The sequence below is a fragment of the Rhodococcus aetherivorans genome (assembly GCF_025722975.1).
Lineage (GTDB): Bacteria > Actinomycetota > Actinomycetes > Mycobacteriales > Mycobacteriaceae > Rhodococcus > Rhodococcus aetherivorans.
Genome location: NZ_CP106984.1, coordinates 1 through 230,686, shown reverse-complemented (window position 1 = coordinate 230,686; position 230,686 = coordinate 1). Strand labels below are relative to the sequence as shown.

The following is a 230,686-nucleotide window of genomic DNA, read 5'->3' as shown; positions in this document are numbered from 1 at the left end:
TGTCGCTGAGCATGTTCACCGTCGCTCTGCTCGCAGGGAACAAGGCGGGTAACCGCCGCCCCGCAGTCATCATCCGGTGGGGGTTCGTGCTCGTCACCGTCGGCGTCGCCGTGCTCCTCCCGCTGGTACCCCGCGCGGACTTCGGATGGGCGCTGCTGGCACCGCTCGTCGTCGCCGGCGCCGGACTGGGGCTGCTCGTTTCGCAACTGAACAACTACACCCTCGCCCCGATATCGGAAGAGCGGGTCAGCGAGGCTGCGGGCACCAATTCCGCGGCCGGGTCGTTCGGACTGTCGTTCGGACTGGCCTTCGCCGGGGCCGTCATGCTGGCCACCTTGTCACTCACGTTCACCGCCATGACGCAGTCGAGCACCGTCCTGCCACCCGAGGACCAGCAACACATCGCACAGGTCCTCGAGGAGGACGCCGAAGTCATGAGCAATACCCAACTCGAGGCACTGCTCACCGATCAGCCACCCGAGATCCGCGACGAGATCATCCGCATCAACACAGACGCCCGGCCTATCGCGCTGCAGGCCGCGCTGCTCGTGCCCATCCTCGCCGGACTGCTCGGCCTGCTCAACTCCTTCCGGATGATGCGTCAACCCGACGCTCCACCCGCGGCGCCGGGAGCCGCGGCCGGACTGCTCTGACACCGCTTCCGAACTGCACCCGGCGCTGGCGTGGAAGGAAACTCGTGCGCGAGGCGTGGACATGCGACACCGAGTCACGCTCCCGAACCGCGGCTCGTGTCCGGGCAGAGCAACGTCTGAATACGGTGCGTTGCCACGATCGATACGTTGTGCAACAAGATCTTCAGCATTCCGGTGTCGAGTCACAGTCACGAGCGGCGACAGGTACATCGCACGCGACAGATTGCGGTGGGGCCGGGATGATCCCGTCGGCGACGCTCACCACCGCGACCCCGAGATAGACACGAAGGTCAGTGCCCCGCGTCACGACATCCGCCACCGGCGGACAGGTGGATGGACCGGGCAAGGCAGGGCCCGCGACGCAGCCAGCAGCAGGCGAGACCATCGTGTGGTCCGGTACCCCTCAATCATGCTCAGGCCCCCGGGCCGTCGCTGAATCGGAGAGGCAAATTTATCGAATATGTTGCGGTGTCCGACTGAGCAGGCGCACAATTCGGCAACAGAGGGCGATAAGCGCCCGGTGTGGGAAGTTGACCGTGTCGATGACATCGATGCTGGGGGACCGATCGAGCGGCGGACCTTGTGCGACGCCCCTCGCAGGATAGTGATCACAGCGGAGTCGGCAGAGTTGTTACACCGATTCGGGCACGAACAAGTCGATTCACCGCCATCGGGCCCGGACCAACAGCGCTGATCCGCGCCCCGAGACCGGTGACGGGGCGATCGAACACGGTCACACCGTCTTCCTCGATTTCGGCGACCAGAGAACGCAGAACACGAGATGAGCACTGTGCGCGCCACACCCGACAACGAGATCGCCGCTCGGCTTGCCGCCGAGTTCGAGGGCCACATCCCGAAGTATCGGATCGAAGCGGTGATTGCAGGCTGCTTTGCGGACCTGCGAGGAATTCCGGCGCCGGATCTGCCTGAGCTGGGCGAACGCCTCGCCCGGCAGCGACTGCTCGACCTGATCGTGCGTGGACAGGACATGGCCATCCGGGCCCGAGAGGCTCAACTCGCCGCCCAGCACGCCACCGACCAGTACATCCGGCAGGTGACCGGCGGATCCGCCGACGATCAGATCGCCGACGCGAAGGCGCTGCACGAGTCCGGGGCGATCACCGCAGCCGAATTCGAGCAGCTCGAGGCCCGCGCCCTGGAACAGAAGACCCTGAGGCGCGGCGAGATACCGAGCCGATGATGACCACCGGGCCGTCGTTCTCCGTGAGATTGTGGCGGCGCGCACCCTGGCACCGGAGCCCACTGTTGCGCCGTCGCGACCGGCTCGAGTCGGCGGTAGCTCTCGGGGTGATCATCTTCGTGGTGATGATGGTGCCTTTGGCGGCCACAGTCGGCACTGTCACCTACGGCACGCTGGTCGAGCAGGCCCGGCAGGACATCCGCACCCACCGCCAGGTCGAAGCAACCGTCCTGGACACCGCCCCCGTCGATGCCGTAGCGCCGGAGCCCGACCAGTTGCTCCCGCCTGCCGTTGACCAGATCGAACTCCGGTGGGTGCGGTGGAATGTGGACGGGCATACCCAGATCGGTCGGTTGAGCCGTCCTGTCGATGCGCAGCCCGGCGCGACGATCAACCTGTGGGTGGACCGCAGCGGCGTTCCGGTCGATGCTCCCCACAGCGGGAGAGACAGCGCAACTACGGCCGTGCTCACGGCGCTGACCGTGTGGGCAGCCGCGTTGGTCGGCGGGGTCGGGTTCTGGTACTGCACGCATCGGTACAACGAGTATCACCGGTTGCAGGAATGGGAACGTGAATGGAGGCGGGCGCACCGTACCCCCGGGTGGCCCGTCGGGTAACCGACCGACGGTGATACCGCCAACGACCGAGGTGTACACCGCATCGGGGTCTGCCCCAGCCGCCACCGAGTCGACGGATCGGTGATGCGTACCGCGGGATCACTTCGTCTGCTCTCGTTCGAGCGCGAGACCGCGGTCGCAGTACACACCGGTCGCAGTACACACCGCCTGACGTCCCTCGCCGCAGGTTGGTTACATCAGCCCAGCGGAGGGTGATCACCGCGTCAAGATCGCATCGATTTCGGCGGACAGGTGCGAGTCGATCCATCTCATAAATCCCCGTGGATCGGACACGTCGTAAACAGGCGCATCGGCATAGAGACAGTCGTCCGGGCTGTCGACCGACCTCAACTGCGCCGACGATGTGGTCCTGCCGTCCTGGTGACAGATCTGCTGTCCCAGAAACTCGCCGCTGTCGATGTCGTAGAACACGCACTCGCGCCGGCCGTCACTTCGGCCGGCGTAGACCTGGCCGCCGGTTGCCCGCACCGCCTCCCGAACTGCCGCCTCGGCTACGTCGACACGATCGAGCCACTGCAGATAACGTTCGACGAACACCACGAACTCCGCGACAACTGCACTGGCGGGTACCGCATCAACCGACATCGACGGGGCCGAATCTGGCAACGCGTGAAAGAACCCGGACACAGAAAGATCAACGGCAACACCTATTGGCGCACTCCTATCCCGCGGACGAGGATGATCAATGTCCGAATACCGGTCGTCTCCGTCCGGTCGTAGTCGTCGGCTCACGACGGGTACATCGTCACGTTCATCCCGGGCGTAACACCCCTCATGTGACGTCGTCTTCATCGGATCTGTCAGCACGAGCACACAAGATCGGCTCCTCCTCACCGGACGAGACTGAGGCCGCGCACTGTGCCGCACCGCGACAAGCGAGCCACGCATCCGCCCTTGTTCGGCCTCATCCACATGGGCAAGGTATGTTGCGTCGAAGAGTTTTCGACCGCAGGAGCGGTCCAACTTATGGGCAGGTAGTCCGACGTCGAGCGTCTACCCCTGTACACCCGGCAGCGGGGAACCCACCGTGAACTTCGCACCGAACGGATCGGTGACCTCCGCGGTCCGCCCGTACGGCATATCCGTCGGATCGTCCGCGCTACCCCCACCGGCCCGGACCGCGGCGACCACCGCGTCGGTATCGACGACCTGGAAGAGCGTGCCCCAGGAGGACGCCGCAGCGGACGGGTCACCCACGATGCCGCCGATCTCGTGCCCATCCGGTCTGCGCAGAAAGGTGAAGTCCACGCCGGGCAGGTCGTCGTTCCCGTCCAGGGTGAAGTCGAACACCGCCGCGTAGAACTCCCGCGCCGGACCGGGCGCCGGAGTCACCAAGTCGTTGCGTAACAACGTGTTCGGCTCGTTCACGAGCTCGCAGCCGACGCGTGCCCGGCCCTGCCACAGGCCGAACTGCGCACCGGACGGATCCCGCACCATCGCCATCCGACCCTGGTCGGCGATGTCCGTGGGCTCCATCAGCAGCGTGCCGCCTGCGTCCACGGACCGAGCGACCGTCGCATCGACATCGTCAGTCGCCAGGTAGACGTTCCACCAGAACTCCGTCGCGTTCTCGTCCAGATTCGGCATCAGCGCGGCGACCTTTTTGCCGCCGAGCAGACACATCGTGTACCTGCCGTACTCCTCCGGACCGATGTCGAACTCCCAACCCAAGACCGACCCGTAGAAAGCCATCGCCCGGTCGAGATCCGGGATGCCCAGGTCGATCCAGGTGGGGGTGCCGAGAGGTTGATTCGTGGTGACCGCGCTCATCGCTGCTCCTCCGCCGGGTGGATACACTCGACGCTAGCCCGCGGCACCGACATTCGACGGCAGAGCCAGAGATTTATTGTCGCGCTTCGCGAACCGTCGGTACCGCCCGTTCGGTCCGCATTTCACCACAAGCACACCACTGGATGGCGCACTGCGCCCATGACCACCGGACCACGGTCGAGGCATGACCGTCCGAGCCCGATCCCACGGGATCGAAGCGGCGCCGCCCGGCCGAGGCTACGGCTCGCTACGGCTTGAGAACCACCTTGATGCAGCCGTCTTCCTTCTTCTGGAACTTCTCGTACATCGCCGGCGCCTCATCCAGCGGCGCGGTGTGCGTCTTGAGATCGAGCACGCCCAGCGGATCCGAGGGATCGTCGACCAGCGGCAGCAAATCCTCGGTCCACCGCCGCACATTGCACTGACCCATACGCAGCTGCAGCTGCTTGTCGAACATCGTCATCATCGGCAGCGGATCCTTCATGCCGCCGTAGACCCCGCTGATCGAGATCGTCCCGCCGCGCCGCACGGCGTCGATCGCGGTATACAGCGCATCGAGCCGATCCACCCCGGCCAGCTCCATCGCCTTACGCCCCAGCGGGGACGGCAGCGCACCCACCACCTGGTGGGTCGCCCACGCGATGGGGGAACTGTGGGCTTCCATCCCGACCGCATCGATCACAGCATTCGGGCCACGGCCGCCGGTGAGATCCTTCAACTGCTCGGCCACCTCGCCCGTGGAGTCCACGGTATGGATGCCATGGCGTTCGGCCATCGTCCGACGCTCGGGAACCGGGTCCACCGCGAACACGGGCGTTCCCCCGGAGATATGGACACCAGTTCCTATGCGGCAGCGGCCAGCGTAGCCGATCGCTTCTCGAATTCGATCGGACAGCTCTGACCGAGAGCGGAATGTCTTCTTCTCGTGTTGTAGCGCGTGACCCAGCGGAACACGTCGACACGCGCTTCACCTGCACTGTTCCAACGCTTCCGACCCTGCAGCGTCTCCCGTTTCAACGTCGCGTTGAACGACTCCGCCGCGGCATTGTCCGCCGACGTTCCGACCGCACCTCGCGAGCGGGTCACCCCCAATTCACGACACACGTCGGCGAAGTCGGTCGAGGCGTATTGGCTCCCGTTGTCGCTGTGAAAAATTGCGCCGTCCAACCCACCGGCACCGCGCACCGACGCGGCCGCCCGCAGCGCATCGGTGACCAGCTCGGTGCGCATATGATCGGCGATCGACCACCCCGCCAAACGCTTGGAGTGTAGATCCAATACCGTTGCCAGATAAAGGAATTTGCCGTCACCTACCGGGAGGTACGTAATGTCCCCGACGTAGCGGGTGTTCGGTGTGCTCGCGGTGAAGTCCCGCTGAATCAAATCCGGGACCGCAGCCGCGTCCGGGTCGGGCACAGTGGTGCGCACCGGTTTGCGCAGGTGGACCCCAACGATCCCGTGCTCGCGCATCACCCGCTCGACCCGCTTGCGATTGACTTCGAGCCCGGCATCGCGCAGCTCGGCGGTCACCCGTGGGGACCCGTAGGTGCTGTCGGAGTCGGCGTGGATAACGCGAATCTGCTCGGCCAACTCCTGATCGGCGCGGGCGCGTTCGGCCCGGGCCGACGCTGCGGCCCGCCACCGGTAGAACCCGGAGCGGGACACCTCGAGGATCTGGCACAGCCACTTCACCGGGAAGGTGTTGCGGTGGTCGTCGACGAATTGGAAGCGGCTCACCAGTTCGTCTCGCCCGCGAAATATTTCGCGGCCCTGCGCAGGATCTCCCGTTCGGTCTCGAGCTTGCGGATCTGGGCTCTGAGCTGCTTGTTCTCTTCTTCCAACACGGACTCGGACGATACCTCGCGCTCCGACCTCAACGTCCGGGGCGCACGTGTGGCCTCGGATGTACCGGTTCGTTTACGTTCGGCGCGTACCCAGTTACGCAGGGTTTCTCGGCTGATCCCCAGGTCCTTGCCGATGCCCTCGTAGGTGTGGTTCGGGTCGGACAGGTACAGCGCGACGGCATCGGCCTTGAACTCTGCCGAGTATGCCTTCATCGCCATCAGTGACATCTCTTCCTCTGGATCCTCACGATCCAGTGTTCATGATGTCCTCACTTCAGGGGGAACCCCCCACCTCGTAGCCCAGATGGCGGCCGATCCGGGCAGACATCTGCCCGACCGGTCCCAGGCCCAGCACCGCCAGCGATCCACCCTGCGGCGGCGCGGCGTACTGCACCGCCTGCCAGGCGGTCGGCAGCACATCCGAAAGGTACAGGTAGCGTTCGTCCTCCCCGATCTGCGGGACCTTGATCGGCCCGTAGTCCGCGTGCGGCACACGCAGGTACTCGGCCTGCCCGCCGGGCACCGAGCCGTACAGGCGGGAGTACCCGAGGAACTGGGCATTGTTGTTGTACTCGCGCACCTGGGTGATCTCGCACTGGGACTGCAGACCCTGGGCGCACATCAAACAGTGGCCGCAGGACACGTTGAAGGGGATCACCACCCGGTCCCCCGCCTTGATGTGGGTGACGGCCGAACCCACCTCCTCCACGATGCCCATCGGCTCGTGGCCGATGATGTCGCCCTTGTCCATGAAGGGAGTGAGCACTTCGTACAGGTGCAGATCCGAACCGCAGATGGCGCTCGAGGTGATCCGCACGATCGCATCCGTAGGCTCCTGGATCTGCGGATCCGGGACATTCTCCACGCTCACCGCGCGTTTTCCCTGCCATGTCAGAGCCTTCATGGTCCTCCTTCACAGGGCTGCCGCCCCACAAGAACGGCAGCGTGTTGATCTGAATGAGTTCCCACGACGCTACGAGCCGAAACGGACGTCGACCGGTTGTCGCCGTCTCGCGCAGAGACGTCCGCAGCACCTACTGGTGACGATCGGTCCGGTCGTCGACCGGGTCTGGCCCGCCCCCTGCCGGGGACATCGGCCTCGACCTCGCCGAGCTAGTCGATACCTGGATCACCTTGCGAGTGACCGCCGACGAGCGTCCCGGCGCGTACCACGGCCGACTACGCGTAGCCCCCGGGGGAGAGATGCTGCGTGTGGTCGGAGAGGCAAACGCAGTCGACAGGTTCGCTGGTACACCCGCGGGCTTATCAGCCGGGAAACAACACAGCGTCGCGCGTCAAGGCGGGCCGGATGCCTGTCAGCAGTTACAGGTCGAATCTCCTCATACAGGACGGCCGCACAACCCTGGAGCGCGGGATGGCCCTCGATCACCAGAACGTGAGGATCGTCGAGATGGGCGATGCCGATTGGCGATTTCGGTCGGCGGCGTCTGAGGTGGGCGCACCTTGTAGCGGCGCTCCGCGCTTGCACTTACATGCCTCGGTTGGCGTGTGTCGCGACCGTTCACCGTCGTTGTCCTGGTCAAGTGGCGGTATTTCACGTTGATCGCGGGCGCGGCTGACACGACCGAAGACAGCAACAAAGGTCACCGATACGACGAACCACGTGACAATCAGCCAGAAAACCCGGTTCACATACCGGACACCCGATCCCTGCGGCCCATTTATTACCGACGAGTAGGTAATTCACCGTGAGATCACCCGCTCGCATGCAACCCTCTATCTCGCGACCGATTCGAGCCGTGACCCGATGAGCTGCTCTTGCCGGGCCACCCCCCGGCGCTCCCACCCTTCGCCTCTGCAGGAACGAGTGCGGCCGGCTACATGCACGGTTCGTCACCCTCCGCAGTGGTATCCGAGGCCGGGGCGATCCATCTCCGCCCGGAAAGCCTTGAACGAGCGGATCCCTCCGATGATGAACAGCATCGACGCGCCACCGTTCACATCGCGAGCGGACCCCTGCGCGTGACTTCGCTGCGGATAGCGGTCTCGGTGATCGAATTGCCCGGCCGCCGGGACACACAGGACCTCAGGGGGATTCGACCGCGTCGACCGGTCGGCGCTGCGTGCGGTGGTGATGATATGCCGCCAAGTCCGATCCCCATGCTCGCTCGGCGAGTCGGTGCAGGCCATAGACAGGATACAACCGGTCACGTCAGTATCAACTGACATGTTTATCCCTCAATCTTCGGGGAAGTCGAGATCATGAGCGCCCCTCAGGACCCGGCCCGGTCCGACAGACAGACCGGGACTCACCTGACCCGAACCCGCACCCACTGCGATCGATGCGCTGATCTGACCGGCGTCGACGGCGCAGCCGTGGCAATCTTCGCCAGTGACACCACCCGAGACCTGGTCTACGCCACCGATACCATCGCTGAGCAGGTCGACGAACTCCAATTCACCCTGCGCGAAGGCCCCTGCCTGACCGCCTACCGCACATCCGTCCCCGAGATACACCCCGACCTCGCAGACCCCACCGCCACCCGCTGGCCGATGTTCACCCCCGAGGTACTCGACCTGGGCGTCCGCGCCCTCTTCGCCTTCCCCCTCGCGGTGGGCAATGCCACCAATATCGGCGTCCTCGAGCTCTACCGGACCAGACCCGGCCCCCTCGAAACCGAGCACTACCGCATCGCCACCGGCTACGCCGCCGCCCTCGGCCCCACCCTCGTCGATGAACTCGACCCCGCACGCACCTCTTCCCCCATGATGGATCCCGCACTGTTCCCCCGCGGCAACGTCCACATCGCCGCAGGAATGCTCGCCGTCCAACTCTAGATCTCTGCCGCCGATGCCCTCGCCCGATTACAAGCAATGGCATATACCCAACGCCGCAGGATCACCCACATTGCCCACGACATCATCACCCACCACCTCACACTCGACCCCGACACCGACAATTCATAGACAACACCGATAGGCCAACGCACCGGACCGCATGCAGATGCCACAGCTGGGATCGTCGAGACCAACGGCATTGCACCTGGCGACTACGACGGACACTGCTCAACGGGCGACCGATCTCCGTGTAGGGCTATCGGCATCTCCGACCAGCGACCGCGACGGTGCAGACGCCTGCTGCCGCCGTTTCGCGTGCAGCCGCCAAGACCTTCGCGCAATGGCCGAGGAGAACGTCGATGCTTTCCGGTGATGTGCCGGCGGCACGGAAAGTGATCGGCGCACTCCTGCCAGCCCGACGGTATCGCGGTGTCAGCTCTATTTGGCGCGAGTGCATACCTCACAGAACACCCCACGGAGGCGCTCACCGGGACCGCACAAGCACATACCGTCGAAGTTCCTTCGGCCATGTGCCGGGCGAGGCGGGCGTCGCAAATGGTGGCCTTCATATACGAACTGCTGATGTAGACGGTTTTTTGGTCTGAGATCAGCAATGTGAGGGCGGATAGGCATCGACGCGCGGGACTGTAAGAACAACGGTGTAACTCTGAAAGGAGATGCACCACCATGACCGATGTGATTGATCGTGAGGACGAATCGAACTCGGCACCTGTGGGTGTCAGCGATGCCCGGCTGCAGGAACTGGTGGATCAGGCGCGGGCCGAAGGCCTCCAGCTCACCGGCGAGGGCGGGTTGTTGGCGAAGTTGACCAAGCTGGTGGTGGAGTCCGCCCTCGAGGGCGAGATGGACGACCACCTCGGCTACGGCAAGAATGACCCGGCCGGCAGGGGCAGCGGCAACTCCCGCAACGGCAGACGCGCCAAGACCGTGCTGACCGAGGCCGGCCCGGTCGAGCTCGACGTACCCCGGGACCGGGAGTCCTCGTTCGAGCCGAAGATCGTGGCCAAGCGGCAGCGGCGGCTGACCGGGGTGCAGGACATGGTGATCTCGCTGTCGGCCAAGGGACTGACCACCGGTGAGATCTCTGCGCACCTGGCCGAGGTCTACGGCGCCGAGGTGTCCAAGCAGACGATCTCGACGATCACCGAACGGGTGATGGACGGCATGGCCGAGTGGCAGAACCGGCCGCTGGACCCGGTGTATCCGGTGCTGTTCATCGACTGCATCCACGTCAAGATCCGCGACGGCAACGTGGCCAACCGGCCGATCTACGTCGTGATGGGGGTGACTGTGGACGGCACCCGCGACATCCTCGGATTATGGGCCGGCGAGCACGGCGACGGGGAGGGGGCGAAGTATTGGCTTCGGGTGTTGTCGGAGCTGAAGAATCGTGGTGTGCAGGATGTGCTGATCGTCGTGTGCGACGGTCTGAAGCATCTGCCCGACTCGATCGGGCAGGTGTGGCCGCAGACCATCGTGCAAACCTGCGTGGTCCACCTCCTCTGCAATACCTACGCCTACGCCTCCCGCAAGGACTGGGCCGAGATCGCCAAGGACCTCAAACCGGTGTACACCGCGCCGTCGGAGCAGGCCGCGCTGGACCGGTTCGCCGAGTTCAGCGACAAATGGGAGAAACGCTATCCCGCGATCATCCGGCTCTGGACCAACACCTGGGCCGAGTTCGTGCCGTTCCTGCAGTTCGACAACGCCATCAGACAGGTCATCTACACGACCAACGCCATCGAGAGTGTCAACGCCCGAATCCGCAGGGCCGTTAAGGCCCGCGGTCATTTCCCGACCGAGGCCGCGGCCCTGAAATGCGTGTACCTGGCCATCATGAGCCTCGATCCCAAAGGCACCGCCCGCCAACGCTGGTCCAACCGCTGGAAGGCAGCACTGAACGCCTTCGAGATCACCTTCGACGGACGCCTGTCCGCTGGACGAAAGTAGCTACAGTTCAACCAGTTACACCGTTAACTTGACGGACCCCGACGCGCTGTGCCCGAGAACTGGCTGTCGGCGGTCAAACCGGGGTGCCGGTGATCGTCGTAGCCAAAGCAGCGCGGACTTCGTCGACGGTGCTGATCTCGGCCAGTAGCGCGAGCGAGTCGATGCTGGCTTGATGCGCTGCGAGAGTGGCCGCAGAGCATGCATCCTCGACGATCACCACTCGGTATCCGAGATCGCCTGCGACCCTAGCTGTTCCCTCGACGGAGGCGTTCGTGGCCACACCGACGAAGAGGAGGGTGGTGATGCCTTTGCTGCGTAGGATGGTGTCGAGGTCGGTACGGGCGAAGGCTCCGATGCGCTGGTGAGTGAGCACGATGTCCTCATCATGCGGCGTCAGGGGTTCGATGATCTCGGCGAGTTCGCTGCCTTCCTTGAGGCAACCGGATTGGGCGACCATGCCGAGTAGGGGCGAGTTGGCGTCGAGATCGGACAAGTCCGGCTTCCATGCGACCCGGGTGTAGACGATCGTGGTGTGGGTGGTACGGGCGGCGGTGATGAGAGTGGCGATGCGGTCGATGACCTTGCGCTCGGTCACCTGCTGGTAGAAGAAGTCGGCGAAGGCGCCGGTAGGTTCGACGACGTCGCCTTGACAGTGGACAGCCACGAGCGCAGTGGTACGCGGGTCGAGTTCCATCAGTATCTCCTGGGCAGAACGGGGAAGGATCAGGCGTGGGCGAGGATCGAATGCCCGATGTTGTCGATGTCTCGGGCGGCTGTGCGTGGGTTGGACAGGAAGACTTGGAGGATGTCGACGCCGGCCTCGCGCATCAGGGCTGTTTTTTCTCGTAGCTCGGAAGGAGAGCCGTACAGGCACCAGTAGTCGACGAGTTCCTTGGTGATGATCGGACGGTGCCGAGGGTCGAGGCCGCGCAGGTACTTCGCCCAGACGTCGAGGTAGTGCGGTTGGTCCGCGGCTTTCGGGTCGCCGAGGTATTGCTGGGCGGCGGTGAGTGAGGCGTCGACGATCGAGTCGCCGAGTTCGTCGCGGTGTTGGTCCATCAGTCCGGCGTTGGTGATGCATGAGCTGATCGGGCCGGAGCCGAAGCCGTTGGTGACGCCGTCTTCCCAGGTTTCTCCGTTGCCGAGTTGGTAGAACCAGGACAACGAGACGAGCTTGACCGAGCCTGGCGCTCGTCCGGCATCGGCGACGGCTTTGTCCAGGAGCCTGCGAATCATCTGGATCATGTCGATGTTCGGTCCGAGGCAGTAGACGACGGCGTCGGCGTACTTCGCTGCTTCGGCGAGACCGCGGGGCCCGCCGGCAGCAACCCAGATCGGGATGTGGTTGGTGACGTTGTAGAAACCGCTTTCTTTGTCGAGGAACTCCACTTCCCGGGACTGTCCGAGCCAAGTGTGGTTGACCCGGCGGCCTGCCATCAGTTCACGGGAGACCTCGATGGCGTGGGACAGTTCGGAGATCTTCGCGGTGCGGTTGCCCATGGAACGCAGCGCATTGTTGGCGGTACCGATACCGAGGAAGGTTCGGCCTGGCGCCAGGGCGTTGAGCGTGGCCATGGAGTTCGCGGTGACCGGGGCGATGCGGGTCAGCGGGTTGGTGACCATGGTGCCCAGGTGGATGTCGGTGGTCTGCTGCGAAGCCAGTGCGAGGAACTGGTACGGATCGGAGAACAGCAACGGGCCTTCCCCGACGCCGAAGTGAGTGACCCCGAGGTCCTCGGCCTGCTTCACCATCGCGACCTGATCGATCTTGGCGCAGGTGCCGATACAGAATTCCATAAGTTTTCTCCTTGCACGGGGCCCGGTGGTGTGCACTCGGCTCGTCCTACCCGTCGTAGCGGGGATGTGTCCGACGGCCTCACTGCGGGTGTGCATGCCTCCGGAGTGGATTCCGCGATCGGGGATGCTGCCTGCTGATCGCGAACTGGAATGCTAGCGTTCCAGATGAACGTAGCTCACAGTGACTCACACCACAAGTACTAGAATGCAAGTCGCTGCCTTCAACTCCCAGCACCACCCGATAACCGACGGAAAGCCTGAGCCGATGACCTCGACCGATCCCGGCCCTACGGCTAGCACCGAGGCTGCCGCCCTCCTTGCGCACGTCCGCACCTCCGGGGCACGCCTGTCCTCCGCGCTCTACGACATCTTGAAGACCCGATTGCTCGAAGGCCGCTATACCGCTGGCGAGAAGATCGTCGTCGAGTCGATTCGGCAGGAATTCGGGGTGAGCAAACAGCCGGTCATGGATGCCCTACGTCGCCTCTCGAGCGACAAACTGGTCTACATCGTCCCCCAGGTCGGATGCGAGGTCGTTTCCTACACCCCGCGTGAGGTCGAGGACTTCTTCACCCTGTTCGGTGGTTTCGAAGGAGCCATTGCTGCGGTGGCGGCCACGCGGCGAACCGAAACCCAGGTGCGGGAACTGGATCTGATCTCTGCACGCGTCGACGCGCTGATCGCCTCCGACGACCCCGAGGTCCGCGCCCACGGATACCGAGTTCACAACAGGGAATTCCATGCCGCCATCCATGCGATGGCGCATTCACGGATCATGGAGGAGACCAGTCAGCGGATGTGGGATCTGTCGGATTTCCTGATCAACACCGCCGGCATCACCAACCCGCTCGCGAGCGCGCTCCCCGACCGCCAGCACGACCATCACGAGATCGCCGAGGCGATCCGAAATCGCGATGCCGCTGCGGCGCGTGAGGCGATGGAGCGCCATATCGTCGGCACGATCGCGGTCATCCGCGACGAATCGAGTGCTCAGCCATCGCGCTGATGGTGAGCCCGCTCCCTATAACGGATTCTGCACGACCGGGCAGGCCTACAGGCTTCCGCCCCGCCTGCGGCGCTGAATCTTCAGGCAGCGCCGCATCACATTGATCGCCACAGAGCGATCCAGCCTCCTCCGACAGAGACTTGCGTCACCATTCGCGCTGGAGTAGCTTCGCAGCTAGACGTCTAGCATTCCAGTTGCTCGGCCCCTTTCTGCGGCGGCCCTCTTCGACATCCCGACGAATCTCAGACGAAAGGCGCGGCCATGACGACCGCCTCGCACCCAGCATTGTTCGCAGTGCCAGCCTGCTCCGACACTCGCAGCGGGGGAACCACACCGTGACCACCGCGCCGACTTCCGCAACGAAGACCTCCCCGATGCGGGTCGCCCTGGCCAGCTTCGTAGGGACCACCGTCGAGTACTACGACTTCTTCATCTACGGCACTGCGGCCGCACTGGTCTTCCCCACCTTGTTCTTCCCCGATGTCTCACCTGCTATCGGAATCCTGTTGTCCTTCGCTACTTTCGGCGTCGGATTCCTCGCCCGACCCCTCGGAGGCATCGTCTTCGGCCACTTCGGTGACCGGGTCGGCCGCAAACAGATGCTCGTCATCTCTCTCGTCGGTATGGGTGCCGCCACAGTACTGATGGGACTGCTACCCGGTTACGCCCAGATCGGCATCGCCGCTCCGATCCTGCTCACTTTGCTGCGCCTTGTTCAAGGCTTCGCCGTAGGCGGTGAATGGGGTGGCGCCACCTTGATGGCCGTCGAGCATGCCCCCACCGCGAAGAAAGGATTCTTCGGCTCCTTCTCACAAATGGGTGCTCCCGCCGGGACGAGCATTGCGACCCTGGCGTTCTTCGCCGCTTCTCAACTTCCGGACGAGCAGTTCCTCAGTTGGGGCTGGCGGCTACCGTTCCTGTTCAGCGCGGTCCTGATCGTAATCGGCCTGTTCATCCGCCTGTCCCTGACCGAAAGCCCCGACTTCGCCGAGATCAAAGCCAACAGTGCTGTAGTGCGGGTGCCGATCGCCGTCGCATTCCGCAAGCACTGGAAAGAAATCTTCCTCATTGCCGGCACCTACCTGTCCCAGGGAGTGTTCGCCTACATCTGCATGGCGTATCTCGTCTCCTACGGCACCACCGTCGCCGGAATCAGCCGCACCTTCGCGCTGGCCGGCGTGTTCGTCGCCGGCCTCGTCGCCGTCCTCCTCTATCCCGTCTTCGGCGCCCTGTCGGACACCTTCGGCCGCAAGACCATGTACCTGCTCGGCGCCGTCACCATGGGGGTGGCGATCGGCCCGGCCTTCGCACTGATCAACACCGGAAACCCCTGGCTTTTCATGACCGCGCAGGTACTGGTCTTCGGCATCTCCATGGCCCCCGCCGCCGGAGTAACCGGATCGCTGTTCACCATGATCTTCGATGCGGATGTGCGCTACAGCGGCGTCTCGATCGGCTACACGATCTCCCAGGTCGCGGGCTCGGCGTTCGCCCCGACCATTGCGACCGCCCTGTACGCCTCCACCAACACCAGCAACTCGATAGTGCTCTACCTACTGATCGTCTCGGCCATCTCGGTGGTCTCGGTGATCCTGCTGCCCGGCGGCTGGGGACGCAAGGGCGCGACACGCCAACTGGTTGCCGACCAGCGCACCTCGACACCGAATGCAACTGCCACCGCATCCTTTTCGACTCCGCCCACCACCGACGCCGCACAGTCCCTGCGGACCTTGGACAAGTGAAGTGACCACCATGAACGACCACGACTCCACGTACGACACCGACGTCATCATCGTCGGACTCGGTCCCGCCGGCGGCACAGCCGCTCTCGCCCTGGCCACCTACGGTGTACGCGTCCACGCCGTCTCGATGTTCCCCTGGGTCGCAAACTCACCCCGCGCGCACATCACCAACCAACGCGCCGTCGAAGTACTCCGCGACCTGGGCGTCGAAGACGAAGCCCGCACATACGCCACCCCGTGGGACCAGATGGGCGACACCCTGTTCACCACCAGTCTGGCCGGTGAAGAAATCGTCCGGATGCAAACATGGGGCACCGGCGCCCGGTACGGCGACTATCTCGCCGGCAGTCCGTGCGCGATGCTCGACATCCCTCAGCCCCTGATGGAACCGGTACTGATCAAGAACGCGGCCGAACGCGGTGCGTTGATCAGTTTCAACACCGAATACCTCGATCACAGCCAGGACGAGGACGGTGTCACGGTGAGATTCCGGGATGTGCGCTCGGGCACCGAGTTCACCCAGCGAGCGCGCTTCCTGCTCGGCTTCGACGGTGCCCGCTCGAAGATCGCCGAACAGATCGGACTGCCCTTCGAAGGCGAGCTCGCCCGTGCCGGCACCGCCTACATCCTGTTCAACGCGGATCTGAGCAAGTACGTCGCTCACCGGCCAAGCATTCTGCATTGGATCTTCAACTCCAAGGCCGGTTTCGGTGAGATCGGCATGGGTCTGCTGCGGGCGATCAGACCTTGGGGCCAGTGGATCGCCGGATGGGGCTTCGACATGTCCCAGGGCGAACCCGACATATCCGATGACGTTGTGCTCGAACAGATCCGTACCCTTGTCGGCGACCCTGAGCTGACCATCGACATCGTGTCGCGCTCGTTCTGGTACGTCAATCAGCAGTGGGCCGAGCATTATCAATCCGGCCGGGTGTTCTGTGGCGGCGACGCCGTACATCGGCATCCGCCGAGCAGCGGCCTGGGCTCGAACACCTCCATGCAGGACGCATTCAACCTTGCCTGGAAGATCGCCTACGCCGTCAAGGGATACGCGGGACCGGGACTGCTCGAGTCCTACTCCCCCGAGCGGGTCCCGGTCGGCAGGCAGATCGTCGCGCGCGCCAACCAGTCCCGCAAGGACTACGCCGGTCTGCGCGAGTGGTTCGATCCCACCAGCGACGACCCGGTCACCGCCGGCCTGATCACGCTCAAAGACCCCTCCCCCGAAGGCGCGGCCCTGCGCGAGCGCCTGTACGAGGCACTCGAGGTCAAGAACACCGAGTTCAATGCCCACGGCGTCGAACTCAACCAGCGTTACGCCTCGTCTGCGGTGGTCCCCGACCTTGAAGCCGGTGAGGAGGTATGGGGACGCGACCGGGAACTGTACCTGCAGGCCACCACTCGTCCTGGCGCCAAGCTGCCACACGCCTGGTTGGTGGGCCCGGACGGTACCCGGGTCTCGACCCTCGACGTCACCGGCAAGGGACAGATGACCCTGCTCACCGGTATCGGCGGCCAGGCATGGAAACGTGCCGCTGCCAGATTGGACCTACCGTTCCTGCGCACCATAGTCATCGGTGAAGCGGGCATCAACGACTCGTACGGGTACTGGCGGCAGATCCGTGAAATCCATGAGGCCGGGGCTCTTCTCGTGCGCCCCGACGGCTACGTCGCCTGGCGGTACAGCGCTCCGGTATGGGACGACAGCGAAGCACTCACCCACCTCGAGAACGCGCTCACCATCGTCCTCGACCGCGCCCCGCACGAGACCCCAAGCGCCAGGAACGGCGGTACGCCCCAGTACAGCACCCACGCCGTACCGATTGTCGTCCCGCACGTCACCGCCGACGACGCAACACCAGCCTCCACAGCCAGCATCACACCAATCGAGGGAGCACACGCATGACCCGCCCGTACACCAGCGTCTGGGACGATCTGAACCAGGTCGAGTTCAGCCAGGGGTTCATCCAGGCCGGCCCATACCGCACCCGCTATCTGCACGCCGGGGACGACTCCAAGCCCACACTCATTCTCCTACATGGCATCACCGGCCACGCCGAAGCATATGTCCGCAATCTGCGTTCACACGCCGAGCATTTCAATGTCTGGGCCATCGACTTCATCGGCCATGGCTACTCCGCCAAACCCGATCACCCGCTCGAGATCAAGCACTACATCGACCACGTGCTGCACCTCATGGATGCCATCGGCGTCGAGAAGGCATCCTTCTCAGGCGAGTCACTGGGCGGATGGGTCACCGCCCAGTTCGCTCACGACCACCCGGACAAAGTCGAGAGGATCGTGCTCAACACCATGGGCGGCACCATGGCCAACCCACAGGTAATGGAACGGCTCTACACCCTGTCGATGGAAGCCGCCAAAGACCCGAGCTGGGAACGCGTCAAAGCACGCCTCGAATGGCTCATGGCCGACCCGAACATGGTCACCGACGACCTCATCCGCACCCGCCAGGCCATCTTCCAACAACCGGACTGGCTCAAGGCATGCGAAATGAACATGGCCTTGCAGGACCTCGAAACCCGCAAACGGAACATGATCACCGATGCCACCCTCCACGGCATCACCGTGCCAACGATGGTTCTGTGGACCACCAAAGATCCCTCCGGTCCGGTCGACGAAGCAGAGCGCATCGCCTCCCACATCCCCGGCGCCAAGCTGGCGGTCATGGAGAACTGCGGACACTGGCCCCAGTACGAAGACCCCGACACCTTCAACAAACTGCACCTGGATTTTCTCCTCGATCGCAGTTGACAGATGCAGTCGGTGCCGCCCTCCCCTGAACCCCCTGGCGGCACCGGCAGGACCCACCCATCCGACGAACCTCATCCGCTCTCGCTCGAACCATCCGGGCAGAGGCCGTGAAGTACCAGCAAGGAGACTCCGCGATGCCTGTGGCGCTGTGCGCGATGTCGCACTCCCCCCTGATGGGACGCAACGACCCCGATCAAGAAGTCATCGACGCCGTCGACGCCGCCTTCGACCACGCGCGCCGGTTCATCGCCGATTTCGCCCCAGATCTGATCGTCATCTTCGCCCCCGACCACTACAACGGGGTCTTCTACGACCTGTTGCCACCGTTCTGCATCGGAGCCGCTGCGCAGTCCGTCGGCGACTACGGCACCGAAGCTGGCCCCCTCGACGTCGACCGCGACGCCGCTCACACTATTATGCGCGAAGTACTCGACAGCGGCATCGACGCGGCGTTCTCCGAACGCATGCACGTCGACCACGGTTTCGCCCAGGCACTACAACTACTCGTCGGATCTATCACCGCAGTACCGACTGTGCCGATCTTCATCAACTCCGTCGCAGAACCCCTCGGCCCCATCAGCCGAGTTCGGCTGCTCGGCGGAGCTGTCGGACGAGCAGCCAACAAACTGGGCAGACGCGTCCTGTTCGTCGGATCCGGAGGACTCTCCCACGACCCACCGATTCCGCAGTTCACCACCTCGCCTGAGCAAGTGCGCGAACGGTTGATCGACGGCCGCAATCCGAGCGACGCCGAACGCGAAGTCCGCGAACGACGCGTCATCGCCGCCGGGCGAGACTTCGCTGCCGGTACCGCCACCATTCAGCCGTTGAACCCCCACTGGGACCAGCATCTTCTCGAAATTCTGGCATCCGGCGAACTCGAACAAATCGACACGTGGACCAATGACTGGTTCGTCGAGCAGGCCGGCCACTCGTCCCATGAGGTGCGCACCTGGATCGCCGCCTACGCCGCGCTCCACGCAAACGGCCCCTACCAGGTCACGTCGAGCTTCTACCGCGAAATACCTGAGTGGATAGCAGGATTCGGAATCACGACAGCCCTCACTCGATCCTCGAACCACATGAAGTGACCGGCAGCTGCACCCCAAGAAAAGGTCTGTCGTCTTCGACAAGTCCAACTGAGCGCGACCATAACCGCACCGCCGCGGTTATCAAGCAATGCACTACTACAGGCCCACTAGTCACTCTTCCAAGCCGGGCCCATATTCCAAGTACATCACTACGCAAGGCTGAGCAGTGGAAACCACTGTGAAGCAACGCTATCGGCTTTGGATCGCCGTTACCGGAGCTCGAGTGCATCGATGAGCTTGCGGCGCTCGTCGTCGGTGAAGTGCTTCCGCACCGCCGCGGCCAGCACATCCGGATCCGCTCCCAGACGCTTGAGTGCCTGAGCCACCTTGTCCACCGGCTCGAGCTTGCTCGCAGGTTCTTTCGGCTGCGGCGCGTCGGGCTCGGCAGTCTCTGCGTCGGCTTCGGGTTCCGGCTCAGGGTTCTGGGCTGCTTCCCATGCCGCGACCTGTTCCTCGAGCGGAACCCGGGCCAGCGAGCGGGCCTGGCGCACAGCGAGATCACCGGCCCGCAGGGCGGCTTGCAACTCGGGGGCGAGTTTGAGCAGAGCGCGACGCTGGGACACCCAGCCTTTGGAGCGGCCGAGCTTCTTCGCCGCCGCATCTGCGCTCCCGAACTCGGAGACCATCAACTCCACAGCCTTGGCTTCCTCAAGGACGTCGAAGTCGCGGCGGTCGATGTTCTCACTCGTTGCCGCCCACAGAATTTCGCCCTTGTCGACGGCGATGCTGTCGCGCAGCACCACATCGAGGCCGGGGCGGCCGTACTTCTGGGCAGCAGCGAGCCGACGGTTGCCGTTGACGACGATGTACTGCGCTGCACCGAGGTCGTCTTCGTCTTCGGGCCACAGTTTCAGCCAGGCGGTGCGGCTGACCACGGTGCCCGGTTGCAGCTGCCGGTCGGCGATGGTCGCCAGATCCGACAGGTCCCCGAGTTCGTCACGCGGGTTGCGGGGGTTGGCGATGAGCTGATCGACCGGAACATCGGCGAGCAGTTGACCTTCGAGCGGCTCGATCGTCGTCTTCGTCTTCGTGGGTGCGGGGGTGCGCTTACGGTCGACCGGAGAATTGTCGCCGACTGCTCCGACGAGGGAGGCGAAGTTCGCGCGCCCACCCTTGGGCGGCATCAGCGACCACCGTCCGCGAGCTCGAGGCTGAGCTTGTAGAAATCCTCCCGTGCCTGCAACGAGACGCGGTTGGCTTCGTACTCGGTGACCACGCGGCCTTCGGCAGCGGCGCGGGTGTGGACCTTGTAGTGCCTCACCACCGTTCGCGCCAGGGGCCAGCCGTTGGCCTGGACGAATTCGCGGGTCTGCTCGAGGTCGACCTTGCCGTCGCGGGGATCCCAATTGTTCACCACGACAATGAATTTCTTGCCGAGAGGTTCGATGACCTGCTTGATGGTGCGCGCGGTGGGATCGAAGCACAGCGGTTCGGGTTCGATCGGGACGATGACCAGATCGGCGACTTCGAGCACTGCGCGCAGGGCGTCGGTGGAGCTGCCGGTGCCGAGCACATCGGTGCCGTCGTCGGCGCCGGACAGGTCGATCCAGCCGGGGGTGTCGACGTAGACGTGCTTGATGCCGGGCAACTTGTCGAGATTACGTAGCACGTCGAGGTTGTCGTGGACCTGGTCGATCAGAAACGGCAACTCCTCGACCCGCGAAGCCCACCAGACTGCGGAGCCCTGCGGGTCGACCGAGATCGCGGCGACCGGGGACTGAACATCGTCATCGGCGCCGGCGGTCACGGCGGTGAGGACATCCGCTTTGACGGCGGCGAGGTTCATGGTGAGCGTCGATTTTCCGACGCCACCTTTTTGGTTGAGCATGACATGAACAGCCACAGGTTACCTCCGTATGCTTCACCCCAGGTTGGGGCTACTTCGGACTCGCGTCGTCATCTCTTGACGGAGATGATGATTGCGCCTGCACCACGGTTATCTCCGCGAGACGCGCAACACGTACGATAGACCCTTACAGGTCTACCGAACAAGCTTTCGCCGAATCATCTCAGATGCCTTGCGTTCTCACCCTCACGTGAGAGCGCCGACCGAGTCGACGCCACCTCCAGCGGCACCGAACATCTTCTCTTCAAAGATATTCTGCACCAAGTGAATACATGGTAACTATCTCAATCCTGCTATCTCCCTGACACTGTCGATGCGGAAACGGTCCCACACGGCTCCGCAAACATACGGGTTCCCCATACCGCGCCGAACTCGGCCCGATCGGTGGCGTGCCAGGGTTCAAGAATGCAGATTGACGAGATGATGCGGGCAAGCCCTGACGGTCGAGCGCTGATCGCGCTACCTTGAACCGCCCATCACTTTCGTCACTGTGACAGCGAACCGGCGACCAAGTCACACGACTCGGCAACCCATCGCGCTACTGAGGACCGCCATGAACCCCACTGCGGTTTACCGCGGTAAACCAGAGATCACCTCGAACCGTCGGCAGGGACGCATTGCCACGATCAGAATTCACGGGTGCACCCAAGGCCGCACCGCTAGCTACCGAGATCCCGTTGGCCGAGAACCCCAGCGCCGAAGGCTTATCCACACCCTCAGACACGCGGGAGCAGCGGAACCCGAACTTCCACCCCGAATCGAATTATTACTTTTGCAAAGCACCTACATCGCCTACAGTCGACCACATGACCTGACCGTCTCGGAAGTCGCTGTCCAACAAGTAATGTGGTGCATCGACAGCATGCTACCACCGCCTTCGCGGAGTGCAATCACGCCCTTACTCTCACAGAGAGCACGCAATTGCGGCGTGGACACATTCCTGCCGAACGACTACCACAAACCCATCGATCCCCCGCTACTCGACGATCGAACCAGCAACGGGGACGCACAGTCGACGTAGACCTCGACCTATCCGCCGTTCCGCAGAAGGACACCGACCACCACCACTTCAACATCCTTCAACGTGCCCGGCCAGTCCTTCGACGAATCGAAACGGCGAAGAGCCGCCTCGGACCCCCCGGCCGAACCGCTCGATGAACTCCCCTACACGGGTGGCGCAGAATGCCAGGACCCGTGTCATTCCACGTCAATTCACGCGCCTTTTCACCTCGTACTGTCCTGCCAAACACAAGCAACGGAGGTACGGACATGGTCGAATACACAAACACATTCAAAGTTGCTGCGGTGCAGGCACAGCCTGTGTGGTTCGACGCGGCCAAAACGGTCGACAAGACCGTGTCCATCATCGCGGAAGCAGCCCGGAACGGGTGCGAGCTCGTTGCGTTTCCCGAGGTATTCATCCCGGGGTACCCGTACCACATCTGGGTCGACAGCCCGCTCGCCGGAATGGCGAAGTTCGCCGTGCGCTACCACGAGAATTCCCTGACGATGGACAGCCCGCACGTACAGCGGTTGCTCGATGCCGCCCGCGACCACAACATCGCCGTAGTGGTGGGAATCAGCGAGCGGGATGGCGGCAGCTTGTACATGACCCAGCTCATCATCGACGCCGATGGGCAACTGGTCGCCCGACGCCGCAAGCTCAAGCCCACCCACGTCGAGCGTTCGGTATACGGAGAAGGAAACGGCTCGGATATCTCCGTGTACGACATGCCTTTCGCACGGCTTGGCGCGCTCAACTGCTGGGAGCATTTCCAGACGCTCACCAAGTACGCAATGTACTCGATGCACGAGCAGGTGCACGTCGCGAGCTGGCCTGGCATGTCGCTGTACCAGCCGGAGGTCCCCGCATTCGGTGTCGATGCCCAGCTCACGGCCACGCGTATGTACGCACTCGAGGGACAAACCTTCGTGGTCTGCACCACCCAGGTGGTCACACCGGAGGCCCACGAGTTCTTCTGCGAGAACGAGGAACAGCGAAAGTTGATCGGCCGAGGCGGAGGTTTCGCGCGCATCATCGGGCCCGACGGCCGCGATCTCGCAACTCCTCTCGCCGAAGATGAGGAGGGGATCCTCTACGCCGACATCGATCTGTCTGCGATCACCTTGGCGAAGCAGGCCGCTGACCCCGTGGGCCACTACTCACGGCCGGATGTGCTGTCGCTGAACTTCAACCAGCGCCGCACCACGCCCGTCAACACCCCACTTTCCACCATCCATGCCACGCACACGTTCGTGCCGCAGTTCGGGGCACTCGACGGCGTCCGTGAGCTCAACGGAGCGGACGAACAGCGCGCATTGCCCTCCACACATTCCGACGAGACGGACCGGGCGACAGCCACCCTCTGACTCGGGCGCACCCGTGGCGCCTCCGAAGCGCCACGGGTGTGTGAAGGGGCGAGACAGGGGAATCGGAGGATCACCGAGTACAACGCATCGTCGATCGCAGCGAGTCAGCCCGCCCGTAACCCCCGATAGGTCCACCCCACGTATCCCCGCCGGTCACGCCTTCTCGACATGGGGTAATCGAGGTCGTCGTGGCCTGTATCGACATCCAGAGTCCCTGAGCTGAAGGCGCCCACCACCCTATGTCGCGATGACCTTCTCGCCGCACCGCAGAGAGCCGACATCGAGACCGAGCCCGGCATCGCGATTACGGCTACCCTGAAAAGAACAATGAACGGGGTTAGCACCAGGTAGGTCGATGAACACTTTCTTCTCCTCTGACCAGGTCTCGGCACCCGATCGCGTCGCGCTCTGGCACGATGTCATCTGCCGCAGCTATGTCCCGCTCAACATCACCCTCACGAGCGAGCAACCCTTCATCGGTACGGTCTCGACGGGCAACTTGGGCACGGTACGTATCGCGACGTCCTCGTCACTGCCCCAGCAGATCACCCGCACTCGTCGCTTGATCAGCCAGGACGAGCGTGAGTACCTCATGGTCGGGGTGCAGTCCGCCGGCCATGCACTCGTGCAGCAGCACGGCAGAACTGCACGAGTCGGTCGCGGTGGACTGGTTTTCTGGGACACTCGCCATCCCTACGACATCCTGTTCCCGACAGACTGGAGAATGAGCGTATTCCAGTTCCCGCGATACTCTTTCGGCTTCACCGAAGATTTCATCGGCAGGATGACCGCGGTGAATGTCGGGGGCGATCGCGGTATCGGACGAGTGGTGTCATCCTTCATGACAAGCATCAACGATGCGACCGATGCAGGAGACTTGGCGGAGGTAGCTTCACTCCACAACAGTGCTGTCGATCTTTTGTCAGCGGCGATACGGACCGAGCTTGCCGATCAAGCCGCCGCCTCCGACGGCCTACTCGAGTGCGTGCTTGCGTATATCCGACAGAACCTGGCCGACCCGAACCTGTGTGCCTCACAGATCGCGGCGGAGCACAACGTCTCTGTGCGGACCCTCCACCGACTGTTCTCGGCCACGGGACAGGGCGTGGCCGAACACATCCGTACCCTCCGACTCGAGCGCATCAAGACTGAGCTGGCAGACCCAACGAGTCGGCGATATACGATCAGCGCGTTGGCGAGAAAATGGGGGTTCCTCGATCCCTCAACGTTTTCACGCGCGTTCAAAGACGCCTACGGCATCACTGCCCGAGAGTGGGCGGCTTCTGCATCAGCACCACCGACGGAGGCTTCGTAGAAAGAGCCCGGTATCCGGCCTGCCCTTGTTCGCTTGCACACCGTTCGGTCCGTCACTTCCGATGAAGCCGGAGCCAGCAGGTTGGCTTCCTTCCGCAATTCGATCGCTCGGGGATTGTCCGGGGGCACCGCTGGTGACCTCCAGGACCATTCCGGCCTGGTGTCCGCGATCGGTATGCACCTGCCCCGATGCATCCGGGCCGCGATGCCAGTGCTCGGCAGGACCCACCGGCGACGACGGCCAGCGTGACCCCTGGACCGGTCGGTCGAATTCGCGCCTGCCGACCGAGAGTCGGGACCCGGTGTGCCGCCGCAACGCTCCCGGCCGGTGACCGGATCGGCGGACGAGCACGCTAGGTGTCCATCGTCCTGTCCGTACATCAGCCACACCGAGTGTTCGCGTGCCGGTACGTAACCAGTCCCCCGGCTGGGTCAAGAGCCTTGCGATTCGCCGAGCCGGCCCTCCATCGGTGAAGCCGATCCGATCGGTGAAGTGCTGACCACCGGATGAGTAGCACCCGTTCCGACAGGTGTCAGCGCGGGGTCGCCGCGGTACTCGAGCCGAGTGGGAACATCGCACGTGCGTCGAGCACGGGGACCGGGGCCACCGTCGCCGCTGTGATCGCAGCCGTGGTCTCGGTGGTATCGAACGGCTATGGAGCCGACCTCGCGTCGTCTCCCCTGCGTACCGATGCTGACAGCTGCCGGCATATATCCGCAGATGTCGCTGCGGGCGTTCGGTGGACAGGCGCTGCGAGCAGCAGTGCAGCGCACTGTAGTCGGTGGCTCGACGGCGATCTCGTCCACCGCCAGAACGTGGTGCCGGCTGTCACCGACGTCGGAGTCCTACCGGAATCGATCACCCGGTTCGGTCACCAGCTGACCGAACCGGACCACCCCTTCGACCACACCACCCTTCCCTCCCTCAGGTCGAACAGAGTGACGACACAGAACGACCGAGGATCGCCCGGAAGGAGACGGCACAGACGGCTGCCGAGCCACCCCATTGCCGACCGGACCGCACCGTGCACCCAGCTGAGGGTCACATCAACGGAAAAGTTCGAGCCGCCTACACACCGGGGCTTGGCGCCGAGCAGGTGGACTCGGATCCGGAAGCCGCGAGCAGGCGCTGGTGCATCTCCGACGACCGGATCGGAGTGTGCAGCCCGCAGCGTCGGGCCGTGCCATGACGCCGTCGGTCACCAGCGCCTGCAGCATGTCCTGCTACTGCGGCGGGCAGCGAGAAAATCGCCTGTTCAGCATGCCGTCGGGCATCGCTGAGGTTGCCATGAGCATCATGTGAACCATCGATGGTGGGTGCATCCGTGTGGACGCAGAGCGTGAGTGGTCGACGGTGCACGAGCTTGTCGACTGTGGGGCCGTCCTCACCTCGGCCGACCGAGTACACCGGGTCTCGTTCAGACGCCGGATCCACGCGCTCGGTCGCTCGGTATCGGCGACGGCTGGGACGCAGGCCTGATGCCGGTACCACTCAGAACAACCCCGACAGTGGGTCCGGCAAGCTGGAACCGTTGACGCCCCTCACAGAAGAGAACTACAGTTAAGGAAACTGAACGCTGTTATGGAAAATGACATGTCGATCAATGCTCAGAACACGGTCCGCGAATCCGGGTCACGGCGCGGTGCCGTGCGGGAGTTCAAGAAAGGACTGATACGCGATGCCGCGAAGCGCATCTTCGCCGAACGCGGCATCGACGCCGCCTCGATGCGCGAGATCGCCCAGGCCGCGGGCTACACAACGGGAGCCATCTACACCTACTTCGACACCAAGGAAGAGCTCTACGCCGAAGTGCTGCGAGACTCCCTGCACGCCCTGCAGTCCGAAGTGGCCACCACCGTCGAAACCTCACCCGACAGGCCGGCATCGGCCGCGGCACTGCACGGCTTGTGGTCCTTCTACGACACCCATCCCGCCGACTTCGAACTCGGTTTCTACCTGTACGGCGGAGTCCGCCCTGCAGGCCTCAACAAGAAGCTCGACGAGGAACTGAACACCCTGTTCGACCAAGTGATGACGTTGATCGCGAATGGTCTGATCACCGACGGACTGGCAACCGAGCAGACTGCACACCACCTCGCGGTGGTCCATGCCACCTGGGTCTTCGGATTGCTCCTCATGACAAAAACCGGTCGCGTGAAATCGGTCCGCGACGACGCCGAAGCCATGCTCGACAGCTACCTGAAGATGGTGGCTACGCACCAAATGTTATGACCTGAAAAAGAATCGAGAGACGATGACCGAACACTCCATGTCGATCGCTCCTACCGCCCGGGCGCAGGAGTACACCGACCGTTTTCGCCGGTTCCTCGACGAGGACGTCCGTCCACTCGAAGAGGAACTCGCGAAGCACAACGTCGGCACTGCCGGACAACCGAAGCTCGACAGTGAAGGCCGAATGCACCCGATCGTGTGGGAGGCTCGCCGTGAGGTGCAACGGCGCGCCGGCGCCCTGAACCTGTACGCCCCACACATCAGTGCCGAACTCGGCGGCGGTGGATTCAACCGCGTGGAGATGCACCACGTCGAGGAATTCGTCTACCGCCATTCCGGTCTCGGGCTCGGTTTGGCCGCCCTCGCATGGACAGAGGGCCCGAACCCCGCGAGCGAGCACATGTCGGAAGCGATGCGGGAGCGGTATCTCACGCCGTTGATCAAAGGTCAGATCACTGCTGCGTTCGCCAACACCGAACCCAATGTCGGCACCGATGTCCTGGGTATGGAGACCTGGGCGAAACAAGACGGCAGCGACTGGATCCTCAACGGCCGCAAAGCATGGATCACCAATTACCATTTCGCCGACGTATACCAGGTCGTCGCCGTCACCGAACCCGGCGCCGGAACCCGGTCGCTAACGATGTTCCTCGTCGATGCCGACACCCCCGGTCTCGAGCGCGGCCCCGACCTGCCGACCATGATGGACGACGGACTCACCGGCGAACTCGAATTCCGTGACGTGCGGGTGCCTGCGGAGAACATCGTCCGTGAGGTGGGCGACGGCTTCGCCCTGGCCATGTCCTGGATCAACTGGCGGCGATTGTGCCGCGGTGGCATGTGTTCCGGATGGGGCCAATGGCTCATCACACGAGCGATCTCCCGATCGCAGGAACGCAAATCCGGTGGCCGCCCCATCGGTGATCTGCAATCGATCCAGCACCTGATCGCCCGCATGGCTCTCGAGTTCTACCAAGCACGCTCGACCTCCCTGGTCGCACAAGCCGAACTCGACCAGTGGGGCGCGTTCGAGATCCCCCTGCACAAGGAAGCACCGCGCCTGATCAGCCTCCTCAAGATCATCAATGACGAGGCGTTCTACCGCCTGGCCGACAGTGCAATCCAGGTCCACGGCGCCAACGGTTTGCTGCGTGGCTCCCCGGAAGAAAAACTCTTCCGAGTGGCCCGCAACCTGCGGATCCCCGCCGGCACCTCCGAAGTGCAGCTCAACGCCATCGCACGTGGCCTACTCCGCGAAGCAGCAGTGTCATGACCACCACGACGCGCCGCCTGACCGAGTATTCCCACGGCGGAGGATGCGCCTGCAAACTCCCACAGTCGATGCTCGACGACGTAGTCACCATGATGCGACAGACCGGAGTTCCCCAGTCGGACGAGTCCGGACTGCTGATCGGACTCGACACTCCCGACGACGCCGCCGTCTACGCCATCGACGACACGAAGGCATGGATCGTCACCACCGACTTCCTCACCCCCCTCGTCGACGACCCCCGCGACTGGGGCCGGATCGCCGCCACCAACGCCCTGTCCGATGTGTACGCGATGGGCGGCCGCCCCCTGATCGCCCTCAACATCCTTGCCTGGCCCACCGGCCTCGGCGCGGACATGTTGAACAAGGTTCTCCACGGCGGCGCGGATGCTGTCTCTGCCGCCGGCGCTCTGGTCGTCGGCGGCCACAGCATCACCGACCCCATCCCCAAATACGGCCTCGTCGCGATCGGTGAGGTCGAGCGCGACAAGATCCTCACCAAAGGTGGCGCTCGCCCCGGCGATCTACTGGTGCTGACCAAACCCATCGGGGTCGGCATCATCAGTACCGCAATCAAACGTGGTCAAGCCCCGCAGAACTCACGTACCGCTGCAGTCGCGAGCATGACCAGGTTGAACTCCTCGGCCAGCCGGATCGCCAGTCAGGCCGGGCTGAAAGGAGCGACCGACATCACCGGCTACGGATTGATCGGCCACCTGCACGAGATGGCGGCCGCGGCCGGCCTCGGAGCTCGCATCGACATCGACCGAGTTCCTCTTCTGCCCGGAGTGACGGCGCTGATCGCCGACGGCTGTGCTCCCGACGGAAGCCGCAGGACATTGGTCAATGCACTGCGGAAAGGGTGGTTCGAGCCTTCTTCGATCCCGCAGGAGCAGCAGCTCCTACTGGCCGACGCCCAAACCTCCGGGGGGCTGCTTCTGGCCGTTCCACCCCACGATGCCGCCTCGGTCGTTGCCGCTCTGCGCGCCGGCGGTGATGCCCATGCCTGCGTGATCGGTGAATTCGTCGACGACGGCCGTCCCGGCGTCGTCACTGCTGAAACGAGCACACGATGACCGAATTCGGTTGTGTCACCGGCCGATTCCAGCCTGTGCACAATCAGCACATGGAACTGTTCGAGATCGCCCTGAACGAGTGCGATCACCTGGTGGTGGCGATCACCAACCCGGATCCGAGCGCACACCACGAAGAAGCAAGTTCGGCGCACCGACACACCCGGGCGGCCAATCCGTTCACCTACTTCGAGCGGGCTCGCCTGCTCGACGCTGCCCTGACCGACCACGTCCGGGCCGGGCGAGTGACCATCGTGCCGTTCGACCTGACCCAACCGCAGCTCTGGCCGCAGTATGTACCCCACTCGGCACGGCATTTCGTGCGGGTTTTCAGCGACTGGGAACACGACAAAGCCAGATGGCTCGCGCAGGCCGGCTACGCGGTAACCGTCGTCGACGGCGACCCGGTAACCAAGCTGAACGCGACCGACATCCGCCAGGCGATGCTGGCCGGTGACGACAGCTGGCGACACCACGTGCCCGCAGCCACCGTAGCGTTGCTCAGCGAGCTCATCGCCACGAGCGTGCTGGAGGAACAGCCATGAGGATGCCCGGCTACGGCGAAACCCAGCCCCGCCTCGACGACGATCGGATGCCCGTCATCCTGGTCACTCTCGACGGGCTCGGGGACCGGCCCGTCCCGGAGTTGTCGGGCCGGACCCCCGCTGAGGCGGCACGCACCCCCGTCCTCGACCGATTGACCGCCCGCGGGAGCAGCGGGTGGCACATACCGTTCGGATGGGGACGCGCCCCCGCCTCCGAACTCGCCCATTGGGCCATGTTCGGATACTCCGACATACCGTTTCCCGGACGTGCCGTCCTCGAAGGAGTCGGCGCGGGCATCGACCTACCGCTCGACGCCGCGACCACTTTTGCCGCACTACGCACGTCCCGCGTCCAGAACGGACAGGTATGGATCACCGGGCGCGTAGGTAAGGACGACGCTGCCGACGCCGATCGATTATTCGAGGAACTGGCACCGCTGTTCGACAAGGCCGACGCGCAGCTTCATCCGGTTGGTCGAGGGGAAGCGGTGCTCGTCCTCCCGCACCACACCCGCGGCGACGTCACCGACTCGGACCCCTTCTTCGAAGACTTCCACCCTTGGTTGCAGGTCACATCGGCCGGTCCGGAGGCGACAGATCTGGCCGAACACCTCAACGAACTGCTGCTGACCGCCCGGCGTCATCTCCTCACGAGTCCGGTCAACGCAGTACGCGCCGCCGACGGACGCCCCGCTCTCGACGTCATGACCACCAAATGGTCGGGCAGCCGGCGACCCGTGCCGGATTTCCTCACCCACGCCGGCGTGGCAGGAGCTGCCGTCACCAGCACCCGCCTCTATCGGGGCATCGCTGGGCTCCTCGGGATGCGGCACCATCACCTGCCTCCCGCCACCGATCACGGTGTGGATATGACCACACGTATCGAGGCGGCCGAGCAGTTGATCGACGAGGGTGCACGCTTCGTCCACATCCACACCAAGGCCACCGACGAGGCCGGGCACACCAAACAGCCACGCGCCAAGCTGGACGTCCTCGAAGCGCTCGACCCGGCGTTCGAACGCTTCGAGTCCTTGTCGGATCGCGCCGTTATCGCGATCACCGGCGATCACGCCACTCCCTCGGTCGACGGCGTCCTGCACACCGCCGACCCCACCCCGCTCCTCGTCGTCGGCCCCACCGTGCGGCCCGACGCAGTCACTCGATTCGGGGAATCGTTCGCGCACCGCGGCTGGTACGGAACCGTCGCTGCCCGCGACCTGCTTCCCCTGTTGTTCGGTCACGCGAATCGGCCGGTGTTCCTCGGCCACCGAGCAACTCCGCGACAGACCCTTGCGTTGCCTGATAGCCCTGCCGCGATGCCGGCGGGCTGACCTTCCTTTCCCGGTCTGCACAGCACCGCTACGCCGAACGACGAGTGTCGCCGCCATGTGCACCACTCACTCACCGGTTACACGAGGACGCCCCTCGTGCACCGTGTGCGGTACCGAAATCGGCCGTAGACCGTGCGGTCGTGCCTCGATGCCGGGGCATCCCACCACCGCCGCAAGAGCCGGGCAGGGGCCCTGCCGCCCGGCAACCCGCCGACATGGGTGAGATAGGCGCCGGTCCGCAACCCTGACTCCGCGTCAGAGTTGCGCACATTGTCTAGGCTGCGCGACCGAACCGACGTTCGTAGTCCTCGCGTTCACGCGAGGCGCGCGCCTGTGCCTTCGCACTGAGCAGATCCGGATCGAGACCGTGTTGCTGGAGTCGATGACGTTGCCAGATGCTCATCAACGCCACAGAAAAGTACATCCAGGGCAAGAGCAGCAACATCATCATCGAGACGGGAATCCATACCGGTCCCGGGATCAGCAGGAACAACAGCAGCAGCGGGATGACCGGCACATTCCACCGAAGAAGATATCGGCGCACGCCACCCGGCCCCAGGATGTCGTTACGGACCCAGTCCTGCATCTGCGGAGGCAAGGGGCGGCCAACCACATAGGCCAGGCGCTGAATCACGGTAGGTCGTGTGCGAAGTGGGGTCGTCACAGCGTTCCCTTCGTTGTATCCGGTGGCTCGGATGGATCTCGGGACGGACGTCGATCCGAACTGGTTGTTGCATGTGCTGCAGCATCATTGAGACGGGTCAGTGCCCGATGCAGCTCCTGGAGCTCCGCGGGCGAGACACCGAGCTTCTCGACTACGGCGACCGGGACTTTCTCGGCTTCGTTCCGCAGGGCGCGACCTCGGGCAGTGAGATCGACGACCAGTTGACGTTCGTCTACACGACTGCGCGAACGAGTGATCAGCTGCGAGGCTTCGAGGCGCTTCAACAAAGGTGAGAGCGTGGGCGAGTCCAGCGCCAACGCTTCGCCGATCGCCTTGACCGACATCGGAGCTTTCTCCCACAGCGCCAACATCACCAGGTATTGCGGGTGAGTGAGCCCCAGCGGCTCGAGGATGGGCCGGTAGACAGCCAGGACGGCCCGGTTGGCAACGGCAAGCGCGAAGCAGACCTGTCGGTCCAACGCCAAGAGGTCGTCGTTCCCCAGCCCGATCGAAGCGAGGTCACCTGTGGTCACAGGACGAGCGTACCGGAATCGATCGTGCACGAACGAATCGTGTACGAGGAATTTTCGAGATGTGCATCACCGGCACGGCCTGCGATGCAGTTCGACATCCGAACAAGTGCGACTCGCACCTGCGCACCCACTCCGATCGCTCGAAGTGTCGCGAATACCGAACCCAGTGGCGCCACGCGCTTCACCGGCCAGATACTTCACCAGTTCCCCATCGGGCCGAGCGGCGACGAACTCTGCCCGGGCCGGCGGTTCGGCACGATGCAGCGCCTCACGATCGACGGCCGGCATTCCGGACGGCAACGGGCCGGGAAACGGTGAGTCCCGTCCGCGGGCAAACCACCACCACCGGCGGTGCATCGATCCGGTACATCGACGGTGCGCACGTCACTGGCCCTCGGGCACATCTCGCACGTAGGTTCCGCCACTGCGCAGGAGGCCGATGCGCCTTACTTACAAGGTTGTTCGTCGATCCACTTCTGCAGGCTGTGCCCCAGCGAAGCCAACGACCTATCGAGTATGGTCAACACCTCACTGGGGGATGCGGGAGACCTCACTCCCTCGCGCAGGACGGCGAGCACCACGGACTGCACCGCACCCCCGACAGCAGCCGGCACCACCGCCGCCGGACGCGTACCGACACGGGACGCAACGAACGTCGAGACGACCTCGGACCACACCAACCACCGTTGCGCACCCTCGGCCTGGAGTTCCGGTGAGGCGTCGAGGATCCGAATCTGGGCGGTCCAGACACCCTCGTCGTCGAGTCGGGCCGCCACCGTATCGATCACCCCGGCCCGGATCGCCTCCATGACCGGCACCTCATCGCCGACCGTGTCGAAGGCGCTCTGCAGATCGCGGGTGCTTTCCTCGAAAGGAAACCACACGAGTGCCGCTTTGCTGGAGAAGTACCGGAAGAAGGTGGTCTTGCTGATCCCTGCGGCCGCAACGATGTCCATGATCGATGTCTCCGCATAGCCCCGTTCGAGAAACAACTCGAACGCGGCGGCCTCGACCTGCGCACGAGACGACACCTGTGGACGTCCACGTCTGCCGGTAGCCATCGCGTTCCCCCCTTTTTCCGACCCGAGACTTGATTTTGGGTACCCGGTACCGTAAAGATAGGCGACGCGCGAAGCGACCGACAACATGATCTTGCGACACCCACCACGACCCGTCACCCCCTGTCGGCGGACCGTGGATCCCGGTCGGTGAACCGACCCCGTCCCGGATGCCCTGCCTGTCCCCCCTCCTCCAACGGGCAGGGCATCCGGGCCCTCCATACCGAGCGGCGCAGGGCGGGGTAGTGTGCCATCCGTTCGGTCGATGGGCTCGCCATGGCCCGCCGGTGCCGTTCGCCGGTATTTACCTGCGGGACAGTCGGTATGCCGATCGCTCCCACCGCCGAATCCCGCCCCCTTGTCGGAATCCTCTTTACGTTCACCTGCGAACATGGACGGTACCGCTCATGCAGAAGAGATTCGGACGTCCGATCGGAGGGTGCACCATCGATGTCGGCTGCTCGTTCGGCTCCGCGGCATGATCGACTTGATTTTCGGAACCGAGTAGCATAATTATGGTTGAACAATCGACTACCGCTGCTGTCGTCCGAGCCGATCCGCCCGGACGATCAACTCCGGCACGTAGATGGCAGGTCCGACCACGATCGGCAGACCCGTTCTCCCGACGGGACGCCCCGGCTCCACCGGACGACACACGACCAAGGAAGACCGTTTTCTGATGATTTCCAGCCTCGTAATCCAGCCTCTGGCTCGCGCAGTCGCAGTCGTGCTGATCGTCGCCGATACCGCCCTCGCCACCCGAGTGCCGGCCCTACCCGACTGGGATGAAGACGGCTCCGCCGCCCGGAGCTGACGTCGCAGGGACATCACCCGCACAACGATGTGCCACTTCCGGCGATCACCGACACGCCAACGCGCCGAACCGGCACAGAGATGACCGAGACCACATCGTGAAGCGTTGACGGCCTCATACCGTCGCGGGACGAGCAGGACCGAGCACGGCGACATTGCCGGGTGCCGCAGCCGCCGGCAGGTCGAGGACCGTCGACGTACGCAAGCGATGCAGCAGGAACGCTGCCCCGAGCCGGCTGCGCCCGAATCCCTCGAACGGGTTGAAACCGAGTGTCGCAGTGATGGTATCGATCCTGCTCTGAAGCGTGCTGTGGTGGATATTGAGCAGTCGCGCCGCTTCCCGAACGGACTGCGCAGCGACGACGGCATCGATCGTCTCCATCCCCCAGGCGTAGTGTGCGATGGCCTCGACACGGTCGGCGTCGCTGTGCGGAGCGTGCTCATCGGCGTCGGCAAGCAGCTCGATCAGACCCCCGTAGGAGTCGGCAACGACCTGGGGCTCCTTCGGAGCTCGGCACAGGCGCAGAGCGACCATCGCGGTCCGGAACGACCGATCCAACGAGTCCGGCGGCGTGGCTGTTCCGATACCGCACGGCGAAGCGCCGAACCGCGGGTACCGCTCCGGCACAACGATGGCGTGGACCGGACCGAACGGGGTGGCAATCACGTCCTCCGGACCGGCGGGATGATTGCGCCACACCGCGAACAGCGGGGCCACCACGAGGCGATACATGCCCGTTGCCGACAAGCCGAGCGCGCTCGCCGCGGTCAACCGCTCGTCGGGAGTGCTCTCGCGACCGGTGAGTATGCCGAGGTGGCGGCGATTGTCGATCTCCCGGGCTCCACGCCCGTTCCGGATCCGCGCGGCCAGTGCCAAGCGCTCGAGGATGAGTGCGTCGTTCGGCCCAGCAGCACCGTCGCGTTCGAGCCAGACGTCGATGCCGTCCTCCGACGCCACGTGCAGATTCGAACGATCTGTCGGCGATTCACCCTGCACTGCTTCTCCTTTCGGAGTGACTCGTAGAGTCCGCGGCGGGACGCTCTGCCGGAACCCTGCAGTACAACCGGCCAGCGCGGCAGCGGTCGCCAGCAGGGCACGGGTGTTGACGTTGCCGACGATCAACTCGTCGAAGCACGCGATGACACGCAGACCCAAACTGGCGCTGGGATCGAGGCGGGCGATCCGTCCGAGTAGCTCTTGCATGTTCGTTCCTGCCCTCAGTCCGCAAGGATTTTCTCGACCCAGGTGTTGCGGGTCCGAATCATGGACCGGCCCACGCTGGTGTGCGGGGCGAAAATGTCGCACGCGTGAAAGGCGCCGGACCATACGTGCAACTCGGCATCGCCACCGGCTTGCCAGATCCTGTTGGCATAGTCGATCGCCTCGTCCCGGAAGATCTCGGCCGCACCGACGTCGATGAAGGCCGGCGGCAATCCGCTCAGATTCTGCGCGCGGGCCGGGGCTGCATACGGCGAGACAAGGTCGGTGCCCCGCTGCTCACCCAGCAGGGCGGTCCAGCCGGTTTCGTTGCTGATCCGGTCCCACACACCGATACCGTCGAACTGCTCGATCGAAGCGGTCATGCACCGGTCGTCGAGCATCGGATAGTCGAGCACCTGCCCACACAACCGGGGACCACCGCGGTCCCGCGCAGCCAGCGCGAGACCGGCTGCCAGTCCGCCACCGGAGCTGGCACCGGCGACCAGGATCCGGTCCGCCCGCACGTTCAGATCGGTGAGATGCGCAGCCAACCACTCCAGGGCGGCATACATATCCTCACGCGGGTAGGGGTCGGGATACTCAGGGGCCAAACGATAATCGACCGTGACAAGAACCGCCCCCAGTTCGGTCACCCAGTCCAGCACCAGGTCCAGGCCGCTGAACATGTCTCCGAACATCAATCCTCCGGAGTGCGCGTACAGCACCGCAGGACGGGGCCCGCTGAAGTCCCGGGAACGAAGCACCGCAGCGTTGACGGCAGCGCCATCACCCCCGGGAAAGGTCACGTCGTTCGCCGCGATCCGTCGGCGGTCGAATTCCTCGTCCATCGGAGGGGACGCATAGGACGTACGCATGAACTCGATCAGGTCCGCAGTGATGGTCGGAGGGAACATACCGCCTACCACAGCCAATCCCGCCTTGAGTTCGGCATCGAATGGTGGATGGGGCACGGCTCGGGCCATCGTCACGTCACCTCCTCGAAGACTCGGATCGAGAATACGGCGGCCGCTCGACCGAGGGACCCGCCATTCGGCGGGGAAACAGAGCGAAACTGCGCCGCCGCGTCGGTTGAGACACCCATCACACGTTCGTGAAACTTGGAGCAGCGTCACTGTCGACCGAACGAGAGGAACAACCTCCCATGTCCGATACCCAGCGCGTCGTCGACTCAGCCCGCGAAGTCATCCACACCACGGTGAACAGCGGTGCCGTGCCCGGAGTAGTAGCGGGCATGACGAACGACCAGGAAACCCTGTTCATCGAGTCCGCCGGGGTGCGGTCTGTCGACAACGATCAACCGATGACCGATGACACCGTCTTCAGCATCTTCTCGACCACCAAAGCCCTCACCGGCACCGTGGCGCTGCAACTCGTGGAATCCGGTGATCTCGACCTGGATTCCCCGGCCGAGGAGTACGCGCCCGCGATCGGCGAACTCCAGGTCATCGAGGGCTTCGACTCGAACGGTGAGCCGCTGCTGCGAGCACCGAAGACCGACATCACGACCCGCCAACTACTGCTGCACACCGCCGGCTTCGGATACGACTTCTTCAACGAGACGTACAACCGCCTCGCCGAGAACCATGGTCAGCCCAGCATCGTCACCGCCACCAAGGACGCGCTCAAGACACCGCTGCTGTTCGATCCCGGCACCCAGTGGGAGTACGGCTCGAATATCGACTGGGCAGGCCAGGTGGTCGAAGGCATCGTCGGCACCCGCCTCGGCGAGGCGCTGAAGACACGAGTCCTCGACCCACTCGGCATGACATCGACGTCCTTCACTCCGTCCGACGACATGCGCGCGCGTCTGGCGACCATGCACCAGCGCACCGACGACGGGCTCCAGGCCACCGATTTCGTCATCCCCACCCCGCCCGAGGTCGACATGGGTGGGCACGGACTGTTCTCCACCGTCGGTGACTACCTCGCCTTCATCCGGATGTGGCTCAACGACGGCAAGGCAGACGACGGCACCGTCATCCTCCGCCCCGACACCGTCGAGTGGGCGACCAGAAACGACCTCGGCGACCTGACCGTGAAGATGCTTCCGGGTGTCATCGGGTCGCTGTCGAACGACGCCGAGTTCTTCCCTGGCCAGCGCAAGGGCTGGTGCTACACGTTCATGACCAACGAAACCGAAGCACCCACGGGCCGTCCCGCAGGCTCTCTCGCCTGGGCAGGCCTGGCCAACCTCTACTACTGGATCGACCGGCACAACAAGATCGGGGGCTACTGGGCGACGCAGATCTTCCCGTTCGCCGACCCCGGCTCGCTCGGTGGTTACCTCGACATGGAGACCGCCGTCTATCGAGCCCTTTCCTGACCCGGTTCCATCCCAGGCCGCGGCATCGGACATCGACCTCGATCCGTTGACCGCTCGCGTAACCGGCGCGCTCGCCGAACAGCCACACGACGACATCAACGAGATCGGGTGAAATCCCCCACCCGACGCACGGAAACCACACCGCTGCGGGTGTCGAAACACCCGCAGCGGTGTGGTGTTGCCACGCCGTTCGAGGTCTGGGTGCAACAGGTCGAGCGCGAACACCATCTCCCACGGGCTTGCCGCGAGGGCGATCGATTTCCCGAGGTCGCCCGGAGACGAACCATCCTGCACCCTGATACTCGGCCATGAGTCCGGTCGGGCTGTGCTGCATACCGATTGCGAGAGAGCAGCCCACCTGCCCTGGAAGCGCGCGCCACCGCCACGCTTGCCCAGGGCGTAGGCAGCTCGACACCACAAACAGATACAACAACGACATCGTGTGTGTTCAACTGTGCCCCGGCACCGCGGTCGGCCTCCGGCATGATCGACCACCACGCGATCGTGCGTGAATTCGATGGTCAGGACTACACATTCAGTCACACCTCCCCGGGCAGATTGAACTACCCGAGCACCTGCGATCAGACCTGGTGCGCCGGAAACCTGCTCTCCGGCATGAAATCAACTGCACCTTCCGACAGTCACCGCTACCGGACGCAAGGCCATAGGACGACTCTCGGATCACCGCCCTCTTACGCGGATCACACGTGGATGCCGAACGTGTCGATCTTGCGGTAGAGAGATGACCGCGCGATCCCCAGTAACTTCGCGGCGGCGACGCGATTGCCACCGCTGTCCCGTAGCGCAGCCACTATGGCATCGCGCTCGACTCTTTCCATTGCCGTCATCGTCCGGCGAGGTGCGGAGCTGAGCGCTGAAGGCAGATCAGCTACTGCGATCGTTCCCGCGGGCTTGGCGCGAAGTACGTGCTTGAGAGTGTCGACCAGTTCACGGACGTTGCCGGGCCAGTGGTACTTCTTCAGGGTTCGCATCGTGTCGTCGCTCAAAGCGGTTTCGCGGTGAGGTGCAGGGTGCATTCGGATGATGTCCGGGATGTCATCGGGGTGATGACGCAATGCGGGGACCTCGACGGTGGCGATGAAATGCTCGGCGAGAGCAGAATTCTGAAGTGCGTCCCCATCAGTGGATGTGGTCGCGACGATCCACCGAGCCGGGTATCGGTGTTGGTCGGCGGACATGAGGACGGCGAAGAGCTCATCGGTGCTCGCGTCGAGTTGGTCGATATGACGAAGGACGATCGTGGTCGCCGCGGAGTCGAGCGCAGTTCGCAATTCCTCGTGAGCGGACTTTCCAGCAGAGCAATCCACGACGACAATCGGGGCTTGCGGATTCTTGTACAGGTGCATGCCCCGAACGAGAGTGAGTTTGCCGCTTCCGGTTTCACCTTTGAGGATCACGTTGGCATCTGTCGCGGCGAGGGACGTCAACTCCCCTCGACACCGGTTCCATTGGAGCGAAGACCCCGCCACCCCCGGAAACACGGGAACCGTGTGCGGGGGTTGCATGGTCTTCGTGGGACGCGATGTCGCCTCGACTTCGAGGAGGATGCCGGCGATGTCGCCGCCATGTTCGACGAGGGTGCGCTTGACGGTGATGCTACCTCCGGACGGAAGGCGCAGGTCGAACTGGGCAACTCGTGACGGATCGAGCATCGACTGTGCTTCCTCGCGGAGAAAAGCCTCGTCGATCGGGTCGAGAAGGCGCGAGCCGATCTCGTTCGACATGAAAACACCGCAACTGAGTGAGTACACCGCCGTCTGCCGGCGCCGACAGGCGACGAGGAACTCGCCGAGCACGAGCTGTTGCTTGATCGATCCCGTGGCGCGAAGAGCCGACTCGATATCACGAGCCGCTCCAAGGGCGAGCTGGCGCATCAACGGGTTCGATGTGTGGGTCAAGCCTGTGATGTCGATCAGTCCTTCGACACGGCCGGTGGTGGGGTTGTGAATGGGCGCGCCGGCACAGGTGAAGTACTGGATCGATTCGTGATAGTGCTGAGCGCCGTCGACGTAGACGGCCATCCCGGTCTCGAGGGCTGTGCCCACTCCATTGGTACCGACGAGCTCTTCGGCGTAGGTGAACCCGGGAGCGAAGTACACCTTGTCCAGCTTCGCGGCGAGGACGGGATCATTGTCCCGCCGGACCAGCACACGCGCATGCTCGTCACTCAACGCGACACTGAGGGACATATCGGACAGGTCGTCATGGAGCCGATCGAGGATCGGCAGGGCGCATCGCACCAGTCGTCGGCGAAGATCGAGGTCTTCGACGTACTGCAGCTGTGGAAGGTGCGAGCCGTCCGGGATGACACCCGCCTGACGTGAGCGTCGCCATGACTGTGCGATGAGGGGCGAGACGTCCTCGGAGGGGGAACCGGCGAGGTCATGGAGGTGCCGGGCGGTGGTCACGCGGCGTCGGCGGTTGTCACTGTCCATCACATTTCCTTGCAGGTCGCAGTACTGCCATCCCCCTCAATGTGCCGCACATCACATTCTATGGATGTCCCAGAATAGGACATCAACCTGCCGTCTCCAACGGCAGTAGCGGGGGGCGGGTACGACCACCCCGCCGGCCGGAGGTCGGCACTCGCGGTCCGCACCGCGCCTACTCCGAGGACCACCGACTGCCGGGATCCGGGGTGCACACCACCATCAGGAGACTGACGTCAGGTCGTCGGCGGCGACCGGATCACCGGGCTCGGCTTCACCCCCAGGGGAAGCCGAGCCCGTTCCATCACCTGCCCCGCCCTACGCATAGAGGTCGACATCGCCGGCAACCGCGCGAAAATCTCGATGTTCTCTGCCGCCACGACCGCCGGCGGGCACACTCACTACCGTCCCGCCCACGTGGACCGTTGTCGTGGCGGCACCGCTTCAGACCTCGATCGCGAGAAGGTCTGCAAGGTGGCGGTCGATCTGCGGCATGTAGGTCGGTGCGACAGCGAACAGGCCCAGATGCCCGAGCACATCTTCGACCACGCGCAGTTCACTGCCCTTGATCAGTTCCTGCTCGGCAGCACAGTCGCGGACCGGGAACAGCTGGTCTTCGTCGATGGGAATCACGAAGGTCTTGGCGGTGATCCGTCCGAGTGCAGCGGCCAGGTCTCCCCCGGTGTGCCGAGAGACGTCGCCGCGTTGCCAGGCCCAGGATTGAGTGAGGAGTGCGTTGGGATCCATCGCCGTGAAGTAGGGTTCGAGGAATCCGGTCAGGAACGCGTCCAGGGATTCGAACTCCATTGATCGCCATACTTCTTGCTTCCAGAACTCGGTCGAGAATCCGAGCACTCCCCAAATGTGGGCCTGCCTGGTGAGGCCGTCGACGACCTGCGTATGGGAAGTGTATTCGCCGCCGTTCCAGCCCGGATCCGACAGGATCGCTTCGCGCATGATCTCCGCGATCAGGAAATCACCGGGAGTGTTGCGTGCCGTACCGGCAATCGGTGCGGCGCGCAGAACCTTGTCGGGGAACCTCACCGCCCATTCGTAGGTCTGCTGAGCTCCCATGGAGCCTCCCGTCACCAACGCGAGGCGTTCGATACCGAAATGCTCCCGGAGCAGCCGCTCCTGGGCCACGACATTGTCCCCGATCCGAACACGAGGGAACTTCGACATGGCGATCTCTGCGTTGACGCCGGTGGCGTTGTGGGGAGACGTCGACAGACCGTTGCCGATCTGATCCACGCAGACGATGAAATACTTGTTCGGGTCGAGAGCATGGTCAGGACCGATGTATGCGTCGCGCCAGATCTGGTGGGTCCCCGAGTACCAGGTGGGGATGAGGATTGCGTTGTCCTTGGCTTCGTTCAGCGTTCCGAAGGTCGCCACCGCGAGCCGGCAGTCCGGGATCGAGCCACCCTCCTCGAGGTCGAGGGCTCCGATGCCGATCAGGTCGTAATCACCGTGGAAGTCGTGCGTGTAGTACGGGTTGTCGATCATCGAGATCGTCCTCCTGAGCTATGAGAAAGCGGTAGCAGCGCATGCTCACCCAATGGATATGTGCCTACGCCGCCGTGAGACGAGCAGTGGTCGACCGCAGGGGTCGGATATCCGAGAAGGTCAGCTCAGCTGGAATCCCTTGTAGCCGGCCGCGGCGGCCGCAAGAGTGAGTTCTCGGTAGGTGCCGACCCCACCGGTGTAGGACAGCACGCGGCGAGGTTTTCCGGGAACGTTCGCGCCGTTGTACCAGGAATTGGTCTTCGAGATCAGTGTGGCATTCGCGGTTTCGTCGTGGTGGGCGACCCATTCGTCCTCACCCTCGACGGTCGGTTCGATGACGGTGTACCCGTGCTCACGCATGTGCCGGATGCATTCGGTGATCCATTCCGTCTGTTGCTGCAGACAGGTGGTCATGTTGCACAGTGCCGCGGAGGGGGCGAGCGGGGCGCCGGTGGTCAGCATGTTGGGATAGCCGTGCACCATCAGGCCCATCGCCGTGCGGATGTCACGCGCCCAGTCGCTCGCGAGCGATCGGTCCTCACGTCCACGGAAATCGATTCGTGTCAGCGCGCCGGATCCCGCATCGAATCCCGTGGCCAGAATGATGACGTCGACTTCGTGCAGCGTGCCGTCCTCCAACAGGATCCCTTCCGGGACGATTCGGCTGATCGGATTGGTGCGCACCCCCACTGCTTCGACATTCGGACGGTGGTAGACCTCGAGATAGTTGGTTTCCAGCGGTACCCGGTGTGTACCGAAGCCGTAGTCGGTCGGAATCAACAGTTCACACAGCTTCGGATCCTTCAGTCGCGCACGCATCTTCTCTCGCACGAACTCGGACACCTGCTCACTGACCTCGTCATCGGAGAACACCTCCGCGAAAGAAGCGAGCCAGAGCTTGAGTGAACCGTTGTCATAGATCTCTTCGAGCCTTTCCCGCCGTTGCTCGGGAGTCAGGTCGACCCATGCATGCTCGAAGTCGTACTCGAAGCCACTGAACGTATGCGGCAACGTCGCGCGAAGTTCCTCGAAGCGCTCCTTGTACGCGGCAACATCCCGGTCGTCGTAGGACGGATTCTTCATCGGCAGGGCGTACTGCGGTGTACGGATGAACACCTTCAGATGTTCGACTTTGTCGGCGATGGTCTGGATGACCTGGATCCCGGTGGCGCCGACACCGATCACTGCGACCCTCTTGCCCGCGACATCGGCACCTTCCTTCGGCCATCGAGAGGTGTGGAAGATCGGGCCGGCGAAGCTTTCCTGGCCCTCGAACACTGACGACATCGGTGCCGACAGCATGCCGGCGCAGGTGATCAGGAACTGGGTGGCAATCGTGTCCCCGCGATCGGTGCGTACGATCCATCGCTTCGAGTCCTCGACGTAGTGCGCGCTGGTGATCGTCGTCGAGAATTGGATGTCGCGACGCAGGTCGAGACTGTCGGTCACATAATGCAACCACTGCTCGATTTCGGGTTGGCCGGGGAAACGCTGACTCCAGCTCCAGTTCTTGTACAGCTCATCGGAGAACAGGTACTGGTAGATGTAGGCCTCCGAATCGAATCGGGCACCCGGATAGCGATTCCAGTACCAGGTGCCGCCGACGTCGGAGGCGGTATCGAAGGCGCGCACCCGCAGCCCCAGCTCGCGAAGCTGATGCAGCTGATACAGGCCGGCGACTCCCGCACCGATGATCAACGCATCCAGCTCGAGTGACACCTCGGTATCAGCAAGTCCGACCGCAGAGGAAGAGTGAAGCGACATGTCCTAGCCTTTCTGTAGTGCAGGTCACGTGGAAGTCATCATGGTGATGTGCGCCTCACTCAGCTGTCCCATCTTCGGACACTTTCCGGCTTCGCAGACACGGATATCACCGAGTCCGGCGCCTCTCGCACCGCCAGCACCCCAGCAGAACCGATCTACAACTCGGGGATGTTTTCGACGACGCGGTGGGCAACCTTCGGCACAGAGTCCTGTAGTACATCCGAAATATAATGTCGCGCAATGATTCCTACCACCAGTCCAGTTCCGGACCCATCTTGCCGCATGCTCGACACCGCCGCGATCGCGATCTCGATTCGGGTCGCTGCCGCATCGATATGAGCACACAGTCGGCGATCCGACACATTCCGGCCTTCCAACCGCGACCGTTGGATGCCACAGAATCCGAACCGTGTTCCGGTAGCTGCAATTCGAATTGCCATCGACTGATCCCTTGCGGCCGGGATCCGCCACGAAGACGGGACGAATCACAGCTTCCCGACGACCCGAACGAAGGGGACATTCGCCGAAACATGGACACCAGACCGACCGGGCCTGTTCAAAATACGCATGATCTTGCAGAAAACGAATAATCTGCACGAGCACCGCCTGATCTTCTCGCCGGCGATCTTCTGCTGACGAGGAGAGCCGACGGGGCACGACACTTCGGCGCAGGGGGTCGGAGTCGTCGACTGCCCCGTCGGCGGTCAGGCGACCGGCCGCGCCACCGGTCGCGATCGAACTCAACGCGGTGACGGAAGGAAACGAGCGGGAATCCGATACCGACGGACAGCGTGGCGTCCGCCACCGCCACGGCCGGCGTCCGCCGAAGGAGAGGCCAATCGTTTTTGCTAAGGCCTCAGCCTTAATCCGTACATGGACGCAGACTCGTCCATACATCGTGCAGCCGACGAACTCGACCTTTGACTGCCTGAGGGAGATCGGGCATACAGCCCTTCACGGTGCACCACGTCGAGTCGGCAACCATTCAGCGAAGGAACCGCCGCGACCGAGGAGGCGAGGCTGTCCGGGTCGCCCCGTTGCGTTGGTCTGGTTTGAAACATAAGTCGCGTTAGGTACGCTGCTGTCGCTGCTCGGGGGCCGAGATCGCAGTCCTGCCCGGACGGTTCGGCACGCGACCGCCGGCGCAGGTGCTTGAGCGTGCCTTGGTAAGGAACACTGATGTCACACGAAATGCACCATTTCGATCTGGGACTGTGGGTGCTCTTTCTCGCCTACGGCACCTCGATCGCCGGGTCCTTCGTCGGCCTGTCCTGCGCTCGCCGAGCCGCTACCACCCCACTCGGTCCGACGCGCTGGCGCTGGTTGGTGATGGCAGCCCTGTCCATCGGCGGTGTCGGGATCTGGATGACCCACTTCATCGCCATGATGGGCTTCGCGGTGCCCGGCACCATCATCCGCTACGACCCGATGCTGACGATCCTCTCGGCGGTCATCGCTATCGGCGCGACCCTGTTCGGGCTGTGGCTGGTCGATCTACGGGCTTTGGCCGGGCGTCCGATCCTGGACAGGTCGGCGTTACTGATCGGCGGCGCCGTGATGGGCGTCGCGGTGAGCCTGATGCACTACTGCGGCATGGCCGCTATCCGCATTCGCGGCGAACTGTCCCACGACCCGGTACTCACCGCCGCCTCGGTGGCTATCGGGATCGGGGCGTCCATCGCCGCGTTGTGGTTGGTACGAACGGCATTCATCCGAGCCACGCGTCTGCTCGGCGCGCTGGTGATGGGTTGTGCAGTGGCGGCATTGCACTACACGGGCATGGCTGGAGTTCACGCGTCCTTGGACCCGACGGCCACCATGCCGGAGGGCGCGACGCTCCTCGATTTGATGCTTCCGGCATACATTTTCGGCACGATCATACTGGCCGCGCCGCTCGTCGCATTGGTGCTCGCTCGCCAGAGTGCCGACACCGAGGTCGACGAAGCGATCGCCACGTGGAGCGCGGAGATCAATGATGCTGTCCCCTACCCCGGTGACCGGGGGCAGGAGGCCACAGCTGAACTCGACACTCGTCGGGACGTTCCGCGTCGACCTGCCGATCCCCTTCGCAAGGGTGATGTGCAGGTAGTGCCACACGAACGAGTGCGGTAACCACCTCTCTGGTGAAGGACCCACCGTTCGGCGGGTCCTTCACCAGCCCCGGCGCACGAGTGTTTGTTGAGGGCAGGGGCATTCGCCGGTCTGGATGCTGCCACTGGTGATCAGTGTGCGATGTACTTGGTGGCGAGATACTCGTCGATACCTTCGACCGATCCTTCGCGGCCGAAGCCGGACTCCTTCACCCCTCCGAAGGGTGCGGCCGCGTCGGCGATGATGCCTCGGTTGATTCCGACCATGCCGGTCTCGAGTGCGTTGGCGACTCGGGACGCTCGGTCGAGATTCTGGGTGTAGAAGTACGCAGCGAGGCCGTATTCGGTGTTGTTCGCCGCCGCGATCGCTTCGTCCTCCGTATCGAAGGTGGTGATCGCGGCTACCGGGCCGAAAATCTCCTCACGCAGCAGACGCGCGTCGGGACTCACACCGTCGAGAACGGTCGGGGAATAGAACGTTCCCGGCCCGTCAGGACGGCCACCGCCGATGCGGATACGTGCACCCTTCGCGACGGCGTCTTCGACCAGAGCATCGACGGTGGCGCACTGCTTCGCGGTGATCAGCGGTCCGATGTCGGTTCCTGCTTCGAGACCGTGTCCGGTGCGCAAGGCACCGATGCGTGCGGTGAACTTCTCGCTGAACTCTTCTGCGACGCTACGTGCGACGTGGAATCGGTTGGCTGCTGTACATGCTTGGCCGCCGTTGCGGAATTTTGCTGCCATCGCGCCGTCGACCGCTGCATCGACATCAGCGTCGTCGAACACGAGGAAGGGGGCATTGCCTCCGAGTTCCATCGACATTCGCAGGAGCCGATCCGCTGATTGGCGAACCAGCAGCTTGCCGACACCGGTGGATCCGGTGAACGTGATCTTGCGCAGCTCAGCGCTGTCGATCAGTGGTGCGGTCAGCGCTGCAGCATCGGAGGTCGGCAGAATCGACAGCACACCCTCGGGCAGACCCGCATCGGCGAAAATCTGACCGACCAGCAGCATCGTCAAGGGCGTTTCGGCCGCTGGTTTGACGATGATCGAACATCCGGCCGCCAGTGCTGGACCGATCTTGCGCGTGGCCATGGCCAGCGGAAAGTTCCAGGGGGTGATGGCCAGTACCGGCCCGACCGGTTCTCTGGTGACGACGATGGTGCCGGTTCCCGACGGGGACGGCGAGACTCGCCCGCTGATTCGGTTCGCTTCCTCGGCAAACCAGTGCAGGAATGATGCGCCGTATTCGATCTCCGCATACGCCTCGTGGAGCGGTTTACCCATCTCGAGAGTGATGGTGCGCGCGAGGTCGTCTGCCCGCTGGTGGATGAGTTCGAATGCGGTGCGCAGTATTTCGCCACGTCGACGCGAGGGGGTCCGCGCCCAGTCCCCTTGCACGGTAGTGGCGTGTTCGAGAGCTCGGCGTCCGTCCTCGGGCGCGGCGTCGGCGACATGCGCAATCACGGCACCGGTCGCGGGGTCCTCTACGGGGAAAGTGGTGCCGGTAGACGAATCGACGAGTTTTCCACCGATCCAGAGTTGGGTGGGGACGCCCGCGGGGAGAGTGTGGGTCATAGCTCCTGCCGAGTGTGTGAAGGTTCATCGTCACGCCCGGCCAGTCGGCATCCGAAGCGGGAGCCGAGGCCGATGCAGGTCGCTCGGGTGTGGCCACCCGCGTTCGGTGGCCACACCCGAGCGGGCGAGCGGGTACTAGCTGGTGGTGACGGACTTGCGTGCCTTGTCCTGGAGGATTTCGAGTGCCCGGATGAGGTATCCACGGAAGACCGTGTGGTTTTCGCTCATCGGGAAGTGGCCGATCTCCTTCATCTCGATGAACTCGGCGTTCGGGATCTGCGCCGCGGTCCGGGCGCTGTCCTCGGGGGTGGTGAGGTAGTCGTAGTCACCGGTCAGCATCACAACCGGGCACCGGTCACCGTCGATGTCCGCGAGCTTTCCGCGCAGGTCGTGATCGACCGAGTAGAAGTGCAGGTCACCGCGGAAGGACTCGGAACCCTGGCTGTAGTAGAACCAGGTCTTCCAGCGGTCCGCCTCGGGCGACTGAGGTGCCATCAGGTCCCACACGCCGCTCGCGCAGACCTGTGCCGCGTTGGCGTGGGGGTGCTGCCACCAGTCGAGGTAGAAGCCGGGCGAATAGTCCGCACCCTCGACAGGGATGACGCCGGCGAAGCGGTCAGGGTGCCGAAGCGCAAGCTGCAGGGCGATGTTCCCACCGAACGAGGAGCCCATGAAGATCGGGTTCTCGAGTTCGAGCGCGTCGCACAGCGCCACGATGAAATTGGCGAAGTGGTCCGCGGAAAGCTGGTATTCCTCGGTCCACCATTCGGTGTTCTCCGGCGGATCCGACTTGCCGTGCCGCGGCAGGTCGTAGGCGATGACACGGTAGTTGGCGGTGATCTCCTCGTCTTCGAGCAGACCGCGCCATTGGTGGTTGTGGCAGCCGGCGGTGTGTTGGCACACCAGCGGCTGGCCGGTGCCGTTCTCGAGGTAGAAGACCTTGTACAGCAGTCCGTCGACGTCGACGTCGACGTAGTGGCCGGTGACCGGGGAAATCTTGCTCATCAGTGTTCCTTACGGCTCAAAGGGGGTGGGAGGATCAGACCGGGACGCCGACGGTGCGCAGGAGTTCGATCTGGCGGGTGATGCACCGCAGGTTCTGCATCAGCACCAGGATGTCGCCTTCGAGCTTCATGTCGCGCTGGAAGCTCGCGGCCCAGATGCCGTGGTACATCGGGGCGGGAACCGGGACGCCGAAGTTACGCCAGGTGTCCGCGCTGGCACGCAGCGCGAACTGGTACGGCACATCCAGCGGACCGGGGTCGATCGCGATGTCCACCACGTTGCCGCGGCTCATCTGGATGACGAACGTGTGGTCGGTCATGTCGAGCAGGTACGAGCAGGTGAAGTACTTGCCGTGTGCCTGGATCTCGGGGTCGGTGTTGTTCGCCTCGGTGAACGAGGCAGCCCAGTCGGCCGTGTCGAGGGCACGCGTAGTGACGGTCATGTGGGATTCCTTCGATGAGGGAGACAGCGAGGCCGAGTGCGAGCACTCGCTCCGGTATGCCGGCCCGAATCCGGAAAGTGCTGGCCTCCCGGATGCCGTGCCGGCCATGACAGCCATCACACCTCGTGTCCGCTGGGTGCGTCCAATACCTATCCGGCCCGGATCGATAGGCAATGACTACTGGTCTCCTCCGGCGGCATTGTCTATCTTCGGAAATATGCAACCCCAGCTCGACCTGCGACTTCTGTCCTATTTCGTGGCAGTTGCCGAAGAGCTGCACTTCGGGCGCGCAGCCGCCCGTCTGCACATCGCTCAGCCCTCACTGAGCGTGCAGATCCGCAAACTCGAGCAGAACCTCGGCGCAGTGCTGCTGCTGCGCAGCAGCAGGCATGTCGAACTGACCCCTGCCGGCCAGATCCTGCTCGACGAAAGCCGCCGGTTGCTGGCGAACGCCGAACGTGCAGTCAACCTCACCCGCGAGGCCGCCCACGGCGTCAGTACCCGCAAGCTGGTCATCGGCTTCCAAGGCAACGCAGCTGCAGAGCTGACACCGCACATTCTCAGTACGTTCCAGTCGCTGCATCCGGGCATCCAGGTGCAGATGCATTCCTACGACTTCTCCGACCCGTATGTCGGGTTGGCCGACGGATCCTCCGATGTCGCCTTCGTCCGGCCCCCACTGTTGATGCAGGACTGGCTGGGCATGGAAACCCTGTTCGTCGAACCCCGCGTGATGGTCGTGTCTGCGAATCATCCGCTCGCCCAGTTGCCCGAGGTGAGCGTCGAACAGGTCACCAACGAGTTCTTCGTCGCACGTAAAGCCCCCGAGAACTGGCGAAACTACTGGCTGGCCACAGAATCGCGCCAAGGCGAACCGGTGCGGGTCGGCGCAGACGTCGCCACCGTCGACGAATGCTTCGAAGCGATCCTTGCCGAGCGCGGCGTGGCATTCTCACAAGCCTCGACGCAACGCTTCTACAGCAGACCGAGCCTGGCATTCGTGCCGGTGACCGACATCCCGCCCACGGCGCTGTCCATCGCCTGGCGCACGGATGTCGCGTCCAAACCCGTACAGGATTTCATCGACACAGCACGCGCTGTGGCCTCGCTCCACACCGTGCCCGGAGCATGGTCCACCCGGCCTCACAACTCGATCACCGAAGGTGCCCACCGCACGACAGGCTGACTTCTCCTGGCCCCTCGAATCGGCATTCCGATCACTGGTGCCTGCTTACCGAACTCATTGCTCAGCGTGCGAGACCTGACCCCGCTATCTCACCGGTCTTCCCCTTCGATGCTCCTGCGCCGGAGGCGCCGAGGGCAACGAGCCCGCGTCCTTCGACACCTGGCTCGTCTCGTTCTTTCATGCGTTGCCGCCGCGGGACCCCGTACCGCCTTTGGGACGGCATCGTCCTCGACGACCCGACCCGGCCCGAGGGTCACCGTGTCACAGAGAACGACAACAGCTTTCAAGATAGAATCGTTTCTATGGGAGAAAATTCAATCAGTGGGGACCCCGTCTTCTACGTCGATTGTGATCCGGGAATCGATGATGCACTGGCGTTGATATACCTCATCAAATGCCACGCCGATCTGCGTGGCATCGGAGCAGTTGCCGGCAATGTCGCTGTGGACCAGGCCGCAGAGAACGCGCGTCGCTGGCTCGCGCTGACCGGCCGCCCCGATATCCCGGTCGCAGTAGGAAGACAGGAACCGATGACCGGGGAATTTTGGGGAGGTGCTCAATGGATCCACGGACCCAACGGGTTCGCCGGCCTGGACTTACCTCCGTCCCAAACGCCCACGGACCATATGGCCGCCGCAGAACGGCTGGTCGCAACGGCTCACGAGATCGGGTCCCGCCTTCACATCATCGCTCTCGGCCCACTGACGAACATCGCGGTCGCACTGGCGATCGACGAAACCCTCCCAGAAACTGCCGGTGCCATCACCATCATGGGCGGCGCTCACCTCGTTCCCGGCAATGTCTCCCCCCACGCCGAGGCCAACATCTTCGCCGACCCCGTGGCCGCATCGCAAGTGTTCTCTGCCCCCTGGCGGAATCTCACGCTGGTACCGCTCGACATCACGAACAATCACAGTCTTTCCCGAACCGACGTGGACCTGCTGCAGACCGCATCCACCGATCCGGCAGTCCAACTCGCTGCAACGATGCTCGCCTACTATCTCGACCGACACCCGGAGTTCGACCACTCCAAATGCCTGTTGCACGACCCCCTTGCCGCAGCGATTGCCCTCGGTTCGGTCAGCTTGAACGAGTCCCCCTCGTGCACGATTTCGGTAGAAACCGACGGAGAGCATCGTGGCCGCACGCTCGTGACCTTCGACGAGGACGCATCACCGGACACGTCGGCATCGCGGCACCGCATCGCCTTGTCCGCGACTGCCGATTTCGGCCCCCTTCTCATGAGCGCCCTGCTCCCGAATGCCCAGACACTTCGGGAGCCTGACGCACAGATCATCTCTTTGCCCAGTTGCCCACAATGAGCGCCGACCAGGTCACCGACAAGGCCCCCATTGCACGGACACCACCCGAAAACCGACGAAAGCATTGGCTGGTTCAGACGAATCACGACAACTCGGTCACCGATCACCCCACCACAGGCCGGCTCTCACCTACGACGTCGAGACTGCGTTCTTGTCACAATGGCCCCGTCTCACCGAACCCCGGTCAAGGTGCGAAACCTGACCACAATCATCTCGATTGATCCGTCTTTGATGTTCCCGCCACCGGATGCCCCGAGGACACCTACCCCGTCTCGTTCGACGCCTCGCTCATCTTCTCCATGCGTTGCCGTTGCCGGACCCCGTATGCCGCCTCTCGGACGGCGGCGTCGTCCTCGAGCCCCGACCCGAGCGCCCCGCCGATGGTCGCAATGGACGTCAGCAACCAGGTGAGCGTCAGATAGTCGGAGAAGCTCACCCCGTGCCCGAGAACACGGGACAACAGTTCCGGGGGAAGAGTCAAACTCGCAGTAGCCAACAGCAGACAAAACAGAGCCACGTGCAGCACGACGACACCGACGGTCAAGGTCACCACGGTCGCGGTGTTGTACAGCACCGAACGGTCACGCTCCTCCGGCGATTTCGGACGCTCCCACAGTTCATGGTCGAGGATCAGCCAGAGAATCATCGCCATGATCGACAGGACCGTCACCGCACTCATACGCCACGGTCCCATCGTGTCGGCGAACAACCAGATCGTATTGGTGGCCAAGGCGATCGCCCCCGTGGCGAACGCGCCCACGAGAACCTTCGACAGTCCGGTCACCAGCCGCCACGGCCGGTTGGCACGCACCATCCCCGACAACAACCGCAGTCGCCGCAGTCCCGAAGGCGCAAAATACCGGATGCCGTCCTCGATCTGCGTAGACGGAAACTGCCGCGCGGCCCCGGGCGGGAGTTCCGGCTCACCGAGTATGTAGGTGATCGCAAGTTCGGTGACCGTGCGAACGCGACGCTCGATGTCGAAACCACCCACTCCCGCGACCGAGACGAGCGCGAATTTGTGGTCGGCGCTGACGTCGGCCACCACAGGCAAGGTGTTATCGCGGCGCGGCAGATCGGTGAGGTAGACGACGATGTCTTCGTGTTCGGAAGACGGATCGACCGTGTCGATGACCTCCGCGAACTCCGCTTGCTCGTCGGGAAGATACGGTTCGTTGCGCACACACATCGTCCACCGGCGCTCGACCCGAGCAGAGCTGCGCAGGCGTTCCGGCAGGTACTCCGCAATGCGTTCGGCCAGTGCCGCCGGCTCGCCCGGATCGGCGATCAACAACACCGAGACCTGCTCACCGCCGGCACCGGAACGCGATCCTTGCAGATGCTCGTTCGCCGACACCGTCTTCGCGTACCCGCTCGGTACCCCTGCAAACTCCATGCAGTCGCACACACATTGCCGTGCAGCGCGACGTCGGCTGTCACCCGACGAACTCGCGAGCTTCCGCGATTCGCGATCTCCATCAACAACCCTGGGCACGGGCCGCCCTTCGGTTCGTCGACCTGACGAAAAGCGAACCGAAGGACGGCCCATGCCGTGGAGACGCATTACGGCAGCGCTCACCGAACACCGACAGAGACGGCTACCCGGACCGACCCGCAAGCGGGTACGCGGACATCCGTTCGCGGAGCAGCCCCGGCTCCGACTCCTCGGCATGTCGCCGACTCGTACTACTTGTGCGCCAGTGACTGACCTTCCGCCACCGCACGGTCGGGGTGTTTGTCGCTCCGGACCCATCGACCCAGGAGCAGTACCGCCACGCCGGCCACGAGCATGGGAATCGACATCGCATAGAACACTGCACTGGCGGACCACCCCATCCCGAGAGCCGCTCCGACCACGATCGGCCCGACGATTCCACCGATGCGGCCCACACCCAATGCCCAACCGACACCGGTCGAACGCATCGACGTCGGATAGAACACCGCAGACAAGGCGATCAAGCTCTTCTGCCCACCGCTGATACACACACCAGCAAAGAAGTTGGCAGTCAGCAGGACCCACAACGGCGCACTCAAAGCAAGACCGGTCAACGCGACGAACGCGAATCCGACGATGTACACCGTTCCGAGGGTGAGATACGCACCGAGTCGGTCCATACACGGCCCGGTGACAAACGCCGCAGCGATGCCGCCGACAGTCGTCAGGGTCGTAGCGGTGACCACCGTACCCATGTCGTAGTCCAGGCTCGTCATGATCGACGGTAGCCAACTCTGCAGTGCGTAGAACTCACCGAGATTGATGACGAAGACCAACCACAGCAGCAGCGTGCCCAACACCCGGTCACGGGTGAACAGGTTCCCCAGTGCAGTGCGCTGTTCGTCAGGCTGCTTCTCTGCCTCGTAGGTGAAGTCGGAGCCGGCGGCGAGACCGGGATCGATCCTGCGCAGGATCGACCTGACCCGCTTGGGTTCGGCACCTTTGTTGATCATCAAGGTGAGCGAGTCCGGCAGAAAGCGCAGCAATGCCGGGAGCAGCAGAAGCGGTGCTACTGCGCCGACGACCAGCACCGACCGCCAGCCGAAGATCGGGATCAGCCAACCGGAGACCAACCCTGCCGCGACGAAACCGAGGGAGAAACCGCAGTAGATCGCCAGGACGAAGGTCGCTCGAAGACGCTTGGGGCTGTATTCGCCCGTCAGCGCGATGGCACTGGGCGCAGCAGCACCGAGTCCCATTCCGGTGATGAAACGCAACGCCATCAGCTCGGTGACGTTCTGCGACCAGGCCGCGGCCAACGTGCCGAGCGCGAAGAGGACTGTGCTCGCAATAATCATCCGGCGGTGACCGAACCGCTCGGACAGCGGCGAGAGCGCCAGATAGCCGACCATCAGACCGGCGAGAGCGGCAGAGAAGATGGGCCCGAGCACTTGTTTCGACAGACCCCACTCCTCGGCGATGTGGGGCGCCATGTAGCTGATGCTCTGGGTGTCGAAGCCGTCGATGAACATGACCAACCCACACAGGCCGATCACGATGTACTGGTATCGACTCACCGGCCGCGAATCGATGAAATCCGGCAGTGTCACGCGCGATGGTGCGATGGACATGAGTGCCTCACAGTGTCTGGTACCGGGATTCCCGGATGTGGTGGTGGTAGCGGATCACGCGGTGACAACAAGATCGCCCGACGGTACGAAGGCGTCGCAGTAGAAGTTGTCCGGTGCCAAACCGGCCTCGTGGACGAAATCCTCGCGTGCCGCAGAGGTCATTGCGGGACTTCCGCATGCATAGACCTCGTGGCCGCTGAGGTCCGCATAATCCTCGAGCACAGCTCGATGAACGAGACCCGTGCGACCGGTCCAGTCCTCGGCGGGATGCGACAGGACCGGAGTGAAGCAAACCCGATCCGAAACCGAGGCCCACTTCTCGGGCAACTCGGGCAGGTAGATGTCCTCTTGCCGTCGTGCACCCCAGTAGAGATGCAACGACCGCTCTCCCCCGCGTTTGAGGTGGTCCTCGACGATCGACTTCACCGGGGCGAAGCCGGTGCCGCTGGCGACGAAGATGACGGGCCTGTCCGAGTCGGGGTTCAACGAGAACTCGCCGTAGGGCAGCTCGATTCTCAGTTTGCTTCCCTTCTCGAGCGTGCGAAGCACCTCCTCGGAGAATCGTCCACCCTGCACGTGACGAATGTGCAATTGCACTCCGTCGTTCTCGTGCGGCGGATTCGCCATCGAATAGTTCCGGCTGTCCCCGTCGTCGAGAAAAACCTTGAGGTACTGACCCGCGGCGAACTTCGCACGCACTCCGGTGGGCAGACGCAGCTGCACGACCGCAACATCGGGTGTCGGGCGAGTGATTCGGTGGACCTTCGCAGTGAGTTGCTTACGTACCACCTTGTCTCGTTCGGTGATCCGCTTCGGTGTGATGTCGACGTCCGTGGTGGGCTGCGCCTGACAGAACAGCACTCCGTTTTCGGGGCCTTGCGCCGTTCCCCGGCCGCGCACCGCGAGGCTGCCGGAATCGAGCGCACCTTCACAACTCGAACACACGCCTTTGCGGCACGAGTACGGGATCGCGTATCCCGCGCGTTCCGCCGCGTCGAGCACACTCTCGTCGGGCTCGCACGGAAAATTGATGTCCGATCCCGTGACGGTTACCTGGTAGGTCATGACGTGACTCCTGCGGTTACGTGTGATGAGGCGCCGACCAGCCGCACCGCCGCGACAACGGCGTCCGCATCGGCTGTTCCCTTGCCGGCGATGTCGAACCCGGCGCCGTGCCCGACACTGGAGAACCGCACGCCGGCGCCGATCGTCATCGCGGCTGCGGTGCGTCCGGCGAGGAGTTTGACGGGAATATGGCCCTGGTCGTGGTACATGGCGACGAACGCGTCGAAGCTGGTATCGCCGAGCATGAGGTCGGCTCCGACCGGTCCGCAGGCGTCGATCCCTGCGGCGCGCAGCCGCTCGACCGCAGGCGCTGTCACCCGCAGATCGTCGTCGCCGAACAGGCCGCCTTCTCCGGCATGCGGATTGATACCGAACACGCCGATACGCGGGGACGCGATGCCCTGGTCCTGAAGAGTCTGCACCACAGCGTGCGCTGCCCTGTACACCAGCTCCGGTGTGAGGCGCCCGAGCGCATCTTTCAATGATTCGTGCAAGGTGGCGTGCACGATGCGCAGGCCGGCACCGACGAGCATCAGGAAAACCTCGTCCCGTCGCGCGCCGACGAGTTCGGCCAGCATGCCTGGATATCCGTTGAAAGAGATACCGGCGGCGTTGATCGCGGTTTCCGAGTGCGGGCACGCGACGATGCCGCGGGCTCCACCGCCCTGCAGGCAGCGCACCGCGCGTTCGAGGTACGCCACGGTCGCCGTCCCAGCTTCTGCGCTCACCCGGCCCGGAGCGAACGCTCCGGGGGGCAACGAGTCGACGGGGAGCATGTCGACCACACCGGCGAGGGGTGCGCGGTGGCCGTCGACCGTCTCGCGGAGCGTCATGCCGGCCTGGTGGGCGAGCGATTCGATGACATGTCGATCGCCCACCAGGACCGGATTGAATGCGGGATGTTCCTGTGCTGCCACGACGGCTTTCACCGCGATTTCGGGGCCGATTCCGTTCGGGTCGCCGATTGTGAGCAGGACCCGCGGCGGGGACCCGTTCATAGTGGGAGCGCCAGCAAGGTATCGATGTTGGTGCTGTCGCACACCACGACCCGTTCGGCAATCTTCAACTGGCCGTCGACCTCCACGTACCGGTCGACATATCGCCCGCTGGTGAAGATGTCGGATTGGCCGTCACGCATCACCCGCACCACCAGGAAACTGGTTTCGGCATGGATACCGTCGCCGTTCTCGTCCAGCACCAGGGGCTGGCCCAGGATATGACGGTAGGTGTGTCGCTCGTAGATGTTGGCTTCGCGCAGTGCCGATACGCGGTCGACGAGCATGCGGCGAGTGTTGGCCCATACCAGTCCTGCGGGCAGGCCCTCGCTGTAGTTCTGCGCGGTGGTGATCCGGTACATGCAGTCCTCGACGAAAAAGTCCGGCCAACGCTCGAGCGGGCCCTCGTCGATGCAACGGGAGTAGTCGGCCTGCACACGGCCGATTCGCTGGAAGTCGTTCATGCTCATGCCTCTTCTTGTCGGTTCATCGCGGTCCGGTATGCCTTCCAGAAGCCGCGTACCGATGCTTCGGTGACACGGCTCTCGCTGGATTCGGCCAGACTTCCTCCCATTTCGAGCACTGCAGACTCGCTTGCTGCACCTGCGATTCCGCGTTGCACGAAACCTCCGACGCAGCCGTCCTCCATCGAGATGTAACCTGCGGGGCCCACCAGGTTGGACTGCTTGAGACGGATCTCCCGCTGCTCGGGCGTGTCTTCTTCGAATCCGAGATATGTCCAGTTCAAGCGGGTTTGCTCGACTCCGGTCGGGAGGATCTGGCGCACGGCCACGGAGTTCTGGATCTGTTGCAGCACGAAACCCGGGAAGACGGAGAGGATCTGCAGCGTCGTATCGTCGCCGACCTCGCTGAACCCCTGGAGCAGCGACGGATCGGCCAGTTTGTAGGCGCTTTCGGATCGGATGTTCTGGTCGGCGTAGGCGACGTCCTTCTCGGCGTCTCGGTCGATCGCCGAGTAACTGACGTGGTGGCCGCCGCTCTCGTCGACGATGATCCCGCCGCGCTGCGACAGGCGGTTGAGTTCGAAGGTGGTGAAGAACAGGTGCAGGATGCTGGCGTGGTAGGAGTCCTTGACGTTCTCTACGTACAGCTTCCAGTTGTTGGGAAGCACCTGCGTGAAGCGTCCGATGATCTCGGGCGTACGGCCACTGAGGACCCGGGCGATCCGGCTCGTGATCTCTTCGCCGAGATACTCTTCGATGTCCGGCACGTCATCGGAAAAGCTTCCGAAGACCAGGCCGTGGAGGACGGCGATGCGCATCTTGCGCGGGCCGTGATCCTCCATGCAGAACGAATCAGGCATTCCCCCTTTGCCTTTGATTCCGTCTTTGAAGGCGACGCCGGTCAGATCGCCCTGCAGGTTGTAGCTCCAGGCGTGGTAGACGCAGGTGAAATCCTTCGTGTTCCCGCGGTCGTCCAGTGCCAGGAGGGCACCTCGGTGGGCACAGCGGTTCTCGAATCCGTAGAGCTCCCCGTCGCGATCACGTGCCACGATCACCGGCGTCTCGCCGACGAAGGTCGAGCAGTAGTCTCCCGGGCCGGCCACCTCTGCCTCGAGGCACAGGTAGCTCCAATACGGCCCCTGGAACAGCTTGGTCTGCTCGGCGGCGTAGACATCCTGGTCCTGGAACACCCGATACGGCACTCGGGTGAGGTCGTCGGTCCACTCCACCGGGGTCTCGCGGCCTGTGTCGACAACGCTGCTTTCCATTATTTCTCCTCAGTCTGGACAACCAGTCGGGACATCAGAGAACTCGCTCGCTTGGGCTTGACACACCCCGCGCTTGTTCGTATAACGAACAGATGAGCAATTCTCGAACAATTAAGCAGGACGCCCAAGAAAGTGTCAAGAGTTCTTCCCGCGCCCCCGAAGGAATGGCCGGATTGGCGAAGGGTCTGGCGGTCATCGAAGCCTTCGACATCCGCCACCCACAACTGACCGTCACCGATGCCGCACAGCGGACCAACACCTCTCGCGCCGCGGCACGGCGCTGCCTGCTCACCCTCGTCGAGCTCGGCTACCTGACCCACGACAACGGAAACTTCCGCCCGACACCGAGAATGCTCCGTCTCAGCGGCGCCTATCTGGACACCGCGCCGCTCCCGCAACTCGCCCAGCCGCAATTGACCGAGGCTCGCGATGCGTTGGACGAATCGGTATCGCTCGCTGTTCTCGAAGACGGGTGGGCCCTGTTCGTCGCCCGCGCCGAGGCCACCCGGATCGTGTCGACCGGAGTCCGGGTCGGCGCCAAACTGCCCGCCCACAACTCGGCAACCGGTCGAGTACTGCTGGCAGGACTGACCGATACGCAACTGGACGACTATCTCCGACAGTGCAACCTCCAGACACGCACACCCCAGACGCTGACCGATATCGATGCCGTCAGGGAACGGATTCTGGCAGCAAGGGAGAGCGGCATGGCGTATACCGACGAAGAAATCGAACGCGGCATGCTGTCGATAGCCGTACCGGTCCGAACCGCCCGCGGTGAAACCGTGGCGGCCATGAGTGTCAGTGCATCCACTGCCAGAACCACCCTCCACGACCTCCAGAAAGCGGCCGTGCCCGTACTGAACGAGTACGCCGGAAGGCTCGGCCGGCTTCTGTGAGATCCCTCGAAGGGTGCACCCGGGCGCGACATCCGTGCGCGAACCGAGCGCGAAACGATCACTGCACCCTGCAGGCGTGCCTCCGGAAGAACACCGACATCAAGGATGCGACGACCGATCCATGGAATCAGGTCTTGATGCGGTCCTGAACACCTCAAGAAGACATGCGCGAGGGCGGTTCGCAGGGCCCTCAAAGGGTGCGAGGTCGACAAGTATGAGAACTTCTACCCGCGAACAACAGTGCCCACGTGCACGGACAGCTGGTCGCACTATCGGCGCTTCGGCGCTGGCGACAGGTCTCCAGGACCGGCAGGCCGGACGTCATCGACGTCCGGCCTGACAGTCCTGCGAGGGCAACGAGGCACTCGCGGGGATAGCCGATCTCGCCGCGGTGATTGGTACGGAATCCGAGTGCACGGTCGACGATTCCGCTCCGCACGCGGTAGTCGGCGCCCGCGGGGTCAGCACATCGGCTGGTGGAACGATTCGATCGATCATCGCTGCAGCGACCATCCGGTCGCCGCAGCTTCCACCCCGCCCGAAGAATGGACGAGCGCTCGTCAGGGCCGCCGAGGTGTGTTCGCGGCCGGAAGAAAGGCGCTGGAAGTCTCACCGATCGCGTCGTCCAGGAAGTTAGATCCGATACCGGAATCGAGGGACGCGATAGCCCCTGCCGATGCGGCACCGTCGACGCATGGTTCGAGAAGTTCTTCGGCAACGAGCATGCCCGGTTGCAGCAACCGCAGGCCCTGCAATGGATAGTGCGAGTGCGGGTGGTCCGTCCCGTGATCTGAAAACGTGGGAAGGCGGACACCCGACTCCTCGCAGCATCCCGCTACGTCAAGCGTCGAGGACCAGCGTGGGTGTGCGAGAACGTCCGACACAGATCATCATCGTCTGGCCCTTGTCTCGGTCTGCCTGAGAGAGGATCGAATCGTGATGTTCGGGAACTCCGTCGAGCACGCGGGTTTCGCAGGACCCGCAGAATCCGTCCTCGCAGGAGTACAGGATGTTCGGGTTCGCTTCGAGAACGACTTCGAGCAGGGTGCGGTCTGCAGGCACCTTCAACGTGCACCCGGTCCGGCGCAGTTCGACCTCGAATTCGGTGGGCGACTGCCCCTCCGATGCGTCGGCAGCCTCGGAGGAATCGACCTCCACGACAGGGGCACCGAACCGCTCGAAATGAATTGCTTCGTCACCGAGCGCCGGACCACACACCGATTTCACCGCCTGCAGTAGACCTTCGGGGCCACAGCAGTACACGGCGGTGCCGGCCGGAACGTCGGCCACGGCGCCTGCCAGGTCGAGGTTTCCGAATTCGTCTGCAGGACAGACGTCTACTTCGCCGAGTCCGCAAATCTCTTCCACGAATGCCATCGTGGCGCGGCTGCGGCCGCCGTAGAGCGCGGACCAGCTGGCGTTCTCCCGTGACAGTTTCCGTGCCATCGAAAGAATGGGAGTGATTCCGATTCCTCCGGCGATCAGGAGGTAGTGAGGTGCAGGCTCGAGGGCGAAGTGGTTGCGGGGTCCCCGCACCGCGAGGAGGTCCCCCACCCGGACACTGTCGTGGATTTCCTTCGACCCGCCGTGTCCTTGCTCTTCTTTGAGAACGGCGATCCGGTAGGCAGTCTTGTCCTCGGGGTCACCACACAGGCTGTACTGCCGAACGGTCCCGGAGGGCAGCACGAGGTCGATATGTGCTCCGGGCTCCCATTCGTCGAGGGCGGCCCCCTCCGGGTGCTCGAGGGTCAGCGACAACACGCCGTCGGATTCGAGTCGTTGTTGCCGGACCACGAGGCGGCTGGTCTCTTGTGTCATTGTCAGATCCTTGGGGTCGAGAGAACTGGCGCGTAAGCACCCGGGGTGCGGTATCCCCCTTTGAGAACGTCGACGAAGGCGGTGGCGAGAGAGACCTGGGTGAGGGACACCAGCATGTCGAGTTCCATCCGCAGTACTGCCATCGCTTCGGCGCCTTGCGGGCTGTCCCAGTCCTGTTGGTCGATCAGGACACCGGCGAGCAGGTTGCCCGATTCGCGGGCTGCTTCGGCCATGGCGGTGGCGAAGCCGATGGGGACCTGGGGCAGTACCGAACCGATGAGAATGACCATGTCCGATTCGGTGACCAATTCGTCGATACGACGCACCACCGTGGCCTCGGCGTTGATGTCGCGTACGGCCGCCTCGGCGGGCGAGTGCGCGGTGACGACGTCGACATCGGTCAACCCCGCCCGAGCCATCTGCTCGACCAGGTCGTCACCGGACTTCCCCAGTGGCACCAGCAGTATTCGAGCTACGTAGGACAGCCGGCGGGGTGTCGTCTCGCTCATGACAGCGTTCCTCGTTTCTGAGTGTTCGGGCGGCGCAACTGTGGACGGATCACGACGTGAGGACTCACCGGCCCCTGTCCGGTGGCCATCCGCCCCAACATGTCGTCGACCTCGTCGAGGCCGACGTCGACGGAGGGCACGATCTCCAATCCGGATCGGCCGCCGGCGAGAAGTTCGATGCTGCGTGTGACTGCGTCAGGAGAGCGGCCTCGGACACCGACGATGGTGTTGGCGCCGCGCACCAGAGATTTGAGATCGAGTTCGCAGACCGGCGTCGACCCCAGTCCGCCGATGACCAGCCGGCCCCGCTTGCGCAACGCACGGGCGGCGGCGGCCACGGCCTGTCCTCCGAGTCCTACGGTGTCGAGGAGTACATCGGCTCCCTCACCGCCGGTGGCTCGCAGGATCAGTTCGGCAAGGTCGTCGTTGTCGTTGATCACCGGCACCGCACCGAGCGATTCGGCGATCTCGAGGCGCCCGGCCGACTCCGGTACCCCGATCACGACGATGCGGGCGGCACCGACAGCCCGGGCTGCGGCTACTGCGGAGATACCGTGGTAGCCGGGGCCGATGATCACGACCGTCGACCCCTCCTCGGCGCCGCCGGCATCGACCGTCCAATCCAGCGCGTTGGCGAAGGGTTGTGTCCACGCTGCGAGGTCCGCATCGAGTTCCGCCGGTAGGCGGTACACGAGGCTGTTTGCGCTGAGCTGCATGTATTCGGCGTTGCCGCCGTGCAGACCGGACCCGTCGTTCGCCGGGACCAGACCTACTCGCCGCTTTCCTACGAACAGATCGGTCTGGGGGCACATGCGGTGATCACCGATGCGGCACGCCGGGCAGTCCTGCTGCATACACGGCAGGTACTCCTCCAGCGCGACCCGGTCGCCGGGCCGCACGTCCCATGCGGCGGACTGGGTCCGATCCACCGAGACGACGGTCCCGACGACGTGATGGCCGAGCACTGTGGGCGAGTCCAGTCCGGCCCGATAGAGACCGACATCGGTTCCGCACACCGCGGAGGATTCGACTTCGAGCCAGCCCACGGCACCGACGGCTGCGCTGGTGTCGAGGTGGCGGATGGTCGTGGTTGTGTCGGGCATCGACACCGCGGCGCGGACCATCGTCGGCGGGCCGGCTAACGAGGGTGTCGATGCGGTGTCGATGTCGGCTCTATTGGTCACGACGGATTCCTTGTTTCTTGTTGCCGGAGTGGTCAGATGGAGACGAAGTCTTCGCCTTCGACCATGCGGAGTGCGTCCTCTGCACCTTCCTGGAAGGGCGTTGCCTTCGGCAGCAGGACCGAGGTCGACCGCACACGCTGGTGTTCGGGCTGCAGGCCGGGCAGGGTTTCCGCTTCGAGTTCCTCGAGGGCGGCGAGCAGTCGGCGGCGGGCCAAGATGATGCCGGCGTCGGAAGTTCCGAGGCGTTCCTTGGTGCGATCGCAGATTGCTCCCATCGATTCCTGCAGGGAGAAGTCCTGGGCGGCGATGCCCTCGATGCCGGAGAACGTCTTCTTCTGCTTCTGGGCCTCGCGGTCCATCAGATAGTCGTTGTCCTTGTTCGCCAGCGTCCGGTAGGTCCCGGGGATGTACTTGGCGTGGATTCCGTCTCCGTTGCGCATCGACGCGAGTTCGTCCTCGCGCAGCTCCCGGGTGGGGTGGTAGTTGATGCTCCACGCCCAGCACGTCTCGTCGTCGATGGGCACCCAGGCGTGCCCGCCGAGCGGATTGTGGGTGCCGAACGGGGGAATGATGGTGTACCAGGGCATGATCCACTGGGTGATCCGCCAGTAGTACTCGTCGTCGTTGGCGTTGCGGCGAGCACCGATGACCAGACCGCCGTCGCTCTCGGCGACCTCGAACTTGGGGCGGGTGTCGGCCTTGAGGTACTTGTTGCCCTCGGTCCCCGAGTGCATCGGGTCGTCGTCGAGGTTGAATCGGTGGGCGAACGAGACGTGGCTCGAGTCGATGCCGCCCTCCATTGCCTGCAGGTAGTTCGTCTCCTGCAGTCGCTTCGAGACGAATCGGTGGCCGTCGCCGAGCATGGCCCATTCGAGTTCGGGGAGTTCGGGCTTGAGCTCGGGCGGACCCATGTACGTCCAGATCACGCCGCCGCGCTCGACACACGGGTATGCCTTCTGCTTGATCCGGGACTTGAACTTCGAGTCCTCCGGTTCGGACGGCATGTCGACGCAGTTGCCCTCGACGTCGTACTTCCAGCCGTGGTATGCGCAGCGCAGGCCGCAGTCCTCGTTGCGGCCGAAGTACAGCGAGGCGGTGCGGTGACTGCAGAACTCGTCGAGCAGTCCGAGCCTGCCCTGGGTGTCGCGGAATGCGATCAGTTGCTCGCCGAGCAGCTTGACCCGGACCGGGGCGCAGTCCGGCTCCGGCAACTCCTCCGCCAGCAACGCCGGGATCCAGTACCGGCGGAAAAGCCGGCCCATGGGCGTATCGGGGCCCGTCTGAACCAGCAGAGTGTTCTGGTCTTGCGTCAGCATGGCAGTCCTTTCGACCTTCAACGACTGATTGCGTCCGAATAGCGCGCACGTGCGCGGAAATTGATCGGTGGGAGCACTGTGGCACACGTCGCTTCGCACCGTCAACCATGGGCGGCCTTACTTTTCGCCCTAAGACCCCTGGTACTCGCTGTTTCTGTCGCCGGGACACGCGATGGATCACCACCGGCGAAGGTGCGCACGCCACCGTGGAAGGTCCGAAAAGAACGCGCATATGCGCGCACATCGGACTCCACTACACTCGCGGTCGTGGGATCGAAGAAGCCCACTCAGTGAGGGCACCGGAGAGGGAACAGATGACGCGAGCCAATAGCGCGGTGGACGCCATGCCGACGTCGACCCCCGTGCGGCCGGCCCGCCCGAAGGACGCGGTCCAATCACTCGAACGCGCCATCGCAGTGCTGACCACCTTCGACCGCGAGCATCGCCACCTCACACTGACCGAGGTGGCAGAGCGGTGCCGACTCCCTCGCTCGGCGGCGCGCCGATTCCTGCACACCCTCGTCGAACTCGGATTCGTCGAGGTCTCCGGCCGCAAGTTCACCCTGACACCGCAGGTACTCGAGCTGGGCTATGCCAACCTGTCGAGGTTCACCCTCGCCGACGTGTGCCAGCCACACCTCGAGGCACTTGCGCGAAACCTGCGTCTCTCCGCGTCCGTCACAGTGCTCGACGGTCCGGACATCCGGTACGTCAGCAGAGTGGAGGTTGCGTCCGGCATGTCGGTGTCCTTGAAGGCGGGCAGCCGATTGCCCGCCCATCGGACAGCGACCGGACGGGTGCTGCTGGCCGCACTTCCCGAAGCCGAACTGAACCGGCATCTCGACTTCTCGGCTCCCCAGGACCCGCACCCGGCGCCCGCCCACGACGAGCGCAGTCGACTCGAGCGCGAATTGGACATCATCCGCCGCCAGGGCTGGGCCTTCGCCGACCAGGTTCTCGATGTCGGAGTGCAAGCGTTGGCCGTGCCGCTGCGCTCCCGAACCGGCCGCGTCGTCGGCGCACTCACCGTGTCGATGTACCAAACGCACGAATCCGCGCGCACCCTGGTTCCGCGGTACCTTCCCCCACTCCTCGAAACCGCCGGTCGAATCTCCCTGGAACTGCGCGCCGGAATCGACGTCTGAGCGCATCCCATGCCGCGAGGACGCGCACGTCCACCCGTCGCCGAACACCCACGGCGTGCTCCGCGGCCTCCCGTCACATGTCGCCACGCTTCGATGGCCCACGAGAGTCGGGGACGCGGCGAGGTAGGTGCCACACCCTAGGACGTGCGACACTTGCGTCCGAAGATAGGTTTCTTGAACGCTATGCGGACGCTTTGCGCTGAGATCGTGCGCACCGTCGCGCAGCGATAGGACTGTCGATGGAGTGCCTGTAGTGAACAACCGCAATTCCCGAGCACTACTGCCGTTGCTGACGGCAGCCATGGCGATCGGCCCACTGCTGACCTACGGCCTGAGCGCGACGAGCGCGCTGGTCATCGACTCGCTCGGCATCACCGCGGCGCAGTTCGGAATGCTCGCCACGCTCAGCTTCCTGGCGGCGGCTGCCCTGTCCCTGACCTTCGGGCGATTCAGCGACCGCTTCCCCGCTCGCGCACTGCTCGTCACGATCTTCGCGGGCGCCGCACTCTCGTTCGTCATCGCGGCGCTGTCGACGAACTACCTGTGGCTACTCGCAGCCATGGCCTTGTCCGGGGCTGCACAGGCCCTGTCGAATCCCGTCACCAACCGCGTGATCAGCGATAATGCCCCACCGGCCAAACGCTCTCCCTGGATCGGAGTGAAGCAGTCCGGGGTGCAGGTCAGCCAACTCGCCGCCGGAGTCGGATGCCCCACCCTGGCACTTGCCTGGGGATGGCGAGGCCCACTATGGGTCGGCGCGGCCATCGCGGGCATCTCGGCCCTCTGGGCCTGGCGTTGCGCACCGTCCCGGAACCGTTCCCAACGGCCGGCGAGCGCCCCCGAGCGTGCCGCACCCTCCTCCGACCGCACCGAGCGCCGCACCCTGCCTCCGGCCGTCTGGCTGTTCGCCGCCTACGCCTTGTTCTCCGGCGCCGCCCTTCAGGCCACCAACGTCTATCTTCCGTTGTTCGCGCACGACGAAATGGGATTGAACCTGACCGTGGCCGGGCTGACCGCCGCGATCGCCGGCCTGATCGGTGTCACCGCGCGAATCGGCTGGGGCCGCGCGCTTTCCGGAAGAACCGGCCCCTTCACCCTGCTACTGGTCCTCGCATCGGGCTCCCTGCTCGGCGCACTCGCCCTGCTCGGTGCCGAACTCTGGGGATGGCTTGCCCTCCTGTGGATCGGCGTCGGCGTGCACGGTGCGACCGCCCTCGCAGCCAATGTGGTGTTGATGGCCGGTGCGCTCCGCGTGGTTCGGACCAGCACCGTAGGCCGCGCCTCGAGCGCCATCGCAGTCGGGATGTATCTCGGATTCGCCGGCGGGCCCGCTCTGATGGGCCTGCTGACCGATCACACCGGCGGATTCGCGACCGGCTGGTCTGCGGCGGCAGCGCTGTACGCAGTATGCGTCGCGCTCGGCCTCTGGGGGATCCGCACTTCTCACGCCCCCACTCGATCGGCAGCATCACACGAAGTAGATAGGTTGAGCCTGTGAGCGAGAACGAAGCAACCACGACGACCCCGGAGCAGAACCGCGATCACGTTCAAGCTCTCGGCCGGGGGCTCGAGGTACTCAAACTGTTCGGGCGAGAACGTCGCCCCCTGTCGGTCACCGAAGTCGCGACCCTCGCCGGTATCACCCGCACCGCGGCCCGGCGCTTCGTGCTGACACTCGAGTACATGGGCTATCTGTCCTACGACGGCACCGCCTACACCGCCCGCCCCGCGATACTCGAGATCGGCGACGCCTACGTCCTGAGCAGCGGACTTCCCGAGATCGTCCGGCCCCACCTCGAACGCCTGGCCGAGCAGACGCAGGAGACGGCCTCGCTCACCGTGCTGCATCACGACAGGATCTTCTATGTCGACCGGGTCCAGGCCGACCGGGTCCTCACGGTCGAAATCGTGGTCGGGACGAGTCTGCCGGCCTACGCCGTCGCCACCGGTCGTGTACTCCTGGCCGACCGCACCGATGCCGAACTCGACGCCTATCTGGCTAGCGTGGACACCCACAGTTACACCGCGGCCACCACGATCGACACCGACGAACTACGCGAGAAGATTCTCGCCGCACGCAACGAGGGATGGTCGCTGGCGGATGAGGAACTCACCGAGGGAGTGCGGTCGATCGCCGTGCCCGTTCGCGACGCCGAAGGCTACGCAGTCGCTGCTCTCAACGTCTCCGCCCAGTCCTCGCGGGTATCACTCGATCACATGCGGGGATCGATCCTCACCGCTCTGCGCACTGCGGCCGAGCAGATCCGCGAGGAGCTCGCAGCCGTGTGAGGGCCCTGTCCGGTGATCGCGGTCGTCATCGGGACAGCGCCCTGCGCGCCGCGTGATCGACGGATCGAGCGGCGATCACACGATCCGGCCGGTGGGAGCCTCTGCAGACCGGGCCAGCGAGCTAAATGCGTCCGAATAGCGCGCAATTGCTCCACAAACGGACGCAAACATTGTGTGAACGCGATCACCTTGATAAAACAGGTGCAGCGCTCGACCGGTCGAAGGTGACCCACCCTGAACTTTCCGCGACATACCCCCTCGTGACGTTCACAGTCCCTTCCACACCTCGACTGCACCAACGCTATTCGACCGACGGCAGCGATCCTCTCCCCCGAGAACCCGGGTAGCAGCAACCCAACCCGAGACCCCCTTATCGCGCCGAGACCAGACAGGAAACCCCTCGTGCAGACGATTTCCACATCACCTGATCAACAGGCACGCAACCGATATCGGTGGGTCGTGCTCGTGCTCTGCTGGCTCGCCTTCACCATGACCTCCGTCGATCGCTCCACCTGGGGCCCGGCATCGGTGTTCGTCGGCGAGGACCTCGGCGTACCACTGGCCAGCCTCGGCGTGTTCGCCACCGCGTACTACATCGGCTACGTCTGCTCCAACGCCCTCACCGGGGTGCTCTCCGACCGGTTCGGTGGCCGCGAGGTGGTCACCGTCTCACTCGCCGGCGCAGGCGTGTTCATGATGATCTTCGGATCGACCACCTCCGCGGTCATCGGCATCGGCGTGCAAGCAGTCGTCGGCTTCTTCGCCGGCGCGGATTACGCCGCAGGCGTCAAGCTCCTGGCAAGCTGGTTCCAGCCCAAGGAACTCGGCAAGGTCATGGGACTGTTCACCTCCGCGACCTCGCTCGGCACCGTCATCGCCAACACCGCCGTCCCGTGGATGATCAACCACTACAGCTGGCACGCCTCCTACCACCTTTTCGGTGCCATCTCGATCGTCACGGCGGTCATCTGTTACGTGATCATCCGGCCGGGACCGGTCACCAACACGATCGCTACCGCAGGCGACGGCAAGCGCCCCTCCGCCTGGAAGACCCTGACCACCAACCGCGATCTCATGCTGCTCTCCCTCGCCGGATTCGGCGGGTTCTGGGGCACATACGGATTCGTCACCTGGTCCAACGCCCTGCTCATCAAGGGACACGGCGTTTCCGGCACCACCGCCGGGTTCATCGTGGCGATCTTCGCGGGCGTGGCGGTCGTCAGTAAACCCCTCACCGGAATACTCGGCGACCGGATAGGCAGCGCCCGAAAGCCCGCGATCGTCATTCTCGCGCTGTTCTCCGTCATCCTGATCTTCTTCGGAACGCTGGACAACGTCCCTGCGCTCCTCATCGCAGCACCCATCCTCGGTCTGGTCGGTTACGGATACCTGCCCCTGATCGTCGCAATGATCCCCCGCCTGGTCTCGAGCGAGGTCACCGGCACAGCCGCCGGCGCATCCAACGCCTTCTGGCAGATCGCCAGCACCCTCGTCCCCCTCGCCATCGGCGCGGTCTTCTCCGCCACCGGCTCGTTCCTGGCAGCGTTCGCAGCCCTCGCCGTCGGACCGATGATCGGCGCAGTGATCCTGTACTTCGTCGACGAGAACGGCGGAAAGACCACCGTCGCCGACACAGAACCGGTCACTCCCGACACCATCACCTCCTGAGACCCACAACCAACGACACGGCGGCCTCCCTCCGGAGACCGCCGTGTCGTTGGTTGTGCAGCACACCTGGGCGCAACTACCCGCGCCGGTCCGGAAGGTCTTGTGACACAACGCCACATACAAACCCGGTCCGGAGCCACGCAACAGACGTAGTCCTCTGCGCACCCAGTCCGAACCGAGGCGACATCGCGAGCACCGGTGGCCCTACGACAGCCGGCCGTTCACCCGGCGGGGGATACCCCACGGGTTCGCATCGACGAGAGCGGACGGCAGGTTCGCTTCGGGCACCGACTGGTAGGCGACCGGACGCAGGAACCGCCGAATCGCGGTCGCTCCGACGGAGGTGTGTACCGAGTTGGTGGCCGGGTAGGGACCACCGTGGTGCTGAGCCCAACCCACGGCCACACCGGTGGGCCATCCATTCCAGATGACGCGCCCCGCACGGCGCGCAAGCGCACCGAGCAGTCCCGCAGCATCGGGATCGTCATCGGTTCCGTGGACGGTCGCTGTCAACGTGCCCGGCAGGACAGCCATCGCCGCGTACAACTCCTCGATCGATGTGTAGGTCACGATCAGCCCGAACGGACCGAAGCATTCTTCGAGCAGGTCCTGAGGGTTTCGACACAGTGCCCGAGCGTCGGTCACGCCGATGACCGGGCGCACCGACAGATCGTCCAGACCACTTTGCTCGGGCACTGCCACCGGCCGGACCTCGGGATGGTCGAGGATCTGCTGGGACACCTCGAGAAACGACTGCCGGATCCCTGCGTGCAGCAGACGGAACGAATCCTCGGCGACCGCGGTTCGAACGAGCCACTCGATCGAACTCTGCTCGGGAACGAACAGCAGCCCCGGCTTGGTGCAGAACTGACCCGCGCCGAGCAGCAACGATTCGAGGAACTCGCCGGCGATCTTGCCCGACCGGTCCTCGGCGGCCGCAGGTGTCACGAACACCGGATTGGTGCTGCCGAGCTCACCGTAGAACGGGATGGGATCCGGTCTGCCGGCTGCCAGATCGGCCAGCGCACGGCCACCCGATGTCGAGCCGGTGAACCCGACGGCGGTGATACGCCGATCCTGGACGAGCTGACGTCCGATCTCGGCGCCCTGCACAACCCCGAAGGTGCCGTCCGGGGCGCCGCCCGCCCGCAGTCCCTCGGAGATCGCCCGCGCATAAGCGGCGGTCAATCGCGGCTGAGCGGGGTGGGCTTTGGCCACGACGGGGCAGCCGGCAGCCAATGCCGAAGCGGTGTCTCCGCCGCCGAGTCCGAATGCGAACGGAAAGTTGCTCGCACCGAACACTGCGACAGGTCCGGTGGGCACGAGCATCCGACGCAGATCGGGACGCGGAGCAGGGTGCGCATCCGGATCGGCCGTGTCGATGATCGCTTCCAGCCAGGAGCCCTCCTCGACGACCTCGGCGAACATCCGCAGCTGCGTCGTCGTCCGCGTGACTTCGCCGCGCAGGCGCGGCTCGGGCAGTGAACTGTCGGCGGCCGCCAGCGGCACCAGTTCCGACGCTGTGGCGTCGAGCGCATCGGCCACCGACCGCAGAAGGTGCGCTCGCTCGTGCAGATCCGTACGAGCAAGAGGCGCCGCGGCGGCCTCGGCGGCGTCGAGAATCCCCTCGTAATCCTGCGCGGTGGTGTCGAGGAGAGTGTCTGTCGCAGTGGTTTCCATTGCTGTCCTGTCGAATTCGGAGCGTCCCGTGCTGAGTGTGTGGATCTCAGTGTGCGGGAGAACCGATGTGATGCGACATCTCCACATGGAGATGGTGTGAGTGCAGTCACCGCCTCCAGGATGGGCATCACACGAGATACCGCATGACTTTGGAGGACGACGATGACCGCAACGACAGGACCACTCGCGGGGGTTCGGGTACTGGATATGACACGTCTGGCGCCCGGACCGTACGCGAGCATGCTGCTCGCGGACCTCGGCGCAGAAGTGATCGCAATCGGTGGTGGTCGTTCCGGGCTCCCTGTGCCCGCGCTGTCGCGAGGCAAGGAATTCATCTCGCTCGATCTCAAGACCGCCGACGGCCTCGACGCCCTGCACACCCTCGTTTCGGAAGCCGACGTCTTCATGGAAGGATTCCGCCCCGGGGTGGCAGACAAGCTGGGCGCCGGCTACGCGGAACTGTCGGCCCTCAATCCCGGACTCGTCTACTGCAGCGTGACGGGCTACGGCCAGAACGGGCCCATGGCGCAGCGCGCCGGGCACGACATCAACTACCTGGCCATCGCCGGTGCCCTCGGGACCTTCGGCCCCTCGGATCACCCGCCGACACTGCCGCTGAACCTGGTCGCCGACTTCGCAGGCGGCGGATTGCTGTCGGCATTCGGCATCATGTCCGCCCTCTACGACCGCACGCGTACAGGCAAAGGCCGGTACATCGATGCCGCCATGGTCGACGGCGTGCTGTCGATGATGGGAATGAACTTCGTCGATTGGCAGACGCCGACGCTGCCCGGACGTGGACACGGCGTACTGACCGGATCGATGCCGTTCTATCGGTGCTACCGCTGCTCCGACGATCGCTACGTCGCAGTCGGGGCCCTCGAGACCGCCTTCTTCGAACGGTTGTGGACCACCCTCGACCTCGGTGCCGTTCCGAACCATTTCGACGAGTCCACCTGGGACCACATCGAAAAGTCACTGACCACAGCATTCGAGACGAAGACGATGGCGGAGTGGACCACAGTGTTCGCCGAGGTCGATGCCTGCGTGACACCGGTACTCGAACCGCACGAACTGGCCACCTTCGATCAGATCGTGGCCCGGGACCCGGACTTCACACTTCATTCGGTCCCCGTGGTCCCGGTGTTCTCCGACGGCCCGACACGGCGCGCCACCGACACCCACGTCAAGACCGAGGACGTGCTGCGCCGTGCCGGTGTCGCCGAAGACCTCGCCCAACGGGCGGCCGCAGCCGGTATCCCCTCGTCCGTGACGGGTCTGAGCTGGCCCCCACTGTGACCGTCGAACTTCCGAATCATCACCTTCCCCACACAGACCAGGAGTAATTCATGAGTATCGAATATCGCGAATTCCGCGAGAGCGTCCGCAAACTCGCGCAGACCAAGATCGCACCGCACGCCGCCGATGTGGACGACAAGGAACGATTCCCCGCGGAATCCTGGGCAGCCCTGCGCAGCAACGACCTGCCCGGACTCGCCTACCCCGAGAGCCTCGGCGGCAGTGGAGCCGACCTGCTCGCCCAGGTCATCGCTGTAGAAGAAGTCGCAGCGTCCTGTGCAAGCACGGCACTGGTCATGCTGGTCAACTGGGCCGGCACCTCCACCGTGCTCCGCCAAGGCTCCGACGAACTCAAGCAACTGGTGGTACCGAACGTCGCATCGGGCGCCGCCGGCGCCGCATGGTGCATGACCGAGCCGCGCGTGGGCTCGGACCTGTCGGCGATCGCAACGACCGCAACCCAGGATGGGTCCGACTGGATCCTCAACGGTCAGAAGCGGTTCATCAGCAATGCGCCGTGGGCCGACTGGTACGCCGTGCTGGCGAAGACCGGCGAGAAGTCACTCGGCATCTTCATGGTGCACAAGGACGACGCCGGCGTCAGTTTCGGCGCTCCCGAAAAGAAGATGGGTATGCGCGGCAGCCCCACGACCGACGTGAACTTCGACGAGTGCCGACTCCCCGCCGTCCGGGTCGTCAACGACCCCTACCAGGGGTTCGCGTACATCTCCGAGGAACTGAACGTCAGCCGGGCACTCATCGCCGCGCAGGCCCTCGGCATCGCACAGGGCGCATTCGATGCCGCCGTGTCGTACACGACCGACCGCGAGCAGTTCGGCCAGTCCATCTCCCGCTTCCAGCTTCTGCGCGGCATGGTCGCCGATATGGCCGTCAAGATCGAGTCGGCCCGCACGCTGCTGTACGACGCAGCCCGTCTCATCGACGACGGGGAACCGGCGGGACGGACGAAGGCGGCCATGGCGAAGCTGCTGTGCAGCGACACCGCCATGTCGGTGACCACCGATGCGCTCCAACTGCACGGCGGATACGGCTATGTCCGTGACTATCCGGTCGAGCGGATGATGCGCGACGCCAAGATCACCCAGATCTACGAGGGCACCAACCAGATCCAGCGACTCATCATCGCCAAGTCGGTATACGGAAAGTAGGCGCACCGTGCACCACCCCCAGCAACAACAAGCGCTGAGCGGCATCCGGGTCCTCGACCTCGGCGAGATCATGCAGGCGCCCGTGGCCGCACAGGTTCTCGGCGACCTCGGCGCCGAAGTGATCAAGGTCGAGCGCGGTGTCAACGGAGACATGCTGCGAGGCCTCGATCGCGAGTCACTCGACGAAGGTCGCCCCAGTGCCTACTTCGCCGCGGTCAACCGCAACAAGCGCAGCATCGCACTGAACCTGAAAACCCCTGAGGGGCAGGACATTCTCCATCAGCTCCTCGCGGAGGCGGATGTTCTCATCCACAGCTACCGGACCGCGGCAGTCGAACGACTGGGCTTGACCTACGACGATCTGCACGAGCGCTATCCTCGGCTCGTCTACGGCACTGCGACCGGATTCGGCGAGACCGGACCGTACGCCCACAAAGCAGGCCAGGACATGCTCGCGCAGGCACTGAGCGGAATGGCACGCGCGTGCGGCGACCCGTCGATCTCGGCATACGTACATCCGGTACCGACCGTGGACTACGCCTCGGGTATGGCCCTCGCCCAGGGAATCTTGGCAGCACTGTTCGAACGCGAGCGCTCCGGCCGCGGCCAGAAGGTCAGCGTCAACCTCTTCGATACAGCACTGGCCCTGCAGACTCTCGAAAGCTCCACACTGCTGGCGTACCAGCGTGAGACCAACTGGGTCAGCGACTGGTACAGCGGCATCTTCGAAACGACCGACGGTCTGCTCTTGGTACTCGGCCTGTTCCGCGAGAACGCTCTGGGTCTGGCATGCAAAGCTCTCGGCATCGACGATCTGTCCGTCCAGCCGACGTTCGCCACACCACAGCTCCAGGCAGAGAACAAAGAGGCCGCCAACGCGGTTCTGCGTCCGCTGGTCGCACAGTTGAGCACCGCCGAGGCGGCAGAGTTGTTCGACGGGGTCGATCTGCTGTGCGCACCGCTGCTCACCCTGCAAGAAGCGCTCGATCATCCCCAGACGCGGCACAACGGCACGCTCGTCGACGTCGAGATCGAGGGTGTGCGCACCACCCGGTTGATGGGCAACCCTGTCACGTTGTCCCGCACCCCCGCCCAGGTGCGCCGTGGGGTGCCGGCGGTCAGTGAACATGCCGACGAAATCCTCCATGAGCTCGGTATCTCCGAGTCCGATGTCCAGACCTTGCGCAGTAAGGGAGTGATCCGATGAGTAATACGATGCAGACGGACCCGACGAGCCCGACCACCGGCACCGCCACGGCGATGGTGCTCGAAGGCTTCGGACAGACCATGACCGCGACGACGTTTCCGCGCGTGACCCCCGACGCCGGCGCGGTCGTCGTCGACGTCACGCACGCGGGAATCTGTGGAACCGACATCCACCTGCAGCAAGGTCGCCTGCCCATTCCGGTACCGCTCATCCTCGGACACGAGGCGGTCGGTCGCGTACACGCCCTCGGCGAGGGAGTCACCACCGATGCCCGGGGCGAGCAACTGCACGTCGGGGACGCGATCTCATGGGCGTCCAACATCCCGTGCGGGCACTGCTACTACTGCCAGGACCAGCACGAACCGTCGCTGTGCGAGACCCGCAAGGTGTACGGCATCAACCAGTCATCGGCCGACTGGCCCCATCTGTCGGGTGGGTGGTCCGAACAGATCTACCTCCAGCCCGGCTCGACGATCATCCGCATCCCGTCCTCGGTGACCCCGCAGCAGGTAATCGCACTCGGCTGCGCCGGCCCGACGGCCGTGCACGCCGTGAACGATATCGCCAAGCCGCAGACAGGTGATGTCGTCGTGGTCCAGGGCAGCGGACCGGTCGGTCTGGCCTGCGCCATGTACGCCACACTCGCCGGCGCGGCGAAAGTGATCATCGTCGGCGGGCCGGCCAACCGTCTCGAGGTCGCGCAGGCCGCCGGCATCGGCGACATCCACATCGACATCTTCACCGAGACCGATCAAGAGGCCCGCCTGGAACGGATCCTCGCGCACACACCGGACGGGCGCGGCGCCGACGTCGTCATCGAGGCCACCGGAGTCCCGACCGCCGTGGCCGAAGGCATCGACCTCACCCGCCGCGGCGGCAAGTACCTCGTCGTCGGGCAGTACACCGACCACGGCACCACCCCGATCAACCCCCACTACATCACCAAGAAGCAGTTGCAGGTGCTGGGAAGCTGGGCGTTCTCGCCGCAGAACCACCTCGAATACGTCGAATCCCTCCCCCGGCTGACCGCCCACTTCGATCTCGCGTCGATGGTCACCGAATACCCGCTCACCGAGGCGGACGACGCCATGGCCGATATGCGGGACGGGCGCACGCTCAAGTCGGTCCTCACCACCGGAGGCCGGTCGTGACCAACTCCCGGTACACCGCGGCGATCGAGGCGATGCTCGAGCGGATCGACTCGACCGCCAAGCAGACCGACGGCACCTTCCCGCACTACGGCGACATCGAATCCGGCGAATGGACCACCACCGCCGACGGAAACTGGACCGGAGGATTCTGGGGTGGCCTGGCCGCACTCGGCTTCGCCGCCTCGGGTGACAAGCGCCTGGCACACCTCGCCGACGACATCACCGCGCAGATCCTGCCCCGGCAGAATTCCGACACCGCCTTCCGCGGCTTCCTCTTCTGGTACGGGGCGGCAGTCAACCACCTCGTCACCGGAAGCGACGACGCGGCGCAGACCGCTCTGGCAGGTGCCCACGGACTGCTCACCAGCTTCAACGATCGCGCCGGCATCATCCCACTCGGAGCAGAAGCAGAAGAAGCAGAAGCGGTCGGAGAAGGCGCCGCGAACATCGACGCCGTCCCGGGCACCGTCGCGCTGCTCTCGTGGGCCTCGGCACATACCGGCGACCCACGCTTCCACGACGCCGCGATCCGCCACGCGCAGCGGCACATCGAACTGTGCATCCGCACCGATGGCTCGGTCTGTCAGTCGGCACGATTCGACACAGCCAATGGTGCACTGCTGGACCGCTACACCCACAAGGGCATGAACGCCGACAGCACCTGGGGCCGGGCACAGGCGTGGGCGATGGTGGCATACGCCCAGGCCGCACAGTGGTCATCGCCGTCCTTCCTGCCGACCGCCGTGCGCCTGGCCGAGTGGTGGCTCGACCGCACACCGACCGGCGCCGTCGTGTCCTGGGACTTCGACGCCGGCACCGGTCCGGACGTTCCGATCGACACCTCCGCCACGGCCATCGCCGCTGCCGCGCTGCTCAAGCTCGACCGGCTCGTCCCTGAGCGGACCGACTTCCGGGACCGGGCCGTCGCCCACGTCGAGGCACTCCTCGATCACCTCACCCCCACCGGACCGCACGACAGCAGACCGGCAGGGATCCTGATGGACGGTTGCTTCGACAAGCGCCGCGACTTCGCGACCCGAAACGAACTGATCTGGGGCGACTACTTCCTGCTCGAGTGCCTGATCAACCTGAACAACCGGTCCGATACGCTGAAGTTGTGACCGAGCCACCATGACGGGTCACCCGAGACCCCGGAAAGAAGATCGAGGAAAGCCGGTGTCGGAAAATACACCTACTGCAGCTCACGAGTTCACCCACTCGGACCTCAAACCGTCGATCCTCGACAATCTCGCACTTTCGCGCGCCGAGCTGCTGGTTCTGACCGACGAAGCGTCGGCGATGACCACGGCCGGCCAGCGGATCCGGGAGATCGGCGACTTCGACATGTCGCTCATCGGGCGCGTCGAGGTCGATGGGGTGATGGTTCACCGCAGTTGGCAGGGCACGAAGAGCAACGCTCTGCACCGACTGGTGGTGCCGGAAGGGATCGGGCTCGGCGGCAAGAGCATCATGCTCCAACAACCCGTCTGGGTACGGGATTATCTGTCCGACCCCGGAATCACCCACGACTTCGACGCGCTCGTCGAACAGGAGTCACTGCGAGGAATGCTCGCCGTGCCCATGGCCTATGAAGGTCATGTTCTTGGCGCCATGTACGTCGGCACCCGCGAATATTCGTCCTTCGGTGATCGAGTCATCGCAGAGATCCAATCGATCGCCGAAACGGCCGCCGTCACTCTCCTCAGCGCCCAAAGGGCCGCCACCCAGACAGAACTCGCCCTCGAGGCCGAACGGAAACGGCTCGCCGAATCCCTACACGATTCCGTGAGCCCGGTCCTTTTCCGGATCGGCGCCGAACTGCAGAGCCTGCGCGCCCTCGCTGACGCGCAGGCGATCCACGATCGCCTGCAGGAGATCACCGAACAGGTACACGCCGTCAATGCTTCCATCCGCCGATCGCTGACCGACCTCACCGCGCGGCCTCCCGAACGAAATCTTCCGGTCGGCATCGAGGAGGACTGCCAGGCATTCACGCTCCGGACCGGTATCCCGGCTCGTTTCGTGCCCCTGACCGAATCTCCCGACCTCGATGCCAGCCGCGTCGAGGCCCTCCAACGCCTTGTTCGCGAGGCGCTGGTCAACGTGGAAAAGCACGCCGACGCGTCCACCGTGGTGGTCAGCTTGTCGGTGCGGTCAGGCAGGGTGACGGTCGTCATCAGCGACGACGGCCGGGGCGTCGACGGCACCGACGATCCGATGCGAGGAAGCCAGCTGGGGCTCGGATTGGCTGCAGGGCGCCTCGAGCGGCTCGGGGGTGGCATGTCGGTCGTCAGTGACGACGAAAGCGGCACCACCGTGCGCGGCTGGGTAGACGCTCTGGAGGGACCGAGCACATGACCGCGCCACCGAAGACCATCCGCATCCTCGTCGTCGACGATCATCCGATCGTGCGTGGCGGCGTGGAACTGCTCGCCCGCGAGGACACCGACCTCGAAGTCGTGGGAGGGGCACTGACCGGCGCGGCCGCGGTCGAATTGGCCCGCACCCTGCCCGTCGACGTCATCCTTCTCGATCTTCGGCTCCCCGATATCCCTGCACCGGAGCTCATTCCGCGTCTTCGGCGAGCCGCGCCGCACGCGCGGATACTGCTGTTCACCGCGTTCGCCGATCACGGTGCCATCGATCTGCTGATGGAAGCAGGCGCCGACGGCTGCCTCGTCAAGGACATCAGCGGACAGGACTTCGCCACGGCCATTCATCGCGTGTCCAGCGGAATTCGGGTGGTCGACCCGAGGTTGACGGGGCCACGAAAAGTCGTGACCTCCGAGGCGCTGTACCGGGCCGGCCTGACTCGGCGCGAGTACGAAGTGCTGCGTTTTGCGGCCATGGGTCACAGCAATCCCGAAATCGCTCAGGAACTGTCTCTCACCCGCAACACCGTGAAGACCTATCTGCAGAGTGCCATGCAGAAACTGAACGCGCGCAATCGTGTCGAAGCCATTGCACGCGCGCATGAACTTCGCTTGCTCTGAATCGAATTCGCTTTCCCCGGAGTGCACTCCACCTCTCCACATGGAGATGTTGTGTGTTCTGGGTCACCCATATATTCGAGCCGCAGAAATCATCTCGCGCTCGCGGCAACGGAGGCCCCACATGCCAAAAATGTCCCAAACATCGAAAGTAGGATTTGCCAGCGGTGTCGGCACAACGGTCGAATGGTACGACTTCTTCATCTACGGCACCGCAGCCGGACTCGTCTTCAACAAGATCTTCTTCCCCGAGTTCGACTCTCTGATCGGCACTCTGCTCGCCTTCGCCACGTTCTCCGCCGCCTTCGTGGCGCGCCCGCTCGGCGGAGTGGTGTTCGGTCACTTCGGTGACCGGATCGGACGCAAGTCCATGCTCGTGATCACCTTGACCATCATGGGCTTGACCACTCTCGGAGTCGGGCTACTCCCGAGCTACGAGACCATCGGCGTCGCCGCACCGATCATCCTCGTCACCTTGCGTTTCGTGCAGGGTCTCGCACTCGGTGGTGAGATCGGCGGGGCGATCCTCATGGCCGTCGAACACGCTCCCGCCGACAAACGCGGCTACTACGGCAGCTGGGTGCAGATGGGCGTGCCGGCAGGATTGATGCTCGGTAACACGGTCTTCCTGTTGATGGCCGGACTGTCGCCCGAAGCGTTCGAATCCTGGGGATGGCGAATTCCCTTCCTGATCGGCGGCGCATTCGTCGCGATCGGCCTGTTCGTCCGACTGCATGTCGGCGAAAGCCCGAACTTCGACCGCGTCAAGAAGAACGCACAGCTGGAGAAGCTGCCCATCGGGGTGGTCCTTCGCCACTACCCCAAGCAGGTCCTCCTGACCTGCGGCGCCTACTTCGCCATCGGCGTCACCTTCTACGGCACTACGGTATTCGGCCTCAGCTACGGCGTCACGCAGGTCGGCTACACCCGAAACCAGATGCTGACACTCGTCCTCGTCGCCATGGCGGTCACGTTCGTCGCACTACCGTTGTTCGGCAAGCTGTCGGACGCCTACGGTCGAAAGCCGGTCTTCCTCGCCGGGGTTCTCGCCATGCTGCTGTTCACCTTCCCCTGGTTCTGGCTGGTCAACTCCGGATCCTTCGTGCTGGCGATGATCGGGTTCGTGGTGTTCTGCCTCGCCTTCGCCACCTCCTACGGTCCCCTCGCAGCCTTCTTCGCCGAAGCCTTCGACACCCGCATCCGCTACACCGGAATCTCCTTCGGCTACACGATCGGTACCCTCGCCTCGAGCGCTCCCGCACCGATCGTCGCCACCTACCTGCTCGATCGCACCGGCTCGTACGTCGCCGTGGCGCTGTTCATGGTCGCAATGTGCGCCGTCTCCGTCGTCTGCGTGATCGCCATGCGCGAGACCTACCGGCAGGACCTGTCCGACAACGACGAAACCTCCGGACAGGAACAGCTGTCACCGACCTCTCACTGAGCACGCTCACGCACCGGTCCCCGGTCCCCGGTCGCCGACGCCCCGCCCCCTTCGGCAAGCCGCCGATTCGTCCGCGCAGGATCCCACGGCCGTGGACCTCGACAGACATCCATCCCACCCCGATTCCCGGGGGCGCGGAACTCCTCCCCCCCGCGCCCCCGGCACCCTCGAAACGAGTCCAGATGAGCATCGCCGAACCGTCGCTGCACCCGTTGGCTCTACCCACCACCTCACTGCGTGTCCTGGTCACCGGCGTCGAACAGAACGAAGGTGCCCACGTGGCCCGAACGTTGGCAGCAGCCGGACACCACGTGTTCACGCACAGCTTCACCCTCGATGCTGCCGAGCACCTCGCCGGCCGAGTCGCCGATGACGACGGGATCGCTCATCCGGTCGCGGCCGATCTGACCCTCGAATCCGACGTCGACAACATGTTCACCCACCTCGAGCGACGACATGGCGGCATCGACGCGCTCGTGCACACCGCATGGCTACCCGGCCCGGAAACCGCATGCCACTCGCTGAGCAAGATCCGCCCCGCCGACTGGGGCCGGTTCACCTACGACCACATGGCGTTGTTGTTCCACACGACCAGACGTGCTGCAGTATCCCTCCACCGCACCGGCGGCATCGGATCGATCGTCACCGTAACCGGCCTGGACACGCTCCGCAGAATCACCGACACCGATCGAGGACCGGCGCGAGACTCCATGGACGGCGCAATCGAATCCTTCGCTCTCGCCGCCGGACGTGAACTCGGCAGTAACCTCTTGCGGATCAACAATATTCGTCTGGTACCCACCCCGAATCCGGAGACAAGTGTCACCGCTGCTGCCCCGATACGCCTCGAAGCGGTGCTGCCGGAGCTGATCGACCCAACATCCGATATCAGCTCCGGTGGCATCTTCACTGCCTACACCTCGTTCCCTGCACCTGTGCGGTGATCGGCGTCGGCCCGATGTCCCCCTTCGTTGTCATCGGCGCGTCGAATGTTGCCCGGCTCGTGTGCGCGTCACTCACCCAACGCCACTTCGATGTTCTCCACCTCGATGCACCCGACGACCCGGAACTTCTGCAGATCACCCAGCACGACCCGGCCGGGGTCGCCGTCGTCACCCACGACGACGCGGTCGCCGTCCGTTATGCCCTCGCCATCGCCCACATCAGTCCCCACACACCGATGGTCGTGACCGTCTTCGATCGCACCATCGCCAACCAACTCACCCAATTGATTCCCCACTGTCAGGTCACCTCCCCCGCAGACCTCGCGACACCGTCCCTGGCCGGCCCGTGCATCGCTGCCACGATCGACGCCGCGCACACCGCGCCCGATGGCACCACACGCGTCCTCCGGCAATCGGCCCACGGTGACCAACCGACCTGGCAGCCGCTACCCCACAGCCGCACCAGCAGAATTCGCCGCCGATTCGTCCACTCCGTAGGCACACTGCGATCCCACGAGGCCGGCACCCGCATGCTGCTCACCGGCCTTATCGGACTGCTCGCCATCCTCCTGATCGATTGGATATGGCTCACTGTCGGCAAAGGCCACCACTGGGTCGAGTCCCTCAAAGAAGCAGTCCAGGTCGTCGCCACCGTCGGTCCCGCACCGGCCTCACACGGCGACCACACCTATGACGTGTTCGCGGCTCTGGCGATGTTGGCGGCGATCGTGTTCACCGCCATGTTCACCGCCGGGATAATCGAACGTCTGCTCGGAACCAGCCTCATCGGCTTGATCGGTCAACGGGTTCTCCCCCGCCGCAACCACGTCATCGTCGTCGGATTGGGACAGGTCGGTCTCCGGTTGTGCCTCGAACTCCGCAAACTCGGCATCCCCGTCGTCGCCATCGAACGCGACGATCGAGCCCGCAATCTGCGCCTGGCCCGAGCGCTGAACATTCCCACCATCGTCGGGCACGGTACCGACAGAACCCTCCTCGAACGCGCCCGCCTCGACCGGGCCCGATGCCTTGCCGCCGTGGGCTCCGACGACCGTGACAACATCGCCGTGTCCGTGGCAGCCCACGGAGTGCACCCCGACGCCAGACTCGTCCTCAGAGCCGGCGAACACGAAGCCCTCACCGACACCGGATCCCTCCTCCCACTCGGGATCACCAGAAACGTCGCAACCTTGAGCGCAACCTTCGTCGTCGCCCGACTGCTCGGTCTCGACGCCCACCGCGTCGTAATCGCGAACAACGCAATCCACCTCGAACTCGACGACGCCTTCGAGCAGTTCACCCTCACCGCACCGCACCATTGCCCGCACCTGACCACACAAACATGCCCACCTCTCGCTCACCGCGCGTATCCGGAAAAGACCTCAACGAAGCGATGAATATTCATCCGAGGAGTCCTCTCCGATGGCGACGCTGCAGGCCGGCGCGGGCACGGCCTTATCAACCCTCGCCGAACTCGAAGAATTCGATGTGCTCACCTACGTGTCGGACTGCTCGTCCGTCGTCGTTGTAGCAATCACACGTATCGACATCGAGGTCTCACTTCAGCCGCCGGCGAACGGTGGTAGCACGTCGACTACAGGACCCACAGCACGAGCGGGGTCACGGGTGAGCTCATCCCCGACCAAGAACATCGCCACCGACAGCACACGAGCCATATCGGGGCCGTGTCGGTCGATCAGCACCGTCTTCAACGTCCCGAGGTCGGTGGTAGGCGGCAATGCCACCGTTTCCTTCTCCGTCCCTGCGGTCTCTGCCGCTGCGGCGAAGTAGCGCACCTCGATAGCCACTGTCCTATCCATCAAAAGCTCCGGTAGAAGTGCTCGCAGAGTCGAGACCTGCGTTCCCCGTACCAACCCGTTCGGCGCGGGTATAGACGTTCATGGTGTCCCCGCGCAGGAACCCGACAAGAGTCAAACCGGCGTCATGAGCAAGGTCGATGGCCAGCGACGACGGCGCGGAAACGGCCGCCAGAACAGGAATGCCGGCCATGACCGCTTTCTGGGTCAGCTCGAAGGAGGCACGTCCGCTCACCAGCAGCACGGTATGGCGCAGCGGTAATCGTCGGTGCTCGACCGCCCAGCCGATGATCTTGTCGACGGCATTGTGGCGTCCGACATCCTCGCGCAGTGCGAGGAGTTCCCCTGCAGCGGTGAACAATCCGGCAGCATGCAATCCGCCGGTGCGGTCGAAGGTCTCCTGCGCCTGTCGCAGCGCGGAGGGCATCACCGCCAGCACTTCCGGATCGACCACGACCGGGTCGTGAGCCGGTGAGTGGCGGGAGCGTTGGCGGATCGCATCGAGGGAGGCCTTCCCGCACACCCCGCACGAGGAGGTGGTGTAGAAGTTGCGTTCGATGCCGGTCTCGGGCAGAGCCACTCCGGGTGCGAGATCGATATCGAGGACGTTGTAGGTGTTGCGCCCGTCGTCGCCCGTGCTGTTGCAGTAACGGATTGCAGCAATATCGTCGCGGCCGGTGACGATCCCTTCAGTGAGCAAGAACCCCTGGGCAAGTTCGATGTCGGAACCGGGAGTGCGCATCGTCACCGCCAGTGCAGTGCCATCGACGCGCAGTTCGAGTGGTTCTTCGACAACGACCGTGTCCGGACGCACCACCCGCTGCGTTCCCTGCAGTCGGGTGATGCGGGCACGGGTGGTCACTCGCCCCATGATTCGAACCCATCGTCGAAACTGTCGCACCGGCCGGCGAGCACACGCTGTTCCGACCGGGGCGCAGATAACGCCGAGGACATGCCCACACAACGCAGCAGCAGCTGGACGACAGCAATGAACACATGAGCGAACAGAACAGGCATCGAGATTCTCCTACGCAGACTTCGGATCGAGCTCGATACCCGGCCCGTCCGGCCGCTTCCCAGGCGCCCGACGAGGCACAAGGCGGACGGTGACCGCCTTCGAAGCAGGAGTGTTGGACTTGAGTGCCACATGGTCGAGAGGCACGAGCGGGTTCGTTTCGGGATAGTAGGCCGCAACATTGCCCATCGGGGTCGAATAGGGCACGAGCCTGAAGTCCTCGGCCCGGCGCTCCTCGACGGTGCCGTCGGGACGGGTCCACTCCGACACCAGATCCACCCGGTCGCCGGGAGCGTATCCGGACGCTTCGATGTCGTCGGGATGGATGAACAGGACCCGCCGGCCCGCCTTGATGCCGCGATAACGGTCGTCGAGGCCGTAGACGGTGGTGTTGTACTGATCGTGGCTGCGCAACGTCTGCAGGATCAGCCGACCCTCGGGGACAGGAAGCCAGTGCAGGTCGTTGACGACGAAGGTCGCCTTGCCGGTGTCGGTGGTGAAGCGGCGTTCGTCCCGCGGCGGGTGGGGCAGGACGAACCCGTCCGGCCGCCGTACCCGGGTGTTGAAGTCCTCGAATCCGGGGATCACCCGCGAAATCGCATCGCGAATGCAGTCGTAGTCGTCGGCGAACCGCGCCCACGGCACCCGATGGCCGGAACCGAACAGGTGCTGGGCGAGCTCGCACACGATGGCGACCTCACTACGCAGATGCGAACTGGCGGGTGTGAGCCCTCCACGCGACAGGTGCACCACCGACATCGAATCCTCCACCGACACCATCTGTTTGCGTCCGCCGCGGATGTCCTTGTCGGTCCGCCCCAGGGTGGGCAGGATGATCCCGGTCGCTCCGTGCGCGAGATGACTGCGATTGAGTTTGGTGGAGACCTGCACCGTCAGCGCGCAACTGCGCAGCGCGGCGGCGGTCACCTCGGTGTCGGGGGTGGCAGACAGGAAGTTACCGCCCATGGCCATGAACACCGACGCCTTGCCGTCGCGCATGGCGCGGATCGCGTCGACCGCGTCGTAACCGTGCTGGCGGGGACAGCGAATCCCGAACTCGGTATCGAGGGCCTGCAGGAACGACTCGGGGGCTTTCTCCCATATGCCCATGGTGCGATCACCTTGAACGTTGGAGTGTCCCCGCACCGGGCACACCCCCGCCCCACGCGTGCCGATCATCCCGCGCATCAGCAGCAGCGCTACCGCGTCTTCGATGGTGGCCACGGCGTGGGGATGCTGGGTCAACCCCATCGCCCAGCAGATGATCGTCGCTCTCGAGGCGACCAACGCTGCTGCAGTGTCCTCGAGCTGAGATCGGCTCAGACCCGTCGCAGTCGACACGGTGTCCAGATCCACGGCGCGGATATGGGTGGCCCACTGCTCGAAACCGGCACAATGCCGGTCGAGGAAGTCGCGGTCGAGGACCGTGCCGGGAGCACGGTCCTCGGCGGCGAGCAGCAGTTTCGCCAGACCTTGGAACAGGGCCTGGTCACCGCCGAGGCGGATCTGCAAGAACTCGTCGGCGATCGCCACTCCCTCGCCGAGCACGCCACGCGCCTTCTGAGGATCTTTGAAACGCAACAACCCGGCTTCGGGCAGCGGGTTGATCGCGATGACTTTCGCGCCGCGGGCCTTGGCTTTCTCGAGTACCGACAGCATGCGGGGATGGTTGGTCCCGGGGTTCTGGCCTGCGATGAGGATCAGGTCGGCGTGTTCGAGGTCGGTCACCGACACCGAACCCTTGCCGATGCCGATGGTCTCCGACAGGGCCGTACCGGAAGACTCGTGGCACATGTTCGAGCAGTCCGGCATGTTGTTGGTGCCGAACGACCGAATCATCAACTGGTACAAGAACGCGGCCTCGTTGGAGGTCCGCCCCGAGGTGTAGAAGATCGCCTCATTCGGGTCCGGCAGCGCCCGCAGATGCTCGGCGATCACCGCGTAGGCATCGTCCCAGTCGATCGGCTCGTAGTGGAGGCTGCCAGGCCGGATGATCATCGGGTGCGTCAGCCGGCCCTGGCGACCGAGCCAGTAGTCGGTGCGTGCGAGCAGTTCCGGTACAGAATGGCGGGCGAAGAAACCGGGGTCGACGGTGCGAGTGGTGGCTTCCTCGGCGACAGCCTTGGCGCCGTTCTCGCAGAATTCGGCACGTTTCCGGTGACCTGGTGTTTCCGGCCACGCGCAGCCCGGGCAGTCGAAGCCATGCTGTTGGTTCAGCTTCGTCAAGGTGCGGGCGGTGCGCACCGGACCCATCTGCTCGAATCCGTGCCGCAGCGAGACCAACACCGCCGGTACCCCGGCGGCATAGGATTTGCGCTCGCTGACTTCGATGTCGTTCTCGTCGTGAACGAGCGGATCGCTGATATCGGTCATACGCTGTGTCGTACCCATCGATCGGTCGGCGAGCACACCCCACCGAGAGAAAGTCGGTTTCGACGCCGAGAAGACGAGACCCCCTGTCGCGGCAGTTGATAACCGTGCCCTCTCGGAGGTTCCGTTGGTTGTTTCCTGACTGCATCCGAACCTATCGAGCGTGGCGGCGTCTCCACGATTCGGAGGTGATGTACAGAATCCGGATTACTGATCATCCAGTAATATATGCTGGCGGCGCGCAGCCGAAAGCTGCGCGCCGCCAGCATGTATCGGAGCGGCAGAGGTGGTTCGCCGAACCACGGTGGTACCGGTGAGTTGCCGAATGCGCACCTTTGCCGGCGGGGTCTGCTCAGCTGCTCTTTTCCATGGTCCGGCCTCCATGTCCCCACCGCTCACGCGGTACACCATGCAGCACGACCGTTGTTTCCGATCCGATCTCTTCTCCCAGGATCGAGGACACCGCTTCGGTCAGCGCTGCCACCATCTCGCCGGAGAACTTCGTCTCGGAGAACCTTTCTTCGAAGAAGCTTGCTTCGATGTACGGCATTTCCTTCTCGCTTTCTCGTCAATTCAATTCGTGCAACTACTATCGGCCGAGGCCGGAGTCGTTGATGTTCGGCCCCGGTTTTCAGATTTCCGGTACCGATATCTGCTTCCCGACGGAGACGACTCTCAGAGCGAGAGCAACGCGGCCGATTCCTCCAGATAGCTGGTGACGTCACGGCCCGATCGGACGACCGCTTTGATTCCCTGTCGCAGGCGAGTTATGTCCGAAAGGATGGTCCCATCGACCACCAGCGCATCTCCGATCGAGCCGGGTCGCAGCGAGCCGATGTCCGGGCGGTCGAGAAGTTCCGAAGCCACGACGGTGGCTGACGCCAACGCTTCATTCACCGACATCCCGTGTTCGACATACAGTTCGAGTTCTCGGTAATGGGCACCGAACGGGCACAGGGACCCGGATGAGTCCGTTCCCATCGCGATCTTGACTCCAGCCGAACGGGCGATATCGAACGATTCCAGAGCCCGATCGTGCGCCTCGCGCAGGCTTTCGACTCCGGCTTCGGTCAGGCCTCGGGCCGTCCCTTCGCGTTGGCACCAGTCGTTGAACGCGAGGGTCGGGACCAAGAATATTCCCTTTTGCGCCATTTCCGAAGCGCATTCTTCGTCGAGGAACGAGCCGTGCTCGATGCTGTCCACGCCGGCTTCGATACTGCGTCGAATCCCTTCCAACGACAGGGCATGCGCGGCGACGCGCAGATCCATGTCGTGCGCCTCTTCGACGATCGCCGTGAGTTCCTCGACACTGTAATTGGGCCAGTGCGGTTTCTCTCCTTTCGACATACCACCGCTGGCCATGACCTTGATGAAGTCCGCACCGCTTCGGGCCTGCAACCGGACCATTTGCCGGCAGGCATCGACACCGTCTGCGGTATCCCATTCGCGGCGTGGCGTGTAAGGAGGGTAGAACAGGTCACCGTGGCCGTTCGTCATGGTTATCCACCACGGCGCGACCAGAAGGTTCGGAGCGACGATCAGGTCGTCGGCGACCATGTCACGCAGTTCGACTTCGCCCACTCCCCGATGCCCCATGCATCGGAGCGTGGTGAACCCTGATCGTAGGGCACGGAGCGAGTTGCGATAGCCATGAAGCAGCTTTTCCGGACCGCTTTTTTGACCCCGGAACACATCGCTGGGAAGGATCCGCTCGTGATCCGAGTTCGTTGTCAGGTGCACATGACAATCCACCAGACCCGGCAGAACGACACATCCCGATGCATCGAGCCGCGCGACGCCGGGCCGGACCACCTCTGCCTTGTATTCGCCCGCATAGCTGACCCTGCCGTCTTCGATGTAGAGCAGTCCCTCCGAATAGGATTCGTCCGGGCCTACCCACACCAAGCCGTGTTCTATGGCAATCTCAGTCACATGATCCTCTTACGGTCGGCTTCGGTCGTCTGACCCGGCCGTGGTCTCTGCACCGCTCCGGGCACGGGTCTACTCGGGAGGTGCGTCCAGGACAACAGTCTTGTTCTCCAGGTACGCCTGCAGTCCTGCTACCCCGCCTTCGCGTCCGATACCGGATCTCTTGAATCCTCCGAACCCGATACCGAAGTCCACACGATTGCCGTTCTGCCCCACGGTGCCGGAGTGAAGCCTACGGGCAATGTCGAAAACCTTCTTCGAGTCATGGGTGAACACTGCAGCATTCAGACCGAACTCCGTTGCGTTCGCAATCCGAACGGCGTCCGTGAGATCCCGGGCCGGGGTCACGGCCAGCACCGGACCGAATATCTCTTCCTGAGCGATCCGCGACGTCTCCGACACATTTCCGAAGACGGTGGGCTCGACGAACCAGCCGCGATCGAGGTGGGACGGGCGTCCGCCGCCGTAAGCCAGTGTCGCCCCTTCCCTGATCCCGATCTGGATATAGTTCTCGACACGGTCCCGCTGCCGATCGCTGGCCAAAGGTCCCAGCGTGACCTGAGGATCGTACGGGTCGCCGATTACCACCCGGTCGAATTCGTCTGCCAACGCCTTGACCATCTCATCGTGACGTTCCTCCGAAACGATGATCCTGGTGAGCGATGCGCAGATCTGACCCGAGAGGAAGCACTCCGCAGAAGCGATGGTGTGTGCCGCCTCGGCAATGTCGAAGTCGTCCAGGACAATGGCAGGAGACTTGCCGCCGAGCTCCAGCGAAGACCGTGCAATTCGACCACCGAGGATGCTCCCGATTCGTTTGCCGACTTCCGTTGATCCGGTGAACGAGATCTTGTCGACCCGAGGGTCGGAGACCAACCGCTCGGAGGCAGCACGATCAGCGGTCACCACGTTCAGGACACCCGCCGGAATGCCGAGCTGATCAGCAATTTCCGCCATGATGTATCCAGCCCCCGGAGCTTCCGGGGACGACTTGATGACGACGGTGCATCCCGCCAGCAGTGCCGGCGCCACCTTGAACGCGATCAGTCCCATCGGCGCGTTCCATGGAATGATCGCTCCCACGACGCCTACAGGCTCTTTCACGATCATGCCGAAGCGTGCGCCGTTGGTGGGTGTGACTTCTTCCTGGAACGGGAAGCTCTTCGCCAGACCTGCGTAGTACCGGTACGCGTCGATTACCTCGCGCATGACACCGGGGACCGACGATGCCAGAATCCCGGTCTCTCGCGGCCAGATCTCCACGATGTCATCGATCCGCGCTTCGACGGCATCAGCGATATCGAGCAGCACCTGAGCCCGCTCGGCGTGCGACAACCGCGGCCAGGGTCCCTCGTCGAATGCCTGCCGGGCCGCTGTAATCGCGCGATCGATATCGTCGACATCGGCGTCCGGCACCGAGTAGTAGACCAATTCGTTTGTCGAGTCGACTACATCGATCAGAGCAGACGAGTGCGGGGGAACCCACTTCCCGTCGATGTACAAGCAATCTGTATTGGCAAGTGGCACACTCGGCAACTTTGTCATCATGGATCCCTAGTTATCTGTTCAACAGTTGTTGTGGTCAGGCAGGCACCGCGGCGCTGTCCTGCGCACGCATCTGTTCGATGACGGGGTAGTAGTACTCCTCGGGGACCTCCGCCTCGCTCCGCTCGATCAGCTCGGAGAAATCCCACTTCTTCAGGAGCTTGCCGTTGCGGTACACCGGCTGAAGGAGGTTCTCCTCGGGAGAAACCGAGTCGCGTCGCACCGTGCGGTACTCACCATCCCGCTTGACGAGGGCGAGACGGCCGGCCTTGGACACCTTGAAGCTCGCCCCGGTCGGCTGCTTGGCCACATCGCGCCATTCACCGTTTACTCGCACAGCGTTGCACTTCTGCCCGAAGTTCAACGTGTCTCGGTTGAAGTGCTGGAGCAGACCGCCGCCCATACCGAAAATCGCGTTCTCTGCCGCCATGCCCCGGCGTTCGAGTTCCATGTAGATCTCCGACAGGGTATCGAGCGTGATGCCGTCGCCCTGGACGACCCGCAGATACCGGGGCAGAACCTTGAATCCCTTGGAATTGACCTCATAGCCGAAGGCATCCATGAGCCACTCAGCGGTATCCGCGGTCACCTGCACAGGGTCGCCCGAGTCCGGACGAGCACAGACCACGCCCGGGAAGTTCTCGATCTCGGCCTTCAGTTCTTTGCCGAGGATGTTCTTCACAGCGTTCTCATGGTCGTACGAGTCGGTCAGCAACAGCACCACACCGGCATCGCGGTAGGTGTTCATCATGTTGCGAAGAGCGTCGACTTCCTGATCCCGACCCCATGCCGTGAAACCTGCATGCTCGCTGTTCGGGCCCGAGTTCGCCGGACACACCGCGTTGTAGTATTTCATCGCAGCCAGGATGCCCGGCACCGTGTCACTCTGGTTGAAGTTGACCAGGTGTGCCAGACCACCCAATGCAGCAGATTCCTGGGAGCTCACGCCGCGAGCGCCGTAATCGTGCAGCTGGAAGCGCAGCAGATCCGGATTGTCCGAGGTGCGAGCGAACGCTTCCTTGATGATCTGCTTGCACATCCAACTGACCGTTCCGATCGTGGTCGGGTACCACACCGCTCGCAGCAACGCGGTCTCGAAGAAGCTGGTCACCCAGTGGTACTTCGGATCGGTGTTGATAACCTGCACAAGGACATTGCGGGTGGGCAGCACAGTCCCCTCGGGGACTGCCTCGATCTCTACAGGAAGGAATCCGCCGTGGTCGTTGAGGATGCCCATCCAGTTCTCCCTGCAGAAGGGCATCCCCTGCGCCCTGGTCACCGCTTCGGCCTCATCGATGTCGGCGAGGGTGATCGGCCGGAGCAAGCGCTCCTGGATGTAGGCCTGCAGTCCGACGAACATCGTCGCCGGGAAGATGCCACCACGCGATTCGACGTAGCTGGAGACGTACTCGGTTCCCTGAGGATAGAGAGTGTGGTGGCAATGCTTGTAGGTATCGGTGTTGAGGATCAGATTGTCGAATCCCGAGATAGTGGGCATGGACGTTTCCCTTCGTTCGTGTGATGCGAAGACAGTTGTTGAAACGTTTCTACTGCTGCACGAAAACTGGGCCAGAAAGCCTGGGGACATACCGCGAGTCGCAGCATTTGAATTCGTGCGGCCGTGTCGGCGGTTGCTAGAGATCATGGTCGAGCCCACACCTCAGGTCAAGCGTTGACGCGTAAAATCTTCCGGCAATATTCGCGCAACACAGTCGATACCTCCGGCAGCACCCAGGTCTGTCTACAGACCGCCACAACCGGGATGCAGCCCGTCACCGAACGATCGATAGTGCTCTGCGCCCTCGGAGCTGTGTTGCGAACAGAAAGCGTGTTGTAGGAACACTCCCCGGAGCAGGGATGACAGAACCGTCTGCACAATCACGCAGCAACCGACACCCGCCGGCACGTCTCCCCTGTGCACCACCACCCGACCGCGGCCGACCACGCCTCTACCGACTGCCGGACGAATCCTGCCGAGCACCCGGGTTGAATCGCTTCTACATCTGCGTCGCTCATTGCCTTCGTGATTCGCGGATCTTGGAGGTTGATCCAAACACCGGAACACCCGGCCTTACGTCTCTCACCAGCGTGAACAACGTTTATCGAGTTTCTCGAAAGAAAACGAGTTCGGCACTATGCACAGGGCGCCGGACCGTTGTATGCTCCGGATGTACGCGATAGAACCGTTTCTACATCGCCCCACAGTCCGAGTTCGGCAGGGACCCACGCACCGGGTCTGGCCCGGAACTGCACGAGCAGCGTCCGCTCTGCAGCCGGAACTCGGCACGCCTCCAGCAATACAGGAACTGCCCAACCTCGTAGAAAGACAGCTTCCATGAAGATCTGGGTCACCACTCCATTCTTCTACCGCGACATGAGCCGTCCGTGGTCCGAACTCCTCAACGACATGCTCAGCATCGTCGATGCCGCAGAGGACCTCGGCTTCGAGGGCGTCACAGTCAACGAAAATCACTTTCAGAACTACGTCAGCAATCCTTCATCGCTGATGTTCAGCGCTTTGGCCGCAGCGCGCACCGAGCGCTTGCGAATCATGCCCGGCATCGTGGTCCTTCCGTACTACAACCCGTTGCTCATCGCGTCGGAGATGAGTTTCCTCGACCAGATGGCACCGGGGCGCATCGGCATCGGCGTGGCGCGGGGTGGCAGTCGCTACCCGCTCGACCGACTCGGCATCAACCCCAAAGAAGCACGCGACATCTACGAAGAATCCCTCGAGATCATCAAGCGGGTGTGGGTCGAGGACGATGTGTCGTTCGACGGCAAGTACTTTTCGTTCCCGCCGACGACTCTTGTGCCCAAGCCGGCATCCAAGCCGCACCCGGAGGTATGGGCGGCCTCGCAGAGCATCGACGGCGTACGCCGCGTGGCACGACAGGGAAACAACCTGATCACTGCTCCGAACTACGGCAACTTCGAGCCCTACGGCGATCTCGAAGCGTTGCTCGCCGCGTACAACGACGAGATCGAGACGAGCGGGATGCCTCGAAAGCAGGTGATGGCCCTTCGCCACACCTGGCTCGGCAACACCGAAGAAGAGGCGACCGAGTACTTCGACGACGTGCTCAGTGAGTACAACTACTATCTCACCCTGGTGCATGCCTCCAGCTCCGGCCAACAGTCCCAAGAGGAGCGTCTGGCAGCACGCGCCGAGGGAAAGAAGGACGACTCGGTGGTCCAGGGCGGAGCGATGAGGCCCGCCCAGGAGTCGTTCTCCAAGGAAGGGCTCCTCGAAAAGTACGCCGATCCCATCCTCACCACCCCCGACAAGATGATCGAACGATTCAAGTCCTACGAGGCATTGGGCGTCGATCACATGGCGTGCCTGATCGCCGTGGGACAGCCGATCGAGGCGATCATCAAGAACATGCAGTTCATGGCCAAGGAAGTGCTCCCGGAGTTCTCCTGAGACCCGGCCCGACGACTTCCACAGAAAGCAACACATGCCCACCCGACTGCACGTATTCGATATGGACGGCACGCTGCTCAACGGAGCAGCCGCCCTGGAACTGTCGACATTCTTCGGCCGCCGCGACGTTGGACTCGAAATCGAACAGCTCTGGCACGCTGGACAAATCACCGACTTCGACTTCTGGTCAACCCTGCTCGAGGTCTGTGCGCACGCGACGGAGGACGACCTCGACGCCGCGTTCGAACAAGCGGCCTGGCTCGATGGCATCACCGATACCTTCGACGATATCCGCAGGCGCGGTGAGATTGCCATCGTGATCTCGCAATCGCCGGCGTTCTTCGTTCAGAGACTTAGAAACTGGGGCGCTCACGAGGCCTACGGATCCGATGTGGTGATCGGACAGACGCTCTCCGAAGAGGCAACACTGTCACCGCAAGCCAAGGTCCACATCACGCGAGATGCACTGGAGCGCTACCACATCGAACCAGCCGACTGCGTCGCCTACGGTGACTCGTCCTCCGATGTGGATCTGTTCGGATGGCTACCGAACACCGTCGCTGTCAACGCCAGCCCGTTGGTGTCCGAGCTTGCCGCAGTCCAGTACCAAGGTAACGACCTTCGCCAGGCGTACGCATTGGGACGGAAGTTACTCAGCGCGAGCACCCCGTCCTGAACACGCGCCGGGCCACCGACGAACACTCCGCTACCGACACCCACCTCCCATTCCCAGGCACCACAGGAGACCTTATGGAACCGCTCAAGATCCTCTTCACCGGCGAATCCTGGATCAAGCACGTTATTCACATGAAAGGCTTCGATCAGTTCCACACCACTGAGTACGAGGAAGGCGCAAGCGTATTCCTCGAAAATCTCACCCGCGAAGGGCACGACGTCAACTACGTGCGCGGCCACGAGATTTCTTCACGTTTCCCCAAGACGGCACAGGAAATCGACGAGTACGACGTAGTTGTCATCTCCGATATCGGATCGAATTCCTTCCAGCTCCCCGACGAGACGTTCCTACGTTCGGAAGCATCGCCCAACCGTCTGGGAGTAGTCGCTGAATACGTCCGCCGGGGCGGCGGATTGGTCAAGGTCGGTGGCTATATGTCGTTCACCGGAATCGACGGCAAGGCCCGCTTCGGCATGACCCCCCTCGCCGACGTGTTGCCTGTGACCATGCTCCCCTACGATGACCGCATCGAGGTCCCGGAGGGCTGCAAGGTCGAGGTATGCCGACCGGAACATCCCGTCCTGGGTGACACCTCCAGCGACTGGCCTCCCCTGCTCGGCTACAACCGAGTGGTGGCCCGCGACGACGCCGAGGTCGTCGCCCGCACCGGAGACGACCCCATCCTGGTCACAGGACATCATGGCGACGGCCGAGTGGTCGCGTTCACCTCGGATCTCGCTCCCCACTGGGCCCCGCCGGAGTTCGTCGAGTGGTCGAACTACGCGCTGCTGTGGTCTTCGATACTGTCGTGGGCTAGTGGACGATCCTAATTCCGCAGAGAGGGATTGCTGTGGCGTCATCTGAGCACAGACGCACGCGCAAGCGCACGACCATCAAGGACGTCGCGGAACACGCTGGAGTCTCCATGAGCACGGTGAGCTACGTACTCAACGACTCCGGCCCGGTTGCGCCCGACCGCCGTACCCGTGTGCTCGACGCCGTGCGAGTTCTGGAATACTCGCCGAACGAGTCTGCGCGTAATCTCAAACGCCGCAGCGCTTCCCGTATTGGCATGGTCGTACCCGACCTGACCAATCAGTTCTTCGCCATGATCACCGAAGGGGTCCATCAAGCCGCATCGGCACGTGATGTCCTGGTGGTCCTGGTGGTCCCGGGCAGCTCGGAACAATCCGAGGAAGCCCAGACCAGATTGCTGCGCAGCCAACGCGTGGACGGAGTCATCTACCTGACCAGCACCGGGTCCATGCCCGAAGCTTGCTACGAACTGGCTCGCTCTGGTCCGGTGGTGCTCGTCGACGAGCAGATCCCGGGCATCGACCTGCCCGCCGTGGTCTGCGACTCCCGCAGGGGAGCTCGCCAGGTCGCGCAACACGTCCTCGACAAGGGCCACCGGGACGTTGCGATCATCGGCGGTCCGGAGGGTCTGTGGACGGCTCAACAACGACTGGCCGGCTACCGCGAGGCACTTGCCGGGGCAGGCATCGACCCGGACACGGTCCCGGTGTACTACGGCGACTACCAGCAATCGTCCGGCCGGGACCTGGCCCAACGCGCGTTGGCGGCGCAGACTCGGCCCACTGCCCTGATCTGCGCCAACGACCTCATGGCTGTGGGCGCGATGGAGTATTGCCGCGCACAAGGGCTCCGTATGCCCGAGGACGTCAGCATCGTGGGCTTCGACGACCTTCCTCTGTCGTCGCTTCTCACGCCGCGGCTCACCACCGTGCGCCAGCCGGCGCGAGACATGGGCTACCGCGCAGCGACAGTCCTTTTCGATTTGATTGAGAACCGCACACCGGAACCCATGGATCCGTTACCGACGACACTCCAGGATCGGTCATCGGTGTGCACTATCAGCGGGAGCGTCAATGAGTAACGGGGTTCTAGTGGTCGGCGCCCTCAACGTCGATCTGGTCGTGGCCGTCGATCGGTTACCCGGTCCGGGTGAGACCGTCGTCGGTCCACACCTGGACAAGTTCGGCGGCGGCAAGGGCGCGAACGCGGCTATCGCAGCCGCCCGCATGAACGTGCCGGTGCGCTATTGCGGAGCGATCGGCGATGATGAACTCGGACGCGAGGCATTGGTCGAGCTCCGCGCCTCCGGTGTCGACGTCACCGACGTCGCCGTCCTCGACGACACCGCCACCGGCACTGCCCTGATCGTGGTCGACGCGGTGGGGGAAAACCAGATCGCCGTTGCCGCCGGGGCCAACGCTGCCCTTACGCCGGCACTCGTTCGCCGGGCCGTCGAGCGTGCATCGGGGTGGGCCGGATGTGTACTCGTCAGCACCGAAATCCTCCCGGCAGCGGTCGAAGCTGCCGTGTCGACAGCCTCCGACATGGGACTGCGCTGTGTGCTGAATCCGGCCCCTGTGCGCAACGAGTTCATCGCCAGCGCCCACGCAGCGTCGGTTCTGACACCCAATAGTTCAGAGCTTCGTGACCTGTGCGCTGCACTGTCCATCCCGTTCACCGACGTCGGTGACGCCTCGGCGAACGTCGCTCGGGCCACGGGAGCGTGCCTCGTCGTGACCAGAGGGGACAAGGGGGCGATCGTGGCCTATCCCGACGGAACCATCGAACCCGTCCCGGCCCTGCAGGTATCGGACGTGCGTGACACAACCGGTGCGGGCGACACGTTCAACGGTGTGCTCGCAGCGTCGCTTTCCTCCGGGATGCCGCTCGGAGCCGCAAGTGCGCTTGCAGTAACGGCAGCGTCACTGTCGGTCAGACATGTCGGTGCCCGCACAGGGATGCCGATCGCCGACGAGGTCAACGCCGCACACGTATAACCGATCACCGTGTGATCATGCTGGGCGCCGTATCCGCCCACCCTCCATAGAAACGTTTCTATCGCCGATACGGGAATCTCCACCTTCGAACCCACCGCTACATCCCCACGATGCTCTCGTCCTTTCGCGCCACACTCCCCGCACATGCCCGATTCCCCGGCATCTACCTGGAAGGCCACCAATGACGACCTCCATTCCGTTCGGATCCCAGAAACAATTGATGTTGTTCTCGGGCCGCGCCAATCCGGCGCTCGCCTCGTCGATCGCCTCCAACCTGCAGGTCGATCTGGGTCGGGTCGCTCTGAAGACATTCTCCAACGGAGAGGTGTACTGCAGATTCGACGAATCCATTCGAGGCGCAGACGTCTTCCTGATCCAACCGATGTGCGCAAACCCCATCGAAGGCCTCAGCGCCAACGACGCACTGGTCGAACTGCTCGTGATGATCGATGCAGCCATCGGCGCCAGTGCACGCCGAGTAGTCGCGGTCACCCCCTGGTTCGGCTACTCCCGTCAGGACAAGAAATCCTCACCCCGCGAACCCATCTCGGCTCGTATGGTGGCACGAATCCTCGAGGCAGCCGGTGTCGACCGGGTACTCACGATGGACCTACACGCGGGACAGCTTCAGGGCTTCTTCAGCGTTCCGGTCGACCACATGACCGCGCTGATGGCACTCGCGGACCACTTCGCCGCGCTGGACGACGACCTGGTGGTCGTCGCACCGGACGCCGGTCGCGTAAAGCTCAATAAGCAATTCGCCACTCGCATCGGTGCCGGCCTGGCCATCCTGGACAAGGAACGTCCTCAGCAGCAGGTCGCGGAGATCACCACCGTCATTGGAGATGTACGAGGTAAAACCGCGATCATCGTCGACGACATGATCGACACCGCGGGAACCCTACGCGCAGCAGGCGAGGCGGTCGTCCGCGCCGGATGCTCGCGAGTCTTCGCCGCCGCTACCCACGCAGTGTTCAGCGGCTCTGCGCACGAGAACCTCGCCAACTCTCCGTTCGAGCGCATCGTCGTGACAGACACCATCCCCCTCGGGCCCGGAGCCCCGTCGACCGTCGACGTCGTATCGTGCGCACCGATGCTCGCCAACTCGATCCGGTGCATCTTCACCGACGACTCCGTCAGCGAGGTATTCGGGGGGAAGAACCATGTGTTCTGACAAAGCCCTACACGCCGAAGGCCAGATCATGACGGCCATAAACCTCAGAGGTGTCCACGACGACATCGGTACGGTCGACACAGCGGCGTTGCGCGCAACGTTCGGCCGCTTCCCGAGCGGGGTCACCGCGCTGTGCGCGACCGACGTGACCGGTGAGCCGATCGGTATGGCCGTCAGTGCGTTCGTCAACGTGTCATTGGAGCCTCCGTTGGTGGGCGTGTTCGTTCAGACGTCCTCGACCACCTGGCCCAAGCTACGAGAACGACCACGGATCGGACTGTCGGTCCTGGGAGCAGGACAGCAGACACCGTGCCGGCAACTCGCCGCCCGCCAGGTCGACCGGTTCGCCAACGTGAGCTGGGAGAGCGGGCCCGACGGATCAGTCTTCCTGCACGGTGCAGCAGCCTGGTTCGACTGCGAAATCGAATCGGAAACCACGACGGGCGATCATCGATTCGTGCTTCTCCGCATCATCGGACACGACTTCGAAGCCGAGCAGGACCCACTCGTATTTTACGCCAGCAAGTTTCACGAATTGCCCAACGGCATTTCGGATAACTGACAGAAAGGACAGCTGTGATCTACGAGATCAGGGAGTACGTCGCGGTACCGGGCAAACTGTCGGCGATAATCGACCTCTTCACCAACCACACGGCCCGCATGTTCAAGCGATACGACATGGAGCTGATCAGCGCCGGCCACACACTGATCGGAGAACACTCCTTCGGCGAATTGGTGTACACCGTTCGATTCGCAAACCTGGCCGAGCTCGAAAACAAGTGGTCCCAGATGCTCGCGGATCCTGAATGGCAGCAAGCGTTCGCTGCTGCCGAATCAGACGGACCACTGATTCGGACAATGCGCCGTCGGGTCATCGACGGATCATCGATCGAAGAAGCGCCATGATAGTCCAGATCAATGGGTGTCACGACATTCAACTCATCCCTACCGAGGACGATGACGTCCGGGTAGTAACACACGAGATCTTGCTCCCCTATCTACCGGGCATCGTGAAACTGACCGGATTGGGACGCGTCAACGGCCGCTCCGTGGAGCTCGACGAGAACTGGTCCGGATGGCCTTCTCATTGCTGTTCCTTGCCCAAAACCGCGACCATCGTCACTCGTTCCCTCTGAGCGGAAGTCGATGATCCGGCTCTTCGCAGAGCTTCACTTTTCACGAGTCAGGCTCGCACCCGCTATTGCCACGGTTGGCACCATCCGAAAGGACTCTCAATGATCCTGTCAAGCCGCCACCGCGGTGACCGGCACAGTCGGTTGCCAGGTGCGGTTGTCGCGGAGCAGAGCGTAGAGAACGTCCACGCGCCGCCGAGCCAGGCAGATCGTGGCCTGGACGGGTCGCTTACCTTCGGCACGTTTGCGCTGATAGTAGGCGCGGGATCGGGGATCGCAACGGACCGCGGTCAACGCCGACATGTACATCACCCGGCGCAGGCGCCTGCTGTAGCGCTGAGGGGTGTGCAGACGCCCGGTGCGTTTACCCGAATCCTTGGGTCTCGGCGCCAACCCGGTCCAGGCAGCGAGTTGGTCGGCCGAGCCGATCAGGGCGGGGTCACCTACTGCGGCAAGGAATTCGGCTCCGAGCCGGAATCCCATACCCGGCAAGCTCAGGATCACTTCGGCCAGAGGGTGACGGCGAAATCGGGCCTCGATCTCCGCGTCCACGGCGTTGATACGTGTGTCGAGGTCGATCACCGCCTGCGCCAATTCGGCGACCAGTTCGGCAGCGACATCTTCCCCCGGCAACCGCACGGTCTGCGCCTTCGCGGCGGTGACTGCGGCCCGGGCGATCGATTCGGCGTGGCGCACCCCGGCCCCGGTGAGCATTGCGGCCAGTCGGGCCGCCCCGACGCGGCGGATCGCTTTCGGTCGCTGGTAGCGGGCCAGCAGCACCACCCAGCCCCGGTCCGAGGAGATCTGCGCGACGCGTTCGAGTCCGGGGCAGATCGCGACGAGTTGCTGACGCAGCCGGTTGATGGTCCGGGTACGGTCGGCGACCAGATCGGTGCGGTGGCCGGTGAGCATCTGCAGCTCACGGATCAACTCGTCGTCGGGACGCAGAACGGGCAGGTCCGACCGCATCCGGGACTGATCGGCGATCACCCGGGCGTCGCGGGCGTCGGTCTTGGCTTCGCCGCCGCGGTAGACCGACGATGCCTGCCACACCGAACGTCCGGACAGGTAGCGCACCGGTTTCCCGGCGTCGGCCAGCACAGTCAGCAACAAGGTGACGTAGGCGGTGGTCAGATCCACCGTCCACGACACCGTCTCGGCGAGTGCGTCGATCTCGGTGATCACCGCACGGATCGTTGCTTCGTCGTTGTCGCATCGCCGCGACAGCACCACCGTCCCGGAGGTGTCGAGTACGCATATCCAGTGGTGTTCTTTGCCGACGTCGACTCCTGCCCACAGTTGCGAACCGGTCATCGGATTTCCTCGTTTTCGCTTGTGTTCCGGCCTGGCCCCGATGGACGCCTCCGCCGGCATTTCCTTAAACAAGCGATCATGCGCAGATCTCAATCAGCGGTCCGAGGTGTCCAGACAGGTCGGGTGGCCAGTCCTTTCAAGCCCCACTCGAGAGTGGGCAAACCTTATGCAGCCTCGCCCGGCCTGCCCGGGTTACAGCTCAACGTAACTCTCACGAAGTAACTGCACCTACGAACTTAAGGAACCTCGATGACCGGCTTCAGCTCCCTACTGGCTGCCGTCCCGACCGGCCTCTGGATCGACGGCACTACTCGCGAGTCCTGTTCCGGTAGACGTTTCGACATTGTGAATCCTGCGACTGGCACCGTCTTGACGACCGTAGCCAACGGCAGCGTCGCCGACGCAAGACACGCGCTCGCATCGGCTGCCGAGGTTCAGCCGGCATGGGCTGCGACCGCCCCTCGCGAACGGTCGGAGATCCTTCGCAGAGCCTGGGAACTCGTCATGGAGCGGTCCGAAGAGTTCGCCCGGCTGATCACACTCGAAATGGGCAAACCGTTGGCGGAGAGTCGCGGCGAGGTGGTGTACGGAGCAGAGTTCCTCCGGTGGTTCGCAGAGGAAGCTGTTCGAATCGGCGGTCGTACCGCGACCGCACCGTCTGGAAACGGCCACATCGCGGTGATCAAGGAACCTGCGGGTCCAGCCCTGGCCATCACGCCCTGGAACTTTCCGCTCGCGATGGGGACACGCAAGATCGGCCCGGCGCTCGCGGCTGGATGCACCATCATCGTCAAACCGGCCGAGGACACTCCCCTCACCATGTTGCTGCTCGCACACGTCTTTGCTGAAGCCGGTCTTCCTCGTGGTGTTCTGTCTGTACTACCGACTCTCGATGCCCCAGACGTCGTCGGCACTCTGATGAAGGACCGTCGACTGCGAAAGGTCTCCTTCACCGGATCCACCGCCGTCGGGAAGAAGATCATCGAACAATCCGCAGATCAGATACTGAAGAGCTCCATGGAACTTGGCGGCAATGCCCCGTTCATCGTCTTCGATGACGCCGACATCGACGCCGCAGTCGACGGTGCGATGGCCGCCAAGATGCGTAACGGTGGTGAAGCCTGTACTGCCGCCAATCGACTGCTCGTACACAATTCGATCCGGGAAGAGTTCACTCGTGCTCTGTGCGATCGGATCGCCGCGACAACAGTGGGTCCCGGTTACGAAGACGACGTCACGCTTGGTCCGTTGATCAATGCCAAGCAACGCAACGCGGTTGCAGCACTGGTCGATGAAGCCGTTGCTGCCGGAGCACGCGTGCGCACGGGCGGGACACCCATCGACGGTCCCGGCTACTTCTACCAACCGACCGTCATCGACAATGTACCTGCCGGTGCACGCATCCTCAGTGAAGAGATCTTCGGTCCGGTTGCGGTCATCACAGGCTTCGACACCGAGGCCGAAGTAGTCGCGAGCGCAAACGACACCGACTACGGATTGGCTGCCTACTTCTACACGCAGAACCTCGATCGAGCGTCCCGAGTCGCTCGCGCCCTCGAATTCGGGATGGTCGGCGTGAACCGGGGCATTATTTCCGATCCAGCGGCTCCCTTCGGCGGCATCAAGCAGTCCGGGTTGGGCAGCGAGGGCGGCAGCGAAGGAATCGAAGAGTACCTCAACACCAAGTACATCGCTCTGACCCCCTGACAGTTGTTCATGGCAACTGTCCTGCAGAAATCGGAGATTCCAGGACTCGTCCGCACAGCATCGATAATCCACAACATCCACTGATTCGAATAAATACTGGAGATCGACAACAACGATGTCATTCGACTTCGAGGAACCCGATGCAGCCCGGGAAGCGCGAACCGAGCTGGCACGCCTTGCCCGATCATGGCTACTCGTCCCCCCTACCGATCTCGCGCGGTTGCATACCGCGGTCGCTACCAGTCCGGACTGCCTTGTCCTCGATCTCGAGGATGGAGTGCCCTACAGGGAGAAAACATCTGCACGGACAGTTGCGGCGCAGTGGCTTCGCGACAGAGTCGGTTGGGTACGAGTCAACGACGCTTCGACCCGTGAACTTGCACTCGACCTGGAAATACTCCGCGATTCGCCGGGCCTTACCGGAATTGTTCTTGCAAAAACCGAGAGTCCGCAAGACATCGACATCGTGTCTGCCGCACTCCCCCATGTCCCGATCGTCGCTATGGTCGAGACTGCTTCCTCGCTTCGTCAGGCCGACCGTATCGCTGAATGCTCACCGGTCGTGCGCTTGGCCTTCGGCATCAGAGACTTCTGCAGCGACCTCGACATCGATGGGACACCAGAAGGCCTGGCGTATGCACGCTCGACCCTCGTCATCGCCAGCAAGACGGCGGAAATCGCAGCGCCTATCGACGGCCCGAGCGCTGCGGATGATCGGGATATCGTCGCAGCCGACATCGACACAGCCATAAAGTTCGGCATGACCGGAAAATTGTCGGTTCGGGCGCGTCACGTCGACACGATCAACGAGAGATTCTCCCCGTCGGCCGATTCAGTCTCACAAGCGCATGCCACTATCGCCGAACTCGGCCCCTGCGGGGAGAACATCGAGACGGGAGCCGATCGGCCGCGCTTCATCTCAGCCACTGCCGTGCTTTCCAGATCTCGGTACTTCGGCCGCTTGGAGGCGACCAAATCCGCCTCTCTTGCCCAGTAGTCGGCGCGTTCACGCTGCTCTGATCAGCACCGTCAACGCTGCAAGGGTCTCGGGTGCGGTGTACCTGCCCGGGTCAAGAACCCGCAAGGCATCATCGAGAAGACTGATTACCGCGCGGAGATGGTGGACAACACCGCCGCGCGAGGTCGACGCCGAGCGAATGCGGGATGGTCCGGACGCGTTCCAGCGCGTGTGCAGCGACCGCCGATCCCGGAAGCAGAATCGACCGGGGCGACGATCACGACCGCTCTTCCGAGACGGCCGCCTGCCGTGACACGGTGAGGGGAACGGCAACCCGCACCGTGTCACGGCAGGCGTCGAGACCACCCGGCAACTACTCCTCGGTGCCTCGAAGCTGAGCGAGTCACAAGTGCAGGTCACCCCCGATTCGGCAGCGAGGTGGGCGATGTCGTCACCGCCTCGCCCGCCGGCACCCGATCACTGCTACAGCGAACCCCGCTCACACATGGGCACTTTCGTTGAGCACGAGTGGGTACCGCCGCTGAATCTCATTCCCCTCGTACTCGAACCCGGACGGTCGCCGGCACCGCGAAACCGCACATCGATGCCGACTCCGTCCTCGACCACCTTCATCATCGCTACACAACGCCACCCGGCAGAGCAAGTGCGGGCGTGCGTCACGCCGCTGAGGGCGTTGCGTCCGTGTCCTCCCGTCACCTGGACTCAACGCCCCTGCGACCTCAGTTGTCCTGTGTCACACGCTTACTTTCGGAGGACAGGACAGTAGGGGTATCCAAATACACCGTGCTGCCGGCGGCCCTGAACTGGTCGGACATATGTTGCATCCCGGCGACGGCGGCCTGGTCGGCGGCGTCACCGAACCTGGTCCGGATGTCTTGGGAGATACGCATCGAGCAGAACTTCGGCCCACACATCGAGCAGAAGTGCGCCGTCTTGGCCGGTTCAGCCGGAAGCGTCTCGTCATGGAACTGCTCGGCCGTATCCGGATCCAGCGACAGAGCGAACTGATCCCGCCACCGAAACTCGAAACGCGCCTTCGACAACGCGTCGTCACGCTCGACGGCACCGGGATGGCCCTTGGCGATGTCGGCGGCATGAGCGGCGATCTTGTACGTGATGACCCCGGTCTTCACGTCGTCCCGATTCGGCAGTCCCAGATGCTCCTTCGGGGTGACGTAACACAGCATCGCGGTGCCATGGCGGGCGATCTCGGTGGCCCCGATCGCGGAGGTGATGTGGTCGTAGCCCGGAGCAATGTCGGTCACCAGCGGCCCCAGGGTGTAGAAAGGCGCTCCATGACATAACTTCTGCTGACGCTCCACATTTTCCCGCACCCGATGGATCGGGATGTGGCCAGGGCCTTCGACCATCACCTGAACGTCGTGAGCCCAGGCACGGGTGGTCAGTTCGGCAAGGGTGTCCAGTTCGGCGTACTGCGCGGCGTCGTTGGCGTCGGCGATCGACCCCGGTCGCAGCCCGTCCCCGAGGGAAAATGCCACGTCGTAGCGGGCGAAGATCTCACACAGTTCGTCGAAGTGGGTGTAGAGAAAATTTTCCTCGTGATGGGCAAGGCACCAACCGGCCATGATCGACCCACCTCGGGAGACGATGCCGGTGAGCCGCTCGGCCGTGAGCGGTACGTAGCGCAGCAGCACTCCGGCGTGGATGGTCATGTAGTCCACACCCTGCTCACACTGCTCGATCACGGTGTCGCGAAAGATCTCCCACGTCAGCGCATCGGCCTGGCCGGCGACCTTCTCCAGAGCCTGGTAGATCGGCACCGTGCCGATCGGCACCGGGGAGTTGCGAATGATCCACTCTCGGGTGGTGTGGATATCTTCACCGGTGGACAGGTCCATCACAGTGTCCGCGCCCCAACGGGTGGCCCAGCGCATCTTGTCGACTTCGTCGACGATGGAGCTGGTCACCGCTGAGTTACCGATGTTGGCATTGATCTTCACCAGGAAGGACTTGCCGATGATCATCGGCTCGGACTCGGGGTGGTTGACGTTGGCGGGGATGATCGCCCGACCCGCCGCCACCTCCGAGCGCACCAGTTCCACGTCGCAGTTCTCCCGCAGCGCCACGAACCGCATTTCCTGGGTGATGATCCCCGCCCGGGCATAGTGCATCTGCGTGACCGTCCGGCCTGTCCTCGCTCGCACCGGGACAGGTCGGGGCCCCTTCCACTCCCGGGACGCCTCTCCACGCCGCACCGCCGAGCGGCCATCGTCGAGCAGATCCCGTTCTCGCCCCGGGTAGTGCTCGACGTCGCCGCGAGCAGCAATCCAGTCGGCGCGCGTCGGCGGGAGCCCGATCAGCGGATCGCTACCGGGACCTGCAGTGCGGTAGACCTGCAGCGACGGGTTCGGCACCCCGCCGGGAGAGTCGCCCAAGCGGATCTCTGTGACAGGTACACGCAGGTCGTGTTCCTCGTCGTGGACATAGCACAGGGCATGCGAATTGGATGCACTCATCGGAATCGTTCCTACTTCCTTCGCCGGCATTACCCGGGCAGGTTCGACGGTCGCAGGCTGCCTCAGCCCGATCTCAGCCCCTGCAATAGGGCTCCCGTGGGGACGGCACAGACCCTAACACCCGGCTTCTCCCGCTGCAGATGTAGCTGGTCCGGTCGTCGGAGCGGTGCGAAGTCGGCCCGTCCTGTACGAGCTACGAGGAGGTACTCTTCTATACGTCATTGACTGTTGACTCGAGGAGATCGGGACCTTGTCCGCACAGCTGGCCTTCGATGCCCTCGCCGACCCTGTACGGCGAGCCATTCTCACTGTGCTGGCAGAGCGTGACGAGTGCAGCGTCAACGAACTGGTCGACCAGATCGACAGCGTGGGACGCACCGGCGTCTCGAACCACCTCCGGATCCTGCGGCACGCGGGCTTGGTCACCGAACGTAAGGCCGGACGCTTCCGTTTCTACTCGATCGACCCGGCCGGTCCCGCACGCGATGTCATTGCAATGTTGCAGGAATTGTTCCGAGGAGCCCTGTCAGATGCCGTCGAGGCCGCAGACCGCACCGCTGCCACCGACACAACCTTGCGACGTGCATAGCTTCCAGGAAACACGGTGACCCAGCTCGTACTGCACGCCGAAGAGTGGACCGCATCCCCACCCTCGGTGGCTTACAGCCTTTTCGGAGCAGGCGACGAGGCGGGATGGCTCTTCGGTGCGGTATGCGATCGAGTCGAACCCGGCGCTGCCGTGCGTATGGCGGTCCACCTCAGCGGTTCCGGCGCAGAACCGGTCGAAATCCTCGGCCGTATTGCTGCCGCACGTCCGCATGCGTACCTCGATATCGTGCACGACCAGCCCTGGCGAGGGCGTATCAAACTCCGTTTCGAAGCCGCAAACGGTGGTACGAGAGTTCGGCTCATCGCCGAACTCGACCAGCCCGGATTGGAATGGTTGATGCGGCGTCGAGGGTTCCCTACCTCTCGAAACGCCTCTTCCCATCCCCGTCTGGGATTGTTGACGTCGAAATCCGGACCCGGCAGCCTCTTCGCCACCTCGATTGACAACGCCGCCATGCTGGCACTGGAGGAAATCAATGCCGAGGGCGGTATCCACGGCAGTCCAGTCGAGTTGATCGTGGGTGATGACGCCACAGACCCGCAGACCGGCGTCATGGAAGCGCGACGACTCGTCCAGGCAGGCTGCCGGACCATTCTGGTCGCCGCCACATCGGCTACCTACACCGCCGTTGCCGAGGCGCTCAGTGATGCACCCGTGCTGCTGGTACAGCCGGTCATGAACGAAGGAGGGCGCGGCGATCGTCTCCGCCTCCAGCTCGGCGAGCGGCCGGGCGACCAGTTGGCAGCAGCCGTGAAACCACTCATGCGGATGGAGGGGGTGCGACGATGGTTTCTGGCCGGCGACGACTATTGTTGGCCCCGTACGACACACGGCCTGGCACGCCAACTGTTGCCTCGGTACTGCGCCAGAGTCGTCGGGGAAAAGTTCGCGTCTCTGGGAACTCGTGACTTCGCCCCGATCATCGAATCGATCCAGAAATCGGGTGCCGACATCGTACTGTCGACCTTCGTCGGAGCTGATGCTGTTGCGTTCGAGCGGCAATGTTATGCAATGGGATTGCGGGATCAGTGCATCACTCTGGCGCCCGCCTTGGAAGAGTCCACGCTGACGTACATCGGCGACGAAGCGGCCCGTGGCCTCTACTCCGTCTCGGGGTACTTCCAAGGATTACAAACGGAAGGTAACGCCTCGCTTCTGAAGAGGTACCGGGCGCAATTCGGTCCTTGGGCACCGCCGCTGTCGACGTTGAGCGAGTCTGTGTTCGAGGCAGTTCACATATGGTGGCAAGCGGCCCGGAAAGCCGAGGATAGCGAGCGGATCGCCGCGGCAATGCGTCACGGCGAGTTTCAGCTACCGCGGGGCACCGTCACCTTGAGTGAGGACCGACTCAGGCAGCAGCTCCATTTGACGAAAGCGACCGGCACAGAACTGTATCCTGCCCTCGGATGAGTTGAGACCTCGCTTGCTAGTACCGAACACCAGGGCATATGTCTGGTCATATCGACGTGCTCGCTCCGTCTACAGTTTCGTTCCCGGCCGGACGGATGTGCAACCACCGAGCGCAACTCGGGGTCGTCTGTGCATCAGCGTCGCCAGGATTGCTTCCGGCTACGCTCGGGTCCCGCGTTACCGCCATTCGACGCGATGTCGATCCCGGTCAAGGCGACAATGACAGCTGCCAGATCCTCCTCTGTGGGATCGGGACCGGTCGCGGAGGTCGAGGCTTTCTGCGAGATCTGCTTCCCTCTCGGGGGTCGTTCTGACTTCATTCTTCGCCTTCCTTTGTGAACGTCTCTCTGCGGCACTTCCGGCCACAGTCAGCATCTTGAGATAGCTCCGAATGCAGACGGTTCACGATTCGTTCCGGGGGCTCGACGGGCGTCTTCCAGTCTCCGAAATAAACAGCAGCGTGGTCGAATTTGTGGCCGTCAGCGCGGTTGAGCCGCAGAGTGAATGCGCGGCAATCGAACTCAGATTATCGGGCCATTGCCCCACTGTCCACAGCGCGTGAGCGCGATACACGTGGCAATAAAGAATGACTGCCAGAACGCTCGTGCCGACACAGGCGAGTGCGGCGCTCTATTGCAGGCAACCCACACACCGGATAGGTCTCCACGATCGTACCTCCAGACGGATGGTGGGGATGTTCACTTTCTCTCTGGAGCTCCCTGGAGCCACTCGCGCCGACGCATCCACGCTCGGACAGCCCACGGTGCGGATCACCCCTGTTCGTCGGTAACAGAACAGTAACATGTCATCAGGTCATGACGTGTTGACGCATTAGACGAGGGCACATAGGGTTGGTGACTCACGGCACAAGGAGAGCATTTCATGGATGGAATCCACGACCTCGGTGGCCGCGCCGGCCTGGGTCCGATCAAGCCCGAATCCGATGAACCTGTTTTCCATTCCGATTGGGAGCGGTCGGTTTTGACGATGTTCCCGGCGATGGCCCTGGCCGGCGCGTTCAATCTCGACCAGTTCCGGGGCGCGATGGAGCAGATCCCCCCGCACGACTACCTGACCTCGCAATACTACGAGCACTGGATGCACGCGATGATCCACCACGGCATCGAGGCGGGCATCTTCGATTCCGACGAACTCGACCGCCGCACCCAGTACTACATGGACCATCCGGACGAAACGACCCCCACGCGGCAGGATCCGCAACTGGTGGAGACGATCTCGCAACTGATCACCCACGGAGCCGATTACCGACGCCCGACCGACACCGAGGCCGCATTCGCCGTAGGCGACAAAGTCATCGTGCGGTCGGACGCCTCACCGAACACCCACACCCGCCGCGCCGGGTACGTCCGCGGTCGTGTCGGCGAAGTCGTGGCGACCCACGGCGCGTATGTCTTTCCGGACACCAACGCACTCGGCGCCGGCGAAAGCCCCGAACACCTGTACACCGTGCGGTTCTCGGCGACCGAGTTGTGGGGTGAACCTGCCGCCCCGAACGTCGTCAATCACATCGACGTGTTCGAACCGTATCTGCTACCGGCCTGACCAGGTCATCCGGTCCACCCAGCGAGACGTCCCTTCACCACAGACAGAAACGAGCCCACCCCGATGACCGCCCATAATCCCGTCCAGGGCACGTTGCCACGATCGAACGAGGAGATCGCCGCACGCGTGAAGGCCATGGAGGCCATCCTCGTCGACAAGGGCCTGATCTCCACCGACGCCATCGACCACATGTCCTCGGTCTACGAGAACGAGGTCGGTCCTCAACTCGGCGCCAAGATCGTCGCCCGCGCCTGGGTCGATCCCGAGTTCAAGCAGCGCCTGCTCACCGACGCCACCGGCGCCTGCCGTGAAATGGGCGTCGGCGGCATGCAGGGCGAAGAAATGGTCGTGCTGGAAAACACCGACACGGTCCACAACATGGTCGTATGTACCTTGTGCTCGTGCTATCCGTGGCCGGTTCTCGGCCTGCCACCCAACTGGTACAAGTACCCCGCCTACCGCGCCCGCGCTGTCCGCGACCCCCGAGGTGTGCTGGCCGAATTCGGATATACCCCCGACCCTGACGTCGAGATCCGGATATGGGACTCGAGTGCCGAACTTCGCTACTGGGTCCTGCCGCAACGCCCAACCGGCACCGAGAACTTCACCGAAGAACAACTCGCCGACCTCGTCACCCGCGACTCGCTCATCGGCGTATCCGTCCCCACCACACCTAGCAAGGCCTGACATGCCCCGACTCAACGAACAACCCCACCCGGATCTCGAAGACAACCTCGGCGACCTGGTACAGAATCTGCCGTTCAACGAACGAATCCCCCGCCGCTCCGGCGAGGTCGCCTTCGATCAGGCCTGGGAGATCCGCGCCTTCAGCATTGCCACCGCATTGCATGGCCAGGGCCGATTCGAATGGGACGAATTCCAGTCCCGCCTGATCGAGTCGATCAAACAGTGGGAAGCCGAACACGCCACCACCGAGCAGTGGAGTTACTACGAGCGTTGGATGCTCGCACTCGAAGAGTTGCTGCACGACACGGGATTTGTCGCAGGCGAGGAGCTCACGCACCGTACCGAGCAGGTGCTGGCAACGCCCGCCGGCGCCCATCACCAGCACGCCGTGCGTGATCCCATCGCCGTGCACGCCATCGGCACGCCCACCACTGACTCCGACGGGTAGCCGGAACCTCGTCGCCGCGAACCCAGCGGGTTCACCGACGTCGAGTCGCTCCCGGAAGCGCGCCCCGTGTAACGACGACTGTTGGTGCGAACCCCGAACGCCGCGACATCAGTATCTTCCCGGTCTTCAGACCTGGCTCCACCGCGGACCTACGGAGCGTCACCGGTACCGCGGCTCGAATCGGGCCGGTTCATGCCCGCACCCGCGGCACCCCGAACATTTCAGTCTCAGGCGTATCCGAAAAACGCTGCGAATCATCTGAAGGACAAGCGTTTGACCAGCACCACCATTACACCGCACCACATAGGTGGTGCCTGGACTCGAACCGAGCGTCGACGGTTGGCGTCCGTTGTCGGTGCCATCGTGATCCTGCACGTCTTGGGCGTGGCGCTGTACTTGGGATACTCGGGCAACCCGGCAGCGGCCGGGGGCCTCGCCGGATCCGGTGTGCTCGCCTACGTGCTCGGCGTTCGTCACGCATTCGACGCCGACCACATCGCGGCAATCGACGACACGACACGCCTGATGCTGCTACGGGGACGCCGTCCCGTCGGAGTCGGATTCTTCTTCGCGATGGGACACTCGACCGTCGTCGTTGTCCTTGCCCTCGTCGTGGCACTGGGCGCGAGCGCCCTAACCACGACCGAACTCGAAGGAGTACAGGAAATCGGCGGGTTGGTCGCCACCGTCGTCGCCGTCACCTTCCTGTTGATCGTTGCAGGACTCAACAGTGTGGTCCTGCGCAATCTGCTTTGCCTGTCCCGACAGGTACGCGCCGGATCGGACATCACCGGCGACCTCGAGAGCAGACTCAGTGAGCGCGGGCTGTTCACCCGCCTATTGGGCAACCGCTGGCGCGGACTGGTTCGATCGTCCTGGCACATGTACCCCGTCGGCCTGTTGATGGGACTGGGGCTCGAGACCGCCTCCGAGGTCACCTTGCTCACCCTCACCGCCTCGGCAGCCACCGGGGGCACGTTGTCGATAGCCGCTGTGCTCAGCCTCCCGTTGCTCTTCGCCGCGGGGATGAGCACGTTCGACACAGCGGACTCCTTGTTCATGACCCGCGCATACTCGTGGTCGTACCAGGACCCCCAGCGTCGACTGAACTTCAACATTGCGACGACCGGCGCCACCGTGGTCATCGGCCTCTTCGTAGCCGGCATCTACGTATGTGCACTACTGGCACACCTGCCCATGTTCGCTGCGCTGTCCCCGATCGGTGACATCTCCGAAAACTTCGAATTCCTCGGCTACGCCGTCGCAGCCGCCTTCATCCTCACCTGGACAGGCGCGTTGCTGTTCAATCACCTGAAACCTCAACGGAACTGAAGGCGCCCACGATCACATCAGCCACCGAGATACCCATAACGCTGACGGACACTTACGACACAGCGCACCGAGCGATCCCTCCCTCCCCCACTCGATGATGCTGTTCACATATTCGAAGGGACTCTCAATGATCCTGTCAAGCCGCCACCGCGGTGACCGGCACAGTCGGTTGCCAGGTGCGGTTGTCGCGGAGCAGAGCGTAGAGAACGTCCACGCGCCGCCGAGCCAGGCAGATCGTGGCCTGGACGGGTCGCTTACCTTCGGCACGTTTGCGCTGATAGTAGGCGCGGGATCGGGGATCGCAACGGACCGCGGTCAACGCCGACATGTACATCACCCGGCGCAGGCGCCTGCTGTAGCGCTGAGGGGTGTGCAGACGCCCGGTGCGTTTACCCGAATCCTTGGGTCTCGGCGCCAACCCGGTCCAGGCAGCGAGTTGGTCGGCCGAGCCGATCAGGGCGGGGTCACCTACTGCGGCAAGGAATTCGGCTCCGAGCCGGAATCCCATACCCGGCAAGCTCAGGATCACTTCGGCCAGAGGGTGACGGCGAAATCGGGCCTCGATCTCCGCGTCCACGGCGTTGATACGTGTGTCGAGGTCGATCACCGCCTGCGCCAATTCGGCGACCAGTTCGGCAGCGACATCTTCCCCCGGCAACCGCACGGTCTGCGCCTTCGCGGCGGTGACTGCGGCCCGGGCGATCGATTCGGCGTGGCGCACCCCGGCCCCGGTGAGCATTGCGGCCAGTCGGGCCGCCCCGACGCGGCGGATCGCTTTCGGTCGCTGGTAGCGGGCCAGCAGCACCACCCAGCCCCGGTCCGAGGAGATCTGCGCGACGCGTTCGAGTCCGGGGCAGATCGCGACGAGTTGCTGACGCAGCCGGTTGATGGTCCGGGTACGGTCGGCGACCAGATCGGTGCGGTGGCCGGTGAGCATCTGCAGCTCACGGATCAACTCGTCGTCGGGACGCAGAACGGGCAGGTCCGACCGCATCCGGGACTGATCGGCGATCACCCGGGCGTCGCGGGCGTCGGTCTTGGCTTCGCCGCCGCGGTAGACCGACGATGCCTGCCACACCGAACGTCCGGACAGGTAGCGCACCGGTTTCCCGGCGTCGGCCAGCACAGTCAGCAACAAGGTGACGTAGGCGGTGGTCAGATCCACCGTCCACGACACCGTCTCGGCGAGTGCGTCGATCTCGGTGATCACCGCACGGATCGTTGCTTCGTCGTTGTCGCATCGCCGCGACAGCACCACCGTCCCGGAGGTGTCGAGTACGCATATCCAGTGGTGTTCTTTGCCGACGTCGACTCCTGCCCACAGTTGCGAACCGGTCATCGGATTTCCTCGTTTTCGCTTGTGTTCCGGCCTGGCCCCGATGGACGCCTCCGCCGGCATTTCCTTAAACAAGCGATCATGCGCAGATCTCAATCAGCGGTCCGAGGTGTCCAGACAGGTCGGGTGGCCAGTCCTTTCAAGCCCCACTCGAGAGTGGGCAAACCTTATGCAGCCTCGCCCGGCCTGCCCGGGTTACAGCTCAACGTAACTCTCACGAAGTAACTGCACCTACGAACTTAAGGAACCTCATGTCTTCGTTGACTCCCCCCAATTCCAACCAAATGTCGGCCCTGAACAACCACTTCCGATTCGGACTGACGACGCCGGAACTCGAAGAGTTCGCACCGGCCCTCGAAGCGACGCTCGCGTCCTCCGAAACCGTCGAACGCCTCTACGAGCGCACCGCGCCCGAGCCGCCTCAGCGGTCATGGACCTCACCCACGGCGGACGAGAACCCGCTGAGCGCCTGGTACGTCACCACCTCGATCAGCGAAACCGACGAAGGCCCCCTCGCCGGGCGAACGGTCGCCGTGAAAGACAACGTCGCAGTCGCCGGCGTGCCGATGATGAACGGCTCCCGAACCGTCGAGGGCTTCACCCCCCGCTACGACGCCACCGTCGTACGCCGACTGCTCGACGCCGGCGCAACCATCACCGGCAAAGCGGTGTGCGAAGATCTCTGCTTCTCCGGCGCCAGCTTCACTTCCCACCCCCAGCCGGTCCGCAACCCCTGGGACGAAAGCCGCATCACCGGCGGCTCGTCCAGCGGCAGCGGCGCCCTGGTCGCCAGCGGCCAGGTGGATATGGCAGTCGGCGGCGACCAGGGCGGTTCGATCCGCATCCCCGCCGCGTTCTGCGGCATCGTCGGACACAAACCCACCCACGGACTGGTCCCCTATACGGGAGCATTTCCCATCGAACGAACCATCGACCACCTCGGTCCGATGACGCGCACGGTCAGCGACGCCGCCGCAATGCTCACCGTCCTCGCCGGCACCGACGGCCTCGATCCCCGACAGACCCACCGGATCGAACCGGTGGACTACCTCGCGGCGCTGGCCGAACCCGCATCGGGTCTGCGCGTGGGTGTGGTCACCGAAGGCTTCGACACCCCTGTCTCCGACGCTGCCGTCGACAATGCCGTGCGCACCGCCATCGGCGTACTGCGCTCGGCCGGACTTACCGTCGAAGAGGTCTCGATCCCCTGGCACCTCGATGCGATGGCCGTCTGGAACGTGATCGCCACCGAGGGAGCGGCCTACCAGATGCTCGACGGCAATGCCTACGGCATGAACACTGATGGCTTCTACGATCCCGAACTGATCGCCCACTTCTCCCGTCAACGACTCGAGCACGGTCACCAACTGTCGAAGACGGTCAAACTCGTCGGGATGTCCGGGCGCTACACATTGGAGGTAGGCGGCGGCAAGTACTACGCCATGGCCCGCCAACTCGTCCCCGAAGTCCGCGCCGCCTACGACGCCGCCTTGGCTCGGTACGACGTGCTGGTGATGCCCACCCTCCCCTACACCGCCACCAAGATCCCGACCACGGACATTCCGTTGGCCGACTATCTGGACACCGCACTGTCGATGATCATCAACACCGCACCATTCGACGTCACCGGTCACCCCGCCTGCAGTGTCCCCGCTGACCTGGTCCACGGGCTTCCCACCGGAATGATGATCATCGGCAAGCATTTCGACGACGCGACAGTGCTGCGCGTCGCCCAGCTCTACGAACATGCAGTGGGCAACTATCCTGTCCCGCCGGCTGCAGCCGGCACCCTGACATAACCCATTCGCCCGACCGTACGAGACCACACGCTGCGAACTCGTACGGTCGGGCGGAACCGGTGACTGTCGGACACCTTCCTCCTCGACCCGGACGCGCATTCGGGGAGTGAGGACACCCATGTCACCGTACGCCCTTGCTCTGGACGGACTTTCCCGAGAAAGGGCGCCATTGCCGAACGAAGGACTCCGCATGCAATCTTGCGAAGAACGCGTAGAGAACAGCATCCTGATGCTGCGCCCGATAGGCGTGCTGCGCGGCGCCTCGTCCGCTCGGCTGCGGCAGCGCCTGGACCGAGCCCTGGCTGACAATACCGATGTCGTCGTCGATCTCGGGAGCGTGCCCAGTGTAGATTCCACCGGTCTCGGTGTGATGATCCATGCCACCAAGACGGCACGGACGCACTGTCGTTCCCTGACATTCGCCGCGCCCAGCGCCCGGGTGAAGGCGATGATCGAACGGACCCGCTTACAGTCGGTAATCACACTGTCGTCGTCGGTCGAGGCTGCTATGGAACGCATCCGATGATCCGCCACGCTCGAGCAGACACAGACACAGACACACACCGCTGCAGATCCGCCGGATCACGGCCACCTCTGCACTCCATCCAAATCATGGGCCCCAAAGCGAAACCCATGTTCTCGAAAGACGCCTCTGGACAGTTCACGTCGACAACTGTCACCGGTGCACCCGCGTCGACGCAGCTCGCCGATCGCGCGCGTTCGGTCGGCGCATCTGTCGTTACACCGACGCTCACTCGTCGAGTCCGCAAACCTGGAAACCTGGGACAGGCACCGATATGACCTGGATACGACTCGTCTGCATGTCGGCGATACTCCTGGTCGTCACCCTCGCAAGCGTGTGCACCATCCCCGGACCCGGTGCAGCATCGCCAGGTGAGGACACAGGTGCGCCGACCTCCACCCCGTGGGTCTCGTATGCTCATCCGCTGCGGGTGACCACCACCGGCGGTATTTTGCACCTCGACGGTCAACCCTGGTGGCCCACCGGCTTCAATGCCTATCAACTGGCTACGGATTGGACGGTCAACGCCGGTTGCGGAGCGATGGTGGATCTGGACTCCTACTTCTCGTCTCGCCAACCGGGGACAGTGACCCGATTCAACGCCTTTCAGAATCTGGCCGTGGACAAGCGCAACGGCAAGCTGAACTTCGAACCGATCGATGCGGTGTTCGCGGCTGCCGAACGGCACCGACAGTTACTCATCCCGGTGCTCGCCGCCCAGGACGGCGCCTGTGAGGACGAGCAATACAAAACGCGCGAGTGGTATCTCGGCGGATGGAAAGAACCCACCGACATGCCGCTGAGCTACAGCGAGTGGGTTGCTGCCGCCGTCGATCGCTGGGCCGGATCACCTTCGATCGCTGCATGGGAACTACTCGGCGAACCCGAGGTCGGCGTCTGCACCACCCCCGACTGCGACCTGCACCAACGTCGGTGCCCGGAAGACTCGTCGCAGGTGCTGCGCGACTGGGTCGATGCGGCCGGGGCGGTGGCTCGTGCGCACGATCAGCGACACCTGCTCACGCTCGGTCTACTCGGGGGCGAGCAGTGCGGTCTCGCCGACGGTGGTTATGCCCTGGTCGCTGCCTCGCCCTATCTGGACGTGGTTCAGTACCACGACTACGACGATGCGTCATTCCTCCCACTGCGACTCGAACAAACCGAAAAACCTGTGCTCGTTGCCGAGTTCGGGATCCGCGCTGGAAGCTGCCTACCCCTGACCGAACGCGCCACCCGCGTCGGTGCCCAGATCGACCGGTATCACACGATGGGCACTGCCGGGGCGCTGTTGTGGGCCTTCGTACCGGATCCTCGACCACAGGAATGCACGTACGACATCGGACCCTTCGACCCCATCCACGGCTTGCCCCAGATGAGATAGGGACGCGCCCCGGGCCGGCGCGTCGGGGCGACAGTCGTCTCGGAGGCCACGGAACCGATTGCTCAGGCCGGCTTCCGCCACACTCACCCATGGTGAAGGTGATGAGTACCCGGCAGCCGCGGATGCCGGTATTCTGTGTCCGGGCTCGACGCCCCACCGCGTGACGTTGTCTTCCCTCATTGCACGAATCGAACGCGATTCCGAAATTGTTTGTGCACTAGTACTTCTGATTGAAGTCGATTAGGTCGTATCGGGAGGCACCGTCGGTGCCCGCTTAGATTGTCGAGGCGGACACCGACGGCTCCCGTACCTGTCGCCGACAGGGGGCGGCGACGGTTCGTCGCAGAGCGACGAAACGGGGTTCTCGTTCTCGGTACTGCGCAGCGACTCGGACATAGTCGCGTAGCAACTCGGAACAGCAGGGGCGAGGTTCCAAGCACGGAGAACAGAATGTTGAAACAAGGCCCCGTCCTCCCCGATAGGGCGACTCGCTCCAACACCAAAAGACTAGCGAAAAACTCGTCGTAACAGCAAATTACATGGCTTTTCATCCGTCCCGACACTGCATCGTCGGAGCACCCGCCCACGAGCACCGGTGACATCCTGTCCCCTTCCCATCTCCCGACAGACCGGATCTTCTTGCCAACACCGCCGACGAACGACTCCACCCCCCTGAGTCCGGCGCCGAGCACACTCCCACAACCGTGGGTTCCGGTCGGACAGATACGGACGAGTTCCGAACGCCCGGATCAATGCCACACAGCCGACCCCACTGTCCCCGAACCCTGCCCGGCCACGAAACCCACTGGTAGCTACGCAACTCGTGGTCACGCGCAGGAACCCTGTGATATACACATACAGTTCACGGAGCATTGATGGTCGACAGCAGGGGCCGCACTGCCAACCAACAGCTTTCGTGACGCCCCAGCGTCGTTCCAGGGGAACACGGCGCGAACGGACGCGCGCAGACGCACGGCCTCGACGACAATGCCAACGCACACCTCCCCACTGTTCACTTCCGCCGACTCCGCCGGACCGATCGACTGGAATGGCATCGGCCGAAACGGCCCTGGTCCTGCAGAGGAGATGGAACGCTGCACGATGAATAGCATCGTGTTCCGCCACCGTGCGGATCGACAGGCCCTCAAGACGCCGGTGAACACACTGGACAAGGTGCGCCCGCACCGAAGACAAGTCCAGAAGTTCCCGGTGTAGCGTTCTGGGACACTCCGAACCGGTGTCACCTCGTTTGCATAGAGTCCGTTCTCGCCGTGAGGTCTTCGGAGGTGGATGTGTGGTAACCGACCGGTTCCGTGAGCAAGCAGAAGAACACGGTTCCGATAGATGTGAGAATCTCATACCGAAAATGCGACCGGAGATCGAACAGTCCTGGCGCCGCTGCCTCGCAATGGGAGTGACACCCGACAGTTCTCCACTGCGCTATATCGACGACGCACCCACCGATCCGAAGCTTGTGCGTGCGGCGCGGCCGGTCCTGGATCGGTTGGCCGATCAACTCGCCGATGCACCGGTGACGATCCTGCTCGCCTCGCAGGATGCGACCATCGTCGACCGGCGGGCCGGGCAGCGGTCGCTGCTCGGTCGTCTCGACCGTGCCCAGGTCGCCCCGGGGTTCATCTTCGCCGAGGAATGCGCCGGAACCAACGGGATCGGCACCGCACTCGAAGAACGCAAAGCGTTCCGGGTCCGCGGTGAAGAGCACCTGCTCGAGTCGCTGCATCCGCTGGCCTGTGTCGGCTCCCCGATCGTCGATCCGGTTTCACGCGCGGTGACCGGCATCGTCGACATCACCTGCCAGGTCGACGATGTCAACGAGCTGATGGCACCGCTGGTGCTCTCGGCGGTGCGCGACATCGAAGAGCGACTGTTCGCCCTGTCCGCCCGCAGCGAGCAGAACCTGCTGCGCGAATACATGCGCAGCAAACGCCGCGGCCACGCGGCGGTGGTGGCGATGAGCCGGGACACGGTGATCGCGACCCCGACGGTGTCACGGTTGATGGACTCGACCGATCAGATGATGATCTGGGACTGGATCAGCACCCATCTGGCCGCCAAGGACGAATGGGAAGGACCGCTGCGTTTCGCCGAGGGGATCGACGTGCGGGTCCATGCCCGCCGGGTCGGTGAGTCCACCGATCCGCTCAGCGCGATCATCGAACTGCGCCCGCTGGCCTCCCCGGCTCCGCCGCGTCCGCGCGCCCGCCTGGCCCCCGCCGCGCCCGCCGGTGCGGCGCCGGCGACGCGTATCGCCGGCCGCAGCCTGGCCGCGCACCGACTCCAGGACCGGGTCGACGAGATCGCCGCGACCGTCGCGCCGGTGCTGATCATCGGCGAGTCCGGTGTCGGCAAAACGCATCTGGCGCGGCAGATCCAGCACCGCTGGGGACCGAACGCCCCGGTCCCGAGCGTCGATGCGTCGACGTTGACCCCCTCGGCGGTGGCCGAGTTGCGGGCGCGTCTGTCCGGCAGTTTCGCGTGCATCCTCGAGCACCTCGACGAGGTCCCCGACGACGCTGTCGCTCCTACCCGGCGGTTGCTCGACGCCGCCGTCGAGCTCGGTGCACCGGTGATCGCCACCGCCACCTCGAGCACCCCCGACGATCTGCGCCATCAGGTGCAGACCCATGTGCGGCGCAGTGTGTGCATCCCGCCGCTGCGTCAGCGCATCGAAGATCTCACCGATCTCGCGCGGGAGTTGCTCGCCGCCGAATTCCCCGACCGTCCGACCCCGCAACTGCAACCGGCCGCGCATCGGGCGTTGATCGACCATCACTGGCCCGGCAACCTGCGCGAACTCGCCTCGGTGCTCAGTACCGCGGCGGCACGGTCGATGGGATTCGACATCAAACTCGAACATCTGCCCGCCGACTACCGCACCCTCGGTGCCGGCCGCCGGTTGACCTCGCTCGAACGCACCGAACGCGAAGCGATCGTCCGCGCCCTCGACGAGTCCGACGGCAACAAATCCCTCGCCGCCCACCGGCTCGGTGTGGCCCGCTCGACCCTCTACCGCAAGATCCGCGCACTGGGCCTGGAAAACGAAACGTTCGGATCCTGACCCCTGAAACACTCTGTCGCATAACGAGACATCCTCGCCATTGACCCTGCGGGGACACCCTCTTCCTCACACCGAGCGGACGTCTCCCCACCTCTGTTCGGGACAGCAATGATACCGTTTGCACCTCGTCGTCGTGCACGGACGGTGTTGCAAAATAGGACACTCGCTGCGGCAAACGACGCCCTACCGTTCTCGAGTACGTATTCCATGAGGAGTACGCGCGTCGTTTCATGACCGTATCCCCCGAGGAGTGACCATGGCCCTGTTCGCTGTTATCTGGTCGTACACCACTGACGCATCCGTCAAAGAGGCCGCCCATGCCGACCACCTGGTCTTCGTCAAGGACGCGGCCGCCAAAGGCGTGCTACAGGAAGCGGGCGCCTGGGCCGACGGAGCCGGCGCCCTGCTCGTGTTCAAGGCGGACAGCGAAGACGACCTGCAGGCCCTGCTCGCCAAGGACCCCTATGTCACGCAGGGTGTTGTCGTCGACCAGAGCATCTACCAGTGGAAGCCCGTCATCGGACCCCTCGTGGGAATCTGACGACGAAGCGGCATGCCTAGCTTCTGTTGGTCACAGCATGCAGCATTTTTGCAGTTGACCAGACGATGGGACGCACAGTGTGTGCATTCGACGAAGGCGCGGATCGTATGTGGGGCCAGGAACTGCGTCACGTGACGTCCTGAGGCCCCCGTCGATACATGGTGGAGTGAACGCGCAGACGGAGATGCAGCCAGCCGATCGAGTGCTCGCCTGATCGGGTCCAACCAGATCCACGGGTTCGAGAGACAATCAGCGCAGGGTGCGACTGTCGATTGACACAACCGACGCGTCAACGGAAACCGGTGTGACACGGCAATCTTGGAACAGATCTCTCTATCTTTGACGTGGACGCTACGCCGGAAGTCAGCCACGGCTGTTCCCGCGCCCTCACACTCGGTTTCTATGCCACCACCGCCCTTCAGAATGTCGCGCCCAGCGATCGCCGGGTCCTCGAAACCTTCGGGATACCTGGGCGGGAGATCCGGGAGGCTCTGGCCAACGGAAACTGGACGTGTTCAGTAGATGTGCGCGGATGGTGCACGGCGAAGCCTTGGCCACCGAGCACATGGTCGAGACTCGGGTAGGAACTGTGCTCCACGCTCCGAAGCCACTGAACGAGCATCCAGAAATGATGGGGTGGCAAAGTCACGCAGTAGTGAACAGTACTGTTACATATATTGATTGAGCAGGTATCTTCCGTCGACAGTCATGCGGTCCAGAAGCAGCGAACTACCTGTTGACGGTTCGTCTCATGAGCATCCACCGAGAGCCACGTGTCGGCCGATGGTGCGTATGCGGCATGGGCGAGGCGGCGTGCCTCCGCCACTGGGCACGGGCAGATCCCACCTGCTGCCTGCGCTCGGGCTGCTGGGACCCTGCTTCGGTGATCAAAGGCGATGATCGAAGCAGGGTTCTCCGTCCTCGATAGAACACCCCCTTCGCCGGCGAGCTGTTCGCAGCATGTCGACGTAGCGACGGATCGCCGCAGTGCGCGCTGTGGTGTTCGTACTGGCCCATCCACGACCTGAATCGCTGACGCCGGTCAGAGTCGTCCTACCGATACCCATCGAGGTGTACGTTGCTGTCGTCGGCTCCGTATCGATGTGCTTACCCGAATCCGGCTTCATATCTCCAGTTAGAGAACGTATTCGCGCCGATACCAAGCAGACCGGACACAAAGTGATTCGAGCTCGCCGGCCCGTCGCCGGAGATGGCGCTGAGTCAGTAACGACAGGAGGTCGTCCACACGATCATATGACAGGGGTCGTAGTGAAGGAGCAGATGCACGATGACCTTGTCCGGTCCGCACCTCGGGGTAATGCCCTCGGTTTGTCGTTCTCAACCTGAGTCCGGTTCCGACACCGCACCTGTCCATACGGCGGCGTCCCAGCGGAGCAGGACGGACGCTGCGGACCCGCGCGCAATTGCGTCCAACATCAATCCGGGAGAAGCTGAGTCGAATTCGGATATTCGGCGAGAGTCGGAGTTCGATGCTGCAGGGTTTGTCGAGTTCGCCGAACGTCACCTCGAGTGGCCCGATCGGGTCGACAGTGCCGAAGCCGTCGCGTGGCACGAGGTGAGGTCCCGGGGTGGTCGGATATACACGTGTGTGCCTATGAACCCTGATGCCGAAGTCACCGAGCCGATCTGTATCGACCTTTTCAATGGGGACTTGTTGACATCACCGGCGCGTGAACACACTCAGGTTGCCACTTCTTCGCCGGCGATCAGGAAAACCTACGATCGCTGTGTCGCCACGATCGAGGCCGAACTTCCAGCCTATGACGTGCCCGATGCACTCGGGTTCTCCACGATACTGAACACCTATTTCGAGTATGCCTGTCAGACCGACCTGATTTCCCTCCTCGCGCGTATCCCACCTGCAGTGCGCCCGAATCCCGCGTAAGCACCGGGTCGACCTGGCCGAAATCAGCCGTCGGACCGATACATCTGTGGCAGTCCTACTCACATTGCCGGGCTGCCCTTGTAACCGACGTTCGCAGTCGCGACTACCGAAGTCGACTTGCCGTCGTGAAACTCCTCGAGCGTGGTCACATTGCACGCCATGTACAGGGTGCGGAGATCGTCACCGCCGAATGCACAGGTGACCGACCAGGCCCTATCGATCGCGACCCCGTCGGTGATCTCTCCTCCCTCGACAACTCGGTAGAAGCCACTGTCCGACTCGAGAGTCAGCGCGTTGCCGAACCACACACCGCCGTCGGCGTCGAGTGCGATGCCATCCGGATGAACGGAATCGTCGAGCTGGGCCCAGATTCGTTCGTTGGCCAGGCTTCCGTCTTCCTGGATGTCGAACGCCGTGATGCAGTGCCGCCATGTCTGGGCGGTGAGAAGAACTCTGTCCGGGGTGATCGCCATGCCGTTCGGGAACAGAACTTCACCACCGACGGGGTTGATGGAGCCGTCTGCGGACACATGGACCAAGCGTGTTGTCTTCGGGTCTTCCTCCCCGAGAGCGAAACCGAAGTTTCCGACGTACGCATCACCTTTGCCTGTGACGATCATGTCGTTGCCGATGCCACCGGCGTACTGGCTGAAGTCAGCGTGCACCGACTGTGTACCGTCGGGTTCGATCCGCACGACGGTTCGATCCATCTGTGACACGACGAGGACCGAACCGTCATCCAGGAAGCCCAGTCCCGATGGCGAGCCTTCGACCTCGGCGACGTCGATGTACGAACCGTCGGCGTTGAACGTCTTCACCGTCTTGCTGAAGAAATCACTGGCCCAGAGCTTGCCATGGTGCCAACGAAGACCTTCGAGGAACTGGTGACCGGTCGAGAAAACGGCCGAGCGGTGCTCTCTCATGATGTTCTCCATCCCGCCGCGAGGGATTCGCGGCGATGGTCATTGCTCGAGGAATGAAGGGTGCTTGTGTCCGGTGTGTCGGGTCCACTCAACGGTGGACTGCGCCTTTGGCGCGGTCCGCCGCGAGCTCCCGCAATTTGAACTTCTGGATCTTCCCGCTTGCCGTCCGCGGCAACTCGTCGACGACAATCAGGCTTTCCGGGAGCTTCTGCCGTGCGATGTTGCGTTCGATCAACCATCCGGTGAGATGCTCGAGCTCGATCTCGACTTCGGGCTCCGGTACAACGATCGCGCAGACTCGTTCTCCGAGGACGGGATCCGGCGATCCGACGACCGCGACGTCGGCAATCATCGGATGGGCGAACAGGTGGTCCTCTACCTCTTTGGCACTGAGATTCTCGCCGCCGCGGATGATGATGTCCTTCTTGCGGCCGACGATCTCGAGGTAGCCCTCGGTGTCGAGACGTCCGAGGTCACCGCTGCGGAACCAACCGTCCGCGGTGAACGCACTGTCGTTGAGTCGGTTGTCGAGATATCCGAGGAACATCTCCGGCCCGCGCAGCAGAATCTCACCGGGAACCCCTGGGGTCACGTCCTGCATGTCGTCGTCGACGATTCGGATCTCCGCAGACTTGATTGCTCGGCCATCTGTCGTTGCTCGTTTGGTCAAGGGATCGTTGCGCTTGCCGGCCGATGCCGTCGGAAACTCCGTCGATCCGTAGACACGCGCAACCAGAGCATCAAGGGTGTCGGTGGCCTCGATGACCAGGTCAGGGGGAACATCGGCGCCACCACAAAGGAAGTTCCTCATCGAGGAGAGGTCATGTGACGAGCCGGACGGGTCGTGGACGATCCCGTGCAGGAACGGAGTCGCAGCGACCGTCGTGGTGCAGCGGTGCTCGTCGATCAGACGCATGCCCGCCTGCGGACTCCAGACATCGAGCAGCGCCACGCCGCTGCGCAGCATCGGTGGTAGCTGGATCCCGTACAGGATTCCGGTGATGTGTCCGACCGGCGACGGCATGAAGATTACATCGGATTCGCTCAGTTCGAGAAGGTCGGCGATGCTGCGGTTCTCGTAGTTGAGAGTGTTGTGGCTGTGCATCGCGCCCTTGGGATCGGATGTGGTTCCCGAGGTGTACAGCAGTAGCACCACATCGTCCGGTGAGCGGTCGACACGGTTCGGCTTTTCCGCGCCTTCGACGAAGGCGTCGTACCGGATGCCGCCGGCTGGGCTCCCCTCACCGACTACTACGACGGTGGGTGGCTCGTCCAGTTCACGAGCGATCTCGCAGGCCATCGCCGCGTAGTCGAAGTTCCGGAAGACCGACGGGACAAAGACGATTTTCGAAGCAGACTGTCGCAGAATGAACGCGGTCTCGGTATGCCGGTAGATCGGGATGATCGGGTTGCTCACAGCACCGATACGTATGGCAGCCAGATGGACCACGCACGCTTCGATCCAGTTCGGTAACTGCCACGAGACGACATCGCCAGGCGCAATGCCATGCGCTTGCATGGCGCTTGCCAACGCGTTCACTGCTGCGTCGAACTCGGCGAAGGTCAACGATCGGGTCGGCTCGGCCAGTGCCATCCGGCCCGGTACCGCGGCGGCTGCGGTCGCCAGATAGTCGTCGATGAAGGCGCCGTCCCAATCCCCGGACGCCACGTAGTCGCGAGTGGGAGCGACATTTCCACCTCGTGGGATCATCAGACCGCCTTCGCCGTGCTTGCGTGTTCTGTGGTCTGCGCCAATGCTGCCGCACCGACCATCTCTTCCAATGTCCGGGTATCGCCGTACCAGGGCCGTAGGGCGAGCGCTCGTTTGTAGAACCAGTGCAGATCGACCTCGGCGGTGAATCCGATTCCGCCGTGCACCTGGATCGCGTCCTGGCAGACCTCGACGGCCACCTTGGAAGCGTGCGCCTTCAGCACAGCTGCGTCGACCGCTGTCGGCGCCCCGCTGTTCACCGTGTCCGCGAGTACGGAATCACAGAGATTCCGAACCGAGGCGGCATGTACATGCATATCGGCGATGATGTGCTTGATCGCCTGGTAAGACCCGATCGGCCGACCGAATTGCTCACGCTCCTTCGCGTAATCGATCGTGGTGCGTACGCAATGGGCGGCGATTCCACTCAACTCACATGCGACGAGCGTTCTGACCCACGAACGGATCTCGTCGATCAGCCTCGGCGCTGCAGACGCATCAGCGAGCGGCGTGCCTGCGACGCCGTCCAGACCAACCGAGGCGAAAGACGAGAGCGGATCTGCGTTGGCATCGGTCTGGATCATCTCAAGGCCTCCCACATGGGGATCGACGAGCCATAACTGCTGATCATCCGAAACGACGACCAGCTGCGTAGCATCACCACCGAACCGAACGAGGTGACAGCGTCCGAAGAGTCTGCCGTTGCGGACGGTGATCGATCCGCCGTCCCAGTCTCCGGCGGCGTGCGGATCGACGAGGGCCAACTGTCCGTCACCGCTCATCGCTGCCTTGAACACTGCGCGGGCGGTCTCCGGTGCATCAGCGGCCAGAACAGCAGGAAGTAGCGAGTTCTCCAGCAACGGCCCCGGTACCAGGTACCTGCCGTACAGGGTGAACAACGGTCCGAGCGACGCCATTGGAAGCCCCAGCCCGCCGAACACCTCGGGTACAGAGGTAGCGAACACTCCCATCTCGCCGAGAACACCACCGAGCTCGGTGACCCTCCTCTCCGAGAGCACTGCGCGTCGGGTGGCGGAATCGTAACTGCGAGCGAGGAAGTCTTCCAGGCTGTTGGCCAGTTCTGCAGTAGTGGTGTCGTCATCCACGAGGGAGTCCTAGCAGTCGTTCCGAGATGATATTTCGCTGAATCTGAGAGGTGCCGCCATAGATGGAGGTCGCCCGCGAATAGAGGTGGTCATGTGCCCACCGATCTGATGCCAGCCCCAACGGCCGACTTTCCTCGACGGCCCGGTATGGACCGAGAAGCTCGGCGATCTCCCCGAAAATTATCTGCTCGACCTCGTTGAGCAGAAGCTTGTCGACGGAATCCTCCGGAGTCGGGACCTCTCCCGCAGCGAGTCGCGCGACCGTTTTCTGCGTTTGCGCGCCCAGGACTTTCAATGCAACGTGTGCCTTGCCGATCGCTATGCGTACACGGCGTCCGAGCCCGGTTTCCGGCGCGGGAAGCCCATGATCTCGAAGCGCAGCGACGGCGTCTTCGAACGCGACCTCGTAATCGACTCGCCGGCGCAACGTGTAGGCGGCGCGCTCGATGCCGAGAGTGTGCGTCGCAACAGCCCAACCGCCGTTGAGCTCTCCGACAAGATTCCGCCGCGGAACGCGCACTTCGTCGAAGAAGACCTCACAGAATTCGCGGTCGCCCGTCATCTGCTCCAGTGGCTTCGGCGTGATTCCCGGCGTGGACATATCTACGAGCAGGTAGCTGATTCCGGCGTGCTTGTGTGCAGCAGGGTCGGTACGAACGAGCAGCGCACACCATTGCGCCTTGTGCGCCCAGCTGGTCCATACCTTCTGGCCGGAGATGACGAACTCGTCACCGTCGAGCACGGCCCGGGTGCGCAACGAGGCAAGGTCCGACCCGGCCCCGGGTTCGGAGAAGCCCTGGCACCAGATGTGCTCACCGGAGAGCAGCTTCGGTAGGAGTTCTTCTCTCTGCCACTGCTGGCCGAACTCGTCGATCGACGGTCCGACGACGTCGAGGCCGATCAGACCGATAGGCATCGGCGCCCGGGCATAGGCCAATTCTTCAGCGAACGCCAGTTGGTGCAGATGGGACAGCCCTTGGCCACCGGCCTCCTTGCTCCAGCTGATGCCCAGCCCTCCGGCTTCGAACAGCACTCGCTGCCAGTCGCGCAGAACATCGAATCGCTCGTCGAGATCGAGGGGAACGGTGGGAATGTCCGCGTCGGCCAACCACGCGCGGACCCCGGACCGATACTCGGCCAGATCCGTCGTCATCCAGGTCACCTGCCCGTGTAGTGGGGAGTACGACGTTCGAGGAAGGCGTTGACTGCTTCCTTGGAGTCCTCGTAACCGGACAGTTCACCGGTGAGCGACTGCTCGTACTCGTAGCCGGACTTGAGGTCCATGTACTCGATGGTGTTCATACTCAGCTTCGCGAAGCGCAGTGCGGCCGGGCTGTGCCGGGCAAGTGAATCGGCGAGAGCCTGGGCACGAGTCATCAGCTGGTCGTTCGGAACGACCTCGACGATCCCACCGAACTTGTAAATGTCTGCGGCCGGCACCATGTCACCGCTCAGATGCATCAAGCGGACCATGCCTTGTGGGACGAGACGCGAGAGATGCTTGGCGCCACCCATAACCCCCACGTTCACTTCCGGCAATGAAAATCGCGCGTTCTCCGCAGCCACGACCAGGTCACACGAGGCTGCAATACACAGGCCCGTACCGACAGCCGCACCCTGCACCGCTGCCACCGTCGGCTTCGCACTGTCCCGGATCGAGAAGAACGCCTCGCGCACCTGCTTCATGCGTGCGGGCGAGTTCTCCGGCGACAGGGTCTTGAATTCTTCCAGGTCGTTGCCACCGCAGAAATGCTTGCCGCGGCCTGCGACGACGACGACACGCGCGTCGGGAAGGTACTTGTCGACATTGTCGAAGAACTGCTTCAGTTCGACGTACATGTCCTGGCTGACTGCGTTGGCCGGCGGGCGGTTGAGCCAGACCGTCGCAGTCGCTCCCGACTCCTCGAACTCGATAAACTCGAACGTTTCCATGCTGGTCCATCCTGTTCTGAACACCGTGAGCAAGCCTGCAGCGTCCGACATTAAGTCTATGAATGCTAATCTCTAGCCGGATGCTTGCCTCGTGAGATGAGAGCACATTAGGGACCTTATCCGTATTTTGTCAACGGCTACTAATTTCTCACCCCGCGCGGAGCACAGATGCAGTCTGCGTAGCCGCGCATCTCGCTCCGGATCGGAATGCCCGCTCGTGCACCACCTTTCGTCCACAAGTCGCAATACGCACTACGGAGCCGCAGTGCGGCACAGTAGGCAGCGCGGCAATACATGCAGCCACCGGTCGGGTCGGCCGCTCCTTGCTCGACCGACCCGCTTCACCACCACAACTTCCCCACACAGCGTCATCCACGTCACAGCATGATGTCAAGGGGTACTAACTTCAGGCCCCTCTCCCAGTACCACGCAATGGATCCACATACGTCGACGCAGACATCCCGAGCGGCCGGCAAAGCCTCAGCGGCGCCCAACAATCGTCGAGGACTTCTCCCCTAGCAGCGATGATTCGCGAAGAAACTCCCCCCACCGGTGACAACAAGTCATCAAATGCTAAGAAGATCTCCTAAACCGACTCGAACCCCACTCCTCGATCCCGAGAAGTAGACTGCTCACCGCTCACGCAACGGCACACGTTCAGCATCGAGGAGAGGCGTGTCCGGAGATCGACGCTGGCGGTCTTTACGCGGCAGCCTGGACGATCCGGTTCTCCGCACGCCCACGAGACCGTCGTCCTCGACCCGTCGAGATTTCGGGCGCCTCGTCGTGAACCAAGAATCACTTGTCGGACGCTGCGAACCGATCAGCTTCCATGCGCTCCGAACGATATTGGGAGGCTATGTAAGGTCTCGATGAGGCCGGTCGGTGGGAGACCAACCCTTGACGCATCCGCGATACGCGGCGGGTGCGAAGAAGTTCGGGGCCGGTCGACGCATTCCACCCGGCACCATTACGGGTCGACTCGGCACACCGTATGCGGGTCTCGGGCCATCCCGGTGGACACCGGTCGCCACCTCGAGATCCCCGAGCCGCCTATGAGCTCAATTAAGTTAGCGATGGTTACCATTAGCGAAACGCTGCACCGTCCATACTTCGAGTCCGAGGCCGGCGGCTCCCCGACCACCGTGACCAACGACCGTGCAGAACACCTACATTCACTACAGTCGCATGGACGCGTCGGGAAGGCGCGGGTACCAGATCATCGCGAACACGAATTAGTGATTCTTGACATATTTTGACGACGGGGGCACCATCGTCCCATTCGGAGAGTGCGCGTTAGCGCTCGATGACATTCGTGAACTCGGGACATCGAAGGGTGCCCGCTGCGGCGTCCGACATCGACTTTGTCCAGAGCTGCGATCGATCAGATGAATCGAACAGCCCGAGGCTTCAGATCCAAGGTGCGAAAGGAATACACAATGGTCTCCCTACTCGAGGACACTCGTCCCGTAACCGAGGAGCTCGACGTGCTGGTAGTCGGCGGCGGGTTCGCCGGCGTCTACGCGCTCGAACGCCTGCGCGCGTTGGGGTTCACGGTGAAGCTGTACGAAGCAGGCTCCGAGGCCGGCGGTGTCTGGCACTGGAATCAGTACCCCGGCGCCCGGGTCGATACCGAGGCCACGGCGTACCAGTTTTCCGACGAGCGCATCTGGAAGGAGTGGGACTGGTCGGAGATGTTCCCCGGTCAGGAGGAACTGCAGGAGTACTTCCGCTTCGTGGTCGACAAGCTCGAACTCGGTCCGGAGATCCACTACAGCACTCGCGTGCTCGCAGCCCGATTCGACACCAGTCGCGATCAGTGGGTTGTCGAGTCCCGCAACGAGAATACCGGTGAGACCTTTCTGACCCGGGCACGGTTCTTCCTTCCGATGCTCGGTACGGGTTCCAAGAAGCTCATCCCGAACATCGCGGGGCGCGACACCTTCGAGGGCGACATCTTCCACACCGCCGAGTGGCCCACGGGCTACGATATGCGCGGCAAGCGCGTCGCGGTGATCGGCACCGGCGCCAGCGGTGTACAGGTCATCCAATCGATCGCCCCTCAGGTGGAGTCGATGACGGTCTTCCAACGCACGCCGTCGATGACGCTACCGATGTATTCGGCCAAGCTCGATCATGCCGCGAACGAGGAGCTACGCAAGAGCTACCCGAAGTTCTTCGAGTTCCGCAACCAGACGTTCGGTGGTCTCGCCTACGACCTGGTCTACAAACCGACAGCCGAGATGACCGACGAGGAGTTCACCGAAGGACTCGAGAAGCTGTACGCCGAAGGAGGCCTACAGATCTGGCTGGGCGGTTACGCCGATCTGTTCTTCGACGTCGAGGTCAGTAACCGAATCTACCGTTTCTGGCGCGACAAGACCCGCGGCCGGATCAAGGATCCCGTCCTCGCCGAGAAGTTGGTTCCGACCGAGCCTCCGTATCCCTTCGGCTCCAAGCGATGCCCGCTGGAATACACCTACTACGAAGCCTTCAACCAAGACAACGTCGAACTCGTGGACGTCAACGACAACCGCATCGATCACATCTACGAGAACGGCATCGTCACCGCTGATGGTGTCGAGCGCGAATTCGACGTCATCGTCCTGGCGACCGGATTCGACTCGTTCACCGGTGGCCTCTGCGACATCGACATCGTAGGCACGAACGGTGAGACCTTCGGCGAGACCTACGCGAACGGTGTTCACACCCTCCTCGGTCGTGCCACCTCGGGTTTTCCGAACATCCTCTTCGTCTACGGACCGCAGAGCCCGTCGGCCTTCTGCAACGGACCGACCTGTGCAGAGCTCGAAGGAGACTGGGTGATCGACTGCCTGGTCAGTATGCGTGAGCGGGGCCTGACCCGGATCGAAGCGACGCCGGAGGGCGAGAAGGAGTGGCAGCAGCACTTCGAGGAAGTCACCGCCGCCACGATCTTCCCGCTCGCGGACTCCTGGTACATGAATGCCAATGTGCCCGGGAAGAAGCGTGAACTGCTGGCCTACCCCGGTGGTCTGGCCCAGTACCTGAAGAAGAACCAGGAGTCGGCAGAAAACGATTACGCCGGCTTCGTCCGCACCTGAACACAGTGATGTGACGGCACGGGTGCTAGGGTCGGACAACCCCAGCACCCGTGCCGTCACTGTTGAAGTAGATGGATGCGCCGCTCCACTGTGTGAGCTCGACGTTCGAGCCCGAGGTCACCGAATACTCGCTCACGGCGATGAACACTGCGCTCGAGCAGTTTTCGGAACCTCGGCAGGTCCTTCGATCCGAACGACACGGTCGGGACCTGGCCGGCATCCGCCCGACGTCGACTACGCCCTCAGGTCCGAACGCACCAATATGGACGACGTCGACGCCGATCTGTCACGTACGGCCCACCAGGCGGTCGTCTCCAACTCCGGTGCTCCGACCGGTCGAGAGCGGGAGAAGGGTCCGGTTCGAAAACCGACCTACAGATCGGAAGGCAGAGGCGTGCCTGACCCACGCGTCCCAGCACGCCGGTCGACATCAGTCTGCAAACAGGGCATGCACTACCCGATCGAGCTCGGATTCGAAGTCCGGGGAGCGGAGGAAATGGGGAATCCGAACCAAGTCGTGCACCACGGTGACCGCGATGCTCACGAGCGACTGCGCGGCCGCCGGGTCGACATCCGGCCGGACCGAGGAGTACCACCGGCGCAGCTCGGAGACAAAATCGTCATTGATCCGCTCGAAGCGCTCACGATCCTCGTCTGGAAGGTAATGCCCTTCGGTCAGTGCCACGGCGAGGAGATCCACGGCCTCGATTCCGAGACGCACGTACCCGGAAATCAACGCGGACAACACTTCGGCCGGATCAATGGAGGTGCGCAGCGCTCGAACGACCTCCAATGCTCGCCACTCGGCGAATCGCTCCATCAATGCGACGAGGATGCTCGACTTGGTCTTGAAATACCGGTAGATCGCCGGACCGGCGAACCCGACATCCGCTCCGATATCGTCGATGCTGACGCCGGCATATCCACTGCGACGAAAGGCTGCCGCCGCGGCCGCAAGCAACTGCTCGCGCCGCGCCATCGGCACGTTCTCGACAGTCGGCGTCTGCCGGCGACGCACAGGCTCGACTGTCGGCGCAGCGATGATCCGTTCGCATGCCGTTGCCATCACGGTAGCGAGACGAGACCGCGAAAGCGCGCTGTCGTAGAACGCCGGGCTGGTCAAGACGCTGACAACCGCCCAACTGCGAACATCGGTTGCGAACGCGCCGAGGCCGGGGTGGCACGGACGGATCAGTCGACCGGCAACGTTGTCCGAGATCCACACTGCCCTGCTTCGTACGGTTCGGAAATCATCCTCGTCGAGATGGCGTGCTTCACGCTGCCACAGCACCGACAGCCGGCGACTTTCGATACCGACACGCGCCAGGTAGTCGAGATGCCGGGCCAGCTCCTCATCCGACTCGACCTCTGAGATCGAATCCAGAGCGTCGATCCAACGCTGTTGATCCTCATCGATGATGCGGGCGAGGAGTTCCTGCTTGTTCTTGTAGTGCCGATACACCGCACGCGCGGTGACTCCACTCGCCTCGGCGATATGGTCTACGCGAACGGCGTGAAAGCCCCTGAGTGCGAACAGCTCACGTGCATTGTTCGCAATCTGCACATTGCGGTCCTTCGGCCGACGTGACGTCGGTGCAACTCGGGCTTCAGCCCCCATGGGTCTCTCCGTTCATGACGGGCTCAGCTCCGGACCTCGCCTCCGGTAGACACGTCGCGTCGCTGTTGAGCATGTCGGTCCAACTACGCCCCAGCCAGGGCGCTCCCCCGTCGGGTCGTGCGAGACTGCTACGTCGCTCCGGTTGAACGAGCACAGACCTCCTCCAATCTTCCGGAGACACTTCGCAGCCACACACCGACCACGACAAGTTGTTACCTCAGGTTACCTAATTTGCGCCTGCGACCCGACATGAACCACCCGCAAGCACATATCATGCAGGTTGTTTATCTCAGATGAGAGGTCAAACCACCATCTGGTGACGACCACTGACAGTTATGGACCATTGACTTACTATCCTATCGGTCGATAGGATCGTCCGAATGGACGTCCGAAGACCGAAGGCTGAAAAGTGAAGAGCTGCTCGGCATTCCCACACCGTCATGGTCTGTCCGTTCCCGAGACAGACAAGATGCCGGAGGCGTCCTTCCACCGCCACAGCCATCCGAGCGGCACGCGAATCAGCGTGAATCACCGCCCTGACCCGGCGCCCTCAGATCCGGATTCTCGCTGACGATGTCGAGAAGAACCTCGATGACGGCCTGCACCCGTGCCAGGCGAGCCAGTTCTCGCGGAACAACCAACCAATAGGTTCTCTCGGCCACGAACTTGTCCGGGAGTACGGGCACGAGATCGGGATCGGCATTACCGATGTAGGTCGGGAGCGGCGCGATACCCACCCCGTACCTGACAGCCTGATAGTGGCCGGTGATGTTGTTCGTCTGGACATGCGCGCGATCTTTGGGCAGGAGACGCTCGAGTCGACGTAGCGGCTCGACGTCCAAGATGGCGTTCACGTACCACACCAACGTGTGGTACTCGAGGTCGTCGAGGGCCTCGATGGCACTGTGCGTGTCGAGGTAGCGACGTGATGCATAAAGACGCAGGTCGTAGTTGGCCAGCTTGCTGACGGACACCGATCGTGGTGACGGCCGTTCGAGAGTGACTGCGAGGTCGAAGTCGCGACCGGTCACCAGATCGTGTGTGGTCGACGTACGCAGCTCGGTGAACAGGTCAGGGTGTCTGTCGCGCACCATGCCCAGTCCCGGAACCAACACATAGGCGCCGAAGCCGTCCGGGGTGAGAATCCGGACAGTGCCGTGAAGACTGCCGGATCCAGCGGACGATGTCGCGTCGAGTGCAGCCAACAGAGTCGATTCGACCGCTTCTGCGTACGGCACCAGACGCCGGCCGGCCTCGGTCAGTTGCCATCCCGACGATCCCCGGTCGAACAGTCGCGCTCCCATGTCTTTTTCGAGTCGGGTGATCCTGCGCGACACCGTGGTCTGATCGACGTCCAGACGTTTGGCCGCGTCCGCGATCCGCCCGGTCCGTGACAACTCCAGCAGAAAACGCATGTTATCGGCGGTGAACATCCCACTCCCTCGCTGCTGCAAAATTGCAGTTCTCACTGCGAAGATACTCGTTGACCGCGGCACATATGCACCGACAGACTCGAGAAAACCACAGAGTCACAGGAGCACATAACCATGACCGTCATCCCACACTGGTTGGACAACAAGCCCTTCACCGGCACCAACGGCACATCGGCCCCGGTCACCAACCCCGCCACCGGCGCAGTGACTGCAGAAGTTGCACTTGCGAGCACAGACGACGCCCGCACGGTGATCGAGGCAGCCGCGGCGGCGTTCCCCGCATGGCGAGATACCTCGATCGCCAAGCGCACACAGATTCTGTTCGCATTCCGTGAACTGCTCAACGCCCGCAAGCAGGAATTGGCTGCGATCATCACCTCCGAGCACGGCAAGGTGCTCTCCGACGCGCTCGGTGAGGTCTCCCGCGGCCAGGAGGTCGTCGAATTTGCCTGCGGCATCGCCCACCTTCTCAAGGGTGGGATGACCGAGAACGCGTCGACCAAGGTCGACATGGCGTCGATCCGCCAGCCCATCGGGCCGGTCGGCATCATCTCCCCGTTCAACTTTCCCGCCATGGTTCCGATGTGGTTCTTCCCCATCGCGATTGCCGCCGGGAACACCGTGGTCCTCAAGCCGTCGGAAAAGGTTCCCACGGCAGCGCTGTGGATCGCCGAACTGTGGTCCGAGGCGGGCCTGCCTGCCGGCGTGTTCAACGTCCTGCAGGGTGACAAGACAGCCGTCGACGAACTACTCACCAATCCGGCGATCAAGGCCATCTCCTTCGTCGGGTCGACCCCCATCGCGAAGTACGTCTACGAAACCGCAACCGCCCACAGCAAGCGCGTCCAGGCACTCGGCGGCGCGAAGAACCACGCCGTTGTTCTGCCGGACGCCGACCTCGATCTGGCCGCCGACGCGATGGTGAACGCGGGCTTCGGCTCCGCCGGTGAGCGCTGCATGGCGATCTCCGCACTGGTCGCGGTCGGGGACATCGCCGATGAGCTGGTTGCAAAGATCAAGGATCGCACCCTGAGCCTGAAAACCGGCGACGGCACAAAGGACTCGGATATGGGTCCATTGGTGAGCAAAGCACATCGTGACAAAGTGTCTTCCTATATCGACGCCGGCGAAGCTGCCGGCGCCACCGTCGTAGTCGACGGCCGGGCCGTGCAGGCCGATGGCGGAAGCGACGGATTCTGGCTCGGACCGACCCTTCTGGATCACGTCACCACCGATATGAGCGTCTACACCGACGAGATCTTCGGCCCCGTCCTGTCCGTCGTACGGGTCGAGACCTATGACGAAGCCCTCGAATTGATCAACTCGAACCCCTACGGCAACGGCACCGCCATCTTCACCAACGACGGCGGCGCAGCCCGCCGCTTCCAGAACGAAGTCGAGGTCGGTATGGTCGGCGTCAACGTCCCCATCCCCGTCCCCACCGCGTACTACAGCTTCGGCGGCTGGAAGAACTCCCTCTTCGGTGACACACACGCCCACGGCACCGAAGGTGTGCACTTCTTCACCCGCGGCAAGGTCGTCACCACCCGCTGGCTCGACCCCAACCACGGCGGCATCAACCTCGGCTTCCCTCAGAACGACTAAGGACGGCACCATGAGTATCCAGATCGCCTTCCCACGGTTCCTGCGAATCGGCGGGGGCACCGTCGACGACATCGGGGACGTGATCCGTCAACTCGGATTGCGGCGCCCGGTAATGGTGACCGACAAGTTCCTCACCTCGACAGGCACGTCCGAACGGATCTTGACTCTCCTGCGCGAAGCACGCATCACACCAGCCCTGTTCGACGACACCGTTCCCGACCCCACCACCGACTCCCTCGAAACAGGGCTCGCCCTGCTCGCCGATCACAACGCCGACTCGGTGATCGGCTTCGGTGGCGGCAGCCCGATGGATACTGCGAAGGCGCTGGCCGTCCTCGGGGTCCGCGGGGGCCGGATGCGGGACTACAAGGTCCCGCACGTCTACACCGGACCAGCGCTTCCCGTCGTCGCGATCCCGACCACCGCCGGCAGCGGCTCGGAGGCTACGCAGTTCACCATCATCAGCGACAGCGTCACGGACGAGAAGATGCTCTGTCCAGGCCTGTCCTTCCTGCCCATCGCAGCAATCGTGGACTTCGAACTGACAATGTCCATGCCCCCTCGCCTGACTGCCGATACCGGAGTCGATGCACTTACCCATGCGATCGAGGCGTATGTGAGCCGAAAAGCCAACCCTGTCTCCGACGGCCTCGCACTCGCAGCCATGCGCACCATCGGCCAGAATCTGCGCGCCGCGTATGAAGACGGCGAGAACAAGCAGGCACGAGAAGCCATGATGCTCGCCGCTACCCAGGCCGGCATGGCGTTCTCGAACGCGAGCGTGGCCCTCGTTCACGGAATGAGCCGACCCATCGGCGCGCACTTCCATGTCGCGCACGGGCTGTCCAACGCCATGCTGCTCCCGGCGATCACCGCATTCTCCGTCAAAGGCGCCGAGTCACGATACGCAGACTGCGCCAGGGCCCTCGGTGTGGCCACCGAAGCCACCGGTGACGGTATCGCCGCGCAGTCCCTCGTCGACTCCCTGGCCGAACTATGTCATGACCTGGCTGTTCCCACTCCCCGCGACCACGGTATCGACCGAGCTCGCTGGAACGATCTGATCCCACTGATGGCGCAACAGGCGCTCGATTCGGGTTCGCCGGGCAACAACCCGGTTGTGCCCACTGTCGACGAAATCGCCGAACTGTACGTCGAGGTCTACGACTAGCGTGGATGCGATCCGCGCCCCGCGCTGTCCGACGAGTCAGGGTGAGAGCTCGAGCGGCAGGACCCTTTCGGTCCTGCCGCTCAGCCGCCCCCATCGCCGGGGAGCTCGCTCCGCAACGATGTCACCGTCGTCATGAACTCATGCACTCAGTCAGGACGTGAACGTCCGGATACAGCATCGAGATAGGCAGAAGCTGTACCCGTGATCCGCGTACCCTCGACGATCATCGGCCAGGTCCCGTCCATACCGGCGTCGACGGCGGCACGGCTGAGCTGACGCTCCCAGAACGCAGCGGACCCGAATTCCGAACGCCACTGCAACGCAGGCAGGGTGAGCCGGTGGAGGGTGTGCTCATGGGTGGTGCCGATTGCGCCGTGCACTTGGTGAGTGTTGCGCACCGCCACGGCCAGCGCTGGTGAGACCACACTGCGGGCCACCGCGACACGAAAGGCCGAGAAGTCGCCGGCAAGGTCGTCGGTAACAGCGTCTGCGAGAGCGGTGTCGACGGCGGCACGGGCAAGGACGGACTCGGCTGCAGTGTCGACCACGAGATTCTGCACGGACTGGAACCGCGCCAGAGGGCGCCCGAACTGAGCGCGGTCGGTGGTGTGTGCAACCGCCGAAGCCAGCATGCCCTCCATAGCGCCGACGCACTGGATCGCACGGATGAGAGCGCCGCGCAGGACGTAATCCTCGACGGCACGGGTGTCCACCGGTGTCCAGGTGACGTCACCGTCGACCCGGACCGACCCGAGGGGCACCTCGGAGATCCCCTCGACCGCCTCGACGGTCAGCCGATCGGTGGGCACGTCCGCGATCTCGTAGCCCGCATCGACCCGACGCACGCAGACAACGGACCCGGTGGCGCCAGCCCACGGCACACGTTGCGCGAGGCCGTCCGCCCTCAGGACGGCGACGGTCGCTGTGTCCGACGACGAGTCGTCGAGGCCGGCCGCGCGCCTCAAGGGACCTGCCAACAGATCGGTCTCGGCGAAGGGCACGGCCACGCCGCCAGCGGCGGTCGTGCGTAACAGAGCAGCGGCCTCGACCCAACCCGCGCCGCTGCCCCCGGTCTCCTCGGGTGCGGTCAGCCTGGCCAGTCCGACCGCACCCAAGGTGGCCCACACAGCGGCCGGATCCGGCTCGATGTCCGGCCCCGAGTGCCCAGCGACAAGATCGTCCATGAGGTCCTGGAGATCCCCGTCTACGGCAAGATCGATTGTGCTCGCGGTCGTGGTCATCAGCGCATCCCCAGCCCCCGCGCGATCACGCCGCGCAGGATTTCGTTGGTACCGCCGCGAAGTGTGAACCCCGGACGCTGGTGTAGTCCGGCCCTGCACAGAGCCTCGATTTCCGCTTGCCCGTCCATGGTCTCGTCACCCAGCCGATCAGAGACGTACTCGACGAGGTCGCCTTCCATGCTGGTACCGAGGAGTTTGACCAGGGCGGCGGCGGTGTCGGCCTTCTCGCCCCGTTGAAGGGCTCCGGCGATGTTCTGGCTCAGTGCGTGCAGTCCGACCATCCGGGCCACAGAACGTCCCAGGTCGGTGCGCTCGGGCAGCAGTCCCTTTCGGACCGCGCCGATCTCGGCAGCCAGGAGCCGGAAGGTCGAAAGGAAACGCTCGGGTCCACTGCGTTCGAAGGAAAGCTCCGAGTTGACCTGTTCCCATCCGTTGCCCAACGTGCCGAAGACCCTGGCGTCGGGAACGAATACCTCGTCCAGAACGACCTCGTTGAAGTGGTGGTCGCCGGAGAGGGAAATGATCGGCCGGATCGTCACGCCTCGGGAACGGAGGTCGACGATGAACTGGCTCAGGCCCGCGTGGCGGTGTGCCGTGTCGAGTGGTTCCGTGCGGGCCAGCACGATGAACGCCTCAGCGTGGTGGGCGCCCGAGGTCCACACTTTGGTGCCGGTGACGGTCCAACCGCCCTCCACTCGGGTGCCGCGGGTCCGGACACTGGCCAGGTCCGATCCTGAGTCGGGCTCACTCATTCCTATGCCGAAGAAGCACTCACCCGCAGCAATTCGGGGAAGGTACTTGTGCTTCTGCTCTTCGGTGCCGTATCTCAGCAGCGATGGTGCAATCTGGCGGTCTGCCACCCACTGCGCTGCAACCGGAGCGCCTACCGCGAGCAGTTCCTCGGTGACAACGAAACGCTCGAGATGGGTCCGGCCGTGCCCGCCGTACTCGGTCGGGATGGTCATTCCTACCCAACCGTGCTCGGCGAGGCGGCGGGTGAAGTCCTCGTCCCACCGGGTGAGCCAGGTGTCGATGCCCGGTGTCAGTGTCCCTGCCGCGGTCTCCTTCTCGAGAAAGGTGCGTACCTCGGCGCGTAGAGCATCCATTTCATCAGTGGTCACCGTCGTCGGCGGCGCGACGGAGGGGTTCATAGTGCCTCCATAGGAAGTTCCGGCTGGGGCGAGGCCCGACATGCTCGCGTGAATTTCGCCGCCGAGTAAGCGGCGGCCGGTCGGATCGGGGGGGCGAACGCCGGCCCCATCTCGGATGGACACTATCCAGTCCTCGACATCTACGCAATAGCGCATTATCTTACGTAATTATGTATCGGTTGGAGGAGTTCTCCCTGTTGATAGGCTCACGAAATGGCTGACACTCCTGGGTCCCCCGGAGCCGTGCCGGTCGAGAAGGTTCCCGGCCGTCCCCGGCACCGCATGGTCGATCGGGTGGCGTCGATCCTCGAACTCGTAGCCCGGTCCGAAAACGGCCTCACCCTCACCGCTATCGCACGGGCACTCTCCGCGCCCGTCAGTTCGGTCCAGGGCTTGATCAACGGTCTCGTCGCCGTCGGCTACCTCGACGAGCGCGACCGGATCTACACCCTCGGCACCGCGCCCTATCTTCTCAACGTCATCGCAGGCCGACCTCCGGTCACCTCGATCAGCCATGATCAGCTCGAGCAGGTCCATGCCGAGACCGGGTTGACCATCACACTGTCCACATCTGTCGGCGACGACCTGTTCTACGTCGATCACGTCTCTTCCGACCCGCATTACGCATACCTGGCAGAAAACCGGGTGCGCCGATCTCTCCTGCGTACCTCTGCAGGATGGCTCTTGCTGGCCGATCGCGATCAACGTGACATCTGGGCGTACCTCAACTCTCGACCATCCTCCGATGCCGACTTCGTAGAGCGCTTCCTGCACTCACTCGATGAGCTCGAGAACACCGGCGTATGCGTGGCACCCGGTGTGGCCGTTGAACATGCAGACGGGGTATCGGTCGCCCTCCGAGAACGCGGCCGGACCATCGCCACCCTCGGCGTGGTCGGGATACGGGAGACCATCGTCGAACGGCAGGACGAACTCGTCGAGATCTGCCTGCGATACGCCACCAAGTGGGGCTTTCGCTAGCCTGCAACACGGACACTGATTCCTCGATGAGTCGCTCGACCCGGCTCGACGACCGTGTCGACCGACGCCACACCCCGCCTGACACAGAAACGGACCAGGGTTGATGCGGTCACTCGCGGTAAGCGACCGCATCCGTGAGCAACACGCGACGGCCAGGCCGCCGCCTCTCGAGCGAGCGTGACCCTCACATCGCGATCGGACCCGCCTGCTCGATCTCTCGACCTTCACCTAACAGATGATCGATTCCCGGTGCACCGCTCGACCACCGGATATATCGGAGGGTGCGCCTCCACGCGGCGCGACTTCCGGATCGAACGCCGCAGACCGTAACGGTCGGCAGGGTCCGGCAGACGCCCTCGATCACAGCGGAGGAACGTGCGCCCGAACATGTCTCGCACCCTGTAGCCACCATTCACATCGTTGATCTGCTTCTGATCTCCGGCCGGCCGCAGGGGAGCGTCGCGCAAGCACTCCACAACAGCGAGTTCGCTTCGCCCACGTCGTCGCCGTAGCACCCGTCCGCGACATCGGGCGGAACCGAGGGTCCCGCACTCGTCGATGTGCCGTCGACACCAAGCAACTCGGCCTGCACGCGCCCGAGTGTCAAACTCCCCCGCCGACAACAAACACCCCTTGTCCTGACATGGTCCCCCCTCGCCTTCAGAAGACGCGCAAACCTTGCCGCAGAGCGCCTATCTACTTATTTACGTATTTTTATTTCTAGTTGCGGATTTTTTGGTGGGTCGCTATTGTCGATTCATTCCATCTCCGTGACCCATGCCACACCCCATACGCAACGAGGTCGCAACTCCGACAGGCCGTTTGACTTTCGGAAAGCAAAGCCAGACACAACGCCCCGGAACTCTGCCCGCACGTCAGCCTCGGAAAGGTCTAGGCCCATGACATCAACCCATCTCCCTGAGCACGCCACGACGGAAACGCAGGATTACGACGTCATCGTGGTCGGCGGCGGTTTCGGCGGGATCTATCAGCTGCGCCACCTTCGGGACAAAGGGTTCTCCGTAATCCTGCTCGAAGCCAGTGGAGGCTTCGGTGGGGCCTGGAGCCTCAACCGCTACCCAGGCGCACGCGTCGACAGCCACGCACCCGTCTACCAGTTCACCGATGAATACCTTTGGAAGGACTGGAACTTCTCACAGATGTTCCCGGACCACGAAGAGATGCGCAGTTACTTCAACTACGTCGACTCCAAACTGGACCTGAGCAAGGACTCGCGCTTCAACACCAAGGTCGTCAGCGCGACGTTCGACGAGGACGAGCGGATGTGGACCCTCGTCTCACAGAACGACGAGAGCTTCCGCGCACGCTTCGTCGTGTTCGCAACGGGATCGACTACCGAACCCTACATCCCGAACATCCCTGAAATGGACGCCTATCGAGGTGAACTCGTCCACACCGCGCGGTGGCGAGACGACATCGACATGACCGGCAAACGAGTTGCCATCATCGGCACCGGCGCCAGCGCAGTCCAAGTAGTTCAGGAAGCCGGCCCTGTCGTCGAGAAACTCACCGTCTTCCAGCGCACGCCGAACCTCTCGTTGCCCATGCATCAGGAATACCTCACCGAGGAGAGGCAGGCGGTCCTGAAGGAGACCATGCCGGATGTGGCGGTCAAGTGTCGCGAAACGTTCGCTGCGATCGACTACGAGTTCGATCCCCGAAATGGCGTCGACACGTCCGAGGAAGAGCGTCTCGCACTGTTCGAACGTCTCTGGAATCAGGGCGGATTCGCATTCTGGCTCGGGAACTTCTCCGATTACCTCTTCAGCGAAGAAACCAACTCGATGGTCTACGAGTTCTGGAAGAGCAAGATCAAGCCGCAGATCCTCGACCCTGTCAAGGCCGACCTGCTGGTGCCTGACGTAGCGCCTCATCCGTTCGGAGCCAAGCGGCCGGCCCTGCACCAGAACTACTACGAGGTGATGAACCAGGAGAACGTCGAACTCGTCTCCATCCAGGAGTCACCGATCACCGGGTTCACGGCAACCGGAATTCGCACATCCGATGGTATCGAGCACGGAGAGTTCGACATCATCGTACTTGCAACCGGATTCAACAATAATACCGGTGCGCTCACTTCGATGGAGGTCCGCAACTCCGCTGGCGTTACCCTCGGCGAGAAGTGGCGCCAGGGCGTCGACGCATACCTCGGCGCATTCACCGCCGGCTTTCCCAACGCCATGTTCGTGTACGGTCCGCAGAGCCCCGCCGCCTTTGCGAACGGGTCCACGAACGCGGAGCTTCAAGGTGAGGTCATGGTCGAGTTCCTCGAATTTCTTCGTTCGGAGGGCCTTACCCGGTTCGAATCGACTCCCGAAGCCGACCAGACCTGGACCGATCACATCAACGGTACCGATGACATGGCGCTGTTCAAGCATGCAAAGTCCTGGTACAACGGCAGCAACATCCCCGGCAAGAAGCCCCAGATGCTTCAGTATCTGAACGGTCTGCCCATGTACCTGGATTTCTGGCACAAGGAAAAGGCGGCAGGATACACCGACGGACTGCGGGTATCGTGAGGTTTCGCTCAATCGGATTCAACCTCGGAAGAAGTGAATAATGCCTGTCATCAACAGCATTGAACGTGAACGTTTCTTCATCGACGGCCAATGGCGCAAAGCGAGCACCTCCGATCTGGCACCGGTGTTCGAGGCAGCAACCGAGCGCCCTCTGGGTGTTGCTGCGATGGGCGGGCCCGAGGAGATCGATGCGGCTGTGCACGCCGCACGGGCCGCACTCCAGAAAGGACCCTGGGGGCGCAGCACCCCCCACGAGCGAGCTACAGTGATGCGGCGCTTCGCCGACAGCCTCGAGCGTCGAGGAAGATCGACTGCAGAGCTCGTCAGCCGGCAGACCGGAATGATCTCCTCCTTGTCGGTGAGCACAAGCGCAACGGCTCCGGTAGCGATCCTGCGGTCCATGGCAGATCTCATCGAGACACGAACATTCGAGACCCGCCGACCCAGCAGCATGGGCTCCACCATCGTGCGAGAAGAACCCGTAGGAGTCGTGGGCGCAATTACTGCCTGGAACTATCCACAGCTCTTGGCCATGGCCAAGATCGGGCCCGCACTGGCAGCAGGATGCACTGTAGTTCTCAAGCCGGCACCGGAGACGTCGCTCGATGCCTATGTACTCGCAGAGGCAGCCGAGGAAGCCGGTCTACCACCTGGCGTCCTCAACATCGTTGCCGGCGGCGTTCATGCAGGCAAAGCCCTTGTAGCCCATCCCGATGTCGACAAGATCGCCTTCACCGGTTCCACTGCAGCAGGACAAGCGATCGGCGAGGTCGCCGGCCGCAGTTTCAAGAGAGTCTCCCTGGAGCTCGGAGGAAAATCCGCAGCCATTGTGCTCCCCGATGCCGACCTCGGCGTCTTTGCCAGAAGCCTCAAAGACGCCGTGCTCAAGAACGGGGGACAGACATGCACCACGAACTCCCGCATCTTGGTTCCCCACGGTAGGTCCAGCGAGATCATCGACGTCCTTGCGTCCTACGTAGACGGCTTGGTCATGGGAGACCCACTCGACGAGTCGGTAACCATGGGCCCCATGGTAAGCGAGCAGCATCGGGAGCGGGTGAGGAGTTACATCCGCCTCGGGCAGTCCGAGGGATTCCGAACGATCCGCGGCGGAACCGACTCCCCTGAGCAATGTCCCCGCGGCTGGTTCGTGTCTCCCACCATCTTCGAGGGTGTCGATAATCGCAGTCCGCTGGCACAGGACGAGATTTTCGGACCTGTCATCTCCGTCATCCCTTATGAGACCGAAGAGGACGCCATCAACATGGCGAACGACACACCATTCGGTTTGGGAGGAGTCGTCTTCACGGAAGACACCGAACACGGCTTGGACATCGCGTCACGTATTCGATCCGGAACCGTGGGAGTGAACTACTACTCCCTCGATACCGGCTCCCCGTTCGGCGGCGTGAAGAACAGCGGAGTCGGCCGCGAATTCGGGCCCGAGTCCCTGGACTTCTATCTCGAGTACAAGTCGATATACGTCTAGGCTTCGCAACGCCCGCAGACCGTCCATATCGCCCCCGACAGTGCGTCCAGCCTGAGACTTCATCCGATGGAAGGAACGAGTAGCTACACGGAGCATGCCCGTCGTCTTCAGCGTCGCTGACTATGGGCAACTACCCGCGGTCGATGCAGGTCAGCGATGGCTGAGAATACTCCGTTCATGCTTTGTCCCTCCCTCCGGAGGCCAGCGACTTCCAACCGCACAGAATGAGCAATCATGCCTGAATCCTCATCTGCCATCCTCCCGGCCGAGACTCGAGAATCCGCATCCGAGACTCTGCGTCCACGGACCGGCGCACTCACCGACATCCGGGTCGTCGATCTTTCGCGGGTGCTGGCCGGCCCGCTGTGCGCGCAAGTGCTCGCCGACCACGGTGCCGACGTGATCAAGGTGGAGCCACCTACTGGTGACGACACACGCAGCTGGGGCCCGCCTTTCGTCAAGGATGACCACAGCGCCTACTTCGATGGCTTGAACCGCAACAAGCGGAACATCAGTGTGGATTTGCGTACCGAGGCCGGCCAACAACTGCTGCGCACGATGCTTGCCGAAGCCGATGTCGTCATCGAAAACTTCAAGGCGGGCACCCTTGCGAAGTGGGGACTCGACGACGACGTGCTCGCCGCCGAATTCCCGCGACTCGTGCACTGTCGAATCACCGGGTACGGAGTCGACGGGCCGCTCGGTGGTGCTCCCGGCTACGACGCAATTCTCCAAGCCTTGTCGGGGCTGATGAGCATCAACGGTGAGCCCCACGGTGATGCCATGCGGATCGGGATCCCTCTGGTCGACATCATCACGGGTCTCAACGCTGTGAACGGCATCCTCATGGCACTTCACGTGCGGCAAAAGACCGGACGCGGGCAACTCGTGGATCTGGCACTACTCGACAACGCTGTGTCGATCCTGCACCCACACGCCGGCAAGTGGTTTGCCACCGGCGTCGCGCCGGAGCGGACGGGCGTGGCACACCCGACGATCTGTCCCTATGAAACGTTCACCTGCGCCGATGGCCCCTTCTTCATCGGTGCCGGCAACGACCGGCAATTCCGCGCTCTGGTCGTGGCGCTCGACGCTTCAGACCTGGCCAACGACCCGAGATTCGTCACCAACTCCGACCGGATGGCAAACGCAGCTCAACTGCGCGACATCCTCGGCGGCCTCGTCAAAACTTGGCAGCGCGAAGCTTTGGCGGCCCTGCTACGGCGAGCCGGCGTACCGTCGGGGTCGGTGAACAATGTCGGAGAGGCCCTTTCGCTACCGCAGGTCCGTCACCGCGAGATGGTGGTCGAGTGTGACGGCTACCGGGGTCTCGGCGTACCCGTCAAACTCGCTGGGTCCCCCGGTGCTGTGCGGTTCGGGCCGCGCGACCGTGGCGCCGATACCGATACTGTGCTAACAGAACTCGGACTTCTCGAAGACGATATCGAGCAGCTGCGCGCCGCCGGGGCACTGCCCGAGTAACAGCTCACCTGCACGGCGGATCTTGGCCATGCCTACCAGCAGAGCTGGTTCCACACACAGCTGCCGGCAAGGTCACCGACCGTATGCAAGCCACACCGTCGTCCGGCCGTTCAACGCCGATCGCGTTCTCTCCGTTCTATATTCGCCGTCGTTCACCAACAGGTGTTGCAAAATAGGACACTGGTGACCTCATCCCTGCTTCTAGCGTTCTAAAGTGCGCATTCTCCTGAATATCCGCACCGTTTCACATCCCTTATCCCACTCAAGGAGTGACCATGGCCCTGTTCGCTGTTATCTGGTCGTACACCACTGACGCATCCGTCAAAGAGGCTGCTCATGCCGACCACCTGGTCTTCGTCAAGGACGCGGCCGCCAAAGGCGTGCTGCAGGAAGCGGGCGCCTGGACCGACGGGGCCGGCGCGCTGCTCGTGTTCAAGGCGGACAGCGAAGCAGACCTGCAGGCCCTGCTCGCCAAGGACCCCTATGTCACGCAGGGTGTTGTCGTCGACCAGAGCATCTACCAGTGGAAGCCCGTCATCGGACCCCTCGTAGGGATCTGAGGACGACCCGGCTGCTCCACCTCGATGGAAAGAAGTTGCAGCATCTCTTCATTGAGTTGCAATCAGCACTCTTCCAGTAGCGTCGGCACAAACAACCCGCACAACTTGCATCTGTACGTTCGCATAGTGAGCGACGGATGCGAAGAGTTCGATCAGCGACATCGCGGAACCATCACATCACCGCCTCGACGGCGCAAGCCTCGACGCCGAACCGATGTGGCGATCGATGAGTACCGACATTTCGACAAACCGAGGCAATCGTTGACCTTCCCAAGCGGCCTTTTCTGATCAGCCGACTGGGTGGGATGACACCGTGCGTACGCGATACACGAGCTTCACGCCTTCCCTGATCAGTCAATCTCCTTCTCGACCGGTGATGAAAGTGAGCAACACATGTCCGTGAGCAAAGAATCGCTGTTCCTCAACGACCTGTACTCGTCCTGGCTTCGACGGTCCGAAGGTATGGATCTCGCAGGTCAGCGAGACATGTTCGAAGAATGGCATCTTCCCACCATCGAACCCACCGATGTCACGTATGAAGAAGTAACAGCCAACGGTGTGCCGGCAACATGGGCCAAGCCGCTGGGCGCCGCCGAAGACCGAGTGATTGTCTTCACGCACGGCGGCGGATTCGTGACAGGTTCACGCTTTTCCCATCGCAAGCTTGCAGCACACCTCGCCAAACTGGCAGGAGTTCACGCACTCGTGGTGGACTACCGGCTCGCGCCGGAGGCAAAGCATCCAGCACAGCTCGAAGACTGCATTGCCGTGCACAAGTGGCTCCGTACGCAGGGCTACAAGGCAGAACATACGGCGACGGTCGGCGACTCGGCAGGCGCACATCTCGCCATCTCGACAGTGTTCGAACTTGCGGGCATGGGACTTCCCATTCCGGCCGCCGTTGTCGCTCTTTCGCCGTGGCTCGATATGGAGATCAAGGGGTTGACGATTGAATCGAACGACGCAGTCGACGTCCTGGCCAAGAGGGCAGTCCTCGAGATGATGCGGGAGAATTTCCTGACCGATCTCTCGGAAGCGACGGACCCGCGGGCTAACCCCCTGCTCAGGGACTACACAGACTTCCCTCCCGTCTATGTATCGGTCGGCGGCTATGAGACTCTGCTCGACGACTCGCGCCGGGTCGTCGAGTTGATCGAAAAAGCAGGGAGCGAAGCCGTGCTCGACGTGGTCGACGAACAGCAGCATGTCTTCCACTTCAACGCGGGACGAGCACCCGAGGCGGATCAGGCACTGAACCGGATCGCCCAGTGGCTACGGCCGAAGTTGGGGCTCGCCTGAACACCGCATGTAGGGCGTGCAACTGAAAGCACAGCGCGTCGACGAAAGAGGACGTGTCTCGGCGGCGGTCTGCTTCGACCAGACCGCCGCCGAGTCCGTTCGCATGCCAGTCAGCAGTGCACTATCCGAACCATCGATTGCAGTGAAGATCGGGAAGACACATACATGGAAAATCCAGTTCTCGTAGAACGCGACGGATTCATCGAAACGTGGACGATCAATCGGCCGGCTGAACGCAACCCAGTCTCAGGGATGGATGTCGTCGACGCATTGGTCGCATGCGTGGATGCCGTCAACGCCGATTACGGGGTACGCGCTGTCATTGTCACTGGCGCGGGATCGACCTTCTCCGCCGGCGGCAACGTCAAGGACATGGCGAATCGCCAGGGACTGTTCGGCGGGAAACCTCACGAACAACGCGATGGCTATCGCGCCGGGATACAACGGATCCCACGAGCGATGTACAACTGCGACGTACCTTTGATTGCAGCGGTGAACGGTCCTGCAATCGGTGCCGGGTGCGATCTTGCCCTCATGTGCGACCTCCGAATTGCCAGCGAAAAAGCGTTCTTTGCTGAGAGCTTCGTCAAGCTGGGCATCATCCCGGGTGACGGGGGTGCGTGGCTGTTGCCGAAGGCGGTCGGTATGGCGCGGGCGGCCGAGATGATTCTCACGGGCGACCGTGTCGACGCAACACAGGCTCTCGAGTGGGGATTGGTCTCGAACGTCGTTCCTCCCGATCAGCTGCTCGACGAAGCTCGCGCACTCGCCAACAGAGTGGCCGCCAATCCTCCGCACTCGGTACGGATGGCCAAGAAACTCCTGCGCGAAGGGCAGCACCAGAGCCTCGACAGTCTCCTCGAACTGTCCGCTGCTCTGCAGGCGCTGGTTCAGCAGACCACCGATCACACGAGAGCAGTCGACGCCCTCATGGAGAAGCGAACTGCCGCATTCACCGGCGAGTGACGATGCCTCACGTAGCAAGCTCCTCGATCAGCGGTGCGGACACGTGGACGGTCGGCAAGGCAACCGCATCAACAGGAACGATGTCGTGAAGTTCGACGAGTCCTCTTCGATCGAGCACTGGTCTACTGACTGTTACCTCAGTGCCAGGGGCAGGACGAGGAACATGTTGTTCACCCGCCCGAGTTCGGACGTCTCGACCTCCCTGAGTTGCCCGAAGAGGAACCGGACGACCGTGTGCGTGTCTCGTGCACATCCAGCGCTCGAGAATTGTGTGACGGCGGGCCCGCCACTTCGAGGAGCCAGCGGCTGGACCAGGCATGTGCTCCGTGAGGACCTGAGTGCAACACGCCGGCGGGCACGCGCTGAGCGAGCAACGGGTGGCTGCACTCGCAGCACATGACTGCGGCACAGCCACCGGTTACTCGTACTCAGCGAGCGAACTGTTTGCCGAGGAATTCGACAACCGCGCTGTGCAATTCAGCGCTGCGCGGAACTGCACCGGTCATCCAGTACACGCCATGGACAAGACCGCTATACAGTTCGACCTGGACCGGGACACCCTGTTCCGTCAGCATCCGCCCGTAGTTCAGGCATTCGTCGCGGGTGACCTCGTACTCGTTGACCAACATCAGCGTGGGAGGAAGCCCCGCCAAACTCTTCGCCTTGGCCGGCGAGGCGTACGGGTTCTCGGCGTCTTCCAGTGTGGCCAGGTACTGCTCCCAGAACCAGCCGATTGCTGCCGCGGTGATCAGGTATCCCTCGGCATTCTCCTCCCATGACGGGAAGCGTGCCGTGCCGTCGATAACCGGATAGACCAACACCTGAGCACATAGGGCCGGTGAGCCGGTATCACGTGCCCGAAGTGCGGTGACGGCGGCGAGATTGCCACCGGCACTGTCGCCCATGATGGCGACACGCGTCGCATCACCACCGAAGTCGGCGACGTTGTCGACTACCCAGTTCAAAGCAGCGAACGCGTCTTCGGGTGCGGCAGGGAACTTGTGTTCGGGAGCGAGCCGGTAACTCACGGCGGCCACGATGACTCGGGCGTCCGCGGCCAGCGCGCGACAAGGCTGCTCGGTAACGTCGAGGCTGCCCGCAACCCACCCGCCGCCGTGGATGTACACCACAACCGGCAGGGGCGCATCGGACTCCGGAATGTACAGACGCACGGCCTGGTCGCCATCCGGTCCGGGGTAGACCGTGTCGACGACACGAGCAAGATCCGCCTTCGGCGCCTGCAGTCCGCTGAAGGATTCGATGACCTCACGGACTTCAGCGACACTCATCTGCTCGAACGACTTCAGTCCCTGCTCGTTCAACGTGTCTATCAACTGCTCGACTACAGGATCGAGTGCCATGGTGATCTCCTTGATGTGATAGGCGGACTGGTCAATCGCCGAGTCGGTGGAGTCACACTACGAGGAGGCCCGAGCGGACGAGTGTCCGAAAACAACACACCTGTCTGTCTGTCCCGGTTCTCGGAGATGTGTGTTGCACAATCGGACACACCGAAGGTCCATCACTGTTCTACCGTCACCCACGTGACCCACAGACGGCCAGAATCTCCCCATCACCGTTCGATGATGGGCCCGGCACCGCGAGGGACCCACCAGAGAACGGGTTCACCCTCGAGGTGCTCTCGAGAAGTGGGTTCCCCTGTACGCTCACGCACTGTGGGGAGAGCTGTTCGGTCGCCGCACGTCAGGGTGAGGACACATCAACGGCTCTGAAAAACGCGCCGCCCACTTCGGGTGTCGAGCTCGAATTATGCTTCCAGAGAGGGATTATCATGTTGCATCACGTCGTAACATTCATATGGAAGAAGGACATCACCGACGAGCAGGTCGAATCGTTCCACAAGGCTCTTGACGCGATATCGGCGAGCATTCCCCAGGTCGTCGAGTTTCGTTACGGAAGGGACCTCGCCCTCAAGCCCGGGATCGGCGACTATGCGATATCTGCGATTTTCGAAGACGTCCCCGCCTTCCGCGCATATCTGGCCCATCCCGATCATGTGCGCCTCGTTGAAGAATTCATTTCGGTGATGTCCGAATCGTACTCGTCGATCCAGTTCGAGTTTGCCTGACGGCAGTGCCGGCCGCACGCTCACGAACGAAGTGCCGGTCGACATGGTCGCTCGTTACGGAAGGTTGTGATCAGTGGTGAACGCTGACGGTGTCGGGGGTGCCCTTCCTGGCGATGTCTTGAGTCGCCCTGTGGCGCTACGTGACGATGCGACCGCGCAGGCGAGGGCATGGCCGGATGCGCGGCTGCTTCGCGTGAACGGTGCCGGTCAGGTTCGCATCATCGATGGACAACTGCTCCTAGAGTCGGCTGCCGACTATTGTTCCCAACCTCCGACACACGCGGTCTTGTTGGGAGTTGTTGGTACAGTGCATCAGTGGGCTGTACGGGACGAGTTTCTCACGGAGGCCCCCATGGAGAGCGCGGGCATCGAGTTCGGTGACCTGCGGTCACACGGAGCACTTCTCGATGCTGTTGATGCCGAACGGTATCTCACCGCGCAGGCCCTGCTGATGTGGCAGGACGAGTCCCACTTCTGCGCCAAGGACGGGGCACCGATGACGATCACCTCGGGTGGTTGGACGCGCGTGTGCACTGCGTGCGGTCGGGAGGAGTACCCGCGGACCGATCCTGCGATCATTTGCCTGGTACATGACGGGGCGGACCGCGTGCTGTTGGCGCGACACGCGGCGTGGCCGGCGCGGAACTTCTCGACGCTGGCGGGATTCGTCGAGGCCGGTGAGTCGCTCGAAAGCTGTGTGGCGCGGGAGATTGCGGAAGAGGTCGGTCTCGTTGTCTCCGACGTGGCCTACGTCGGAAGTCAACCATGGCCGTTTCCGCGTTCCCTCATGCTCGGCTTCCATGCCGTCGCCAATCCTCGAGAACCGCTCATCTTCAGTGATGGTGAGATCTGCGAGGCTGTGTGGTGTTCCCGCGCGGAGGTGAAGGAGGCCCTCGCCGCCGGCGACTGGGCTAGTTCGGTCGATGCGCCCGTGTTGCTGCCGGGGAAGGTCTCGATCGCACGGCGCATGCTCGAGGCATGGGTGCGAACTGCTGGCTGAACGTCCGGATTGATCGCCGCCGACCTGTCATCGGCCAGCGCTGCTTCGGAGGGATCGGCCTTTGTTGGGGTTTCGGCCCCGGCTCGGTGGGATCCCATGGGGCTGCCATCGTGATGTAAGGGTCGCTTGTGGACGACGATCCGGAGTCGCATGGTGAGGGCACGCGCTGCGGCAGTCCTGATCTGCATCGTGCGCGCTTTTCCTCGGGTGTGTCGGTGCTGAGTCCTGTCAGCCGCCGCTGACAGGACTCCCATCGGCGACGATTGGCCGCTCACCCAAGGGGAGGTGATGCAGCTCAGCAGAGTATAAACGAATACTGGTGTTGTATAACGGAATTGAGTATAATTTTCGCGTCGACAGTATTGTGGTTGCCAGCTGGCGCGGCCCACTTGTCGGCGATTCGTCCCACGAGCATCCACCACGGGCAACATGGTCGCCCCGCGGTGTGCATGCAGTGGCGGCGAGGCGGCGTGCCTCCATCTCCGGGCACGGGCAGATCCCGATATCCCCCCTGCGTTCGGGCTGCCGGGGTCCCGCTTCGGCGATCGACCGATAGTCGAAGCGGGGCCTTCCGTCCACTTGTCGATGCCGCCTTGTCGGCGACCTTCGCTCGATCCCCCGACACGTCAGCGCGGCTCGCGGCTCGGGGCTCGGAGGACCGGGTGCGGTGGTGTTCGTGGCGGATCGTCGGGCGCCGAGATCCCGTGAGCCAGGGCTACGGGTGTTTCGATCTTCCCGCGATATCGACGGGACATCCTCGCTGCGATTTGCCATAGAAGCCGATGATGCGGGCTCTGCTCTGTCCGCCGCCCTGACGGTGTTACCGACCCGGCGACCAGCAGATCATGTATACGACTGCCCACTCGATGTCCCGGCGCCGGCCGGGCACCGCCGACGGGTGGGCCGGTTGTCTTCGGCCCCGGGAAATCGCACGTCCCGGTGGCATCGGTCGTTGCCGCGACCATGTTTGATGGCCGACACGATCGACCGGATCGGCCGGAAATACCGCGACGACGGTGCCCGCTTCGCGGCGGAGGAAGTTGACGACCTCGCCGGGGTACGTGCCGAACACCGCAAGGCTGCGCCCATCATCCGGTGCACCGGCACGAGAAGAGGGCAGCGGCTCCGTAGCGGGTGTGTGTGAGGACGCGTGCCCCACGATGCTCTGACAGCAGATGAAGGCTCATTTCTGCCTCCACATCAGGCCGGTCCCGTCGTTCCGTCACAGCGCCTTCTTGCACGTCAGGGTCGTGGCTACACCCTTCCAGGTCCGTCATCGGTTCGGTTCGAACCAGAACTCTGGACAGTCGCAGATCTCGCTTGGGCGATCCACGTCGCGTTCGTGTGCTGTCGTTTGATTCGTCTCGCGTACATCGCGACCGCATCACCGATGCTCGCGCCCGCCTCGCCTCTGGCGAAACCTGCTCGAAGACAATGCTCTCTCAGTTCCATCACTGCCCCCTCGACGCAGTCGATGCCCATCGGGATCAGGGCAGCGAACCCCGTCGAGCGGATGCGCTTGGGCTACTGGGGGACCCAGTAGCCCAAGCGTGTCCGTCTCGTCAGTCGGTCTCGTAGGTGTCGTAACCGTTGGACTTGACTTCTTCCCAACGAGCAAAGTACTGAGGGACTCCCCCTGAGTAGTTGAGCATCTGTGCCGGCTTACCGGGCACGTTTGCACCCCAGTACCAGGAACGTGCCTTCGTGAACATCGAGTTCACGAAAAGCTCGTCGACGTGTGCGCGCCACTGCTTCTCGGACTCTTCGGTGTTCTCGAACCGTGTCGCCCCCTTCTCGCGCAGGTGCTCGAGGAATTCGACGACGATTTCGCCTTGGTACTCGGCAGATGTCGGGCCGTTGCAGAACCCGGACGGGCTCTGAGGTCCGTACAGGAACATCATGTTCGGGAATCCGCGGGTTGACAGGCCCAGACACGTGTCGACACCGGACTTCCACTTGTCCTGAATCGTCAGGCCGTCGACGCCGGTGATATCGATGGCCATGATCCCACCACGGTTGTTGTCGAACCCTGTTGCCAGTACGAGGAGGTCGCATTCGATGACACCGTCGTCGGTTTCGACACCATGGGGCAGCACCCGTCGAATCGGCGTGACGTTGGAGTCGATGACATCGACGTTGTCCTGATTGATGACATCGAAGTAGTCCTGTTCGAGGGAGGGACGCTTGACGCCGTAGGGGTGCGGAGGCGTCTCCGGTGCGACGATTGCCGCTTTCTTGGGGTCGGTGACCCGCTCGAGGACCTTGCCACGCCAGAAGTCGTAGAACGTACGGTTGGCCTCCTCATCTACAAGGATGTCCTGGAAGTTTCCGAGCCACAGCTCGAAACCACCTTCTGCCCACATCTTCTCGTAGATCGCGTCGCGCTCTTCCTTACTCAGGTCGGTGGCGTTCTGCGGAATGAAATCGAAGTCGAAGCCGGCAAACGCCTTGTAGCGCGTAGCAAACCGCTCGGGCAGTCCCTTCCGGAAGTGCTCGTTGTCGTCAGGGGTGAGTTTGCGTTGCTGCATCGGAAGTGCCAGATTCGGGGTGCGTTGGAACACGGTGACGTGTTCGGCGACATGACCTGCCTCCTGGACGACCTGTACACCACTGGCGCCGGTACCGATGACGACAACTTTGCGGCCACTCATATCCACGCCCTCTTGAGGCCAGCGCGCAGTGTGGTAGCACTCACCGGCGAAGGAATCGAGCCCTTCGAGATTCGGATACAGCGGCTTGGCGCCGAATCCTGTGGCAACAATGACCTGCCGTGCCTTCTGGATCTTGCCGTCGGCGGACCGTACGGTCCACTGGCGGCTTTCCTCGTCCCACGTGCATGCTTCGGCGAAAGTGTCGAACACGACGTCGCGGGTGAGGTCGAGCTGTGCGTCGACATAGTTGAAGTACTCACGAACCCCCTGGTGACCCGGATACAGTTCGGTGAAGTCGTACTTCTTCCACAGGTCCTTGTACGAGAACTGGTAGATCTGTCCGGTGCTGTCGGTACGGGCTCCGGGATAGCAGTTCCACCACCAGATTCCGCCCAATCCACCCGCGGCGTCCCAGACTTTGACGGTGAAACCGAGATCGCGCAGTCGGTCCAATGCGTACAGGCCGGAGAATCCTCCCCCGATGATCAGAACATCGAGTACGTCATTGTTCGAGTGCGAGCCGCTGCGGGTCGCTGTGGCGACCTGGGATTCGGTCATGTGGTCCTCCTGGAGATTTCCCGGGACGGGTGTTTCCGCCCGGACATCTACGACGGTAGAAGCGAACATGTGATGTGAAGTGTCCGAAATCGAGTCAAGACAATCCGATACGACACACGTATTAGTAAGCAGCACAAACTAATTCGATTACCGTGCGACATTCGAACCCGCTGCACTCACGACAGAACGATCGGTACTCGACGCCGAGATCAGAAGCCCAGATCGCGACCGATCAGTTCTTTCATGATTTCGTTCGATCCCGCCCAGATCTTCGTGACCCGGGCATCCCGCCAGGCTCGTGCCACTCGGTACTCGTTCATGTAGCCGTATCCCCCGTGCAGTTGCACACAATGATCGAGGATCCGGTTCTGGATCTCCGCAGTCCACCACTTCGCCTTGGCCGCATCGATCGGTGTCAACATCCCCTCCGAGTGGGCTTCGATGCAGCGGTCGACGTAGGCCTGTGTCACGTCGAGCTGTGTCACCAGTTCGGCAAGCAAGAACTTGTTGTGTTGGAACGTTCCGATGGACTGCCCGAATGCCTTCCGTTCTCGGCAGTAGTCGATCGTCTCGAGCAGAATCTGCGCAGCGTGCGCGAGATTGGCAATGGCGCATCCGAGTCGTTCCTGGGGCAGGAAGGACATCATGTGGATGAATCCTCGATCGAGCTCGCCGATCACGTCGTCATCGGTGACGCGCACCCGGTCGAGGAAGAGTTCAGCGGTGTCTGCTTCGTCCTGTCCGACCTTGTCGAGTTTGCGGCCACGCTCGAATCCGGGCAAGGACGTGTCCACGCCGAAGAGGGTAATTCCCTTGGCCTTCTTCGATGGAGAGGTACGTGCAGGAATGATCACCAGGTCTGCAGAGTAACCGTTGGTGATGAATGTCTTGGCACCCGAGAGCAACCACCCGTTGCCGTCCCGCACTGCGGTGGTCTTCAGTGCGGCCAGATCCGATCCCCCACCGGGTTCGGTCATTCCGATGGCAGTGAGCACGTCCCCGGAACACAGTCCTGGGAGCCACCTGGCCTTCTGTTCGTCGGTGGTCAGGTGCACCAGATACGGCGCCACGACGTCACAGTGAATACTCACGCTCGACGCCAACGCGGCGTTCATCCTGGCCAATTCCTCGATGAGAACCGCATTGAAGCGATAATCCCCTGCCTCGACACCTGAATATCGTTCGGGTACTTCGAGTCCCAACAGGTCGTGCTTACCCGCGGCAAGCCAGAACTCTCGCGGCAATGCCCTGTTGGCACGAACGTCGGCGGCCAGGGGCTCGAACCATCGAGCGAGAAACTCGCGGACAGAGTGTCGGTAAGCCTCGTGATCATCGCCGTACACCGTTCGCTTCATGATGGGTCATCCTTCGGATCGGGTGGACGTCACCGTCCAGACGGACGATGTGAGGAGGCAAGGAGTGATTGCCTACCCCATATCATCGTCTCGTTCACCGTGCCGTTGGAGATGTCCCGTTATGCGACAGAGTGTTTCAGGGGTCAGGATCCGAACGTTTCGTTTTCCAGGCCCAGTGCGCGGATCTTGCGGTAGAGGGTCGAGCGGGCCACACCGAGCCGGTGGGCGGCGAGGGATTTGTTGCCGTCGGACTCGTCGAGGGCGCGGACGATCGCTTCGCGTTCGGTGCGTTCGAGCGAGGTCAACCGGCGGCCGGCACCGAGGGTGCGGTAGTCGGCGGGCAGATGTTCGAGTTTGATGTCGAATCCCATCGACCGTGCCGCCGCGGTACTGAGCACCGAGGCGAGTTCGCGCAGGTTGCCGGGCCAGTGATGGTCGATCAACGCCCGATGCGCGGCCGGTTGCAGTTGCGGGGTCGGACGGTCGGGGAATTCGGCGGCGAGCAACTCCCGCGCGAGATCGGTGAGATCTTCGATGCGCTGACGCAGCGGCGGGATGCACACACTGCGCCGCACATGGGTCTGCACCTGATGGCGCAGATCGTCGGGGGTGCTCGAGGTGGCGGTGGCGATCACCGGTGCACCGAGCTCGACGGCGGCGTCGAGCAACCGCCGGGTAGGAGCGACAGCGTCGTCGGGGACCTCGTCGAGGTGCTCGAGGATGCACGCGAAACTGCCGGACAGACGCGCCCGCAACTCGGCCACCGCCGAGGGGGTCAACGTCGACGCATCGACGCTCGGGACCGGGGCGTTCGGTCCCCAGCGGTGCTGGATCTGCCGCGCCAGATGCGTTTTGCCGACACCGGACTCGCCGATGATCAGCACCGGCGCGACGGTCGCGGCGATCTCGTCGACCCGGTCCTGGAGTCGGTGCGCGGCCAGGCTGCGGCCGGCGATACGCGTCGCCGGCGCCGCACCGGCGGGCGCGGCGGGGGCCAGGCGGGCGCGCGGACGCGGCGGAGCCGGGGAGGCCAGCGGGCGCAGTTCGATGATCGCGCTGAGCGGATCGGTGGACTCACCGACCCGGCGGGCATGGACCCGCACGTCGATCCCCTCGGCGAAACGCAGCGGTCCTTCCCATTCGTCCTTGGCGGCCAGATGGGTGCTGATCCAGTCCCAGATCATCATCTGATCGGTCGAGTCCATCAACCGTGACACCGTCGGGGTCGCGATCACCGTGTCCCGGCTCATCGCCACCACCGCCGCGTGGCCGCGGCGTTTGCTGCGCATGTATTCGCGCAGCAGGTTCTGCTCGCTGCGGGCGGACAGGGCGAACAGTCGCTCTTCGATGTCGCGCACCGCCGAGAGCACCAGCGGTGCCATCAGCTCGTTGACATCGTCGACCTGGCAGGTGATGTCGACGATGCCGGTCACCGCGCGTGAAACCGGATCGACGATCGGGGAGCCGACACAGGCCAGCGGATGCAGCGACTCGAGCAGGTGCTCTTCACCGCGGACCCGGAACGCTTTGCGTTCTTCGAGTGCGGTGCCGATCCCGTTGGTTCCGGCGCATTCCTCGGCGAAGATGAACCCCGGGGCGACCTGGGCACGGTCGAGACGACCGAGCAGCGACCGCTGCCCGGCCCGCCGGTCGACGATGGTCGCATCCTGCGAGGCGAGCAGGATCGTCACCGGTGCATCGGCGAGTTGATCGGCCAACCGATCCAGGACCGGCCGCGCCGCACGCACAAGCTTCGAGTCTGTGGGGGTATCGATGTAGCGCAGACGAGAACCGTCCGAAGCCGCCCCGATGGCACGGCAGCGGCGCCAGGACTGCTCGATCTCCGGCCGCACTCGTGGCGAAGCATTGTCATACCTGTCGGAGTCATACCTATCGGAATTGCGATCGTCTACGTGCATGCCAAGCCGCTCGGTCACGTCATCACCACCTCGAACACCTCACGGTCAGTACGAACATTATGTAATAGAGGTCACATGGACCATGGGTGTCCCAGAACGCTACACCACGGACTTCTGGGCCCACATCCGGCGCATGCGCACCTTGTCCAATTTGCCCACTGACGTCTTGGGGACCTCGTCTACCCGCACGAACGTGTCGGGGAGCCAGAACTTCGGCAGGGTGACCGCCAAGTGGGCCCGAAGCTGATCATCGGAGACCTCCTCCGTTGTCCGAACCCACGCCAAGGGGCGCTCCTGCCAGGTTTCGTGCGGTACCGCGATGACAGCGGCTTCCACCACCGCCGGATGCAGGAGCAGCTGGTTCTCGACCTCGACGGAAGAGATCCATTCTCCTCCGCTCTTGATGAGGTCTTTGACCCGGTCGCGGATCTCCAGCCGGCCGTCCGGGTGGATCACCGCGACGTCGCCGCTGCGCAGCCAGCCGGCGTCGAACGCCTCGGCGGCGCGGTCGTCGTCGAGGTACGTCCCGGTCACCCACGGCGAACGAACCTCCAGCTCGCCGGTGGTGAAGCCATTCCACGGCAGCTTCCGACCCTCTTCGTCGACGACACGCACCTGGAACAACGGCAAGGGTCTGCCTTGGCAATCGGCCGAGTTGCTGAAAGTTCCCATAGGGGAGGTTTCGGTCATCCCCCACCCGTTGACGGTCGCCACTCCCCGCTCCGCCCACCACCTCACCAGCACTGGTGGCAGCACCTGCCCGCCCAACCACATGGTCTGCAAACTTCCGAGGTCGTAACGCTCGGGATCGGCATCGAACTGTGCACGCATGAGCGCCGCCACGGCCGGGGCGCCGACGAAGACATCGGGTGTCTGATCCGTGATGATGCGCAGCAGCTCCGCGGGCGAGGGGTGCGGCCCGGGGAGGACGAGACGTGCGCCCTGCAGCACCCCCGCGTACGGAACACCCCAACTGTGTACGTGGGACATCTGCGTGGCAAGCAGGTACGAGTGCCGACCGTCGATCGCGACGCCCCCGGAAGCACTGATCGCCATCGCGTGCAGCACCGTACTTCGATGGCTGTACACGACCCCCTTGGGCAGCCCGGTGGTACCCGAGGTGAAACAAATCGACGATGCGGTCGTCTCGTCGAACTCCGGGAATTCCCCGATCGGCACGGCATCGAGCAACAATCCGTCGAACGACCACCAGGTCACCTCTGCAGATACCGAATACTCGGCCTGCTCGAGATCACCGATGACCACCACATGCCGGATCCGCGGGAGGCGCGGGAGAATCTCGAAGAGAACGGGCAACAGATCAGCGTCGATCAGCACAACCTCGTCCTCGGCCTTGTCCATTGTGTAGGCGATGTGCTCGGGTGACATCCGATGGTTGACCGTGTGCAGCACTGCCCCGCACGCAGGAACTGCGTAGTAGGCGACAAGATGCTCGAAGGTGTTCCAGGCCAACGTCGCAACCCTGGTTCCGAACCCGATGCCCAAGTTCTCGAAGGAACCAGCAAACCGGCGTGCGGTCGCGCCGAGATCGCGGTAGGTGAACTCTCGGTCTCCGCGGGTTGCGTCGCACGAGACTCCGACCCGGTCGGCGAAGACGTTCTCAGCACGCCACAGCAGCGAGCTGATCAGCAGTGGACGATCCATCATCGTGGTGAGCATGGCGCATTCCTCCGGATCAGGTGAGCGAGGGTACGACCAGCCTGCACACCAACCCTGGCACCGAACCGTCCGAATTTGCGACAGCGCCCGATGAACTCGTCCGCACTGTTGCGTTGTGGGACACCTCGACCGCCGTGAGGATCCCGAGACTGGAGCCACCTCACCCGCATAGGCGCCCGGCCGACACCGGCCGAGCCCAGCGGGCAACGAGCGCCGGAAGAAAGGTACTCCCATGACAAGTCGTCCAATGACGGAAGTCGCAACAGGATTCACCTACACCGAGGGACCTCGGTGGCATGAGGGCCGACTCTGGTTCGTGGATTTCTACACCCACTCGGTCAATGCCGTGAACACCGACGGATCCATCGAACAGGTCTGCACCGTCGAACACCAGCCGTCCGGACTCGGATGGCTTCCCGACGGGCGCATGCTCGTCGTCTCGATGAAAGACCGCAAAGTCCTGCGCCGCGAACCCGACGGCTCACTCGTCGAGCACGCCGACATCTCCGAACACTGCCACGGTCACGCCAACGACATGGTCGTCGCCGCGAACGGTCAGGCATACATCGGCGAGTTCGGATTCGACCTCATGGGAGGCGCCGACCACGAGCACGGCGTTGTCGTCCTCGTCGACACCGACGGCACTTCCCGAGTCGCAGCCGAAGGACTGTCCTTCCCGAACGGCATGTGCATCTCCCCGGACGGAAGAACGCTGTACGTCAACGAACTGTTCGGCAACCGCGTCTCCCGATTCGACATCGAACCGGACGGCACACTCGGCCCCCGTCAGGACTTCGCCTCGTTCGGCGATCTCGGCGACGAACCGAGCGTGGAGAAGAGGCTTGCGGCGTGCACGATTGCACCTGATGGTCAGGCCCTCGACGCTGAAGGTGCCATCTGGATCGCCGACTGCGTCAACCAACGTGCCGTCCGCCTGGCCGAAGGCGGAACCATCCTGGACGAAGTGAGTACGGCTCCGCTGGGAGTGTTCGCGGTCGCGCTCGGTGGCGATGACGGTCGCACACTATTCCTCTCGGTCGCACCGGATTTCGACGAAGCCAAGCGCAGCGCTGCGCGTGAAGCCAAGGTCCTCTCGACGAGAGTCGACGTTCCGCACGCAGGGAGGCCGTGATCGTGCTGCGCACACGTTTCACCGACACTTTCGGGATCGAGCACCCGGTGGTGTGCGGTGGCATGACCGGGGTCGGCACCGCAGAGCTGATCTCCGCGGTGGCCAATGCCGGGGGTTTGGGGTTTCTCACCGCGCTGACGCAACCCACCCCCGAAGCTCTCGTCGCTGAGATCGCCCGGTGCCGGGAGATGACCGATAAGCCGTTCGGTGTCAATCTCACCCTGCTGCCCACCGTCACTCCCGTGCCGTACGACGACTACCGGGCCGCGATCATCGACAGCGGCATCACCATCGTGGAAACCGCCGGCAGCAACCCCCAGGAACATGTGGCGGCGTTCAAAGCCGCCGGGATCAAGGTCATCCACAAAGCGGTAGCGGTGCGGCATGCGATCAAAGCACAGTCCATGGGTGTCGACGCCGTCAGTATCGACGGGTTCGAGTGCGCCGGCCATCCCGGCAACGAGGACATCCCCGGCCTGATCCTCATCCCCGCCGCAGCGCGCGTGCTCGACATCCCGATCATCGCCAGTGGCGGATTCGCCACCGGCGACGGATTGGCCGCAGCACTGGCCCTCGGCGCATGCGCAATCAACATGGGCACCCGGTTCGTGGCCAGCGACGAAGCTCCCGTGCATCCGAACGTCAAGGCCCAGATCGTTGCCAACGACGAACGTCAGACCATCCTCGTGTTCCGAGAGTTCCGTAATACCGCACGTGTGGCCCGCAACTCCATCTCCGAGACGATCGCAGCCCTCTCCACCCGCCCTGACGCCACGTTCTCCGACGTCGCACACCTCGCCTCCGGGGTACGCGGCCGAACGGAAGTGCTGGAGAAGGGGAACATGGAAGGCGGCATGTGGTGGGCCGGCCAATCCCAAGGTCTCATCGATGCCGTGCTTCCCTGCAAGACGATCATTTCGGACATCGTGAGCGATGCCGAAGCCGCCATCCGCAGGATTGCCGCCGACCTCGCCTGACAGGCAGACGGGAGAAGTCATGGAATACACCACCCTTCGCCACGAAGTCGAGGACGGCATCCTCACCGTGGTCCTCAACCGTCCCGACCGTCTCAATGCGTTCACCGTCGAGATGGCCGACGAACTCGAGCACACCTTCGTATCGGTGAACGACGACGACACGATCCGGGCCGTGATCGTCACCGGAGCAGGGCGCGCTTTCTGCGCCGGCATGGACCTGTCGAGTGAAGGGAATGTGTTCGGACTCGACGAGTCGAAACGCCCCACTCTTGCCGACATGAAGAATCTCGACGACCCCGAATTGCGCCGGATCCGCGACACCGGCGGCCGCGTCACCCTCGCAATCCATGCCTGCCGTAAACCGGTGATCGCCGCAATCAACGGTGCGGCCGTCGGAATCGGTGCAACCATGACGCTGGCGATGGACGCGCGTCTGATGTCGACCCGAGCGCGGTTCGGCCTGGTGTTCGGCAAACTCGGAATAGTGCCCGAAGCGTGCTCGACATGGTTCCTTCCCCGGCTGGTCGGCATGCCCACTGCGCTCGATCTGGTCTATAGGGCAGAGATCCTCAACGCCAAGGTCGCATACATCGACGGGTTGGCGCAGGCGGTCCATGAACCCGATATGTTGCTCAGCGAAGCGCGCGCGTTGGCGAATGCCTGGACCCGCGACCGCTCACCGGTCTCGGTGGCCCTGATGCGCCAGATGCTGCTGCGAAACGCGGCCGCTGCTCACCCAGCAGATGCCCACCGCGTCGATTCGCTGGCCATGTTCTACACCAGCATCGGCGACGGCGCCGAGGGAGTGCAGGCATTCCGCGACAAACGCCCACCCGAGTTCCATGACAAGGCCTCAGCCATGCCGCCGTTCTACGAAGAGTGGATCGAGACAACGACGCCGTGAACACCTACTGCGTCCCCGCTCCAATCAACCGAACAAAGAAAGTCTCATGAAGCGCACTGTCCCTATGCATGAACTCCGCCAGGAAATCGGACTACCGCTCGGCGACGGCATCCCCGCTGATTCGTCCGCATCTCTGATGGTCTCGGCCGATGCTCTGAGCGCGTGGGGCGCAGAGACCGAAGCGGCCGCAACACGTGAGTTGGCAGCGATGCTCCATCAGTGCCTCTGAATACCGAACCTTCCACTTCACCACCTCGGTTCGTGATGATCGGTTCGTGCAGGACATCGAACTCTCAACGGATCAGGACTGGAGAAGCCCCGCGCCCGGTTGGAGCCACCTTCCCGATCACGGGGAAGGTGGCCCGCCGCGTTACGCACGGAATGCGCCCGTGTGTGAGTGTTCGACGTCTCCTCCCCGAAACACGTACTTACTTCGGGGCTACTGTCCGTCGGCCGAGGAATCCGTCGAGCCCTCTCCTCACGTGAAAGACACCGAGTGGGGAGAGCGTCATGACCGGCGCCGGACCGTCACACCCCGCTTGTGCGCGACCGGGTGACAAAGAGCAAGAGCAAGACCAGGGCGGTTTCGATGAGTGGGCGCCCTCAACCTCCCGGAAGTGCGCCGGTCGCCGGCGGGTTCCGGCGACCGACACACAACTTCTAGTTCTCGGGGAACTCCACGATGCGGCCGGTGCAGTCGCCGAAGTGGATCGCAGAACCGTCCGCGGCCACCGCGGTCGCACGGAGAGTGACCTCGTCGCCGTCGCGCAGGAAGGTGATCGAGGAGCCGTCGCTCAGGGTGAGCGGCTCCGCACCACCCCAGGTCAGTTCGATGAAGGAGCCGCGCTGGTCCTTCTCCGGACCGGAGATGGTGCCACCAGCGAAGAAGTCGCCGGCTCGCAGGCCCGCACCGTTGACGGTCATGTGAGCGAGCATCTGCGCCGCGGTCCAGTAGGTAGACGCGAACGGAGGCTTCGACACGGTCTCACCGTTGAGTACGACCTCGAAGGTGACGTCGAACGACCAGGGCCGCTCGGCGGCGTCGTCGAGGTACGACGCCAGCGCGGTGGTACGGGTCGGCGGTGCGACACGCACGGCCTCGAGAGCCGCGAGCGGGGTGACCCACGGGGAGATCGTCGTGGCGAAGGACTTGCCGAGGTTCGGTCCGAGCGGGACGTACTCGTAGTTCTGGATGTCGCGGGCCGACCAGTCGTTGGTCAGGGTCAGACCGAAGACGTGATCGTCGGCCTCGGACAGGGACACTCGTCCACCGGGCACGGGTGAGCCGAGCACGAAGCCCATCTCGGCCTCGATGTCGAGTCGGCGGGACGGACCGTAGGAGGGGATCCCGTCGGCCTCGGGACGCAGACCATGGGGGCGACGGATGTCGGTGCCGCTGGCCACGATGGTTCCGGCCCGCCCGTGGTAGCCGACGGGCAGGTGCTTCCAGTTCGGCATCAGCGGGTCGGGGTTCTGCGGACGGAACAGCCGGCCGAGGTTCGCCGCGTGGAACTCGTTGCCGTAGAAGTCGACATAGTCGGCGACAGTGAACGGCATGTGCAGGGCGACCTCGGCGAGGGGGTGAGCTTCCGCAGCGATGCGGTCGGCGTCCGCGTCCGAGGACAGCACGCTCTGCAGCTCCGCGCGCAGCCGGTCCCAGGTGGGGCGATCAGCGGTCAGGAGGGTATCGAGGTTCGGCTGGGCGACCAGCGGGTGCAGATCGGAGTCCTGCGCGACGAGATCCGCAAGGGCGACCACGTGATCGCCGACGCGCACGCCGAGGCGCGCGGCAGCGTCAGGTGTCGAGAAGGACCCGTAGGGCAGGTGAGCGATGCCGAAACCTTCGGTGGCGTAACGTGCTACGAAGCTGTCAGGCGAGACGGTGGTCATGGGTACTCCTGGTGGGTCGGCTCAGTGTCCGTGGACGGGAGCGATGTTCGGGATCAGGTCGAGGTCGTCGAGGGTGTCGAGCGGTTCGGTGATGCTGCAGGTGCCGAACGATTCGAACATCGTCCTCCACTGGGTGCCGATTGCCCGGAACCGTTCGGCGAGAACGCTTCCGTCGGTTTCAGCGAGGGTCATGGCGACCGCGGCTGCGTCGCCTCCGGCCAGTGCTTCTCCGGTGGCCACGGCGATGTTCAGGAAGCCGTGGTGCACGAAGCCGGTCGAGTCGTCCCGGTACCGCACGGCGCGGTGCAGACCCGCGGTCAGTTTGAAGGAGCGCTGGGCGGCGACGGCGGTGGTGATCACCTCCGCGAGGTCCTCGACGGAGGGGAACGCTTCGGCCACGAGTCCGCCGGTGCGGGCTTTGAGCCGCACATCGGTTCCGGTGAAGGCGTCGAGCACGCCGGCGCGGATGTGCGCAACGGCCAGCTCGACGTGGACGCTGAACCGCTCGGTCAGAGCGGCAGCGTCGGCGACGACCTGCCGAGGATCGAGGTCGTCGGTCTTCAGTTCGAGACCACCGACCCGAATGGCCGGCGCGACTCTTTCGGCGGCGGCCAGTGCCGTGTCGAGGCCACCGGCGGGCACGACCACGCCGACGCGGAGCGGTCCTTCGCCGGAGGTGTCGACCAGGTTTGCTGCGGTGTTGAGGGCGTCGAGCGGCAGCAGCAGCGGTCCGACGAGGCGGGCGAGCGGGGTGCCGCGTCGGGCGATGTGGTCGACTACCGCCTGCTCCAGCGGTGCGCGACCGGGTGGGAAGACTGCAGCATCGTCGAAGAACTCGTCGAAAACGTCAGCGGCGTAGATTGATTCAGGCATCGATCCACCGCCCTCCGGACCAGGACGAGGCGTAGCGGGGGTCGTCGGAGGCGCATGCGGCCTCGCCGAGCAGCAGTGGCCGGAAGGTGTCGACCATGATGCCCGTCTCGTCGAAGAAGTCCTTGCCGAGGCTGGCCTCGATCGCACCCGGCTGCGGGCCGTGGGCATGGCCGCCAGGGTGCAGGGAGATCGAGCCGATACCGATACCGGAACCCTTGCGCGCTTCGTAGTTGCCGCCCACGTAGAACATGACCTCGTCGGAGTCGACGTTCGAGTGGTAGTAGGGCACCGGGACCGACAGGGGGTGGTAGTCGACCTTGCGCGGCAGGAAGTTGCAGATCACGAAGTTGTGGCCTTCGAAGACCTGGTGCACCGGCGGCGGTTGGTGGAGCTTGCCGGTGATAGGCATGAAGTCCTCGAGTGCGAAGACGTAGGGGTACAGGCAGCCGTCCCAGCCCACCACATCGAAGGGGTGGTTGGGCACGACGTGGACGGTGCCGGTGATGCCCGACGCACCGCGGTGCTTGATGTAGACCTCGACGTCGGTCTCGTCGACGAGGAGTGGCTCACCGGGACCCTGCAGGTCGCGCTCGCAGTAGGGCGAGTGTTCGAGCAGCTGGCCGGTGGCCGAGAGGTAGCGCTTGGGCGGGCCGATGTGGCTGTTGGCCTCGACCGCGAACAGGCGCAGCGGTTCCGACCCCACGACCCGCCACCGGTGGGTGGTGGCACGGGGAATGACAATGTACTGCTCGGCGCGCACTTGCAGTGCGCCGAAGACGGTTTCGACGATCGCTTCACCGGATTCGACGTAGACGCATTCGTCGCCGATGGCGTTGCGGTAGAGCGGGGAATCCGCTCCGGCGACGGCGTAGTACAGGCGCACGTCGTCGTTGCCGAGCAGCAGACGCCGGCCGCGGACCGCGTCGGTGGACGCGGGGTCGGCGGCGAGGTCGTGCAGTCGGAGGTGGCGCGGCATCAGCGGTTCGTTGGGGACCAGGTCGTGGTCCGGCAACGTCCAGCGGCGGGCTCCGACGATCGCCGAGGGGATGTGGCGGTGGTAGAGCAGGGAGGAATCGGAGGAGAATCCTTCTTCTCCCATGAGTTCCTCGTAATACAGCGCGCCGCTGTCGTCTCGCAGCACGGTGTGGCGGTGGCGCGAGACGGTTCCGACACTGCGGTAGTAGGCCACGGTGACTCCCTCTGGCAACGATGGGGCGGTCCCGCGTCGTGGGGGACCGAGGACCCGGCGGTGATCCGCCGAACAACCCCCACTTTGTCAAAGGACTGACAAATTTCAAAGACCGCGGTCACTTTCGATCCACTGGTCATCATGGCTCACTCATACGACGGAAAGATTCCGGCCCGGGTCGCACTCATGCCCTCTACCTGCGGAGATAGGGGCCCCGACAGCACACCTGGTGCACCTGTTTCGCGGCGGCGTACCCTCCAGGGGACGAAAAATTGAAATGTTCTTGAAATGTTTGTCATGTCAGACTTGGTGCCGCACCCCGCGTGGTCCGGCGCACCCACTTCCGTCGCCGAGGCATTCCACCGAAAAAACACCCCGAACCCCACCGGTCCCCCGCATTCTCGCCGCATCCGAACCACCACGGCAGAACGAACCCTTCGAGGAGGCTCATGTCCGCACACCCCGGCGACCGCCCACGCGACATGGTCTCCTCCCGCCGACCCCGGACGGGAGCATCAGCCGTGTTCCCGGTCCCACGCCAACGGCTCGCGATCGTCGGCCCCGAGCCCGACCATCCGGCAGTCCTGGCCACCAAGCGAATTGCCGACAAACTCGGCTGGCCCCACCTGGTGGTGACCGACCGCAACAAACTTGTCTGGGCCGTCACCGTCAACAAACCCGCACTCGTCACCCTCGTCGGCGACGCCGACGATCACACCTACCTCGACGACATCGGCCCAGTTCGGGCTGCCTACAAGGGCCCGATCGCGGTACTCGACGCACTGCCACCCCAGCTGACGGTGACCGCGCTCGTCGACGGCGCCGACAGCGTCCTGCAGCCGGACCTGCGCGACGACGAACTCGGTGCACGCCTGCTCGCGCTGGTACGCCGCACCGCCGAGGGCTCCGAATCCGGAGCACGCTATCTGACCTCGGGGGACCTGAAGGTGGACCTGTGGCGCAAAGAAGCCACCCTCGACCGCACACCGCTGAACCTGTCGTCGACCGAATACCGACTACTCGTGTGTCTGATGGAAAGCGCCGGCCAGACCCTGCCGTGGAGCCGGATCCTGCACCGCGTCTGGGGATGGGCCGACGCGGACGTGAACATGCTGCGCATCTACATCACCCGACTGCGAAAGGCGCTGGGCGAGACAGCAGCGTCGTCCACCTACATCAAGTCCGTGCGCGGGCACGGCTACATGTTCGCCCGACCCGTCATCGAAGCCGCCGACAGCGAATCCGACACCGTCGACGGCGAACTGCCGATGATGCAGCGCCTCGCCGCGAAATGCACCGAACTGGCAACCGCCACGGACATCACCGGTGCCGCCTCCCGCATCGCCGAAAGTCTCGTCGCCGAAGGCACTGTCGACGCCGTCGGCCTGCACCTGTCCGACGGTCAAGCCCTGCGACTGGTCGGACAGTTCGGTTTCACCACCGAATGGGAACAGGTCGCCGGGGAGATCGCGCTCGCCGACGACCGCTATGCTTCCATCGAATCCGTTCGCCGCGCACAACCCGTACAGTTGCTCCGCAACCGTTCTCACACTTTCCCCGGGACCAACGCTGCCGTCTCGTCGAATGGACCCGGAACATATCTGTTCGTTCCGATCAGCCATGCCGGCGAGACCATCGGCTCCCTGGGCGTCGTCCGCAGATCCGACGAACCGTTCGGGCCGCTGACGATCTCGTATCTCCAAGCTGTCGCCGCACTATGCGGCGCATGCCTCGGACCGCAATGGAATTCGGCGCGCTCCTAGCGCGCCGAAGCCCACCGATCACCACTTCGGCCCGCACCGTCGTGCCGCAAAGGAGGAAGATCCTCATGTCCATCGTGTACCCGGACGCCGCATCCGCGCTCACGGACGTCCTGTTCGACGGAATGACCCTGGCCGTAGGAGGCTTCGGTCTCAGCGGAGTCCCCGTCGACCTCATCGAAGCCGTCCGCGATTCCGGCGTCCAGGATCTGACCGTGGTGTCCAACAACATGGGTATCGACGGCAAAGGCCTGGGCATCCTGCTCGAAGGCGGCCAGGTCCGCAAGGTCATCGCCTCCTACGTCGGCGAGAACGCCCTGTTCGCCCAGCAGTACCTCTCCGGCGCCCTCGACATCGAATTCAACCCCCAAGGCACCCTCGCCGAGCGCCTGCGGGCCGGCGGAGCCGGGATCCCCGCCTTCTACGCCGCCACGGGGGTCGGCACGGAGGTCGCCGAGGGTAAGCCGCACGCCGAGTTCGACGGACGCACCTACGTTCTCGAGCGCGGCATCGTTGCCGATGTCTCTCTGGTCCGGGCCCACCGGTCCGACACCGACGGCAATCTCACCTACCGCTACACCGCCCGCAACTTCAACCCGGTCGTCGCGGCCGCCGGCAAGGTGACGATCGCCGAAGCCGAGGAGATCGTCGGGATCGGCGACATCGCCCCCGATGCCGTGACCACCCCGGGCGTCTACGTCCAGCGTGTCGTCCAGGCCCGACCGCGGGTCAAGGACATCGAACAGCGCACAGTCCGTCCCCGTCCGGCCGGCGCCCCCGCCTGAGCCATCGACCTTCCCCCTTTTCGAAAGGAGATCCACCATGTCGTGGACCCGCGACGAGATGGCCGCCCTGGCGGCCTCCGAACTGAACGACGGTGCCTACGTCAACCTGGGCATCGGTATCCCCACCCTGGTCGCGAACAACCTGCCCGAGGGTCGCCGGGTGATCCTGCAGAGTGAGAACGGCCTGCTCGGCATGGGCCCGTTCCCCTACGAAGGGGACGAGGACGCCGACCTGATCAACGCCGGCAAGCAGACCGTGACCATCGTGCCCGGAGGCAGCATCTTCGACTCCTCCGAATCGTTTTCGATGATCCGCGGCGGCCACGTCGAGGTCGCCATCCTCGGCGCCATGCAAGTCTCCGCCTCCGGTGACCTCGCCAACTGGAACATCCCCGGCAAGCTCGTCAAGGGCATGGGCGGCGCCATGGACCTCGTCGCCGGCACCCCGCGCGTGATCGTGCTGACCGAGCACGTCGCCAAGGACGGCACTCCGAAGATCGTCGCCACCTGCACCCTGCCCCTGACCGGCGTCGGCGTTGTCAACCGCATCATCAGCGACCGAGCCGTCTTCGACGTCGTCGACGGTGCGCTCGTGCTGCGCCGCCTCGCCCCGGGCGTCGAAATCGAGGATCTGCGCGAGATCACCGGTGCTGCGTTCACGGTCGCCCTGGACGAGGAGCTGGTGGCATGAGCCTGCGCGATCGATTCGGCACCGACGTCCTGATCACCGGCTGGGGCCATACCCCCTTCGGCAAGCTTGCCGACGAGACCCTCGAATCGCTCGTGGTGTCCGTCGCCCGCGAGGTGCTCGACAATGCCGGGATCGAACCCGGCCAGGTCGACGAGATCTACTTCGGCCAGTTCAACTCCGGGATGCACCCTCTCGGTTTCGCCTCCTCGCTGGCACTGCAGGTCTCCGACGACCTGGCCGGGGTGCCCGCCACCCGCGTGGAGAACGCCTGCGGATCGGGCAGCGCCGCGGTGCAACAGGGCATCCGGGCGCTGCTGGCCGGCACCGCCCGCACCGTGCTGGTGATCGGGGCAGAGAAGATGACCCATGCCGGTCCCGACGTTGTCGGGGCAGCGTTGCTCGGCGCCGACTACGAATCCGCGGGCAAGGAGTCGACGACGGGTTTTGCCGGGCTGTTCGCCCGCGTCGCCGACGCGTATGCCGATCGGTACGGGCCGGTCGGGGACACTCTCGCCCACATCGCCGCGAAGAACCATCGCAACGGTGTGGCCAATCCCTATGCGCAGCTGCGCAAGGACCTCGGTTTCGAGTTCTGCGCGACCGTGTCGGACCGTAACCCGATCGTCGCCGGGCAGCTGCGCCGCACCGACTGCTCCCCCGTCTCCGACGGCGCCGCCGCCCTCGTGCTCACCACAGAGCCGACCTCGGGTGCCGCGCACACGCCGGTGCGGATCGCCGGGTTCGGGCAGGCCAACGATTTCCTGCCCGCCGCCAAGCGGGACCCCATCGAGTTCGCGGGCAGCGTCACCGCCTGGCAGCGGGCCATGGCGATGGCCGGCACCACCGTGGCGGATCTGGACTTCGCCGAGGTGCACGACTGCTTCACCATCGCCGAGCTCGTCCTGTACGAGGTGATGGGGCTCGCCGAGCGCGGCAAGGGACGTCAGGTTCTCGACGACGGCACCGTCCTGCGCGGCGGCGCTCTGCCGGTGAACCTCTCCGGTGGTCTCAAGTCCAAGGGCCATCCGGTGGGTGCGACGGGTGTGTCCCAGCACGTCATCGCCGCGATGCAGCTCAGCGGCACCGCCGGAGATATGCAGCTCGATTCCGCCCGCCGAGGCGTTGTCCACAACATGGGTGGTCTGGCGGTCGCGAACTACGTCAGCGTGCTCGAAGCCCTCTGACGTTTGGCACTCCGAACGAATCGGCCCGGATCCCCTACAGGATCCGGGCCGATTCGCTCGAAGACTGCCGATGGTCAGGCGGTGGTGGCAGCTACCTCGCACACAACCCGGCTGCCGCGGGCAGCCACGGCCGTGCGCACGGCCTCGCGGACGACAGCCACATCATCGGCAGGAACGGCCGCGGCGATGTGCCCGTCGGGCCTGACGATCCACACTTCGTCGACGCGAGCGTCGAGGGCGCGGGCGAGCCGGCCGTCAGCGTCGATCGCGTCGATTCGGTGTAGCCGCACAGGAACCCGAACCGCGTCGAGGACGGTCGCGCGCAGCCGATCGGTGTCGACTCCGGCTCCGGCCAGCACCAGGACCCCGTCCCTGCACAGTGCCCGGAGGTTGCCCGCGTCACTGCCGGCGACACGCACCGGGGCGTCGGGCATCAGAACACCGGGTGCTGGGCGAGGCAGGTCGCCTTTCGGCGGGCGACCCTCGGCGGGGTGAACCGTGCTGGGCGTCGTGAGCGGGGAATCGGTGTACCAGAACGGTTCCGAGAGCCGTCCCGAGTCGACTTGGGACCGGGCAGCGGCATCGGAATGCGCGGCCTCGAGGACAGCCGTGCGGTGGTCGCGCTGCTGGTCGCTTTGCGGCACCAAAAACTCCATCGTTCCCGAGGTGACGTCGAGGTTCTCCAGCGCGGCGGCGCGCCGTTCGAGCTCGTAGGTGTCGAGCAGAGACTCGTCGGACCAGCCACGCAGGACGAAGGCAAGCTTCCATGCGGCATTCTCGGCGTCGGACACGCCGGAGTTCAGGCCCCGGCCACCGAACGGAGCGACGATGTGTGCGCAATCGCCGGCGAGCAGTACACGCCCGACCCGCATGCGGTCGACGAGACGGGCGTGGAAGCGATAGAGCGAGCACCACACGATGTCGTAGTCGGTGTCGCCGATGATTTGCCGTACGCGCCGGTCGAGGTCCCCGTTGGCGGTGGCCTGGTCCAGGTCGAAGTCCCCGGGGACCTGCCAGTCGATTCGGAAGGTCGAGTCGGGGCAAGGGTGGATCAGAACCTGCCGGCCCGGGTTCCATTCGGGGTCGAAGTGGAAGCGCCGTTCCTGGGCCCAGTCGGGCAGGTCGGCACGGATGTCGCAGATGAGGAACTTGTCCTCGAAGGAACGTCCGTTGAAGCTCACCCCGAGCTGGCGGCGCAGCGCGGAACTGCGCGATCCGGTGGCCATGACACAGTATTCGACCTCGACGGTCCTCGTGCCGTCGGCGGTCGCGCATTCGAGCCGGACACCGTTGGCGTCCTGGTCGATGTTGATGACCTCGTGGCCCCAGCGGACGTCGATGAGCGATTGCGCGGTGATAGCGCCGTCCAGCAGTTCTTCCGTCCGCGTTTGAGAGATATTGACGAAGGGCGGGAACGGCGAGTAGCCCTTGTCGGTATAACTCAGAGAGAAAAGTTCGGTGTCGCGGTGGAAGGTCCGTGAGACCGACAGGCTCACGCCTTCCTCCGCGACCTTCTGGCCGACGCCCACGCTTTCCCAGATGTCGAGGATGTCGCGTTGCTGGCAGAGGGCTTTGGATCCGATCGGATCCCGGTGCGGCCGGGCGTCGAGGACGATCACCCGGATTCCCCACCGAGCCAGGAGCAGGGCGGTGGTCTGCCCGACGGGTCCGTTGCCGATCACGGCGACCGTACCGGTGTGAAGAGTTCTGTTTTCCATCAGAATTCGGTCTTTTCTCTGAAATGATCAGCGCTGGAGGCGGTCCCACAATGCACGGTCGCGTTCGGGAGTCCAGATCACCGGACGCTCGATTCCGGACAGTTCGTCCCAGGCACGGGCGACGTCGAAGGGCAGGCAGTGCTGGAAGATGGCCCACTGCCCGTACTGGTCGACAAGTGCGTCATGAGCAGCGGCGAAAGCCTCTTCCAAGGTACCGCCACGCTCCTGCACACCGCCGACGGCGGTGAGCAGAGTGGTGAGGAAGCCCCGGGTCTGCTCGATCGCTGCCTCAACGGCGGCAGTGCCGTGCACGACGGGTCCACGGCCTCCGATCAGCACTTCTGCGCCGTACTCGCGCACGCGGTCGAGGGTGGAGGTCGACCACTCCCGATGGAAGGCATCACCGGTGTACAGAGCGGCCTCGGCTTCGATGAGATCGCCGGTGAAGAGAATTTTCTGTTGCGGCAGCCACGCGACGATGTCGCCTTCGGTGTGTCCGCGTCCGACATGCTCGAGGACAAGCGACCCGCGAGTGGGGCCCAGGTCGATGGTGAGCCGGTCGGCGAAGGTGATGGTGGGCCGCGTGAGCCCCGGGATCGTCTCGGCGCCTTTGGCGAAGCGCGGGAAGCGTGCGAATTCGCTGTCCCAGTCCTCGATTCCTCGCTCCTCGATCAGTGCCGCGGTGTTGTCGTGGGCGATGATCGCGGTAGCGCCGTAGGCAGCCGCACCGAGCACCCGGACGGCGTGGTAGTGGGACAAGGCCAGGTAGCGAACAGGTTTGGTGGTGTGTTCACGCAGCATGGTCAGCCACTTGTCGGCAGCGACGGGGGTGGCCAATGCTTCGAAGCAGACTACGAAGTCGTCACCTTCGATGGCCCCGATGTTGGGGTCTCCGTCGGCGGTGAGGGCGTAGACGCCGTCGGCGAGAACCTCGAGGGTCTGCGGCCGGTCGGCGAGATCGGCGGACGATGCGAATGGTTGAGTGGTCACCAAAGACTCCATCTGTCAAAGATTTGACGAATGCGCCGAGAGTAACCGCAGTCACAGCATTTGCACAACCCCGGCATCACATACAGTTCAACCATGCAGGACAGCACCAACGCGCCCGACCACGATCCATCCGACCTCAACCTCCTGACGTCCCTGGATCGAGCAGTCGACGCGTTGACGCAGCGCAGGCCCGACACCTCCCCCATGGCAGCCCGACTGGTCCTGCAGCTCACCCGCATCGCGGACGTGATGATCTACGACATCGAGTCCCGGGTACATCGCCCCCGCGGATGGAGCTGGTCCGGCTTCCGCGTTCTGTTCACCCTCTGGACCATCGGCCCCTTGGAGTCCCGCCAGATCACGCGCATCACCGGCATGAGCCGCGCCGGCGTATCCGCACTGATCAAAACCCTCGAACGCGACGGCCTCGTCACCCGATCCCGCTCGGAAACCGACCGGCGGACGATCGAGATCGAACTGACCGAACAGGGACAAACCCTCGTCGACGAGGTACTCGACGAACACCACGCGCGAGAACGGCGCTGGGCCGGAGCGCTCACAGACGACGAACAACGACAACTGTCCAAACTCCTCGACAAATTGGCGGGCGCATCCGACGATCTGGGCGTCAACGTTCGGGAGTAACCACCGAACCCTTTCCGGCTCTTCGCAGTTGGTAGGGGCGGGTGTCGACCGACCCCGTTGCCGTGTCGGTGATTGAAAAAGGGCCCGCGCCCTTGTGAGCTGGGTGTTCTCAGGCATCCAGGACAGCAAGGAACGCGGGCATGCTCCACGGTAGTTCATTGCTGCTCGATCTCGACGGCGTCGTCGTCGAGTCGGTGCAGCGCACGGTCGACGACAGCCGGATCGTAGAGATCGCGACGGCCCCGGAGTGGGTCGGGATGTGCCCGCAGTGCGGACAGAAGTCCACGCGTTCGAAGGGCTGGGTCACCACCAGACCGCGGGACGTCCAGGTCGGACCCGACCATCCGCTGCTGGTGTGGAGAAAGCGGAAATGGTTGTGCACCAATATTTCTTGTGAACGGAAGGTGTTCACCGAGTCGACGCCGGGGTTGCCCTCGCGGACGCGGGTCACGCCCCGGGCGAAGGCGCTGCTGGTCGACGCGGTCCTCGACGGGGACCGGTCGGTGTCCGCCGTCGCCGGCGACTACGGGTGCGCCTGGCACACCGTCCACGGCCACCTCGTTGTGGTCGCCGACGCCGCCCTGGGCGATGAACCCGAACCGGTGCTCGTCCTCGGGATCGACGAGACCCGACGCGGGAAGGCGAAATGGGAAACGTGCCCCGAGACCGGGGAACGGAGATGGGTGGATCGGTGGGACACCGGACTGGTCGATCTGACCGGCGATCAAGGATTGCTGGCGCAGGTCAACGGACGCACCTCCTCCGTGGTGATCGACTGGTTCGACGCCCGCGACGAGGCGTGGAAGGCGCAGATCACCCACGTCGCGATCGATATGTCGTCGGTGTATGCGAAGGCGGTGCGCGAGGCGTTGCCGCACGCCCAACTGGTGGTGGACCGATTCCACCTGGTCAAGAAGGCGAACGAGATGGTCGATACCGTCCGGCGCAGGGTCACCCAGGCCGAGCGGGGTCGACGGGGCCGCAAGAGTGATGTCGAATGGATCAATCGACGCCGGTTGTTGCGGGCCTCCGAACGGCTCACCATCGAACAACGATCGGCGCTGTTCGAGAAGCTGACCGCCGCCGACCCCCATGGGGACATTGCCGCCGCATGGATCGCGAAGGAACTACTGCGGGATGTGTTGCGCTGCAACGACCGTGGTGGTCTGCGACACGAGATCCGAGATGCGCTGCACCGGTTCTACACGTTCTGCGCCGCGTGCCGGGTCCCGGAGATCGGCAAGCTGGCGGCGACCGTCTCGGCGTGGCAGAAACCGATGATTCTGGCGATCACCACCGGCCTGTCCAACGCGCGCAGTGAAGGCTACAACCGGATCGTCAAGCACATCGGCCGCATCGCGTTCGGATTCCGTACCCCGGAGAATCAACGTCGCCGGGTACGGTGGGCCTGCACCCGCCGCTCCCGGCGGAGCACACCCAGCCGGCGCCAATGCCACTGCTAACTGCGAAGAGCCCCCTTTCCTATCTGCACCTTCAGAACCCCCAGCTCGAGACGCCGACCACGCAGCCGTTCTGCAGTGACGCCATGAATTTCTCCCGCCGGAGTTCCGTGCTGCGCACGGAATTCCAGGACGGACAACGCCCGCCGCCTTGCCGACGAAGCCCCCGACGCCCTCAAATCGACGCCGTCGCGTCGGCGACTTTCCGCAGGTCCGCCAGGGAAAGCAGCCGCCTCTGGTAAGCCCAGCAAAACAGGGTTGTGCATCTCCTGTGACGTCAGTTACTCTTTCGTCGTCCGTCAAAGCTTTGACCGTTTGGAGTTCGAGCCTGCAGTGACACCTAACTTCTGCATATCGAAGCTCGATCCCGCGGAGCACACCCCCACTCCCGGGGTCCTCACCGAGGACTAGCGCACTCCGACAACGGAAGAGCGCCGCACAATCGAGCACCGGCACCTTCCCGACGTCCACAATCCTCTCACCGCCACAAGCGGATGACTCTCGACTCGGTATCGGCAACGGCCGCAAAAGATTTAACTCCCGCTGAACTCCACATCCCCCATCCCCAGCTCTCCAGGCCCACACCACACGGCCCAACCCCCTCAGGATGAAAAGCCCATGAACGAATCCTTGGACGTGCGCTCCGACGCACACGCGCCGGCGATCAGCACCGAGAAACGCCGAGTGCTGCTCGGCACCTTGGTGGGAACGTCGATCGAGTGGTACGACTTCTTCGTCTACGCCAGTGCTGCGGCACTGGTGTTCGGTGAGCTCTTCTTTCAACCGTTGGGCTCCCAATCCTCGACCCTGACCCAGATCGTCTCCTTCGCCTCTATCGGAATCAGCTTCCTGTTCCGACCGTTCGGCGCTGTCGTGGCCGGACATCTCGGCGACCGCCTCGGTCGTAAGAAGATGCTCGTGTTCACCCTGCTTCTCATGGGCGGCTCGACGGCACTGATCGGCCTTCTGCCGACCTACGCTCAGATCGGTGTGTGGGCCCCCATCCTCCTCACGCTGCTCCGGATCCTCCAGGGAATTTCAGCCGGTGGCGAATGGGGCGGCGCTGCACTCATGGCCGTCGAGCACGCACCCCGAAACCGGCGTGGCCTTTTTGGAGCGTTCCCCCAGATCGGCTGCCCGATCGGCATGTTCCTGGCCTCGATGGTATTCACCGGGCTGACCTTCATGATGAGCACCGAACAGTTCATGGAATGGGGCTGGCGTATTCCCTTCCTGCTGTCGGCAGCACTGATCTTCATCGGCTACTTCATCCGACGCGCAATTGACGAGAGCCCCGTCTTCCAGGAGCTGCTCGAGCGTCGCACGCAGTCGTCGGCCCCTCTGGGTGAACTGTTCCGCTCGCACAGCAAGACCCTCGTCAAGTGCGCCCTGATCTTCATGGGTAACAATGCGGCCGGCTGGCTGCTCATTGCCTACATCTCCTCCTATGCCACGAAGGAGGTCGGATTGGAGAAGGGCCCCGTGCTCGCCGCGACCATGGTCGCCGCCGTCGCCTGGGTCGGCACGACTCTGTGGGGTGGCATGGTCGCCGACAAGCTCGGACGCGTCCGTGCTTTCCAGCTCGGGTACGGCGCACTGATCCTCTGGCTCGTCCCGCTCTTCCTGCTCATCGACACCGGCAACATCTGGCTCCTCGCACTGGGAGTACTGGTTCTGACCGTGGGACTCGGATTCTCGTACGGTCCCATTTCCGCCATGTACGCGGAGATGTTCCCGGCCGAGGTGCGCTACTCCGGTGTGTCCATCGGCTACGCGATCGGCACCATCCTTGGCGGAGCGTTCGCGCCGACCGTTGCACAGAGCCTGCTGGACGCGACCGGCTGGTCGCCCTCCATCGGCATCTACGTCACCGCCCTCTGTCTGGTCTCGTTCCTCACCGTAACTCTCACCAGGGAGACACGAGGAACGGATCTCGCACCCAAGAACGCCACCGAGAAGTCGGTCGACGTCACGGTGTAAGAGGCCGTCACGAAGGAGGGGTGCCCGAATAGAACACCCCTCCTTCCACCCCTTGAGCACCGAATGGCGCCGCCGGGTAAGAAAGCCCAATCAGGGACCACAGAGGAATAACACGACCACCGCGGCATCAACCTGCGCACGAGAAGGCGACTAACGCCGCGATCGGCAAAATGACCTCTCCGCAACCACCACGACCCGCCATCCCCCTGTAGGCGGTTCGTGACTCCCGGGTCGACGAGTCGACCCTCCCGGATGCCCTGCCTCCATCCCCCGCCGGTGGGGCATCCGGGCCTCCCCTCCGACAGGCGCACAGCCAATTGTGGCGAGCCCGTTCTATCGAACGGCCCGTCATACTCCCTCGAGACCAACCGTCGACAACTCGCACCTACGGTCACACCCCCTCCGACACGCCGCTCCCGTCGCCGCGCTCCCGAACACACCACCCGGTCAGGAAAGCTCGAGGCACCGTTGGGCCTGACCCCCACCCCCTCCTCCGGGACACATCGTCACCCTCAAAGTCATTCGAGACGGGAATAGCCGGAGGCAGGGCCGCGTTGAACGATCCGGATCGGGTGCGTTTCGTGTCCCCCGGGCTCAACCCTTTGCCTTCATGGATTTCCGTTCGGCTGGAGCCGTGTTGCGCCTTTCGCCGAGAGGCGACCGAACGGCCCGATCCCACTTCCATTGGTATCAGCGCCCTGAAGCGTGGACCTATCTTGCCTGGCAGGCATCCGGCCGGAGACCGAGAAGCTCGACCCCTCGAGTCCGGTAGCTCCTGCGCAGACCAACGCGCTCGCCACTTCGATGAGCGCCCTGATTCTTGCCGACACCGCCCTCAACACCCGGGTGCCGGGCTTGCCCGATGCGGTTAAAACAACTCCGCAGCCCGAACTGCCTTGTCTTCCCGCTCACGAGCGCCAGCAACGGACCATTCATGCAGCCTCACCGGCAGGGTCGGACAGCGGCAGCCGGGCACCACTGGTCGACCTCGAGGTACCCGCGGCCGTTGCCGGTCGGGATCTGGAACGAAACTTTACAAAGCCAGCCACCCGTATTCACCCTGCCCCACGCCGACAACATCCCCGGCACCTGCAGGTCCAGAGCAAGACCCTCCGCTCGCACACGCAAGGGCAGATCATTGGCGCGGCGTCCGTCGATGGAGCCAAGGGCCGAGGCGATATGCACGATCACTGGTATCGACGGATCCGCGACACGGTACGGCGGAGGATCGAAGTCGGCCGGCCAATTATCGAACATACTTTCGATAATAAATCCTGACCCTGGTCATGGGCCCGCATCCGTCGAACACTCCACGCCGGTCCCCCAACACTGCGCGTCCCTGCCCTCCTCCGAGTTGCATCGTCACCCCGGGTGAGGAGCAGCAAGCTGGACGGTGTCTCGTCACTACGGCGCGTGGAGCCTCGACCCGAGCGCGACCGCCAACAGAGATGGGCCCCCTCCGTCGCCAGGTTCCCGTTGCTCAGAGGGCTCGTGAACGGAGATGACCCCGGTCGATCTTCCCACTGCTCAAAGCGTCCGGTCGGTGTCCGATGTGGAACAACCCGTCGAGGTACGGGCAGGCGAACACTGCCATGCCTTTCTCCCCTCGGTGACGTTTGCGGACAGTCTTCGCGTCACCGCGGGTCAGATACCCCCGGTGTTGACAACGACCGCACCAGATCCAACGGGTGGATGGGTTATGGGCGCGGGAACTCATACGGCACGTCCGATCTGAAGATTGAGCCAATCCGACAGCCATCGGATGGCACTGCGGCCGGCATTGTCGACCACGAGAGTGTTGTAGTTGGTGTGGGCGTTGGAAGTGAAGAAGCTTGCTGCGCTGAGTCCTTCGCTGATCAATGAGGCCAGATCATCGGCGCCCGGGGATTGTGAGAGCTCTACCAGTGAATTCGACAGTTGCCACAAGTCCAGGTTCGCCTCCTGGTTGGTGATCGTCGGCGACGCAGCGTGTGCGGTCCTGCCCAGTAGTGCGGGAGCGGTCTTGGCCGGGTTGCCCGAGAGCATGTCGGTCGCTACCGATGCCAGGTCCAATCCGACGGGCAGCAAACCGGTCATCGCCGCAGCGGCTCCCACCGGATCCGGCGCGACACCGGGAGGGGGAAGCACCTTTTCCACTGCCGACCAGGCGATCTCCTGGATCTGGCCGACGATCGTGGCCAGCCTGATGACGTCGACATTCGACAGGATCGACGCAACCAACGCCGCGATCTGCGTTGCGCCGGACGGATCCGGGATCAGGGCCAGCACCTGTGCCACCCACCGCAAGTCCACCGCTGCAGCCATCTTCACCAGGGGCGAGAACTGATTGTTCAACTCCCTGGCCACCTGGTGGGCACCTTGGGCGTCGAGCGCGGCAACCTTCTGCGGCAGCACGGTCAAGTTGTGCAGGATTCCCGGCATATCCAGCGAGCTCACGCCGGTCACGACGTTCAGAACCTGATCGATCACCACCGTCGGCTTGAGCACCGACAACACGCTGCTCGCCGACGCAAGCACATCGACAGGGGTGGATGCCAACGAGTCGATCTTCCTCGTCAGCGCGTCAGCATTCTCTGTGAGAGTGCGCATCTGGGCAGCTGGCGTCGGCAGGGGTGGTGACTCGTTCCCGGCCAACGTGCGGGCCGTATCGGCGATCTCGACCGCAGCGTTGACGGCACCGGTGAGGTCGGATTTACCGGCTCGGGTGAGCACGTCGTAGGCGTGATGTTCGGCGGTCCCGGTCGGTGCGGCACCGAGTTGACCGGTCGCCGCCGGGTTCGCCGCCCCGGAGGTGAGAAGGTCGGCCAGCGGAGCAAGAGTCGACGCGATCGACTGTGCAGTCGCGGCGACCTGCCCGAGATCGATCCTTGGTGCGGTGAGCTGCCGGCCGAGGCTGGTGACGTCGGCGTGCAAGGCCGGCAGATCTGTATCGGAGAAGTCCGCGGTCAGTGCGCCGGCAAGGAAGGCGCTGCCGTCGGGCGCGGTGGAGCCGGCGGTGCTGGGGGTCTTGCTCAGGATCGAGCCGAGCGAGCCGATCAGCGGGTTCGCCCCTTTCTCGATCGAGCAGTACAGATCACCTGGATCGCAAATCGAGGCCACCCGACCGGACAGCGCCCCCATCCCCTGGGGCCGTGGATCGGCGATGCCGTGGCCGGACGTCCGCGGACCCACCGTCGCGGTCCCCGGTGTTCCGGCGCCCGGATCGGCCAGCAAGCCGACGGCAAGCACACGACTCGCATCGACCGGTCCCCTGCCGTTGCCGATATCCGAGGCGAGATCACCCGCAGCATCGGCGCCCTGCGAATATCCCGTCAGTGTGAGCTTCGTACGAGGACACGACTGTGCGACATCCTCGAGCACCCGCGTGGCTCTCGACACCGCGTCCGCTTTGCTGTCCGCGTAGGTGTGGCCGTTGTCGAAGGCACGCGCCATGTAGGGCAGTGTGTACACCTCGACCGCGTCACCATGGGCACTTTGCAGCGCCTGCGCAACAGGAGCGAGCATGCCCACCGGCACAGCAGGGTCGGCGTTCTCGTCGGTCTCCCACGTCCCGGGGATGAGCAGGTTGAACGTCGGCACACAGTCGCTCGTCCCTGTCTGGGCAACCGCGGGGGCGGTAGACAGCGTGCAGCCTCCACCGACGATCGTGGTGACGATCAACGCTGCGGTGCGATGGGACTTCGATTGTCGGGCAGGCATGGATACCTCTGATGGCCGAAAGGACATGTGTGTGTGCCTACGTTCGCTCACACGTCCGATTTCCCCAACGCGGTGAACCGTGTCCCGAAGCTCACTTTCGATCCGTGATCGGCACGATCAGCCGATCTTCAGAGACGGTACGGCGCCCGTTCGCAGCGTGCACGAATTGAAGAAGCTGCCACCGATCGACAACGCGGACCGCTGCTCTTTTGGGCCCGAAAGGCGGCACCGGTGCCTCGATCGTCGGCCCGCAGGCTGTCACTTTCAGAATGCGCGACCACGCTTGGGCGGGATGGAACGATTCACGCACCCGGCGACGAACGGGTCGTCACGCGCAGCAGCGACCTGATGTGAGCGAGCATCACACGAACCCGACCGTCAGCCGGAGACATCGCTTTTCGGGCCACTACTTCTCATGTCGGTGACTGCCACCGGATCTCGCGAACCTTCTTTCAGGTGTCCTGACAACGTCGGGGCCGATAGTCCCAGCCAGCGAATGCAAGAGGCACCCGCCATCCCGACGACAACCAACGAGCTATGCGATGGCGCGCCACCAGTGGTCTTCTTCCTCTTGCCGGTCCAGCACGTCGCGATATTCCGCCGCACAGGCGACCGAGCACAATCCACCAGGCTCCTCACCGGCCAGGCGCTGCCGACATACCTCGCACCGAATCATGCGGTCAGCAGGAAACCGGGCCATCCCGAGTATTGCGCTGACAACGATCAGGACGGTTGCCGCACAGACGAACACGGTGGCAACACTGGACTCCCGGAACAGAACGGCAACCACTGCACACGCAATGGCTGACGAAGCAACGGCGGCCGGCGCCTGATGAAGATTCACACACCGTGAGTCGCAACCTCGACTCCGACCGTTACCAGCGAGCAGACCACGAGGGCTCACACCAAAGGCCCCAACCGTCACAGCCCGTCGCCACCGACCTCGTGCAGAACAATTCACGTTCGAAAGCGTCGTGTCCCGAGCACAACAAAGACGCGAGGCCCCCTCATCGGCTCCCATGAGGGTGGGCAACGGCGACGTACCGCTCAACGTCGGACGCCGAGACCAGCCCGCCTCCCACTACAGTCGGCACGCTACTCGCCATCGGCAGTCTCCCGGCGTTCAGCAGGTGTGGGTGATGGCCATGTCTCGCAACCGGATCAGATAACGACATAGCCGAGTTCGTGCGCTGCGGTATCAACGGCATCAGCCAGACCCGGATGCGACAAGGGAAGCGACAGCACAGGACGTTGCGGAAACGCATCGGCAGCACGTTCGACGACAGCCACGGACGTGCTGCCGGCAAACCGGCCGCGATAGATGATCCCATCGAGTCCAGGGTGAGCGCGATGGATTGTGCGGGCCCACTGCTGCGAAAGACGGTGCGGTGCGGAATCGAGAGCATGGTTGCCTCCCACCCGAGTGGCCCATGCACCTCCACCGATACCGGATACGTCGAGCAACCGCAGAACGCGGGTGAAGCGCACACCGGTCAGATAAGGGTCACCGCGATGGCGATCGATCACCCGCGCCGATTGAAACGCTTCCGCCAATGCACCTCGGGGGCTGGACGCGCCGTACCACACGCTGTAGCCGGGATGCTCCCCACGCGGGAGCGGATGCTGATCGAACCGCAGAATCGGCCCGAACTCACGCAACGCATTCCACGGGAGAACATGTGAACCGGTCGTACGGTGCACGCGCCACACGATCTCGCTCGGCTGCCACTCGAGTACTTCCTTCGGCAGCAGACCTGCCGCACGAAGCTGCGCGATGGAGGGCGGTGGCGGAAGCATTGCCCCCATCTACGCCGATTCCCATTCGACGGCGGCAAGCACGTCGACCACAACCTCGATCTCTTCGGGTGTGCCTGCGCTGCCGGTCAACCACGCGACGATCGAGACCGGTCGGCCATCGACGACCAATGACGACTGCGGCTGCGTGAGCAATGTCTGAACCGTCAGCGGGTGCAGGTCCTTCGGGATGTGGGGCATGACTTTGTCGAGGTACGGCACGGCCCCGCTGTCGGTGAATTGCGCAGGAGGCAACAAGCGGTTACGACCGGAGTCGAATGCCCACAGGGTACCGTCGGCGATTCGTTGCCTGATGCGAGCCGGCGTGACGCCGAGGCGGACTGCAGCGTCTGCAATGGACAACGAGGTCGCGACGAGGTTGGCCATCCGAACATCGCGATCAACTCGCGCAGCCGTGGCAGCAGCGGGACTCGCGGTGAATCCGGCATCGGTAAGCACGCATGCGTCGTGCTCGGACAGTGCGGGCCCGGCGGGGTTCGTCGTATGGAGGCTCTTGAGGATCTGCACGAGTTGATCACGGCCGATGTCGACTCCGGTCACTTCACGCAAGGCATCTTCGAAATTGAGGTCGCCTCGCAAATAGCGGCTCTCCGTCGTTGCTTCACTCACCACGACCTCCTCATTTGCGATGATTTACGCTCGCAAATACATGATAGCGAACTCGGTCAAGCAGGCACACCCTGACAACTCCCAACACCGGCACTGGCAGCCACACAGACCCAGAACAACGCGCCACGGCCATCATGCGCCCCTTCCAACGACCATGACATCCCGGACCGGGGTCGACGCCGCCAACACCTTCTCGTCATCGAACAGCGAAGATCGACCCTCCCGATAGAGCTGCCGACCAGAGTGATTGTCTCCGCAACGACCCCTTTCGCCGGCCCGAGAAAACGGTCGAGCAGTCCGTTGGGATATACAGCGTTCGCTTCCCGAGTCGCCGTGCCCCGGAATCAGGGACTCCGGGGCACAGGGCGGGCAGCTCCGAGGGGTGAGCGGCCTGCCAGGACTCGACCACTCCAAAGATGGAGTTGAACATTCGTCACCGCAGCTCGGTCGACGGAGCCACAGCCAGACCGCAACACACGTGTGGGACGTTGCGGCCGAGGTCACTGTACAAACCCGAGGGGTTCACCTCAGGTCTTCACCCCACCCGTCATGACAGAAGAACCCCGGAGCCGTACTGCCGCCGCGTTGGTACCCCTATCTCCCCTCGGGCGGTTCAGACCTCCGAACTCCCTGAGCTCGCGCTATTCGTCCCGTGCACCAGTGAGAGAGACGCACCTGCCATCCACATCGACGCCCCTCTCAGCAAGATCATCGACCGCGGCACTACCAACCCGCCAATGCAACACCACACCCGCTCTCGACCGATTGCCGCCGACGAGCAATTGACTCCCTTCGTACGACCCCACAGACGACGTCGTCAGCGCGTGGCGATGACAGCCCATCGCTCCGCCGTCCGTGGTCCTCACTCGCGGCACCCCCCGGGGGGCTACTACAAGACGCAACAGGACGCCGTGCACATCCCAGGTAGTTTCACCCTCGCGCCAGTGAGGTTTTCTCACCAGGCGGGGGCTTGTAGGTGAAGAAGCACGAGGGCGGCAGCGGTTATCGTGCCGATCCTCCACGGACACAGACTGATTCGTTGTAAGGCCTTCCAGCGGGTCTTCAGCAGGGCATTCGCACGTTCCGCCGGAGCGCGCATCGCGGACAGAAGTGTGTTGCGGCATCGAGTGCCGGCATCGAGGTCGCGGCCCTTGGTCGGCGTGTGGACACCGATCCCGGCACCGGTGTAACCCTTGTCGGCAAGGGTGGGCATCCCGCCGGTGGCGGCCTCATAGAGGGCGCCGAGGACTCCGCCGAGTCGAGCAGCGGTGATGTCGTGAACCGAGCCGGGTTCGACGTCGGAGACCCAGACCGGGTAGCCGGTCGGGTCGGTCAGGACCTGGATGTTGCCGCCGTGTCGGCGGTGTTTGCCCGAGTACCACAAGTCGTGTCCGGCTTCGGAGCGCTCCCGGCATCGGGTCGCGGCGATCAAGGTGCCGTCGAGTCCGACGTGTTCCCACCCGGATGCACTCCCGTGGGCGAGGACCTCGTGCAGGTCAGGGGCGTGGGCGGCGATCACGTCGATGCCTTCGTGTAGGTATCGGTAGGCGGTTGCCGGCGAGATTCGGGCATCGCGCGCCAGGGCGGCGACGTCGGTGCCGTCGCGGAACCAGCGGAGCACCATTACCGCCTGGACGTAGACGGTTGCGGCCCGCTGCCATGGTCGGCGGTCGACTCGGGTGCGATGCGCGGCCAGGGCACTGGCGACGAAGGCCAGGGTGCGCTCGGGCACGTCGAGCGTGGCACGATAGGAAATCACGTGGGGTCCTGCTTCGGGATTGCTTCTTGGTCGAAACGATCTCTACCAGGTAGGACCCCACGTCCTCATCTCACGCCACACCGCCCGAATGTCCCCGGCCGCCGTCAGCGAACTCCTGGTGAGAAAACCTCAATGCGTCTGCCCGACTCTCGCGCACCATCGACCCGTGAAAATAAAATTCGAGCCGGTGCGCGACATGAGAGGGATCATGTGATGAAATTACTGCCAGGAATATAAACCGACCGGAGGAGATCGAACCGCACCCATCGCACACAACTACATGATGCTTGGACAGCACATGACAAAGCCCCCTTGCGGGGGCTCGTCATTCGGTCGAACTTTGCTGAGATCGACCGGAACTCCGAACACCTAACGGCGTTAGTTTTCACCCTCACCGTCAGGTGTCCTTTTGGGGCCGAAGTTGCCGCTTCGACTCCATTTTGTGCTTTCACCAGGGATTTCCTTGCCGAGATCCCCGATTCCCCGAAGGGACTTACCGTGCCTGGTACGTCTCAGGGTACCCCATGCCCTGAACAGCAAACAACCTTTTCGACGACCTCCGATGAGCAGATCACACGCCCGGAGGCAGAAAACGTTGCTTCTTCCCTCTCCAATTTCGGCAATATCCAATATTCCGACGCCGTATTCCGAGCGAAAGCAAATATCGAACGCGTCGAGAGAATGAATGAGGAAAGCGACCAGCGCGGCCGCACATGGTCAATTCCCGTCTCGCCCCAAATGCAGTCCAAAACCCCCATTTGGTCCGGACGCGCACAATGGCAACGACAGGTCCGTGAAATTCTCAACCGAGAAGAGGGCAAAAGCCTGTGCCGGAACCATCACACCGACCCCGAACGGGTCTTTGCGGTCGCGGTGAGCATGGCATCGTTCGCGGACCTGCGGACAGGCCGGCGCGTTACAGCGTCCCGCGAGGTACTCGCAGAGCGGGCAGGGGTCTCCGTCACTGTCCTCAAGCGCGCTCGGCGAGTCCTGGCCGAACTCGGACTGGCCCGCGAAATGGTCCGAGGACGTTTCCTACGTACACTCGAGCAGTGGGCAGCTGAAGCGCATCACGGACGTAAACAGGTCAAGGCCACCAGTGTCTGGGCTCTGCTCTCCCCCAGGTCAGTCGTCCTTCGGACCACACGCGACCGCCTGCCCCAGGCGACGCCTCCCGCGCAGCGCTGGACCAGGACGCCCGCGGCAACCAACGAACCGCGGCGGCCGCGTTATCCCCAGAGCCGGGACCATGGCCCCCAATCTGTTGCTCTATCTTTTAGTACTTGTACTTCTGTTAAGAAGTACAAGACAACGCGCGCGAGCGCGCGCGGGCAGGATGACCCTCAAAAACAACCCAGAGAGCCGCGCTCAATCAGCCTTCAGAAGGCCGCTGCGGGATTAATTGCGCATGCTCCATGTCTGGACACCGGTGAGCACATCGGGTCCGTCTGCGAGGCTCTCAGGGACCATTACGTCGATCCGGAGCGTTGGAGTGGTCGCGATATCGCCATTGCGCTCACTGAAGACACTCGGCGACGTGGTTGGATGTGGCCTGCGCGAGGTTCGCTGAAGCATCCTGTCCGATACCTTCGATGGAGACTCTCCGCGATCGACTGGTCACTCCCCTCCCCCACCGAGCGTGCCGAGGCCGCGAAACGACGTCGCGATGCCGAACGTCATGCAGCTGCACTCGCGATGGTGGAACGAGCGCAGAAGACTGCATCGGAAAGCGTTCGGCGTACCGCGATGGCGCGGATCCGCAGCGTGTTGCAAGAGAAACGCGCTTAGGACGCCCGAAAAGTGGTGACTGACGGCAGGCTTGAGTGTTGCCACTCAGCAGGTACGTTGGACGAAACCAGACCTCATCCTTGAGCGGTGCGTCGGCCCAGCGATGAGTGCGCACCCGTGGTTTACCGCGGTAAACCATGAGATTCCCCTGTGCTGCAGGGTGGGCTATCACGAAGGTGCGTCTTCGCGTAGGAGTTGACTCCGTGGTTTACCGCGGTAAACCAGACCTCTCCACCCCCTCATCTGATCTCCGGTGATCTCGTCCTGTTCTCCGTGGCGGTGATGGCTATCACTTCCGAGCCCACCATGGGCTCCTATGCTGTGCTATCGCGGTCAAGCGGCAAGGTGGCTCAATGGCGCGTCTCGGATGAGCCCCAACCATCTTAGGTGTGTCTTCGGTTTACCGCGGTAAACGACAGGCTCGACGACCACCGACTTACCTCTGAGTTGCTCGACGGCGGGATACCCTGCCTCCGCTTTCTTGGTTTACCGCGGTAAACCGAGGGCACGAAGCGAGTCCTCTCGCGGGCTACTCACCGACCATGGCACTTGCTCGACCGTCTGCGCCCTTCGATCGGTTGCGCTTCGCGTCAACGATCTTCCCTGCTGCGGCTTGCTGTTTACCGCGGTAAACAGCAAGTCCGTGTCTAGTCGACGTCCGCCCTTGAACCGTTCCTGGTTTACCGCGGTAAACCAGGAACGGAATCTCCTGAGCGGGAGCGCCAGGATGCGAGCTTGATCAACGTTGTCGCGGTACTGGTTTACCGCGGTAAACCAATGACCCGCGGAAGACAGTACTGCTCCGCCGTTCGCATCTCGGCTTGTTCAGCGCATTGCCCCTTCCTTGCCGGTTGCACCCAGACCGTTAAGAGACATCGCATCTCATACAGGTCACTGGCGCCGAGGGATGTTCCGTCGGGACGAGTGATCTTCGGTGCCAAAATAACTCGCCTTGACGGTTTACCGCGGTAAACCATCAAGGCGAGTGGGATTCTGCTAGCGCACTAGAGCTGGAGAAGGACACGATCAGATAGTCCGGGGCCAGTGCGGTTTACCGCGGTAAACCGCACTGGCTATAGGGGTTCTGACATAGAGCATCTCGGTATCTATAGTGAGATCCACTCTCGCCGGCACGAATCGGAGCCTCGGCTGTAGGGGTGATCCACACGGAGGACCGACCACAGGTCCGCGTTGTTTACCGCGGTAAACAACATCAGTGCACGGTGGGAGAATGCGAATCGAACACGAGACGTACGCCCGGTGCGTTCTGTCCCACCTCCCGTCGACTGTGATTCTGCTGTAACAGGTTGCGCCGAAACCGTCCGGATGCGGGAGTGGGGCAGGGACTTGTTTACCGCGGTAAACCAGCATAGATCGACCCACGCCCTCATGATCTCGCGGACGGATATTGGCAAGGCGGATCGAGCGGGCACGCATTCGTCAATGGAGGACATGGGCTGGGCTGGTTTACCGCGGTAAACCCCTCGCGGATGTCGTCTGTCCAGAGGTGAAGTGCATCTGATGTGGGCCGCGACGAGCTCGCAACGCAAGCTAGAAGCGGCCTTTGCGACCGCCTCGTTTACTGCGGTAAACGAGGCGGTCGCACCGAGACACGACATACAACGACACTCTGCTGATGCAGTCGCGCAGTCCGATTTTGTAGGAATGGGTTGCTAGGACTTGGGGTCGGGGAGATTGAGAAACCAACGCCACTGCAGTTAAGGTCCGTGCCACCGGGCATCGCCCAAGGTTCTGCTATGCCTTTATCGCGAGGAGTCCAGGGGAGACCGCGCGATCGGCGTTCGAGCCCTGAGTCGACCCGTGCATGAATGAGCAGCGCAGGTGACACATCGGTTGGGTGCTCAAGACAACGGCACCATGAGAATGAGGCTCTTCCTGACAGCATCCGTCGACGGGCGGAGCGCCGAGGTCAAGACATACGACAGTTTACCGCGGTAAACTGCCGATTCGGCAGACGGTATCGGGCAACCATTGAAGCGGAATACGCCGATCGGCGACGGCGCAAGGAGAGCCGGGATACTATCCGCCTTCAGCAAGTTTCACCAGGGCAGTGTTGCGTGTAGCGTCGAAAAGCATCGTGCACGCTTTGTCGCGCATGACGGCCGGCGTGATAAATGATCGTCACTGTGACGAAATGGAATCAGGGTAGAGATACCCCTCAAATGGTAGAACCAGCACCGCGTTCCGCGTCATGCACGACGCCTTCGCAACGGTGCCGGTGACACGCCGAAGCGATCAAAGTCTTTTCGGCCCCGAACCGAGGCGGACTCGAGTCGGGGGAGTGCCCTTGTGTACCCTTCGACCTCGACCTGGCCGCGTTTCCATCCACGCGTCGACAGTCTCAGGGAGCCAACCGAACCGGGGCCCGATCGACGCATCTGCTTGTGGCAGAACGCCTTTCCGAAGATAGCCTTTGGCGGTGTTGTAGGTAATGCCGACACGGTCGGCAACTTCGTGCAAAGTCAGGTAGCGAAGCACATCTGCGATGATACGGCGAAAGCTTGTTCGGTAGACCCGTAAGGGTCTATTGTACGAGTTGCGCGCCTCATGAAACTGCATCGAAACCGTTACAGTGGTGCAGGCGCAATCGTCATCTCCGCCAAACGATGACGACGCGAGTCCGAAGTAGCCCCACCCTGGGGTGAAGCATACGGAGGTAACCTGTGGCTGTTCATGTCATGCTCAACCAAAAAGGTGGCGTCGGAAAATCGACGCTCACCATGAACCTCGCCGCCGTCAAAGCGGATGTCCTCACCGCAGGTGACGACGACGATGTTCAGTCCCCGGTCGCCGCGATCTCGGTCGACCCGCAGGGCTCCGCAGTCTGGTGGGCCTCACGCGTCGAGGAACTGCCGTTTCTGATCGATCAGGTCCACGACAACCTCGACGTGCTACGTAATCTCGACAAGCTGCCCGGCATCAAGCACGTCTACGTCGACACCCCCGGCTGGATCGACCTGTCCGGTGCCGACGACGGCACCGATGTGCTCGGCACCGGCAGTTCCGCCGACGCCCTGCGCGCCGTGCTCGAGGTCGCTGATCTGGTCATCGTTCCGATCGAACCCGAACCGCTGTGCTTCGATCCCACCGCGCGCACCATCAAGCAGGTCATCGAACCTCTCGGCAAGAAATTCATTGTCGTGGTGAACAATTGGGATCCCCGCGACGGCAAGGTGGACCTCGAGCAGACCCGCGAGTTCGTCCAGGCCAACGGATGGCCGCTGGCGCGAACGGTGGTGCGGCACTACAAGGTCCACACCCGCGCCGCTGCCGAAGGCCGCGTCGTTACCGAGTACGAAGCCAACCGCGTCTCGTTGCAGGCCCGGGAGGATTTCTACAAGCTCAGCCTCGAGCTCGCGGACGGTGGTCGCTGATGCCGCCCAAGGGTGGGCGCGCGAACTTCGCCTCCCTCGTCGGAGCAGTCGGCGACAACTCTCCGGTCGACCGTAAGCGCACCCCCGCACCCACGAAGACGAAGACGACGATCGAGCCGCTCGAAGGTCAACTGCTCGCCGATGTTCCGGTCGATCAGCTCATCGCCAACCCCCGCAACCCGCGTGACGAACTCGGGGATTTGTCGGATCTGGCCACCATCGCCGACCGGCAGCTGCAACCCGGCACCGTGGTCAGCCGCACAGCGTGGTTGAAACTGTGGCCCGAGGATGAAGACGATCTCGGTGCAGCGCGGTACATCGTCGTCAACGGCAACCGCCGGCTCGCTGCGGCCCAGAAGTACGGCCGTCCCGGTCTCGATGTGGTGCTGCGCGACAACATCGCCGTCGACAAGGGTGAAATCCTGTGGGCTGCAACAAGTGAGAACATCGACCGCCGTGACTTCGACGTGCTCGAAGAAGCCAAGGCTGTGGAGTTGATGGTCTCGGAGTTCGGTAGCGCAGACGCAGCAGCGAAGAAACTCGGTCGCTCCAAGGGCTGGGTGTCCCAGCGTCGCGCCCTGCTCAAACTCGCCCCTGAGTTGCAAGCAGCCCTGCGGGCAGGTGATCTCGCTGTCCGGCAAGCTCGATCGCTGGCCCGGGTTCCGCTCGAGGAACAGGTCGCGGCGTGGGAAGCAGCCCAGAACCCTGATCCGGAACCCGAAGCCGACGCAGAGACTGCCGAGCCTGAGGCGTCGCAGCCGAAAGAGCCTGCGAGCAAGCTTGAGCCGGTGGACAAGGTGGCTCAGGCACTCAAGCGTCTGGGAGCGGATCCGGATGTGCTGGCCGCGGCGGTGCGGAAGCACTTCACCGACGACGAGCGCCGCAAGCTCATCGATGCACTCGAGCGCCGGTAACCGCGACTCGGAGACAGGTTCGGTGGATCGCAGAAGGACTGCAGTGGTGAGCCGATGAGCGGAATCGACGACCAAATCGCCCTTTTCGACCTCGACCCTGAACCTGAAAAGCCGCTGAACGGTTCGGTCGCAGCCGAAGACACAGCGACCGAGGCACCACCGCCACCAGCAGAGGACGACCTGCAGTCGGCCGATGCAGACACCGCCCCACCCGACCCCGTTGACGTTGCCGACATCGATGAGGCGGAGAAGCCGGGGACCGAGGTCCGCCCGTGGGAATCCCTGCCTGTCACCGAGGACGCGGACGGTCACGCGATCATTGTCACCGCCGCAGCGACGTACACACCCTCGGGCGTTCGGCTGACCGGCCCGGTCGACTCGATCGAGAAGCTGGACAAGCTGCTGCACTGGGCAGCACTGACTCCACACGGACTCACCGCACAGGTGTGGTTCGTCGGGATCGATTCCTGCTCCCAGCTCGGTTGGAGCATCGACCCCGGCAGCGAAGACGACGTCGACGACCTCGAACAGCTTCGTCAACGAGCGGCGACCGAACTGACCCAGACCATCACGGCAACCTTGCCACCTCTGATCGCTGCAGGCTGGGAACTGCGCGGCGACCCTGGCTACGTCATCCACCTGATCCGCAAGGTCGGCAAAGCCACCCAGATGGTCGACCTCGTCCTCGAGCCCTACGTGTGGACGTATTGGAACAAGGACTTCGGTTGGGGAAACCGTGTCGGAGACATGGGCATCCTCGGCAATCCCGCCGCCGGCACCTACCTCCCTGACGACGACCTTCCCGCCGCCCGCGAACTCGGCCGCCGCCTGGCCTGGTCCATCAAACACCTCGACACCCTGCCCGGCCCGACCCCTGCCCGCACCGGCGCTGCGGTCCTGGACAAGATCCGCCGCGAACGCCTCCGCACAGGCAAAGGCATCGTCGTGACCGCCGGCGGACCGATTCCCCCGATCGACGGCGCCCCACGCGGGGACTTCGAGCCGGCCGCCGGTTGGTCCCGCATCCCCGATGCCGACGATCTCGAGGGCGCCACCGCCCTGGTCACCATCGACCAGCGCGCCGCGTATCTGGCCTCGGCGGGCATGCTGTCGTTCGGCTACGGCCGGGTCCGCAACCTGCTCGGTGTCGATGCCGCGGCCGCCGCGACCAGCGACAAGCCACCCTTCGGGATCTGGCGCGTGACCCTCCCTGCCGCTGGGCAGTACGCGCTGCCGGAGAAACTACCGCTGCCGCACCCGGCGATGCTCGACGAGCAACCCGTACAGACCTGGATCACCTCCATCAGCCTCGATGGATTGTGCGCTCCCATCGCCGACGGGGGAATGGGCCTCGACGTCGATGACCTCGACATCACCGAAGCCTGGGTCTACGAAGAACAAGGCCGCGCCCTCGACAAGTGGGCCAAAGTGCTGCGCGAGGCGCGCGCCGTCGCAGCAGAGAGCGGTGACGCGGCGATGAAGCGCTTCCTCGGAGCCTGTTACAAGGGCTACGTCGGCCGGATGGTCAACCCCGACATGTGGACCGCTACCCGCATGCAACACCACCATCAGCCGCTGTGGCGAGCGGCGATCATGGCGCACTGCCGCTGGCGTGGCCGCCGCGTCGCGATGCGCATCGCCCGCGAGACCGGACGCTGGCCGATCCGCACCATGACCGATTCCTGGGTGTACCTGGTGGGGGAGGGGCAGACCCTCGCCGACGACAGCGATGCGTTGGGCAAGATGGTCCTCGAGAAGCATGTCGAGCTCACCGACGAAATGCTGTTGGCGTTCGCGGAGGCCGAGACCACCCATGAGGTGCGTTTGGCGATTGCCGCTGCCCACGGCGCCGATCACGATGAGGAGCAGTAGATGGCATTGCATCTACCGAAACCTCGATCGAAAGCCGTGCCGCAGAAAACTGTCGGCCTCGACGGCATGAAGGTTACTGTCGCGGCTGCGGCGGCTGCAGGTGTCGCCAAGGCGCAAGAAACCAGCCGGGGCCTGGCCGGGTTGACCTCGCGAGTCTCGGTCAAACAGATCCGCACCGAGATCGGTAACGACGGGCTCAGACAGGCCGCCATCGACGCCGGCCGTACCCCACCATCGGACCGCACGCTGCGCCGTTGGGCGCAGCAAGGACGCATTCCTCATGGCGAGGTCGCCGAGCTGGCTCAGCGTCGCGCCGCCGTTGCACGCCTCGGGGGAGTGAACGAGGTAGCGAGGAAGATCGGCCGCAGCCCCTCCTCGGTGCGCAAATACATCTCCGGTAAGACCAATGAGCTCCGCAACGACGCGCGGTCGAAGCTCAAGGACGTCAAGGCCAAGGACGTCATGGACAAGGCCGGTGTTCTCAACCCCGACGGCACCCCGAAGATCGCCACCATCCGCGTTACCGGCCGCGTGCACGTACGCAACGGCGACGAGGCAGGTTACGACTACCGGACCCGCACACTGGACTTCGGCAACTCCGATATTCCCTTCAGCGCCGCAGAATCCCAAGCGTTGGCGGCAGCACTGGCCAATGACGACCAAGCACGAGTCGTCGCCATCCTCGAACGCCACGCCACCATCGACTACCCCGAGAACAAGGGATTCGACGTCTACAACGACCAGTTCGGCTTCCACTTCGACGCTATCGACAAGATCGACGTCACCTGGCACTGACACCGACTCACGCCGATGACGGGTGAACGCAGGCGTAGCACCTGAAACCGGATGTTCACCGGACTCCACCCAGCCACCCGGGAACCTATCTCGAGCACCCCGACCCGCAGTCCCGACCCAGGCGTCACCATCGACGGAGCCGGCACCGTGTCGGCCACCGCGACGAGCATGCACGTCCCGCCGCACCAGCACTCGAGTCCACCGGAACTGCTCGACGTCGCCGAATTACTCGACCGCTTCCGGCCCCGGCGGCCGAACAACAAGCCACAGGTCCGTGCACACATGCGGCCGACTACCGCCGCGTCCGCCCGACTCGTCCTTCAGTCATCACAAGGGGGCGTAGCGCTCGCATCGCGCCCTCCCCATGCTTCGGTCGAACGATCCGTCAGTGCCCGGACGCCGATTCCGCTGGCGCGGAGCGGATCCGATCAGCGAGCACCCGAAGTTTGGACTCCGATTCCGACCCGGGATCGGTGCTGTAGACGAACAAGGTCTGATCCGCTTCCCCGGTCACTTCGAGTGCCTCGTAGAACACGTCGATACGACCGACCAAGGGATGGTCCAGCCGCTTGATGCCATCGCGCCGCTCCACCACCCGATGATCGGCCCACCACCGGCGGAACTGTTCACTGCGCACAGACAGATCACCCACGAGTTGCGCGAGCAGTGGGTCGTCAGGGTGACGGCCGGCATCGAGACGCAGCGTCCCGACCATCGACGACACGACCTTCTCCCAATCGACGTAACGCTGCCGCGCTTCCTCGTCGAGAAGCGCCCACCGAAGCAAGTTGCGATCACGCGCCGGTTTCGCGGGAAAATCCGTGAGAAGGAGCGCGGCCAATTTGTTCATCGCCAGCACATCCGTACGCCGCCCACGGATGAACGCCGGATGCTCGGTGAAGGTATCGAGCAGCCGGTGCAGCGACGGCCGCACCCGCTGCACCGAGGCCGTCGGGAGCCGCCGCTGTGGTGCCGCAATAGCACGAGCGAGGTCGAGCAGATGCCTAGTGGCCAAATCGTCCAATTGCAGTGCTTCGGCCAGGGCGTACAACACCGTCTCGGAGGGACGTTTGTGCCGACCCTGTTCGAGGCGGGTGTAGTAGTCACAGCTGACTCCGGCCAGGGCCGCGACCTCTTCTCGCCGCAACCCCGGGACACGTCGACGCGTCCCACTCTCAGGCGGCGCCACCAGAGCACGTCTGACCTTGAGAAATTCACCGAGTTCGAGACCAGCATTCAATCGCGCGACCCTTCCGTTCACCACACCCCCATGATGCGCGCACCGAACGGCCCCGACCTCATGTGGTGCGGTGCAACTTGTGGATCGCGGCCTGCGCAAGCGGCTTGACCACGAGCCGGTCGATGTTCACATGGTGCGGCCGCTCAAGCGTCCACGCGATGCACTCGGCGACATCGTCACCGGTCAGCGGATCAGGCACCCCCGCATAGACCGCGTCCGCGGCGGCCTGGTCACCACCGAGCCGACGCAGCGAGAACTCCTCGGTATGCACAAGGCCAGGTGAGATCTCGACGACCCGGATCGGCTCCCCGTTCAACTCCAACCGCAAGGTCTCGGCGACCACCCGCTCGGCGCTCTTGGCTGCACAGTAACCACCGCCACCGGCATAGGCAGTCTCGGCGGCCAGGGAGGACACGACGACGATGGTGCCGCGACCGGACTCCCGCAGCGCCGGGATCAACGCCTTGGTCAGGCGCACCGTACCGAGCACGTTCACCTCGTACATCCATGCCCACTTGTCCAGATCGGCAGTATCGATCGACTCCGTGCCCCGCGCCCCGCCGGCATTGTTGACCAGGGCATGAACCGGACCGGCAGCGGCCACGATCCGCGCCACATCGTGATCGGAGGTGATGTCCGCGGCCAGCACATCGCACCCGATCTCCGCGGCCAGAGCGTCGAGGCGGTCCTGGCGCCGGGCCACCGCCAGCACGGACCAGCCGCAGCGGACCAGATGCCGTGCGGTGTCCGCACCGATACCGCTACTCGCACCGGTGACCACAGCGCGTCGGCGATCGGACGAGGGAACGAGGTTCGTGGAATGCGTCATGCGTCCATCTGAGCAACATGTCGGCTCGAGAAGAGTCGTCAACGGTGCCCAGTTGATCCTGGGTATGCCATACCCAGGATCAACTGGGCACCGCCCGCGGCTCGCACACGGGTGAAACGCTGGTGAACTGGATGGACCCATCCGCAGATCCGGAGCGAGCATGTCTGTCACCACCGATCCGTCACCGACCACCATCCGTGCGCGCAACTTCCTATTCGAGCGTCCTGGCATCCGTCCTGCAGGGGTGCGCGATGTCCTACGCGACGTGGGCGCACAGTACGCCGCCAACGGAGTGGTCGGGTTGGTCTTCTCCGCGTCCGGGCCGATTGCCGTGACGTTGGCCGTCGGTGCAGCCGCAGGCCTGACCGACGCCCAGCTCGCTTCGTGGGTGTTCGCAATTTTCCTCTCCGCCGGTCTTGCGACCGTGGTGATGTCGCTGGTGTACCGCCAGCCGCTCGGTTTCGCGTGGTCGATTCCCGGCACCGTGCTGCTGGGACCGTCACTGCAGCATCTGTCCTTTCCCGAAGTGGTCGGCGCGTTCTTCACCGCAGGACTCGTGATCTTGGGATTGGGGATGAGCGGGGTGGTGCGCCGAGCGATGGCCGCGATCCCGATGCCGATCGTGATGGCGATGGTCGCCGCAGTGTTCCTGCGTTTCGGCACCGACATCGTCACCGCCACCCGGGACAACACAATCGTGGCCGTTCCGATGGTGCTCGCCTTCCTCGTCCTATCTGCCGTCCCGTTACTGGGCAGGTTTCTCCCGCCGGTCCTGGGTGCCCTCGGCGTCGGCGTGGTCGCTGTCGTGGCCAGCGGCCAGTTCACGCTCGAGCCCGGTGGCGGGTCGTTCTTCGCCACACCGACATTCACGGTCCCCGAATTCACCTGGGCAGCCCAACTGGAACTGGTAGTGCCGCTAGCGATCACCGTGTTGATCGTTCAGAACGGTCAGGGCATCGCCGTGCTCAACGCGGCAGGCCACCGCCCACCGGTCAACGTCTTCGCTATGAGTTCCGGAATCTTCTCGGTGCTCAACGCGGGGTTCGGCGCAGTATCGGCATGCGTGACGGGCCCGACCAATGCGCTGCTGACGTCCTCGGGTGAAAAGCACCGGCAGTACACCGGGGCCCTCGTTTACGGCGTGCTCTCGCTGGTATGCGCGCTTGTTGCCCCGACCCTGGTTCGACTCATGCTGGCAACCCCGGAGGCGTTCGTCCTGGCGCTGGGCGGCATCGCGATGCTCAAAGCGCTTCAACAGGCCTTCGTGACGGCCTTCGCCACCACCTTCACCTTCGGCTCGCTGGTCACCTTCGTGGTGACGATCGCAGACCTGAACCTGTTCAATATTCACGCCGCGTTCTGGGGCATCCTGATCGGTTACCTCGTTTCGAGGGTGCTCGAACGCGGCCAGTACGCGGACCAGCGGCGTTAGGCGGCCTTCCTCGGCAAATGCAGGGCAGAGCGTTCGTCGTGAAGGGCGTTTCCAATGCAGGGGGTCGGTGTGTCGATCTTGGCTGCATCTCGACAAAGAAGAAGTGTAGGTTCTCGCCGAACTTGTCAGTGGTGCAACGCGTGGACCTGCGACGTTCCCAGTTCGTGTCAGTCCGAGATTCTCAGGATCGTGTCAGAACATCGAGTCCGCTCGGACCGCGGTCTACGGATCGGAACCGAGACTTCCCCAGTCGGGGGTGTCCAGCAGAACCACGTGGCGGCGTTGTTCCACAAGCCCCTACCGGTGAGCAGGCGCTCAGGGCGCCCGGGTCGCGAAATCCTCTCGTCCGATCTGACACTTGCCGAAGACAGTGGAAGGAGCAACTCACTCGATGCCTTCGCGTCCACGTCGTGGAGCGTACGTGAAGGCTTTTCGTTCGTGTTCGGTTGCTCCGCCCCACACGCCATGGTGCTCGCCGGTGGCCAGTGCGTGGTGCAGGCATTCGTGGCGCACCGGGCACGGTCGGCAGATGAGCTTGGCGGTGTGTTCACGTCGTGCGCGTTGCCCACGAGTTTCGTCATCGGGCGCGAAGAACGGAGCAGACCCGAAGAATCTGCATGCGGCAGCGTCCCACCAGTGCTCCGATGTTGTGGTCGTCGACCGCGCGGCGTCGATGCGGTGGTGTAGCAGGGGCATGGTCGAGGTCCGGTTCGTCACTGCGGTGTTTCGGGCGTGTAGGGGACGGTGGTGGCGCGGTTCTCGTCGATGTCCAGGGCCCGGCCGGCTTGCGGGAACGCGCGCTGGGCGCAGTCGGTTCGGTCGCAGACCTTGCAGCCGGCGCCGATCGGAACGGTCGTGGCGACATCGTCGAGGTTCAATCCTCGGGAATAGACGAGCTTGTGGGCGTGGGTCAGATCGCAGCCCAGGCCGATGGCGAAGCTGCGTGGCTGCGACAGATGCCCTCCGGTCGAGTGTTCGTCTGTGGTGCGTGCGATCCAGAGGTACTTTCGACCGTCGGGCATCTGCGCGACCTGGGTGCGGATTTTTCCTGGTGTGGCGAAGGTGTCGTGGACGATCCACAGTGGGCAGCTTCCGCCAACCCGGGAGAAGTGGAATGCTGTGGCGGACTGGCGTTTCGATATGTTTCCGGCCTTGTCCGTGCGGACGAAGAAGAACGGAACTCCGCGTTGTCCGGGACGTTGGAGGGTGGACAGGCGGTGGCAGACGGTTTCGAATCCGACCTCGAATGCGTTCCCGATCAGATCGATGTCGTAGTGCAGGCTTTCGGCCGTGCGCAGGAACTGCGTGTAGGGCAGGAGGAGTGCTCCGGCGAAATAGTTGGCCAGGCCGATTCGGGCGAGCGCCCCCGACTCGGGCGGCAGATCGGAGGCCGCAGTGACGAGCGCGTCGATCGTTTTCTTCTGGGTGAGGAACGCCAACTGGGTGGCCAGGTGGAAGGCGCGCTGGCCGTGGGTGAGTCGACGGGCCAGAGCGAGGGTCCTCGTGGTCGCGTCGTAGCTGCGTTTCGGGCCGGGTGTGCCCGGAGCGTCGGTGCGGATCCGCACGGTGACGGAATGTTCGTCGCGAAGCAGACGCGCGAGTTGCAGGTCGAGACCACCGAGGGACAGCTCCCGAGAGACGAACATCTCCTCGGCGGCATCGTCGAGTTCGGCGATGTGATTGCGGCGGTCGTAGAAGAAATCCCGCACGTCCTCGTAGGGCATGGCGGGTTGCGATTCGGCGGTGGTGCCGTCGTGTGTCGGTGACAGTCGTTCGACCTGTTCGGTGGCGCCACGCAGCCGCCGGTGCATGGCGACCAGAACCTGAGCCGCCGTCGGATGGCGGGTGACCAGCTCGTCGATCTCGGTCGCGCCGGTATCGACGGCGTCGGCATGGTCGGCGAAGACGTCCTGCAGATCGGCGATCAGGCGGGCGTCGCTGTCGACGGCAAAGAAACCCATATCGAGGTCGAAGGTCGAGTTCAGACGCAGCAGGACGGGGACGGTGAGCGGTCGCTGGTCGTTCTCGAGTTGGTTGACGTAGCTGGTGGACAATTGCAGCATCCGCGCCAGGGCTGTCTGGGTCAGTCCCCGTTCCTCACGCAGCCGGCGCAGTCGGGCGCCCGCGTACAGCTTCTGCATGGGCCGAACCTAACAGGAACGGTTTTCGCAACTTACGCAGATTCGGTGGTCGGCTTACACACAAATACTCCTGTGCAAGGTATTTCCACTCCGCTGCGGTGTGCATAGCGTGCGAATCGACAGCTGAGATCCTGTGGAAGGTCGTGTAGTGAAAACCCATCTCGTCCGTACCCATCGCTCTGCCGAAGAGTTCCCGAAGCACGAACACCTCGCCTGGAAGATCGCCGAGGTCGCCACCGATCCGGTCGAGGTCCCTGCCGACACCGCCGAGATGATCGTCAACCGCATCATCGACAACGCGGCGGTCGCGGCGGCGTCGGTGACGCGTCGTCCGGTGGCCAATGCGCGTGCCCAGGCGCTGACCCACCCGTACAGCCCCGGTTCCACGGTCTTCGGTGTCGGTGGCACGTTCTCTCCCGAGTGGGCAGCATGGGCCAACGGCGTCGCGGTGCGTGAACTCGACTTCCACGACACCTTCCTCGCGGCAGAGTACTCGCATCCGGGCGACAACATCCCGCCGATCCTGGCGGTCGCGCAGCACACCGGCCGCAGTGGTGCGGGCGTTCCCCCGGAGATATGGACACCAGTTCCTATGCGGCAGCGGCCAGCGTAGCCGATCGCTTCTCGAATTCGATCGGACAGCTCTGACCGAGAGCGGAATGTCTTCTTCTCGTGTTGTAGCGCGTGACCCAGCGGAACACGTCGACACGCGCTTCACCTGCACTGTTCCAACGCTTCCGACCCTGCAGCGTCTCCCGTTTCAACGTCGCGTTGAACGACTCCGCCGCGGCATTGTCCGCCGACGTTCCGACCGCACCTCGCGAGCGGGTCACCCCCAATTCACGACACACGTCGGCGAAGTCGGTCGAGGCGTATTGGCTCCCGTTGTCGCTGTGAAAAATTGCGCCGTCCAACCCACCGGCACCGCGCACCGACGCGGCCGCCCGCAGCGCATCGGTGACCAGCTCGGTGCGCATATGATCGGCGATCGACCACCCCGCCAAACGCTTGGAGTGTAGATCCAATACCGTTGCCAGATAAAGGAATTTGCCGTCACCTACCGGGAGGTACGTAATGTCCCCGACGTAGCGGGTGTTCGGTGTGCTCGCGGTGAAGTCCCGCTGAATCAAATCCGGGACCGCAGCCGCGTCCGGGTCGGGCACAGTGGTGCGCACCGGTTTGCGCAGGTGGACCCCAACGATCCCGTGCTCGCGCATCACCCGCTCGACCCGCTTGCGATTGACTTCGAGCCCGGCATCGCGCAGCTCGGCGGTCACCCGTGGGGACCCGTAGGTGCTGTCGGAGTCGGCGTGGATAACGCGAATCTGCTCGGCCAACTCCTGATCGGCGCGGGCGCGTTCGGCCCGGGCCGACGCTGCGGCCCGCCACCGGTAGAACCCGGAGCGGGACACCTCGAGGATCTGGCACAGCCACTTCACCGGGAAGGTGTTGCGGTGGTCGTCGACGAATTGGAAGCGGCTCACCAGTTCGTCTCGCCCGCGAAATATTTCGCGGCCCTGCGCAGGATCTCCCGTTCGGTCTCGAGCTTGCGGATCTGGGCTCTGAGCTGCTTGTTCTCTTCTTCCAACACGGACTCGGACGATACCTCGCGCTCCGACCTCAACGTCCGGGGCGCACGTGTGGCCTCGGATGTACCGGTTCGTTTACGTTCGGCGCGTACCCAGTTACGCAGGGTTTCTCGGCTGATCCCCAGGTCCTTGCCGATGCCCTCGTAGGTGTGGTTCGGGTCGGACAGGTACAGCGCGACGGCATCGGCCTTGAACTCTGCCGAGTATGCCTTCATCGCCATCAGTGACATCTCTTCCTCTGGATCCTCACGATCCAGTGTTCATGATGTCCTCACTTCAGGGGGAACCCCCGAGTGTCTCAACCGAAACTACTGGCCCACTCTGCTCGAGGCCCGGGTGGTGATCGAGGACTTCAAGGACGACCACAATCACCGGCACCGTCATTCGGCGCTGGGGTACCGAACTCCTGCCGAGTACGCTGCCGGATGCACTCACCGGCACCAGCCGGTGGCGTGTGAGATCGACTGATCGACTGCAAGTAGGAATCGGCTCTAGAACCGACCGGACCGACTATCGGGGACCTGCCACCACCAACCCATCGCCACCCTTGGGTGCGGCGCTGGCTCGACCCGACAGCACCGCCTCAGCGGCCGAATAGGCGTCGAAGGGATCGATCTTGCCGCGAATCCGGCGATCGAACCGGTTGGGGCGGTTGACCTCACTGACCGCGATGCCCGCGACCTGCATCGCACGACTGACCCCAGCCCCGTACGAGCCGGTGCACTCGATGCCTACCTTCACCAGCCCAGGCCAGGACCGCAGGAACCGCAACGCCGCCTGGTAGCCGGCCGCGGTCGCTGGGACCTGTACATCTGCCAGTCGTCGTCCGGTGGCATCGATCGCTGCGACGTGGTGGGTGTCGGCGTGGGTATCGATTCCGCCGTAGACCTCGAGGTGATCCTGATTCACCATGGGACTGCGCCCTTCCATCTTGTCGGGTGCGCAGTCCGGCCGGGCGTCAGTCAGTTCACTATCGGGGATCTCGCCAGACTCCTATCAGGACATGACGGCCCGCCGGGCTGCACTCAAACGAGTGAGCCGAGCCGGTCGACACGTCGCAGACAGGACAGCCACCAACCTGCAGTGGCGTCAGAAGAGCCGTGAGCCAGACCCGCCCACCAGACCCATCCTGCGTCCACCGAGCCGAGACCGTCACGCCCATCAAGGAGTCAGACCAACCGGTCCACGAGATCCATAGTGAAGAGCCCTCAAACGGCAGCCTCGCCTGTTCGCCCACTGGGCTTGGATGACCGAGTTCGAACGGATCGGATGAGACGAGCGGAGTGACGGGAGACTGTCACGCTCCGTTCTGTGGGAGCCCGGGGGTGAGATTCCCCCGGGCCACCCGGCGGGTTAGGCCAGTCCGGGCGTCAGTCCGTGTTGTGGCGTTGAAGACGTAGGCGCTGGGCAAGTGTGAGGGCATGCAGACGTGCCCCGATTCCGCTGAGAGCGCTCAGCGCGTTATCAGCGATTCCAATAACGCCTGAAAGGGGCTTAAGTGCGGGAAAAAGGTCGACGTGGCGTTGCTCGGCTTCAGGTGCTGCGGTGATAAGAACGGCTGCGGCGCGTAGAACTAGGGCCACGTGCTCCGGCCGAGGGTCACACAAGAACCCATGTGCGACCTCATTTCGGAGATTCAGCCCAATGGGGCCGAGCAGCAACCATCGGAGAAACCATGTCCAATCCTCATCCAAAGCAAGCTTTTCAAGCTCGGTGAACAGTGCATACATGCCCGGATAACCTCCGGGATCTTTGCTCACCTGGACACGGTAGATGCCTTCGTCGAGCGCGCGCAGCAAGTCACGCGCTGCGGCTTCGATCTTGGGGATGACGATCGAAATGGCTGCTTCGTAGTCACCAATCCAGAAGTAGTGGAATCCCTTAGCGAGACTTCTCGCCAGACGCGTGTCGCTGGCACCGCGGTCAACTATCAAGGCGGCGAGATCATCAACGTCAGGTATTCCATATTTCTCGGAAATCCGCATAAGCGCACCCACAAGTAGGTGCCCTTGAGTTTCAGCGTATATCCGGCTGGCAGTTGCGATCTCGTGGCGATCCTCATCTGCCTCCGTTACCAGGGTGGACCGCGGGAGACCACTGGGGCTGATGATAACTGTTTGTAGGACGCGGCGCAGGGCGTCACGGTTGCCGGTTGCGAAGGTGCGGTGTGAGGAAACGCGCCCGCTCGGTGGATCCTCCATCTCCATAAAAAGGGTGACGCCGGGACGCCAATCTGCATGCTGCGTGAACTGATCAAGGACGGCTTCGGCCACCCACGCAGGTAGCGTGATCGGCGTACGTATGGTGACCATTGCTAGGTCTTCGGAAGAGATTGACTGCATCCTGCTCGCAATTTCTCGGACTTTGTTTTGCAGTCCGCGGCGTGTGGCGATCTTGGCGGCCTGTTCGAGACGCATCATCTCGACCGACGGATGAGGAGATGCGTCCGCCTCGCGTATGTAGGCCTCGACCTCGTCGCTGTCGACAGCGACGCGCTCGTCATTGGTGGCGGACGATCCGAGCAGCTTGCGTCGCATGACGGCGATCTGGGTCGCGAGATGGCCTCGGGCCTCGCATGACGCGATAGTAGCGAGGACAGCTTGGGCACGACCCAGCGCGGGATCGCGTGGCTTCTCGCACCAAGCCTGCAGGAGCGGGTACAGGACGCCGGGGTGCTTGAGGCCGTCGCCATCAACGAGGGTGTCGATGCGTTTCTGAAGCTCAGTAAGTACAACGGGTTCCAACTCGTGAGCTTTGACCGATCGATAGACAGTCCAAGCTCGGAGCAAATAAATCGTAGTGTCCAGATCGCTGACGCGCCCGCGGATAGCGTCGAGGTAGGCGTTGGCCGCGCGCCGGCCGTGCTCGCCGACGTTGCCGGAACGTCGAACAACTAGCAGGTCGCTGAGGCGTGCAATCGCAGCTGGCGCAGTGACCTCCCCAATTAGAGCGTGTCTTGTATGGGTCGGATCCTGTGTACGGCATGATGCATGGCGTGGTCGATGCGTTGTCTACTCGGTTGGTGCCGGATGCGTTGTGGGAGATCGTCGAACCGCTGCTGCCTCGGTTCTCGCCGAGGCCGCAGGGCGGCGGCCGGGCGGCGCTCGATGATCGGGCGGTGTTCACCGCCGTCGTCTACGTGCTCACCAGTGGCTGCGCCTGGCGGCACCTGCCACCGTCGTTCGGGGTCAGCGTCCCGACCGCGCACCGCCGCTTCGCGGCCTGGGCAAAGGCCGGGGTGTTCGACGAGCTGCACCGCCAAATCCTCGACCGCCTCGGCGCCGGCGGGGACCTGGACTGGTCCGCGGCGATCCTGGACGCCGCGCACGTCCGGGCGAAAAGGGGGGCTCTCTGACCGGTCCCAGCCCGGTCGATCGAGGCAAGAACGGCTCGAAGATCCACATCCTCTCCGACGCCGATGGTATCCCACTGGTCACCGCGGTGACCTCGGCAAACACCCACGACAGTGTCATGCTGCAGCCGATGGTCACTGCGATTCCGGCGGTGCGATCGCGTCGTGGTCCGCGTCGCCGCCGGCCCGGCCGGTTGCGGGCGGACAAGGGTTACGACTATCCCGTACACCGCCGGTGGCTGCGGGCACGGGGCATCGTCCCGCGTATCGCCCGCCGCGGCGTCGACAGCAGCGAGCGCCTCGGCCGTTACCGGTGGAAGGTCGAACGCACCCTGGCGTGGCTGAGCGGCTATCGCCGGCTGACGATGCGCTACGAACGTCACGGTGAGCACTTCGCTGCCTTTCTCCAACTCGCTGCTGCGCTGACCTGCTTCAAGAAACTGGCCAAATGAGACATGCTCTTAGTGCGTTCCACAGTCTCACTTCCTCGTCGTCGACGTCGGGTATCGCTGGAAGCAGAATGCCGCCATCGGCTTTCAGCTCGGCGCCCGCACGTCCGTCGGCTTGGAGGCTGAGTCGGCGCGCGGCGATGTGACTGAGGACGCGAACAGACACTTTGTCCATAGCCGGATCGATCTCTCGAACTGCTCGGTCCACCGCGTCCCAACCATCCCAACCGGTAAGGAGGTCTGTGAAAGCTCGATCGAGGACCACGGCGGCGCCCAACACGTGCGCCGGGTCAAAAACATACGGCGTGGACGGCAGATGTGCCTCGTCGGATTCGGCAGGTTCGAACAGATCAACTGCGTCAGCTTCGTTCGCGTCGCTGTCCGCCGGCTCGGTGGCTGGCGAGCTGTGCCCGTCGGATGTGGGATCGCACCGAGAATCGTTCGAAACTGCGTCGGAGGCGGATTCCTGTGAGTGCTCGGTGCTCATCCCGTCATGATTGCAGAAGTTTGCCGGTGCCACGAAAGACTGCTTCTTCAGATGCGTTCCGGCGAAGAGTGACGATCGGCACTTGTTCTCAGTTGCCGGAGGTTCGGGGTTTGTCGGCGTCGTAGCGCAGACTTATCGGTATGCCGTCGAACCGCAGTCTGATGAATCCCGCCGTCGCAAGCCGTGCTTTTGGCATGAAGGCGGCTATCACGGCGGGCGAGGTCCTGGGGAGGGCGTTCGATCGCGATGACCGTGAGGGTGTCTGGCGCAGGGTGAACGTCTACGGTTCTCTGCAGGTGGTTACCGAACTGCTGGCCCGGCTGGATTCCGCGATCATCAGCGACACCCGGATGGACGTGGAGCGTGCCTGGGTCGGCGCCCTCGGTCTCGAACTGCGCGAGGAGCTCGAACCGCTGATCGCCGCTGATCACCGGGGCCTGATCTCCCCGCGGGCGCTGATGCAGTGCGCGCGCGAGGTCATCTTGTTGGCACCGGACGACGACACGTTCGACCCTGTGAGTTCAGATGACCTCACGCGTTGCCTTCTCGGGATAAATACCGAGCACGATCACGTCTCCGGCCAGCTCGAAATGCCCGAAATCACGAGATTCGATGCCGAGTCCGTGGCCCAGATCGAGTCCGTCCTCGACGGCTTGAGCGAGGAGGGTCTGCGCGAGCTCATGCGGACGTTCACCGTTGACGAGGTCGCGACTCTTGCGTACGAGAAGCCGGAAACGATTGAAACTTTGCTCCCGCATCTGCACGATGTGTGGCGGCGTCCATGGCCGCAGGGCACGAAGGTGGACCGGCTCGCGGGAGGGTCACCCGCGATGGTGTTCGAGGCCGCATTCGGGGTGCCGTTCGACGACGTGCTCGCGTTCGGCCGTCTGATCATCGACCGTGCAGCGACCGGACAGGTGCGCTTTACAACCGACGAAATCCGCGCGGCTGGTGTTCCCGACCGCGTCCTCGCCCACGTCGAGCGTCACATGGTCATTTCCCTGGGGGATCTGCGTCAGAGTTTCCGTAACCAACAAGCACAGGGACTGGTCACCGCGTGGTCCCGATTCACCGTGCAGCGCTACCCGTTCGTCCGGCTTGCTGACGGCGCGCTGGTGCTGCTTCGCGCCCAGATGGCCGCACAACGGATCTTCGGCGACCTCCCCTTTTTCGATCTCCGTGAAGAACTGCGCACAGGTACCCCGCGAGCGGGTAGGCAGTTCGAGCAGGCGATGAACGATATCTTCGAGGTCCGGGTCGGGGAGGGGATCCGCCGCATTGCCGCGCAGCCGCATCTGTGCGACGTGGTGGTGGCGACCGAATCGGTGATGCAGAAGGCGTGGACCCCTCCGGGGGCTTCCGGGCCGCCGTCCGTGTGCGACTTCGTGATGGTCCGCGGCCGGTACTGCGTCGTGGTCGACGCGAACAATCGACGCTTGATCGCATCGTTGTCCGAGGGACAGGGTGATCCGGATCTTCTCGACGGTGACATCGAGCGCAACCTCCTCGAGCACAAGTTCACGCAGTTGGCGTCGACGATCAAACTCCTCGCTGACAACGGCTGGCCCGGTGACGGCTCACGGATTACCCCGGACACGATCTTTGTCCCGTTGGTGGTCACTCCGGATGCCGGGTTGCCGTACTCGGAGTTCGTCGACTTCCAGGTCAGCGAACGCGCGCATCCACTCTTGAGCCCAGCGGCCCGGTATGTGGCTCCACCCGCACTGATTACGGTGATGGATCTGATGATCCTCGAGGGGCTTGCCGACCAAATGGGTGGTGACCCGGTGAAGATTCTCGCCGACTGGCGGGCCCTCGCCGGTCGAGGAATCCCGATTCGGCTACAGAACATGCTCGACCTGTTCGGCCTGCCGGCCCGCCCGATGCCCCGGCGGGCCGTGGGCCGGATGCGCCGGCTCAGCGATCAGCTGCGGGACCGACTCGTTCCCAATGCGTAGAGAACATTGGTACGCCGTGTCGGCGACCGACTGCGTCGCACGATCCGGGTGCGCACCAATTAGCAGCACATGCGTCCGCGTTCCCTCACATCTCAGCGACCCAACAATTGTGACAGGCCTCTGTGACGTGTCTGCGGTGCTTGACTCCCGAGCGAACGCCGATGCGCCATCCGGGAAGCGGCGCGGGGGCAACTCTAGGCCGGATATGTCTGGGCCATAGCTGCTCCCGCAATTTACTTCTCCGGCTGCCTGTATGGGGCAATCGATGATCACAAGAGGAAGACCATGAGCGCCAACGAGCACATCGAGTACGCCACCGTCACCACCGGACTCCGCGCACCCCGCGTCGCGGTGGTCTTTCCCGCCCAGGCGAACTGGGACTACTTTGCTCGGGCAGCGATGTACGCCGCCAGCAACACCTGGGGAGGAGCCGGCTTCGTACTCGTGCCCGCGACCGACGGAAATGTCGACCCACACGTGCGGGATGCCGTTGTCGCCTACGACCCTGACTACGTCGTGTCTTACAGCTACACCGTTGGGGACCTCGATAAACTAACCCCGGGAACCATCGAGAAGATGCTTGACGAGCAGAACATCGACGACCAAGAGAGCCGGTCCCGCCTACGAGACGATCTGCGTTCAATGAACGTTGATGATGACGTTCTGGCTCGAACACGTGATGCCGTGGTAGAAGCGTCTTCCTCGTACCGGATGGACAACAGCTCCGAACCAGGAGATGACTACCGCTGGCACGAGCGGGAGCTCAGTCTGTCCGCCCCGGTACCGACAGGGCCGGGTAGCCACCTAGGAGCTCTCACCCCGATCGAAAAGATCCGGCGCCCAGCTGATCCCACACCGGTCAGCGTCTCGCCCACGCTGACGGGTGATATCGGTGTAGCCGCTGTGATGCGGCTCGGCCTCCTCAGCGCCCCGACAGCCGAAGGGCAGACACTCGACCAAACACAACGGTCCGCGGTACAGCGTTGGCTTCTCGGTGTCCCGACAAGGTTTCCGAGTGCTACACCTCAGGCTGTTCTCGACCCCGATTACGGAACAGCTCGCGGACTGCCATCCGTCTGGGACGCGACAACCCTCGGATTGGCCTCCGTGACCAGTGTCTCCAGTCGCCGCAACCGGAAACTCTGTGTCATCGGCAGCACAGCAAACGACTTCGCACTGGCCATGATCTGGGATCGACTGTATGGGAACGGGCTGTGGATCCCCGATTCTTGGATCGGCGGCGAGGACCGCGCACACATCCTTCAACTCCTCAGAGATACCCTCACCCCGTTCTACGCCCGTGAAGAGCGAGCGTGGGCCGTCACCTCCGTCTCACATGACATCGATGCAGTTGCCAAGGTCCGGGACGACGTTATCGGCTCGCCGTCGACCTTCATGGTCAGCGATCCGAAAACAGCCGATGCCGCGAATGACCTACCGGTCATCGGACTCGATGACGACCTCCACTTCCCTGACCGGGGAAAATTACACTTTGGAATTGACGAACAGTTCAGCTCCACAACAACCATGCCCGTTCTCCGTGATCCAGACGGCTCTACCACTCTCGCTGCGACACCGGCACTGCCGATCGTTCAGCACGAGCTCCTCAGGACTGTGCCGGATCTGTCCTGGCAGGTCGACATCGATGTCCCCGACACGCCAATTCCGCCGTCTCGGCACGTCCCCGCCCACGTGATCCTCCACCCCGATGAATCGCCCCACAACACATGGATGCGCGTGGGTAGAGCGGGGCTGTCGTACGAAGCCCTCGCGTACGGCTTCGTCCCCGCAGGAGCATCAGCGGACTATCGGCTGGTGAAACCGCGGGTCAGAAGGCCGAGTATGCAGGCTTGGGCCACAGCGCGAGCGTCGCTGACCGGGCGGACCGTCGCCACGTCTGCAGCAGGCAGACACGGTGACGTCCTCCAGACGATGTTCGGATCGAGGAATCGCCTCATCGAGGCCATCTCCGGTGATCTTCTGCCCGTGTTCCGCAGCTTCATTCCACAGTTCAAAACGACGAGAGAACAATTCCCCGAGGACGAGGGCTGTCTCGTCAGAGGAACGGTGGCGTACCTCAACTTCTCTGGCGTCGTCTCGATCTCCGGCCTACCCATCGAGGAGGCACGAGCGCAGTGCGACGAGCTTCTGACCGAAAGGATCCTGTCGAGAGGTCTGCTCCTGAATTGCTCAGCCTGTGGGAATCTCGACTTCGTAGTGATTGATCGCCTTCGCCAGGTCAATGAGTGCCTCCGGTGTGGCCACCCCAACGACTTGTCCCTATCGCGCTGGAAGATGCCGACGGGAGAGCCGCAATGGTTCTACGACCTGCATCCCGTCGCAACCGCACTCATGGCCCAAAACGGTGACGTACCGATCCTTCTGGCTGCCCATCTGCGTGCCACAGCTAGTCAAAGCAACCGCTATGCCGACTGTGCTGAGCTTGAGGTGTCTGATTCGACGGGCAACAAGCTCGCCGAGGCGGACCTCCTTGCCCTCGTCGATGACAGGGTTGTCGTAGCGGAGGCGAAATCGACCGACCAGCTCGACAAAGGCTCAAATCAGAGAAAGGCTGCGAAGAAGCGAGTGCTACTCGCCGAAACCTTTGGTGCAGAAGAGATCGTCCTCGCAACAACTAGAGACGGCTGGACGACAGCGAGTCTCAACGCTATGCGGGCAGCGGTCAAGGGACACGACTGGAAGACAATGAGACGCCCTCGAATTCGCGAGGTTCTCGGTCTCGGTACCAAAACAGTGAAAGATCGGTACGTGGACGTCGATTGAGGTTGGGTTGGCCACCCGGCATGGCCGAACTCGGCCACGCCGATGTGGCCACCATGCCCGACTTGGTGGAGAAAGCCCGCCGGCAGGGCAGTGGTTGACGCCTGTCAGACCCGCGGCGTGCAGGCCAATCAGGATCAACTTCGTCGTCGGAAACAACGTGCCGAGATGCGGGAGAGCTGCGGCAGGCGTTCGTGGAGCTGATGAGTGCCCTCCAATCGGTGTGATCCGGCTGGACAAACGCTGACCGGTGTCAACGGCATCTGAATTTTGGTTCTGGCCCACTTTCCGTTGTCAACGGCAGCTGAAAACTGGTTCTGGCTCACTTTCCGTGATGGAGCATCAGAAATCCATGGAATAGCGCTGTGGCGACTTTCGGGGTGGCCGGTCAGGTGCGGTGTTGCTCGACCCGAGTCGCGCAGTACCGATAACCATCCTGGTTGGTGACCTGTTGCCATTCGAAGGTGACACCGGCACCAACGTCTACGGTCCGGAATCCCTCGGCGACGATGTGACTAAAGTGCGCCCAGCACCCACCAGGGGTCTGAGGCGAGTCGATTACTCCCCACCCGTCTTCGTCGTTCCAGATGCGGACGATGCCAGTCGTGGGCCCGCCCGAGGTGGCGACGGGCGAATCCTGACCGGGGGACGCGAGCGATACCTGCTCGGCGCTCCCGTCAGCGTGCATCCGCCACAGTCCGGCCCGGAACGGCCGGCGACCCCGGGTAACAGGTTGTTGCCCCACAGGCCATGCCCGGGTGCATTCGTAGGCGTAATCCGATTCCGGCCGGTCGAGCCGGTGCCACTCGAATTCGACGTGATCGCCCGGGTGCAGTGCAGGGAACCCGTCGACCGCCACCGCAGCGAACCGCACGAGACAGCCACCGGGGACGTCGTCACCGTCGATCACACCCTGCATACGCTCGATGTGCCAGCTGCGCACCACTCCTCGGCTTGTCACCGGCCCAGTATTTCTTATCTCCGCCGCCGCGGGTATCTCCGACGTCTCAGTAGCCGAGCAGGATTCGTTTACGAAGCAAGTCGAAGCCGGCACGCCCGTACATCTGCCGTTTGAGCATCTTGATGCGGTTGACGTGGCCTTCGACCGCACCGGAACTGTAGGGCAAGGTCAGACCGTTGCGGACCGCATCGTGATCGGCGTCCAGGCCCCGGACGAAGCGGTGCAGATGCGGTAGATCATCGGCGCGGACCGCGGCCATCCACGTGTTGAGGTTTTCACCGCGGCGTTCGGTGAGGATCTGCGCGGAAGCGGTGACGTGGGCGGCGGTGGCCTCGAGATGTCGACAGCCGGCGAGAACCTGTTTGAGTCCGATCCGATCCTCATCGGTGAGGTCACGGGGGTGGCGCAGCATCCAGGAGGTGATCTGCCGGACCTTCGGCACCGAGCCCCGCAGGGGAGCAGCTCCGGCATGACGCAGCAGCCGGACGTAACTGCGGACGGTGGTGTAGCTTCCGCGATATCCCATCGCTCGAAGTTCCTCGTAGAGGACTGCAGCGGAAGTCTGTCCGTCGCCCCACCTCACATGCAGGTAGTCGGTGAACCCATCCAACAGCCGCGGACGACCGGCCCGTGCAGATCCGAGCAGCTCGTCTACCTCGGTGGCGCGGTAGAAGCGGCGCACGGTGTTGCGTGCCAAACCGAGTTCCCGGCAGATCGCCGCAATGGACAATCCTTTGGTCTTGAGGGCCGCAACCTGCGCAAAGCGACGCTTGGTGCGTTCTGTGAGATGCGGACTCGCCTGGCGAGCAGCGAGCATCTCACCGGCGAGCTTGCGCTGTGTTTCGCAGGTTGTGGGGTCAGGGGACGACTGCGCTTCGAGCGCAGAACGCAGACAGTGGTGATGTGCGGCAACGGTTTTCTCGACAGTGGCGGCGAGGTTGTGCCATAGATGCCAGCGGTCGGCGACTTCGATCGCTTCGGGTGCACCGGTCCGGGCGGCCTCGGTGTAGGCGCCTGCGCGATCGCGGCAGATCACTGCGGTTCCGGGACGCGCAGCCAGCCATGCGGCCACGGTATCGGCACGCCGGTCGGGCAGGACATCGATCGGGCGGTGGGTGTTCATGTCCACCAGAACGGTTCCGTAGCGATGCCGTTTACGTAGGGCGAAGTCGTCGATCCCGAGTACCTCGACGGGGTGCACCGGTGGCTCCGGCAGGCTGCGCACCAGCCGCAACAAGGTCGAACGCCCCACCGGCATCCCCAAAGCGTCCGCCAGGCGTGCTCCGGCTCGTCCGGCCAACGCCAACCCGATCCGCTCGAAAATTGCGGTCAGCGACCGGGTGCGCCGAGCATATGCGAAGGTCAGTCCGTTGATCTGTTCGGCGAATGTCCGTCGGCTGCACTGCCCGTTGGGGCACAGGAATCGGCGCACCCGAAGAACCAGGCGGCTGGGGCGGTTACCGATCGCGGCGTCGGCGAGGGTGCGGTCGTAACGGCTGCGGACCCGCACCGACTTGTTCCCGCAGTCAGGACACGAGGCGTCCTGCATCGCCGCACATGCGCGGATACGGATCCCGGCAGCGGACTCGTCGATCGACTCGATGGTCACACCGGCCAGGTGTGGGAGCAGAACCCGCAGGTCACAACGATTCGCAGAACACCGACAAGATCATCGTCTGCGGATCGGCGGAACCCCTAATGGGCACCCACTTCCGTGATGATCCATTGCGAGGTCACCGTCACCGGTTATCGGGGTGAGACGGTCGCCTGGTCCCGATCCAGTGGATACCGTCGGGGCCAGGTAGGTGCGGTTGCGGCAGGTAGCAGGGGTAGAACTCACCGGTGTGCCAGGCGCCGGCAACTGTCTCCGGATCGTCGGGTTCGAATCCTGCTCGGACTGTAGGCAGGTGTTCACGCCAGCCGACCAGTCCGGAGTCGTCGCGACCCCATACCCGCACCACCAATGTCATGACCGAATCCACCCAGCTCAGCCGTTCTATCTCGTACACCCCGGTGTCCCAGGGTCGTACCGACAGATGTCTGGTGAGCGCGGACAAAAAACGCATGTCCCAGTCGGTTTGGTCGAAGTTACCGTGCCGGACGGTCGGCAATTCCTCACCGATATCGCTGGTGCTGGAAGACTCGTATCGATCGTTGTTTCCGGTGCCTCGGTTGCGATCCATGATCGAAGTCTGTCAGGCAGAATCTGCGGGATCCTGCGCTGAGACATGGTGTCGCGCCATCACGCAAAGTGAGCCAGAACCAAAATTCAGGTGCCGTTGACAGAGAGTGCCATTAGGTGCGTAAGCAGAGCAGCGCCAACTTAGCTAACTTGTGTGCTATCTGTTTGTCATGACGAATGGAATGAAGAAGTGGCAAGCAGTCCGTACGCACCAGGACGGCAGCAAGACTGTCGCGAACGACTTTCACACGAAAGAAGAGGCTGAAGCGTGGGTCGCCGAAAAGAGGGCACTGGGTACAGATGGACTAAGCGTTGAGGAATCCTGAGAGGACTAGAGCACGTCTCCTAATCGACGAGCTGCTTGAGCCAGGTGCACACCGCTGAGAGAAGTACGCCCGCTCGGTAGGTGAGGGCGAGCTTGTCATCGCGGATGGCCAATCCCCGCCACTGCTTAATTGCGGCGAACGAACGCTCGACGACATTGCGGCCCTTGTCGTTGTCGGCATCGAACCGGACCGAACGGCCACCACGACTGCCGCGGCGGACTCGGTTCCGCCTCTGGTCGTCCGGTTCGGCGATGACCGCTTCGATACCCCGCGATCGCAGCAGGGCCCGGTTGGATTTCGACGAGTAGGCCTTGTCGCCGAGAACTGCGTCCGGTCGGGTTCATGGTCGGCCGGGCCCTCTCCGCGGTACGGCCAATGCCTGCATCAGGATCGGAAACATCGGTAAGTCACCCGCCTGACCTGGGCCGATCAGCAACACCGAAGGGCGAACGTGCCCGTCGGAGACTTGATGAATCTTGGTGCCGAGTCCACCCTGGGAACGGCCTAGTGCATGGTCGGCGGGCTCAGTGAGCAGATTCGTGTAATTCGACAGATCCCCCCGGTGTCCCGCGTGAGGTTGGTGCCGTGCTGATGGGCTCGGCAGATCGTCGAGTCTACCGAGACCGCCCAATCGACGAGTCCGTTCGCATCGGCATGGGCAAGGAGTGCGGCCAGGATGGTGTCCCACGTTCCGTCGCCGTCGTATCGGCGGTGCCGCTTCCAGAGCGTCTGCCACGGGCCGAACTCCGCTGGCACGTCACGCCATGCGATGCCGGCCTGGTAGCGGTAGACGATCCTTTCAAAGACCCGTCGGTTGTCGCGGAACGGGCGGCCTCGCTGGCCGTCGGAGGAAGGTAGCAGCGGTTCGATCAACGACCACTGGGCATCGGTGAGGTGGGGGGTTCCCCCTGAAGTGAGGACATCATGAACACTGGATCGTGAGGATCCAGAGGAAGAGATGTCACTGATGGCGATGAAGGCATACTCGGCAGAGTTCAAGGCCGATGCCGTCGCGCTGTACCTGTCCGACCCGAACCACACCTACGAGGGCATCGGCAAGGACCTGGGGATCAGCCGAGAAACCCTGCGTAACTGGGTACGCGCCGAACGTAAACGAACCGGTACATCCGAGGCCACACGTGCGCCCCGGACGTTGAGGTCGGAGCGCGAGGTATCGTCCGAGTCCGTGTTGGAAGAAGAGAACAAGCAGCTCAGAGCCCAGATCCGCAAGCTCGAGACCGAACGGGAGATCCTGCGCAGGGCCGCGAAATATTTCGCGGGCGAGACGAACTGGTGAGCCGCTTCCAATTCGTCGACGACCACCGCAACACCTTCCCGGTGAAGTGGCTGTGCCAGATCCTCGAGGTGTCCCGCTCCGGGTTCTACCGGTGGCGGGCCGCAGCGTCGGCCCGGGCCGAACGCGCCCGCGCCGATCAGGAGTTGGCCGAGCAGATTCGCGTTATCCACGCCGACTCCGACAGCACCTACGGGTCCCCACGGGTGACCGCCGAGCTGCGCGATGCCGGGCTCGAAGTCAATCGCAAGCGGGTCGAGCGGGTGATGCGCGAGCACGGGATCGTTGGGGTCCACCTGCGCAAACCGGTGCGCACCACTGTGCCCGACCCGGACGCGGCTGCGGTCCCGGATTTGATTCAGCGGGACTTCACCGCGAGCACACCGAACACCCGCTACGTCGGGGACATTACGTACCTCCCGGTAGGTGACGGCAAATTCCTTTATCTGGCAACGGTATTGGATCTACACTCCAAGCGTTTGGCGGGGTGGTCGATCGCCGATCATATGCGCACCGAGCTGGTCACCGATGCGCTGCGGGCGGCCGCGTCGGTGCGCGGTGCCGGTGGGTTGGACGGCGCAATTTTTCACAGCGACAACGGGAGCCAATACGCCTCGACCGACTTCGCCGACGTGTGTCGTGAATTGGGGGTGACCCGCTCGCGAGGTGCGGTCGGAACGTCGGCGGACAATGCCGCGGCGGAGTCGTTCAACGCGACGTTGAAACGGGAGACGCTGCAGGGTCGGAAGCGTTGGAACAGTGCAGGTGAAGCGCGTGTCGACGTGTTCCGCTGGGTCACGCGCTACAACACGAGAAGAAGACATTCCGCTCTCGGTCAGAGCTGTCCGATCGAATTCGAGAAGCGATCGGCTACGCTGGCCGCTGCCGCATAGGAACTGGTGTCCATATCTCCGGGGGAACGCCCGTGCTCGGCACGGGACACGACGCCCAGTGTCGCAGATGCGGCCACCGCGATTTAGGAGACACGCTCTAGTCGATGCGGCTCGCCGGGATGGTAAGGGACCGGTAGCTGAGAGCGCGGTTCTCCTTCGACAGCGCGAAGAATTCACCCGACTCATCCCTATTAGGAAGAGATCCGCGCGTCTGTCGTGTCCCCAGAATTTTGTAGCGCTGCGTGCTGTTCCTGAACGGCGAAGCACTCGGATTTGAATCTTCTCAGGGGGTCTCAATCCATCGTGTGCAACACGCACCTGCAAATCTGAAGGCCGTGTTGTCATCGCCTTGATGTGCCAGGACGGCCCCGGATGGCGCCCACTGTTCGCCAAACGACGACGCTTCACGGAAATGCGCGCCTGTGGATGGGGCGTCCGCGCCGTCGCTCGGGAAGTCGGGGTCTCACCGGCGGCCGGACACAACTGGGCCAGAGGTTACACGCTCTACGGGACGGCAGCGATCAAGACCGTCGCCCCACTCGATTGCCTCGCGTCCGTGAGATCAGTCCCTGCGATCTGTTTGAAGACGAATAGATCCAGATCGCCGACCTCCGCCGAGACGGCCTCAGCGTTGCGAAGAACGCCGAACAGTTGAACTGGGCCCGGTCGACGATCTACCGCGAACCCAAACGCAACGTCGGCTCGTCCGGCGCATATCGACCGCACGAGGACTAGCGGTAGGCCGTTGCCCGGCATGCCCGCCATTCTCGGCGCCCGATCGGCGTCAACCTGGAGCTGGTCGAGGAGATCTCGGAGCTGTTCGCGCCGCACCGTCTCTCGCCACTGCGCACCGAACATAACCACCGCCGTGCCCAGGTTGTCCTAAGAGCGTGTCTTGTATGGGTCGGATCCTGTGTACGGCATGATGCATGGCGTGGTCGATGCGTTGTCTACTCGGTTGGTGCCGGATGCGTTGTGGGAGATCGTCGAACCGCTGCTGCCTCGGTTCTCGCCGAGGCCGCAGGGCGGCGGCCGGGCGGCGCTCGATGATCGGGCGGTGTTCACCGCCGTCGTCTACGTGCTCACCAGTGGCTGCGCCTGGCGGCACCTGCCACCGTCGTTCGGGGTCAGCGTCCCGACCGCGCACCGCCGCTTCGCGGCCTGGGCAAAGGCCGGGGTGTTCGACGAGCTGCACCGCCAAATCCTCGACCGACTCGGCGCCGGCGGGGACCTGGACTGGTCCGCGGCGATCCTGGACGCCGCGCACGTCCGGGCGAAAAGGGGGGCTCTCTGACCGGTCCCAGCCCGGTCGATCGAGGCAAGAACGGCTCGAAGATCCACATCCTCACCGACGCCGACGGGATCCCACTCGTCACCGCGGTGACCTCGGCAAACACCCACGACAGTGTCATGCTGCAGCCGATGGTCACTGCGATTCCGGCGGTGCGATCGCGTCGTGGTCCGCGGCGCCGCCGGCCCGGCCGGTTGCGGGCGGACAAGGGCTACGACTACCCCGTACACCGCCGGTGGCTGCGTCAGCGGGGCATCGTCCCGCGGATCGCCCGCCGCGGCGTCGACAGCAGCGAGCGCCTCGGCCGTTACCGGTGGAAGGTCGAACGCACCCTGGCGTGGCTGAGCGGCTACCGCCGGCTGACGATGCGCTACGAACGTCACGGTGAGCACTTCGCTGCCTTTCTCCAACTCGCTGCTGCGCTGACCTGCTTCAAGAAACTGGCCAAATGAGACATACTCTAAACCGTCGCTGGTGTCGACGGCACGTGAAAACTGACCACGGTATGGCATCTCAATTTTGACCCCCTGACCACCGATCCTGGCTGAAGTCGAGCCAGGAGGGACGAAGGGATGTTGTCCGTGGAAGATTGGGCCGAGATTCGTCGTCTGCATCGCAACGAGCGGTTGCCGATCAAGGCGATCGCCCGGGTAATGGGGATTTCCCGCAACACCGTCCGCTCGGCACTCGCCGCCGACGGTCCACCGAAATATCAACGCGCCAAGACCGGCTCGATCGTCGACCCGTTCGAACCCCGCATCCGGGAGTTGCTGCAGCAGTTCCCCACGATGCCGGCGACGGTGATCGCCGAACGGATCGGCTGGGAACACTCGATCCGGGTGCTCAGCGGCCGGGTCGCCGAACTGCGCCCGGTCTACCTGCCGCCGGATCCGGCCTCGCGCACCACCTACCAGCCCGGGGAGATCGCTCAATGCGATTTCTGGTTTCCACCGATCACTCTGCCGGTCGACCACGGCCAGTCCCGGACGTCGACGAAGCTGCCGGTGTTGACGATGAGCTGCGGATACTCGCGCTGGTTGTCGGCGAGGCTGGTGCCCACCCGCGGTGCCGAGGACCTGTTCGCGGGCTGGTGGCAGCTGATCGACCAGCTCGGGGCGGTGCCCCGGGTGCTGGTCTGGGACGGTGAAGGCGCGGTCGGACGATGGCGCCACCGCAGGTCGGAGCTGACCCAGGACTGCCAGGGTTTCCGCGGCACTCTGGGAGCGAAAGTACTCATCTGCAAGCCCGCCGATCCCGAGACCAAGGGCATCATCGAACGCAACCACGACTACCTGGAAACGTCCTTCCTGCCGGGTCGCTCGTTCACCGGTCCGGCCGACTTCAACCGGCAGTTGTCGGCCTGGTTGGCGGTGGCCAACACCCGCCGCAAACGGGTGCTCGGATGCGCCCCGGCCGACCGGATCGACGCCGACCGGCACGCGATGCTCACCCTTCCGCCGGTGCCTCCGACCACGGGATGGCGCTTTTCGACCCGGTTGGCCCGTGATCACTACATCCGGCTCGACGCCAACGACTATTCGGTGCATCCGGCGGTGATCGGCCGGCGCATCGAGGTGGCCGCCGACCTGGCACGGGTGCAGGTCCGCTGCGAGGGCGCCGTCGTTGCCGACCACACCCGGGCGTGGGCCAAACACCAGACCATCTCCGATCCCGAGCACGTCAAAGCTGCTGTGGCTCTGCGCCGAGACCGCATGAGCGTGGTGCACCGGCCGGCCGAGACCGAGGTGCAGATCCGGGCACTGAGCGACTACGACACCGCCCTGGGCATCGACGACTACGACGGAACGGTGGCGTGATGACGACCAACACCACACTCTCGGATCGGGACCTGACCGCGGAATTGAGTTTTCTCACCCGCGCCTTGAAGGCACCGACCCTGCGCGATGCGGCCGCACGGCTGATCGAGCGGGCTCGGTCCGAGAACTGGACCCACGAAGAGTTCCTCGTCGCATGCCTGCAGCGGGAGGTCTCGGCGCGGGAAAGCCACGGCGGTGAATCGCGGATCCGGTCGGCGCGGTTCCCGGCCCGCAAATCGTTGGAGGAGTTCGACTTCGACCACGCTCGCGGTCTCAAACGGGAGACGATCGCGCACCTGGGCACGTTGGACTTCGTCACCGCCAAGGACAATGTGGTCTTTCTGGGACCACCGGGCACCGGGAAAACCCATCTGGCGATCGGCATCGCGATCCGGGCCTGCCAGGGCGGGCATCGGGTGTTGTTCGCAACTGCCGCGCAGTGGGTTTCCCGACTGGCGGACGCCCACCACAGCGGCCGGCTCGAAGCCGAGCTGGTCAAGCTCGGTCGTTATCCGCTGCTCGTGGTCGACGAGGTCGGCTACATCCCGTTCGAGGCGGAGGCGGCGAATCTGTTCTTCCAACTGGTGTCGAGTCGCTACGAACGCGCCAGCTTGATCATCACCTCGAACAAGCCGTTCGGTCGATGGGGCGAGGTCTTCGGGGACGAGGTCGTCGCCGCCGCGATGATCGACCGTCTGGTCCACCATGCCGACGTGATCTCACTCAAGGGCGACAGTTACCGACTCAAAGGTCGCGACCTCGGCCGCACACCCACCGGACGCACCGCCGAGGACTAGCGACCACTACCGACCGCGAGGGGGTCAATTTTCGGATGCCGGAAAGGGGTCAAAATTCAGGTGCCGTTGACAGCTGGCCCCGATTCGAGCACCCGATGTCCACCATCCATGACCGTCCTGCTTTCTCCGACGATCGGATCGAGGCAGGCCACCACGGAGGGCGACCTCGTCATCAGAAATAAAGGGTCTTTCCTCGATCGAAACTATCGTTGAACGACGCACTCGTACGGTCCGCTTGCTGCATTTTCCGCGGCGCGACGAGGCGAGTGTGCGACTCGCATTGACCGAGCGGTCAAAGGATCTGCCGTCCGGGCTGCAGCAGTCGATCACCTGGGACCCGGGCACCGAGATGCCTCGCCCCAGCGAGGTGACCGCAATGCGGGACGTACCCGTGTATTTCTGCGATGCGCGCTCCCCATGGCACTGGGGTTCGAACGAAAACATGAATGGTGTATCACGGGACTACTTCCCCAAGGGAACCGATCTGAGTACTGCCACTCAAGCATCTGGTGGCCGTCGAAAACGAATTCAATCACCGACCGCGCCAGGTTCTCCAAGACCGCCCCTCCGCAACACTGTTCGATGCTCTGTTAGCTTCTCAGCCACCCCGGGTGTTGGAACGATGACTAGAACCCGCCCCGAACGAACTGCTCGCTTTTCCGAATTGCTCACTTTTCGACCGGACCTGAGTCAGTACAAGGAGGTGGCCAAGCGACCGAGGGCAGTTTCTGGTCGATCATCACGACCACCGAATGCGCTGCAGAGAGTCTCTATGACCATCCCCAGCCACCGCCACATCGCCACCGACCCGATCCGCATCCTGACTCCGCTGGGCTACAGACCCAATGAGCGGGGCACGATATCTCCGCAAGTCAGGTACCATCCCGTTCCTAGCGCAATCTTGAATAGGCGTACTCGAGACCCGGGATGTATGTCAATCCCAGTTCATTTTATTCACCCAACGCTTCACGGAGTGAATGGCTCGCCCTATTAGGTGAAGGGCAATTTTTGTCCGTGCTAGGGCGCTTTTCGTGCGCCCATGGGCTAGAGCGAAATCGGTAATCGAGGAAGAAATAGCGATGGACAAGGTGATGGCTAGACCAATCAATATTCCAGCAACTAAGTTGCGCCTTTGTTGTGCTTCGTAAGCCGCTACGTCGCGTACGATAACTCCTACGGCAGGGAAATCTATGGATGACGATCGGTGGGGCCAGAATACGGCCGAAGTGGTGTACATCGCCGCGAGCAAGTGCTCGGAATGCAGAGCGGAGTCCGCCTGGACTACAACGTCCGACTGACTCTTATGGGTCGAGTTTATAATCTCAGTATATAAAGATTGTCGAATTAGAATTCCGCGATTAGCCAGTGAAAATGCGTCTTCAGAATTGGCAAGGTCAAACCCATTTATAGTTATGCTCACAGATGGAAAGCCTAGCGCGCTGCTTACGCCGGTTCCACTGTCGGTTCGAACCCCCTTTGAAGGTAGTTTGCACTGTATCCTCGCCTCGGTCCGCGGACCATTTTCGAACTGAACGGACGTGGGAATTCTCAGGACCGAAAAGTGAGAACCTTCACCTGACCTAAGATTATTTTCGAAAGCGAGCCGAGCTTCCGGGGAAATCTGTTCCTCGGCGGTCAGTACGAAGTCCGGGTAGCGTCCCTGTACGCATAGACTTGTCTGCCTATCTGAATCATTTACTTCTTTCGCTATCGGGCCCGCCAAGGTGACTTTTACGGTCGACCCTTCAAAATTGCCCTCGCTATTAGCGAATACTCTTAATGATAAGTCAGAATTCGAAGGGTCGACTTCGAGGGCTACGGTTACGTTCGGAGCAGAGCCGCTGAAGCCGTCAGCTTCTACATGTATTACGCTTTGTGATATGGGCAAGGGAAGGGCCTCCTCTACGGCATATCTAAAAATGGGAACCCCTGCGATTGCTGAAATTGCAATTACGACTGCAAAAGCTCCGAATATTTTTACCCAGCGGACGGCATCGGGAGATAATGCACTCCGCTTCCTTCCTGCATGAAGGATTATCGATCCCTTCACCTCTCTCTGTCCGGCAATTCTCTTTTGCCGCGAAATGGAGCCACCTGCACGAGCAGGCCGGGGAATTCTTTTCACGGAGAGAATTTACATGAATGCGACGGAGTGCACTAGTACTGATGTTGAAGGCGGCCAGGCAATGATAAGGACCCGTGGGGTGGCTCTTGCCGGCGATCCAGGGCGGCTAGCTCCCGTAATTTGCTAGTTCGCATCCAGCCGTCATTCCCTCATCGGTCCTTATGTCAACGGCATGATGAACACGGACTCTTTGTCCGCTGACAGTGACGGGTCTGCCGACGGTGCGGTCGTAGTGGGACCGAGACCGACCGCCAGCAGCCATGTCCGCCCCACCTCGACCTGCCCGACGGTGGGCTGGGGGATCTGGCCGTCGAGGATGGCGTCCTGGCCTGCGAGCAGCCGCACCTGCCGGTGCGGACGCATCTGCGTGGGGTGGTCGGTCATCGGCATAGCTCCCGGGTACTCCGCCGCGTGAGACGAAGAGAGCCACCTTACCCGGAGCGGTATGAGACAGCGGGGGTCGAGTTACGCCGACGAAGCCCGGCTGTCGTTGAGTGATGTGGATTCGACGTCGATGATGGGCGCCTATTTCGATGACGAGTGTTCCTATCTCGCGTTGGTCAGTGACGTGCCGCTCGATGTCGCGCGGGTCGCCGATGCGCACACCGGATCGTGTTCGATGTACAGGATGAACTCGCGCACGATCACCACCTCGCGGCTGGACCTGCCGCCGGCGATCGCCGCCGAGGACGCGGCGATCCTCTACGAGGTCTCCGATCCCGATAATCCGGACTGGGCCGACGACGAGGTCTTCTACGGTTATGCCTCTGTCGACGGGTACACCGTTGCTGTCGTGAGCATGAACGGTGTGGAGTTCGAAGGCGAGTTCACCGAGTTCTTCACCAACGCCGTGCTGAAGGTACGCAATCGCTAGCTGCCAATGAGGAACCGAGCACGGTCCCCGGCCTGTGTTCTGTGCCGGCGGGGTGGCGGTGCGACGGGACGGATACTCACCGCGGTTGTGCGACAGTAGAGCTCGTGCCGATCTGGGATCCCGACGATGCGGAGCAGTTGACGTGGCGTTTCAAGGTCGTTGGTGACGTTGTCGAATTCTATGACACGCCCGGGGCGCAGCCCGACGCCCCGCAGGCGTGGGTCGAGGCGGTTGTGGCCACCGCGCGGGATTTGCGGTGTCTGCGCTACGGCCGGGATGTCGATCCTGACCGGCTGATGTGGGAACTGTCGATCGGCCGGACCTATGCCGTCACCATTGGATGGCACGGCACTGCGGGTATCAGTGGATTCGGATTGTGTCAGGGACTGTCGATGAACATCTCGTTCGCCGAAGCCGCAGTCTGGGTTGCCGATACCGCCCAGACTGAGCTGGCGGGCTACGACTTCGTGCAGTGGCCCTCGCGTGGTCGTCATCTGCTGCGGCCGCGGCAGGTCGACGACGCAGCGGTCTGGATCGACGCCCATAACGATCGGGTGGTGTCGTTGATCGGCGACTTGTGCTGCCACGTCTCCTCGTAGGCGGGCTGACGCGCTGATGGTTCCCCCAAGGTCGTCACCTTCGAGGGCGCTTTCTAGCGGCTCGAGGGCTGCGATTCTCGGTGGTGGTTTCACCGCCACGCCGATGCAGCATGGGATCCGGCGTGGCAGGGTCCGGTACGCGATGATCGTCCGGTGCAGTCCGACGGCGTGGTCCAGGTCGACCATCACCAGTTCAGTTTCGGCGACCCTACGGTCGGTACCCTCGATCCGCTCGCGCACGGCACCTTGATCGATGTCGGTGACGGTGCCGTCTCGTTCTACACCGGCATTGCCTACGGTCCGGTCTGCGTCGGTGTCGAGCTGCTCGATCGGCCTCCGATCGATCTTGCGCAAGAAGGCTGGGAGGTCGTCGAGGAAACCACCGTGTCGGCGACCCAGGCGATGGTCGTCTCCGCCGCCGATGGCACCGTCTGCACCACCATCGATCCGGTACCGGCGGGCACCTATCAGGTGCGAGCACACGCTCGTGGCCGCGACACTCATTTCGGTCTCGACGTCGACGAGATCGTCGAGGATTATCTGATCTGCCTGTGGCCCACTACCACCCGCACCACGGATGCGCTGGTACGAACACTCCACAAAACCGACAGCGCATGGTCACCGCAGCCCCAGGTCGACCGCCCGGAACCGTCCCGGGAGTATGTCTACGTCCGGGACGACTCCGGGAAGGTGATCACCGTGCCGCCGCAGAGCCGCGAAGCCCTGGCCGTGCGCTCCGTCCTGCACACCTTCGGCGGAAAACCGCTCACGCCGGCTCTCGAGGCGATCTATGCCGCCCGGCACGTCGCCGGACTGGACCGCGACCTCATTGACCGCGTCGAAGCACTCGACGCCAACCGGCAACGAGCCTTCGCGCGCTGGTGCGTGCACCGGGCATGGGAACGCGCCGGACTCGTACGGTCCCCGTGGTTCCGCCAACGGCTCGCCGACATGGATGCAGGACAATCCGCCCACCCGGACTTCATCGCCAGCACCAACGCCCGCAACCGACTCGACACCGACCCGCGGATCCGGCTCACCCTCGTATCCGGGCTACCTGCGAGTGCGGAGCTCGTTCAGCAGTACGAGGCGATGCAGGCGTACGCACGGAGCATGTATTCCGAGGCGACACCGCTCGAATCGGCGATCGAAGCGCTGCGGCACACCGCGCAGACCTACGGGATGGACTATCCCGAGTTGTTCGCACGGGCTCGCAGCGACTTCTTCGGCGACCACAACACCCAGTGAGCGCGAACCGTGACGGGCAAGGCGCTGTGAATCACATGCTGTACGGCATGTTGTCGACCGAGTAGCCGAAGGCACACATAGCCAGTCCCGTGAACAGACAACCGATAGTGAACCCTCCCGCCGCAGGACGCGCACGGTGCCAGAGAGCGAACACCGTCGTACCGATAATCGCGACAGCACCGAGGGGTAGGGCCCACGCCAGCCAGTACGGTCCACCACCTGGCGGAAATCCGGGTACGTCCCACGCATCGCGCAGCGCGAATACCGAAGGCCAGTAGCCGAGGACGCACACGAGCATGCCGGCGAGCGCACCCCACCAGATCAGCGCCAACCGGGACTCGAACTGCTTATCGGACACCGTGACAACGTAACCGACACCGTGGCGAGTCCGGCCCGATCATCGATCGATGCCACCTCGGCGCGTGCGACAAAGAGTATGCGTATGGCGCTGGATCACGACGCCGACCCTGGTGCGTATCCGACCTCCGCAATACCGCATCGCTGTCACCGACAGTGGGCAGAACCTGAGAATTGACCCCCGGAGCGGCAGGGCGGATTCGTGTCGTCGTCGCGGCACTGCTGGTGATGGTGTCAGTCGCGAGCGTCTAGGGGTGAACATGAGCCGGGGGTTCGGGTTTCCTCTGCAGATCGCTGTTGTTGGCGTTGGTGTACGGGGCTGGGATGGGACACTGACCGAATGCCGATCGTGCAGGGACCTGTTCGACCGCACCGGGGATTGTCGGTGCTGGTGACCGAGCTTGCCATCGGCGATGGGGAGGTCGCGCCACCGCGGGTCGGCGACATCGGACGTTATGCATTGTTGTTCACGGAGACGCTGCCGGATGAGGCGGATCCGAGCATCGTCACCGTCGATGTCGATGTCGAGCCTCTCGATGACGGCATTCCGCTGTTGCAGCCCGCGGCTTCTGCGGGTTTCCGGGACGAGGAGCGGTGGTGGGAGTGGCGATTGTTCGTGCGCGGTGACGGGTGGACGGCCACCTGGTACAGCCGGTGCCCCGCTATCGGGCGGCAACGATTGACCGGTCGAGTCATCGGGGACCTCGGCTATGCCACCATCGGCTCGGTCACCGGCCGGATCCTGCGTGCCCGGATCGTCTCCGATACCTACCGGCTCGTCGAGTCGTCCCCGGCCGCGCCGCGGCGTCCTGCACGCTGGGTTCCGGTACCCGGCACCCGCCGCTTCCGGGAGGTGCAGGCGGCGACCGGGGTGTTCCGGGACGATATTCGTCCACCGGCGCACCTGGCTGCCGGCGAGGACCGGATCCGCGAATGCGGAGTCCTCGTCGATCTCGATCTCGACGACGTGCCGCCGCCACCGGTGCGGCCTGCTGTTGTTCCGGCCGCGGTGTCCGCGCACGGCCCGGATGTGTGGATCATCGATCGGGAACTGCCGGTGGTGCTCCGACTACACGAACAGCAGGTAGTGGGTGAGTACCGGTTTCCGGGCGCAATCCTCCCCGCACCGGCACACCGTCCGCGTTGGGTGCATGCCGACGCCGACGGTTGCTGGGTGGTCGGACGAGATGGAATCTTCCGCTGCACTCTCGACGGGGTGGCCGTACGGATCGACGAGCGCCGCGTCACCGGATCCGCCGTGTTCGACGGGGTGCTGCTGTGCTGGCATCACACCGAGGGGCGGAGCGCGCTGAACATGCGGTGGCCGGACGGGCGACACCACGACCTCGAGCCCGTCGACGGCCGCATCCGCACCGTGCACCCAGGCCCCGACAATTTCATCGGGCTATTGCGCATCGGTGCGAACTCCGACGACGCGCACACTCGACTGTTCACTCTCGACGCGAACGGGCACCTGCACCTCGGCTCGCCTCTGCCGGCAGGGACGGGCACATGCATCGTCGGAGGCGAACCTGCGTGGTTGGTCGATCCCCGAGGACAGTGGGTGCCGATCTGTCGGGATCTGACCGTGGGCGAGGTCGAATCCCCTGGGATCAGGGGAAGTTCGGTCGGAACGGTCGGGCCGTGGGTATGGATCGTGCATCCCGCAGGTGATGATCGGAGGATCGAGCCGAACCCGTACAGCGATTGGCACTGCCTACTGTCGATTCTCGATCCGGTGACCTTCACCCTGCAACGCCGTCTGGTGATTCATTCGCCGTACCCGGAGGTGTCCTACGACGGCGACGGGCGGATCTGGATCGTCGCCGGCGGCATCTGGAGCCTCGACCCACAATCGTCGGAGCCGGCACAGCAGCTGTCCCTCGACCGGCTCCTGGGAGAGTAAGCCCGCCTGATCATCTTAAGCAGCACCGGCCGGCCCTCGTCCTGATCGGCACTCAGCTGAACAACGCAGCCAGCCACGCCGCGGCGAGCAGCACGTCCGGTCCGCGAAGCCATTGCCGGAGCAGATCGACCGGGATTTGTCCCACGGCGGTTTCCAGGATCAACCCGTCATAGCTCATCGACGGCCGGGTGCGTACCCGGTACGCGGCCGCGCAGCCCCCGACCAGCCCGATCGCCAGCGTCGTCGTCATTGTGCCGCCGGTCAGGAGCGTCATGGATATCGCGGCCGGTACCGCGGCCACAGCCGGCACGACGGTCAGCGGCCACCGTATCCGCCGGTCGTCGATACCGAGCAAGGCACCGAAATCGCGGTCGATCGGGAAGGTTCGTCACGGGTGCTGCGTATAGCGAGCTCGTGCAATATTCCTGTGACCTGCGGTGATGTCGCGTCCCCGAAGCGTGTCGAGGAGCCGCTATGTGCTCGTCTCGGTTTTCGTGGTGTCGTTCATCCAGTCATCGATGAGCTTCCGAAGAACGTCCGGACGTTTCTTTCTGGCGGGCTCGATGGTTTCGATGTGGGTGCGGACTTTGTCGATCCATTCTTTGGGGAAGACGTAGGGCAGCGTGTCGGTCGTGCTGCGGGTAACCCTGTTCGGTGCGCGACGGAGCTCGTCACGAGGAAACTTGTCGAAAAGGTCGATCATCTGGCGTGTGGTGGGCGCGATGGGCTTTCCGGGTTCGAGCCAGCCGATTAGGGTGTTCTTGGCGCTGTCGGTGCAGATGCCGCGTTTGTGCGCGATGTCGTTGCGAATCAGCCGGATCTCGTTGAGGAATTCGGATCGGATGTCGTTCTTCGTCCACGGCACGCCGTCGTCGTCGGTGCCGTGAGCGGTCGCAAGGCGCGGTCGGTACACGTCTTCCCATGCTGCGTTGATCGTGGTGAACCATTGTGTGTAGGCCATGATCCCGATCGGCGGGGTGGTGCCACCGGATTGCATTTCCCGCGCAGCAGCAGCGAAGGTCTGCGGCGTGAAGACGACCGGAGCGGGAGTGCTTGCGGCGGAGAGAGCGGACATGGCGATGGTGCCGTTGCCGGACTGGTTTACGAAGTTCATGGTGCTCATGTCGAGGTGATCGCCGACTGAACGGCCCGACGCCTTCGATTCCTGCCAGCGGTTCACTGTTTGGGACAGTGCGTAGTTGGCGGTCAGTGCAAGGAGCAGGGAGGTGCGGTATTCCGTGGCGAAGTCATCGATGATCTCGTCGACGGTTTGGGTGGCCAGCTGATCATCGGTCGTGAGGGCCAGGTGGGCGGTGTGGGCGGTGTCCCGGATTCGGGTCAGTACGGTCCTCAGTTCGGTGTTTGAGGCCGGTGGCGTCGTGAGGTTGCGGAGCTCGTGCCACACGGTGAGAAGCGGTGTGACTGCTTCGGACAAGGCACTTCCGTCGGTGGGGATATCTGCTTCGCTGGGGTGGAAGTATTCGCCCAGTACCGTGCGAAGTTCGTCCAGGGTCGAGGGAAGAACTCGACTGGTGTCGTCCGGCATGCCGGGCAGGATCTGGTCGAGGATGTCGCGTACGTGTGCGGAGGATTGGGTCCACCGACCGAGCTGTGTATCGAGAGGCATCCGACGAGGGTACGAGGCCCGAGGTTCCTGCCGGACTTTCCATATCTGTGGGGTGTGTCGTCATCGCGATTCAGCAGGTAGGCGTGGCGTGACCATGGGTCGGTGCGCACGTCTGCTTGACCATGACGAGGTAACGGGGTTTGCGATGAGGGGCGTCGCGTTGTCCACATCGATGGAGACTGAGAAAACGTCCTCAGAGGATGGCTTGTCGGCGTGTGTCGTAGAGGGCGTCGGCGCGGTGGACGGTCCGTACGACGGTGTCGAGGACGGTGGCGAGGCTGTGGTAGCTGGGTGTGTAGTCGGCTTGGATGGTTCCGTTGCCGACGTCGCGGCGGTTGGACTCGGCGGCGAACATCTGGAAGGACCAGAGTTTGCCGTGGGACATTCCAGAGCAAGCCCGCCAGGCAAATTCGATGGACTTCACGGTGTTCGGGGCGTCGTCGATGTCTCGGACGATGGCGCTGTAGCTCTTCCACTGACAGTCCTTCAGCGAGAGACCGGCCTTGTCGAGTAGCGCGCTCATGCCGGTTTTCCAGCGGTCGGGGTCGTAGTCGTCGCTGCACCCAGCTGCGGCGATGGCTTTGGATGTTTCTTTCTCATTGTTGACGGCGATGGCGACGCGGCGTTGGAGGCGTGCGGTGCGGTCGTCGGGGTCGAGTAGCCAGACGGCCGTTGCCGCCGATTCGAGCGCGCCGCGAATGAGTAGGTAGGGGGCGTAGTGCTGGGGACCGGTCTTCTTGAGTAGTTGGTCGAGGCCCCATAGGCAGTCCAGCGAGTGGTGGAGCGCACGGTCGACGCTGTGTCCTACCTGTAGGCCGGGCATCCGCTGGTGGTCGAGGGCGAGGCTGCTGTGCGGGTGGATCGGGTAGCCGACGGTGGTTCGTTTGTGTTCGATCGGTCCGAGCGTGCCGAGTAGGCGAGATGTCGCGACTCGTCCGGCCTCGTTGGCGGCTTCTTGTGTGGGGGTTGTGGTCACGTAGGGAGCGTATTCGGGTGCTCTGACCGAAGTTGCTGGTCGGGTGTGTTCAGCGTTCCCAGCTGGCTTTGTATTCGGGGCAGTAGATGTCGATACCGAGGGCGGCGATTGTTGCGGCATCGTCTTCGGGGAGGTCGGTCCGGACTGCGATTCGTTGGGTGATGTTGTAGAGCTCGAAGGGGTCGACGTTGGCAGGGTCGTCGGTGGACTCGTCGAGGTCGGTGCAGGTGTTCTGGGCTTGTTGTCGGGCGAAGTCGACTTCGACATCGAGGTTTTCGGCGCTGAGTCGTTGGTTGAATTCGGAGTCTTGGTCGGCGCTTGAGGCATCGTTGTTTCCGCCGCAGGCACCGGCGAGCAGCACGACGGTGAGCGCAGTGGTTGCGACGAATGCTCGGGTGGGTGTAGGGGTGCAGATTTTCATCGTGTGTCCTATGACGTGTGGGTGTTGTTGTGTTTATCGCAGGTAGCGTGCGTGTTGTGTCGTCACGCTTTGGTGTCGATGTGCGAGGTTGGTATGTGTTGTGAGCTGGGGTGATGGCATGTCCTGGTGTGGGCAGGCGGTGGTGCCGGCGGGTGTGTAGGGGGTCGGCGTGGGGCGGTGGGGTGCTGTCTTGGTGTGTTTTTGAAATATGTTGTGGCACAGTAATTATTGTGAATCTTGTTGTTGTACATGATTTTATCGGTGTAATGCGCATGTCGGTTTGGTGATATCGGTTTACACACCTGTCGCATAACGGATTTGGTTATTGTATGTGTCTCTGTGCGTCTGGCGCCGTCTTGGTGTGTGGGGTAGGATGGGAGCATGATGTCGGGACGAGGAGTCAGCAGCGCGGCGGCGGTATGTGCGGCGCGCGCAGCGCGTCCCGGTCTGTCGTTGCTCTCCGGTATGGCATGTGAAGTGACGATGAAAAATGTTGGCGCACATGAAATATTGCTTTCGAGCGGAGCGCAGCGACGCGGGCGACGGCATCGTGACTGGACTCCCGTCGAGCCGCGCAGCGGCTC

General features: G+C 63.6%; 183 protein-coding genes, 5 pseudogenes and 1 riboswitch (1 of these 189 cut by a window edge). Of the genes and pseudogenes, 102 read left to right on the top strand and 86 right to left on the bottom strand.

The features are described from left to right. The 3 genes from OCS65_RS29470 to OCS65_RS29460 form a co-directional block, all read left to right on the top strand. Nucleotides 1-653, top strand: the 3' portion of a protein-coding gene (locus tag OCS65_RS29470) for an MFS transporter (protein ID WP_229583122.1). Its footprint begins 949 nt before the window's first position; 653 of the gene's 1,602 nt are visible here — the last part of the coding sequence; the start codon falls outside the window, past its left edge; it ends in the stop codon at nucleotides 651-653. Nucleotides 654-1,434: 781 nt separating this feature from the next. Then, a complete protein-coding gene (locus OCS65_RS29465) occupies nucleotides 1,435-1,854 on the top strand; it encodes a hypothetical protein (protein WP_229583124.1) in 420 nt (139 codons plus the stop codon). Beyond that, entirely contained in the window at nucleotides 1,851-2,471 is a 621-nt protein-coding gene (locus tag OCS65_RS29460) for an Rv1733c family protein (protein ID WP_229583126.1), read from the top strand. Before OCS65_RS29465 ends, OCS65_RS29460 begins: the two co-directional genes overlap by 4 nt. Before the next feature lie 216 nt (nucleotides 2,472-2,687). On the opposite strand, the gene OCS65_RS29455 is transcribed toward OCS65_RS29460, so the two are convergent. The 5 genes and pseudogenes from OCS65_RS29455 to OCS65_RS29435 all read right to left on the bottom strand — a co-directional run. Next, nucleotides 2,688-3,029: a hypothetical protein gene (locus OCS65_RS29455; RefSeq protein WP_139000147.1), complete on the bottom strand. Its 342-nt coding sequence runs from the start codon at nucleotides 3,027-3,029 to the stop codon at nucleotides 2,688-2,690. A gap of 456 nt (nucleotides 3,030-3,485) precedes the next feature. Then, nucleotides 3,486-4,262, bottom strand: coding sequence for a VOC family protein (locus OCS65_RS29450; RefSeq protein ID WP_263510560.1), 777 nt, complete (start codon nucleotides 4,260-4,262; stop codon nucleotides 3,486-3,488). A 247-nt stretch (nucleotides 4,263-4,509) separates the two neighbouring features. Next, nucleotides 4,510-5,076: pseudogene (locus tag OCS65_RS29445) on the bottom strand (zinc-binding dehydrogenase); the annotation flags it as partial. 29 nt (nucleotides 5,077-5,105) lie between these two features. Continuing rightward, nucleotides 5,106-6,325 (bottom strand): IS3 family transposase gene (locus OCS65_RS29440; RefSeq protein ID WP_263510492.1). Its coding sequence is split into 2 segments (ribosomal slippage): nucleotides 5,106-6,016 and nucleotides 6,016-6,325, totalling 1,221 coding nucleotides; the frame shifts between segments, so codons are not numbered across the junction. A 70-nt stretch (nucleotides 6,326-6,395) separates the two neighbouring features. Further along, a pseudogene (locus OCS65_RS29435) lies at nucleotides 6,396-7,010 on the bottom strand (alcohol dehydrogenase catalytic domain-containing protein); the annotation flags it as partial. 1,319 nt (nucleotides 7,011-8,329) lie between these two features. Between OCS65_RS29435 and OCS65_RS29430 the strand changes: the two are divergent. Both OCS65_RS29430 and OCS65_RS29425 read left to right on the top strand, forming a co-directional pair. Next, complete coding sequence (locus OCS65_RS29430) at nucleotides 8,330-8,905, top strand: GAF domain-containing protein (protein ID WP_106201864.1); 576 nt, start codon at nucleotides 8,330-8,332, stop codon at nucleotides 8,903-8,905. A gap of 687 nt (nucleotides 8,906-9,592) precedes the next feature. Then, complete coding sequence (locus tag OCS65_RS29425) at nucleotides 9,593-10,876, top strand: IS256 family transposase (protein ID WP_263510559.1); 1,284 nt, start codon at nucleotides 9,593-9,595, stop codon at nucleotides 10,874-10,876. 73 nt (nucleotides 10,877-10,949) lie between these two features. On the opposite strand, the gene OCS65_RS29420 is transcribed toward OCS65_RS29425, so the two are convergent. Together OCS65_RS29420 and OCS65_RS29415 are read right to left on the bottom strand one after the other, a co-directional pair. After that, a complete protein-coding gene (locus OCS65_RS29420; protein WP_094979946.1) occupies nucleotides 10,950-11,570 on the bottom strand; it encodes a cysteine hydrolase family protein in 621 nt (206 codons plus the stop codon). A gap of 29 nt (nucleotides 11,571-11,599) precedes the next feature. After that, nucleotides 11,600-12,709, bottom strand: a complete 1,110-nt coding sequence (locus OCS65_RS29415; protein ID WP_263510558.1) for an LLM class flavin-dependent oxidoreductase — start codon at nucleotides 12,707-12,709, stop codon at nucleotides 11,600-11,602. Between the two features lie 229 nt (nucleotides 12,710-12,938). Between OCS65_RS29415 and OCS65_RS29410 the strand changes: the two genes are divergently transcribed. The 5 genes from OCS65_RS29410 to OCS65_RS29390 all read left to right on the top strand — a co-directional run bounded on the left by OCS65_RS29410 (nucleotide 12,939) and on the right by OCS65_RS29390 (nucleotide 19,284). After that, on the top strand, nucleotides 12,939-13,679 hold the full coding sequence (locus OCS65_RS29410; protein WP_094979944.1) for a GntR family transcriptional regulator: 741 nt from the start codon (nucleotides 12,939-12,941) through the stop codon (nucleotides 13,677-13,679). Nucleotides 13,680-14,053: 374 nt separating this feature from the next. After that, entirely contained in the window at nucleotides 14,054-15,421 is a 1,368-nt protein-coding gene (locus tag OCS65_RS29405; protein ID WP_263510607.1) for an MFS transporter, read from the top strand. A 10-nt stretch (nucleotides 15,422-15,431) separates the two neighbouring features. After that, entirely contained in the window at nucleotides 15,432-17,327 is a 1,896-nt protein-coding gene (locus OCS65_RS29400) for an FAD-dependent monooxygenase (protein WP_455769735.1), read from the top strand. Further along, nucleotides 17,324-18,193: an alpha/beta fold hydrolase gene (locus tag OCS65_RS29395; RefSeq protein WP_085471007.1), complete on the top strand. Its 870-nt coding sequence runs from the start codon at nucleotides 17,324-17,326 to the stop codon at nucleotides 18,191-18,193. Before OCS65_RS29400 ends, OCS65_RS29395 begins: the two co-directional genes overlap by 4 nt. A 134-nt stretch (nucleotides 18,194-18,327) precedes the next feature. After that, complete coding sequence (locus OCS65_RS29390; protein ID WP_263510557.1) at nucleotides 18,328-19,284, top strand: 3-carboxyethylcatechol 2,3-dioxygenase; 957 nt, start codon at nucleotides 18,328-18,330, stop codon at nucleotides 19,282-19,284. Between the two features lie 209 nt (nucleotides 19,285-19,493). On the opposite strand, the gene OCS65_RS29385 is transcribed toward OCS65_RS29390, so the two are convergent. Both OCS65_RS29385 and OCS65_RS29380 read right to left on the bottom strand, forming a co-directional pair. Next, nucleotides 19,494-20,408: a ParB/RepB/Spo0J family partition protein gene (locus tag OCS65_RS29385; protein WP_263510556.1), complete on the bottom strand. Its 915-nt coding sequence runs from the start codon at nucleotides 20,406-20,408 to the stop codon at nucleotides 19,494-19,496. After that, a complete protein-coding gene (locus tag OCS65_RS29380) occupies nucleotides 20,408-21,112 on the bottom strand; it encodes a nucleotide-binding protein (RefSeq protein ID WP_420833264.1) in 705 nt (234 codons plus the stop codon). Before OCS65_RS29380 ends, OCS65_RS29385 begins: the two co-directional genes overlap by 1 nt. 1,287 nt (nucleotides 21,113-22,399) lie before the next feature. Here OCS65_RS29380 and OCS65_RS29375 point away from each other — a divergent pair. The 7 genes from OCS65_RS29375 (at nucleotide 22,400) to OCS65_RS29345 (ending at nucleotide 31,266) form a co-directional block, all read left to right on the top strand. After that, on the top strand, nucleotides 22,400-23,500 hold the full coding sequence (locus OCS65_RS29375; protein ID WP_088898916.1) for a carbon-nitrogen hydrolase family protein: 1,101 nt from the start codon (nucleotides 22,400-22,402) through the stop codon (nucleotides 23,498-23,500). Between the two features lie 355 nt (nucleotides 23,501-23,855). Beyond that, nucleotides 23,856-24,815: an AraC-like ligand-binding domain-containing protein gene (locus OCS65_RS29370; RefSeq protein WP_006553303.1), complete on the top strand. Its 960-nt coding sequence runs from the start codon at nucleotides 23,856-23,858 to the stop codon at nucleotides 24,813-24,815. A gap of 1,593 nt (nucleotides 24,816-26,408) precedes the next feature. Then, entirely contained in the window at nucleotides 26,409-27,047 is a 639-nt protein-coding gene (locus OCS65_RS29365; protein ID WP_263510554.1) for a TetR/AcrR family transcriptional regulator, read from the top strand. A 22-nt stretch (nucleotides 27,048-27,069) separates the two neighbouring features. After that, entirely contained in the window at nucleotides 27,070-28,320 is a 1,251-nt protein-coding gene (locus tag OCS65_RS29360; RefSeq protein WP_263510553.1) for an acyl-CoA dehydrogenase family protein, read from the top strand. Then, the gene (gene selD, locus OCS65_RS29355) at nucleotides 28,317-29,393 is read left to right on the top strand and encodes a selenide, water dikinase SelD (protein ID WP_263510552.1); all 1,077 of its coding nucleotides are present in this window, start codon (nucleotides 28,317-28,319) and stop codon (nucleotides 29,391-29,393) included. The genes OCS65_RS29360 and selD overlap by 4 nt, the downstream gene beginning before the upstream one ends. Then, nucleotides 29,390-29,935 (top strand): adenylyltransferase/cytidyltransferase family protein, encoded by a 546-nt coding sequence (locus OCS65_RS29350; RefSeq protein ID WP_006553299.1) that lies wholly within the window; start codon nucleotides 29,390-29,392, stop codon nucleotides 29,933-29,935. The genes selD and OCS65_RS29350 overlap by 4 nt, the downstream gene beginning before the upstream one ends. Beyond that, on the top strand, nucleotides 29,932-31,266 hold the full coding sequence (locus tag OCS65_RS29345; RefSeq protein WP_263510551.1) for a BPG-independent phosphoglycerate mutase family protein: 1,335 nt from the start codon (nucleotides 29,932-29,934) through the stop codon (nucleotides 31,264-31,266). Before OCS65_RS29350 ends, OCS65_RS29345 begins: the two co-directional genes overlap by 4 nt. Before the next feature lie 274 nt (nucleotides 31,267-31,540). Here the strand turns inward: OCS65_RS29345 and OCS65_RS29340 are convergent, their stop codons facing one another. From OCS65_RS29340 to OCS65_RS29320, 5 genes are all read right to left on the bottom strand, one after another. Then, nucleotides 31,541-31,900, bottom strand: coding sequence for a DUF5313 family protein (locus OCS65_RS29340; RefSeq protein ID WP_255312755.1), 360 nt, complete (start codon nucleotides 31,898-31,900; stop codon nucleotides 31,541-31,543). A gap of 26 nt (nucleotides 31,901-31,926) precedes the next feature. Next, nucleotides 31,927-32,463 carry a MarR family winged helix-turn-helix transcriptional regulator gene (locus OCS65_RS29335; protein ID WP_088898921.1) on the bottom strand — a complete coding sequence of 179 codons (537 nt, stop codon included), beginning with the start codon at nucleotides 32,461-32,463 and terminating at the stop codon, nucleotides 31,927-31,929. A gap of 446 nt (nucleotides 32,464-32,909) precedes the next feature. After that, nucleotides 32,910-33,524: an acyl-CoA-like ligand-binding transcription factor gene (locus OCS65_RS29330; RefSeq protein WP_088898923.1), complete on the bottom strand. Its 615-nt coding sequence runs from the start codon at nucleotides 33,522-33,524 to the stop codon at nucleotides 32,910-32,912. Nucleotides 33,525-34,449: 925 nt separating this feature from the next. Next, nucleotides 34,450-35,457: a helix-turn-helix domain-containing protein gene (locus tag OCS65_RS29325; protein WP_263510550.1), complete on the bottom strand. Its 1,008-nt coding sequence runs from the start codon at nucleotides 35,455-35,457 to the stop codon at nucleotides 34,450-34,452. Between the two features lie 95 nt (nucleotides 35,458-35,552). Next, the gene (locus tag OCS65_RS29320) at nucleotides 35,553-36,518 is read right to left on the bottom strand and encodes an alpha/beta hydrolase (protein WP_263510605.1); all 966 of its coding nucleotides are present in this window, start codon (nucleotides 36,516-36,518) and stop codon (nucleotides 35,553-35,555) included. Between the two features lie 179 nt (nucleotides 36,519-36,697). On the opposite strand from OCS65_RS29320, the gene acmB reads away from it, so the two are divergent. Then, on the top strand, nucleotides 36,698-37,879 hold the full coding sequence (gene acmB / locus OCS65_RS29315) for a methyl acetate hydrolase AcmB (protein ID WP_263510549.1): 1,182 nt from the start codon (nucleotides 36,698-36,700) through the stop codon (nucleotides 37,877-37,879). Between the two features lie 701 nt (nucleotides 37,880-38,580). Here the strand turns inward: acmB and OCS65_RS29310 are convergent. The 3 genes from OCS65_RS29310 to OCS65_RS29300 form a co-directional block, all read right to left on the bottom strand. Next, complete coding sequence (locus OCS65_RS29310) at nucleotides 38,581-40,335, bottom strand: sigma-54-dependent Fis family transcriptional regulator (protein ID WP_263510548.1); 1,755 nt, start codon at nucleotides 40,333-40,335, stop codon at nucleotides 38,581-38,583. A 438-nt stretch (nucleotides 40,336-40,773) separates the two neighbouring features. After that, nucleotides 40,774-41,835 (bottom strand): alpha/beta fold hydrolase, encoded by a 1,062-nt coding sequence (locus OCS65_RS29305; protein WP_263510547.1) that lies wholly within the window; start codon nucleotides 41,833-41,835, stop codon nucleotides 40,774-40,776. A 120-nt stretch (nucleotides 41,836-41,955) separates the two neighbouring features. Beyond that, nucleotides 41,956-43,599: a flavin-containing monooxygenase gene (locus OCS65_RS29300; protein WP_263510546.1), complete on the bottom strand. Its 1,644-nt coding sequence runs from the start codon at nucleotides 43,597-43,599 to the stop codon at nucleotides 41,956-41,958. 1,179 nt (nucleotides 43,600-44,778) lie between these two features. Here OCS65_RS29300 and OCS65_RS29295 point away from each other — a divergent pair. Then, a complete protein-coding gene (locus OCS65_RS29295) occupies nucleotides 44,779-45,711 on the top strand; it encodes an MHYT domain-containing protein (RefSeq protein WP_263510545.1) in 933 nt (310 codons plus the stop codon). Nucleotides 45,712-45,821: 110 nt separating this feature from the next. On the opposite strand, the gene OCS65_RS29290 is transcribed toward OCS65_RS29295, so the two are convergent. The 3 genes from OCS65_RS29290 to OCS65_RS29280 form a co-directional block, all read right to left on the bottom strand. Beyond that, nucleotides 45,822-47,267, bottom strand: coding sequence for an NAD-dependent succinate-semialdehyde dehydrogenase (locus OCS65_RS29290; RefSeq protein ID WP_263510544.1), 1,446 nt, complete (start codon nucleotides 47,265-47,267; stop codon nucleotides 45,822-45,824). Nucleotides 47,268-47,402: 135 nt separating this feature from the next. Then, nucleotides 47,403-48,272 (bottom strand): alpha/beta fold hydrolase, encoded by an 870-nt coding sequence (locus OCS65_RS29285; protein WP_085470984.1) that lies wholly within the window; start codon nucleotides 48,270-48,272, stop codon nucleotides 47,403-47,405. Nucleotides 48,273-48,306: 34 nt separating this feature from the next. Further along, entirely contained in the window at nucleotides 48,307-48,714 is a 408-nt protein-coding gene (locus OCS65_RS29280; RefSeq protein ID WP_088898932.1) for a hypothetical protein, read from the bottom strand. Between the two features lie 217 nt (nucleotides 48,715-48,931). Here OCS65_RS29280 and OCS65_RS29275 point away from each other — a divergent pair, with 217 nt between their 5' ends. Together OCS65_RS29275 and OCS65_RS29270 are read left to right on the top strand one after the other, a co-directional pair. Continuing rightward, a complete protein-coding gene (locus OCS65_RS29275; protein ID WP_263510543.1) occupies nucleotides 48,932-49,900 on the top strand; it encodes a LysR family transcriptional regulator in 969 nt (322 codons plus the stop codon). Between the two features lie 302 nt (nucleotides 49,901-50,202). After that, the gene (locus OCS65_RS29270) at nucleotides 50,203-51,222 is read left to right on the top strand and encodes a nucleoside hydrolase (protein ID WP_263510542.1); all 1,020 of its coding nucleotides are present in this window, start codon (nucleotides 50,203-50,205) and stop codon (nucleotides 51,220-51,222) included. Between the two features lie 262 nt (nucleotides 51,223-51,484). Here OCS65_RS29270 and OCS65_RS29265 read toward each other — a convergent pair whose 3' ends face one another. From OCS65_RS29265 to OCS65_RS29240, 6 genes are all read right to left on the bottom strand, one after another. Continuing rightward, nucleotides 51,485-52,579 carry a hypothetical protein gene (locus OCS65_RS29265; RefSeq protein WP_263510541.1) on the bottom strand — a complete coding sequence of 365 codons (1,095 nt, stop codon included), beginning with the start codon at nucleotides 52,577-52,579 and terminating at the stop codon, nucleotides 51,485-51,487. Nucleotides 52,580-52,908: 329 nt separating this feature from the next. Next, nucleotides 52,909-54,288: an MFS transporter gene (locus OCS65_RS29260; protein WP_263510540.1), complete on the bottom strand. Its 1,380-nt coding sequence runs from the start codon at nucleotides 54,286-54,288 to the stop codon at nucleotides 52,909-52,911. 54 nt (nucleotides 54,289-54,342) lie between these two features. Next, nucleotides 54,343-55,353: a 2Fe-2S iron-sulfur cluster-binding protein gene (locus OCS65_RS29255; protein ID WP_088898935.1), complete on the bottom strand. Its 1,011-nt coding sequence runs from the start codon at nucleotides 55,351-55,353 to the stop codon at nucleotides 54,343-54,345. Continuing rightward, nucleotides 55,350-56,351: a PdxA family dehydrogenase gene (locus OCS65_RS29250; RefSeq protein WP_088898936.1), complete on the bottom strand. Its 1,002-nt coding sequence runs from the start codon at nucleotides 56,349-56,351 to the stop codon at nucleotides 55,350-55,352. Before OCS65_RS29250 ends, OCS65_RS29255 begins: the two co-directional genes overlap by 4 nt. Further along, the gene (locus OCS65_RS29245; RefSeq protein ID WP_006552196.1) at nucleotides 56,348-56,818 is read right to left on the bottom strand and encodes an aromatic-ring-hydroxylating dioxygenase subunit beta; all 471 of its coding nucleotides are present in this window, start codon (nucleotides 56,816-56,818) and stop codon (nucleotides 56,348-56,350) included. Before OCS65_RS29245 ends, OCS65_RS29250 begins: the two co-directional genes overlap by 4 nt. Then, nucleotides 56,815-58,080, bottom strand: coding sequence for an aromatic ring-hydroxylating dioxygenase subunit alpha (locus OCS65_RS29240; protein ID WP_088898937.1), 1,266 nt, complete (start codon nucleotides 58,078-58,080; stop codon nucleotides 56,815-56,817). Before OCS65_RS29240 ends, OCS65_RS29245 begins: the two co-directional genes overlap by 4 nt. Nucleotides 58,081-58,244: 164 nt before the next feature. Here OCS65_RS29240 and OCS65_RS29235 point away from each other — a divergent pair, with 164 nt between their 5' ends. Next, nucleotides 58,245-58,979: an IclR family transcriptional regulator domain-containing protein gene (locus OCS65_RS29235; protein WP_088898938.1), complete on the top strand. Its 735-nt coding sequence runs from the start codon at nucleotides 58,245-58,247 to the stop codon at nucleotides 58,977-58,979. Between the two features lie 840 nt (nucleotides 58,980-59,819). Here OCS65_RS29235 and OCS65_RS29230 read toward each other — a convergent pair. The 4 genes from OCS65_RS29230 to OCS65_RS29215 are packed head-to-tail and all read right to left on the bottom strand — an operon-like array spanning nucleotide 59,820 to nucleotide 63,806. Beyond that, complete coding sequence (locus OCS65_RS29230) at nucleotides 59,820-60,797, bottom strand: PDR/VanB family oxidoreductase (protein WP_263510539.1); 978 nt, start codon at nucleotides 60,795-60,797, stop codon at nucleotides 59,820-59,822. Nucleotides 60,798-60,799: 2 nt separating this feature from the next. Beyond that, nucleotides 60,800-61,306, bottom strand: a complete 507-nt coding sequence (locus tag OCS65_RS29225) for a hypothetical protein (RefSeq protein ID WP_186455408.1) — start codon at nucleotides 61,304-61,306, stop codon at nucleotides 60,800-60,802. Next, on the bottom strand, nucleotides 61,303-62,490 hold the full coding sequence (locus OCS65_RS29220; protein WP_263510538.1) for a zinc-dependent alcohol dehydrogenase: 1,188 nt from the start codon (nucleotides 62,488-62,490) through the stop codon (nucleotides 61,303-61,305). The genes OCS65_RS29225 and OCS65_RS29220 overlap by 4 nt, the downstream gene beginning before the upstream one ends. 32 nt (nucleotides 62,491-62,522) lie before the next feature. Next, nucleotides 62,523-63,806, bottom strand: a complete 1,284-nt coding sequence (locus tag OCS65_RS29215) for an aromatic ring-hydroxylating dioxygenase subunit alpha (protein WP_006552202.1) — start codon at nucleotides 63,804-63,806, stop codon at nucleotides 62,523-62,525. Nucleotides 63,807-64,120: 314 nt separating this feature from the next. Between OCS65_RS29215 and OCS65_RS29210 the strand changes: the two genes are divergently transcribed. The 4 genes from OCS65_RS29210 to OCS65_RS29195 all read left to right on the top strand — a co-directional run bounded on the left by OCS65_RS29210 (nucleotide 64,121) and on the right by OCS65_RS29195 (nucleotide 68,908). Continuing rightward, the gene (locus OCS65_RS29210; RefSeq protein WP_263510537.1) at nucleotides 64,121-64,951 is read left to right on the top strand and encodes an IclR family transcriptional regulator domain-containing protein; all 831 of its coding nucleotides are present in this window, start codon (nucleotides 64,121-64,123) and stop codon (nucleotides 64,949-64,951) included. A gap of 253 nt (nucleotides 64,952-65,204) precedes the next feature. After that, complete coding sequence (locus OCS65_RS29205; RefSeq protein ID WP_088898941.1) at nucleotides 65,205-66,449, top strand: MFS transporter; 1,245 nt, start codon at nucleotides 65,205-65,207, stop codon at nucleotides 66,447-66,449. Next, nucleotides 66,446-67,240: an IclR family transcriptional regulator domain-containing protein gene (locus tag OCS65_RS29200; RefSeq protein ID WP_088898942.1), complete on the top strand. Its 795-nt coding sequence runs from the start codon at nucleotides 66,446-66,448 to the stop codon at nucleotides 67,238-67,240. The genes OCS65_RS29205 and OCS65_RS29200 overlap by 4 nt, the downstream gene beginning before the upstream one ends. 459 nt (nucleotides 67,241-67,699) lie before the next feature. Then, nucleotides 67,700-68,908: an MFS transporter gene (locus tag OCS65_RS29195; RefSeq protein ID WP_253250132.1), complete on the top strand. Its 1,209-nt coding sequence runs from the start codon at nucleotides 67,700-67,702 to the stop codon at nucleotides 68,906-68,908. A gap of 204 nt (nucleotides 68,909-69,112) precedes the next feature. On the opposite strand, the gene OCS65_RS29190 is transcribed toward OCS65_RS29195, so the two are convergent. Then, entirely contained in the window at nucleotides 69,113-70,588 is a 1,476-nt protein-coding gene (locus tag OCS65_RS29190; RefSeq protein ID WP_088898943.1) for an aldehyde dehydrogenase (NADP(+)), read from the bottom strand. A 207-nt stretch (nucleotides 70,589-70,795) separates the two neighbouring features. On the opposite strand from OCS65_RS29190, the gene OCS65_RS29185 reads away from it, so the two are divergent. The 9 genes from OCS65_RS29185 to OCS65_RS29145 all read left to right on the top strand — a co-directional run bounded on the left by OCS65_RS29185 (nucleotide 70,796) and on the right by OCS65_RS29145 (nucleotide 80,792). Then, on the top strand, nucleotides 70,796-71,887 hold the full coding sequence (locus OCS65_RS29185; protein WP_254072972.1) for a CaiB/BaiF CoA transferase family protein: 1,092 nt from the start codon (nucleotides 70,796-70,798) through the stop codon (nucleotides 71,885-71,887). A 50-nt stretch (nucleotides 71,888-71,937) separates the two neighbouring features. Next, nucleotides 71,938-73,056 carry an acyl-CoA dehydrogenase family protein gene (locus tag OCS65_RS29180; RefSeq protein WP_088898945.1) on the top strand — a complete coding sequence of 373 codons (1,119 nt, stop codon included), beginning with the start codon at nucleotides 71,938-71,940 and terminating at the stop codon, nucleotides 73,054-73,056. A 7-nt stretch (nucleotides 73,057-73,063) separates the two neighbouring features. Next, the gene (locus OCS65_RS29175; protein ID WP_230792362.1) at nucleotides 73,064-74,263 is read left to right on the top strand and encodes a CaiB/BaiF CoA transferase family protein; all 1,200 of its coding nucleotides are present in this window, start codon (nucleotides 73,064-73,066) and stop codon (nucleotides 74,261-74,263) included. Further along, a complete protein-coding gene (locus OCS65_RS29170) occupies nucleotides 74,260-75,414 on the top strand; it encodes a zinc-binding dehydrogenase (RefSeq protein WP_088898946.1) in 1,155 nt (384 codons plus the stop codon). The genes OCS65_RS29175 and OCS65_RS29170 overlap by 4 nt, the downstream gene beginning before the upstream one ends. Beyond that, a complete protein-coding gene (locus OCS65_RS29165; protein ID WP_088898947.1) occupies nucleotides 75,411-76,535 on the top strand; it encodes a glycoside hydrolase family 88 protein in 1,125 nt (374 codons plus the stop codon). Before OCS65_RS29170 ends, OCS65_RS29165 begins: the two co-directional genes overlap by 4 nt. A 55-nt stretch (nucleotides 76,536-76,590) precedes the next feature. Then, on the top strand, nucleotides 76,591-77,772 hold the full coding sequence (locus OCS65_RS29160; RefSeq protein WP_263510536.1) for a GAF domain-containing sensor histidine kinase: 1,182 nt from the start codon (nucleotides 76,591-76,593) through the stop codon (nucleotides 77,770-77,772). Further along, nucleotides 77,769-78,407 carry a response regulator gene (locus OCS65_RS29155; protein WP_088898949.1) on the top strand — a complete coding sequence of 213 codons (639 nt, stop codon included), beginning with the start codon at nucleotides 77,769-77,771 and terminating at the stop codon, nucleotides 78,405-78,407. The genes OCS65_RS29160 and OCS65_RS29155 overlap by 4 nt, the downstream gene beginning before the upstream one ends. 130 nt (nucleotides 78,408-78,537) lie before the next feature. Continuing rightward, nucleotides 78,538-79,848 (top strand): MFS transporter, encoded by a 1,311-nt coding sequence (locus OCS65_RS29150; RefSeq protein ID WP_230792364.1) that lies wholly within the window; start codon nucleotides 78,538-78,540, stop codon nucleotides 79,846-79,848. A gap of 182 nt (nucleotides 79,849-80,030) precedes the next feature. Then, a complete protein-coding gene (locus OCS65_RS29145; protein WP_064060768.1) occupies nucleotides 80,031-80,792 on the top strand; it encodes an SDR family oxidoreductase in 762 nt (253 codons plus the stop codon). 68 nt (nucleotides 80,793-80,860) lie between these two features. Here the strand turns inward: OCS65_RS29145 and OCS65_RS29140 are convergent, their stop codons facing one another. After that, nucleotides 80,861-81,088 carry a hypothetical protein gene (locus OCS65_RS29140; RefSeq protein ID WP_263510611.1) on the bottom strand — a complete coding sequence of 76 codons (228 nt, stop codon included), beginning with the start codon at nucleotides 81,086-81,088 and terminating at the stop codon, nucleotides 80,861-80,863. On the opposite strand from OCS65_RS29140, the gene OCS65_RS29880 reads away from it, so the two are divergent. Beyond that, nucleotides 81,029-82,189, top strand: a complete 1,161-nt coding sequence (locus tag OCS65_RS29880) for a potassium channel family protein (RefSeq protein WP_338049269.1) — start codon at nucleotides 81,029-81,031, stop codon at nucleotides 82,187-82,189. The genes OCS65_RS29140 and OCS65_RS29880 overlap by 60 nt on opposite strands. Nucleotides 82,190-82,354: 165 nt before the next feature. Here OCS65_RS29880 and OCS65_RS29130 read toward each other — a convergent pair whose 3' ends face one another. The 8 genes from OCS65_RS29130 to OCS65_RS29095 form a co-directional block, all read right to left on the bottom strand. Beyond that, the gene (locus tag OCS65_RS29130; protein WP_064060767.1) at nucleotides 82,355-82,612 is read right to left on the bottom strand and encodes a MoaD/ThiS family protein; all 258 of its coding nucleotides are present in this window, start codon (nucleotides 82,610-82,612) and stop codon (nucleotides 82,355-82,357) included. Beyond that, the gene (gene fdhD, locus OCS65_RS29125) at nucleotides 82,605-83,480 is read right to left on the bottom strand and encodes a formate dehydrogenase accessory sulfurtransferase FdhD (protein WP_064060766.1); all 876 of its coding nucleotides are present in this window, start codon (nucleotides 83,478-83,480) and stop codon (nucleotides 82,605-82,607) included. The genes OCS65_RS29130 and fdhD overlap by 8 nt, the downstream gene beginning before the upstream one ends. Then, a complete protein-coding gene (locus tag OCS65_RS29120) occupies nucleotides 83,468-83,626 on the bottom strand; it encodes a hypothetical protein (protein WP_169847085.1) in 159 nt (52 codons plus the stop codon). Before OCS65_RS29120 ends, fdhD begins: the two co-directional genes overlap by 13 nt. Before the next feature lie 10 nt (nucleotides 83,627-83,636). Then, nucleotides 83,637-85,997, bottom strand: coding sequence for an FdhF/YdeP family oxidoreductase (locus OCS65_RS29115; RefSeq protein WP_072740542.1), 2,361 nt, complete (start codon nucleotides 85,995-85,997; stop codon nucleotides 83,637-83,639). 349 nt (nucleotides 85,998-86,346) lie between these two features. After that, nucleotides 86,347-86,544, bottom strand: coding sequence for a tautomerase family protein (locus OCS65_RS29110; RefSeq protein ID WP_006552221.1), 198 nt, complete (start codon nucleotides 86,542-86,544; stop codon nucleotides 86,347-86,349). 125 nt (nucleotides 86,545-86,669) lie between these two features. Continuing rightward, nucleotides 86,670-87,926 (bottom strand): metal-dependent hydrolase family protein, encoded by a 1,257-nt coding sequence (locus OCS65_RS29105; protein WP_039583665.1) that lies wholly within the window; start codon nucleotides 87,924-87,926, stop codon nucleotides 86,670-86,672. Nucleotides 87,927-87,995: 69 nt separating this feature from the next. Beyond that, on the bottom strand, nucleotides 87,996-89,471 hold the full coding sequence (locus OCS65_RS29100) for an aldehyde dehydrogenase (protein ID WP_081263415.1): 1,476 nt from the start codon (nucleotides 89,469-89,471) through the stop codon (nucleotides 87,996-87,998). A gap of 34 nt (nucleotides 89,472-89,505) precedes the next feature. Continuing rightward, nucleotides 89,506-90,966 (bottom strand): nicotinate phosphoribosyltransferase, encoded by a 1,461-nt coding sequence (locus tag OCS65_RS29095; RefSeq protein ID WP_039583666.1) that lies wholly within the window; start codon nucleotides 90,964-90,966, stop codon nucleotides 89,506-89,508. 837 nt (nucleotides 90,967-91,803) lie between these two features. Between OCS65_RS29095 and OCS65_RS29090 the strand changes: the two genes are divergently transcribed. The 8 genes from OCS65_RS29090 to OCS65_RS29055 all read left to right on the top strand — a co-directional run bounded on the left by OCS65_RS29090 (nucleotide 91,804) and on the right by OCS65_RS29055 (nucleotide 98,464). Further along, nucleotides 91,804-92,895 carry an LLM class flavin-dependent oxidoreductase gene (locus tag OCS65_RS29090; protein WP_039583668.1) on the top strand — a complete coding sequence of 364 codons (1,092 nt, stop codon included), beginning with the start codon at nucleotides 91,804-91,806 and terminating at the stop codon, nucleotides 92,893-92,895. Between the two features lie 34 nt (nucleotides 92,896-92,929). Next, complete coding sequence (locus tag OCS65_RS29085) at nucleotides 92,930-93,571, top strand: HAD family hydrolase (RefSeq protein WP_039583670.1); 642 nt, start codon at nucleotides 92,930-92,932, stop codon at nucleotides 93,569-93,571. Nucleotides 93,572-93,645: 74 nt separating this feature from the next. Next, on the top strand, nucleotides 93,646-94,401 hold the full coding sequence (locus tag OCS65_RS29080; protein WP_039583672.1) for a glutamine amidotransferase: 756 nt from the start codon (nucleotides 93,646-93,648) through the stop codon (nucleotides 94,399-94,401). Nucleotides 94,402-94,421: 20 nt separating this feature from the next. Further along, nucleotides 94,422-95,468 (top strand): LacI family DNA-binding transcriptional regulator, encoded by a 1,047-nt coding sequence (locus tag OCS65_RS29075; protein WP_263510534.1) that lies wholly within the window; start codon nucleotides 94,422-94,424, stop codon nucleotides 95,466-95,468. Further along, a complete protein-coding gene (locus OCS65_RS29070) occupies nucleotides 95,461-96,384 on the top strand; it encodes a PfkB family carbohydrate kinase (RefSeq protein ID WP_039583674.1) in 924 nt (307 codons plus the stop codon). The genes OCS65_RS29075 and OCS65_RS29070 overlap by 8 nt, the downstream gene beginning before the upstream one ends. Nucleotides 96,385-96,565: 181 nt before the next feature. Then, nucleotides 96,566-97,558 (top strand): ribose-phosphate diphosphokinase, encoded by a 993-nt coding sequence (locus tag OCS65_RS29065; RefSeq protein ID WP_263510533.1) that lies wholly within the window; start codon nucleotides 96,566-96,568, stop codon nucleotides 97,556-97,558. A 28-nt stretch (nucleotides 97,559-97,586) separates the two neighbouring features. Further along, complete coding sequence (locus tag OCS65_RS29060) at nucleotides 97,587-98,120, top strand: flavin reductase family protein (protein WP_263510532.1); 534 nt, start codon at nucleotides 97,587-97,589, stop codon at nucleotides 98,118-98,120. Between the two features lie 14 nt (nucleotides 98,121-98,134). Beyond that, nucleotides 98,135-98,464 carry an NIPSNAP family protein gene (locus OCS65_RS29055; protein WP_039583675.1) on the top strand — a complete coding sequence of 110 codons (330 nt, stop codon included), beginning with the start codon at nucleotides 98,135-98,137 and terminating at the stop codon, nucleotides 98,462-98,464. A 338-nt stretch (nucleotides 98,465-98,802) separates the two neighbouring features. On the opposite strand, the gene OCS65_RS29050 is transcribed toward OCS65_RS29055, so the two are convergent. After that, complete coding sequence (locus tag OCS65_RS29050; RefSeq protein ID WP_106201818.1) at nucleotides 98,803-100,005, bottom strand: IS110 family RNA-guided transposase; 1,203 nt, start codon at nucleotides 100,003-100,005, stop codon at nucleotides 98,803-98,805. Between the two features lie 249 nt (nucleotides 100,006-100,254). On the opposite strand from OCS65_RS29050, the gene OCS65_RS29045 reads away from it, so the two are divergent. Beyond that, nucleotides 100,255-101,712 carry an NAD-dependent succinate-semialdehyde dehydrogenase gene (locus OCS65_RS29045; RefSeq protein ID WP_039583676.1) on the top strand — a complete coding sequence of 486 codons (1,458 nt, stop codon included), beginning with the start codon at nucleotides 100,255-100,257 and terminating at the stop codon, nucleotides 101,710-101,712. Between the two features lie 115 nt (nucleotides 101,713-101,827). Continuing rightward, a complete protein-coding gene (locus OCS65_RS29040; RefSeq protein ID WP_263510531.1) occupies nucleotides 101,828-102,709 on the top strand; it encodes an HpcH/HpaI aldolase/citrate lyase family protein in 882 nt (293 codons plus the stop codon). Nucleotides 102,710-103,410: 701 nt separating this feature from the next. On the opposite strand, the gene thiC is transcribed toward OCS65_RS29040, so the two are convergent. After that, nucleotides 103,411-105,168, bottom strand: a complete 1,758-nt coding sequence (gene thiC / locus OCS65_RS29035) for a phosphomethylpyrimidine synthase ThiC (protein WP_263510530.1) — start codon at nucleotides 105,166-105,168, stop codon at nucleotides 103,411-103,413. Continuing rightward, nucleotides 105,167-105,276: riboswitch (TPP riboswitch) on the bottom strand. Its footprint overlaps the gene before it by 2 nt. Nucleotides 105,277-105,418: 142 nt before the next feature. Here thiC and OCS65_RS29030 point away from each other — a divergent pair. The 6 genes from OCS65_RS29030 (at nucleotide 105,419) to OCS65_RS29005 (ending at nucleotide 111,218) form a co-directional block, all read left to right on the top strand. Continuing rightward, nucleotides 105,419-105,757 carry an ArsR/SmtB family transcription factor gene (locus OCS65_RS29030; RefSeq protein WP_120284965.1) on the top strand — a complete coding sequence of 113 codons (339 nt, stop codon included), beginning with the start codon at nucleotides 105,419-105,421 and terminating at the stop codon, nucleotides 105,755-105,757. Between the two features lie 15 nt (nucleotides 105,758-105,772). After that, nucleotides 105,773-107,188: a substrate-binding protein gene (locus tag OCS65_RS29025; RefSeq protein WP_263510529.1), complete on the top strand. Its 1,416-nt coding sequence runs from the start codon at nucleotides 105,773-105,775 to the stop codon at nucleotides 107,186-107,188. Nucleotides 107,189-108,070: 882 nt separating this feature from the next. Beyond that, nucleotides 108,071-108,751: a nitrile hydratase subunit beta gene (gene nthB, locus OCS65_RS29020; RefSeq protein WP_263510528.1), complete on the top strand. Its 681-nt coding sequence runs from the start codon at nucleotides 108,071-108,073 to the stop codon at nucleotides 108,749-108,751. Between the two features lie 63 nt (nucleotides 108,752-108,814). Next, nucleotides 108,815-109,438 carry a nitrile hydratase subunit alpha gene (gene nthA / locus OCS65_RS29015; RefSeq protein WP_263510527.1) on the top strand — a complete coding sequence of 208 codons (624 nt, stop codon included), beginning with the start codon at nucleotides 108,815-108,817 and terminating at the stop codon, nucleotides 109,436-109,438. 1 nt (nucleotide 109,439) lies between these two features. Then, nucleotides 109,440-109,886, top strand: a complete 447-nt coding sequence (locus OCS65_RS29010) for a nitrile hydratase accessory protein (RefSeq protein ID WP_263510526.1) — start codon at nucleotides 109,440-109,442, stop codon at nucleotides 109,884-109,886. A 192-nt stretch (nucleotides 109,887-110,078) separates the two neighbouring features. Then, nucleotides 110,079-111,218 (top strand): HoxN/HupN/NixA family nickel/cobalt transporter, encoded by a 1,140-nt coding sequence (locus OCS65_RS29005; RefSeq protein ID WP_263510525.1) that lies wholly within the window; start codon nucleotides 110,079-110,081, stop codon nucleotides 111,216-111,218. A gap of 136 nt (nucleotides 111,219-111,354) precedes the next feature. Here the strand turns inward: OCS65_RS29005 and OCS65_RS29000 are convergent, their stop codons facing one another. Continuing rightward, nucleotides 111,355-112,557, bottom strand: coding sequence for an IS110 family RNA-guided transposase (locus tag OCS65_RS29000; protein ID WP_106201818.1), 1,203 nt, complete (start codon nucleotides 112,555-112,557; stop codon nucleotides 111,355-111,357). A 248-nt stretch (nucleotides 112,558-112,805) separates the two neighbouring features. Here OCS65_RS29000 and OCS65_RS28995 point away from each other — a divergent pair, with 248 nt between their 5' ends. The 6 genes from OCS65_RS28995 (at nucleotide 112,806) to OCS65_RS28970 (ending at nucleotide 121,783) form a co-directional block, all read left to right on the top strand. Further along, the gene (locus OCS65_RS28995) at nucleotides 112,806-114,353 is read left to right on the top strand and encodes an amidase (RefSeq protein WP_263510524.1); all 1,548 of its coding nucleotides are present in this window, start codon (nucleotides 112,806-112,808) and stop codon (nucleotides 114,351-114,353) included. Nucleotides 114,354-114,543: 190 nt separating this feature from the next. After that, complete coding sequence (locus OCS65_RS28990) at nucleotides 114,544-114,879, top strand: STAS domain-containing protein (protein WP_088899665.1); 336 nt, start codon at nucleotides 114,544-114,546, stop codon at nucleotides 114,877-114,879. A 295-nt stretch (nucleotides 114,880-115,174) separates the two neighbouring features. After that, nucleotides 115,175-116,257, top strand: a complete 1,083-nt coding sequence (locus OCS65_RS28985) for a glycoside hydrolase 5 family protein (protein WP_263510523.1) — start codon at nucleotides 115,175-115,177, stop codon at nucleotides 116,255-116,257. Nucleotides 116,258-117,623: 1,366 nt separating this feature from the next. Beyond that, nucleotides 117,624-119,336 carry a sigma-54-dependent Fis family transcriptional regulator gene (locus OCS65_RS28980; RefSeq protein WP_192379063.1) on the top strand — a complete coding sequence of 571 codons (1,713 nt, stop codon included), beginning with the start codon at nucleotides 117,624-117,626 and terminating at the stop codon, nucleotides 119,334-119,336. Nucleotides 119,337-119,592: 256 nt separating this feature from the next. Next, nucleotides 119,593-119,877, top strand: a complete 285-nt coding sequence (locus OCS65_RS28975) for a YciI family protein (RefSeq protein ID WP_006550551.1) — start codon at nucleotides 119,593-119,595, stop codon at nucleotides 119,875-119,877. Between the two features lie 1,615 nt (nucleotides 119,878-121,492). Further along, on the top strand, nucleotides 121,493-121,783 hold the full coding sequence (locus tag OCS65_RS28970; protein WP_263510522.1) for a hypothetical protein: 291 nt from the start codon (nucleotides 121,493-121,495) through the stop codon (nucleotides 121,781-121,783). Nucleotides 121,784-121,842: 59 nt separating this feature from the next. Here the strand turns inward: OCS65_RS28970 and OCS65_RS28965 are convergent, their stop codons facing one another. From OCS65_RS28965 to OCS65_RS28945, 5 genes are all read right to left on the bottom strand, one after another. After that, entirely contained in the window at nucleotides 121,843-122,706 is an 864-nt protein-coding gene (locus OCS65_RS28965) for an SMP-30/gluconolactonase/LRE family protein (protein ID WP_263510521.1), read from the bottom strand. An 88-nt stretch (nucleotides 122,707-122,794) separates the two neighbouring features. Beyond that, a complete protein-coding gene (locus tag OCS65_RS28960) occupies nucleotides 122,795-124,375 on the bottom strand; it encodes an AMP-binding protein (protein ID WP_263510520.1) in 1,581 nt (526 codons plus the stop codon). A 41-nt stretch (nucleotides 124,376-124,416) separates the two neighbouring features. Beyond that, the gene (locus tag OCS65_RS28955; protein ID WP_263510519.1) at nucleotides 124,417-125,523 is read right to left on the bottom strand and encodes an acyl-CoA dehydrogenase family protein; all 1,107 of its coding nucleotides are present in this window, start codon (nucleotides 125,521-125,523) and stop codon (nucleotides 124,417-124,419) included. Next, nucleotides 125,516-126,676: an acyl-CoA dehydrogenase family protein gene (locus tag OCS65_RS28950; protein WP_139000162.1), complete on the bottom strand. Its 1,161-nt coding sequence runs from the start codon at nucleotides 126,674-126,676 to the stop codon at nucleotides 125,516-125,518. Before OCS65_RS28950 ends, OCS65_RS28955 begins: the two co-directional genes overlap by 8 nt. 5 nt (nucleotides 126,677-126,681) lie before the next feature. Beyond that, on the bottom strand, nucleotides 126,682-127,455 hold the full coding sequence (locus tag OCS65_RS28945; RefSeq protein ID WP_263510518.1) for an enoyl-CoA hydratase-related protein: 774 nt from the start codon (nucleotides 127,453-127,455) through the stop codon (nucleotides 126,682-126,684). A 1,439-nt stretch (nucleotides 127,456-128,894) separates the two neighbouring features. Here OCS65_RS28945 and OCS65_RS28940 point away from each other — a divergent pair. Beyond that, a complete protein-coding gene (locus tag OCS65_RS28940; protein WP_039585267.1) occupies nucleotides 128,895-130,538 on the top strand; it encodes a flavin-containing monooxygenase in 1,644 nt (547 codons plus the stop codon). A 430-nt stretch (nucleotides 130,539-130,968) separates the two neighbouring features. Here OCS65_RS28940 and OCS65_RS28935 read toward each other — a convergent pair whose 3' ends face one another. Both OCS65_RS28935 and OCS65_RS28930 read right to left on the bottom strand, forming a co-directional pair. After that, nucleotides 130,969-132,102, bottom strand: a complete 1,134-nt coding sequence (locus OCS65_RS28935) for a TetR/AcrR family transcriptional regulator (RefSeq protein WP_072740604.1) — start codon at nucleotides 132,100-132,102, stop codon at nucleotides 130,969-130,971. Nucleotides 132,103-132,674: 572 nt separating this feature from the next. Next, nucleotides 132,675-133,589: a LysR family transcriptional regulator gene (locus tag OCS65_RS28930; protein WP_064061486.1), complete on the bottom strand. Its 915-nt coding sequence runs from the start codon at nucleotides 133,587-133,589 to the stop codon at nucleotides 132,675-132,677. A 114-nt stretch (nucleotides 133,590-133,703) separates the two neighbouring features. Between OCS65_RS28930 and OCS65_RS28925 the strand changes: the two genes are divergently transcribed. Then, nucleotides 133,704-135,194 carry a CoA-acylating methylmalonate-semialdehyde dehydrogenase gene (locus OCS65_RS28925; RefSeq protein ID WP_088899476.1) on the top strand — a complete coding sequence of 497 codons (1,491 nt, stop codon included), beginning with the start codon at nucleotides 133,704-133,706 and terminating at the stop codon, nucleotides 135,192-135,194. A 10-nt stretch (nucleotides 135,195-135,204) separates the two neighbouring features. Next, entirely contained in the window at nucleotides 135,205-136,365 is a 1,161-nt protein-coding gene (locus OCS65_RS28920) for an iron-containing alcohol dehydrogenase (RefSeq protein WP_231414601.1), read from the top strand. Nucleotides 136,366-136,511: 146 nt separating this feature from the next. Here the strand turns inward: OCS65_RS28920 and OCS65_RS28915 are convergent, their stop codons facing one another. Continuing rightward, a complete protein-coding gene (locus OCS65_RS28915) occupies nucleotides 136,512-137,606 on the bottom strand; it encodes an acyl-CoA dehydrogenase family protein (RefSeq protein ID WP_064061483.1) in 1,095 nt (364 codons plus the stop codon). Continuing rightward, nucleotides 137,606-138,757 carry an acyl-CoA dehydrogenase family protein gene (locus tag OCS65_RS28910; RefSeq protein WP_064061482.1) on the bottom strand — a complete coding sequence of 384 codons (1,152 nt, stop codon included), beginning with the start codon at nucleotides 138,755-138,757 and terminating at the stop codon, nucleotides 137,606-137,608. The genes OCS65_RS28915 and OCS65_RS28910 overlap by 1 nt, the downstream gene beginning before the upstream one ends. A gap of 282 nt (nucleotides 138,758-139,039) precedes the next feature. Here OCS65_RS28910 and OCS65_RS28905 point away from each other — a divergent pair, with 282 nt between their 5' ends. The 7 genes from OCS65_RS28905 (at nucleotide 139,040) to OCS65_RS28875 (ending at nucleotide 148,074) form a co-directional block, all read left to right on the top strand. Continuing rightward, on the top strand, nucleotides 139,040-139,738 hold the full coding sequence (locus tag OCS65_RS28905; protein ID WP_153008491.1) for an IclR family transcriptional regulator: 699 nt from the start codon (nucleotides 139,040-139,042) through the stop codon (nucleotides 139,736-139,738). An 899-nt stretch (nucleotides 139,739-140,637) separates the two neighbouring features. Further along, nucleotides 140,638-142,278, top strand: coding sequence for a flavin-containing monooxygenase (locus OCS65_RS28900; protein WP_060655096.1), 1,641 nt, complete (start codon nucleotides 140,638-140,640; stop codon nucleotides 142,276-142,278). Between the two features lie 40 nt (nucleotides 142,279-142,318). Further along, nucleotides 142,319-143,767, top strand: a complete 1,449-nt coding sequence (locus OCS65_RS28895) for an aldehyde dehydrogenase (RefSeq protein ID WP_039584512.1) — start codon at nucleotides 142,319-142,321, stop codon at nucleotides 143,765-143,767. 234 nt (nucleotides 143,768-144,001) lie between these two features. Then, the gene (locus tag OCS65_RS28890) at nucleotides 144,002-145,249 is read left to right on the top strand and encodes a CaiB/BaiF CoA transferase family protein (protein WP_263510517.1); all 1,248 of its coding nucleotides are present in this window, start codon (nucleotides 144,002-144,004) and stop codon (nucleotides 145,247-145,249) included. Between the two features lie 275 nt (nucleotides 145,250-145,524). Further along, the gene (locus OCS65_RS28885) at nucleotides 145,525-145,809 is read left to right on the top strand and encodes a YciI family protein (RefSeq protein ID WP_263510516.1); all 285 of its coding nucleotides are present in this window, start codon (nucleotides 145,525-145,527) and stop codon (nucleotides 145,807-145,809) included. A 393-nt stretch (nucleotides 145,810-146,202) separates the two neighbouring features. Then, nucleotides 146,203-147,108 (top strand): alpha/beta hydrolase, encoded by a 906-nt coding sequence (locus OCS65_RS28880; protein ID WP_060655088.1) that lies wholly within the window; start codon nucleotides 146,203-146,205, stop codon nucleotides 147,106-147,108. Nucleotides 147,109-147,273: 165 nt separating this feature from the next. After that, nucleotides 147,274-148,074, top strand: a complete 801-nt coding sequence (locus OCS65_RS28875; RefSeq protein ID WP_060655086.1) for a crotonase/enoyl-CoA hydratase family protein — start codon at nucleotides 147,274-147,276, stop codon at nucleotides 148,072-148,074. Nucleotides 148,075-148,502: 428 nt separating this feature from the next. Here the strand turns inward: OCS65_RS28875 and OCS65_RS28870 are convergent, their stop codons facing one another. Further along, nucleotides 148,503-149,435, bottom strand: coding sequence for an alpha/beta hydrolase (locus tag OCS65_RS28870; protein WP_060655084.1), 933 nt, complete (start codon nucleotides 149,433-149,435; stop codon nucleotides 148,503-148,505). 431 nt (nucleotides 149,436-149,866) lie between these two features. Here OCS65_RS28870 and OCS65_RS28865 point away from each other — a divergent pair, with 431 nt between their 5' ends. The 3 genes from OCS65_RS28865 (at nucleotide 149,867) to OCS65_RS28855 (ending at nucleotide 152,307) form a co-directional block, all read left to right on the top strand. Beyond that, nucleotides 149,867-150,163 (top strand): Dabb family protein, encoded by a 297-nt coding sequence (locus OCS65_RS28865; protein WP_060655082.1) that lies wholly within the window; start codon nucleotides 149,867-149,869, stop codon nucleotides 150,161-150,163. A 73-nt stretch (nucleotides 150,164-150,236) separates the two neighbouring features. Further along, entirely contained in the window at nucleotides 150,237-151,163 is a 927-nt protein-coding gene (gene nudC, locus OCS65_RS28860; RefSeq protein ID WP_317551156.1) for an NAD(+) diphosphatase, read from the top strand. 970 nt (nucleotides 151,164-152,133) lie between these two features. Then, the gene (locus tag OCS65_RS28855; RefSeq protein ID WP_172415067.1) at nucleotides 152,134-152,307 is read left to right on the top strand and encodes a hypothetical protein; all 174 of its coding nucleotides are present in this window, start codon (nucleotides 152,134-152,136) and stop codon (nucleotides 152,305-152,307) included. 418 nt (nucleotides 152,308-152,725) lie between these two features. Here the strand turns inward: OCS65_RS28855 and OCS65_RS28850 are convergent, their stop codons facing one another. The 4 genes from OCS65_RS28850 to OCS65_RS28835 form a co-directional block, all read right to left on the bottom strand. Then, nucleotides 152,726-154,372 (bottom strand): flavin-containing monooxygenase, encoded by a 1,647-nt coding sequence (locus OCS65_RS28850; RefSeq protein ID WP_263510515.1) that lies wholly within the window; start codon nucleotides 154,370-154,372, stop codon nucleotides 152,726-152,728. Between the two features lie 209 nt (nucleotides 154,373-154,581). Beyond that, nucleotides 154,582-155,727 carry an acyl-CoA dehydrogenase family protein gene (locus OCS65_RS28845; protein ID WP_088899468.1) on the bottom strand — a complete coding sequence of 382 codons (1,146 nt, stop codon included), beginning with the start codon at nucleotides 155,725-155,727 and terminating at the stop codon, nucleotides 154,582-154,584. Nucleotides 155,728-155,870: 143 nt separating this feature from the next. Then, nucleotides 155,871-157,445 carry a sigma-54-dependent Fis family transcriptional regulator gene (locus tag OCS65_RS28840; protein WP_143543609.1) on the bottom strand — a complete coding sequence of 525 codons (1,575 nt, stop codon included), beginning with the start codon at nucleotides 157,443-157,445 and terminating at the stop codon, nucleotides 155,871-155,873. Between the two features lie 300 nt (nucleotides 157,446-157,745). Further along, nucleotides 157,746-159,326 carry a long-chain fatty acid--CoA ligase gene (locus OCS65_RS28835; protein ID WP_263510514.1) on the bottom strand — a complete coding sequence of 527 codons (1,581 nt, stop codon included), beginning with the start codon at nucleotides 159,324-159,326 and terminating at the stop codon, nucleotides 157,746-157,748. Nucleotides 159,327-159,558: 232 nt separating this feature from the next. Between OCS65_RS28835 and OCS65_RS28830 the strand changes: the two genes are divergently transcribed. Genes OCS65_RS28830 through OCS65_RS28820 form a run of 3 tightly spaced genes read left to right on the top strand, consistent with a single transcriptional unit; the run spans nucleotide 159,559 to nucleotide 162,339 of the window. Continuing rightward, a complete protein-coding gene (locus OCS65_RS28830) occupies nucleotides 159,559-160,458 on the top strand; it encodes an SMP-30/gluconolactonase/LRE family protein (protein WP_263510513.1) in 900 nt (299 codons plus the stop codon). Nucleotides 160,459-160,460: 2 nt separating this feature from the next. Further along, nucleotides 160,461-161,435, top strand: coding sequence for an NAD(P)H-dependent flavin oxidoreductase (locus OCS65_RS28825; RefSeq protein ID WP_183070848.1), 975 nt, complete (start codon nucleotides 160,461-160,463; stop codon nucleotides 161,433-161,435). Between the two features lie 19 nt (nucleotides 161,436-161,454). After that, a complete protein-coding gene (locus tag OCS65_RS28820) occupies nucleotides 161,455-162,339 on the top strand; it encodes a crotonase/enoyl-CoA hydratase family protein (RefSeq protein WP_263510512.1) in 885 nt (294 codons plus the stop codon). Nucleotides 162,340-162,999: 660 nt separating this feature from the next. Here the strand turns inward: OCS65_RS28820 and fahA are convergent. From fahA to OCS65_RS28805, 3 genes are read right to left on the bottom strand one after another with little or no spacing between them, the layout of a single operon-like run. Further along, nucleotides 163,000-164,229 (bottom strand): fumarylacetoacetase, encoded by a 1,230-nt coding sequence (gene fahA / locus OCS65_RS28815; protein ID WP_120284897.1) that lies wholly within the window; start codon nucleotides 164,227-164,229, stop codon nucleotides 163,000-163,002. A gap of 21 nt (nucleotides 164,230-164,250) precedes the next feature. Then, nucleotides 164,251-165,102, bottom strand: coding sequence for a hypothetical protein (locus OCS65_RS28810; RefSeq protein WP_263510511.1), 852 nt, complete (start codon nucleotides 165,100-165,102; stop codon nucleotides 164,251-164,253). After that, complete coding sequence (locus OCS65_RS28805) at nucleotides 165,095-166,291, bottom strand: homogentisate 1,2-dioxygenase (protein ID WP_120284893.1); 1,197 nt, start codon at nucleotides 166,289-166,291, stop codon at nucleotides 165,095-165,097. Before OCS65_RS28805 ends, OCS65_RS28810 begins: the two co-directional genes overlap by 8 nt. Nucleotides 166,292-166,740: 449 nt before the next feature. Here OCS65_RS28805 and OCS65_RS28800 point away from each other — a divergent pair, with 449 nt between their 5' ends. The 4 genes from OCS65_RS28800 (at nucleotide 166,741) to OCS65_RS28785 (ending at nucleotide 170,711) form a co-directional block, all read left to right on the top strand. Continuing rightward, complete coding sequence (locus tag OCS65_RS28800) at nucleotides 166,741-168,054, top strand: winged helix-turn-helix domain-containing protein (protein ID WP_120284891.1); 1,314 nt, start codon at nucleotides 166,741-166,743, stop codon at nucleotides 168,052-168,054. Between the two features lie 65 nt (nucleotides 168,055-168,119). After that, nucleotides 168,120-168,836, top strand: coding sequence for a CoA transferase subunit A (locus OCS65_RS28795; RefSeq protein ID WP_263510510.1), 717 nt, complete (start codon nucleotides 168,120-168,122; stop codon nucleotides 168,834-168,836). A gap of 37 nt (nucleotides 168,837-168,873) precedes the next feature. After that, nucleotides 168,874-169,527, top strand: a complete 654-nt coding sequence (locus tag OCS65_RS28790; protein WP_120284887.1) for a CoA transferase subunit B — start codon at nucleotides 168,874-168,876, stop codon at nucleotides 169,525-169,527. After that, nucleotides 169,524-170,711: an acetyl-CoA acetyltransferase gene (locus tag OCS65_RS28785; RefSeq protein WP_263510509.1), complete on the top strand. Its 1,188-nt coding sequence runs from the start codon at nucleotides 169,524-169,526 to the stop codon at nucleotides 170,709-170,711. Before OCS65_RS28790 ends, OCS65_RS28785 begins: the two co-directional genes overlap by 4 nt. 74 nt (nucleotides 170,712-170,785) lie before the next feature. Here the strand turns inward: OCS65_RS28785 and OCS65_RS28780 are convergent, their stop codons facing one another. Then, nucleotides 170,786-172,429: an FAD-dependent monooxygenase gene (locus OCS65_RS28780; RefSeq protein WP_120284883.1), complete on the bottom strand. Its 1,644-nt coding sequence runs from the start codon at nucleotides 172,427-172,429 to the stop codon at nucleotides 170,786-170,788. Nucleotides 172,430-172,456: 27 nt separating this feature from the next. Further along, entirely contained in the window at nucleotides 172,457-173,419 is a 963-nt protein-coding gene (locus OCS65_RS28775) for an MBL fold metallo-hydrolase (RefSeq protein WP_120284881.1), read from the bottom strand. Between the two features lie 93 nt (nucleotides 173,420-173,512). Here OCS65_RS28775 and OCS65_RS28770 point away from each other — a divergent pair, with 93 nt between their 5' ends. The 4 genes and pseudogenes from OCS65_RS28770 (at nucleotide 173,513) to OCS65_RS28755 (ending at nucleotide 178,782) form a co-directional block, all read left to right on the top strand. Beyond that, nucleotides 173,513-174,064 carry a MarR family winged helix-turn-helix transcriptional regulator gene (locus tag OCS65_RS28770; protein ID WP_120285403.1) on the top strand — a complete coding sequence of 184 codons (552 nt, stop codon included), beginning with the start codon at nucleotides 173,513-173,515 and terminating at the stop codon, nucleotides 174,062-174,064. 94 nt (nucleotides 174,065-174,158) lie between these two features. Further along, nucleotides 174,159-175,527, top strand: a pseudogene (locus OCS65_RS28765) (ISL3 family transposase). Nucleotides 175,528-176,142: 615 nt separating this feature from the next. After that, on the top strand, nucleotides 176,143-177,504 hold the full coding sequence (locus OCS65_RS28760; protein WP_120284879.1) for an MFS transporter: 1,362 nt from the start codon (nucleotides 176,143-176,145) through the stop codon (nucleotides 177,502-177,504). An 804-nt stretch (nucleotides 177,505-178,308) separates the two neighbouring features. Continuing rightward, the gene (locus OCS65_RS28755; protein ID WP_263510508.1) at nucleotides 178,309-178,782 is read left to right on the top strand and encodes a hypothetical protein; all 474 of its coding nucleotides are present in this window, start codon (nucleotides 178,309-178,311) and stop codon (nucleotides 178,780-178,782) included. 435 nt (nucleotides 178,783-179,217) lie between these two features. Here the strand turns inward: OCS65_RS28755 and OCS65_RS28750 are convergent, their stop codons facing one another. The 5 genes from OCS65_RS28750 to OCS65_RS28730 form a co-directional block, all read right to left on the bottom strand. After that, entirely contained in the window at nucleotides 179,218-181,203 is a 1,986-nt protein-coding gene (locus OCS65_RS28750; RefSeq protein ID WP_263510507.1) for a cutinase family protein, read from the bottom strand. A gap of 535 nt (nucleotides 181,204-181,738) precedes the next feature. Next, nucleotides 181,739-182,047, bottom strand: a complete 309-nt coding sequence (locus tag OCS65_RS28745) for a hypothetical protein (protein WP_263510506.1) — start codon at nucleotides 182,045-182,047, stop codon at nucleotides 181,739-181,741. Between the two features lie 317 nt (nucleotides 182,048-182,364). After that, on the bottom strand, nucleotides 182,365-183,000 hold the full coding sequence (locus OCS65_RS28740; protein ID WP_263510602.1) for an RES family NAD+ phosphorylase: 636 nt from the start codon (nucleotides 182,998-183,000) through the stop codon (nucleotides 182,365-182,367). Between the two features lie 9 nt (nucleotides 183,001-183,009). After that, nucleotides 183,010-183,627, bottom strand: coding sequence for a hypothetical protein (locus OCS65_RS28735; RefSeq protein WP_229581248.1), 618 nt, complete (start codon nucleotides 183,625-183,627; stop codon nucleotides 183,010-183,012). 955 nt (nucleotides 183,628-184,582) lie between these two features. Then, entirely contained in the window at nucleotides 184,583-185,386 is an 804-nt protein-coding gene (locus OCS65_RS28730; RefSeq protein WP_263510442.1) for an IS5-like element ISRhosp9 family transposase, read from the bottom strand. A gap of 4,487 nt (nucleotides 185,387-189,873) precedes the next feature. Here OCS65_RS28730 and OCS65_RS28725 point away from each other — a divergent pair. From OCS65_RS28725 to OCS65_RS28710, 4 genes are read left to right on the top strand one after another with little or no spacing between them, the layout of a single operon-like run. Then, nucleotides 189,874-190,569: a ParA family protein gene (locus OCS65_RS28725; protein WP_080597800.1), complete on the top strand. Its 696-nt coding sequence runs from the start codon at nucleotides 189,874-189,876 to the stop codon at nucleotides 190,567-190,569. Next, nucleotides 190,569-191,483, top strand: a complete 915-nt coding sequence (locus OCS65_RS28720; RefSeq protein WP_263510505.1) for a ParB/RepB/Spo0J family partition protein — start codon at nucleotides 190,569-190,571, stop codon at nucleotides 191,481-191,483. Before OCS65_RS28725 ends, OCS65_RS28720 begins: the two co-directional genes overlap by 1 nt. Nucleotides 191,484-191,537: 54 nt before the next feature. After that, the gene (locus OCS65_RS28715) at nucleotides 191,538-193,355 is read left to right on the top strand and encodes a hypothetical protein (protein WP_263510504.1); all 1,818 of its coding nucleotides are present in this window, start codon (nucleotides 191,538-191,540) and stop codon (nucleotides 193,353-193,355) included. Continuing rightward, complete coding sequence (locus tag OCS65_RS28710; RefSeq protein WP_085470921.1) at nucleotides 193,356-194,150, top strand: hypothetical protein; 795 nt, start codon at nucleotides 193,356-193,358, stop codon at nucleotides 194,148-194,150. A gap of 385 nt (nucleotides 194,151-194,535) precedes the next feature. Here OCS65_RS28710 and OCS65_RS28705 read toward each other — a convergent pair whose 3' ends face one another. Both OCS65_RS28705 and OCS65_RS28700 read right to left on the bottom strand, forming a co-directional pair. Beyond that, nucleotides 194,536-195,414 (bottom strand): helix-turn-helix transcriptional regulator, encoded by an 879-nt coding sequence (locus OCS65_RS28705; RefSeq protein ID WP_263510503.1) that lies wholly within the window; start codon nucleotides 195,412-195,414, stop codon nucleotides 194,536-194,538. Nucleotides 195,415-195,448: 34 nt separating this feature from the next. Next, entirely contained in the window at nucleotides 195,449-196,219 is a 771-nt protein-coding gene (locus OCS65_RS28700; protein WP_085470923.1) for an SDR family oxidoreductase, read from the bottom strand. A gap of 160 nt (nucleotides 196,220-196,379) precedes the next feature. On the opposite strand from OCS65_RS28700, the gene OCS65_RS28695 reads away from it, so the two are divergent. After that, nucleotides 196,380-197,651, top strand: coding sequence for a benzoate/H(+) symporter BenE family transporter (locus tag OCS65_RS28695; protein ID WP_192379039.1), 1,272 nt, complete (start codon nucleotides 196,380-196,382; stop codon nucleotides 197,649-197,651). A gap of 384 nt (nucleotides 197,652-198,035) precedes the next feature. Here OCS65_RS28695 and OCS65_RS28690 read toward each other — a convergent pair whose 3' ends face one another. Together OCS65_RS28690 and OCS65_RS28685 are read right to left on the bottom strand one after the other, a co-directional pair. Then, nucleotides 198,036-198,347: a WhiB family transcriptional regulator gene (locus OCS65_RS28690; RefSeq protein ID WP_263510502.1), complete on the bottom strand. Its 312-nt coding sequence runs from the start codon at nucleotides 198,345-198,347 to the stop codon at nucleotides 198,036-198,038. A gap of 17 nt (nucleotides 198,348-198,364) precedes the next feature. Continuing rightward, nucleotides 198,365-199,792: a short-chain fatty acyl-CoA regulator family protein gene (locus OCS65_RS28685; RefSeq protein WP_263510501.1), complete on the bottom strand. Its 1,428-nt coding sequence runs from the start codon at nucleotides 199,790-199,792 to the stop codon at nucleotides 198,365-198,367. 148 nt (nucleotides 199,793-199,940) lie between these two features. Between OCS65_RS28685 and OCS65_RS28680 the strand changes: the two are divergent. Beyond that, a pseudogene (locus OCS65_RS28680) lies at nucleotides 199,941-200,348 on the top strand (MmgE/PrpD family protein); the annotation flags it as partial. A 34-nt stretch (nucleotides 200,349-200,382) separates the two neighbouring features. On the opposite strand, the gene OCS65_RS28675 reads toward OCS65_RS28680, so the two are convergent. Beyond that, nucleotides 200,383-201,602, bottom strand: a protein-coding gene (locus tag OCS65_RS28675; protein WP_263510492.1) for an IS3 family transposase whose coding sequence is annotated in 2 segments (ribosomal slippage) — nucleotides 200,383-201,293 and nucleotides 201,293-201,602 — 1,221 coding nt in all. Because the reading frame shifts where the segments join, the coding sequence is not laid out codon by codon here. Here OCS65_RS28675 and OCS65_RS30000 point away from each other — a divergent pair. Then, on the top strand, nucleotides 201,529-201,849 hold the full coding sequence (locus OCS65_RS30000) for an integrase core domain-containing protein (RefSeq protein ID WP_420833260.1): 321 nt from the start codon (nucleotides 201,529-201,531) through the stop codon (nucleotides 201,847-201,849). The two genes, OCS65_RS28675 and OCS65_RS30000, sit on opposite strands and share 74 nt — an antisense overlap. 42 nt (nucleotides 201,850-201,891) lie before the next feature. Here OCS65_RS30000 and OCS65_RS28665 read toward each other — a convergent pair whose 3' ends face one another. Both OCS65_RS28665 and OCS65_RS28660 read right to left on the bottom strand, forming a co-directional pair. Continuing rightward, nucleotides 201,892-202,293 carry an IS110 family transposase gene (locus OCS65_RS28665; RefSeq protein WP_263510500.1) on the bottom strand — a complete coding sequence of 134 codons (402 nt, stop codon included), beginning with the start codon at nucleotides 202,291-202,293 and terminating at the stop codon, nucleotides 201,892-201,894. A 458-nt stretch (nucleotides 202,294-202,751) separates the two neighbouring features. Beyond that, nucleotides 202,752-203,918, bottom strand: coding sequence for a DUF4209 domain-containing protein (locus OCS65_RS28660; RefSeq protein WP_263510499.1), 1,167 nt, complete (start codon nucleotides 203,916-203,918; stop codon nucleotides 202,752-202,754). Between the two features lie 63 nt (nucleotides 203,919-203,981). On the opposite strand from OCS65_RS28660, the gene OCS65_RS28655 reads away from it, so the two are divergent. After that, a complete protein-coding gene (locus OCS65_RS28655; protein WP_263510498.1) occupies nucleotides 203,982-204,278 on the top strand; it encodes a hypothetical protein in 297 nt (98 codons plus the stop codon). Nucleotides 204,279-204,367: 89 nt separating this feature from the next. Continuing rightward, a protein-coding gene (locus tag OCS65_RS28650; RefSeq protein WP_420833263.1) for an IS5 family transposase occupies nucleotides 204,368-205,185 on the top strand; the annotation gives its coding sequence in 2 pieces (ribosomal slippage) (nucleotides 204,368-204,718 and nucleotides 204,721-205,185; 816 coding nt in all). Here the strand turns inward: OCS65_RS28650 and OCS65_RS28645 are convergent. Then, the gene (locus OCS65_RS28645) at nucleotides 205,166-205,669 is read right to left on the bottom strand and encodes a hypothetical protein (protein ID WP_263510497.1); all 504 of its coding nucleotides are present in this window, start codon (nucleotides 205,667-205,669) and stop codon (nucleotides 205,166-205,168) included. The two genes, OCS65_RS28650 and OCS65_RS28645, sit on opposite strands and share 20 nt — an antisense overlap. A 140-nt stretch (nucleotides 205,670-205,809) precedes the next feature. Here OCS65_RS28645 and OCS65_RS28640 point away from each other — a divergent pair, with 140 nt between their 5' ends. Continuing rightward, nucleotides 205,810-207,627, top strand: coding sequence for a hypothetical protein (locus OCS65_RS28640; protein ID WP_263510496.1), 1,818 nt, complete (start codon nucleotides 205,810-205,812; stop codon nucleotides 207,625-207,627). Between the two features lie 285 nt (nucleotides 207,628-207,912). Beyond that, complete coding sequence (locus OCS65_RS28635) at nucleotides 207,913-210,411, top strand: hypothetical protein (protein WP_263510495.1); 2,499 nt, start codon at nucleotides 207,913-207,915, stop codon at nucleotides 210,409-210,411. A 385-nt stretch (nucleotides 210,412-210,796) separates the two neighbouring features. On the opposite strand, the gene OCS65_RS28630 is transcribed toward OCS65_RS28635, so the two are convergent. The 4 genes and pseudogenes from OCS65_RS28630 to OCS65_RS28615 form a co-directional block, all read right to left on the bottom strand. Further along, nucleotides 210,797-211,351 carry a cold-shock protein gene (locus OCS65_RS28630; RefSeq protein WP_263510494.1) on the bottom strand — a complete coding sequence of 185 codons (555 nt, stop codon included), beginning with the start codon at nucleotides 211,349-211,351 and terminating at the stop codon, nucleotides 210,797-210,799. 64 nt (nucleotides 211,352-211,415) lie between these two features. Beyond that, the gene (locus OCS65_RS28625) at nucleotides 211,416-212,978 is read right to left on the bottom strand and encodes an ISL3 family transposase (RefSeq protein ID WP_263510493.1); all 1,563 of its coding nucleotides are present in this window, start codon (nucleotides 212,976-212,978) and stop codon (nucleotides 211,416-211,418) included. A 130-nt stretch (nucleotides 212,979-213,108) separates the two neighbouring features. After that, nucleotides 213,109-213,552 carry a hypothetical protein gene (locus OCS65_RS28620; protein ID WP_144377035.1) on the bottom strand — a complete coding sequence of 148 codons (444 nt, stop codon included), beginning with the start codon at nucleotides 213,550-213,552 and terminating at the stop codon, nucleotides 213,109-213,111. A 344-nt stretch (nucleotides 213,553-213,896) separates the two neighbouring features. Continuing rightward, nucleotides 213,897-214,750 (bottom strand): annotated as a pseudogene (locus OCS65_RS28615) (IS5 family transposase). A 94-nt stretch (nucleotides 214,751-214,844) separates the two neighbouring features. On the opposite strand from OCS65_RS28615, the gene OCS65_RS28610 reads away from it, so the two are divergent. The 5 genes from OCS65_RS28610 to OCS65_RS29995 all read left to right on the top strand — a co-directional run bounded on the left by OCS65_RS28610 (nucleotide 214,845) and on the right by OCS65_RS29995 (nucleotide 220,963). Continuing rightward, nucleotides 214,845-216,064, top strand: a protein-coding gene (locus tag OCS65_RS28610; protein WP_263510492.1) for an IS3 family transposase whose coding sequence is annotated in 2 segments (ribosomal slippage) — nucleotides 214,845-215,154 and nucleotides 215,154-216,064 — 1,221 coding nt in all. Because the reading frame shifts where the segments join, the coding sequence is not laid out codon by codon here. 925 nt (nucleotides 216,065-216,989) lie between these two features. Continuing rightward, nucleotides 216,990-217,807 (top strand): IS5 family transposase gene (locus OCS65_RS28605; protein ID WP_420833262.1). Its coding sequence is split into 2 segments (ribosomal slippage): nucleotides 216,990-217,340 and nucleotides 217,343-217,807, totalling 816 coding nucleotides; the frame shifts between segments, so codons are not numbered across the junction. 120 nt (nucleotides 217,808-217,927) lie between these two features. Then, nucleotides 217,928-219,172, top strand: coding sequence for an IS21 family transposase (istA, locus tag OCS65_RS28600; protein ID WP_024100361.1), 1,245 nt, complete (start codon nucleotides 217,928-217,930; stop codon nucleotides 219,170-219,172). Continuing rightward, nucleotides 219,172-219,969 (top strand): IS21-like element helper ATPase IstB, encoded by a 798-nt coding sequence (gene istB / locus OCS65_RS28595; protein WP_024100362.1) that lies wholly within the window; start codon nucleotides 219,172-219,174, stop codon nucleotides 219,967-219,969. Before istA ends, istB begins: the two co-directional genes overlap by 1 nt. A 178-nt stretch (nucleotides 219,970-220,147) precedes the next feature. Next, entirely contained in the window at nucleotides 220,148-220,963 is an 816-nt protein-coding gene (locus OCS65_RS29995) for an IS30 family transposase (RefSeq protein WP_420833261.1), read from the top strand. Here the strand turns inward: OCS65_RS29995 and OCS65_RS28590 are convergent. Continuing rightward, nucleotides 220,904-222,094, bottom strand: coding sequence for a hypothetical protein (locus OCS65_RS28590; protein ID WP_263510491.1), 1,191 nt, complete (start codon nucleotides 222,092-222,094; stop codon nucleotides 220,904-220,906). The two genes, OCS65_RS29995 and OCS65_RS28590, sit on opposite strands and share 60 nt — an antisense overlap. Nucleotides 222,095-222,253: 159 nt before the next feature. After that, the gene (locus tag OCS65_RS28585) at nucleotides 222,254-222,478 is read right to left on the bottom strand and encodes a hypothetical protein (RefSeq protein WP_263510490.1); all 225 of its coding nucleotides are present in this window, start codon (nucleotides 222,476-222,478) and stop codon (nucleotides 222,254-222,256) included. A gap of 115 nt (nucleotides 222,479-222,593) precedes the next feature. On the opposite strand from OCS65_RS28585, the gene OCS65_RS28580 reads away from it, so the two are divergent. The 3 genes from OCS65_RS28580 to OCS65_RS28570 all read left to right on the top strand — a co-directional run bounded on the left by OCS65_RS28580 (nucleotide 222,594) and on the right by OCS65_RS28570 (nucleotide 224,815). Then, nucleotides 222,594-222,968 (top strand): hypothetical protein, encoded by a 375-nt coding sequence (locus tag OCS65_RS28580; RefSeq protein ID WP_263510489.1) that lies wholly within the window; start codon nucleotides 222,594-222,596, stop codon nucleotides 222,966-222,968. 104 nt (nucleotides 222,969-223,072) lie between these two features. Then, complete coding sequence (locus OCS65_RS28575; RefSeq protein ID WP_263510488.1) at nucleotides 223,073-223,567, top strand: hypothetical protein; 495 nt, start codon at nucleotides 223,073-223,075, stop codon at nucleotides 223,565-223,567. A 153-nt stretch (nucleotides 223,568-223,720) separates the two neighbouring features. Beyond that, nucleotides 223,721-224,815 carry a hypothetical protein gene (locus tag OCS65_RS28570; RefSeq protein ID WP_263510487.1) on the top strand — a complete coding sequence of 365 codons (1,095 nt, stop codon included), beginning with the start codon at nucleotides 223,721-223,723 and terminating at the stop codon, nucleotides 224,813-224,815. 31 nt (nucleotides 224,816-224,846) lie between these two features. Here the strand turns inward: OCS65_RS28570 and OCS65_RS28565 are convergent, their stop codons facing one another. Then, nucleotides 224,847-225,173, bottom strand: a complete 327-nt coding sequence (locus OCS65_RS28565) for a hypothetical protein (protein WP_263510486.1) — start codon at nucleotides 225,171-225,173, stop codon at nucleotides 224,847-224,849. Between the two features lie 390 nt (nucleotides 225,174-225,563). On the opposite strand from OCS65_RS28565, the gene OCS65_RS28560 reads away from it, so the two are divergent. Beyond that, nucleotides 225,564-227,078, top strand: coding sequence for a hypothetical protein (locus tag OCS65_RS28560; RefSeq protein WP_263510485.1), 1,515 nt, complete (start codon nucleotides 225,564-225,566; stop codon nucleotides 227,076-227,078). 52 nt (nucleotides 227,079-227,130) lie between these two features. Here OCS65_RS28560 and OCS65_RS28555 read toward each other — a convergent pair whose 3' ends face one another. The 4 genes from OCS65_RS28555 to OCS65_RS28540 form a co-directional block, all read right to left on the bottom strand. Beyond that, nucleotides 227,131-227,328 (bottom strand): hypothetical protein, encoded by a 198-nt coding sequence (locus tag OCS65_RS28555; protein WP_263510484.1) that lies wholly within the window; start codon nucleotides 227,326-227,328, stop codon nucleotides 227,131-227,133. A 222-nt stretch (nucleotides 227,329-227,550) separates the two neighbouring features. Further along, nucleotides 227,551-228,705 carry a hypothetical protein gene (locus OCS65_RS28550; protein WP_263510483.1) on the bottom strand — a complete coding sequence of 385 codons (1,155 nt, stop codon included), beginning with the start codon at nucleotides 228,703-228,705 and terminating at the stop codon, nucleotides 227,551-227,553. 193 nt (nucleotides 228,706-228,898) lie between these two features. Next, nucleotides 228,899-229,681 carry a hypothetical protein gene (locus OCS65_RS28545; RefSeq protein WP_263510482.1) on the bottom strand — a complete coding sequence of 261 codons (783 nt, stop codon included), beginning with the start codon at nucleotides 229,679-229,681 and terminating at the stop codon, nucleotides 228,899-228,901. Nucleotides 229,682-229,730: 49 nt separating this feature from the next. After that, on the bottom strand, nucleotides 229,731-230,102 hold the full coding sequence (locus OCS65_RS28540) for a DUF732 domain-containing protein (protein ID WP_263510481.1): 372 nt from the start codon (nucleotides 230,100-230,102) through the stop codon (nucleotides 229,731-229,733). Between the last annotated feature and the right edge of the window lie 584 nt (nucleotides 230,103-230,686).

Bases quoted from the DNA above. Each gene is read 5' to 3' on its own strand.
- OCS65_RS29005 (WP_263510525.1), top strand. From the start codon at position 110,079: ATGCCCGCACCCGCGGCACCCCGAACATTTCAGTCTCAGGCGTATCCG.
- OCS65_RS28900 (WP_060655096.1), top strand. From the start codon at position 140,638: ATGACATCAACCCATCTCCCTGAGCACGCCACGACGGAAACGCAGGAT.
- OCS65_RS29290 (WP_263510544.1), bottom strand. From the start codon at position 47,267: ATGACCCACACTCTCCCCGCGGGCGTCCCCACCCAACTCTGGATCGGT.
- OCS65_RS29245 (WP_006552196.1), bottom strand. From the start codon at position 56,818: ATGAGCATGAACGACTTCCAGCGAATCGGCCGTGTGCAGGCCGACTAC.
- OCS65_RS28725 (WP_080597800.1), top strand. From the start codon at position 189,874: ATGCTCAACCAAAAAGGTGGCGTCGGAAAATCGACGCTCACCATGAAC.
- OCS65_RS28740 (WP_263510602.1), bottom strand. From the start codon at position 183,000: ATGCTTCCGCCACCGCCCTCCATCGCGCAGCTTCGTGCGGCAGGTCTG.
- OCS65_RS29060 (WP_263510532.1), top strand. From the start codon at position 97,587: ATGACGGCCATAAACCTCAGAGGTGTCCACGACGACATCGGTACGGTC.
- nthA (WP_263510527.1), top strand. From the start codon at position 108,815: ATGACCGCCCATAATCCCGTCCAGGGCACGTTGCCACGATCGAACGAG.
- OCS65_RS29240 (WP_088898937.1), bottom strand. From the start codon at position 58,080: ATGGAAAGCAGCGTTGTCGACACAGGCCGCGAGACCCCGGTGGAGTGG.
- OCS65_RS29365 (WP_263510554.1), top strand. From the start codon at position 26,409: ATGTCGATCAATGCTCAGAACACGGTCCGCGAATCCGGGTCACGGCGC.
- OCS65_RS29880 (WP_338049269.1), top strand. From the start codon at position 81,029: ATGGTCGTGACCGTCTTCGATCGCACCATCGCCAACCAACTCACCCAA.
- OCS65_RS29215 (WP_006552202.1), bottom strand. From the start codon at position 63,806: ATGCTGACGCAAGACCAGAACACTCTGCTGGTTCAGACGGGCCCCGAT.
- OCS65_RS29425 (WP_263510559.1), top strand. From the start codon at position 9,593: ATGACCGATGTGATTGATCGTGAGGACGAATCGAACTCGGCACCTGTG.
- OCS65_RS28640 (WP_263510496.1), top strand. From the start codon at position 205,810: ATGCCGTCGAACCGCAGTCTGATGAATCCCGCCGTCGCAAGCCGTGCT.
- OCS65_RS29100 (WP_081263415.1), bottom strand. From the start codon at position 89,471: ATGATGACAAAGTTGCCGAGTGTGCCACTTGCCAATACAGATTGCTTG.
- OCS65_RS29065 (WP_263510533.1), top strand. From the start codon at position 96,566: ATGACGACCTCCATTCCGTTCGGATCCCAGAAACAATTGATGTTGTTC.
- acmB (WP_263510549.1), top strand. From the start codon at position 36,698: ATGTCCGATACCCAGCGCGTCGTCGACTCAGCCCGCGAAGTCATCCAC.
- OCS65_RS28830 (WP_263510513.1), top strand. From the start codon at position 159,559: ATGACAAGTCGTCCAATGACGGAAGTCGCAACAGGATTCACCTACACC.
- OCS65_RS29225 (WP_186455408.1), bottom strand. From the start codon at position 61,306: ATGAGCGAGACGACACCCCGCCGGCTGTCCTACGTAGCTCGAATACTG.
- OCS65_RS29040 (WP_263510531.1), top strand. From the start codon at position 101,828: ATGTCATTCGACTTCGAGGAACCCGATGCAGCCCGGGAAGCGCGAACC.
- OCS65_RS29320 (WP_263510605.1), bottom strand. From the start codon at position 36,518: ATGGCCCGAGCCGTGCCCCATCCACCATTCGATGCCGAACTCAAGGCG.
- OCS65_RS29260 (WP_263510540.1), bottom strand. From the start codon at position 54,288: ATGTCCATCGCACCATCGCGCGTGACACTGCCGGATTTCATCGATTCG.
- OCS65_RS28880 (WP_060655088.1), top strand. From the start codon at position 146,203: ATGTCCGTGAGCAAAGAATCGCTGTTCCTCAACGACCTGTACTCGTCC.
- OCS65_RS28870 (WP_060655084.1), bottom strand. From the start codon at position 149,435: ATGGCACTCGATCCTGTAGTCGAGCAGTTGATAGACACGTTGAACGAG.
- OCS65_RS28885 (WP_263510516.1), top strand. From the start codon at position 145,525: ATGGCCCTGTTCGCTGTTATCTGGTCGTACACCACTGACGCATCCGTC.
- OCS65_RS28540 (WP_263510481.1), bottom strand. From the start codon at position 230,102: ATGAAAATCTGCACCCCTACACCCACCCGAGCATTCGTCGCAACCACT.
- OCS65_RS28635 (WP_263510495.1), top strand. From the start codon at position 207,913: ATGAGCGCCAACGAGCACATCGAGTACGCCACCGTCACCACCGGACTC.
- istB (WP_024100362.1), top strand. From the start codon at position 219,172: ATGACGACCAACACCACACTCTCGGATCGGGACCTGACCGCGGAATTG.
- OCS65_RS29155 (WP_088898949.1), top strand. From the start codon at position 77,769: ATGACCGCGCCACCGAAGACCATCCGCATCCTCGTCGTCGACGATCAT.
- OCS65_RS28720 (WP_263510505.1), top strand. From the start codon at position 190,569: ATGCCGCCCAAGGGTGGGCGCGCGAACTTCGCCTCCCTCGTCGGAGCA.
- OCS65_RS29360 (WP_263510553.1), top strand. From the start codon at position 27,070: ATGACCGAACACTCCATGTCGATCGCTCCTACCGCCCGGGCGCAGGAG.
- OCS65_RS28700 (WP_085470923.1), bottom strand. From the start codon at position 196,219: ATGACGCATTCCACGAACCTCGTTCCCTCGTCCGATCGCCGACGCGCT.
- OCS65_RS28920 (WP_231414601.1), top strand. From the start codon at position 135,205: ATGAGTATCCAGATCGCCTTCCCACGGTTCCTGCGAATCGGCGGGGGC.
- OCS65_RS28890 (WP_263510517.1), top strand. From the start codon at position 144,002: ATGCCTGAATCCTCATCTGCCATCCTCCCGGCCGAGACTCGAGAATCC.
- OCS65_RS29080 (WP_039583672.1), top strand. From the start codon at position 93,646: ATGGAACCGCTCAAGATCCTCTTCACCGGCGAATCCTGGATCAAGCAC.
- OCS65_RS29190 (WP_088898943.1), bottom strand. From the start codon at position 70,588: ATGGAAACCACTGCGACAGACACTCTCCTCGACACCACCGCGCAGGAT.
- OCS65_RS29280 (WP_088898932.1), bottom strand. From the start codon at position 48,714: ATGACCGTCACTACGCGTGCCCTCGACACGGCCGACTGGGCTGCCTCG.
- OCS65_RS28965 (WP_263510521.1), bottom strand. From the start codon at position 122,706: ATGAGAGAGCACCGCTCGGCCGTTTTCTCGACCGGTCACCAGTTCCTC.
- OCS65_RS28990 (WP_088899665.1), top strand. From the start codon at position 114,544: ATGCAATCTTGCGAAGAACGCGTAGAGAACAGCATCCTGATGCTGCGC.
- OCS65_RS29460 (WP_229583126.1), top strand. From the start codon at position 1,851: ATGATGACCACCGGGCCGTCGTTCTCCGTGAGATTGTGGCGGCGCGCA.
- OCS65_RS29095 (WP_039583666.1), bottom strand. From the start codon at position 90,966: ATGCCCACTATCTCGGGATTCGACAATCTGATCCTCAACACCGATACC.
- OCS65_RS28550 (WP_263510483.1), bottom strand. From the start codon at position 228,705: ATGCCTCTCGATACACAGCTCGGTCGGTGGACCCAATCCTCCGCACAC.
- OCS65_RS29045 (WP_039583676.1), top strand. From the start codon at position 100,255: ATGACCGGCTTCAGCTCCCTACTGGCTGCCGTCCCGACCGGCCTCTGG.
- OCS65_RS29370 (WP_006553303.1), top strand. From the start codon at position 23,856: ATGAACACTTTCTTCTCCTCTGACCAGGTCTCGGCACCCGATCGCGTC.
- OCS65_RS29250 (WP_088898936.1), bottom strand. From the start codon at position 56,351: ATGAACGGGTCCCCGCCGCGGGTCCTGCTCACAATCGGCGACCCGAAC.
- OCS65_RS29050 (WP_106201818.1), bottom strand. From the start codon at position 100,005: ATGACCGGTTCGCAACTGTGGGCAGGAGTCGACGTCGGCAAAGAACAC.
- OCS65_RS28555 (WP_263510484.1), bottom strand. From the start codon at position 227,328: ATGACGACGACGCTGGCGATCGGGCTGGTCGGGGGCTGCGCGGCCGCG.
- OCS65_RS29345 (WP_263510551.1), top strand. From the start codon at position 29,932: ATGAGGATGCCCGGCTACGGCGAAACCCAGCCCCGCCTCGACGACGAT.
- OCS65_RS28685 (WP_263510501.1), bottom strand. From the start codon at position 199,792: ATGCAGAAGCTGTACGCGGGCGCCCGACTGCGCCGGCTGCGTGAGGAA.
- OCS65_RS28785 (WP_263510509.1), top strand. From the start codon at position 169,524: ATGAGCCTGCGCGATCGATTCGGCACCGACGTCCTGATCACCGGCTGG.
- OCS65_RS29295 (WP_263510545.1), top strand. From the start codon at position 44,779: ATGTCACACGAAATGCACCATTTCGATCTGGGACTGTGGGTGCTCTTT.
- OCS65_RS28835 (WP_263510514.1), bottom strand. From the start codon at position 159,326: ATGCTCACCACGATGATGGATCGTCCACTGCTGATCAGCTCGCTGCTG.
- OCS65_RS28930 (WP_064061486.1), bottom strand. From the start codon at position 133,589: ATGTTCACCGCCGATAACATGCGTTTTCTGCTGGAGTTGTCACGGACC.
- OCS65_RS28695 (WP_192379039.1), top strand. From the start codon at position 196,380: ATGTCTGTCACCACCGATCCGTCACCGACCACCATCCGTGCGCGCAAC.
- OCS65_RS28810 (WP_263510511.1), bottom strand. From the start codon at position 165,102: ATGCCTGAATCAATCTACGCCGCTGACGTTTTCGACGAGTTCTTCGAC.
- OCS65_RS29090 (WP_039583668.1), top strand. From the start codon at position 91,804: ATGAAGATCTGGGTCACCACTCCATTCTTCTACCGCGACATGAGCCGT.
- OCS65_RS29000 (WP_106201818.1), bottom strand. From the start codon at position 112,557: ATGACCGGTTCGCAACTGTGGGCAGGAGTCGACGTCGGCAAAGAACAC.
- OCS65_RS29395 (WP_085471007.1), top strand. From the start codon at position 17,324: ATGACCCGCCCGTACACCAGCGTCTGGGACGATCTGAACCAGGTCGAG.
- OCS65_RS28795 (WP_263510510.1), top strand. From the start codon at position 168,120: ATGTCCATCGTGTACCCGGACGCCGCATCCGCGCTCACGGACGTCCTG.
- OCS65_RS29285 (WP_085470984.1), bottom strand. From the start codon at position 48,272: ATGAGCAAGATTTCCCCGGTCACCGGCCACTACGTCGACGTCGACGTC.
- OCS65_RS28865 (WP_060655082.1), top strand. From the start codon at position 149,867: ATGTTGCATCACGTCGTAACATTCATATGGAAGAAGGACATCACCGAC.
- OCS65_RS28750 (WP_263510507.1), bottom strand. From the start codon at position 181,203: ATGCCTGCCCGACAATCGAAGTCCCATCGCACCGCAGCGTTGATCGTC.
- OCS65_RS29350 (WP_006553299.1), top strand. From the start codon at position 29,390: ATGACCGAATTCGGTTGTGTCACCGGCCGATTCCAGCCTGTGCACAAT.
- OCS65_RS29115 (WP_072740542.1), bottom strand. From the start codon at position 85,997: ATGACCGATATCAGCGATCCGCTCGTTCACGACGAGAACGACATCGAA.
- OCS65_RS28790 (WP_120284887.1), top strand. From the start codon at position 168,874: ATGTCGTGGACCCGCGACGAGATGGCCGCCCTGGCGGCCTCCGAACTG.
- fdhD (WP_064060766.1), bottom strand. From the start codon at position 83,480: ATGGGGCGAGTGACCACCCGTGCCCGCATCACCCGACTGCAGGGAACG.
- OCS65_RS29375 (WP_088898916.1), top strand. From the start codon at position 22,400: ATGGTCGAATACACAAACACATTCAAAGTTGCTGCGGTGCAGGCACAG.
- OCS65_RS29230 (WP_263510539.1), bottom strand. From the start codon at position 60,797: ATGACACAAGAGACCAGCCGCCTCGTGGTCCGGCAACAACGACTCGAA.
- OCS65_RS29380 (WP_420833264.1), bottom strand. From the start codon at position 21,112: ATGCTCAACCAAAAAGGTGGCGTCGGAAAATCGACGCTCACCATGAAC.
- OCS65_RS28875 (WP_060655086.1), top strand. From the start codon at position 147,274: ATGGAAAATCCAGTTCTCGTAGAACGCGACGGATTCATCGAAACGTGG.
- OCS65_RS28895 (WP_039584512.1), top strand. From the start codon at position 142,319: ATGCCTGTCATCAACAGCATTGAACGTGAACGTTTCTTCATCGACGGC.
- OCS65_RS29390 (WP_263510557.1), top strand. From the start codon at position 18,328: ATGCCTGTGGCGCTGTGCGCGATGTCGCACTCCCCCCTGATGGGACGC.
- OCS65_RS28940 (WP_039585267.1), top strand. From the start codon at position 128,895: ATGGTCTCCCTACTCGAGGACACTCGTCCCGTAACCGAGGAGCTCGAC.
- OCS65_RS29450 (WP_263510560.1), bottom strand. From the start codon at position 4,262: ATGAGCGCGGTCACCACGAATCAACCTCTCGGCACCCCCACCTGGATC.
- OCS65_RS29185 (WP_254072972.1), top strand. From the start codon at position 70,796: ATGACACGTCTGGCGCCCGGACCGTACGCGAGCATGCTGCTCGCGGAC.
- OCS65_RS29210 (WP_263510537.1), top strand. From the start codon at position 64,121: ATGACGCGAGCCAATAGCGCGGTGGACGCCATGCCGACGTCGACCCCC.
- thiC (WP_263510530.1), bottom strand. From the start codon at position 105,168: ATGAGTGCATCCAATTCGCATGCCCTGTGCTATGTCCACGACGAGGAA.
- OCS65_RS28845 (WP_088899468.1), bottom strand. From the start codon at position 155,727: ATGAAGCGAACGGTGTACGGCGATGATCACGAGGCTTACCGACACTCT.
- OCS65_RS29070 (WP_039583674.1), top strand. From the start codon at position 95,461: ATGAGTAACGGGGTTCTAGTGGTCGGCGCCCTCAACGTCGATCTGGTC.
- OCS65_RS28760 (WP_120284879.1), top strand. From the start codon at position 176,143: ATGAACGAATCCTTGGACGTGCGCTCCGACGCACACGCGCCGGCGATC.
- OCS65_RS29150 (WP_230792364.1), top strand. From the start codon at position 78,538: ATGTCCCAAACATCGAAAGTAGGATTTGCCAGCGGTGTCGGCACAACG.
- OCS65_RS28945 (WP_263510518.1), bottom strand. From the start codon at position 127,455: ATGGAAACGTTCGAGTTTATCGAGTTCGAGGAGTCGGGAGCGACTGCG.
- OCS65_RS28915 (WP_064061483.1), bottom strand. From the start codon at position 137,606: ATGACCACGACCGCGAGCACAATCGATCTTGCCGTAGACGGGGATCTC.
- OCS65_RS29255 (WP_088898935.1), bottom strand. From the start codon at position 55,353: ATGACCTACCAGGTAACCGTCACGGGATCGGACATCAATTTTCCGTGC.
- OCS65_RS29110 (WP_006552221.1), bottom strand. From the start codon at position 86,544: ATGCCGTACATCGAAGCAAGCTTCTTCGAAGAAAGGTTCTCCGAGACG.
- OCS65_RS29305 (WP_263510547.1), bottom strand. From the start codon at position 41,835: ATGATCGACAACCCGTACTACACGCACGACTTCCACGGTGATTACGAC.
- OCS65_RS29420 (WP_094979946.1), bottom strand. From the start codon at position 11,570: ATGGAACTCGACCCGCGTACCACTGCGCTCGTGGCTGTCCACTGTCAA.
- OCS65_RS29430 (WP_106201864.1), top strand. From the start codon at position 8,330: ATGAGCGCCCCTCAGGACCCGGCCCGGTCCGACAGACAGACCGGGACT.
- OCS65_RS29410 (WP_094979944.1), top strand. From the start codon at position 12,939: ATGACCTCGACCGATCCCGGCCCTACGGCTAGCACCGAGGCTGCCGCC.
- OCS65_RS29465 (WP_229583124.1), top strand. From the start codon at position 1,435: ATGAGCACTGTGCGCGCCACACCCGACAACGAGATCGCCGCTCGGCTT.
- OCS65_RS28585 (WP_263510490.1), bottom strand. From the start codon at position 222,478: ATGACCGACCACCCCACGCAGATGCGTCCGCACCGGCAGGTGCGGCTG.
- OCS65_RS29145 (WP_064060768.1), top strand. From the start codon at position 80,031: ATGAGCATCGCCGAACCGTCGCTGCACCCGTTGGCTCTACCCACCACC.
- OCS65_RS28970 (WP_263510522.1), top strand. From the start codon at position 121,493: ATGAACCCTGATGCCGAAGTCACCGAGCCGATCTGTATCGACCTTTTC.
- OCS65_RS28770 (WP_120285403.1), top strand. From the start codon at position 173,513: ATGCAGGACAGCACCAACGCGCCCGACCACGATCCATCCGACCTCAAC.
- OCS65_RS28755 (WP_263510508.1), top strand. From the start codon at position 178,309: ATGAGCGCCCTGATTCTTGCCGACACCGCCCTCAACACCCGGGTGCCG.
- OCS65_RS29010 (WP_263510526.1), top strand. From the start codon at position 109,440: ATGCCCCGACTCAACGAACAACCCCACCCGGATCTCGAAGACAACCTC.
- OCS65_RS28665 (WP_263510500.1), bottom strand. From the start codon at position 202,293: ATGGTGAATCAGGATCACCTCGAGGTCTACGGCGGAATCGATACCCAC.
- nthB (WP_263510528.1), top strand. From the start codon at position 108,071: ATGGATGGAATCCACGACCTCGGTGGCCGCGCCGGCCTGGGTCCGATC.
- OCS65_RS28800 (WP_120284891.1), top strand. From the start codon at position 166,741: ATGTCCGCACACCCCGGCGACCGCCCACGCGACATGGTCTCCTCCCGC.
- selD (WP_263510552.1), top strand. From the start codon at position 28,317: ATGACCACCACGACGCGCCGCCTGACCGAGTATTCCCACGGCGGAGGA.
- OCS65_RS28950 (WP_139000162.1), bottom strand. From the start codon at position 126,676: ATGACGACGGATCTGGCCGAGTATCGGTCCGGGGTCCGCGCGTGGTTG.
- OCS65_RS29120 (WP_169847085.1), bottom strand. From the start codon at position 83,626: ATGCCTGTTCTGTTCGCTCATGTGTTCATTGCTGTCGTCCAGCTGCTG.
- OCS65_RS29235 (WP_088898938.1), top strand. From the start codon at position 58,245: ATGGCCGGATTGGCGAAGGGTCTGGCGGTCATCGAAGCCTTCGACATC.
- OCS65_RS28660 (WP_263510499.1), bottom strand. From the start codon at position 203,918: ATGCGACGCAAGCTGCTCGGATCGTCCGCCACCAATGACGAGCGCGTC.
- OCS65_RS28980 (WP_192379063.1), top strand. From the start codon at position 117,624: ATGCGACCGGAGATCGAACAGTCCTGGCGCCGCTGCCTCGCAATGGGA.
- OCS65_RS28905 (WP_153008491.1), top strand. From the start codon at position 139,040: ATGGTCGATCGGGTGGCGTCGATCCTCGAACTCGTAGCCCGGTCCGAA.
- OCS65_RS29300 (WP_263510546.1), bottom strand. From the start codon at position 43,599: ATGTCGCTTCACTCTTCCTCTGCGGTCGGACTTGCTGATACCGAGGTG.
- OCS65_RS28975 (WP_006550551.1), top strand. From the start codon at position 119,593: ATGGCCCTGTTCGCTGTTATCTGGTCGTACACCACTGACGCATCCGTC.
- OCS65_RS28850 (WP_263510515.1), bottom strand. From the start codon at position 154,372: ATGACCGAATCCCAGGTCGCCACAGCGACCCGCAGCGGCTCGCACTCG.
- OCS65_RS29270 (WP_263510542.1), top strand. From the start codon at position 50,203: ATGGGAGAAAATTCAATCAGTGGGGACCCCGTCTTCTACGTCGATTGT.
- OCS65_RS28780 (WP_120284883.1), bottom strand. From the start codon at position 172,429: ATGGAAAACAGAACTCTTCACACCGGTACGGTCGCCGTGATCGGCAAC.
- OCS65_RS28690 (WP_263510502.1), bottom strand. From the start codon at position 198,347: ATGCCCCTGCTACACCACCGCATCGACGCCGCGCGGTCGACGACCACA.
- OCS65_RS29405 (WP_263510607.1), top strand. From the start codon at position 14,054: ATGCGGGTCGCCCTGGCCAGCTTCGTAGGGACCACCGTCGAGTACTAC.
- OCS65_RS29385 (WP_263510556.1), bottom strand. From the start codon at position 20,408: ATGCCGCCCAAGGGTGGGCGCGCGAACTTCGCCTCCCTCGTCGGAGCA.
- OCS65_RS28710 (WP_085470921.1), top strand. From the start codon at position 193,356: ATGGCATTGCATCTACCGAAACCTCGATCGAAAGCCGTGCCGCAGAAA.
- OCS65_RS29400 (WP_455769735.1), top strand. From the start codon at position 15,432: ATGAACGACCACGACTCCACGTACGACACCGACGTCATCATCGTCGGA.
- OCS65_RS28910 (WP_064061482.1), bottom strand. From the start codon at position 138,757: ATGAACCCCTCCGTCGCGCCGCCGACGACGGTGACCACTGATGAAATG.
- OCS65_RS29310 (WP_263510548.1), bottom strand. From the start codon at position 40,335: ATGGACAGTGACAACCGCCGACGCCGCGTGACCACCGCCCGGCACCTC.
- istA (WP_024100361.1), top strand. From the start codon at position 217,928: ATGTTGTCCGTGGAAGATTGGGCCGAGATTCGTCGTCTGCATCGCAAC.
- OCS65_RS28855 (WP_172415067.1), top strand. From the start codon at position 152,134: ATGGCCGACACGATCGACCGGATCGGCCGGAAATACCGCGACGACGGT.
- OCS65_RS29085 (WP_039583670.1), top strand. From the start codon at position 92,930: ATGCCCACCCGACTGCACGTATTCGATATGGACGGCACGCTGCTCAAC.
- OCS65_RS28985 (WP_263510523.1), top strand. From the start codon at position 115,175: ATGTCGGCGATACTCCTGGTCGTCACCCTCGCAAGCGTGTGCACCATC.
- OCS65_RS28925 (WP_088899476.1), top strand. From the start codon at position 133,704: ATGACCGTCATCCCACACTGGTTGGACAACAAGCCCTTCACCGGCACC.
- OCS65_RS28645 (WP_263510497.1), bottom strand. From the start codon at position 205,669: ATGAGCACCGAGCACTCACAGGAATCCGCCTCCGACGCAGTTTCGAAC.
- OCS65_RS28995 (WP_263510524.1), top strand. From the start codon at position 112,806: ATGTCTTCGTTGACTCCCCCCAATTCCAACCAAATGTCGGCCCTGAAC.
- OCS65_RS29330 (WP_088898923.1), bottom strand. From the start codon at position 33,524: ATGGCTACCGGCAGACGTGGACGTCCACAGGTGTCGTCTCGTGCGCAG.
- OCS65_RS29275 (WP_263510543.1), top strand. From the start codon at position 48,932: ATGCAACCCCAGCTCGACCTGCGACTTCTGTCCTATTTCGTGGCAGTT.
- OCS65_RS29170 (WP_088898946.1), top strand. From the start codon at position 74,260: ATGAGTAATACGATGCAGACGGACCCGACGAGCCCGACCACCGGCACC.
- OCS65_RS28620 (WP_144377035.1), bottom strand. From the start codon at position 213,552: ATGGATCGCAACCGAGGCACCGGAAACAACGATCGATACGAGTCTTCC.
- OCS65_RS29130 (WP_064060767.1), bottom strand. From the start codon at position 82,612: ATGGATAGGACAGTGGCTATCGAGGTGCGCTACTTCGCCGCAGCGGCA.
- fahA (WP_120284897.1), bottom strand. From the start codon at position 164,229: ATGACCACCGTCTCGCCTGACAGCTTCGTAGCACGTTACGCCACCGAA.
- OCS65_RS29180 (WP_088898945.1), top strand. From the start codon at position 71,938: ATGAGTATCGAATATCGCGAATTCCGCGAGAGCGTCCGCAAACTCGCG.
- OCS65_RS28715 (WP_263510504.1), top strand. From the start codon at position 191,538: ATGAGCGGAATCGACGACCAAATCGCCCTTTTCGACCTCGACCCTGAA.
- OCS65_RS28820 (WP_263510512.1), top strand. From the start codon at position 161,455: ATGGAATACACCACCCTTCGCCACGAAGTCGAGGACGGCATCCTCACC.